Source organism: Amycolatopsis roodepoortensis (assembly GCF_014873915.1).
GTDB lineage: Bacteria > Actinomycetota > Actinomycetes > Mycobacteriales > Pseudonocardiaceae > Amycolatopsis > Amycolatopsis roodepoortensis.
On the sequence record NZ_JADBEJ010000005.1, the window covers coordinates 1,083,462 to 1,309,535 of the forward strand.

At 69.6% G+C, this 226,074-nt stretch carries 223 protein-coding genes (2 of these 223 running past the window's edge); 101 read left to right on the plus strand and 122 right to left on the minus strand.

Going from position 1 to position 226,074, the window contains the following annotated elements:
* Both H4W30_RS24390 and H4W30_RS24395 read right to left on the minus strand, forming a co-directional pair.
* On the minus strand, nt 1-143 hold the 5' portion of the coding sequence (locus H4W30_RS24390) for an STAS domain-containing protein (RefSeq protein WP_225949855.1). 238 nt of this gene lie to the left of the window's left edge; the window shows 143 of its 381 coding nt (coding positions 1-143); it begins with the start codon at nt 141-143; its stop codon lies off the left edge, out of view.
* 43 nt (nt 144-186) lie between these two features.
* Complete coding sequence (locus tag H4W30_RS24395; protein ID WP_192744988.1) at nt 187-375, minus strand: DUF2795 domain-containing protein; 189 nt, start codon at nt 373-375, stop codon at nt 187-189.
* 118 nt (nt 376-493) lie between these two features.
* On the opposite strand from H4W30_RS24395, the gene H4W30_RS24400 reads away from it, so the two are divergent.
* On the plus strand, nt 494-1,432 hold the full coding sequence (locus H4W30_RS24400) for a universal stress protein (protein ID WP_192744989.1): 939 nt from the start codon (nt 494-496) through the stop codon (nt 1,430-1,432).
* Between the two features lie 10 nt (nt 1,433-1,442).
* Here H4W30_RS24400 and H4W30_RS24405 read toward each other — a convergent pair whose 3' ends face one another.
* The gene (locus H4W30_RS24405; protein ID WP_192744990.1) at nt 1,443-1,802 is read right to left on the minus strand and encodes a hypothetical protein; all 360 of its coding nucleotides are present in this window, start codon (nt 1,800-1,802) and stop codon (nt 1,443-1,445) included.
* Nucleotides 1,803-1,872: 70 nt separating this feature from the next.
* Here H4W30_RS24405 and H4W30_RS24410 point away from each other — a divergent pair, with 70 nt between their 5' ends.
* Entirely contained in the window at nt 1,873-2,976 is a 1,104-nt protein-coding gene (locus tag H4W30_RS24410; RefSeq protein ID WP_192744991.1) for a carboxylate-amine ligase, read from the plus strand.
* A 99-nt stretch (nt 2,977-3,075) separates the two neighbouring features.
* Here the strand turns inward: H4W30_RS24410 and H4W30_RS24415 are convergent, their stop codons facing one another.
* From H4W30_RS24415 to H4W30_RS24430, 4 genes are all read right to left on the minus strand, one after another.
* Nucleotides 3,076-3,522 (minus strand): DUF6098 family protein, encoded by a 447-nt coding sequence (locus H4W30_RS24415; RefSeq protein WP_192744992.1) that lies wholly within the window; start codon nt 3,520-3,522, stop codon nt 3,076-3,078.
* A gap of 151 nt (nt 3,523-3,673) precedes the next feature.
* Nucleotides 3,674-4,597 carry an alpha/beta hydrolase gene (locus H4W30_RS24420; protein WP_192744993.1) on the minus strand — a complete coding sequence of 308 codons (924 nt, stop codon included), beginning with the start codon at nt 4,595-4,597 and terminating at the stop codon, nt 3,674-3,676.
* Nucleotides 4,584-6,608 (minus strand): CocE/NonD family hydrolase, encoded by a 2,025-nt coding sequence (locus tag H4W30_RS24425; protein ID WP_192744994.1) that lies wholly within the window; start codon nt 6,606-6,608, stop codon nt 4,584-4,586. The genes H4W30_RS24420 and H4W30_RS24425 overlap by 14 nt, the downstream gene beginning before the upstream one ends.
* A 3-nt stretch (nt 6,609-6,611) precedes the next feature.
* On the minus strand, nt 6,612-7,910 hold the full coding sequence (locus tag H4W30_RS24430) for an ATP-grasp domain-containing protein (protein ID WP_192744995.1): 1,299 nt from the start codon (nt 7,908-7,910) through the stop codon (nt 6,612-6,614).
* Nucleotides 7,911-7,984: 74 nt separating this feature from the next.
* Between H4W30_RS24430 and H4W30_RS24435 the strand changes: the two genes are divergently transcribed.
* Genes H4W30_RS24435 through H4W30_RS24445 form a run of 3 tightly spaced genes read left to right on the plus strand, consistent with a single transcriptional unit; the run spans nt 7,985 to nt 11,625 of the window.
* A complete protein-coding gene (locus H4W30_RS24435; RefSeq protein ID WP_192744996.1) occupies nt 7,985-9,499 on the plus strand; it encodes an FAD-dependent oxidoreductase in 1,515 nt (504 codons plus the stop codon).
* Nucleotides 9,499-10,596 (plus strand): carboxylate-amine ligase, encoded by a 1,098-nt coding sequence (locus tag H4W30_RS24440; RefSeq protein ID WP_192744997.1) that lies wholly within the window; start codon nt 9,499-9,501, stop codon nt 10,594-10,596. The genes H4W30_RS24435 and H4W30_RS24440 overlap by 1 nt, the downstream gene beginning before the upstream one ends.
* Nucleotides 10,597-10,614: 18 nt before the next feature.
* Nucleotides 10,615-11,625 (plus strand): iron-containing redox enzyme family protein, encoded by a 1,011-nt coding sequence (locus H4W30_RS24445; RefSeq protein ID WP_192744998.1) that lies wholly within the window; start codon nt 10,615-10,617, stop codon nt 11,623-11,625.
* On the opposite strand, the gene H4W30_RS24450 is transcribed toward H4W30_RS24445, so the two are convergent.
* Nucleotides 11,593-11,808, minus strand: coding sequence for a CDGSH iron-sulfur domain-containing protein (locus tag H4W30_RS24450; protein WP_034322975.1), 216 nt, complete (start codon nt 11,806-11,808; stop codon nt 11,593-11,595). The two genes, H4W30_RS24445 and H4W30_RS24450, sit on opposite strands and share 33 nt — an antisense overlap.
* The gene (locus H4W30_RS24455; RefSeq protein ID WP_192744999.1) at nt 11,792-12,484 is read right to left on the minus strand and encodes a methyltransferase; all 693 of its coding nucleotides are present in this window, start codon (nt 12,482-12,484) and stop codon (nt 11,792-11,794) included. Before H4W30_RS24455 ends, H4W30_RS24450 begins: the two co-directional genes overlap by 17 nt.
* Nucleotides 12,485-12,843: 359 nt before the next feature.
* Here H4W30_RS24455 and H4W30_RS24460 point away from each other — a divergent pair, with 359 nt between their 5' ends.
* From H4W30_RS24460 to H4W30_RS24470, 3 genes are read left to right on the plus strand one after another with little or no spacing between them, the layout of a single operon-like run.
* Nucleotides 12,844-13,275, plus strand: a complete 432-nt coding sequence (locus tag H4W30_RS24460; protein WP_192745000.1) for a DUF4383 domain-containing protein — start codon at nt 12,844-12,846, stop codon at nt 13,273-13,275.
* Between the two features lie 28 nt (nt 13,276-13,303).
* The gene (locus H4W30_RS24465; protein WP_192745001.1) at nt 13,304-14,269 is read left to right on the plus strand and encodes a glycosyltransferase; all 966 of its coding nucleotides are present in this window, start codon (nt 13,304-13,306) and stop codon (nt 14,267-14,269) included.
* A gap of 29 nt (nt 14,270-14,298) precedes the next feature.
* The gene (locus H4W30_RS24470) at nt 14,299-15,516 is read left to right on the plus strand and encodes a glycosyltransferase (RefSeq protein ID WP_192745002.1); all 1,218 of its coding nucleotides are present in this window, start codon (nt 14,299-14,301) and stop codon (nt 15,514-15,516) included.
* Nucleotides 15,517-15,869: 353 nt separating this feature from the next.
* Here H4W30_RS24470 and H4W30_RS24475 read toward each other — a convergent pair whose 3' ends face one another.
* The 3 genes from H4W30_RS24475 to H4W30_RS24485 are packed head-to-tail and all read right to left on the minus strand — an operon-like array spanning nt 15,870 to nt 18,521.
* Nucleotides 15,870-16,775 carry a glycosyltransferase family 2 protein gene (locus tag H4W30_RS24475; RefSeq protein ID WP_192745003.1) on the minus strand — a complete coding sequence of 302 codons (906 nt, stop codon included), beginning with the start codon at nt 16,773-16,775 and terminating at the stop codon, nt 15,870-15,872.
* Entirely contained in the window at nt 16,765-17,637 is an 873-nt protein-coding gene (locus H4W30_RS24480) for a glycosyltransferase family 2 protein (RefSeq protein WP_192745004.1), read from the minus strand. Before H4W30_RS24480 ends, H4W30_RS24475 begins: the two co-directional genes overlap by 11 nt.
* A complete protein-coding gene (locus H4W30_RS24485) occupies nt 17,634-18,521 on the minus strand; it encodes a polysaccharide pyruvyl transferase family protein (protein WP_225949856.1) in 888 nt (295 codons plus the stop codon). Before H4W30_RS24485 ends, H4W30_RS24480 begins: the two co-directional genes overlap by 4 nt.
* A gap of 70 nt (nt 18,522-18,591) precedes the next feature.
* Here H4W30_RS24485 and H4W30_RS24490 point away from each other — a divergent pair, with 70 nt between their 5' ends.
* The 13 genes from H4W30_RS24490 to H4W30_RS44760 all read left to right on the plus strand — a co-directional run bounded on the left by H4W30_RS24490 (nt 18,592) and on the right by H4W30_RS44760 (nt 31,316).
* Nucleotides 18,592-19,551: a UDP-glucuronic acid decarboxylase family protein gene (locus H4W30_RS24490; RefSeq protein WP_192745005.1), complete on the plus strand. Its 960-nt coding sequence runs from the start codon at nt 18,592-18,594 to the stop codon at nt 19,549-19,551.
* Nucleotides 19,552-19,777: 226 nt separating this feature from the next.
* Nucleotides 19,778-21,400, plus strand: a complete 1,623-nt coding sequence (locus H4W30_RS24495) for a carbamoyltransferase family protein (RefSeq protein WP_192745006.1) — start codon at nt 19,778-19,780, stop codon at nt 21,398-21,400.
* 15 nt (nt 21,401-21,415) lie between these two features.
* Nucleotides 21,416-21,979 carry a D-sedoheptulose-7-phosphate isomerase gene (locus tag H4W30_RS24500; protein ID WP_192745007.1) on the plus strand — a complete coding sequence of 188 codons (564 nt, stop codon included), beginning with the start codon at nt 21,416-21,418 and terminating at the stop codon, nt 21,977-21,979.
* Nucleotides 21,976-23,334 (plus strand): PfkB family carbohydrate kinase, encoded by a 1,359-nt coding sequence (locus tag H4W30_RS24505; RefSeq protein ID WP_192745008.1) that lies wholly within the window; start codon nt 21,976-21,978, stop codon nt 23,332-23,334. The genes H4W30_RS24500 and H4W30_RS24505 overlap by 4 nt, the downstream gene beginning before the upstream one ends.
* Nucleotides 23,334-24,020 carry an SDR family oxidoreductase gene (locus H4W30_RS24510; protein ID WP_192746801.1) on the plus strand — a complete coding sequence of 229 codons (687 nt, stop codon included), beginning with the start codon at nt 23,334-23,336 and terminating at the stop codon, nt 24,018-24,020. Before H4W30_RS24505 ends, H4W30_RS24510 begins: the two co-directional genes overlap by 1 nt.
* Nucleotides 24,011-24,955, plus strand: coding sequence for a glycosyltransferase family 9 protein (locus tag H4W30_RS24515; RefSeq protein WP_192745009.1), 945 nt, complete (start codon nt 24,011-24,013; stop codon nt 24,953-24,955). The genes H4W30_RS24510 and H4W30_RS24515 overlap by 10 nt, the downstream gene beginning before the upstream one ends.
* Entirely contained in the window at nt 24,948-26,258 is a 1,311-nt protein-coding gene (locus H4W30_RS24520; RefSeq protein WP_192745010.1) for a UDP-glucose dehydrogenase family protein, read from the plus strand. Before H4W30_RS24515 ends, H4W30_RS24520 begins: the two co-directional genes overlap by 8 nt.
* The gene (locus H4W30_RS24525) at nt 26,255-26,866 is read left to right on the plus strand and encodes a flavodoxin family protein (protein WP_192745011.1); all 612 of its coding nucleotides are present in this window, start codon (nt 26,255-26,257) and stop codon (nt 26,864-26,866) included. The genes H4W30_RS24520 and H4W30_RS24525 overlap by 4 nt, the downstream gene beginning before the upstream one ends.
* A gap of 41 nt (nt 26,867-26,907) precedes the next feature.
* Complete coding sequence (locus H4W30_RS24530) at nt 26,908-27,288, plus strand: hypothetical protein (RefSeq protein WP_192745012.1); 381 nt, start codon at nt 26,908-26,910, stop codon at nt 27,286-27,288.
* 98 nt (nt 27,289-27,386) lie between these two features.
* Nucleotides 27,387-28,061, plus strand: coding sequence for a DUF6766 family protein (locus tag H4W30_RS24535; RefSeq protein WP_192745013.1), 675 nt, complete (start codon nt 27,387-27,389; stop codon nt 28,059-28,061).
* Between the two features lie 62 nt (nt 28,062-28,123).
* Nucleotides 28,124-28,687 carry a hemerythrin domain-containing protein gene (locus H4W30_RS24540; protein WP_192745014.1) on the plus strand — a complete coding sequence of 188 codons (564 nt, stop codon included), beginning with the start codon at nt 28,124-28,126 and terminating at the stop codon, nt 28,685-28,687.
* A gap of 232 nt (nt 28,688-28,919) precedes the next feature.
* On the plus strand, nt 28,920-30,059 hold the full coding sequence (locus tag H4W30_RS24545; RefSeq protein ID WP_225950200.1) for a recombinase family protein: 1,140 nt from the start codon (nt 28,920-28,922) through the stop codon (nt 30,057-30,059).
* 999 nt (nt 30,060-31,058) lie between these two features.
* Entirely contained in the window at nt 31,059-31,316 is a 258-nt protein-coding gene (locus tag H4W30_RS44760; RefSeq protein ID WP_225950201.1) for a PASTA domain-containing protein, read from the plus strand.
* A gap of 561 nt (nt 31,317-31,877) precedes the next feature.
* Here the strand turns inward: H4W30_RS44760 and H4W30_RS24555 are convergent.
* From H4W30_RS24555 to H4W30_RS24580, 6 genes are read right to left on the minus strand one after another with little or no spacing between them, the layout of a single operon-like run.
* Entirely contained in the window at nt 31,878-32,549 is a 672-nt protein-coding gene (locus tag H4W30_RS24555) for a phosphate signaling complex PhoU family protein (protein WP_192745017.1), read from the minus strand.
* Nucleotides 32,546-33,283, minus strand: coding sequence for a metallophosphoesterase family protein (locus H4W30_RS24560; protein ID WP_192745018.1), 738 nt, complete (start codon nt 33,281-33,283; stop codon nt 32,546-32,548). The genes H4W30_RS24555 and H4W30_RS24560 overlap by 4 nt, the downstream gene beginning before the upstream one ends.
* Nucleotides 33,280-34,089: a nucleotidyltransferase family protein gene (locus H4W30_RS24565; RefSeq protein WP_126730837.1), complete on the minus strand. Its 810-nt coding sequence runs from the start codon at nt 34,087-34,089 to the stop codon at nt 33,280-33,282. The genes H4W30_RS24560 and H4W30_RS24565 overlap by 4 nt, the downstream gene beginning before the upstream one ends.
* A complete protein-coding gene (locus tag H4W30_RS24570; protein ID WP_192745019.1) occupies nt 34,086-35,141 on the minus strand; it encodes an NAD-dependent epimerase/dehydratase family protein in 1,056 nt (351 codons plus the stop codon). The genes H4W30_RS24565 and H4W30_RS24570 overlap by 4 nt, the downstream gene beginning before the upstream one ends.
* Nucleotides 35,142-35,169: 28 nt before the next feature.
* Entirely contained in the window at nt 35,170-36,204 is a 1,035-nt protein-coding gene (locus H4W30_RS24575) for an FUSC family protein (protein WP_192745020.1), read from the minus strand.
* A complete protein-coding gene (locus tag H4W30_RS24580) occupies nt 36,204-37,568 on the minus strand; it encodes an aldehyde dehydrogenase family protein (RefSeq protein WP_192745021.1) in 1,365 nt (454 codons plus the stop codon). The genes H4W30_RS24575 and H4W30_RS24580 overlap by 1 nt, the downstream gene beginning before the upstream one ends.
* Nucleotides 37,569-37,674: 106 nt before the next feature.
* On the opposite strand from H4W30_RS24580, the gene H4W30_RS24585 reads away from it, so the two are divergent.
* The 3 genes from H4W30_RS24585 to H4W30_RS24595 are packed head-to-tail and all read left to right on the plus strand — an operon-like array spanning nt 37,675 to nt 42,330.
* A complete protein-coding gene (locus H4W30_RS24585; RefSeq protein ID WP_192745022.1) occupies nt 37,675-39,780 on the plus strand; it encodes a catalase in 2,106 nt (701 codons plus the stop codon).
* 40 nt (nt 39,781-39,820) lie between these two features.
* Complete coding sequence (locus H4W30_RS24590; RefSeq protein WP_192745023.1) at nt 39,821-41,308, plus strand: HAD-IIIA family hydrolase; 1,488 nt, start codon at nt 39,821-39,823, stop codon at nt 41,306-41,308.
* Nucleotides 41,305-42,330 (plus strand): glycosyltransferase family 9 protein, encoded by a 1,026-nt coding sequence (locus tag H4W30_RS24595; RefSeq protein ID WP_192745024.1) that lies wholly within the window; start codon nt 41,305-41,307, stop codon nt 42,328-42,330. Before H4W30_RS24590 ends, H4W30_RS24595 begins: the two co-directional genes overlap by 4 nt.
* Here the strand turns inward: H4W30_RS24595 and H4W30_RS24600 are convergent.
* The 8 genes from H4W30_RS24600 to H4W30_RS24635 all read right to left on the minus strand — a co-directional run bounded on the left by H4W30_RS24600 (nt 42,293) and on the right by H4W30_RS24635 (nt 52,374).
* A complete protein-coding gene (locus tag H4W30_RS24600; protein ID WP_192745025.1) occupies nt 42,293-43,147 on the minus strand; it encodes an SDR family oxidoreductase in 855 nt (284 codons plus the stop codon). The genes H4W30_RS24595 and H4W30_RS24600 overlap by 38 nt on opposite strands.
* A 348-nt stretch (nt 43,148-43,495) precedes the next feature.
* Nucleotides 43,496-44,506: a TauD/TfdA family dioxygenase gene (locus H4W30_RS24605; RefSeq protein WP_192745026.1), complete on the minus strand. Its 1,011-nt coding sequence runs from the start codon at nt 44,504-44,506 to the stop codon at nt 43,496-43,498.
* The gene (locus H4W30_RS24610; protein WP_192745027.1) at nt 44,503-45,912 is read right to left on the minus strand and encodes a cation:proton antiporter domain-containing protein; all 1,410 of its coding nucleotides are present in this window, start codon (nt 45,910-45,912) and stop codon (nt 44,503-44,505) included. The genes H4W30_RS24605 and H4W30_RS24610 overlap by 4 nt, the downstream gene beginning before the upstream one ends.
* A 12-nt stretch (nt 45,913-45,924) precedes the next feature.
* Complete coding sequence (ddaH, locus tag H4W30_RS24615) at nt 45,925-46,737, minus strand: dimethylargininase (RefSeq protein ID WP_192745028.1); 813 nt, start codon at nt 46,735-46,737, stop codon at nt 45,925-45,927.
* 18 nt (nt 46,738-46,755) lie between these two features.
* Complete coding sequence (locus H4W30_RS24620) at nt 46,756-48,015, minus strand: ATP-grasp domain-containing protein (RefSeq protein WP_192745029.1); 1,260 nt, start codon at nt 48,013-48,015, stop codon at nt 46,756-46,758.
* Entirely contained in the window at nt 48,012-49,163 is a 1,152-nt protein-coding gene (locus H4W30_RS24625) for an NAD(P)/FAD-dependent oxidoreductase (protein ID WP_192745030.1), read from the minus strand. The genes H4W30_RS24620 and H4W30_RS24625 overlap by 4 nt, the downstream gene beginning before the upstream one ends.
* Nucleotides 49,164-49,266: 103 nt before the next feature.
* Entirely contained in the window at nt 49,267-50,835 is a 1,569-nt protein-coding gene (locus tag H4W30_RS24630; protein ID WP_126730814.1) for a carbamoyltransferase C-terminal domain-containing protein, read from the minus strand.
* 87 nt (nt 50,836-50,922) lie between these two features.
* Entirely contained in the window at nt 50,923-52,374 is a 1,452-nt protein-coding gene (locus H4W30_RS24635) for an NB-ARC domain-containing protein (protein ID WP_192745031.1), read from the minus strand.
* A gap of 235 nt (nt 52,375-52,609) precedes the next feature.
* On the opposite strand from H4W30_RS24635, the gene H4W30_RS24640 reads away from it, so the two are divergent.
* The gene (locus H4W30_RS24640) at nt 52,610-53,251 is read left to right on the plus strand and encodes a hypothetical protein (RefSeq protein WP_192745032.1); all 642 of its coding nucleotides are present in this window, start codon (nt 52,610-52,612) and stop codon (nt 53,249-53,251) included.
* Nucleotides 53,238-53,588 carry an MmcQ/YjbR family DNA-binding protein gene (locus tag H4W30_RS24645; protein WP_192745033.1) on the plus strand — a complete coding sequence of 117 codons (351 nt, stop codon included), beginning with the start codon at nt 53,238-53,240 and terminating at the stop codon, nt 53,586-53,588. The genes H4W30_RS24640 and H4W30_RS24645 overlap by 14 nt, the downstream gene beginning before the upstream one ends.
* Nucleotides 53,589-53,777: 189 nt before the next feature.
* On the opposite strand, the gene H4W30_RS24650 is transcribed toward H4W30_RS24645, so the two are convergent.
* The 13 genes from H4W30_RS24650 to H4W30_RS24710 all read right to left on the minus strand — a co-directional run bounded on the left by H4W30_RS24650 (nt 53,778) and on the right by H4W30_RS24710 (nt 67,658).
* Entirely contained in the window at nt 53,778-54,107 is a 330-nt protein-coding gene (locus H4W30_RS24650; RefSeq protein ID WP_192745034.1) for a hypothetical protein, read from the minus strand.
* A complete protein-coding gene (locus H4W30_RS24655) occupies nt 54,104-55,348 on the minus strand; it encodes a glutamate synthase-related protein (RefSeq protein ID WP_192745035.1) in 1,245 nt (414 codons plus the stop codon). Before H4W30_RS24655 ends, H4W30_RS24650 begins: the two co-directional genes overlap by 4 nt.
* A complete protein-coding gene (locus H4W30_RS24660) occupies nt 55,345-56,340 on the minus strand; it encodes an asparagine synthetase A (RefSeq protein ID WP_192745036.1) in 996 nt (331 codons plus the stop codon). The genes H4W30_RS24655 and H4W30_RS24660 overlap by 4 nt, the downstream gene beginning before the upstream one ends.
* On the minus strand, nt 56,337-57,647 hold the full coding sequence (locus H4W30_RS24665) for a methylaspartate mutase (protein ID WP_192745037.1): 1,311 nt from the start codon (nt 57,645-57,647) through the stop codon (nt 56,337-56,339). The genes H4W30_RS24660 and H4W30_RS24665 overlap by 4 nt, the downstream gene beginning before the upstream one ends.
* On the minus strand, nt 57,644-58,108 hold the full coding sequence (locus tag H4W30_RS24670; RefSeq protein WP_192745038.1) for a cobalamin B12-binding domain-containing protein: 465 nt from the start codon (nt 58,106-58,108) through the stop codon (nt 57,644-57,646). Before H4W30_RS24670 ends, H4W30_RS24665 begins: the two co-directional genes overlap by 4 nt.
* The gene (locus tag H4W30_RS24675) at nt 58,105-59,385 is read right to left on the minus strand and encodes an ATP-grasp domain-containing protein (RefSeq protein ID WP_192745039.1); all 1,281 of its coding nucleotides are present in this window, start codon (nt 59,383-59,385) and stop codon (nt 58,105-58,107) included. Before H4W30_RS24675 ends, H4W30_RS24670 begins: the two co-directional genes overlap by 4 nt.
* Nucleotides 59,382-61,133 carry an ABC transporter substrate-binding protein gene (locus H4W30_RS24680; protein WP_192745040.1) on the minus strand — a complete coding sequence of 584 codons (1,752 nt, stop codon included), beginning with the start codon at nt 61,131-61,133 and terminating at the stop codon, nt 59,382-59,384. The genes H4W30_RS24675 and H4W30_RS24680 overlap by 4 nt, the downstream gene beginning before the upstream one ends.
* A gap of 31 nt (nt 61,134-61,164) precedes the next feature.
* Complete coding sequence (locus tag H4W30_RS24685; protein WP_192745041.1) at nt 61,165-62,421, minus strand: MFS transporter; 1,257 nt, start codon at nt 62,419-62,421, stop codon at nt 61,165-61,167.
* Between the two features lie 6 nt (nt 62,422-62,427).
* Entirely contained in the window at nt 62,428-64,047 is a 1,620-nt protein-coding gene (locus H4W30_RS24690) for a class I tRNA ligase family protein (RefSeq protein ID WP_192745042.1), read from the minus strand.
* Nucleotides 64,048-64,049: 2 nt separating this feature from the next.
* Entirely contained in the window at nt 64,050-64,415 is a 366-nt protein-coding gene (locus H4W30_RS24695) for a cupin domain-containing protein (RefSeq protein ID WP_192745043.1), read from the minus strand.
* A 23-nt stretch (nt 64,416-64,438) separates the two neighbouring features.
* Nucleotides 64,439-65,752: a lysine N(6)-hydroxylase/L-ornithine N(5)-oxygenase family protein gene (locus tag H4W30_RS24700; protein WP_192745044.1), complete on the minus strand. Its 1,314-nt coding sequence runs from the start codon at nt 65,750-65,752 to the stop codon at nt 64,439-64,441.
* A 59-nt stretch (nt 65,753-65,811) separates the two neighbouring features.
* On the minus strand, nt 65,812-67,068 hold the full coding sequence (locus H4W30_RS24705; protein WP_192745045.1) for an ATP-grasp domain-containing protein: 1,257 nt from the start codon (nt 67,066-67,068) through the stop codon (nt 65,812-65,814).
* Between the two features lie 104 nt (nt 67,069-67,172).
* On the minus strand, nt 67,173-67,658 hold the full coding sequence (locus H4W30_RS24710; protein ID WP_192745046.1) for a winged helix-turn-helix transcriptional regulator: 486 nt from the start codon (nt 67,656-67,658) through the stop codon (nt 67,173-67,175).
* Between the two features lie 93 nt (nt 67,659-67,751).
* Here H4W30_RS24710 and H4W30_RS24715 point away from each other — a divergent pair, with 93 nt between their 5' ends.
* Entirely contained in the window at nt 67,752-68,300 is a 549-nt protein-coding gene (locus H4W30_RS24715; RefSeq protein WP_192745047.1) for a dihydrofolate reductase family protein, read from the plus strand.
* Here H4W30_RS24715 and H4W30_RS24720 read toward each other — a convergent pair.
* A complete protein-coding gene (locus H4W30_RS24720; protein WP_225949857.1) occupies nt 68,297-68,650 on the minus strand; it encodes a hypothetical protein in 354 nt (117 codons plus the stop codon). The genes H4W30_RS24715 and H4W30_RS24720 overlap by 4 nt on opposite strands.
* A 144-nt stretch (nt 68,651-68,794) precedes the next feature.
* Nucleotides 68,795-69,202, minus strand: a complete 408-nt coding sequence (locus tag H4W30_RS24725) for a VOC family protein (RefSeq protein ID WP_192745048.1) — start codon at nt 69,200-69,202, stop codon at nt 68,795-68,797.
* Between the two features lie 160 nt (nt 69,203-69,362).
* Here H4W30_RS24725 and H4W30_RS24730 point away from each other — a divergent pair, with 160 nt between their 5' ends.
* Nucleotides 69,363-69,953 carry a GNAT family N-acetyltransferase gene (locus tag H4W30_RS24730; RefSeq protein WP_192745049.1) on the plus strand — a complete coding sequence of 197 codons (591 nt, stop codon included), beginning with the start codon at nt 69,363-69,365 and terminating at the stop codon, nt 69,951-69,953.
* A gap of 91 nt (nt 69,954-70,044) precedes the next feature.
* On the opposite strand, the gene H4W30_RS24735 is transcribed toward H4W30_RS24730, so the two are convergent.
* Nucleotides 70,045-71,202 (minus strand): IS30 family transposase, encoded by a 1,158-nt coding sequence (locus H4W30_RS24735; protein ID WP_404799861.1) that lies wholly within the window; start codon nt 71,200-71,202, stop codon nt 70,045-70,047.
* Between the two features lie 363 nt (nt 71,203-71,565).
* Here H4W30_RS24735 and H4W30_RS24740 point away from each other — a divergent pair, with 363 nt between their 5' ends.
* Nucleotides 71,566-72,045: a DUF2975 domain-containing protein gene (locus H4W30_RS24740; RefSeq protein ID WP_192745050.1), complete on the plus strand. Its 480-nt coding sequence runs from the start codon at nt 71,566-71,568 to the stop codon at nt 72,043-72,045.
* Nucleotides 72,045-72,251, plus strand: a complete 207-nt coding sequence (locus tag H4W30_RS24745) for a helix-turn-helix domain-containing protein (protein ID WP_034319648.1) — start codon at nt 72,045-72,047, stop codon at nt 72,249-72,251. The genes H4W30_RS24740 and H4W30_RS24745 overlap by 1 nt, the downstream gene beginning before the upstream one ends.
* Here H4W30_RS24745 and H4W30_RS24750 read toward each other — a convergent pair.
* Nucleotides 72,248-73,567, minus strand: a complete 1,320-nt coding sequence (locus H4W30_RS24750) for a cytochrome P450 (protein ID WP_192745051.1) — start codon at nt 73,565-73,567, stop codon at nt 72,248-72,250. The two genes, H4W30_RS24745 and H4W30_RS24750, sit on opposite strands and share 4 nt — an antisense overlap.
* A gap of 71 nt (nt 73,568-73,638) precedes the next feature.
* Between H4W30_RS24750 and H4W30_RS24755 the strand changes: the two genes are divergently transcribed.
* The gene (locus H4W30_RS24755; RefSeq protein WP_192745052.1) at nt 73,639-74,259 is read left to right on the plus strand and encodes a UdgX family uracil-DNA binding protein; all 621 of its coding nucleotides are present in this window, start codon (nt 73,639-73,641) and stop codon (nt 74,257-74,259) included.
* Between the two features lies 1 nt (nt 74,260).
* On the opposite strand, the gene H4W30_RS24760 is transcribed toward H4W30_RS24755, so the two are convergent.
* Both H4W30_RS24760 and H4W30_RS24765 read right to left on the minus strand, forming a co-directional pair.
* On the minus strand, nt 74,261-74,452 hold the full coding sequence (locus tag H4W30_RS24760; protein ID WP_192745053.1) for a hypothetical protein: 192 nt from the start codon (nt 74,450-74,452) through the stop codon (nt 74,261-74,263).
* Between the two features lie 115 nt (nt 74,453-74,567).
* Nucleotides 74,568-75,530, minus strand: coding sequence for a TIGR03557 family F420-dependent LLM class oxidoreductase (locus H4W30_RS24765; RefSeq protein ID WP_192745054.1), 963 nt, complete (start codon nt 75,528-75,530; stop codon nt 74,568-74,570).
* Between the two features lie 110 nt (nt 75,531-75,640).
* Between H4W30_RS24765 and H4W30_RS24770 the strand changes: the two genes are divergently transcribed.
* The 3 genes from H4W30_RS24770 to H4W30_RS24780 all read left to right on the plus strand — a co-directional run bounded on the left by H4W30_RS24770 (nt 75,641) and on the right by H4W30_RS24780 (nt 77,275).
* Nucleotides 75,641-75,973, plus strand: a complete 333-nt coding sequence (locus tag H4W30_RS24770) for a plasmid stabilization protein (protein WP_126730776.1) — start codon at nt 75,641-75,643, stop codon at nt 75,971-75,973.
* A gap of 199 nt (nt 75,974-76,172) precedes the next feature.
* Complete coding sequence (locus H4W30_RS24775) at nt 76,173-76,490, plus strand: ATP-binding protein (RefSeq protein ID WP_225949858.1); 318 nt, start codon at nt 76,173-76,175, stop codon at nt 76,488-76,490.
* Nucleotides 76,487-77,275: a SigB/SigF/SigG family RNA polymerase sigma factor gene (locus tag H4W30_RS24780; protein ID WP_192745056.1), complete on the plus strand. Its 789-nt coding sequence runs from the start codon at nt 76,487-76,489 to the stop codon at nt 77,273-77,275. Before H4W30_RS24775 ends, H4W30_RS24780 begins: the two co-directional genes overlap by 4 nt.
* 199 nt (nt 77,276-77,474) lie before the next feature.
* Here H4W30_RS24780 and H4W30_RS24785 read toward each other — a convergent pair whose 3' ends face one another.
* From H4W30_RS24785 to H4W30_RS24795, 3 genes are all read right to left on the minus strand, one after another.
* On the minus strand, nt 77,475-77,804 hold the full coding sequence (locus tag H4W30_RS24785) for a DUF3140 domain-containing protein (protein ID WP_192745057.1): 330 nt from the start codon (nt 77,802-77,804) through the stop codon (nt 77,475-77,477).
* A 29-nt stretch (nt 77,805-77,833) separates the two neighbouring features.
* A complete protein-coding gene (locus tag H4W30_RS24790; RefSeq protein WP_126730769.1) occupies nt 77,834-78,295 on the minus strand; it encodes a hypothetical protein in 462 nt (153 codons plus the stop codon).
* 97 nt (nt 78,296-78,392) lie between these two features.
* Nucleotides 78,393-78,854, minus strand: coding sequence for an SRPBCC family protein (locus H4W30_RS24795; RefSeq protein WP_126730767.1), 462 nt, complete (start codon nt 78,852-78,854; stop codon nt 78,393-78,395).
* A gap of 137 nt (nt 78,855-78,991) precedes the next feature.
* On the opposite strand from H4W30_RS24795, the gene H4W30_RS24800 reads away from it, so the two are divergent.
* Genes H4W30_RS24800 through H4W30_RS24825 form a run of 6 tightly spaced genes read left to right on the plus strand, consistent with a single transcriptional unit; the run spans nt 78,992 to nt 83,604 of the window.
* A complete protein-coding gene (locus H4W30_RS24800; protein ID WP_192745058.1) occupies nt 78,992-79,405 on the plus strand; it encodes a phage holin family protein in 414 nt (137 codons plus the stop codon).
* Nucleotides 79,402-79,707 carry a DUF3618 domain-containing protein gene (locus H4W30_RS24805; RefSeq protein ID WP_192745059.1) on the plus strand — a complete coding sequence of 102 codons (306 nt, stop codon included), beginning with the start codon at nt 79,402-79,404 and terminating at the stop codon, nt 79,705-79,707. Before H4W30_RS24800 ends, H4W30_RS24805 begins: the two co-directional genes overlap by 4 nt.
* Complete coding sequence (locus H4W30_RS24810) at nt 79,704-79,970, plus strand: DUF4235 domain-containing protein (protein WP_192745060.1); 267 nt, start codon at nt 79,704-79,706, stop codon at nt 79,968-79,970. Before H4W30_RS24805 ends, H4W30_RS24810 begins: the two co-directional genes overlap by 4 nt.
* A gap of 2 nt (nt 79,971-79,972) precedes the next feature.
* Nucleotides 79,973-81,268, plus strand: a complete 1,296-nt coding sequence (locus tag H4W30_RS24815) for an NAD(P)/FAD-dependent oxidoreductase (protein ID WP_192745061.1) — start codon at nt 79,973-79,975, stop codon at nt 81,266-81,268.
* Between the two features lie 12 nt (nt 81,269-81,280).
* Entirely contained in the window at nt 81,281-81,784 is a 504-nt protein-coding gene (locus H4W30_RS24820) for a hypothetical protein (protein WP_192745062.1), read from the plus strand.
* 29 nt (nt 81,785-81,813) lie between these two features.
* Entirely contained in the window at nt 81,814-83,604 is a 1,791-nt protein-coding gene (locus tag H4W30_RS24825; protein ID WP_192745063.1) for a thiamine pyrophosphate-requiring protein, read from the plus strand.
* 3 nt (nt 83,605-83,607) lie between these two features.
* Here H4W30_RS24825 and H4W30_RS24830 read toward each other — a convergent pair whose 3' ends face one another.
* From H4W30_RS24830 to H4W30_RS24840, 3 genes are all read right to left on the minus strand, one after another.
* Complete coding sequence (locus tag H4W30_RS24830; RefSeq protein ID WP_192745064.1) at nt 83,608-84,369, minus strand: SDR family NAD(P)-dependent oxidoreductase; 762 nt, start codon at nt 84,367-84,369, stop codon at nt 83,608-83,610.
* A gap of 35 nt (nt 84,370-84,404) precedes the next feature.
* A complete protein-coding gene (locus tag H4W30_RS24835; protein ID WP_192745065.1) occupies nt 84,405-85,001 on the minus strand; it encodes a TetR/AcrR family transcriptional regulator in 597 nt (198 codons plus the stop codon).
* A 312-nt stretch (nt 85,002-85,313) separates the two neighbouring features.
* A complete protein-coding gene (locus tag H4W30_RS24840) occupies nt 85,314-85,682 on the minus strand; it encodes a winged helix-turn-helix transcriptional regulator (RefSeq protein WP_192745066.1) in 369 nt (122 codons plus the stop codon).
* A gap of 79 nt (nt 85,683-85,761) precedes the next feature.
* Here H4W30_RS24840 and H4W30_RS24845 point away from each other — a divergent pair, with 79 nt between their 5' ends.
* Nucleotides 85,762-86,286, plus strand: a complete 525-nt coding sequence (locus H4W30_RS24845; RefSeq protein ID WP_192745067.1) for a GNAT family N-acetyltransferase — start codon at nt 85,762-85,764, stop codon at nt 86,284-86,286.
* Here the strand turns inward: H4W30_RS24845 and H4W30_RS24850 are convergent.
* Nucleotides 86,283-87,359, minus strand: a complete 1,077-nt coding sequence (locus H4W30_RS24850) for a TetR/AcrR family transcriptional regulator (protein ID WP_192745068.1) — start codon at nt 87,357-87,359, stop codon at nt 86,283-86,285. The genes H4W30_RS24845 and H4W30_RS24850 overlap by 4 nt on opposite strands.
* Nucleotides 87,360-87,465: 106 nt before the next feature.
* On the opposite strand from H4W30_RS24850, the gene H4W30_RS24855 reads away from it, so the two are divergent.
* A complete protein-coding gene (locus H4W30_RS24855; protein ID WP_192745069.1) occupies nt 87,466-88,656 on the plus strand; it encodes a cytochrome P450 family protein in 1,191 nt (396 codons plus the stop codon).
* A 26-nt stretch (nt 88,657-88,682) separates the two neighbouring features.
* A complete protein-coding gene (locus H4W30_RS24860; protein ID WP_192745070.1) occupies nt 88,683-89,540 on the plus strand; it encodes an LLM class F420-dependent oxidoreductase in 858 nt (285 codons plus the stop codon).
* Here the strand turns inward: H4W30_RS24860 and H4W30_RS24865 are convergent.
* Entirely contained in the window at nt 89,515-90,915 is a 1,401-nt protein-coding gene (locus H4W30_RS24865) for a serine/threonine-protein kinase (RefSeq protein ID WP_192745071.1), read from the minus strand. The two genes, H4W30_RS24860 and H4W30_RS24865, sit on opposite strands and share 26 nt — an antisense overlap.
* A gap of 229 nt (nt 90,916-91,144) precedes the next feature.
* On the opposite strand from H4W30_RS24865, the gene H4W30_RS24870 reads away from it, so the two are divergent.
* Nucleotides 91,145-91,837, plus strand: a complete 693-nt coding sequence (locus H4W30_RS24870; protein ID WP_192745072.1) for an IclR family transcriptional regulator — start codon at nt 91,145-91,147, stop codon at nt 91,835-91,837.
* 338 nt (nt 91,838-92,175) lie between these two features.
* The gene (locus H4W30_RS24875) at nt 92,176-93,738 is read left to right on the plus strand and encodes an amidase (RefSeq protein WP_192746803.1); all 1,563 of its coding nucleotides are present in this window, start codon (nt 92,176-92,178) and stop codon (nt 93,736-93,738) included.
* A 72-nt stretch (nt 93,739-93,810) separates the two neighbouring features.
* Here the strand turns inward: H4W30_RS24875 and H4W30_RS24880 are convergent, their stop codons facing one another.
* Nucleotides 93,811-94,350: a TetR/AcrR family transcriptional regulator gene (locus H4W30_RS24880; protein WP_192745073.1), complete on the minus strand. Its 540-nt coding sequence runs from the start codon at nt 94,348-94,350 to the stop codon at nt 93,811-93,813.
* Nucleotides 94,351-94,440: 90 nt separating this feature from the next.
* Nucleotides 94,441-95,040 carry a TetR/AcrR family transcriptional regulator gene (locus tag H4W30_RS24885; protein WP_192745074.1) on the minus strand — a complete coding sequence of 200 codons (600 nt, stop codon included), beginning with the start codon at nt 95,038-95,040 and terminating at the stop codon, nt 94,441-94,443.
* A gap of 37 nt (nt 95,041-95,077) precedes the next feature.
* Here H4W30_RS24885 and H4W30_RS24890 point away from each other — a divergent pair, with 37 nt between their 5' ends.
* Nucleotides 95,078-95,566: a DUF1772 domain-containing protein gene (locus H4W30_RS24890; protein WP_192745075.1), complete on the plus strand. Its 489-nt coding sequence runs from the start codon at nt 95,078-95,080 to the stop codon at nt 95,564-95,566.
* Here the strand turns inward: H4W30_RS24890 and kstD are convergent.
* The 5 genes from kstD to H4W30_RS24915 form a co-directional block, all read right to left on the minus strand.
* Entirely contained in the window at nt 95,554-97,299 is a 1,746-nt protein-coding gene (gene kstD / locus H4W30_RS24895; RefSeq protein WP_192745076.1) for a 3-oxosteroid 1-dehydrogenase, read from the minus strand. The genes H4W30_RS24890 and kstD overlap by 13 nt on opposite strands.
* 130 nt (nt 97,300-97,429) lie before the next feature.
* Complete coding sequence (locus H4W30_RS24900; protein ID WP_192745077.1) at nt 97,430-98,467, minus strand: LLM class flavin-dependent oxidoreductase; 1,038 nt, start codon at nt 98,465-98,467, stop codon at nt 97,430-97,432.
* On the minus strand, nt 98,467-98,985 hold the full coding sequence (locus tag H4W30_RS24905; protein WP_192745078.1) for an SRPBCC family protein: 519 nt from the start codon (nt 98,983-98,985) through the stop codon (nt 98,467-98,469). The genes H4W30_RS24900 and H4W30_RS24905 overlap by 1 nt, the downstream gene beginning before the upstream one ends.
* A 48-nt stretch (nt 98,986-99,033) precedes the next feature.
* Nucleotides 99,034-99,549, minus strand: coding sequence for a winged helix-turn-helix transcriptional regulator (locus H4W30_RS24910; RefSeq protein WP_034319559.1), 516 nt, complete (start codon nt 99,547-99,549; stop codon nt 99,034-99,036).
* A 61-nt stretch (nt 99,550-99,610) separates the two neighbouring features.
* Nucleotides 99,611-100,534, minus strand: a complete 924-nt coding sequence (locus H4W30_RS24915) for a tetratricopeptide repeat protein (protein WP_192746804.1) — start codon at nt 100,532-100,534, stop codon at nt 99,611-99,613.
* Between the two features lie 494 nt (nt 100,535-101,028).
* On the opposite strand from H4W30_RS24915, the gene H4W30_RS24920 reads away from it, so the two are divergent.
* Entirely contained in the window at nt 101,029-101,442 is a 414-nt protein-coding gene (locus H4W30_RS24920) for an SsgA family sporulation/cell division regulator (RefSeq protein ID WP_034319553.1), read from the plus strand.
* Nucleotides 101,443-101,489: 47 nt separating this feature from the next.
* Here the strand turns inward: H4W30_RS24920 and fgd are convergent, their stop codons facing one another.
* The 5 genes from fgd to H4W30_RS24945 form a co-directional block, all read right to left on the minus strand.
* A complete protein-coding gene (fgd, locus tag H4W30_RS24925; protein WP_192745079.1) occupies nt 101,490-102,494 on the minus strand; it encodes a glucose-6-phosphate dehydrogenase (coenzyme-F420) in 1,005 nt (334 codons plus the stop codon).
* Nucleotides 102,495-102,829: 335 nt separating this feature from the next.
* A complete protein-coding gene (locus H4W30_RS24930) occupies nt 102,830-103,306 on the minus strand; it encodes a DIP1984 family protein (protein ID WP_225949860.1) in 477 nt (158 codons plus the stop codon).
* A gap of 44 nt (nt 103,307-103,350) precedes the next feature.
* Complete coding sequence (locus H4W30_RS24935; RefSeq protein ID WP_192745080.1) at nt 103,351-103,878, minus strand: hypothetical protein; 528 nt, start codon at nt 103,876-103,878, stop codon at nt 103,351-103,353.
* A 17-nt stretch (nt 103,879-103,895) separates the two neighbouring features.
* A complete protein-coding gene (locus H4W30_RS24940) occupies nt 103,896-104,312 on the minus strand; it encodes a CBS domain-containing protein (protein ID WP_192745081.1) in 417 nt (138 codons plus the stop codon).
* Nucleotides 104,313-104,372: 60 nt separating this feature from the next.
* Nucleotides 104,373-105,566, minus strand: coding sequence for a zinc-dependent alcohol dehydrogenase (locus H4W30_RS24945; protein ID WP_192745082.1), 1,194 nt, complete (start codon nt 105,564-105,566; stop codon nt 104,373-104,375).
* 90 nt (nt 105,567-105,656) lie between these two features.
* Between H4W30_RS24945 and H4W30_RS24950 the strand changes: the two genes are divergently transcribed.
* Complete coding sequence (locus H4W30_RS24950) at nt 105,657-106,016, plus strand: VOC family protein (protein ID WP_192745083.1); 360 nt, start codon at nt 105,657-105,659, stop codon at nt 106,014-106,016.
* A 64-nt stretch (nt 106,017-106,080) separates the two neighbouring features.
* Here the strand turns inward: H4W30_RS24950 and H4W30_RS24955 are convergent, their stop codons facing one another.
* Nucleotides 106,081-106,281 (minus strand): hypothetical protein, encoded by a 201-nt coding sequence (locus H4W30_RS24955; protein WP_192745084.1) that lies wholly within the window; start codon nt 106,279-106,281, stop codon nt 106,081-106,083.
* Between the two features lie 135 nt (nt 106,282-106,416).
* On the opposite strand from H4W30_RS24955, the gene H4W30_RS24960 reads away from it, so the two are divergent.
* The gene (locus tag H4W30_RS24960; protein ID WP_378234854.1) at nt 106,417-106,923 is read left to right on the plus strand and encodes a GNAT family N-acetyltransferase; all 507 of its coding nucleotides are present in this window, start codon (nt 106,417-106,419) and stop codon (nt 106,921-106,923) included.
* On the opposite strand, the gene H4W30_RS24965 is transcribed toward H4W30_RS24960, so the two are convergent.
* Nucleotides 106,848-107,783, minus strand: a complete 936-nt coding sequence (locus H4W30_RS24965) for a DMT family transporter (protein WP_192745086.1) — start codon at nt 107,781-107,783, stop codon at nt 106,848-106,850. The two genes, H4W30_RS24960 and H4W30_RS24965, sit on opposite strands and share 76 nt — an antisense overlap.
* Nucleotides 107,784-108,173: 390 nt before the next feature.
* On the opposite strand from H4W30_RS24965, the gene H4W30_RS24970 reads away from it, so the two are divergent.
* On the plus strand, nt 108,174-110,444 hold the full coding sequence (locus H4W30_RS24970; RefSeq protein WP_318780663.1) for a tetratricopeptide repeat protein: 2,271 nt from the start codon (nt 108,174-108,176) through the stop codon (nt 110,442-110,444).
* A 181-nt stretch (nt 110,445-110,625) separates the two neighbouring features.
* Here the strand turns inward: H4W30_RS24970 and H4W30_RS24975 are convergent, their stop codons facing one another.
* On the minus strand, nt 110,626-111,834 hold the full coding sequence (locus H4W30_RS24975; protein ID WP_192745088.1) for a cytochrome P450 family protein: 1,209 nt from the start codon (nt 111,832-111,834) through the stop codon (nt 110,626-110,628).
* Between the two features lie 146 nt (nt 111,835-111,980).
* Here H4W30_RS24975 and H4W30_RS44570 point away from each other — a divergent pair, with 146 nt between their 5' ends.
* Nucleotides 111,981-113,483: a GGDEF domain-containing protein gene (locus tag H4W30_RS44570; RefSeq protein ID WP_192745089.1), complete on the plus strand. Its 1,503-nt coding sequence runs from the start codon at nt 111,981-111,983 to the stop codon at nt 113,481-113,483.
* A gap of 139 nt (nt 113,484-113,622) precedes the next feature.
* On the opposite strand, the gene H4W30_RS24985 is transcribed toward H4W30_RS44570, so the two are convergent.
* Nucleotides 113,623-114,570: a phosphatase PAP2 family protein gene (locus H4W30_RS24985; RefSeq protein ID WP_192745090.1), complete on the minus strand. Its 948-nt coding sequence runs from the start codon at nt 114,568-114,570 to the stop codon at nt 113,623-113,625.
* A gap of 110 nt (nt 114,571-114,680) precedes the next feature.
* Between H4W30_RS24985 and H4W30_RS24990 the strand changes: the two genes are divergently transcribed.
* The 4 genes from H4W30_RS24990 to H4W30_RS25005 all read left to right on the plus strand — a co-directional run bounded on the left by H4W30_RS24990 (nt 114,681) and on the right by H4W30_RS25005 (nt 118,141).
* The gene (locus H4W30_RS24990; protein WP_126730705.1) at nt 114,681-115,370 is read left to right on the plus strand and encodes a response regulator transcription factor; all 690 of its coding nucleotides are present in this window, start codon (nt 114,681-114,683) and stop codon (nt 115,368-115,370) included.
* The gene (locus H4W30_RS24995) at nt 115,367-116,779 is read left to right on the plus strand and encodes a sensor histidine kinase (RefSeq protein ID WP_192745091.1); all 1,413 of its coding nucleotides are present in this window, start codon (nt 115,367-115,369) and stop codon (nt 116,777-116,779) included. Before H4W30_RS24990 ends, H4W30_RS24995 begins: the two co-directional genes overlap by 4 nt.
* Nucleotides 116,776-117,273, plus strand: coding sequence for a hypothetical protein (locus H4W30_RS25000; RefSeq protein WP_192745092.1), 498 nt, complete (start codon nt 116,776-116,778; stop codon nt 117,271-117,273). Before H4W30_RS24995 ends, H4W30_RS25000 begins: the two co-directional genes overlap by 4 nt.
* 196 nt (nt 117,274-117,469) lie before the next feature.
* The gene (locus H4W30_RS25005) at nt 117,470-118,141 is read left to right on the plus strand and encodes a hypothetical protein (protein ID WP_192745093.1); all 672 of its coding nucleotides are present in this window, start codon (nt 117,470-117,472) and stop codon (nt 118,139-118,141) included.
* On the opposite strand, the gene rnhA is transcribed toward H4W30_RS25005, so the two are convergent.
* Complete coding sequence (gene rnhA, locus H4W30_RS25010) at nt 118,138-118,620, minus strand: ribonuclease HI (RefSeq protein WP_034319504.1); 483 nt, start codon at nt 118,618-118,620, stop codon at nt 118,138-118,140. The genes H4W30_RS25005 and rnhA overlap by 4 nt on opposite strands.
* A gap of 21 nt (nt 118,621-118,641) precedes the next feature.
* Nucleotides 118,642-119,832, minus strand: coding sequence for a DNA polymerase IV (dinB, locus tag H4W30_RS25015; protein WP_192745094.1), 1,191 nt, complete (start codon nt 119,830-119,832; stop codon nt 118,642-118,644).
* 125 nt (nt 119,833-119,957) lie between these two features.
* Here dinB and H4W30_RS25020 point away from each other — a divergent pair, with 125 nt between their 5' ends.
* Complete coding sequence (locus tag H4W30_RS25020; protein ID WP_192745095.1) at nt 119,958-120,683, plus strand: hypothetical protein; 726 nt, start codon at nt 119,958-119,960, stop codon at nt 120,681-120,683.
* Here H4W30_RS25020 and H4W30_RS25025 read toward each other — a convergent pair.
* Together H4W30_RS25025 and H4W30_RS25030 are read right to left on the minus strand one after the other, a co-directional pair.
* Complete coding sequence (locus tag H4W30_RS25025) at nt 120,643-120,810, minus strand: hypothetical protein (RefSeq protein ID WP_225949861.1); 168 nt, start codon at nt 120,808-120,810, stop codon at nt 120,643-120,645. The genes H4W30_RS25020 and H4W30_RS25025 overlap by 41 nt on opposite strands.
* A 25-nt stretch (nt 120,811-120,835) precedes the next feature.
* Nucleotides 120,836-121,255, minus strand: coding sequence for a DUF6010 family protein (locus tag H4W30_RS25030; RefSeq protein WP_192745096.1), 420 nt, complete (start codon nt 121,253-121,255; stop codon nt 120,836-120,838).
* A gap of 92 nt (nt 121,256-121,347) precedes the next feature.
* On the opposite strand from H4W30_RS25030, the gene H4W30_RS25035 reads away from it, so the two are divergent.
* Nucleotides 121,348-122,286, plus strand: coding sequence for a GlxA family transcriptional regulator (locus tag H4W30_RS25035; RefSeq protein ID WP_192745097.1), 939 nt, complete (start codon nt 121,348-121,350; stop codon nt 122,284-122,286).
* On the opposite strand, the gene H4W30_RS25040 is transcribed toward H4W30_RS25035, so the two are convergent.
* On the minus strand, nt 122,283-122,573 hold the full coding sequence (locus tag H4W30_RS25040) for a hypothetical protein (protein WP_192745098.1): 291 nt from the start codon (nt 122,571-122,573) through the stop codon (nt 122,283-122,285). The two genes, H4W30_RS25035 and H4W30_RS25040, sit on opposite strands and share 4 nt — an antisense overlap.
* A 118-nt stretch (nt 122,574-122,691) precedes the next feature.
* Here H4W30_RS25040 and H4W30_RS25045 point away from each other — a divergent pair, with 118 nt between their 5' ends.
* The 5 genes from H4W30_RS25045 to H4W30_RS25065 all read left to right on the plus strand — a co-directional run bounded on the left by H4W30_RS25045 (nt 122,692) and on the right by H4W30_RS25065 (nt 135,579).
* Nucleotides 122,692-123,936, plus strand: a complete 1,245-nt coding sequence (locus H4W30_RS25045) for an MFS transporter (protein WP_192745099.1) — start codon at nt 122,692-122,694, stop codon at nt 123,934-123,936.
* A gap of 340 nt (nt 123,937-124,276) precedes the next feature.
* Complete coding sequence (locus H4W30_RS25050; RefSeq protein WP_378234835.1) at nt 124,277-125,575, plus strand: GGDEF domain-containing protein; 1,299 nt, start codon at nt 124,277-124,279, stop codon at nt 125,573-125,575.
* 26 nt (nt 125,576-125,601) lie between these two features.
* Nucleotides 125,602-127,044, plus strand: a complete 1,443-nt coding sequence (locus H4W30_RS25055; RefSeq protein ID WP_192745100.1) for a glycosyltransferase family 39 protein — start codon at nt 125,602-125,604, stop codon at nt 127,042-127,044.
* 65 nt (nt 127,045-127,109) lie between these two features.
* Nucleotides 127,110-128,342: an HNH endonuclease signature motif containing protein gene (locus H4W30_RS25060; RefSeq protein WP_404799922.1), complete on the plus strand. Its 1,233-nt coding sequence runs from the start codon at nt 127,110-127,112 to the stop codon at nt 128,340-128,342.
* A 1,747-nt stretch (nt 128,343-130,089) separates the two neighbouring features.
* Complete coding sequence (locus H4W30_RS25065) at nt 130,090-135,579, plus strand: ATP-binding protein (RefSeq protein ID WP_192745101.1); 5,490 nt, start codon at nt 130,090-130,092, stop codon at nt 135,577-135,579.
* Between the two features lie 60 nt (nt 135,580-135,639).
* On the opposite strand, the gene H4W30_RS25070 is transcribed toward H4W30_RS25065, so the two are convergent.
* From H4W30_RS25070 to H4W30_RS25095, 6 genes are all read right to left on the minus strand, one after another.
* A complete protein-coding gene (locus H4W30_RS25070; protein WP_192745102.1) occupies nt 135,640-136,185 on the minus strand; it encodes a bifunctional nuclease family protein in 546 nt (181 codons plus the stop codon).
* A gap of 23 nt (nt 136,186-136,208) precedes the next feature.
* Nucleotides 136,209-137,966 carry an aa3-type cytochrome oxidase subunit I gene (gene ctaD, locus H4W30_RS25075; protein WP_225950223.1) on the minus strand — a complete coding sequence of 586 codons (1,758 nt, stop codon included), beginning with the start codon at nt 137,964-137,966 and terminating at the stop codon, nt 136,209-136,211.
* 81 nt (nt 137,967-138,047) lie between these two features.
* A complete protein-coding gene (locus tag H4W30_RS25080) occupies nt 138,048-139,190 on the minus strand; it encodes a glycosyltransferase (RefSeq protein WP_192745104.1) in 1,143 nt (380 codons plus the stop codon).
* Between the two features lie 25 nt (nt 139,191-139,215).
* Nucleotides 139,216-142,035, minus strand: a complete 2,820-nt coding sequence (locus H4W30_RS25085) for an acyltransferase domain-containing protein (protein WP_318780664.1) — start codon at nt 142,033-142,035, stop codon at nt 139,216-139,218.
* A gap of 3 nt (nt 142,036-142,038) precedes the next feature.
* A complete protein-coding gene (locus H4W30_RS25090; RefSeq protein ID WP_318780665.1) occupies nt 142,039-143,595 on the minus strand; it encodes an SDR family NAD(P)-dependent oxidoreductase in 1,557 nt (518 codons plus the stop codon).
* Between the two features lie 579 nt (nt 143,596-144,174).
* Nucleotides 144,175-145,080 carry a LysR family transcriptional regulator gene (locus H4W30_RS25095; protein ID WP_192745105.1) on the minus strand — a complete coding sequence of 302 codons (906 nt, stop codon included), beginning with the start codon at nt 145,078-145,080 and terminating at the stop codon, nt 144,175-144,177.
* Between the two features lie 71 nt (nt 145,081-145,151).
* On the opposite strand from H4W30_RS25095, the gene H4W30_RS25100 reads away from it, so the two are divergent.
* Entirely contained in the window at nt 145,152-146,141 is a 990-nt protein-coding gene (locus H4W30_RS25100) for a YeiH family protein (RefSeq protein WP_192745106.1), read from the plus strand.
* Here the strand turns inward: H4W30_RS25100 and H4W30_RS25105 are convergent.
* Together H4W30_RS25105 and H4W30_RS25110 are read right to left on the minus strand one after the other, a co-directional pair.
* Nucleotides 146,119-147,294, minus strand: coding sequence for an MFS transporter (locus H4W30_RS25105; RefSeq protein ID WP_192745107.1), 1,176 nt, complete (start codon nt 147,292-147,294; stop codon nt 146,119-146,121). The genes H4W30_RS25100 and H4W30_RS25105 overlap by 23 nt on opposite strands.
* A gap of 56 nt (nt 147,295-147,350) precedes the next feature.
* Nucleotides 147,351-148,247, minus strand: a complete 897-nt coding sequence (locus tag H4W30_RS25110) for a DMT family transporter (RefSeq protein WP_192745108.1) — start codon at nt 148,245-148,247, stop codon at nt 147,351-147,353.
* On the opposite strand from H4W30_RS25110, the gene H4W30_RS25115 reads away from it, so the two are divergent.
* Together H4W30_RS25115 and H4W30_RS25120 are read left to right on the plus strand one after the other, a co-directional pair.
* Entirely contained in the window at nt 148,246-149,670 is a 1,425-nt protein-coding gene (locus tag H4W30_RS25115; protein ID WP_192745109.1) for an aminotransferase-like domain-containing protein, read from the plus strand. The two genes, H4W30_RS25110 and H4W30_RS25115, sit on opposite strands and share 2 nt — an antisense overlap.
* A 37-nt stretch (nt 149,671-149,707) precedes the next feature.
* A complete protein-coding gene (locus H4W30_RS25120; protein ID WP_192745110.1) occupies nt 149,708-150,406 on the plus strand; it encodes a Crp/Fnr family transcriptional regulator in 699 nt (232 codons plus the stop codon).
* A gap of 105 nt (nt 150,407-150,511) precedes the next feature.
* On the opposite strand, the gene H4W30_RS25125 is transcribed toward H4W30_RS25120, so the two are convergent.
* Nucleotides 150,512-150,970, minus strand: coding sequence for a hypothetical protein (locus H4W30_RS25125; RefSeq protein WP_225949862.1), 459 nt, complete (start codon nt 150,968-150,970; stop codon nt 150,512-150,514).
* Between the two features lie 350 nt (nt 150,971-151,320).
* Here H4W30_RS25125 and H4W30_RS44290 point away from each other — a divergent pair, with 350 nt between their 5' ends.
* Both H4W30_RS44290 and H4W30_RS25130 read left to right on the plus strand, forming a co-directional pair.
* Nucleotides 151,321-151,896, plus strand: coding sequence for a sialidase family protein (locus H4W30_RS44290; RefSeq protein ID WP_318780666.1), 576 nt, complete (start codon nt 151,321-151,323; stop codon nt 151,894-151,896).
* Nucleotides 151,897-151,931: 35 nt separating this feature from the next.
* On the plus strand, nt 151,932-152,840 hold the full coding sequence (locus H4W30_RS25130) for an exo-alpha-sialidase (protein WP_264082869.1): 909 nt from the start codon (nt 151,932-151,934) through the stop codon (nt 152,838-152,840).
* A gap of 56 nt (nt 152,841-152,896) precedes the next feature.
* Here H4W30_RS25130 and H4W30_RS25135 read toward each other — a convergent pair whose 3' ends face one another.
* From H4W30_RS25135 to H4W30_RS25155, 5 genes are all read right to left on the minus strand, one after another.
* Nucleotides 152,897-154,306: a DHA2 family efflux MFS transporter permease subunit gene (locus H4W30_RS25135; protein WP_192745111.1), complete on the minus strand. Its 1,410-nt coding sequence runs from the start codon at nt 154,304-154,306 to the stop codon at nt 152,897-152,899.
* Between the two features lie 81 nt (nt 154,307-154,387).
* Nucleotides 154,388-154,855 carry a hypothetical protein gene (locus tag H4W30_RS25140; protein WP_192745112.1) on the minus strand — a complete coding sequence of 156 codons (468 nt, stop codon included), beginning with the start codon at nt 154,853-154,855 and terminating at the stop codon, nt 154,388-154,390.
* The gene (locus tag H4W30_RS25145) at nt 154,856-155,125 is read right to left on the minus strand and encodes a DUF1905 domain-containing protein (RefSeq protein ID WP_034322891.1); all 270 of its coding nucleotides are present in this window, start codon (nt 155,123-155,125) and stop codon (nt 154,856-154,858) included. It abuts the gene before it with no gap.
* Nucleotides 155,126-155,163: 38 nt separating this feature from the next.
* Nucleotides 155,164-155,670, minus strand: coding sequence for a flavodoxin domain-containing protein (locus H4W30_RS25150; protein ID WP_192745113.1), 507 nt, complete (start codon nt 155,668-155,670; stop codon nt 155,164-155,166).
* An 88-nt stretch (nt 155,671-155,758) separates the two neighbouring features.
* Nucleotides 155,759-156,967, minus strand: a complete 1,209-nt coding sequence (locus H4W30_RS25155) for a nitric oxide synthase oxygenase (protein ID WP_192745114.1) — start codon at nt 156,965-156,967, stop codon at nt 155,759-155,761.
* Nucleotides 156,968-157,343: 376 nt separating this feature from the next.
* On the opposite strand from H4W30_RS25155, the gene H4W30_RS25160 reads away from it, so the two are divergent.
* Nucleotides 157,344-158,360, plus strand: a complete 1,017-nt coding sequence (locus tag H4W30_RS25160; protein WP_192745115.1) for a CobW family GTP-binding protein — start codon at nt 157,344-157,346, stop codon at nt 158,358-158,360.
* A gap of 259 nt (nt 158,361-158,619) precedes the next feature.
* A complete protein-coding gene (locus H4W30_RS25165; protein WP_192745116.1) occupies nt 158,620-158,886 on the plus strand; it encodes a hypothetical protein in 267 nt (88 codons plus the stop codon).
* 60 nt (nt 158,887-158,946) lie between these two features.
* Here the strand turns inward: H4W30_RS25165 and ligD are convergent, their stop codons facing one another.
* From ligD to H4W30_RS25180, 3 genes are read right to left on the minus strand one after another with little or no spacing between them, the layout of a single operon-like run.
* Nucleotides 158,947-159,954, minus strand: coding sequence for a non-homologous end-joining DNA ligase (ligD, locus tag H4W30_RS25170; RefSeq protein WP_192745117.1), 1,008 nt, complete (start codon nt 159,952-159,954; stop codon nt 158,947-158,949).
* Entirely contained in the window at nt 159,951-161,030 is a 1,080-nt protein-coding gene (locus H4W30_RS25175) for an ATP-dependent DNA ligase (RefSeq protein ID WP_192745118.1), read from the minus strand. The genes ligD and H4W30_RS25175 overlap by 4 nt, the downstream gene beginning before the upstream one ends.
* Before the next feature lie 40 nt (nt 161,031-161,070).
* Nucleotides 161,071-162,222, minus strand: coding sequence for a DUF1015 family protein (locus tag H4W30_RS25180; protein ID WP_192745119.1), 1,152 nt, complete (start codon nt 162,220-162,222; stop codon nt 161,071-161,073).
* A gap of 111 nt (nt 162,223-162,333) precedes the next feature.
* Here H4W30_RS25180 and H4W30_RS25185 point away from each other — a divergent pair, with 111 nt between their 5' ends.
* On the plus strand, nt 162,334-163,854 hold the full coding sequence (locus H4W30_RS25185) for an MDR family MFS transporter (protein ID WP_192745120.1): 1,521 nt from the start codon (nt 162,334-162,336) through the stop codon (nt 163,852-163,854).
* Here the strand turns inward: H4W30_RS25185 and H4W30_RS25190 are convergent.
* On the minus strand, nt 163,851-164,741 hold the full coding sequence (locus H4W30_RS25190) for a TIGR03854 family LLM class F420-dependent oxidoreductase (protein WP_318780667.1): 891 nt from the start codon (nt 164,739-164,741) through the stop codon (nt 163,851-163,853). The genes H4W30_RS25185 and H4W30_RS25190 overlap by 4 nt on opposite strands.
* 123 nt (nt 164,742-164,864) lie before the next feature.
* Here H4W30_RS25190 and H4W30_RS25195 point away from each other — a divergent pair, with 123 nt between their 5' ends.
* Nucleotides 164,865-165,611, plus strand: a complete 747-nt coding sequence (locus tag H4W30_RS25195; protein ID WP_192745121.1) for a thioesterase II family protein — start codon at nt 164,865-164,867, stop codon at nt 165,609-165,611.
* Here the strand turns inward: H4W30_RS25195 and H4W30_RS25200 are convergent.
* Complete coding sequence (locus tag H4W30_RS25200; protein WP_192745122.1) at nt 165,601-168,312, minus strand: ATP-binding protein; 2,712 nt, start codon at nt 168,310-168,312, stop codon at nt 165,601-165,603. The genes H4W30_RS25195 and H4W30_RS25200 overlap by 11 nt on opposite strands.
* Before the next feature lie 111 nt (nt 168,313-168,423).
* On the opposite strand from H4W30_RS25200, the gene H4W30_RS43830 reads away from it, so the two are divergent.
* Complete coding sequence (locus H4W30_RS43830) at nt 168,424-169,020, plus strand: hypothetical protein (protein WP_225949863.1); 597 nt, start codon at nt 168,424-168,426, stop codon at nt 169,018-169,020.
* Nucleotides 169,017-169,529, plus strand: coding sequence for a YceI family protein (locus H4W30_RS25210; protein ID WP_192745123.1), 513 nt, complete (start codon nt 169,017-169,019; stop codon nt 169,527-169,529). Before H4W30_RS43830 ends, H4W30_RS25210 begins: the two co-directional genes overlap by 4 nt.
* Here H4W30_RS25210 and H4W30_RS25215 read toward each other — a convergent pair whose 3' ends face one another.
* Together H4W30_RS25215 and H4W30_RS25220 are read right to left on the minus strand one after the other, a co-directional pair.
* Complete coding sequence (locus H4W30_RS25215; RefSeq protein WP_192745124.1) at nt 169,530-169,961, minus strand: DUF6292 family protein; 432 nt, start codon at nt 169,959-169,961, stop codon at nt 169,530-169,532.
* Nucleotides 169,962-170,061: 100 nt separating this feature from the next.
* Nucleotides 170,062-170,505, minus strand: a complete 444-nt coding sequence (locus tag H4W30_RS25220) for a MarR family winged helix-turn-helix transcriptional regulator (RefSeq protein WP_192746810.1) — start codon at nt 170,503-170,505, stop codon at nt 170,062-170,064.
* A 104-nt stretch (nt 170,506-170,609) separates the two neighbouring features.
* On the opposite strand from H4W30_RS25220, the gene H4W30_RS25225 reads away from it, so the two are divergent.
* On the plus strand, nt 170,610-171,008 hold the full coding sequence (locus H4W30_RS25225) for a DUF5313 domain-containing protein (RefSeq protein WP_192745125.1): 399 nt from the start codon (nt 170,610-170,612) through the stop codon (nt 171,006-171,008).
* A 111-nt stretch (nt 171,009-171,119) separates the two neighbouring features.
* On the plus strand, nt 171,120-172,061 hold the full coding sequence (locus H4W30_RS25230) for a pseudouridine synthase (RefSeq protein ID WP_192745126.1): 942 nt from the start codon (nt 171,120-171,122) through the stop codon (nt 172,059-172,061).
* A 53-nt stretch (nt 172,062-172,114) separates the two neighbouring features.
* On the opposite strand, the gene H4W30_RS25235 is transcribed toward H4W30_RS25230, so the two are convergent.
* Entirely contained in the window at nt 172,115-172,720 is a 606-nt protein-coding gene (locus H4W30_RS25235; protein WP_192745127.1) for a LamG domain-containing protein, read from the minus strand.
* Between the two features lie 30 nt (nt 172,721-172,750).
* Here H4W30_RS25235 and H4W30_RS25240 point away from each other — a divergent pair, with 30 nt between their 5' ends.
* Nucleotides 172,751-173,434, plus strand: coding sequence for an ASCH domain-containing protein (locus H4W30_RS25240; RefSeq protein ID WP_225949864.1), 684 nt, complete (start codon nt 172,751-172,753; stop codon nt 173,432-173,434).
* Here H4W30_RS25240 and H4W30_RS25245 read toward each other — a convergent pair.
* Nucleotides 173,406-174,185 carry an alpha/beta fold hydrolase gene (locus tag H4W30_RS25245; protein WP_225949865.1) on the minus strand — a complete coding sequence of 260 codons (780 nt, stop codon included), beginning with the start codon at nt 174,183-174,185 and terminating at the stop codon, nt 173,406-173,408. The genes H4W30_RS25240 and H4W30_RS25245 overlap by 29 nt on opposite strands.
* Nucleotides 174,186-174,251: 66 nt before the next feature.
* Between H4W30_RS25245 and H4W30_RS25250 the strand changes: the two genes are divergently transcribed.
* Nucleotides 174,252-174,878, plus strand: a complete 627-nt coding sequence (locus tag H4W30_RS25250) for an alpha-ketoglutarate-dependent dioxygenase AlkB (RefSeq protein WP_192745129.1) — start codon at nt 174,252-174,254, stop codon at nt 174,876-174,878.
* Nucleotides 174,879-174,881: 3 nt separating this feature from the next.
* Here H4W30_RS25250 and H4W30_RS25255 read toward each other — a convergent pair whose 3' ends face one another.
* Complete coding sequence (locus tag H4W30_RS25255) at nt 174,882-176,156, minus strand: cytochrome P450 (RefSeq protein ID WP_192745130.1); 1,275 nt, start codon at nt 176,154-176,156, stop codon at nt 174,882-174,884.
* A 256-nt stretch (nt 176,157-176,412) separates the two neighbouring features.
* Between H4W30_RS25255 and H4W30_RS25260 the strand changes: the two genes are divergently transcribed.
* Nucleotides 176,413-179,538, plus strand: coding sequence for an ATP-binding protein (locus H4W30_RS25260; protein ID WP_192745131.1), 3,126 nt, complete (start codon nt 176,413-176,415; stop codon nt 179,536-179,538).
* A gap of 65 nt (nt 179,539-179,603) precedes the next feature.
* Here the strand turns inward: H4W30_RS25260 and H4W30_RS25265 are convergent, their stop codons facing one another.
* From H4W30_RS25265 to H4W30_RS25285, 5 genes are all read right to left on the minus strand, one after another.
* Nucleotides 179,604-180,455 (minus strand): ABC transporter permease, encoded by an 852-nt coding sequence (locus tag H4W30_RS25265; protein ID WP_126735834.1) that lies wholly within the window; start codon nt 180,453-180,455, stop codon nt 179,604-179,606.
* Nucleotides 180,456-180,543: 88 nt separating this feature from the next.
* The gene (locus tag H4W30_RS25270) at nt 180,544-181,524 is read right to left on the minus strand and encodes an ATP-binding cassette domain-containing protein (protein ID WP_192745132.1); all 981 of its coding nucleotides are present in this window, start codon (nt 181,522-181,524) and stop codon (nt 180,544-180,546) included.
* A gap of 23 nt (nt 181,525-181,547) precedes the next feature.
* A complete protein-coding gene (locus H4W30_RS25275; protein WP_192745133.1) occupies nt 181,548-182,120 on the minus strand; it encodes an NADPH-dependent FMN reductase in 573 nt (190 codons plus the stop codon).
* Nucleotides 182,121-182,221: 101 nt separating this feature from the next.
* On the minus strand, nt 182,222-183,121 hold the full coding sequence (locus H4W30_RS25280) for an ROK family protein (RefSeq protein ID WP_192745134.1): 900 nt from the start codon (nt 183,119-183,121) through the stop codon (nt 182,222-182,224).
* Complete coding sequence (locus H4W30_RS25285; RefSeq protein WP_192745135.1) at nt 183,118-184,527, minus strand: APC family permease; 1,410 nt, start codon at nt 184,525-184,527, stop codon at nt 183,118-183,120. The genes H4W30_RS25280 and H4W30_RS25285 overlap by 4 nt, the downstream gene beginning before the upstream one ends.
* Nucleotides 184,528-184,743: 216 nt before the next feature.
* Between H4W30_RS25285 and H4W30_RS25290 the strand changes: the two genes are divergently transcribed.
* Nucleotides 184,744-185,220, plus strand: coding sequence for a hypothetical protein (locus H4W30_RS25290; RefSeq protein ID WP_192745136.1), 477 nt, complete (start codon nt 184,744-184,746; stop codon nt 185,218-185,220).
* On the plus strand, nt 185,217-186,140 hold the full coding sequence (locus H4W30_RS25295; RefSeq protein WP_192745137.1) for a hypothetical protein: 924 nt from the start codon (nt 185,217-185,219) through the stop codon (nt 186,138-186,140). The genes H4W30_RS25290 and H4W30_RS25295 overlap by 4 nt, the downstream gene beginning before the upstream one ends.
* A gap of 6 nt (nt 186,141-186,146) precedes the next feature.
* On the opposite strand, the gene H4W30_RS25300 is transcribed toward H4W30_RS25295, so the two are convergent.
* On the minus strand, nt 186,147-186,980 hold the full coding sequence (locus H4W30_RS25300; protein WP_318780668.1) for an alpha/beta hydrolase family protein: 834 nt from the start codon (nt 186,978-186,980) through the stop codon (nt 186,147-186,149).
* Nucleotides 186,981-187,164: 184 nt separating this feature from the next.
* On the opposite strand from H4W30_RS25300, the gene H4W30_RS25305 reads away from it, so the two are divergent.
* Complete coding sequence (locus H4W30_RS25305; protein WP_192745139.1) at nt 187,165-188,244, plus strand: J domain-containing protein; 1,080 nt, start codon at nt 187,165-187,167, stop codon at nt 188,242-188,244.
* Nucleotides 188,245-188,535: 291 nt separating this feature from the next.
* Here the strand turns inward: H4W30_RS25305 and H4W30_RS25310 are convergent, their stop codons facing one another.
* Nucleotides 188,536-191,034, minus strand: coding sequence for a M14 family zinc carboxypeptidase (locus tag H4W30_RS25310; protein WP_318780669.1), 2,499 nt, complete (start codon nt 191,032-191,034; stop codon nt 188,536-188,538).
* Between the two features lie 235 nt (nt 191,035-191,269).
* On the opposite strand from H4W30_RS25310, the gene H4W30_RS25315 reads away from it, so the two are divergent.
* The 4 genes from H4W30_RS25315 (at nt 191,270) to H4W30_RS25330 (ending at nt 194,425) form a co-directional block, all read left to right on the plus strand.
* Nucleotides 191,270-191,959, plus strand: coding sequence for a DUF998 domain-containing protein (locus H4W30_RS25315; RefSeq protein WP_192745140.1), 690 nt, complete (start codon nt 191,270-191,272; stop codon nt 191,957-191,959).
* Between the two features lie 95 nt (nt 191,960-192,054).
* The gene (locus H4W30_RS25320; protein WP_192745141.1) at nt 192,055-192,393 is read left to right on the plus strand and encodes a YciI family protein; all 339 of its coding nucleotides are present in this window, start codon (nt 192,055-192,057) and stop codon (nt 192,391-192,393) included.
* 2 nt (nt 192,394-192,395) lie between these two features.
* The gene (locus H4W30_RS25325) at nt 192,396-193,655 is read left to right on the plus strand and encodes an RNA polymerase sigma factor (RefSeq protein ID WP_192745142.1); all 1,260 of its coding nucleotides are present in this window, start codon (nt 192,396-192,398) and stop codon (nt 193,653-193,655) included.
* Nucleotides 193,652-194,425: a class I SAM-dependent methyltransferase gene (locus H4W30_RS25330; protein ID WP_192745143.1), complete on the plus strand. Its 774-nt coding sequence runs from the start codon at nt 193,652-193,654 to the stop codon at nt 194,423-194,425. Before H4W30_RS25325 ends, H4W30_RS25330 begins: the two co-directional genes overlap by 4 nt.
* On the opposite strand, the gene H4W30_RS25335 is transcribed toward H4W30_RS25330, so the two are convergent.
* Entirely contained in the window at nt 194,319-194,978 is a 660-nt protein-coding gene (locus H4W30_RS25335) for a hypothetical protein (protein ID WP_192745144.1), read from the minus strand. The genes H4W30_RS25330 and H4W30_RS25335 overlap by 107 nt on opposite strands.
* Nucleotides 194,975-195,307, minus strand: coding sequence for a zinc finger-like domain-containing protein (locus tag H4W30_RS25340; protein ID WP_192745145.1), 333 nt, complete (start codon nt 195,305-195,307; stop codon nt 194,975-194,977). Before H4W30_RS25340 ends, H4W30_RS25335 begins: the two co-directional genes overlap by 4 nt.
* Before the next feature lie 363 nt (nt 195,308-195,670).
* Between H4W30_RS25340 and H4W30_RS25345 the strand changes: the two genes are divergently transcribed.
* The 11 genes from H4W30_RS25345 (at nt 195,671) to H4W30_RS25395 (ending at nt 205,862) form a co-directional block, all read left to right on the plus strand.
* The gene (locus H4W30_RS25345) at nt 195,671-196,960 is read left to right on the plus strand and encodes a helix-turn-helix transcriptional regulator (RefSeq protein WP_192745146.1); all 1,290 of its coding nucleotides are present in this window, start codon (nt 195,671-195,673) and stop codon (nt 196,958-196,960) included.
* The gene (locus H4W30_RS25350; RefSeq protein WP_192745147.1) at nt 196,957-197,694 is read left to right on the plus strand and encodes a hypothetical protein; all 738 of its coding nucleotides are present in this window, start codon (nt 196,957-196,959) and stop codon (nt 197,692-197,694) included. Before H4W30_RS25345 ends, H4W30_RS25350 begins: the two co-directional genes overlap by 4 nt.
* Nucleotides 197,685-198,281 carry a dCTP deaminase gene (gene dcd / locus H4W30_RS25355; protein WP_192745148.1) on the plus strand — a complete coding sequence of 199 codons (597 nt, stop codon included), beginning with the start codon at nt 197,685-197,687 and terminating at the stop codon, nt 198,279-198,281. The genes H4W30_RS25350 and dcd overlap by 10 nt, the downstream gene beginning before the upstream one ends.
* Nucleotides 198,265-199,347, plus strand: a complete 1,083-nt coding sequence (locus H4W30_RS25360) for a thiamine-phosphate kinase (RefSeq protein ID WP_192745149.1) — start codon at nt 198,265-198,267, stop codon at nt 199,345-199,347. The genes dcd and H4W30_RS25360 overlap by 17 nt, the downstream gene beginning before the upstream one ends.
* 190 nt (nt 199,348-199,537) lie before the next feature.
* A complete protein-coding gene (gene fabG / locus H4W30_RS25365) occupies nt 199,538-200,299 on the plus strand; it encodes a 3-oxoacyl-ACP reductase FabG (RefSeq protein WP_007029803.1) in 762 nt (253 codons plus the stop codon).
* A gap of 3 nt (nt 200,300-200,302) precedes the next feature.
* Nucleotides 200,303-200,755, plus strand: a complete 453-nt coding sequence (locus tag H4W30_RS25370; protein WP_192745150.1) for a MaoC family dehydratase — start codon at nt 200,303-200,305, stop codon at nt 200,753-200,755.
* A gap of 90 nt (nt 200,756-200,845) precedes the next feature.
* On the plus strand, nt 200,846-201,871 hold the full coding sequence (locus H4W30_RS25375) for a phosphotransferase family protein (RefSeq protein WP_192745151.1): 1,026 nt from the start codon (nt 200,846-200,848) through the stop codon (nt 201,869-201,871).
* 2 nt (nt 201,872-201,873) lie between these two features.
* Nucleotides 201,874-203,097 carry an acyl-CoA dehydrogenase family protein gene (locus H4W30_RS25380; protein ID WP_192745152.1) on the plus strand — a complete coding sequence of 408 codons (1,224 nt, stop codon included), beginning with the start codon at nt 201,874-201,876 and terminating at the stop codon, nt 203,095-203,097.
* Nucleotides 203,094-204,275: an acyl-CoA dehydrogenase family protein gene (locus tag H4W30_RS25385; protein WP_192745153.1), complete on the plus strand. Its 1,182-nt coding sequence runs from the start codon at nt 203,094-203,096 to the stop codon at nt 204,273-204,275. The genes H4W30_RS25380 and H4W30_RS25385 overlap by 4 nt, the downstream gene beginning before the upstream one ends.
* Complete coding sequence (locus tag H4W30_RS25390) at nt 204,272-205,387, plus strand: acyl-CoA dehydrogenase family protein (protein WP_192745154.1); 1,116 nt, start codon at nt 204,272-204,274, stop codon at nt 205,385-205,387. Before H4W30_RS25385 ends, H4W30_RS25390 begins: the two co-directional genes overlap by 4 nt.
* 82 nt (nt 205,388-205,469) lie before the next feature.
* Nucleotides 205,470-205,862, plus strand: a complete 393-nt coding sequence (locus tag H4W30_RS25395; protein WP_192745155.1) for a DUF7715 family protein — start codon at nt 205,470-205,472, stop codon at nt 205,860-205,862.
* 3 nt (nt 205,863-205,865) lie between these two features.
* Here H4W30_RS25395 and H4W30_RS25400 read toward each other — a convergent pair whose 3' ends face one another.
* From H4W30_RS25400 to H4W30_RS25410, 3 genes are all read right to left on the minus strand, one after another.
* Nucleotides 205,866-206,483: a TetR/AcrR family transcriptional regulator gene (locus H4W30_RS25400; RefSeq protein ID WP_192745156.1), complete on the minus strand. Its 618-nt coding sequence runs from the start codon at nt 206,481-206,483 to the stop codon at nt 205,866-205,868.
* A gap of 175 nt (nt 206,484-206,658) precedes the next feature.
* Nucleotides 206,659-207,642, minus strand: a complete 984-nt coding sequence (locus H4W30_RS25405; RefSeq protein ID WP_192745157.1) for a phosphotriesterase family protein — start codon at nt 207,640-207,642, stop codon at nt 206,659-206,661.
* Nucleotides 207,643-207,647: 5 nt separating this feature from the next.
* Nucleotides 207,648-209,303 (minus strand): AMP-binding protein, encoded by a 1,656-nt coding sequence (locus H4W30_RS25410; RefSeq protein WP_192745158.1) that lies wholly within the window; start codon nt 209,301-209,303, stop codon nt 207,648-207,650.
* A 75-nt stretch (nt 209,304-209,378) separates the two neighbouring features.
* On the opposite strand from H4W30_RS25410, the gene H4W30_RS25415 reads away from it, so the two are divergent.
* A complete protein-coding gene (locus H4W30_RS25415) occupies nt 209,379-210,191 on the plus strand; it encodes an enoyl-CoA hydratase-related protein (protein WP_318780670.1) in 813 nt (270 codons plus the stop codon).
* Between the two features lie 39 nt (nt 210,192-210,230).
* Here H4W30_RS25415 and H4W30_RS25420 read toward each other — a convergent pair whose 3' ends face one another.
* From H4W30_RS25420 to H4W30_RS25430, 3 genes are all read right to left on the minus strand, one after another.
* Nucleotides 210,231-210,566, minus strand: coding sequence for a hypothetical protein (locus tag H4W30_RS25420; protein WP_126731890.1), 336 nt, complete (start codon nt 210,564-210,566; stop codon nt 210,231-210,233).
* Nucleotides 210,567-210,990: 424 nt separating this feature from the next.
* On the minus strand, nt 210,991-211,776 hold the full coding sequence (locus H4W30_RS25425) for an SDR family oxidoreductase (protein WP_192745159.1): 786 nt from the start codon (nt 211,774-211,776) through the stop codon (nt 210,991-210,993).
* The gene (locus H4W30_RS25430) at nt 211,773-212,525 is read right to left on the minus strand and encodes an SDR family oxidoreductase (protein ID WP_126731887.1); all 753 of its coding nucleotides are present in this window, start codon (nt 212,523-212,525) and stop codon (nt 211,773-211,775) included. The genes H4W30_RS25425 and H4W30_RS25430 overlap by 4 nt, the downstream gene beginning before the upstream one ends.
* A 122-nt stretch (nt 212,526-212,647) precedes the next feature.
* Between H4W30_RS25430 and H4W30_RS25435 the strand changes: the two genes are divergently transcribed.
* Together H4W30_RS25435 and H4W30_RS25440 are read left to right on the plus strand one after the other, a co-directional pair.
* Complete coding sequence (locus tag H4W30_RS25435; RefSeq protein WP_192745160.1) at nt 212,648-213,262, plus strand: TetR/AcrR family transcriptional regulator; 615 nt, start codon at nt 212,648-212,650, stop codon at nt 213,260-213,262.
* Nucleotides 213,263-213,420: 158 nt separating this feature from the next.
* A complete protein-coding gene (locus tag H4W30_RS25440; protein ID WP_126731884.1) occupies nt 213,421-214,794 on the plus strand; it encodes an MFS transporter in 1,374 nt (457 codons plus the stop codon).
* On the opposite strand, the gene H4W30_RS25445 is transcribed toward H4W30_RS25440, so the two are convergent.
* Nucleotides 214,753-215,712, minus strand: a complete 960-nt coding sequence (locus H4W30_RS25445; RefSeq protein ID WP_192745161.1) for a helix-turn-helix transcriptional regulator — start codon at nt 215,710-215,712, stop codon at nt 214,753-214,755. The two genes, H4W30_RS25440 and H4W30_RS25445, sit on opposite strands and share 42 nt — an antisense overlap.
* Before the next feature lie 76 nt (nt 215,713-215,788).
* Between H4W30_RS25445 and H4W30_RS25450 the strand changes: the two genes are divergently transcribed.
* The gene (locus H4W30_RS25450) at nt 215,789-216,253 is read left to right on the plus strand and encodes a nucleoside deaminase (RefSeq protein WP_192745162.1); all 465 of its coding nucleotides are present in this window, start codon (nt 215,789-215,791) and stop codon (nt 216,251-216,253) included.
* On the opposite strand, the gene H4W30_RS25455 is transcribed toward H4W30_RS25450, so the two are convergent.
* The gene (locus tag H4W30_RS25455; protein WP_225949867.1) at nt 216,250-217,509 is read right to left on the minus strand and encodes a GGDEF domain-containing protein; all 1,260 of its coding nucleotides are present in this window, start codon (nt 217,507-217,509) and stop codon (nt 216,250-216,252) included. The two genes, H4W30_RS25450 and H4W30_RS25455, sit on opposite strands and share 4 nt — an antisense overlap.
* A gap of 224 nt (nt 217,510-217,733) precedes the next feature.
* Between H4W30_RS25455 and H4W30_RS25460 the strand changes: the two genes are divergently transcribed.
* A complete protein-coding gene (locus tag H4W30_RS25460) occupies nt 217,734-218,687 on the plus strand; it encodes a chitinase (protein ID WP_192745163.1) in 954 nt (317 codons plus the stop codon).
* Between the two features lie 287 nt (nt 218,688-218,974).
* On the opposite strand, the gene H4W30_RS25465 is transcribed toward H4W30_RS25460, so the two are convergent.
* From H4W30_RS25465 to H4W30_RS25495, 7 genes are all read right to left on the minus strand, one after another.
* Complete coding sequence (locus H4W30_RS25465) at nt 218,975-220,543, minus strand: ABC transporter substrate-binding protein (protein WP_225949868.1); 1,569 nt, start codon at nt 220,541-220,543, stop codon at nt 218,975-218,977.
* 19 nt (nt 220,544-220,562) lie between these two features.
* Complete coding sequence (locus tag H4W30_RS25470) at nt 220,563-222,566, minus strand: hypothetical protein (RefSeq protein WP_318780671.1); 2,004 nt, start codon at nt 222,564-222,566, stop codon at nt 220,563-220,565.
* A 203-nt stretch (nt 222,567-222,769) separates the two neighbouring features.
* A complete protein-coding gene (locus H4W30_RS25475; protein WP_192746817.1) occupies nt 222,770-223,243 on the minus strand; it encodes a hypothetical protein in 474 nt (157 codons plus the stop codon).
* Between the two features lie 288 nt (nt 223,244-223,531).
* Complete coding sequence (locus H4W30_RS25480; protein WP_192745164.1) at nt 223,532-223,801, minus strand: hypothetical protein; 270 nt, start codon at nt 223,799-223,801, stop codon at nt 223,532-223,534.
* Between the two features lie 87 nt (nt 223,802-223,888).
* On the minus strand, nt 223,889-224,521 hold the full coding sequence (locus H4W30_RS25485; protein WP_192745165.1) for a TetR/AcrR family transcriptional regulator: 633 nt from the start codon (nt 224,519-224,521) through the stop codon (nt 223,889-223,891).
* Nucleotides 224,518-225,357 (minus strand): SDR family oxidoreductase, encoded by an 840-nt coding sequence (locus tag H4W30_RS25490; protein WP_192745166.1) that lies wholly within the window; start codon nt 225,355-225,357, stop codon nt 224,518-224,520. Before H4W30_RS25490 ends, H4W30_RS25485 begins: the two co-directional genes overlap by 4 nt.
* Nucleotides 225,358-225,368: 11 nt before the next feature.
* Nucleotides 225,369-226,074: the 3' portion of an acyl-CoA dehydrogenase family protein gene (locus tag H4W30_RS25495; protein ID WP_192745167.1), read on the minus strand. 461 nt of this gene lie beyond the right edge of the window; the window shows 706 of its 1,167 coding nt (coding positions 462-1,167); its start codon lies off the right edge, out of view — the gene reads right to left on this strand; it ends in the stop codon at nt 225,369-225,371.

Below are 226,074 nucleotides of genomic sequence, written 5' to 3' on the forward strand. Positions count from 1 at the left end.
AGGTCGACCGCGCCGTTCGCCTTGACCACGGCCGTCCCCCTGGTCGGCCTGCTCACGTGCAGCCGGAGACGACCGGGGGCTTCAGGTGTCACCCGGTGGGCGCGCTTCTCGTCAAGCGCGCGGGGCGTTGACAAGGAGGTCATGAGTGGAAGTACCCCGGCACCGCGTCCGATGAAACGGTCGGCCTTACTTCGCGAGCTCCTTGTTCACGCCGCTCGGGCCTTCGTACTCTCGGTCGGGAAGGTTCCGCAACAGGTCGAGCGTCCGGTCATCGGCGCCGTTGCCTTCGGCGGCCCGGACGAGATCGTCCCTGCCCGCCGGGTAGTCGACTCCCGAGAGGCACTTCTGGATTTCGATCGGGTTCGCGTCGCTCACGGTTTCTCCTCGCTTCCGATGGGCTGTCCCCACCGCTTACCCGGCGAACGGCCGCGGAAACGCCGCGCTTGAAGACCGCCTGGAGCGGGTACCACCACGGCGTCGGAGGTGATGTTCCATGTCCGCTGCACAGAGCGGTACCGGGCCGGTGGTGACCGGTTTCGACGGGTCGCCCGAAGCGCGCCGCGCCGTCCGCTGGGCGGTCGCCGAGGCGAAGACGCGTGACCTGGGCCTGGTCCTCGCGTATTGCACCCGTGACCGGCTTCCGCCGCCCGGCTCGGACCCGGTCGCGGCACCGTTGAACGAAGCGGTCCCCCAGGCCGCCGACGAGGCCGCGGAAGTGGAGCCCGCCCGACGGCAACTCGCTTCGATGGCCGAGGCCCTCAAGCGCTCCGACCCGAGCCTCGACGTCCGCACGGTCGTCCGCGGCGGTACGCCGGAGGAGGTCCTGACCTCGGTCGCGGACGAGGTGGACGCGGCGATGATCGTGCTGGGTGAATCCCACACCGGGTTGTTCACCAGGGCGGTCCTCGGCTCCACCGAATCGGGCGTGACCAAGAACGCCGGACGTCCCGTCGTGGTCGTACGCGGCGAAGAGCCTCCGCCGGGCGGGCCGGTGATCCTCGGTACCGACGGCTCGGAGCAGAGCGCGCAGGCGGCCGGGTTCGCGTTCGATTTCGCGGCCCGGCACGGGCTCACCGTGCACGCGGTGCACGTCGCGCGGATGCCGATCTGGGGGCCGGCGAGCGAGCCCCTGCTCGGCGGTCCGGTATTGGATCCGGCGCCCGGTCTCCCCCAGGAGGTCGCCGACGAACTCGTCGCGCGGCAGCTCGAACCATGGCGGGAGCGCTATCCGGACGTCGCCGTGGAGATGGTGCACGGGGTGGGGCCTGCCGCGCAGGCGTTGACCGTGCAGTCCAGTGAAGCAGCCCTTCTGGTGCTGGGCCGGAGCGATCACGGCGATCTGCGCCGCCTGCTGCTGGGTTCGGTCAGTGACGACGCGCTGCACCACGCGCACTGTCCGGTGGCGGTGGTCCGCGCTCAACCGGTCAGCTGAGCACGGAGCGTCACGAAGAGGCGAGCTCTCCGAGTGTTCGCTGGGAGACGCGCAGTTCGGCGGCCATCAGAAGGCCGCCGGTACGAGCCTGCGCGAGCGCGTAGCCGACCTCGGAGACCTTGTCCCATGCCTCGGCAGGCGTCTCCCCCGCGCCCACCTCGCCGGCCAGCAGGCTCGCTTCGAGTTGCTTCTGCAAGCCCGGCAGGACATTGGCGAGGTCGTCGGTGAGCCGCTGCAACGCCCCGATGGTGCGGCAGAGGTCGGCGGGCGAGGCGGGCTCGTCGTCCCGCAGCCTGGTGTACAGGTGGCGGACGACCGACCCGGCCTGTGCGGCCAGCAGGTACGGCGGCTCCTCCGGCTTCGGTGTCATGCCGTGAAATACCCCGTCCACGACCTGCGAAAACAAGTTTGTGCCGGGAGGGCCGGGGGTATCAGCGGTTGTGAACAAGGACGTACTCACCTTCGGGGTCGAGGAAGAGTTCTTCGTGGTGGACCGGGCCGGTCACCTCGCCCCGGCGGGCGACGCCGTCGTGGACGCCGCGGACGACGACGAGGAGCAGGGCGAACTCCAGCAGGAGCTCACCCTCTCCCAGGCCGAATCGGCCACCGGTATCTGCACGACCCATGACGAGGCGGAGCGGCAGCTGACGACGATGCGGGCGGAACTGGCCCAGGCCGCCGCCCGGCGGGGCTGCCGCCTGCTGCCCAGCGGGAGCGCACCGCTCGCGGAAACATCCTTGCCCGCCATCACCCCGAATCCGCGCTATGAGCGGATGTCCGAACATTTCGGGGCGACCGCGCGGACGTCGCACACCTGCGGCTGTCATGTCCACATCGCGGTCCCCGACCGGGAAACCGGGATCCGGGTGATCAACCACGTCCGGCCCTTCCTGCCCGCGCTGCTGACGGTGACCGCCAATTCCGCGATCTGCGACGGGTACGACACCGGGTACGCCAGCTGGCGCTACCAGCAGTGGAACCGCTGGCCGTCGGCCGGTTCACCGCCGCTGTTCACCTCGCTGGACCACTACGAAAGCATCGTCGACGCCTGGCTCCGGGCGGGCGCCATCCTCGATCGCGCGATGGTCTACTGGGACGTCCGGCTTTCCGAGAAGCAGCCGACGGTGGAGTTCCGGCTGGGCGACGTCGCGGCCACCCCCGGCGAAGCGGTGCTGCTCGGGGTGCTGATCCGGGGGCTGGTCGGCACGATCCTCGCGACGGAGGAGGATCCCTCACCGCTGTCCAACGAGGTCCTGCGGGCGCAGATCTGGCGTGCGTCCCGGGAAGGGATTTCCGGCCGCTGCCCGCATTTCCGGACCGGCGACCTCGCCCCGGCGAGCGACGTGCTCGACGACGTCGTCACCTTCGCGGCCGGTGCCCTCGAAGAGACGGGCGACCTCGATCTCGTCCGCGACGGCTGCGACCGGCTCGCCGCCGAAGGCAGCGGGGCGGACCGGCAACGGGCCCGGTTCGAGAAGCGGCGACGCGCGGAAGACGTCGTGGACCTCCTGGCGGTCCGGCCGGCGCCGTGTTCAAAGGCGTAACTCGCGTGATCGAACGCGTAACTCACGTGATTGGAGGCGTAACTCGCGAGTTACGCCTCCAATCACGCATGTGTCGCCTTCGATCACGCGAGTGACGCATCAGGTCCTGCCCAGTTCGGGCGGGCGGCGCAAGGGACCCCAGTCCGCGTCGCGCTGGGCCCTGTCGCGCAGCAGATCGCGGGCTTCGCCGAGGACCGCGGTGGAGATCCTTCCGACGGGTTCGGGGTCGGTCAGCAGCGGCTCGTTGTCCGGCCCCGAGCCGACGACCCGGCCCGCCAGTACCCAGGGCTTGGTGTCGCGACGGCGTTCGTGCCGGAGGTGGCAGTAGTCGTAAAGCCGCCTGGCCAGCCAGAGTTCGAGGGGCTGGTCGCGCCACCACGGTTCCGGGTCGAGCGGGTTCACCGAGAGTCCGGGCAGTTCCGCGCCGGTGAGCTCGTCCAGGCTCGTACCGGGACGGTGCTCGGGAGTCGGCGCCCACCGGACGTACAGTCCTTTTCGCCGCCGGACCAGAGCGGCGAGCTCCTCCAGTGATTCCAGCTGCTGCATCGAGCGCTCCTGTACGACGGATGGACACGGTGACCGGCGCGCCGACGTCCCTGCCCCGCCGGGGTTGCCCACGCCGGTCCACCTCACAGCCGGCGGACGTACAACCTCGCTGCACCGGCCGTTGCCTTCCGGTTACCCGCTCTTCACGCGGCTACACCATTCTCACGAGCGCTCGATCCACGAGATGCGCGATCTCTTCCAGCGCCAGCTTCGCTTCGGGGATCGAGGCCAGCATCCACGCGTGGATCATGCCCTCGTACTCGTGGTAGCTCAGCGGCACTCCCTGCTCAGTGCACAGCGTGTGGAGCCGCCGGGCGTCGGAGAGGAGGACGTCCTTGGTTCCGATGTAGACCGTCAGCGCGCCGAGTCCGGAAAGGTCGCCCGACAACGGGGTGAGCCGCGGATCGGTACGCGGCAGCTCTCCGCTGTAGAGCCTCGCGGCCTCGTTCAGACCGGTGAGCGCGAGGTACGGGTCACGCTCGTCCAGCGCGGGTTGCGCCGGATGGCTCATCGTCAGGTCCAGCCACGGGGACAACAGGACGGTCTCCTTGGGCACCGGCCTCCCTTCGTCCCGCAGCGCCTTGGTGAGCGCCAGCGCGATCCCGGCGCCGGCGGAGTCCCCCATCACGATCTGCTCCTCCGGGTCGGCGCCCGCGGAGAACCCGTCGTAGGCACGGCGGACGAACGCCGTGGTCTCCGGGCACTGATGGTCCGGGGCCAGCGGATAGATCGGCACGGTGACCGAGCAGCCGGTGCGGTCGATCAGCCGCCCGAAGAACCGCCAGTGGTCGTGCTGGATCTGGTGCACGTAGGCGCCGCCGTGGAAATACAGCACCTTCTTGCCGTCCCCGCCGCCGGGCGGCTTGATGGTGTAGCAGGGCCGTCCGTCCACTTCGGACCGGTGGACGTCGAACCGGCGCCTGATCGAGCGGATCGGCCCGCGATCTCCCTTCGCCTGGCTGCTTTCGATGCTCCGGCGGAACCGGTCGAGCTCGGCGTAGGTGCGCTTCCGCTTGGTGAGGCGCAGCCACGCGAGCAGCGCCTTCGCCGGAAGACTCGTCTTAGACCTGATCACGGGGAACCGTCCGATGCCAGTTGCGGGAGAACGTCCGTCGCTCGCCTTCGTAGGCGTCGAGCTGCGCGTCGATGACGAACTCGGTGGGGGTGCAGGAAACGCGGGTTCGGGTCTCGGACCTCGCTTCCCACTCCCCGCGGGCGAAAGTCATCGACCAGGACGTCTCCGCCACCGGGGAGCAGAAGTCGTCGGCCACCCACGAATAGCGCTCGAAGACGTTCCTGGTGACGTCCAGATCGATGTCTTCGAACCGGACCTTGCCCTCGTTCTTGACGATGTCGAGCGCGGACCGGTAGTCGATCAGGTCACGCGAGACGGTCCAGCGCTGCTCACCGGGCTCGATCTGGGTCGCGGGCAGCGGTTCCGTCCCTTCGGGCTCGTCGAACGGCCGCGCCGGGACCTCGTCGGCCTCCGCCATCGGCCGCACCGGCAGCGTGACCGAACTCCGTCCCGTGTGGACGGTCACCATCGCCGGTTCCGGCGGCGGCCACGCCAGCGGCCAGTACGACGACGAGAGCGACAGCCGGATGCGGTGCCCGGCGGGGAACGCCTGCGCGACGGCGTTGAGCTCGACGCGCACCCGGTACCGCTTGCCCGGTTCGAGCGGCTCCGGTTCGTCGTGCCCGTCGCGGTGGGTCAGGTTCAGCAGCCCGTAGGTCACCCGGGTCGCCCTGCCGTCCGGCGCGACGTCGGACAGCCGGACGGCGACCTGCGCCACCGGTTTGTCCGCGGAGACCTCCAGGTCCACCACCGGCGAACCGAGGATCTCACACGACTCGGTGAGTTCGTCGGTATCGAAGACGAGCGAGCCGCCGTCCTCTTCCCGCTGGTCGTAGGGCAGATCCGGCGGAGCGCTGTAGGAAGCCCACTTCCCGGCGAACTGGCCGACCGAGAGCGGCGACTCCACCGACAGGTTCTCCTCCGGGACGTCCTCACCCGGCCGGGCGATCCGGTGCCGGGCGAGCCGGTGCTCGGACGGGCGTACATGTGGCGAAGGCCAGGACGGCTCGCCCACCCAGCGGCCGGGCCGGTCCTCGTACGAGGTCGACGGCGGCACGCTGTCCTGCATCCAGGTCTGGAGCATCGGCCCGTCCATGACGCCGTTCTCGACGTCCTTCAGCCAGTGGTCCCACCAGCGGACCAGCTCCTGCAGATAGCCGATCGCGGGGCCGGGCCGCCCGAGATGCGGGTACTTGTGGGACCACGGGCCGATCAGCCCGCGCCGCGGCACGTCGAGATTGGCCAGCAGCCGCGAGACCGCGTTCGAGTAGCCGTCCGCCCAGCCGCTGGAGGCGAGGACCGGTACCTGGATGTCGCTGTAGTTATCGCAGACCGACGCGTGCCGCCAGTAGTCGTCCCGGCGCTGGTGGCTCAGCCATTCGCCGGCCCAGAGACCGCAGTTCTCCAGCCGTTCGTTCCACAGCTCGCGCCACCGTTCACCCGCCAGCGCGGGGTCGGGCGGCAACGTGGCGTAGGCGAACATCGTGGAGGCTTCGGCGACGTTGTCCGAGAGCAGACAGCCACCCATGTAGTGCATGTCGTCGGCGTAGCGGTCGTCGGTGAACGACGAGATCGCGATCGCGTTCAGGCTCGGCGGTTTGCGCGCCGCCACCTGCAACGCAGCGAACCCGCCCCACGAGATCCCCATCATGCCGGTCCGGCCGGAACACCACGGCTGCGCGGCGATCCACTCCAGGACGTCCTCGGCGTCGAGTTGCTCCCGTTCGAGGTACTCGTCGGCGAGAACACCCTCCGACTCCCCCGAACCCCGGATGTCGACGCGGACACAGGCGTAGCCGTGCCCGGCGAGGTACGGATGGTGCACGGAGTCCCGCACCGAGGTCAGGTCGCGGTGGCGGTACGGGATGTACTCCAGGATCGCGGGGACCGGCTCACCGTCCGAAGCGACCGGCCGCCAGATCCGGGCCGACAGCCGGACACCGTCGGACACCGGGATCCAGACATGGTCCTCCTCGGTGATCTCGTACGGCAGCGAGGCCACCGTCCGCATGGGCTATCCCTCCTCGAAGTCGAACCGCAGCGCCTCGACGCACCGGCGGTATTTGCTCTCCATCTCCCGTTCGGTCTGCGCCGCGACGAAGATGTGCGCGAGCTCGTAGCTGTAGCTGTCCTGTTCGGGCAGGTCGGAGAGCCGGATCCCCTTTTCGGCCACCGGCTCGATCTTCACCCCGGGGATCTCCGCCTCCAGGTCCGCGATCTCGCCGCGGGTGGGCACCCGGGTGACCAGCGCGTCGCGGAAGCGGCGGTAGTACCACTTGCCCGCGATCCGGTAGTCGCCGCGGTTCCGCCGCGTCCGGGGATCCTGGCCAAGGCCCAGCTGGACCATGATCTGGTGGTTCGCCACCCCGTCGACGTATTCGAACAGCTCCGCGTGGGACTGCGAATGCCGCGGGTTGATCTCCAGCAGGCAGGCCTGCCCGGATTCGGGGTGACAGAAGAACTCGATGCTGAACGTGGCGTTGTCGAAGCCGATCTGCTCCATGACGCGGACGGAGATCTCCTTCATCCGCTCGACGGCGTCTTCGGGCAGCTGCGACGGATATTGGTGTCGCTGGAACGACGTGGTATCGGGGTAGTTGATCGAATCGAGTACACCGTAGACGGTGACCTGTCCTTTGTAGACGTAGCCTTCGGTCGCGGCCTGCACACCGTTGAGCTCGCCTTCCGCCAGGCAGGCCGCACCTCCGGCTTCGGCCACCTCGGCGGGAAGATCGACCGTGGCGAGGACGCGCTCGAAGGGCTTGCCGACCCTGTCCACGCCCGCCCGGATCTCCGCGACGGCCTTGTCGAACTCGTCCTCGTCACCGACGTGGAAGGCCAGCTCCGACGAGAACGACTTCACCGGCTTGAGCCACATGGGGTAGTCGACGCCTTCCGGCGGACGCGGGTCGTCCTCGTCCAGGTCGACGATGCCGAACGCCGGCACCTCGTCGATCACCTTCGACTGTTCGAGCCTGCTCCAGTACTTGTGCTCGCATTTCAGCACGGCTTCCAGCGAAACACCGGGAAGACCGTACTTCTCGCACAGCATGGCCACCATCGTCGAAGACGGGAAGTCCCAGTAGCTGACGATCGCGTCGATCGAGCCGTCGAAGGCGTCCAGCTGCGCCTCGGCCTTCTCCACGAGTTCCACGATCGGGATCTCGCCGTGCTGGAGTTCCTCGGGCTCCAGCAAGCCGTGGAAGCGATACCGGTCGGCGCCGGGAATTCGTCTCAGCACCTCGTCGTTGCTGTCGTCGAGGCCGATGACGAAGATGTTCTTTTCCTCTGGGGACGTGGAGGATGTGGTCATAGGCAAGTGCTACCCGCTCCGAAGTTCCGGAAAACCCTGGTTTGCCCCTGTCGCCGCCAGGGAATCCGGCCGTCATGACGGAGTTGCCCGGAACGCGTTCACTGTGGCTCGACACCGCCCCCGCTCCCGACCGCACCGGAACGCCGCTGCCGGCCGAGGTCGACGTCGCCGTGCTCGGCGGCGGTATCGCCGGGCTCACGACGGCGTACCGGCTGGCGAGGGCGGGCCGTTCGGTCCTGGTGCTGGAGTCGGGCCGCCTCGCGGCGGGGGTTTCCGGCCACACGACCGCGAAGATCAGCACCCAGCACGGGCTCAAGTACGCCACGCTGGCCAAGACCAAGGGTTCCGAAGCCGCCGCGACGTACGCGTACACGCAGGCGGCCGCGCTGGACTGGATCGCCGCGGCCACGGCCGAACTCGGCATCGACTGCGGCTTCACCCGCGCCGACAGTTTCGTCTACACCACCCACCCCGGGACGATCGAAAGCCTCGAACGCGAGGCGGAAGCGGCCGCCGAGGCCGGGCTCCCGGCCTCCTACGTCACCGAGGTCGACCTCGACGTGCCCGCCCTCGGCGCGGTGAAATTCGCCTCACAGGCGCACTTCCATCCGCGCCGCTGGCTGCTCGCGCTGGCCGACGAGATCGAGCGCGCGGGCGGGACGATCGTCGAGGGTGTGCGGGCGGAAGGCGTCGACGAACTCGGCGGCGTCAAGGTGCGCACCAGTTCCGGCGAAGTCCGGGCGGGCGAGGTCGTGGTGGCGACCCATTATCCAGTGTTCGACCGCGGCCTGTTCTTCGCCCGGCTCGACCCGGTGCGCGACCTGGTCGTCGCCGGCCCGGTCGAGGGCAACCGCCCACCGGAGGGGATGTACCTCGACGCCGACACCCATCACTCCGTGCGGAGCTACCTCAAGGACGGCGTCCCCTACGCGGTCGTGGGCGGCGAGCACTACCGCGTCGGCGACTCCGTCGACGTCGAAAGCCGCTACGAACGGCTGGCGAGCTGGGCGGGCGAGCACGCGGGCGTGCACCGGGTCACCCACCGGTGGTCCGCCCATGATCTGTCTACTTTGGACTCCGTACCGTATGTCGGGCGTTATCACCCGGCGAGCCGCCATCTCTGGGTCGCCACCGGCTTCGGCCAGTGGGGCATGACCGGCGGTACCGCGGCCGGGCTGCTCCTCGCGGATCTCCTGACCGGACGCGACAACCCGTCCGCGGGTCTGTACGACCCGAACCGCTTCGACCTCCGGTCCGCGATCTCGACCGTCGAGAACAACGCCACGGTGGCGAAGTTCCTGGTCGGTGACCATCTCAGCGCGCTGCGCAAACCCGCCTCCTTGGACGAGATCCAGCCCGGTGAAGCGAAGGTGACCCGTGACGGTGGCGAACTCGTCGCCGCCTATCGCGATCCGGGCGGCGAACTGCACGCCGTCGGTGCCCACTGCACCCATCTGGGCTGCCTTGTCGCGTTCAACAACGCGGAGAAGACCTGGGACTGCCCTTGCCACGGTTCGCGGTTCGACCTGGACGGGTCGGTGATCCAGGGGCCGGCCGTCCGCGCGCTGCCGAAGAAGCGGGAGCGGTGATGACCGGTATCGGTATCGAAGAGGAGTTCCTGCTGGTCGATCCCAGGACCGGGGTGAGCTGTCCCCGGGCCGAGGCGGTGCTCGAACGGCACCGGATCTGCTGTCCGCTGCCGGAGGGCGCCGCGGTCCACCGTGAACTGCGGCCGACCCAGATCGAGGCCGCCACCGGCGTCTGCGAAACCGCCGACGAGCTGTACGAACACCTCACCGCCGGGCGCCGCACGCTCGCCGAAGCGGCGGCGGGCGAGGACTGCGCCATTCTCGCCTCCGGCACTCCCCCGCGTCCCTCGCCCGAGCGCGACTACGGCGCCGACGACCGGTTCGGCAAGGTCGACGCGCTGTACGCGGGCGTGGTCAAGGCCTACGAAGCCTGCGGATGCCACGTGCACGTCGGCGTTCCCGACCGGGAGACCGCGGTCGCCGTCGTCAATCACCTGGGTGAATGGCTGCCCACGTTGCTGGCGCTGTCGGGCAACTCGCCCTTCGAGGGCGGCCGCGACACCGGTTACGAGAGCTGGCGGATGGTCGAGCAGAGCCGTTTCCCCGGCTCGGGCGTCGCACCGTACTTCACCGACGCCGCCGCCTACGAGGAGCAGGTCGGACGGCTGGTCGACTGCGGTGTCCTCGTGGACGAGCACCAGACCTTCTGGCTCGCGAGGCCGTCCGCGCGGTGGCCGACGGTCGAGGTCCGCGCCGCCGACACCGCGTCCACTGTCGACGAAGCCGTTCTTCAGGGCCTGCTGACCCGCGCGCTGGTGCGCACCGCACTCGCCGACTTGGACCGCGGGGTGGAGGCCACCCCGCTGGATCCGCAGATTACCGCCGCGGCGGTGTGGTCGGCCGCGCGTCACGGCCTTTCGGGGCCGGCCATCGACCCGGCGGCGGGAAAGCCGGTCCCCGTGGGAGACCGGGTCGCCACGCTGCTGGCGCACACCAAGGAGGCGCTGGAGGAAACCGGCGACGCGGAACTCGTCCGCACCCTTCTGGGGCAGCTGGAACGGGAGGGCACCGGCGCCGAACGGCAGCGCCGGGCCGCCGCCGACGGCGAGGTCGCCGTGTTGCGGATGCTGACCGAAGAGACGGTTCCGCACGCCTAGATCGGGTACTCCCGGGGCATGACGACGATCGACCGTGAGGTGGCCGCGAGGCTGCCCGAGATCCGCGGCCCGCTTTCGGCCGCCGTGGTGGACACTTTGGCGGGCGGCCGCCGCGACGACTTCGACCTCGAGGCGGCGACCGACGCCGACCCGTTCGGGGAAGACCTGCAACTGGCGCTGCACGTCTGTTACGAGCTGCACTACCAGGGCTTCGACGGTGTCGACTCCGAATGGGAATGGGACTCCCGCCTGCTCGGATTCCGGTCCGTTCTGGAGCACGCGTTCCTCGACGGGATCCGCGCCGCCGTACCCGGCGGCGACGACGTCGCCGGGCTGCTGGACGAGTTGCTCGTCGAACCGGTCGACGGGGGCGGCGTCTCCCACTTCCTGCGTGACGAGGGCGAATGGTGGCACGTCGAGGAGTACTTCGCGCACCGGTCGATCTATCACCTCAAGGAGGCCGATCCCCACGCGTGGGTGATCCCGCGGCTGCGGGGCAGGGCCAAGGCGGCGCTGGTCGCGGTGGAGTTCGACGAGTTCGGCGGCGGGCGGGCCGACCAGGCGCATTCCCGTCTGTTCGCGGATCTGCTGACCGCGGCGGGCCTGTCGCCCGGCTACCTCGCCTACCTCGACCACGTCCCGGCCACCATGCTCGCGACGGTGAACATGATGTCGCTGTTCGGCCTGCACCGGAGCCTGCGCGGCGCGCTCGTCGGGCATTTCGCCGCCGCCGAGATCACCACCGCGCCCGCCGCCAGGCGCATGGATCAGGCGCTGGAGCGCCTCGGCGGGCCCGCCGAATGCCGGTACTTCTACACCGAGCACATCGAGGCCGACGCGGTGCACGAACAGGTCCTGCGGCACGACGTCGTCGGTGACCTGCTGGAGCGGGAACCGGGCCTGGCGGCGGATATCGCGCTGGGCGTCCAGGCCACCGACCTGCTGGAGGGCCGGCTGACCGAGCACCTGATGGGTACCTGGTCAGCCGGCGAAAGCTCACTCCTGAGGCCGCTGCACCCCTTGGCGTGAACGGCGGCGGTGACTGGTATCGCAGAACGGGTAACGCTTGCTGCGGCGACAGGCGCAGAGGGCGACCACGAAGCGATCCGAGGTCACCGTCTCGCCGTCTTCGGTGACGATCTCGACCGGCCCCTCCACCAGGAGGGGCCCGCCGGGTTCGATCCGGACCCTGGTCTCACGGCCGGTCGGCACGGATCACCACCAGTTCCTCGTGCCGCTGCCCGGCGCCGATCAGGCCCGCCGCCTCGAGGAAGGCCGCCCGCGCCCGCATGACGGGCCCGAACGGGATCGACCGGGTGGCGACCACCGAAGGCGTCAATCCCGCGGCTCGCAGCTGCTCCAGCGACTTGCCGGGGCCGGCGACCGCGGAGTGGACCATCAACAGGTAGCCGCCCGGCGCCACCAGGGTCGACGCCCCGGCGCACACCTGGTCGAGCACGATCCGGCCGTCCGGCCCGGCGTCCCACGCCCGGGCGGCCCCGACCGCCGCCACCGGGGACGGAACATACGGCGGGTTCGCGAGGACGACGTCGAACGGTCCGCCGCGCGCCGCTTCCGGCAGGCCGCCACGTAGCGGCCGCACGGGGAGCCGGCGCACCCGCGAATTGACCCACACCGCGGCCAGCGCCCGCCGGGAGATGTCGGCCGCCGTGACCGATCCCGCGCCGTGCGCCGCGGCCGCCAGGGCGAGTGCGCCCGTCCCGGTGCAGAGGTCCAGGACTCTCGCCCCCGCGGGCATCCCTGACTTGCTCAACTCGCCCGCCAGCATCCAGGTGTCGTGTTGCGGGCGGTACACCCCCGGGGGTCGCAGCAGCCGTGGCCGCGCCGGGGCAAGTGGAATCGCTGCTGCGTTGGAGATCGCGGTCATGTCCCCTCCGGGTTTCGCCGATGTTGCTCCCGGCTACCCCGGTCGTGTGGTGCCAAACGTCCACAATGGCCGGCGATCCGAGGGTTGGACAGGCCCAGCAGGGGGTAGCCGCAGGGACAAGCGACCGAAGGAGGCCCAGGTGGAGAAGAAGGCCGACCCCGGCGAGAAACGAGACGAGGAAGAACGCGAAGAGGTCCGCGGGGAGCAGGGCACCTCGTCCGGGGACCCCCACGACGACACCGACCCGCAATCCGGCTGAGCCGGTGCGCGAAACTCCCCCGGCTCGCCCGGCCGGGGGAGTTTCGCGGCGTCTCCACGGGGTATCCGACGGGCTTCTGGCGAAACAGGAGGCTTTTCCGATGAATCTGCGTACGACAGGCTTCCTCCTGCGACCGGTGGTGCTGCTCATCGCACTGGTCCATCTCGTGCTGGGTGTACTCGGCTTCTTCTTCCTTCCCGAGGCGAACCAGGCGGGCGAGAACACGCTGTGGATCTTCAGCGCGACCGGGATGCTCGACGTCATCCGCACCGTGCTCGGGGCGCTCGGCGTGATCGCGTTCTTGAAACCGTCCGCGATCCCGGCCTACTGCTGGCTGGCTTTCGTGGCGTTCGCCGGGCTGACCGCGTTCGGTGTCCTTTCGGCGGGTACCGACATGTCCGGGGACGCCGTCAACCTCAGCTGGGCTGACAACGTCCTCCACGCGCTGACCTCGCTGGCGGCCCTCGTGATCGGTATCGCGGCCACCCGTGTCTCCCGGCGGAAGCAAAGTAAGACAACGGAAAACGTTTAGTCCGTCCACAACGGGCAACCTGGCGGGTATGACGAAAACGGCCCCGCTCCGGATCCTCCTGTGGCACGTCCACGGATCCTGGACCGAATCCTTCGTGCAGGGCGGCCATCGCTATCACTTGCCGCTGCTCGCCGAGGGCGGGCCTTGGGGACGCGGTCTCAGCGGCCGTGACTGGCCCTCCGCCGAGGAGATCCCGGTCGACGAGCTGAAAGACCACGACTTCGACGTCGTCGTACTCCAGCGGCCCGAGGAGATCCACCTGGCGGCGCGGTGGCTGCACCGCCGTCCCGGCAAGGAAGTCCCCGCCGTCTACGTCGAGCACAACACACCCCGGGAGCACGCGGCCACGACCCGGCATCCGCTGGCCGACCGGGACGACATCCCGCTGGTCCACGTGACCCACTTCAACGAACTGATGTGGGACTCCGGTCTCGCGCCCACGGTGGTCGTCCCGCACGGCATCCCCGATCCGGGTGAGCGCTACACCGGGGAACTCCCCCACGGCGCCGCCCTGATCAACGAACCGGCGCGGCGCGGGCGGATCACCGGAACCGATCTGCTCCCCGCCTTCGCGGAGATCGCACCGGTCGACGTATTCGGGATCGGCAGTGAAGAACTCGAAGGCCGTCATCCCGCGGTGCGTCCCGGCGGCGACCTGCGCAGCCGGGAACTCCACGCCGAGGCCGCCCGGCGCCGCGTCTACCTGCACACCGCCCGGTGGACGTCGCTGGGGCTCTCGTTGCTCGAAGCGATGCACCTCGGCATGCCGGTCGTCGCGCTGGCGACCACCGAAGCCGTTCTCGCGGTCCCGCCCGACGCCGGCGCCGTCTCGACGGACATCGACGTACTCGCGCGGGCCTACCGCGAACTGATCCATGAACCCGATTTCGCCGTCTTGGCAGGGAAATCCGCTCGCGAGTTCGCCTTGAGCCATTACGGGCTCGACGCGTTCCTCGACCGCTGGGACGCCCTGCTGACCGAGGTGACCGCTTGACCACGCCGACCGCGGCGGGAAGGAGTCCGATGAGGATCGCGATGGTTTCCGAACACGCCAGCCCGCTCGCCGCGCTCGGCGGCGTGGACGCCGGTGGCCAGAACGTCCATGTCGCCGAGCTTTCCGCCGCGCTGAGCAGGCAGGGCCACGACGTCACCGTCTACACGCGGCGCGAGAACCGGCGCGTCGCCGCGACGGTCGAGACGCCGGACGGCTACCGCGTCGTCCATGTCCCGGCGGGCCCGGCGAGGAAGCTGCCGAAGGACGAACTGCTGCCGCATATGGGGGAATTCGGGCGGGTGCTGCGCTCCCGCTGGGCCAAGGACCGGCCGGACGTCGTCCACGCGCATTTCTGGATGTCCGGCCTGGCTTCGATTCTCGCGGCGAAGGATCTCGGCATCCCGGTGACCCAGACCTTTCACGCGCTGGGCGTGGTGAAACGACGCTATCAAGGCAAAAAGGACACGAGCCCGGCCGAACGGATCCGGCTCGAACGGATGATCGCCAAACAGGCCGACCGGGTGATCGCGACCTGTTCGGACGAGGTCTTCGAACTCGTGCGGATGGGCCTGCCGCGCTCACGCGCCTCGGTCGTCCCGTGCGGAGTCGACCTGACCGAGTTCACCCCGGACGGTGAAACCGCACCCCGCACGGCCCGGCACCGGATCGTCAGCGTCGGAAGGCTGGTGCCGCGCAAGGGTTTCGACCTCGCCATCGCCGCGCTGCCCTCGCTCCCGGACACGGAACTGGTCATCGCCGGCGGCCCGGACTCCGGCCCGCTCGCCGGGGCTCCGGAAGTGCGGCGGCTTCAGGCGATCGCCGACCGGGCCGCCGTCGCCGACCGCGTACGCCTGCCGGGCCTGGTGTCCCGTGAGAACATGCCCGCCCTCCTGCGCTCCGCCGACGCGGTGGTGTGCACGCCTTGGTACGAACCGTTCGGCATCGTGCCCCTCGAGGCGATGGCGTGCGGTGTCCCGGTCGTGGCGACCGCCGTGGGCGGGCTGACCGACACCGTGGTCGACGGCGTCACTGGTCTGCTGGTGCCGCCTCGAAGCCCGAAGGACCTGGCGGCGGCGCTGCGGCGGCTTCTCGGCGACGCTTCGGCGCGCGAGTCGTTCGGGATCGCGGGGACCGACCGGGTTCGGGCGCGGTACTCGTGGGATCGGGTGGCGGCGGATACTTTGCGCGCTTACGGGCGCGTTTCGAGTGGGGAGACTGAGGTGGCTACCGCCGCTTCGCCTTCTTGAGCTTTGCTGCCCGGCGCGCGTGTCGCGAAAGTGGCTTTCGGGACGTCTGATGTCCCGAAAGTGGCTTTCAGGACATGGCTCACTGCAGCCGGTGTTGCGAAAGCCGCTTTCGCAACGTTGAAGGTTGCGAAAGCGGCTTTCGCAACGCTGGCCGCAGGAGGATGTCCCGAAAGTGGCTTTCGGGGCACCGGCCGGAGGGGTGTGTGGAAATAGAGACAGTGAACGCCCTATTTCCACACACCCACCACGCTCGGTCACTCTCGTCCATGATCGGGCGCCGTGGTGCTCGGTCACCAAGCCCAATCCGGCGCGCATGTCGCGAAAGTGGCTTTCGCATCACCCCAAGAACCAGCTCACCCCACATACCGTCGCGCGACCGAGTTCCGCTGCGACTCCTCCAGCAGCACCAGCCCCCGCTCCACCCCGGCGGGCACCACCGCGCGCTCCCGCAGCACCCACGGGATCCCCCGCACCGCTTCCGCCACCGCCGCGAACGTCGCCCGGTCGAAGGGCGCCGAACGCAGCACCGCGACCATCCGGCGCGCGATGCTGCCGAGAGGACGTCTCAACCACAACGTCCACAGCGTGTTCCGGATGCCGAGCTGCCGTCGCCGCCGCGGATCGCGGACGGCCGAGGGGGCGTGATGGATCACCATCTCCTCGTCCCAGCACATCCACCAGCCCTTGGCCGCGAGGTCGAGGGCGAACAGCTCTTCCTCTCCCCCGAGCCACATCCGGTCGGAAAAGCCGCCGACGTCATGGAAGGCACGGACGCGGACGGCCGACAGGCCCGCCATGACGCCCAGCAGCGCCGGGCCGGGCAGCCAATCCGGGCCGGGGACCGGCGAATACCGCAGTTCCGGGGTGATCGGATCCTCGGTCAGCGACGGCTCCACCAGGCACCGCCCGGTCACCACACCCAGTCCGGGGTGGGCGTCGAGCTGCTCGGCGGCGCGCCGCAGTGATCCCGGCTGCCACCGGGTGTCGTCGTCGCAGAACGCCACATACGGCGTCTCCACCTCACGGACGGCGAGATTGCGCGCGACGGCGCCGAGGTTCCGCGGCGAGCGGATCACCCGGATCGACGGGAACCGTTGCTCGACCGCGTCCGCCGTGCCGTCGCCGGAAGCGTTGTCCACCACCACGATCGGCGCCGCGTCGGGCAACGCGGTCATCGAGCCGAGGGTCTCCAGCAGTTGCGCGCGCCGGTTGTGCGTGATCACCACGACCGTGATCCGGTCCGTCACTTCATCCTCCATGGGCGTGTTCCAGAACGCGGATGCGGCGCTCCACTGAAGCGGGCAGCCGTTGCCGGTCGGCGAGCGCGCGGGGCAGCCGCCGCAGCACCCCGGCGAGGGCGCCGAGCACATGTGGTTCCCGGGGAACCCTTGCCAGCACACGGAATCCTTCGGCCAGACAGCGACGCAGGGGCCGCCTCATCACTGTGATCAGCATCCGGTTGCGAAGTTCGGCGCGCTCACGCCACGACGACGAAGGCCGCACCGGCGATGGATGGTGGTGCGCCCGCACGTCCTCCGCGTAGCAGAGCCACCAGCCGCGCGCCGCCAGATCGTAGGACAGCAGCCGCTCCTCGGCACCGAAATGCAGCAGGGGATGGAAACCCGCGGCCTGCAGATAGGCGGTCCGGCGGACGACCGCGGAGCAGGCGAGGAACCCGAGTACGGCCGGCCCGGGAAGCCCGTCGGGCCTGCCGAGCGGGCTGGCGGCCATCAACGAGACGACCGGGTCCTCCTGTTCCGCTTCACCCACCAGGGTTTTCGCGGCGACCAGGCCGACGTCTTCGTGGGTGTCGAGGATGCGCTCGGCCTCGGCGAGCGCGTCGTCAGCCCACCAGGAATCGTCGTCGCTGAAGGCGACGTACGGCGTCCGCGCCACCGCGACCCCGAGATTCCGCGCGGACACACCGATGTTGCGTGGCAACCGGACGACGCGCACGCCCGGGAACGTGGCGGCCATGTCCGCCGTACCGTCGGAAGAGCCGTTGTCCACCACCACGATCGGCGGTGGGGGCCGCAGCGCCGCCAGCCGCCGCAACGTCCGTTCCAGTTCCGGGGCCCGATCGCGCGTGGCGATCACCACCGTCGTCGCGGGCGCGCTCATCGCACCGGCCTGGTCTTGAGCGCCTTCACCATCTCCCGCACGAGCCCGTCGTCACCGGGCAGCGCGCGCAACGCGGCCACCGCCCGGCCCTGCACCGAAGAACACCAGCGCCACCAGGAGTCGAGCACGTCACGGTTGCCCGCCTCCTCGGCCGGGACGAGCGCGGGCCAGCCGAGCGCGTCCGCCTGCGCGGTGACCTTGCCGCCGCCCTCGACCGGGTCGATGGCCAGTGCGGGCACGCCCGCCTGAAGGCTCAGTGCCAGCCCGTGCAGCCGCGTCGTGACCACGACGTCGAGATGCGACAGAATCGAGGTGAACTGGTCCGGTGTCTCACAGCGTTCCCAATCCGACGCCGCCAGCCGCGTGTCGAGCGGCACCCTGGCGCAGTCCACCCCGGCGATCCACTCCTTCACCGAGGCGTGCACCGCCGCGTGCCGGCCGAAGTCGCCGTATTCCCGCTGTTCCGGCGCCAGGATCACGCCGGTCACCAGAACCGTGTCGGTCGGCACGCCGAGGGAGAGATCCGGCGCGCCGACCCCGCCCCGGTCCCGCGCGAAGACCTCGTCGAAGGCCGTGACCGTGTCGTCCTCCGGATCGATCACCGAGACCCCGACGGCGATCCGGCGGCAGTGGGCGAACCTGCGATGCACCTCGCGCACCTGCCTGCCGTGCGCGGGCCCGCAGACGAACACCACGTGGCTGTACCGTGCCGGATCCACCTCTTCGTAGTTCACGTCGCCCGGCCGGTACACCGGGCTCCACGCCAGGTCGTGCGGAAGCCCCATGGTCGACAGCGCCTCACCGACCCTGCGCATGCTGAGTACGTCTCCTGCCGTCGCTTCGCCGTGCCGGAAGCTCGCCCAGCCGATCACCAATGCACGCATATCGGAGGCGTACCCGGCATCGGCGGATTCACACGGTTTTTCCCGCCTTCACCGGGGGTAGCCAGTCGCCATGGACAGAGTGCTGGTGACCGGGGGCGCGGGTTTCGTCGGCTCGCATCTGTGCGAACGCCTGCTGGACGCGGGAACGGAGGTCGTCGCGGCCGACAATTTCGCCACGGCCGTCATGGCCAACGTGGCCCATCTCCTCGACCGTCCGGGGTTCCGGCTCCTCTCCCGTGACGTCACCGTTCCGATGAGCGCGCCGGGCCCGTTCGACGCCGTCTTCCATCTGGCATCGGCCGCGTCGCCCCGTGACTATTTCCGCCTTCCGCTCGAGACGCTGCGCGCGGGCTCGCACGGCACCGAGCGGGCGCTGGACATCGCCGAACGCGACGGCGCGCGATTCGTCCTCGCCTCGACGAGCGAGGTGTACGGCGACCCGCGGGAGCACCCGCAGCGCGAGGAATACTGGGGCCACGTGAACCCGATCGGACCGCGCAGCGTCTACGACGAAGCCAAGCGGTACGCCGAAGCGCTCACTTCGGCCATGCGCCGGGAACGGGGCGTGAACACCGGCATAGCGCGGATCTTCAACACCTACGGCCCGCGGATGCGCCCCGACGACGGCCGCATGATCCCGACGTTCATCGGGCAGGCGCTGGCGGGCGAACCGCTCACCGTGACCGGCACCGGCGATCAGACCCGTTCCCTGTGCTACGTCGACGACACGGTCCGCGGGCTGATCGCGCTGGCCGATTCCGACGTGCCCGGCCCGGTGAATCTGGGCAATCCGCACGAACTCACCGTCCGGCGGATCGCGGAGGAGATCCTCGCGGTCACCGGCAGCGCGTCGCGGATCGAGTATGTCGAAGCGGCGGTCGACGATCCGTCCCGCCGGTGCCCGGACATCTCCCGTGCCCGCCGGGAACTCGGCTGGGAGCCGGAAGTCCCACTGACGGAAGGACTTCCGCGCACCGTCGCCTGGTTCGCGCGGCCGCGGTCCGGCCCGTACCCGGCCGCCGGCGCCTGAACGTTCACCCCGCCGCGTGTCGCGAAAGCCACTTTCGGGACGTCAGATGTCCCGAAAGTGGCTTTCGCGACGCCTCGGCACTCCAGTGAATCCCCCGAGAGACGCTTCGCTCTGTAGCGACGTCCTGGGCTTTTACGCCGCATCGTTTATCGCCGACCGCACCGGGTAGCGCTACGGGAGTAAGCGCGGGTCACGGCCCGCGTCCCCCGACCGGAGAGGTGGCCCGGTGCGCATACTCGGTGTCAACGCCGTTTTCCACGACCCGGCCGCGGCCCTCGTGGTCGACGGCGAAATCGTGGCCGCGGCGGAGGAAGAACGGTTCAGCCGTCGCAAGCACGGCAAGCGGCCGGTGCCGTTCTCCGCTTGGGAACAACCTGCCGAAGCCGCCGCGTGGTGTCTGGCGGAGGCCGGAATCTCCGCGCAGGATCTCGACGCCGTCGGCTATTCGTACGATCCGGCGCTCGTCGAGCCGGGTCTGGCGGGGCACGACGGGAAGAACGAATGCCTCCGCACCGATTTCGCCCGCCGGGCGCCCGCGTTCCTCAAGGCGGCCTTGCCGGGGCTGGATCCCGCGACCGTACGGTTCGTCCGGCATCACGTCGCGCACGCCGCCTCGGCCGCGCTCGCCGCGCCGTTCGACGACTGCGCGGTCCTGGTGGCCGACGGCCGGGGCGAGAGCACGTCCTATCTCGCGGGCGAGTACCGCGACGGCAAGTTCGAGGAGCTGGCCGAGCAACGGCTCCCCCATTCACTCGGGCTGATGTACGAGGACCTCACCGAGCACCTCGGGTTCGCCCGCTCCAGCGACGAGTACAAGGTCATGGCGCTGGCCTCCTACGGGAAGCCCCGCTTCCTCGACCGGATCGCGGAAAGCGTGCACACCAACGGTCTCGGGTTCCGCACCGACGAGATCGACTGGGCCTCCTTCGCGCCCGCCGTCGAACCGGGGCAGGAACCCGGTCAGGTCCACGCCGACCTGACCGCGAGCGTGCAACGCTGCCTGGAGGACGTGCTGCTCGAACTCGCGGCCAAGATCCACGAGCACACCGGGCACACCGACCTCGCGATGGCGGGCGGGATCGCGCTCAACTGCGTGGCCAACACCCGGCTCCACGCCGAGGGACCGTTCGACCGGATCTGGGTCCAGCCCGCCGCCGGTGACGCCGGTACCGCGCTCGGCGCGGCCCTGCAGCTCGCGGCCGACTTCGGGGAACGCGGTCGCCCGATGACCGGCGCGGACCTGGGCCGCGGCTGGACGGACGACCAGCTGGAGAACGCGCTCAAGACCGCGAACGTCCGCTACGAACGGCCGGACGACGTCGCCGAGGCCGTCGCCGAAGCGCTGGCCGAAGACCGGATCGTGGCCTGGTTCCAGGGCCGGTCCGAATTCGGCCCCCGCGCGCTCGGCCACCGTTCGCTGCTCGCGCATCCCGGCCACGAGGCCAATCTGGAACGGCTGAACGACGTGAAGGGCCGCGAGCAGTTCCGCCCGGTCGCCCCCATGGTGCTCGCCGAACGCGCGGGCGAGATCTTCTCCCGCGGCCCGCTTCCCAGTCCGTACATGCTTTTCGTGCACGACGTCGCGCCGAAGTGGCGGGATCGCATCCCCGCCGTCACCCATGTCGACGGCACCGCCCGCGTGCAGACCGTCGACCCGGGCGAGGAACCGCTCGTGGCGCGCATGCTCGGCGCGTTCGAACGGCGTACCGGCGTCCCGGCCGTGGTCAACACCAGCCTCAACACCGCGGGGAGGCCGATGGTCGATTCCCCGCGCGACGCGCTGGAGTGCTTCGGTTCGGCCCCCATCGACCTGCTCGCCCTCGGACCTTTCGTGGTCCGCCGTCCCTGACCTTGGAGGTGTGTCGTGATCGAAGAACACTTCGCAGCGTTGAGCGAGGCCGCCGGGAAGTCAGCTTCCTGGTCGCCGAAGATCCGTGACTGGGGTGACCATCTGGCCACCGTGCTGTCCTCGGGCGGACGGCTGCTCGCGTGCGGCAACGGCGGGAGCGCCGCCGAAGCCCAGCATCTCACCGGCGAGCTGGTCGGCCGGTTCCGCAACGACCGGCAGCCGTTCTCGGCGATCGCCCTGCACGCGGACACCTCCGCCGTGACGGCCATCGTCAACGACTACGGCGAGCACGAGGTCTTCGCCCGCCAGGTGCGCGCGCACGGCCGCTCCGGCGACATCCTCGTCTGCCTTTCGACCAGCGGAGGGAGCCAGAACGTCGTCGCGGCCGCGAAGGCCGCCCACGAACTCGGCATCACCACCTGGGCGATCACCGGCCCCTCCCCCAACCCGCTGGCCGCGCTGTGCGACGACGCGATCCCGGTGGAGGCGCCGTCGACGGCCACCGTGCAGGAGGTCCATCTCGCGCTGGTGCACGCTCTGTGCACCGCGTTCGACGACGCGCTGGGGGTGCCCACGTGAGGCCGCTGGTCGTGCTGGGCGACGCCTTGCTGGACATCGACGTCGACGGCACGTCGGACCGGCTCTGCCCGGACGCGCCGGTCCCCGTGGTCGACCTCGCCCGTGAATGGCGGCGGCCGGGCGGCGCCGGGCTGGCCGCGTTGCTCGCGGCCCGGTCCACCGCCGAGGTCGTCCTCGTCACCCCGCTGGGTGGCGACCAAGCGGGCCGCACCTTGGCGGGGCTTCTGGAGCGCGAGGTCCGGGTGGTGCCGATGCCGTTGTGCGGCACCACCGTCACCAAGACGCGGGTTCGCGCCGCCGGACAGTCCCTGGTCCGCCTCGACAGCGGTGACGGGAGGGCTGAGCACTCGCCGCTCACCGCCGGCGTGCGTGAAGCGCTGCGTTCGGCGGGCGCGATCCTCGTCGCCGACTACGGCCGTGGCGTGACCGGCCATCCGGAGGTCCGGGAGCTGCTCGCCGAACTGGCGGGCACCATCCCGGTCGTCTGGGATCCGCATCCCCGCGGAGCCGAGCCGGTCGCGGGAATCCGGCTCGCCACCCCGAATCTCGCCGAATCCGAGCAGCTCACCGAGTCCCGCGCCGACGCCGAGGACCTGGCGAAGCAGGTGCACTCGCTCTGGAAGGCCGACGCGGTCTGTGTCACCACGGGGTCCCGTGGCGCGGTGCTGACCGAGGGCGGCTCGTGCACCACATTCCGGCCGCCGTCGGGCGTCGTCGCCAAGGACACTTGCGGCGCGGGTGACCGCTTCGCGTCCGCGGTCACCGCCGCGCTGCTCGACGGGGCGTCCACCGCCGACGCGGTGGCCACAGGGGTCGAGACGGCGGCGCGGTTCGTCGCCACGGGTGGCGCCGCCACGCTGTCCACTGTGGACAACGAACCGCGGCCGGAGACCGCGCACCACGGCGCTTCGGCGTTCGACGTGGCCGCACGGGTCCGCGCGCGAGGCGGCAGGCTCGTCGCCACCGGTGGCTGTTTCGACCTGCTGCACCCCGGACACGCCAGTCTGCTCCGGCAGGCTCGCGCCTTGGGCGACGCCCTCGTCGTCTGCCTCAATTCCGACGCCTCCGTGCGCGGCCTGAAGGGTCCGGGACGGCCGATCGTGACCGCCAGGGACCGCGCCAGGCTGCTCACCGAGCTCTCGTCGGTCGACGCCGTCGTGGTGTTCGACGAACCCGATCCCGCCGCGGTACTCGACCGCCTCCGCCCGGACGTCTGGGTCAAGGGCGGCGACTACGCGGACACGGAACTACCCGAAAGCGCCGTCGTGCGCCGGCACGGCGGCGAGATCGTCCTGATCCCGACCATCCGCGGCTATTCCACCACCCGGCTGGTGGCCGCGGCGGAAGGAGCATGATGCGCCCTCTCGGCAACGTCCTGATCACCGGCGGCGCCTCCGGACTCGGTGCCGCGACCGTCGAAGCCGTCCGCGAAGCGGGTGGTACGCCCCTTGTCATCGACCGCGCCGAACCGGCGGCCGACGTCGCCTTCGTCCGGGCCGACCTGGCCGATTCCGCCGCGGCCGCGAGCGCCGTGGACGAGCTCGCCCAACGGGCGGGCGGCATCGACGGCGTCTTCACCGCAGCGGGGACCGACGCGTGCGGCGCCCTCGACGAAGTGTCCACAGAGGACTGGGAACGCGTCGTGCGGGTCAATCTGCTCGGCACGGCGGCGGTCGTCCGCGCGGCGCTGCCCCATCTGCGGCTGAGCCACGGCACGGTGGTGACCTGCGCGTCGACGCTGGGGCTGCGGGTGGCCGGGGACGCGAGCGCCTACTGCGCCTCGAAATTCGGCGTCGTCGGCTTCACCAGGGCACTCGCCATGGAGCTGGCGGGCCGGGTCGGGGTGACCCTGCTCGTCCCCGGCGGGATGCACACGGCGTTCTTCGACGACCGGGCCGAGCAGTACAAGCCGCCGCCGGACGCGAAACTCAACCAGCCCGAGCATGTCGCGGCTTCGGTGGTGTTCGCGCTGTCCCAGCCGCCAGGCTGCGAGGTCCGCGAACTCGTGGTGTGCGCTTCGGAAGAGGGGTCGTGGCCGTGACCAGTGGCATCCTCGTGCTGCGCGCCCTCGGCCTGGGGGATCTGCTCACCGCGATTCCCGCGCTGCGGGCACTGCGCCGCGCCTTCGACGGCGAGCGGCTGGTGCTCGCCGCACCCGAGAAGCTGCGCGACATCGTCGAACTGATCGACGCGGTGGACGAGCTGCTCCCGACGGCCGGTCTGGGCGAACTGTCCTGGCCCGGCGAGCCGCCGCGGCTGGCGGTCAACCTGCACGGCCGCGGCCCGGAGAGCATCCACGACCTGCTCGCCCAGGAGCCGCTCGAACTGATCACGTACCGGCATCCGGACTTCCCGGGCGTCGACGGCCCGGACTGGCCCGCCGAAGCGCACGAAGTCGACCGCTGGTGCCGTCTGCTGGAGGCCGCCCGCATCCCGGCCGACCGCACCGATCTCGCGCTGCCGCCGCCGCCCGGTCCCAGCCCGGCGGCGGGCGCGGTGGTGATCCACCCCGGGGCCGCGTTCGCCGCCCGGCGCTGGCCGCCGGACCGGTACGCGCGGGTGGCGCGGGCGCTCTCCGGAAGTCACCGGGTGGTCGTCACGGGAAACGCGGCGGAAGCACCGCTCGCCCGCGAGATCGCCGAAGCGGCCGGGCTGCCGGCCGAGTCGGTGCTCGCCGGCGACGGGCTCGCCGAACTGGCCGCGACCGTGGCCGAAGCGCGGCTGGTCATCTGCGGCGACACCGGTGTCGGGCACCTCGCCACCGCATACGGGACGCCGTCGGTCCTGCTGTTCGGGCCGACCCCGCCGAGGCTGTGGGGCCCGCCTCCCGAGGCCCGGCAGCACACCGTCCTCTGGGTGGGCGACGTCGGCGATCCGCACGGCGAAGCCCCGGATCCTGGGTTGCTGCTGCTACGTGAGGAGCGCGTCCTCGCCGCGGCCGAAGGCCTGCTGGCCGCGGGGGCATCCCGTGGGTGAGCGGGTCGGGGTGATCGGCGCCGGCTACGTCGGGCTCACGAGCGCCGCGTGCTTCACCCAGCTGGGGCATCAGGTGGTCTGCGTCGACAACGATCAGTCCAAAGTGGAGGCCCTGCGGCGCGGCGAGGTCACCATCGTCGAGCCGGGGCTCACGGAACTCGTCCGGGACGGCCTGGGCTGTGGACGGCTCCGGTTCACCACCACGCCGGACGAGCTGTCCGATGTGGACTTCGTGTTTCTGTGCCTACCCACTCCGGAAGGGAAGGACGGTGCCGCCGACGTCCGGGTGCTGGAAGAGGTCGTTGCCACGCTTCCCGGGCTGCTGCGGCCGGGGTGTGTCGTCGTCACCAAGTCCACCGTCCCGGTCGGCACCGGGGCCCGGCTGACGGAGCTGCTCGGGCGGCCGGATCTGCCCGTGGTGAGCAATCCCGAGTTCCTCCGCGAGGGGCACGCCGTCGAAGACTTCCTGACGCCCGACCGGATCGTCCTCGGTGCGGTGCCGGAGCACCGGGCGTCCGCCGAACGGGTGGCCGCGTTGTACGGCGAGACGAACGCGCCGGTGTGGTTCACCGATCCGGCCAGCGCCGAGCTCACGAAGTACGCCAGCAACGCGTTCCTGGCGCTGAAAGTGTCCTATGTGAACGTCCTCGCCGAACTGTGCGAGCACTACGGCGCCGACATCCGCGACGTCGGGCGGCTCATGGGGCTCGATTCCCGGATCGGCCCCGCCTTCCTCGTGCCGGGCCCCGGCTGGGGCGGCTCGTGCCTGCCCAAGGACACCGCCGCGCTGCTGCGGACCGCCGACCACGCTGGCGTCGACTTCGGCATCCTGCGTGACGCCATGAAGGCCAACGCGCGCCAGCGGGCGGCCGTCGTGCGGAAGATCCGCCTCGCGATCACCGGGGTTTCGGACGGCTCGCTCTCGGGCATCCGTATCGGGTTGCTCGGGCTGGCGTTCAAGGCGGGGACCGGGGATCTGCGCGAGTCCCCCGCGCTCGCGGTCGCGCGGGAGCTCGCCAGGAGCGGCGCGGTGCTGACCGCGTACGACCCCGGTGTCGAGGCCGTCGAACCGGACATCGTCCAGGTCGTCGACGACCCGTACCTGGTCGCGAAGGACGCGGCGGCGCTGGTGGTGCTCACCGAGTGGCCCGAGTTCCGCGAGCTCGACTGGGAACGGCTCGCCGCCGCCACCGAGCGCGCCGTCGTCGTCGACGCCAGGAATCTCCTGGATCCGGCGACCGTCGGCGAGGCGGGCTTCACCCATACGGGGCTCGGTACCGACCCGAACAGGAGGACAGGATGACCCAGCCGTTGAAGGCCCTCGCACTGGTGTGCTCGCTCAAACCGTCGCCGGCGCCATCGAGCAGCGCGCTGATCGCCCAGCAGCTGCTCGACGAACTGGCCGGGCACGGCGCCACCGGCGAACTCGTGCGCGTGGTCGACCACGACGTCAAACCCGGCGTGGAAGGCGACATGGGCGACGGTGACGCCTGGCCGGAGATCCGCCGGAAGATCGCCGCGGCCGACATCCTGCTGATCTCCACGCCGACCTGGGTCGGCCACATGTCCAGTGTGGCCCAGCGCGTGCTGGAACGGCTCGACGCCGAACTGTCCGAAACGGACGAAGAGGGCAGGCCCGCGATGTTCGGCAAGGTCGGTGTCACCGCCGTCGTCGGCAACGAGGACGGCGCCCACAAGATCACCGCAGACCTGTTCCAGGCCCTCAACGACGTCGGATTCACCGTGCCCGCCCAGGGCGGGACCTATTGGAACGGCGAGGCGATGAAGGGCGGCGACTACAACGATCTCGACGAAACGCCCGAAGCGGTCGCCTCGACCAACGCGACCCTCGCGCGCAACGCCGTCCACTTGGCGAACCTGCTGAGGGAGAAGCAGTACCCCGCTTCCTGACGCCAAGTGTGAACGACGCCACACCGGGGTACCCCGTCTCCATGATCGTCAAAACCCTGGCGTTCGGTATTTGCCTGCTGCTCGCCGGCTGTACCGGAGCGAGTGGGCAAGGGCCGGCGAAAGAGGCCGCCGCGCGGTTCCTCGGCGCGCTCGCGTCGGGTGATCACCGCTCGGCGTGCGCGCTGCTGGCGCCCCGGGCCCAGGAGTCCTGGGCACCCGAGAGCTGTGAACGCGGCCTGGCGGGCGCGGACGTCCCGGGCGGAACGCCCGAAACGGTTTCCGTCTGGAGCGAAGAAGCCCAGGTGAAGACCGCCCGCGACACCCTCTTCCTGCACGAATCCTCCACCGGATGGGTGATCACGGGCGCGGGCTGCCGCCACCGGAACGAGCAGGTCTACGACTGCGCGGTGGGTGGACCGTGAAAGCGCGCCCGGTGTTCACCGTCTACCTCGTCTTCGTCGTGGCCGTTCTCGGCTATTGCGTCCTACTGGGCCTGCTCCACCGGTGAAGGAGGCGGAAGATGCGGCGCTTTCTCCGGGACAACGCCCTCTCGCTGGCGTTCGGGCTGCTGTTCCTGCTGAGCCTCGCGGGACAGGCATTCGCGGGCCTCGCCGCCTACAACGACAGGCGGCTCACGCACGCCGCCGAACCGATCGGCCTGCTCGACTATCTGACGTCCGCCGACTTCGCCGTCGATGTCGCCGAAAACTGGCAATCGGAATACCTGCAGTTCTTCCTGTACGTGTTCGCGACCGTGTGGCTGCTTCAGCGCGGCTCCCCGGAATCGAAACCGGCGGGGCGGGCCGGGCTGGAATCGGACGAAGAGCAGCAGATCGGAAGGCATTCGACGGCCGATTCGCCGAAATGGGCACGGGCGGGCGGCTGGCGCACGGGAATCTTCTCGATGTCGCTCGGACTGGTGATGCTTGGGCTGTTCCTGCTGTCCTGGCTGGCCCAGTCCGTGGCCGGGATGAGCGCCTACAACGCCGAGCAGCTCACCGAATTCGGTGATCCGGAGACGTGGTTCGGCTATCTGGCGTCGTCGGACTTCTGGAACCGCACCCTGCAGAACTGGCAGTCGGAATTCCTCGCCATCGGCTCGATGGCGGTGTTCAGCGTCTACCTGCGCCAGCGCGGCTCCCCCGAATCGAAACCCGTCGGCGCGCCGCACCACGTCACCGACGAATCCGGGTGATTGAACCGCGGGGAACGGGTATCCGTGCGGCGTCGGACTGACGAGCACGGACAGGAGTGTCCATGACCACCACCACGAAACACGACCTCGTCTCGGTGATCACCGAGGACCACCGCGCCTTCGAACGGATCTTCCAGGAACTCGAATCCGGCAAGGGCGGTGATCAGCACCGCAAGGACCTCGCGGACCACGTGATCGCCGAACTCGTGCGGCATTCGATCGCCGAAGAGCAGCACATGTATCCCGCCGCACGGAAGCACCTTCCGGACGGCGACGAGGTCGCCGACCACGAGATCGAGGAGCACGCCGAAGCCGAACGCGTGATGAACGACCTCATCGGCCTGGACCCGTCGGACAAGCGGTTCGACGAACTGGTCGGCAAGCTGATCGAGGACGTCCGGCACCATATCGAAGAGGAAGAGAGCGACCTGCTGCCGAAGCTGCAGGCCGCCTGCTCGCCGGAAGATCTGCGGGAACTGGGTGAGAAGGTGTTGCGGGCCAAGGAGATCGCGCCGACGCGGCCGCATCCCGCCGCTCCCGACCGGCCGCCGGCGAACCGGATCCTCGCGCCGGGGACGGCGTTCATCGACAAGATCCGGGACGCGCTGGCGGGCCGCGCCACCTGAGCTTGCCGGAATGCCGTGAAGGCCTCCTTGGCGGCTTTTCAACTTAGGTTCCCGAACTCATGAACGGAACCCAAGCCAAAAACGGTGCTGGACCTGCGGGAACGTGGGTCCAGCACTCCACCACTGATCATGTCCCTGCCCTGGTGTTGCGTGCTGTGTCGGCTAGACTCGGCGTGCACGAAATGGGGTCCAATGACGACCGCCGCCCAGCGAGCTTGCTGGGGGTTTGTTCATGACGAAAGCTTTGACTCGCCGTCTGTCGGGTCGTCGTCTGTCAGAGGTAATCGACTCTGGGGAGTATCCGCAGCTGCGCGCGGTCATTTACGCGAGGGCGTCGAACGCGGTCAAGGGTCGGAAGGTCTCGGTGGCCTCGCAGATCGCGACGGGCCGCAAGTTCTGCTCCCAACACGGCATCGCCGTGGTCGCGGTCCTGGTGGACAACAACCTGTCGGGGTCGCGGTACGCGACCGAGGAACGCCAGGACTACAACGAGGCGTTGCGGCTGTTGTCGACCGGGCAGGCAAACACGCTGTGGACGTGGGAGAACTCCCGGGCTCAGCGGAACCTGTCGGTGTTCGCCAAGCTGCGCGACATTCTGGAAAAGGTCGGGGGCTACTGGGCTTACGACGACCGGATCTATGACATGAACGATCCGGACGACCGGATCGACACCGCCGAGGACGCCGTCGACGCGGAGCGGGAGTCGGAGAAGATCCGCAAGCGGACCCGCCGGGGTGTCGAGGCTCGCGCAATGGAAGGGCTGTGGGCTGGCCCGCTGGGCTACGGGTACCGGATCGTCTATGACCAGCGGACAGGCGAGGCGCACCGTGAGGTGGATCCGGAGACGGCGCCGTTCGCGGAGGCGATCGTGGACCGGTTGATCGAGGAACCGAACGCGTCGGTGCTGGCGCGGGAGCTGATCGAGGCGGGTGTTCCGTGCGCTCGCGGTCACGTGTGGCGGGCAGACCACGTGAAGAAGCTGCAACACCTTGAGCGCGTCGGAGAACCCGGAGATCCCGAGCTTGAGCGTCTGCAGGATCGCCACGGCCGCGAGCCCGGCAGCAGGAACCGCCAGCAACGACCCCGACGCGGTGGCCGCGACCGACCCGAGACCGCCCAACGCGGTCCCGGCCTGCCCGGCACCGGCCGCCATCGCCCCGTACTTCAAGGTGGCCAGACCGACCGCGCCCGAGTGCAGCGCTATCGCACCGGTCGCCGACCGCATCCGCGAGTCCACGTCGGACAGGCCGCGGATACTCGCGCCGACCGACTTGTCCAGGACGACCTTGAGCGTGATGTTCTGCCCGTCGAGACGGCGTTTCAGCGCAGCGAAGCGGGTTTCGGCCGGTTCAGAGTCCAGCTCGGCCACTAGCCGGATCGCGATCTGATCGCCTTCACGGGCGGCGACGTGCAGCTGTTCGCGCAGCAGCGCGGTTTTCACCTCGGCCGACAGGCTGACCTTCGGGGCCTGCCCTTCGGCCTCACGGACTTGGTCGCGGAGGTGACGTCCGAGACCCTGCAACGAGGGCGTGATCTTGAGGTAGGCGTGAGCGACCGAGGCCACGGGCGTTCACCACCTGGACGAAAATCAGTCGTTGCGTATCCACAACGCGATCTCGCGCAACGACTTCAGCTCCGCGCCACCTGGCGCGTTCTCCGTGCGGGAGTTGATGGCGTTCGACAGTGGTTCCCATGTATCCAGCGGCCCGGCCAGTTGGGTATCCGTGACATCCTGGCCCAGGGCCACAGCGACGGTTGCCCACAGTGCTGTCAGCCGGCGTTCGGTCGTAGCCAGAGCAGCTCGGCACGGGTCATCGCGCCGTGTGGATCGCGGACCCGCCAGACGGCCGCGTCGTCGGGTAGGTGCGTGACCAGCGCACAGACCCGCCGATAAGAGAGGAAGCCGCGGTAGAGGTCGAGCAGGTCTACTCCGTAGCGCAGCAGGTCGGTTTCGAGTGCTTCGGCGGTCGCCTCGTCGGCGAGGAGCAGGGCGACCGTTATGGGTTTCCCCGGCCCGGCTCCTTCATCACCACGGCCGAGAAGTCCTCCTCGTCCGCCGCAGTCGTGGCTAGGCCGCGCCAGGTGGAGTACTGATCCGCGCCGAGGATGAGCTTCAAGGCGGTGAGATGCTTACCCTCTTCCTCGGCCTCCAAGGCTTCGAGTGGGAAATTCTCAGCGCGAGGCAGGACGAACTGCCTTTTGGCCAGTTGACTATCAGTCTTTCTTCGGAATTCGGCATGGCCTGACCGACGGCTTCAGCGCGTTGTTTGCTTGTCAAGTTGCGTCCTTTGCTCTCAAATATTGCGGTATCGTCATTGACATGGGCAGTACCGGACGGCGGACCGCACAAGCTGGCCGTGATGCCGAGCTGATGAGCCGCGTTCCGAACCTGATCGGGTTGGGACCAGCCGAGGCTCGGCGCTGTCTGGCCAGTGACGAACTCGGATTGACTGGTCCCGGTTCTCAAGCCGACGAGCAGGCAGGCTGGACCGGTGGACCAATCGTCGGCCAGCACCCCGCGCCTGGGTCGTGGCTACCGGTAGGTGGGTTCATCACCGTGTGGTTCGAGACCGGCCCCGGCTCGGCAGGTGATCCTGAGCCGCTCTCCCCGCGGAGTCCCAAAAAATAGCAGCGTAGTTCACGACTTCGTGAACTACACAAAGCGCGCACGAAGACCTGAACGTCTCCGTGCGCGCTTTCTTCCGAAATATAACTATATTGTCAGGGGTTTATTGCTGGGACGACCACCGGCTGGGTTCCCACGGCGCAGATAAGGTCTCGTGATCCGATAGTGCTACAGAATCCCGGGAAGTATGTCCACTCGTAGCCTGGCGGCAGCTTGATTGTAATACCCATGTCCATAACGTATGTCCCGTTGCAGAGGCCGACCCCGACGCAGAACCAATCGCCAAAGGTTGAAGAATATCCGCAATCCGTCCCGGTGCCGTCGTAAGTGCCGCAGATTCCGTCGGTGCCCCTCTTGACGACGTTGGAATTGAAAATAAGGTTAGATGAAACGTAGACATAGGACATGCCAACGCAGCTCGCATACCCGGTCCAGTTCGCGTCGGAGGCATGAGTGGTTGCGAAAGCCACCGACGCTGCTCCAGCAGGACCCGTAGCGCGTGAAGGCCTCCTTCCCTCGGCTGAGCCGAGGGAAGGAGGCCTTCACGCGCTGACTGAAGCGACCTCAAAGCGAAGCGTGCACATCCCGCACCGAAGACTCGGGCAGCTCCCCCGTGAGCGCGAAGTCCACCCGCCGCGCCACGGAGACCACCTGGTCCGCGAACCGCTCGTAGAACCGTGCCAGCAGCGCCACCGAGATCGCCGGCGCGACACCGTGGGGCCAGCCCGGCTCGGTGACCAGCGTCATCAGCTCCTCGTACAGCGCGTCGACACGTTGATCGGACCGGGCGAGCGAGTGGAAGACCTCCGCGGTCGGCCCGTCGATCGCCGCGCCGAGGTCGTCCGCCATCGAGCAGACGAGCCCGGCCATCTCGCCGAACCGGCCGGCGACGGCGTCCGGGACGGCGAATTCCGGCGCCCGCGCGGCCTGGTCGGCGATGTGCTGGGCGAGGTCGCCCATCCGCTCCAGCCGGTCGGCGCAGTACACCGCCGCGAGCACGGTCCGCAGGTCGCGCGCGACCGGCGCCTGCAGGGCGAGCAATTTCTGCGCGGTGTCCTCGCACGTGGTCCGCGCCGCGTTCAGCTTCGCCTCGACCTCCGCGAGTTCGGCGGCGGCTTCGACGTCCCCGTCCAGGAAGACCCGGTTCGCGAGCCGCAGCTCTTCACAAGCCATCCCGCACATGCTCGACAGCAACTCGCCGAGAACGCTCAGCTGGCCATGGAATCGATCCCTCATGTCAGCACCTTCGCGGGTTCGAGAACGTACGTCGCGTACGCCGCCCGGATCACCGGCTGGGCGACGTTGCGCACGGGGACCCCGCCCGGGCTGACGCCTTGCTCGCTGCCGTAGTGCGCGTGCCCGTGCACGGCGAGCGCCACCTGCGCGTCGTCGATCGGCTCGCACAGCAGGTATGAGCCCAGGAACGGGTGGATCTCCGGCGGTTCGCCGTGCAGGGTGCCGGGGATCGGCGAGTAGTGCGTCAACGCGACGGTCACGTCGGGCGCCTCGTGTTCGAGCCCCTCCAGCGCGGTGCGCAGCCGCTTGGCGGCCGCCATGGTGTGTTCGACGAAATCCTTCATCTCGCGTTCGCCGAACCGGCTCGCGCATTTGCCCGCGAATCCGCCGCCGAAGCCTTTCACGCCGGCGACGCCGAGCCTCCCGCCGTCCAGGTCCACGGTGGTGGCCGAGCCTTCCAGAACGGTGATCCCGGCTTCCTCCAGCAGGCCGCTGACCGCTTCCGCCTGGTCCGAGTGGTAGTCGTGGTTGCCGAGCACCGCGACCACGGGGACGTCGAGCCCGGCGAACTCGTCGGCGACCACCCTGGCCTCTTCGACGCTGCCGTGCCGGGTGAGGTCGCCCGCGAGCAGCAGCACCTCGGCGTGTTCGGCGATGTTGTCCAGTGCCGGCCGCAGCAGGCCTCGGTTGTCCTCCCCGAGGTGGACGTCCCCGACCGCGGCGACCCGGATCACCGGATCTCCTCGGCGTGCGACGGCTCGCGGACGTCGGCCGTCCGGATGTCGTCGTGCACCAGTTCGGCCGCGATGTGTTCGCAGACGACCGCCTCGATGTCGGCCTTGCGGTTGGCGCACGGCACCTCACCGCTGAGCCGGACCTGGTCGCCGCGCACGGTGACGTGCACGCCGAGTTCGGCGGTCCTCGGATCCTCCGCCAGCGCCTTGGTCAGCCTGGCGACCAGGTACTGGGGCGCTTCCTGAGGCATCGGAAGCTCCTTTCCGTCGATGATGGACAGTGCCGCGAGCAGGGTCAGGAACGACCAGGCGTACGGCGATTCGGCGGTCTCCTCGGCCACGCGGTGCCAGTCGACCTGCTCGCGGAGGTCACGGGCGATCCGCAGCAGCGGGCCGAAATCGCAACGGTGCGGGCTGAGCACGAGCGTCTTGTCGACGAGCAGGTCGGTCCCGTTCAGCACGGGGGCGGCGGTCGCCCCGACCCGCATCAGCGAAGCGCGGTCGAGCATCTCGTCGGTGACCGGCCGGTGGTTGGGCCGGAAGATGAGGTCGACGAGGCAGTCGCCGTCGTAGACCTTGGTGAGCCAGTCCTCCGGCGGATGCACCCGTCTCAGCCCTGCGGCTTCCAGCGCTTCCGCCGCTTCCTCGATGTCCTCGTGTTTGAGGAAGAGGTCGACGTCGTGGTCGGACGGCGGGCCGCCCCGCGCGTACACGGCGAGGCCGCCCGCGACGGCGAACCGCACCGATGTTCCGTCCAAAGTGGACACGACCTTGGTCAGCGTGTGCAGCAGTTCCTTCTCGTTCACGGTCGCTCCCCCACCCCGGTGGCCAGCTCGTGCCACCTGCCGACGTCCGGTTTCAGCGGTTCGGTCGGAAGTCCGTCGCCTTCCCGCAATCCCTTGAGGAACGCTTCGATCGCGTCCTCCGACGAGTATCGCGGCGTCCAGCCCAGCTCTTCCCTGGCGCGCGTGCAGTCCATCACCGGGAGATGCAGCACGGCGTCGAACAGCCCCGGAGTGGCCGGGATCAGGTGCAGCGACCAAGCCGCGGCGAGGGCGCGCCGGACCAAGGAGGCCGGGACCTTCACCGGTTTGGCACCGAAGATCCGGGCCAGCGCGCGGGTGTCCAGCACCGGCTCGGCGGCGATGTTGAAGGCGCCCTTGACGTCCTGGAGCGCGCAACGACGGTAGGCGTCGGCCACGTCTTCGGTGTGCGCGGTCTGGATCCTCAGTTGCGGGATGTCCGGCAGGATCGGCACGAGCGAGGGCCGGACGAGCTTGCCGGGCACGAACGGGCCACCGAAAAGGCGGCGCTGTTCGGGTGCCGCGGCCTTCTGGAAGAGGAATCCCGGCCGTACCCGCACCACCCGCAGCCGTGGATGGCTCCGGTCGAACGCTTCGAGAACCCTTTCCACATAAGCTTTTTCCCGGGTGTACGCCGCCTTGGGCGAGCCGTGGGTCGGCCAGTCCTCGGTCACCGGGTGGTCGTCGTCCCGCGGCGAGTACGCCCCGATCGACGAGGCGTAGACCAGTGACGGCACGCGCATCGCCTGCGCGGCCTCGAACACCCGGATCGAACCCAGCACGTTGGCCCGCCAGGTGACCTCGGGCCGGTGCGTGGGCTGGAACAGCCAGGCCAGGTGGATCACCACGTCGGCACCGTCGAACACGGCCCGGAGGTCGTCGCGCGCGACGTCGGCGGTGACGAACTCGGTCTTCGGGCTCTCCCAGCGGCTGGGGCGCCTCGCCAGCCCGACGATCGAACCGACCTCGGGGTCCGAACCCAGCGCGCGCACCACCGCCGTCCCGACGTTGCCGGTGGCGCCGGTGACCACGATCCGCTTGCCGCTGCTGTTCATGGGTACGGTTACCCGCCGCCGCCCCGGCTTAATCAGCGCGGAGCCGCTGGACGAGACGGCGGGCGGGCAGCGCCATCGCCCCCAATCCGATCGACGTGGTGACCTCGTCGGTGGGCGCCACGAGCAGGTGGTCGATCTCGTCGAGCAACCTGCGGCACCGGTCGAGTTTGTCCGGGTCACCCGAACGGGCCACCTCGGCGAGTGCTTCGAGCAGGTCGCCGACCACCCCGCGCGCGTGCTCGCCGGGATGCCGGAACGGCTGATCGCTCCGGGCGGCCTCGCTCACGGCGTCGATCAGCTGGGCGAGCGGCTGCCACAGGGAAATGAGGTTCGCCAGCGGTTCCTCCGGGGTCTCACGCCGTCCGCGCAGGTTCAGATACCGGCCCTCGCGGGTCCAGCCGATCGCGTCCTCCGCCTCCGCGGCCAGGCTGCGGACGTCCTGCAGGCGGCCGTCGAGGCCATCGGCCGACTCGCCACCGCGGACCAGTTCCGCGGTCTCGTCGAGGACGTCGGCGATCGCCTCGGCCAGCCGGGAAGTCGCCTCCCGCAGACGCTGGCCGTGCAGCGGGGGCAGGATCACCGCGTTGAGGACCGCGCCGATCGCCGCGCCCAGCGCCGTTTCCAGCAGCCGGTCGGCGAGCAGGACGGGTTCGGTCGCGTTGCCGTAGGAGATCAGCAGCATGCCGGTGATCCCGACCCACACTCCCGAATCGCCGAAACCCCGCCACGAGCCGATGAGCAGTCCGACGAAGATGACCAGCCCGAGCGCCACCGTCACCGACGGGATGAGCTGACCGGCCCCCGCCGCGAGCAGCACCCCCACGCTGACCGCGCCGACCTGCTGCGCCCAGCCGCGCAGGGAGCGGTAGACGGTGGCCTGCACCAGGAACACCGCCGCGTAAGGAGCGAGGAAGGGTTGCGGCAGCCGCAGCACCGCCGTCGCGACGATCCACGCGATCACCGCCGCGGCCGCGGCCTTCGTGGTCTGGATGAGACTCCGGCGCTCCTCCCCCGGAACCCGGAACGCCCGGGCGGTCCAGGCGAACGGTGCCGTCCAGCGCATCACGGCCCCGGGGGTGCCAGGTGGACGACCTTCGTCTGCGTCATCTCGTCGAGCAGTTCGGGCCCGTAGCCGTAGCCGCTGCCGCTGGCACCCCGCGGATGGGCGGCTCCGCCGGGCGCGCCGCCGAAGACGTTGTTGATCTTCACGGTCCCGACCGGGAGTTCGCGCCAGGCCCGCTGCGCGTGCGCCATCGAGGAGGTCAGCACCGTGGCGGCGAGCCCGTACTCGCCATCGGCCGCCTGCCCGAGTGCCTGCTCGAAGTCCGCGACCACGGTCACCGGCGCCACCGGGCCGAACGTTTCCTCGCGGAGGATCCGCATCCCGGAGGTACAGCCGGTGAGGACGGTCGCCGGGTAGAAGGCACCGGGACCGTCCGGCACGACGCCGCCGACCAGCGGGTCGGCACCCTGCGCGATCGCTTCCGCGACCTGGGCGTGGACCCCTTCGCGGTGACGCCGGTCGACGAGCGGGGCCAGCTCACGGTGGCCCGCCTCGGCGACCAGCGCGGTGAGAAAGGCCTCCGCGACGTCCTGGTGCACCAGGATCCGTTCGACCGAGACACAGATCTGTCCCGAGTTGGCGAAGGCCCCGGTCGCCGCCTGACCGGCCGCCCAGACGGGATCCACGCCGGCGTCGACGACGAGCGGATCGTTGCCGCCGTTCTCCAGCAGCGCCTTGGCGCCGGTCTTCGCCGCGCTCGCCGCGATCGAACGACCCGCGACGGTGCTGCCGACGTGCGCGACGACGTCGACGTCCGCGTGGGCCGCTAGTTCGGCACCGACGCTCCCGTCACCCTGCACGGTCTGCAGCACTCCCTCGGGAAGCGCCTCCGACAGCACGTTCCCCAGCCAGGCGCCGGTGTGCGGGCAGCGTTCACTCGGCTTGTGCACCACCGTGTTCCCCGTGACCACCGCGGCTCCCAGCAGCCCGCAGGCCACCGCGACGGGGTCGTTCCACGGCGTCAGCGCGACGACCACGCCCCGGGGTTCCGGCACCATCAGGTCGGTGGCCGACGGATCGCCCAGCAAGGACCGTCCACGGTGCACCGGCCCCAGTTCGGCGTACTGCTCCAAGGTCCCGGCTCCGGCGAGGACACCTTCTTCGGCCTCGTCGCGGGGCTTGCCGGTCTCGCTCTCGATGAGGACGGCGAGTTCGCCCGCCCGCTCCCGGAGCGACCTGGCCGCGTCCTTCAGCGCTACCCCGCGTTCGGCCGCCGGCGTGGCGGCCCAGCCCGGAGCCCGCCTCTTCGCCGTGGCGATGGCCGTTTCGACACCATCGGGGGTCGCCGCCTTCACGCTGCCGACGAGCCTGTCGTCGGCGGGGTCGCGGATCTCCAGCACGGCAGGCCGGTCCACCGTCGTCATTCGCACCTCCTCGAAGTTTCCTGCGCGCCGGTTACCCGGTGTCGTTTCGCCGAAACAGTGCCGGGGTAGCCGCGAGGGAAACCACCACCGCGAAGGGGCGACACCAGTGGCACAGCATCGAGAAGACGCGAAGGACGAACAGCTGGGCGGAAGCCGGGTGGATCCGGAGCAGTCCGTGCTGACGACGCAGCAGGGTGTCCGCGTCGATCACACGAACGATTCCCTGACCGCGGGATCCCGTGGGCCGACGCTGCTGGAGGACTTCCACGCCCGCGAGAAGATCACGCATTTCGACCACGAGCGTATCCCCGAACGGGTCGTGCACGCGCGCGGCGCGGGCGCCTACGGCTTCTTCGAGGCCTACGACGACGCGCTCGCCGACTACACGGTCGCGGAATTCCTCACCAGCGGCGAGAAGATCCCCGTGTTCGTGCGGTTCTCCACCGTCGCGGGATCACGCGGCTCGGCCGACACCGTCCGCGACGTCCGCGGTTTCGCGACGAAGTTCTACACCCGCCAGGGCAATTACGACCTCGTCGGCAACAACATGCCGGTGTTCTTCATCCAGGACGGCATCAAGTTCCCCGATTTCGTGCACGCGGTCAAACCCGAGCCGCACAACGAGATCCCGCAGGCGCAGTCGGCGCACGACACCTTCTGGGACTTCGTGTCGCTGCAACCGGAGAGCCTGCACATGGTGCTCTGGCTGATGTCCGATCGCGCACTGCCGCGCAGCTACCGGATGATGCAGGGCTTCGGCGTCCACACGTTCCGGCTCGTCAACGCCGAGGGCAAGGGCACCTTCGTGAAGTTCCACTGGAAGCCCGTGCTCGGCACGCATTCCCTGATCTGGGACGAATGCCAGAAGATCGCGGGCAAGGATCCCGACTTCAACCGGCGCGACCTGTGGGACGCCATCGAGTCCGGGCAGTACCCGGAATGGGAGCTCGGCGTCCAGCTGGTGGACGAGGACTCCGAGCACGACTTCGACTTCGACCTGCTGGACGCCACGAAGATCATCCCCGAGGAGCAGGTACCGGTGCGGCCGGTCGGGCGGATGGTGCTCGACCGCAACCCCGACGACTTCTTCGCCGAGACCGAGCAGATCGCCTTCCACACCGCGAACATCGTCCCGGGCATCGACTTCACCAACGATCCGCTGTTGCAGGCACGGAACTTCTCGTACCTCGACACGCAGCTGATCCGGCTCGGCGGCCCCAACTTCTCGCAGCTCCCGGTGAACCGGCCGATCGCGCCGGTGCACACTAACCAGCGCGACGGGCACGGCCAGCAGAACATCCACAAAGGACGGACGAGCTACTTCCCGAACTCGCTCGGCGGCGGCTGCCCGGCGATCGCCGATTCCGGCGTCTTCCGGCACTACACCGAAGCCGTGGCGGGCCACAAGATCCGGGAGCGCAGCGAGAGCTTCAAGGACTTCTACAGCCAGGCGACACTGTTCTGGAACAGCATGTCCTCGGTCGAACGCGAGCATATCGTCGCCGCGTTCCGGTTCGAACTCGGCAAAGTCGAGGACCGGGAGATCCGGGCGCGGACCGTCACCGAGCTCAACAACGTCGACCACGACCTGGCGGCACGGGTCGCCGAGGGGATCGGCGTGAGTGTGCCCGCCGCTCCGGCCACACCCCATCACGACCGCACGTCCCCCGCGCTTTCCCAGCTCAACCAGCCGTCCGTCGCCCCGACCAGCCGGAAGGTCGCGGTGCTCGCGGCCGACGGGGTGGACACGATCGGCGTCCGACGCCTGGTCGAAGCGCTCACCGAGCAGGGCGCGATCGCCGAGGTCCTCGCACCGACCGAGGCCGAACTCCGGCCCGGCGGTGAAGGAGACCCGCTGCGACCGGACCGGCAGCTCAACACCATGGCCTCGGTGCTCTACGACGCCGTCGCCGTCCCCTGCGGTCCGGGCGCGATCAACATCCTCGAACGCGACGGGTACGCGGTGCATTTCGTCGCCGAGGCATACAAGCACGGCAAGCCGGTGGCCGCCTTCGGCTCGGGGTTGGACCTGCTGCGCCGGGCGGGGGTGACGTCGAAGCTGGCCGACGACACCGAGACCGTGATCGACCAGGGCGTCGTGACGACCACGGCGGCCGAGGCGACCCTGCCCGACGGCTTCTTCGCCTCGTTCCTCGCGCAACTGGGCGAACATCGCTCGTGGCTGAGGAAGACCGACGCAATCCCCGCGTGACCCGGAGTTTGCGGCCGTGGCACCCGGGTACCGGAAGAGGGTGAGCGACCTCGACTACACGATCGTGATCCCGACGACCGGCCGGGAGAATCTCCACACGCTCCTGGCCGGGATCGAAGCCGCCGGGGAGCCCCGGCCCGCGCGGATCGTCGTCGCCGACGACCGGCCCGGCGGCGAGGATCTGCGGCTTCCCCCGTCCAGTACGGAAATCGAAGTGGTCCGCTCCGGCGGACGCGGTCCCGCCGCCGCCCGCAACGCCGGCTGGCGGCGGGCGGAGACCGAGTGGATCGCCTTTCTCGACGACGACGTGGTGATCGGCTCGGACTGGCCGCGGAAACTCGCCGAAGACCTCGTCCCCCTCGGGCCGGAGACGGCGGCGTCGCAGGCGCGGCTCGTCGTACCGCTGCCGCCGGACCGCCGTCCGACCGACGACGAACGCGGAACGGCCGGGCTGGAGACGGCCAGGTGGATCACCGCCGACATGGCCTACCGCCGGTCCGTGCTCGCCGAGGTCGGCGGCTTCGACGAACGTTTCCCCCGCGCCTACCGGGAGGACTCGGATCTGGCCTTGCAGGTGGCGAAGGCGGGCTACCTCATCGCGCGGGGTGAACGCGTCACCGTCCATCCCCCCAAACGGTCGGGTCCGCTGGCCAGCCTCCGCGCGCAGCGGGGCAACGCCGACGACGCGCTCATGCGGCACAAGCACGGTGTCCTGTGGCGGCAGCAGACCGGAGCCGGACACGGTCGCCTCGAACGGCACGCGCTGGCCACCGTCAGCGCGGCCGGCGCCGCGGCACTGTTCGCATTGGGCCGTCGTAAGGCCGCCACCGCCGCGGCGGGGCTGTGGGCGGGACTGACCGCCGAGTTCGCCGCGCGCCGGATCGCACCGGGCCCGCTCACCCCGGGCGAGGTGTCGCGGATGCTCCTGACCAGCGTCCTCATCCCGCCCGCGGCCTGCTATCACCGGCTGCGCGGGGAGCTGCGGCACCGCCTGGCCCGGCGGCCGCAGGCCCTGCTGTTCGACCGGGACGACACCCTCATCGTCGACGTGCCCTACCTCGACGATCCCGACGGCGTCCGTCCCGTGCCCGGTGCCAAGGAACTCCTGCACGGCCTGCGGGCGGCGGGGATCAGGATCGGCGTGGTCAGCAACCAGTCCGGGGTGGCGAAAGGGCTGATCACGCCGGACCGGCTGGCCGCCGTGAACGGCCGGGTCGAACAGGTCCTCGGCCCGTTCGGCACCTGGCAGGTCTGCGTGCACGACGACGGTGACGGCTGCGCCTGCCGCAAACCCGCGCCGGGCCTGGTGCGTCAGGCCGCGGAGGCACTCGGGGTGGACGTCCGCCGCTGTGTGGTCATCGGCGACACCGGTGCCGACGTCGACGCCGCCCTGGCGGCCGGCGCCCGCGGCATCCTCATCCCGACCGCGCGGACCCGGCCCGAGGAGATCGACCGCGCCCGTCGCCGGGCGACCGTCGCGCGAGACCTCGCCGAAGCGGTCCACTTGGCCGTCGCGGGTACTCGATGAACGTCCTGGTCGCGAGGATGGACAACCTCGGCGACGTCCTGCTCGCCGGACCCTGCGTCCGCGCGGTCGCGGCCGGGGCGGACCGGGTGGTCCTGCTGACCGGGCCGCGGGGCCGCGCCGCGGGCGAACTACTGCCCGGCGCCGACGAGGTCATCACCTGGTGCGCGCCGTGGATCGACCCCGAGCCGCCGCCGGTCACCCAGGAGGACACCGACGCGCTCGTCCGGCGTTTGCGCGAGTTCTCCTTCGACGCGGCCTTGATCTTGACGTCGTTCCACCAGTCCCCGCTCCCGCTGGCGCTGCTGCTGCGCCTGGCTGGCGTGCCGTGGATCGGCGCGATCAGCGAGGACTACCCCGGGTCGCTGCTGGATCTGCGGCACCGGGTCGAGGGTGATCCGCCGGAGCCGGTCCGGATGCTTTCCCTGGCCGAGGACGCGGGCTTCTCGTTGCCGGCCGGTGACGACGGCGGCCTCGCCGTCCGCTGGCCTCTGCCGCCGGTGGAGGAACTGGTCGGCGACGAGGACTACGTGGTCGTCCACCCGGCCGCGTCGGTCCCGGCAAGGCAGCCGTCCGCCGAACGCTCGGCCGCCATCGTGCGGGCGCTGCAAGCCGCCGGGCGCCGCGTCGTCGTGACCGGCTCGCCGTCGGAAAGCGCGCTGACCGGCCGCGTGGCCGGAAACGCGCTCGATCTCGGCGGCCGCACGGGGCTGGCGGAACTGGCGGCCGTGCTCGCCGGCGCGGACGTCGTGGTGGCACCGAACACCGGGCCCGCCCATCTCGCGGCCGCCGTCGGGACCCCGGTGGTCTCTCTGTTCGCGCCCGTCGTGCCGGCGTCCCGGTGGGCGCCCTACGGTGTGCCGTCCGAAGTGCTCGGCGACCAGCACGCGGCCTGCAAGGACAGCCGGGCCCGGGTCTGCCCCGTGCCCGGCCATCCGTGCCTGGACCGCCTCGCGCCCGAAGCCGTCGTCGACGCCGTGGCGCGCCTCAGCCGGGTGTGGTCTCGCCGCCCAGCGCGGCGATGACCTCGCCGCTGTAGTACGACGAAAGCCGGTTGGACGCCAGGAAGACGTACGACGGCGCGAGGTCGTCGGGATGCGCCGCCCGCTCGAACGGGACCTGGAGGCCGAACTTCTCCACCTTCTCGGGCGGGAAGGTCGACGGGATCAGCGGTGTCCACACCGGACCGGGCGCGACGCAGTTGATCCGGACGCCGCGATCGGCCAGTGCCTGCGCCATCGCGTAGGTCCAGGCGTGCACGGCGCCCTTGGTCGCGGAGTAGTCGATCAAAGATTTGTTGCCCCGCAGGCCGTTCACCGAGCCGGTGTTGATGATGACCGAGCCCTCACCCAGATGGGGCAACGCGGCGTTGGTCACCCGGAAGAAGCTGTGGATGTTCACGTCGAACGTGTGGGTCCACTGCTCGTCGGTGAGCTCTTCGGGGCTGTCGACCGGCCACTGCGTGGCGACGTTGTTGACCAGGATGTCCAGGCCGCCCAGGTCCTTCACGGTCCGGTTCACGATCTCGCGGCACTGCGCCGCCTCCGCGAGATCACCCGGCAGGAGGAGGCACTCGCGCCCTTCAGCGCGTACGCGTTCCTCGGTGTACTTCGCGTCTTCGTGCTCGTTGAGGTAGGCGATCGCCACGTCGGCGCCTTCCTTCGCGAAGGCGATGGCGACCGCGCGGCCGATCCCGGAGTCACCGCCGGTGATCAACGCGCGTTTGCCCGCCAGCAGCTCGCGGCCTTCGTAATCCTCCATGGAGTCGCGAGGCGGCGGGTCCATTTTCGATGTCACGCCCGGCGGTTCCTGCTGCTGCGGCGGCCGTAACTTGTCTGCCATCGGTTTCCCTCCCGTCGGGTGCTTTCGCAGAGGGTTACCCGAATGGCCGCTTTCTCGAACATGCCCGGTCCCGGTCCCGGCCGAGCGTTGCGAGAGCCACTTTCGCAACGTTCAAGGTTGCGAAAGTGGCTTTCGCATCACGGCCGATGCGCGGTTTCGCGTGATTGGACGGACGACACGCGTGATCAGATGGACGACACGTGTGTCCAGACGGACGACTCGCGACGACTCCGGGCCGAGGGCGTGTCGTCCGCTCAATCACGCGTGTCGTCCGTCCAATCACGCGTGTCGTCCGTCCAGACACACGTGACGTCCATCCGGGCACGCCGCGACCGCGGGCAGGAAGGCTCAGTGCACCCGCCGGTCCTCAGCCGTCCCCCGGTACCGGATCGTCCACAGGCTGCGCCGGATGTACGTGCGCTGCAGCCACCGGTCCCGCCCGTTGTGCCGCGCGAAGAACTGCGACCGCGCGTGCAGGCCCTTCCGGTTGTTGATCAGCAGCGCCGTCCCCGGCTCCAGCTTGACCTGATGGGCGACCTCGCGGCAGACCCGCTGCAGCTCCTCCAGCGCCTGTTCCGCCTCGACGGTCTCCCCCACCACACCGTTGGCCGAGATCGCCACCTCCGGCGATTCCGCCGGCCCGGAGATGACCGCCACGAGGTCGGAGAGCACGTCGGCCCCCATGGCCACGTCACGCACGTAGCTGCCGGGCGCGTTGAGCCGGAAGAGCGGGCGACGGAGGACGTCGAGCACCTCGGGATCCAGCGCGGCCGAGATGTCCCTGCCGTCGGCGTAGTAGGTGACGGCCTCCTTGTTCCCGTCCTGGCGGACGCAGTTCAGCACCAGAAAGTCCGGATTGGACACGTCATACCGGCCGAGGGCGTCGTGCACGATGTCGTTGTGGAAGTTCAGGAAGACGTGCGAGCTCTGGTTCGTCTGGCTCCGCGCCCCCGCCGACACCGGGACGACGTCGTGCACGAGCCGCCCGCTCTTCTCCGTGGTAAACCCGACGGGCTCGCCGAGCAGCTGGCTCAGTCCCAAAAGGACGGTCTCGGCGACGAACGTCTTCTTGTCCTTGCTGGGTTCGCCGTCGATCGGCGTCTCCGGCAGTTCCGGGTCCACCGGCAGGTTGCGCACAAGCGCGACGCCGGGGGTGTCGACGTGCCTGCCGAAGTCCAGGATCGTCTGCAGCTGCTCGATCGGCAGCTTCGAGAACGCGACGCGGAGCATCGCCAGCGAGCGGTCGATGTCGTCGACGGGATTCGGGAAGGACCGCAGGTCGCTCCCGATGGTGTCCCGGACTTCGTCGTCGAGGACGACCTCGGCGAAGGTGCTGATTAGGGTTTCCTTGCTGGTCATGGTGTCCTATCCACTTTCCGCCGCCGCTGGACCGGCGGTCTCGTCTTGAACTTGGCGATGAGACTGAGTGCGGGGGCGGTCGCGATCGTCGACACGAGCGTCATGATCACGAGCATCGCGAACACCGCCGGGCTGATCACCTTCAGTTGGAGGCCGACGTTGAGCACCACCAGTTCCGTCAGCCCCCGGCAGTTCATGAGCGCCCCGAGCGACAGCGATTCGCGCCAGCCGACCCCGGTCAGCCGGGCTGCCGTGGTGCTGCCCACCCATTTCCCGAACACCGCCACCGCCGTGATCACCACGGTCCACAGCCACAGCGAGCCGGAGCCGAGCAGGCCGAACTCGGTGTGCAGCCCGGTGTAGGCGAAGAACAGCGGCAGCAGCAGCGTCAGAGTGACACTGCCGAGCTTCCCGGCCGCGCGGGCGACGACCGGATCGTTCCTCGGCGCGATCACCCCGAAGAGGAAGGCGCCGAAGATCGCGTGGATGCCGATCTCGTTGGTGGCCAGCGCCGACAGCATGATCCCGCCGAGCAGGATCGCGAGCACCGCGGACTCCGGCACGCGGGCGAGCGCCTTCGCGAGCAGCGGCCGGACGACGTAGAGCATCACCACGACGAACACCAGGGTCAGCCCGACGGTCAGGAACACCTCCGACGGTGACCCGCCCTGACTGACGGCGACCACGACGGCCAGGAGGCACCACGCGGCGACGTCGTCGACGGCGGCACACGTGAGCGCCAGCGCCCCCAGTGGCGTCTTCGACAGGCCGCGGTCGGTCAGGATCCGCGCCAGCACCGGGAACGCCGTCACGCTCATGGAGACCGCGATGAACAGCCCGAAAGCGAGGAAGCCGACGTCACCGCCGAAGGTCGGGTACATGCCGAGCGCGAGCACGATGCCGCAGACCATCGGCAGCGCGATGCTGACCTGGCTGACCGTCACCGCGGTGAACCCGCGCCTCCGCACCGCGCCGAGATCGATCTCCGAACCGACCAGGTACATGAAGAAGATCAGGCCCAGCTGCGAAAGGATGTTGATCGCCGAGACCACCCCGCCGGGGAACAGCCAGCCGAACGCGCCGGGCCAGACGAGCCCGAACAGCGAGGGCCCCAGCAGGATGCCGGCGACGATCTCGCCGATCACCGCGGGCTGGCCGAGCCGCCGGGCCAGGACGCCCGCCAGGTAGCACGCGCCGAGGATCACCGGCAGCGCGACCAGCAGGCGCGCGTAGGTGTCGGGCCCGCCGCCCGCGGCCTTGGCACCCGTGCTCGCGACGGGCGCGTAGGCCGACCCCAGGCCGAGCACCACGACGACGACCACCGCCGGAACCGCGATCAACGCCGTCCCGACGACGATCCGGCGCAGCGTGGTGCGCCCGCCCCGGTCCCGCACAGCCGAATCCATCGAGTTCTCTCCCTAACCGGCACGCAGTTCCAGCGTGCAGCACTTGACGCTGCCGCCCGCCTTCAGCAATTCGGACAGGTCGGCACCGATCGGTTCGAAGCCGTGTTCCCGCAGCCGCGCGGTCAGCTCGGTGGCCGCCTGCGGGAGCACGACGTGCTTGCCGTCGGAAACGGCGTTGAGCCCGAACACGGCGGCGTCGCTCTCGGAGGCCAGGATCGCGTCGGGATACAGCTCCTTCAGCAGCAGAAGGCTTTCCTCGGAGAACGCGCCCGGGTAGTACATGACGGTGTCCTCGTCGAGGACGGCGAGCGCGGTGTCGAGGTGGTAGTACCGCGGGTCGATCAGCGTCAGCCTGGTCACCGGACGGCCGAAGAACTCGCGCGATTCGTTGTGCGCCTCCGGGTTCGTGCGGAACCCGGTCCCGGCGAGGATCGTCTTCCCGGCGACGAGGTAGTCGCCCTCCCCCTCGTTGACCCACTGCGCCTGCCGCACGTAGCGATATCCGTTGTCCCGGAACCATTTCAGGTACGCGACGGATTCGCCGGCGCGTTGCACGTGATGGAAGCGCGCGACGAGCACCTGCCCGTCGACCACGGTGGCGCCGTTGGCCGCGAACACCATGTCGGGCAGTCCGGGCAGCGGATCGAGCAGCTCGACACGATGGCCCAGATCGACGTACAGATCGCGCAGCCATTCCCACTGGGCGATGGCCAGCTCGGTGTCCGTCGGTTTCTTCGGGTCCATCCAGGGATTGATCGAGTACTCGACGTCGAAGTACGTCGGTCTGACCATCAGGTAGTGCCGTTGGGTGGCAGTCCGTGACACGCTTCCTCCACGCGGAATTCAGTGCTGTTTCTGGGTTTCGGAGAGTTTGACCTCGATCTTCCCGGCCAGGTCGTTCGCGTTGCGCATGGCTTCGTCGAAGGACGCTCCCAGCGCGCCGATGCCGCCGAAGATGTTGTTGCCGAGCGGCGGACGCTTGATCAAATCACCCGGTTTGGCGAAGATCTTGAGGTAGTACAAGGAGTCCGATTCGTTCACCGCGGGCGGGACGTCGATCGAGGCGATCACGCCGCCGGGGCAGATCAGGCACATCGCGGCGGTGTGCAGCCCGGTCGGGCTGAAGTGCCGGACGTCCGGCCGCACGCCGCGGGAGACGTCCATGAGTCCCTTGATCGGGTCGTATCCGGCCGAAAGCCGCGCCATATGGTCGAGTCCCCCGCCGCCGGGCCGGACGGCGATCTCCAGCAGGAACGGTTTGCCCTGGTGGAACCGGACTTCGGCGTGCAGCGCGCCCCGCGTGAGCCCCTGCGCCCGCACTCCGGCGGCGACCACCGCGTGGACTTCGGCCACCTGCCCGGCGGTGAGCGACGTGGGCGCGTGGTGCACGTCGTCGTCGAAGGTCTCCCCCTCCGACGTCACCCTGTCCACAATGGACCCTAGGTAGACCTCGTCGTCCCAGGCCACCGCTTCGATGAGATGCTCGTGACCGTCCAGAAAGGACTCGACGAGCAGGCCGTGCGGGCCGAGATCCAGCCCTTCGGCCTCCATGTTGTACCAGGACATCCCGTCGATGCCTTCGCGCGCCTGTGCGTACCGCTCCCTCATCTTCTCTTCGTCGTCCACCCGGAAGACGAAGTTGCTGGCCGCGCCGAGGGTCGGCTTGAGGATCACCGGATAGCCGAAGTCCTCGGCCGCTTGAAGGGCCGAATCGAGGTCTTCGACGAACCGGAAGTCCGGATGCGCGGCACCGCCCTTTTCGTGCGCCTGCCGCATGATCAGCTTGTTCCGGCTGGTCCGCGCCGCGTCCACGCCGATTCCGGGCAGGCCGAGCGCTTCGGCCACCGCGGCGACCAGGACCACGCCGGACTCGGAAAAGGTGAGCACACCGTCGAAGGATTCCTCCGCGTGCCAGGCCTTCGCGTGCCGGATCAGGTCGTCGATGTGGTTGCTGCCGGCGATCCGGTAGCGCTCGGACGGCCAGAGATCCTCGGTCCCGATCCCGTTGAGCACGTACAGCACCCCGCCGAAGTCCTCGATCTGCTGATACCGGGGCAGGTAGTAGTAGGAGTTCTGGCTGGCTTCCAGCGCGAGCAGTTTCACGACACACCTCGCAGGGCAGGACGGATCGGGTGGACACCGCCCGCTCGCACGAGCGGCCGGTCGAGCGGTTCGAGCCCGGTCGGGACCGGGCCGGCGCCGGTCAGGCGCGCGGCGAGGGACCGGGCGATCAGCGGGGCGAACTTGAACGACGAGCCGCCGCACGCCGCGTAGGTCAGCACCCGGTCGCCGAGGACGGCGAGCATCGGGCCGAGGGTGGAGCGCCGGGCCAGGTAGTGACAGTCCCGGGTGTCGACCAGCCAGTCCCGGCGGAACCCCGGGATCAGCGTGGCGAACGTGTCGATCAGGTGCTCACGCCACCACGAGGGCACCGTGGCGCCGCCGATCTCGTCGACGACGCGGCACGCGCTCGCGGCGCTGAGCTTCAACGGCGTCCCGGCGACGGGCGGCACCAGCCACGCGCCCCCGTCCGAGCCGAGCGACGTGATCGCCGGGGTCGCGGCCCACGCGGCGGCGTCGGTGGGCGGGACGTCGCAGTAGAGCATCGTCTGCCGGTGCAGCACGAGTTCCCGGGACAGCGCGGGGGCCAGCAGCTCGCGCGACCAGGGGCCCGCCGCCACCAGGACGGCGTCACCGCGGAGGGTCTCGCCGTCTGCCAACCGGACCTCGGCCCGGTCGGCGTCGATCCCGGTCACCTTGCGATGCGGATGGAGTTCCGCGTTCGCGTGCCACCGCAACCGGGTGGCGCACGCGGTCAGGACACGATCGGCGAGCAGGACCCCGGCCTGCGACTCGAAGACCGCGTCCGTCCCCGAGACGAACCCGGCGTGCGGGAATTCCACGGCGAGTTCGTCCGCGCCGAGGACTTCGGCCTTCGATCCGGCCGCCGTCAAGAGATCCCGCGCTGCCTCGGGCGCCGGAAGCGCGGTGAGCGCTCCGACCTGTTCGTAGAACGACGTGGACAGCCGGTTTTCGAGTTCGATCCACGCGTGATGCGCGCCGACGGCGGCCGCTGTGGTGGCCGGGTCGCCGGTATGCAACGCGCGCAGCACGCGGTGCCGGTCGAACGAGGTCGCGCCGGAGAACGGGATGTCCGCCTGGTCGGCGATCACCACTTCGTGCCCGGCGGACACGCATTCCAGCGCGGTCAGCAGCGCGATGACGCCACCGCCCGCGAACACGACTCGCATGGTCTTCCCCCTCCGGGCGAGACTTCGTTCGGGCAGCACGAGGTACCCGGATGCCACTGCTGGGTGGTGGCATCCGGGCCTTACCCCCGTCGGGCAAGGTTTCTCAGGAAGCGCGCGGGGTCACGAACGTGTCGTTGATGACGTAGCCGTCGAGGCCGTAAGTCTCCCCGTACTCGATGAGATCGCTGGTGCGGTTGAGGAAACCGCGCCCGTTGTTGTTCAGCGACGTGTTGCACAGCACGCTGAACCCGGTCTGCTCGCGGAACGCCTCGAGCAGGTCGGTGATGCCGGCGTTGCGCTCCCGCGTCACCGTCTGGGTGCGCGCGGTACCGTCGACATGCGTGATGGCCTTCAGCTCGTCGGAGGTGACGTGGTTGAAGTACAGCATGTACGGGTCTTCCACCGAGCCGACGAACCACTTGGGGGCGTCGGATTCCAGCGCGATCGGCGCGATCGGGCGGTAGTCCTCGCGGCGCTTGATCTTGTTGAGCCGCACGGTGGTGTCCACGGTGAACGGCGCGGCCAGGATCGACCGGTTTCCCAGCGCCCGCGGGCCCATCTCGTACCGGCCGCGCGCCCAGCCGATGATGTTGCCGTCCTTGAGGTACTTCGCGACCTCGCTCGCCACGAGCGGCCGCGTCTCGTACTTGGCGGGATCCGGGACGACGTCCTCGACGAAGTTCTCCCCCGCGTAGACGTCCCATTCGATGGTCGCCTGCCCGGTGTAGAACCATTGCGCGTCGATGGCCGTGCCCAGCGCGGAACCACTGTCGTTGGGGCACGGCGGCACGAACACCGACGAGAACAGGCCGCTCTCCCGCCACAAGCGGTTCCAGTCGCAGTTCAGGCCGCAGCCACCGGAGATCAGCAGCGGCAGGCCTTCGGTCAGGTTCTTCTCGGCGTAGTCGTAGAACCGGTTGAAGATGGCCTGCGAGTGCTTCGCCGCCGCGTTGCGGTATTCCTGCGACCACACACCGGCGTTGTACAGATGGGACCAGGACATCTCCTCTTTGGACAGACCGAGGATGATGCCGTCGCGGTCGAGGATGAAGTCGATGGTCTTCTGCTCGTCCGGCGTGAGCGGGCCCGGCTCGGCGAACCCGGTCAGCGCCATCTGCTTGCCGGCGTCGTTGAACCGGAATTTCCCCTTGCCCAGCGGGAAACCCGGGTCGGCCAGCGCGAAGAGATACGCGTACTTCGCGCCCGGGTCGGTCAGGACGTGCTGCAGGTGCGTGGCCTCGCCGCGCTCGTCGATCCGGTAGAAGTCACCGATGTTCCCTTCCCACACCAGGGAGTAGTACGCCTGGCCGGGTGCCGCGGGGGCCATCCCGAGGGAGGTGTAGATATGCGAGCGCTCGTGGGTCGAGGAGAAGTACCGCACGTCCTTGCCGAAGAACTTGCCCGCCTCGTCGGAGATCGCGCCTTCGCCGACACCGAAGTATCCGGTGCGGGACGGCGGTTCCACCGAGAACTCCCCCTTGACCCAGCCGCCGAGCGCGACCACGTCGGGCTGCTTGTCGAGCATGCCCGCCGCGCGCGCCATCAGCTCGCCGGTGATCCGGTCGTAGCGCGGGTAGTTGTCCTTTTCCGACTCCAGCGCGAACAGCAGCTTGCCGTCCTCGATCGCCACGATCCCGCCATCGTGACCCTCTTTCATCGACAGAATCAGCATTGTGTCACCGAATTTCGCTCGCCTTCATTCGTCGACTCATTCAAGCCGCGCGGCCCGTTGACCGGAAGCGCCGCGCGGGGAGAACAATCAACCTTCGGACGAGCCGCCCGGCAGGGTGCGCACCGCCTCGTGACGCAGCGATTCGAACGCGTTCTTGCGTGTCCTGCGGCCCGCCATCGGGACGGCGGCCGCCAGCGGCCCCGGTTCCCGTCGCCGTTCGGCGGCGAACGCGCTGACCAACCGGGAGACCGCGTACCGCCCGGCGACGTTGGCACGCTGGAGAAGTCCGGCGTCCACCACGGATTCGAGGAGTTCGTCGGCGGTCTCGATCATGATGCCCATCGCGGCGGCGACGCCGATCGACGTCGTCCAGCCCGCGCCGCTCTGCCCGAAGTGCTGGACGGCTTCCCGTTCGGTGGGCGACAGATGCTCGTACGCGGCGGAGAACCGGTCTCGCACGTTGACGTCGCCGACACAGAGACTGTCCATGAGCCGTTCGCGATCGGCGAGCTGGCCCGCGGTGTAGGCGATCGCCCATTCCGGGCGCGCGGCGATCTTGCGGCCGACGATGTTGACCGCCAGCGGAAGATCCCCGCACAGTTCGGCGATCGTGTCGGTGGCGTCGTGTTCCGCCCGCACCCGGCCCGGCCCGGCGATCCGGCCGATCAAGGCCAGTGATTCCTTGCGGGAGAACGTATCGAGCTCGATGCGGTTCGTGTCCTCCAAACCGAGCAGCCGGGCGCGGCTGGTGACCACGACCTGGCTGTGCGGGGCCTGGCCGAGCAGCGGCCGCACCTGCCCCTCGTCCCGGACGCCCGTCAGGAGCACGAACAACCTGCGTTCCGCCAGCAGGGACCGGTACAGCCCGATCCGCTGCATCGGATCGTCGGGCACGAGATGCGCCGGCACACCGAGCGCGCGCAGGAAGCCGCGCACGATCCCATTGGCCGACCGGCCGCCGGAGCCGCTGTCCCCCAGGTCGGCGTAGAGCTGCCCGTCCGGGAAGTCCGCCGCCACCTCTTCCGCCAGCCGCAGGGCGAAAGCCGTCTTTCCCACCCCGATCGCGCCGCTGACGAGCAACGGCACCTTGACCGGCCCGCTCGCGCCGATCATCTCGGCGGCGTCGGCCAGATCCCTTTCCCTGCCGACGAAAGTCCTCGACGCCATCGGCAGTTGCGCCGGACGGGCGAGGCGGATGACGCCGGATGCCGTCGTGTGCGCGCCGTCCGGTGGAGTGTCGGCCGCGCGGTCTTCCCGTGTCTCGGCGCCGGTCCCCGGCTGTCCGGCGACACTGCGCCAGCGCCGTTCCCACACCGCACGGTCCCCACCGCACGCGGAGACGAACGCCAACGTCACGGCGAGCGTCGGCAAGCGATGGCCGCTCGCCGCGCTGGACAGCACGGAAGGTGCGAACAGTGCGGTCCTGGCGAGTTCCCGGTAACTCGGGTTTCCCGCCCGGTTCCTCAAAACGCGCAGATCGTGAGCGAATGCGGCGATCGGACCAGTGGAGCCGTCCAACGGTCGCTCGGGTCTGCCCATGCCCTCTCCCTCCCCTGGATGGGGTAACGCAATCGCGCTGCGTGACCGCCATCCTTGTGACCTTCCTGACCACAACCCTAAAGGACCAATGAAGGATGCAGCAGATACAAATAGGTGACTCAATGTACAAAGTCCAATAGTTGGACGCGGAAATTCACCCCCTTGGTGGCACCGGATAGGGTTCGCTCATGTCTGCCCCCTGCCCCCGCTCGCCGAACTCCGCCGGGCCGCCGAAGTGTTCAACGGCTTCGTGAATGTGGACGCTTCTTGGCTTCGGCTGCTCGAAGAAACGCACTCCGCGATCGACCTGTCACAGCCCGCGCATCGCACAATTCTTCTTCGCTGGCTGAACTCGTGGGGATGCCGTATCCGGTACCCGCGGGACGGCGAACCCGCTCCCTTCGACGACGGCGTCCGGGCCTGGTGGGAGACCTGGGGGACCACGCTCCCGTCGGCCGACCTGGCCGGCTTGACCGACACGGAGATCGACACCGCCGCGAAGGCCTATGCGGACCTCTCGAGTGTCGTCGTCTCGACGGGACGGACCAGGCGTACGCTGGGCCCGACCGCCGCGGCCAAGGCGCTGTATGCGTTGCGGCCCAACACGATCATGCCGTGGGACGCCGCCATCGCGGCCGCCCTCCACGGCGCCCGTGACGGCGCCGCGTTCGGCGCGCACCTGCGCCTCGGCCGCGCGTGGGCCGCCGCGGTGATCGCCGAGGCGGGGGACGACGGAGCGGAAATCCCCGCACTGGTGGGCAGGCCCGTGTCGCTGGCGAAGATCCTCGACGAATACCTTTACGTCGCCTTCACCATGGGCGCCACGGGTGACTGGGGAACAGACAGCGGAGAATGGTGGAAAAATGGTAACCGGTGATGACGTCAGACGGATCGTTTCGGACCTGCCTCGTGCCTATGAGGCACTGGTCCGTGACCGGGCGAAGTTCCGCGTGGGGCGAATCGTCTTTCTTTCGCTCTCACCGGACGAAACCGTGATGGGATTCGGCTATCCCAAAGAGGAGCGGGAAGCGCTCGTGGCGGGCGAGCCGGAGAAGTTCATGATGCCGATTCCGTCGGATATGCGCTATCAGTGGGTCCGCGTCCGGCTGTCCGCGATCGATTACGAAGAGTTACGAGAGCTGATCGTCGACTCGTGGCGAATGTGCGTTCCGAAGAAGGTCTGGGCGGAATACCTGGAAAAGAACCCGAGCTGAACTACTCCTTTCGGCGTGCGCCGTTCAGCCCCCTCGCTTGCCCTTTTCGGTCGCGTGAATTCGCCTTTCGGGCGACCGACGCGGGTAAGAATCCCGTGCCGCCCGGGTCGATGTCCGCACCCCAACGCGCGTGAAGGCCCCCTTCCCTCGGCTGAGCCGAGGGAAGGGGGCCTTCACGCGCGAAACGACCTACTCCGCCACCTCTTCGATGGCCGAGGTTCCGCGGGAGCCGGGATTCCCGTATCGCTCCCACACCTCGTTCAGCCGGATCCGCCCGTCCGGCAGGAACTCCGGCGTGTTCGTGCTGTGGCCCGCGATCACCTGCCCGCTGGCCAGCACCATCGTGTAGGCCATGTCGATCGTGCCGTCCTCGCCGCACTTGCCGGTCAGCGAGCCGAGCCGCACCCCGCCGCCGCTCAGCTCGGCCCACACCAGGTCGTCCTTCTGCCGGTACAGGGTCACCGGCGCGTTCGGATCCGTGCTGACCTTGCGGAACCGTTTCCCGTCGTAGTTGATCATCCGTCCTGCTCCGTTCGATCAGGGAACCAGAGGTCGTCCGAGGTCAGCTCCGCGAGGTCGTACTTCCCGAGCGCGCTGGCGAGCAGCCTCAGTTCGAGTTCGAGACAGCGCACCAGCCGCACGAGCCCTTCGTCCGCGTCCTCGTCGACAGCGAGCAGCGCCGCGCGGCCGAGGCCGACCGCGGAAGCGCCCATCGCCAGGCACTTCAGCGCACGGGCCCCCTCCCAGATCCGCCCCGACACCAGCAGCGACGCGTCATGCTTGCCGACCCGGCGCAGGCATTCCACCAGCGGCAACCCCACCTGGTCGAGGAACACCGACGGCGCCCAGCCGGTGCCGCCCTCGGCACCGTCCACGGTGACGGCGTCCGCTCCCGCCGCCCACGCGACCCGCGCCGCCTCGCCGACGTCGCGGCCGGGGTGCAGTTTCACCCAGGCGCGGGCCCGCGGGTAGTTGTTGCGCATCAGGTGGATCTGCTGGCGCAGGATCTCGCCGGTGAAGGTGCCGGGGCTGCTGGACCGCAGCACCATGGCCTGATCCCTGCCGAAGGCTTCGTCCACTGTGTACTGTTCGGCGATCTCGCCGGCGGCCGTGCGCGAGAGCACGGTCATCCCGCCGAGCCCCGGCTTCGCGCCCTGCCCCACCTTGAGCTCGAACGCCAGCCGCCCGGTCTCCAGCAGTTTCGTCGCAGACGGGTCGCTGTAGACGAGGTTCCACACCTCCGCGTCGGCGTCTTCGGTGCTCTGCTGCACGACGACACCGCCCAGCCCGTCCGGCACGGCGCCGGCGTACGCACGGATCCGGCCGAGCAGGCCGTCTTCCGCGCTTTCGCCCATCCGGCCGTACCCGTGCATCGGCACGACGTTCTCGCCGATCACCATCGGCATGCCGAGCCTGCCCGCCTGCTCGCTCGCGGCGATCCCGAGCCCGCTGCCCGCCACCTGCGTAGACCCGAACGCGCACAGGAACACCGGCGACGGCGCGGTGAACCCGCCGAGCACGGTCGACAGCCCGACGTCGCCGTACACCGGTTCACGCGCGAGGTCGAACATCTTTTCCAGACGCCGCGGGACGAACACCGGCGGCACGATCCGCGCGCGGTCGAGTTCGTCCGGTGGGGTGCCGGCGTCCGCACCGAACAGCGACCGGCCGTACCCCGCGACGTCGGGGAAGATCGCCGCGCTGCCTTCCCGTGCCCTGGCCCGGATCGCGTCCTCCGGGAGCTGCCGCGCGGTGATCACGGCGTCGCGATCCCGGGCAGTTTCGGGTACGCGTTCGCCTGCCAGATCGCGTCCAGCCCGGCGATGTACCGCGTCACCCGCTCCAGTCCCATCCCGAAACCCGCGCTCGGCGGCAGGCCCTCGCGCGCGAGGTCGAGGTACCAGGCGTACTTCGCCGGGTTCTCCCCCGTCTCCCGCATCCGCTCGATCAGCCGCCGGTACTCGTGCGTGCGCTCACCGCCACTGCACAGTTCCCCGAACCCGTCCGACGCGATGAGGTCGAAGTTCCGCAGCACCCCCGGTTCGGTGCTGGACTCGCCGTCGGTGAACCCGCGCGAGCCCTTGGGGTAGTCGACGATGAAGAAGGGCCGGTTCGTCTGCTCCGAGATGATCCGCTCGCCCTGCCAGTCGATCTCCGCGTCGGCGCTCTGCCCGTGCCGAAGACCTTGTAGCCGTGACACCGCCTCGCGATGCGTCATCCGCTCGAAGTCTTCCTCCAGCAGTGCCGTGAACGCCGCCTGGTCCCGGCCGAGCGTGGCGAGGTCCACTTTGGACTCTCGCAGGGTGTGGGCGACCACGTGCCGTAACAGCCCCTGCGCGATGTCGAGGACCTCCTCGCGGCTCGCCCGCGCCACCTCGACGTCGATCTGCGTGAACTCGACCAGATGCCGCCCGGTGGTCGAGGTCTCCAGCGGCTCCAGCCGCACGTTCGGCGCGACGTAGAAGATCTTGTCGAACGCGAGCAGCGACGCCTGTTTGTACAGGATGACGCTGGTCATCATCTTGTACTTGTGCCCGTAGTAGTCGACATCGACCTGCTTCGCCCCGCGGCACCCCGGGTCGGTGACCGGCCCGATCAGCGGCGGTTGCAGTTCCACGAACCCGTTCATGCCGAGGTATTCGCGGGTGCCGGCGGTGATGCTGTTCTGGATGCGCAACGCCGCCTGCGTCACCGGTGACGTCAGATGCTCGCGGGTGCCCGGCGGCAGCGCCGCGTCCGATGGTCCGGTCATGTCCTACTCCCCTGTGTCAGTCGGTTCACGGTCTCGATTCCCGGCAGCCCGTACTTCTCGTCGAACGACCGCTCGACGTAGCGGAGCGCGTCCAGCAGATCGCCCGAGGTCATCCGCCGTTCCGCGGGCAGGTCGACGAGGTCGCCCAGCGGCATCGCGCCGATCCGCTGCCACTCCAGCCGTCCACCGGCGTCCAGCCGTCCGCGCGCGCGGCCCGCGTTGTCCGGGTGCAGGCAGAACGGGACGTCCAGCTGCCCCCGCGCGAACGCGGTGACCAGCGCCCTGCCGAGATCGGTGTCGAGCGAAAGAACGTTGTCCACCAACGCCTTCGCCTGCGCGTGGATCCCGGTGTCGCCGAGCCTGCCGATCCGGGACACCCCCCGCGCGGCCGCGGCGGCGTGTTCCAGCGCGGTCACGTTCTCCGCCACGGTCGGCAGCCGGTGCGCTTCGGCGGTGGTCTTGACGATCAGCCTGCTCGCCCCGGTGCGGGCGGCCAGCCGCGCGGACTCCGCGATCAGCTCCAGCGCGCCGCCCGGTGTCCTCGGGTGGACGCCCATGTAGCCGTAGATCACCACATGCGTCCGCGCGTGCGGCACGTATTCCCTGATCAGCGCGTGCAGCGCGGCCACGGCCTCCTCGTCCTGCCCGGCATGGGTCTGCTGCGCGTAGCTGAAGGACAGGCAGCGGATCCCGTGTCGCCAGAAGAACATCCCTTCCAGCACGCTCAGCGCGACCAGCAGCGCCGGCGGGCACAGCTGGCCCATCATGCAGCCGCCGAAGGTCTCCAGATGCGGTTCCAGCTCGGGTCCGCGGGCCTCGGCCAGCGTTTCGCACGAACGCCGCCAGTTGTCGACGGCCGCCGACAGCGGCATCCGGCTGTACGGCAGGCAGTACGACACCGGGCCGCCCTCGGTCGCGTGCAGCCCGAAGTCCAGCAGCGCCCGGACGATCCGGCGGGGATCCGCCGAACCGTGCCGGACCTGCACCGGGAAATCCCCGGTCAGCACGCCGTCGAGCAACGCCGCCGTCGTCGCGGGATCGTGGTCGACGAGCGGGTACCCGTTGAGATCGGCACCGGCAGCCAGCGCCGCGCGAGCCGCCTCGTGGTCGCCGACCCTGGTGTAGCTGTCGATCGTGATCGTGCCGACCGTCGCGGCCCGCGCCGCCCTGGTCGCCAGCAGTCCGCGGGTCATCCGGCCCGGATCGGCGAACCCCATCCGGGGCTGCACGACCAGCTCTCCCCTGGCGTGATGGCGCGCGACCACCTCGCCGAACGAATGTCCCCGCCGTGGGGTGAGCACGCTCATCCGGCGCCCAGCGGGACACCGGGGGCGCGCACGGACAGGGTGCGGAGGAAAGTCCGGAACGGCGTCAGCCCGCCGGCGTCCTCGAACACCGCGTCGAAGCCGGCCTCCAGCAGCCGCGCGGCGTTGCTGCCGCCCGTGACGTCGAGCTTCCCGCCGATGACGACCGGCATCGTGACCAGCTCCGCCCGAGCGCGGAAGGACTCCATCAGCCGGACGCCGTCCTGGCGGCCGTGCCCGTTGAGACTGCTGATCACCAGCAGGTCCGGCCGCCGGGTGACGCATTCGCGCACGATGGTCGCGTCCGGGACGCAGGCGCCGAGGTTGGTGACCCGGCAGCCCAGTTCCTCCAGCAACAGCTCCAGGTACACCAGGTTCCAGGTGTGCGCGTCGGACGAGAGCCCGGTGACGAGCACGTCGAGACCGGCGTCCGGGAGCGTGGGCTGGACGGCTTCGATGGTCATGGTGCGGCGTTCTCCCTCTCTCCTCGGTCCGGCCGCACGTCGATCTCGATCAGCGCGACCGCCTCCTCGGCCAGGCGCGACGCCTCCGCCGGGCTGTCCGCGGTCACCATCAGGTCGCCGACGCGGTCCCACGAACTACGCAGCCCGTCGAACCGGTCACCCGCCGAAACACTGACGTCGCACATGAACACGCCCTCGGCCTGCGAGGCCTTTTCCACGCCGCGCACGTCCTCGATCAGGCCGGGCCCGATCGAGAGGAACCGGACCGCGGCGCCGCCTTCGGCCTTGCGCGGCAACAGGTCCACGACCGGTTCGTCCTTCATCACCGAGAAGTAGGCGCGGTTCAGCTCCACCGGATAGGCACGCTGGATCAGTTCGATGATGCCGTCGCCCGCGAACCGGCCGGCGCATTCGACCAGGTACGGGACGCCGTCCGAGACGATCCATTCGCAGTGGACGATCCCGGTGCGGAACCCGGCCGCCGCGGTGAGCCGCCGGGTCTCCTCGGTCAGCGTCGCGGTCAGCTCGTCCGGGATGTCGGCCGGGACGATATGCGCGAGCTCGATCGGCCGCGGCCCGGGGAACAGCCGCTTGCCGGTGACGTTGGCGAACAACGGCTCGCCGTCCCGCAGCAGCATCTCGACGCTGAACTCGTCGCCCTCGACGAAGCTCTCGGCCAGCATCTTCAGTTCCATCGCGCGGTCCGGGACGAAGATCCCCTCGTCCTGCACGACGCAGTTCGTCCACGCCTGCTCGGCCTCGGCCGGGTCGGTGAGCACCTGCGTCCCCACCGACGCCTGCCGGTTCGCGGGTTTCAGCACGGTCTTTCCCGGATGCCGCGCCATGAACTCGCGGACCTGCGCCGGGCTTTCGACCCGCGCCGACGCCGGATTCGCGATCCCCGCCGCGCGGCTGACCAGGCGCAGCACCGCCTTGTCCCGCAGGATCTGCGCCGCGCCGAACCCGGCGCCCGGCAGGCCGTAGCGTTCCGCGAGCCGGGCCGCGAACGGGGTCGCGTACTCGGTCAGCGGCACGACGGCGGCCGGATCGAGATCGTGGTGGACGTGGTAGAACTCGTCCGCCTTGCCGGGCAGGTGGAACTCCCATTCGATGAGCTCGCGCACCAGCGCCGAACCGGCCACCGTCTTCCGCGCGTCGCGTTTGCGGATGACGTCGGGTTCTTCGACGAAGATGACCGAGCCGTCCGGCTGGAAGTCCTTGATGGACGAACCCAGCGCCGCGGCCACGAACCCGACCAGCACCACCGGGCGCGTCATGACTGCTCCTCGACGTAATACCAGTTCTCCGGATTGATGAGCCCGTACGGGTTGATCGGCGAGAAGCCGCGCAGGTTCCCCGCGACCTCGAACAACCGCCGCGGAAACGTCGGCATGAAGATCACCGGCGCCTGCTCGGCGATGTACTCCTGGTACTCGTACAGCGCTTCGAGCGAGTCGGTGGTGACGGTCTTCGCGATCAGCTCGTCCGCCTTGGCGTCGCGCCAGTTGCTGAAGTTGCAGGCGGCGCCGCTCTGGAAGAGGTTCTCCCCGGTCGGATAGTTGTAGACCCAGCCGCCGCCCCAGCAGGACAGCTGCCACATCCGCTTCTCGCCGGGACCGTCCTCCGCCACCAGGACCGACCCCATCACCTCTTCGAGGCGGATCTCGATGCCGGCCTTGGCCGCGTCGTCCCGGAACTGCGCCATGAGCCGCGCCAGCGACGGCCGTCCTTCCCAGTAGCGCAGGGAGAAGCTCAGCTCCGTGCCCGCCGGGATGCCTTCGCCCGCTTCACCGGGACCGGTGCCGGGACGCACGCACACCGCGGGCGAAGCGCTGACGTCCCAGCCGTTGTCTGAGAGCAGCTGCCGGGCCTTCTCCAGGTCGAACGGCCAGAACCCACCGCGCTCGGCGATCTTCGGCGACACCAGGTCGCTCTTGGGCAGCACCGGGATCGACCCGGTCTGGCTCCAGCCGTACCCCTGGTAGACCTCGCGCGCCCCGTACTCCTGGTCGAAGCAGCTCTGAAGGGCCTGCCGGATGTACGGCTGCCGGATCATGTTCCCGGCGACGGTCGGGTTGCTGAAGTTGACCGCCATGAAGTTGATGTTGAACAGGATCTGCGGTTCCAGCTGGAAACCGTCGCCCAGCGGGTTCGGCCCGCCCTTGGTCGGGTCGCCGTCGGGCTGGACGCCCATCCCCGGCGGCAGGAAGCCGACCTGGACGTCACCGGACTGCAGCAGTTCGTACTGCTGCTCGTCCGACGTCGTCGAGACCTGACGCAGCTCGTCGAGATGCGCCGGGTTGGGCCCGCTGTAGTGCTCGTTGGGGACGAAAGTGACGACACCTTCCTCGGTGTAACTCTTGAGCCGCCACGGGCCGTTGACGACACTCCACACAGGACTGTCGGCCCAGCGTGTGCGGTGCGAGTTGTCCTCTTCGACGACGTCGCCGTTCTCCGCCATCAAGAACTCGTAGACGGCTTCGGCCTGCTCGATGTCGTGCGTCGCGTCGGCCGGGCCGTCCGCGGTGCGGTCCCACGCCTTCGGCATCGGCGTGATCATGGTGAGCTGGTTCAGCAGCACCCAGTTCTTCGAGTACGCCTTGTCGAAGGTGAAGCTCACCGTGTCGTCGGCGACTTTCCCGAACGACACCAGGTTGTCCGGGAAGTAGCCCTCGGAGTAGGCGCCGAACCTCGGCCCCTTCACCTTCAGCATGTTCATCCAGAAGATGACGTTGTCCGCGCAGAGCGTCTCGCCGTTGGACCACTTCCACGGTTTGATCCGGACCGTGCAGGTGCGGCCGGTCTCGTCCCACACCGGCTCCTCGCCGACGCTGAGGTCCCAGTCGATCTCCGGCGCGCCGTCCCGGCCCAGCCAGTACAGCGGCCGGTACATCAGCATCTGGAACTCGTAGAGGCTCCGCACGCCGAAGCGCTCGCCCGGGGTGAAGGGGAAGATCACCGCGGGCGGGAACCCGGGAAGGCAGGCCCAGGTGGCGACGCCACCCTTGATCGGCTTGTCCGTCATGACTTTCGCTTCCTCCGCATGTCGGCCGCGCTCAGGCGGCGGTCGCCTCGAGAACCTCCGCCGGCCGCTTCTCCTGCGCCGACAGCGGTTTCGCCAAGCTGAAGTAGGTGCCGATCACGATCGCGCCCTGCAGGATCGCCAGCCCCCAGAAGGCGTAGGGCACCGTCGTCGCGTCCGCCAGCGAGGACAACGCGACCGTCGCGCCGACGCCGAGCCCGAGACCGAGGGCCTGGGTGCCACCGAAGATCCGGCCGACGCGTTCCTCCGGACTGGCCCGCATCAGCAGCGTGCGGGCCGCGATCCGGCCCTGCGCGAAGCAGAACCCGGCGAACGGGATCGCCGCCATCAAGGCGATGTAGTGCAGGGGCTGGATCGCGAGGCAGATCAGGTTCCCGAGCGTGCCGAGCACGGCCAGATGGATGCCCTTGAACCGCTTGCTGACCTTGCCGTACGCGGCGGCCCCGACGATGAACCCGACACCGGCCAGCGCGTCGACCACGCCGATCATCCACGCGCCCTGGTTGAAGGTCTGCAGGATCAGCGTCGTCAGGATGACGTTGGCGACCATCAGGCCGATGTTGCCGTTGGCGTACAGCAGCGCGAGCCGCTTGATCGGCTGCCGCACGGGGACCTCGACCGGCGCCGACGGGTCGGTGGCCGTGATCTCCTCGACCACCGGGGCCTTGGCGGGTTTGCGGCCGATCGCGTAGACCAGCACGGCCGAGAGGACGAAGCTCAGCGAGTTGAACACGAACAGCGGCGTGGCGCCGAACCAGATCACCAGGAAGCCCGCGAGCGAAGACGCCAGCAGCATCCCGGAGTTGCTCGCCATCTCGAAGTGGGAGTTGAACTTCCCGAGCCGCTCGTCGCGGATCCGTTCCTTGATCAGGCCGTTGCTGGCGGGCATGAACAGCGCCGCGGTGCACGCGAGCATGAAGTTCGCTATGTAGGAACCGAGGTTCGCCGGCCCGCCGATCCACAGCCACACCGGCAGCGCGAACGCGGTCATCGCGCTCACGAGGTCGGCCGCCACGCACAGCATCCGGCGATCGACCTTGTCGACCAGCTTCCCGAACATGACCGCGAGCGCGACCTGCGGGATGGACACCGCGATGAACAGCCAGCCGACCGCCAGGGTGGTCTGCTCGGCGTGGAAGACCAGGATCGCGGCGGCGGTGATCTGGAACGCGTTGCCCGCCGTGGTGATGAAGCCCGCCGGGACCAGCAGGCGCTCGGCGAGCCGGGAACTCCGGGCCGCGTCGGCGGAAAGGGTGCTGTCGAGTGACATGGGGTCTCAGACCTCGCTCGTCGGGGGGAATTCCAGTGATGGCACGGGGAAAGCCGTGGTGTGCGTGACGTCGAAGGCCGCCGCGGTGATCCGGAGTTCGAAGCCACCGGCATCGGCGGCCCGCTCGGCGAGGTCGATCAGGATCGGCGACGCACAGCCGATCAACGCCCGCAGTTCGAGGAAGAGGTCACCGAGCCGCGCGCGAAGCATCTCCTGGTCGAGGTTGCCCTTCAGCGTGCGTTCCGTCGCCGCGCGCAGGCGTTCGACGTGCTGCACGATCAGATCGGCGGCACGGCTGAGGCTGAAGTCTTCGAGCTCGTAGTTCAAGGCGAACCGGGAGACCATCGCCGCGGCGCGTTCCGTGGCTTCGGTCGACACCGGGAGCGAGCCGTTCTCGCCACCGACCTCGGCGGTGAGTTTCGCCAGTGTTTCGGCGAGTTCGTTCCAGGGCGCGACCAGCCGCTCCCCCGCGACCTTCTCCAGCGCGGCACGGGAGAAGTTGGTCCGCGCGAACTCCGGAGCGGTGAGGTTGAGGTGGAACCGCGCGATGTCGCGGGGCACCTCAGCCGCCAGGTCGCGGGCCCAGACCACGTGTCCCTTGCTGGTGGAGAACTTCTCGTTCTCCAGCTCGTAGAACTCGTTGACCAGCAAGGTGTCCGGGAGGACGTAGCGGCCTTCGAGGGCCATCAGCTCCGCGACGTGGACGACTCCCCAGGTGAACAGGGGGTCGAAACCCATGAACACCACGACCCGCGCGTCGTTCTCCGCGAGCCAGGCGTCGTCGTCGGCGACCTTCGGCTTCCCGTTGCGCCGCAACGCGTACTCGGTGCAGTACATCGAGGCGGGCATGCCCTCGACCCAGGCGTTGAGGCGCTGCCCCGGCGTCTGGAGGAACGGCGCCGGCAGGCCCCACTTCACCGGATACGTGATCGCGAAATCGGGCAACGGCCCGGCGAGCAGTTCCCGCATCAGCCCGAGCACATGCGGCCGCCAGGCGGGACCGCGTTCCTCGTAGTAGGCGAGGAGTTGCTCGCGGTACTCCGAAACCGGGAAGACCATGATCTCGGTTTCGCGGTAGGTCACCTCGTCGGCCGGATCGAGCACCGAGTACGGCTCGATGAGCGCGTCGAAGTCGATCGGATGCCCGCAGCCCTCGCAGAATCCGCCGCGGCTGTCGGCGAGGCACGTCGGGCAGCCGCCGCCGACGAAACCCTCGACCAGGAACTCGCCCTTGCTCTCGCTGTAGGGCAGCCGCACCTTGCGCAGGCGGAGCTTTCCCTTGTCGTAGAGGCGTTTGACGTAGTCGTAGACAAGCGCCTTGTAGCCGTCGTCGGTCGGCGAGAAGCCGTCGACCTCCACACCCATCGCCTTGAACGTGCGCTGGATGTTCTCCGTCGACTGCTCCACCAGTTCGGGCGGCGTCAGCCCGACCCTGGCGGCGCTGGTGACGAGGTAGGTCTGGCTGTCGTCGGTGCAGGAGGCGAACACGGCCTCGCGGCCCGCCGCGCGCAGGTACCGCCGGTGCACGTCGGCACCGAGGTACGGGCCGGCGATATGCCCGATGTGCAGATCCCCGTTGGACGTCGGCGGGCCGCCGATGATCACCACCGGTCGCTGGTCGGTCATGCTCACGCCTCCGCCTCGTGCCGGGCGGCGAACTTCACCGTCATGCCCGAGTCCCACCAGATCGCGTACATCTCGAAGTCCTCCGCACCGTCGTTGAGGATGCGGTGCTCGGTGCCGGGCTTGTGGAACTCGATGTCGCCGGGACGGAAGGCGCGGCGCTCTCCCCCGGACTCGACGACCGCCTCGCCGCTGACGGCGATGAAGATCTCGTACTCGTGGTGGGAATGCGCACCCGTCGCGCCGTGCGCCGGCACCGTGACCCAGGCGCCTTCGAACGGCGCGTTCAGCGCCGCCCACGGCAGCAGCCGCTGGCCGTAGGCGCCGTTCTCGAAGACCATCTTTTCCCGCTCGAGCGGACGGATCTCCATGACTTCCTCTTCCTTCTCGTAGGTCAGCGGGTGACGGCGATCGGGGCGGTTCCCGAAGTCGGCTGCGGTGGCACCGAAGGGTTCTCGCCGCGGTGGGCGAGGAGGTCCTGCAGGATGTCGTTGGCCCGCGGGGCGAGGACGCTCAGCAGCGAGTCCGCGATGCCGTGCGTGGCCTCGTTGACGCCCTGGAGGTAGACGGCCGCGGTGGCGGGCTGGTCGATCTCCAGCCGGTAGTCGCGGGTCACCTTGATCTCCGACAGGCCGATCGACTTCGCGATCTCCTGGACCATCCTCGGCATCTCCGGCGAGAAACCGGTGCCGAGCAACACGAGGTCGGTGCGCAGTTCCTGCGTCTCGCCGGTGCGCCGGTCGGTCAGCTCCAGCACGATCTCCTCGCCCTCGTCGCGGGCGTCGGTGATGTCGTTCATCGTGATCATCTTGAGCCGGGAACGGCCGGACAGACGGTCCAGGTAGATCGAGCGGTAGAGCGCGTCCATCGTGCCCGGCGCCAGCCCGGAGTAGTTCGTGTGGTGCATCTCCTTGAGCATCTGCTCGCGCGCTTCCGGCCGGGAGCCGAAGAAGGTGTCCACATGGGACGGGAAGAACAGCTCGTTGTTGAACTTGCTGCTCTCGTAGTAGTTCAGCCCGATCGAACGCATCACCATCGTCGGCTTGCATTCGGGCAGATCGTGCTGCACCGAGCTGAACAGTTCCGCCGCGCTCTGTCCGGCGCCGATCACCGCGACGCGGTACGGAAGGTCCTTGCGCAGCTTCGCGATCCTCGGCAGGTACTGCGTGCTGTGGATGACGCGCTCCTGGTTCACCGTCCGGAGCTGATCCGGGATCCGCGCGTCGCGCCCGGCGCCGACCACCAGGTACCGGCTGCGGATGACCTCGCCGTCGGCGACGTGCGTGTCCCAGCCGGTCAGCGTGCCGTCCGTCCACACGGGAGTGACCTCGCGGCATTCCCGCCCACGCTGCAGATCCACCAGTGACAGCGAGTCGGCGGTCCACTTGAGATAGTCGGCGAGCTCCACCCGGTACGGGACGAAGCTGCCCATGTTCACGAACTCGTTGAGCCGGTTCGTGGCGTGCAGATAGTTCAGGAACGAGAAGCGGCTGCGCGGGTTGCGCAGGGTCACCAGGTCCTTGAGGAACGAGACCTGAGACAGCGCCTCCGGCAGGAGCATGCCCCGCTGCCAGGAGACCTCTTCGTCCCGTTCGAGCAGGACCGATTCGCGGGCCAGGCCGGGCGCGAGCTCTTCCAGTGCCACTGCGAGCGCCAGGTTGGACGGTCCTGCTCCGACTGCGAGCAGCTCGACATCACGGTTCGCCATTTGTTTGCTCCGCCATCGTTGAGAGTGCTGGGAAGGTGTGGTGCGGTGCCGGTGCGCGGTCAGGCGCCGGCGGCCACCGAGGGCAACAGGGGGTGCGCGGTCAGCCGGACCTGGGCCATGGCCTTGTCCAGCACCGCTTCGCAGTCATCGGGATCGGCGCCCGCGCAGATCACGTACGCGTGCCGCGAGATGAACTCCGCCGGCGGCAGCCGCAGGCGCCCGCCCGGCTCGACGAGCACGTCCGCGGCGAGGATCCCGTTGTTCCGCAAGGTATCCGGAACGGACACGGACTCGACGACACAGTCCTGTTTCGGGTAGCCGAACCGCACGCCGACCCACCGGGGTTCGGCCTCGTGCGGGATGTGCGGACGCATGCCGAGCGCGACGTCGACCGCGGCCGCGCCCGGGTCGACCCCGGTCGCGAATTTGGCGAGCAACGGGATCAGGTCGCCGCCGAGCCTGCCGTTGATCTCCACGATCACCGGACCGCGTCCGGTGAGCTTGAGCTCGGTGTGCGTGATGCCGTACCGGAAGTCGATCGCGCTGTGCGCCCGGGCCAGCGTCGAACGCAGGACCGGGTCGGCGAGCAGTTCGTCCGCGGAGCTGACCAGGTGGCCGAGTTCCTCGAAGTACGGATGCATGCCGACCGTCTTGTGCGCCACGAACATCGGTGTGTACTCGCCGTCCACGACGGCACCGTCCACGCTGATCTCGGGGCCGCTCAGGTATTCCTCGACCAGCGCCCCGCCCTTGTAGGCGGGAGAGCCGCCGAAACTGGCGTCCTCCGCGGTCCGGAACGCCTTCCGCACCGCCTCGGCGTCTTCCGCGAGGCTGACGCCGATACTGGCCCCGCCCCCGCGCGGCTTGACCACGACCGGATACCCGATCCGCTCGGCCACACGGACGGCCTGCTCGTCGTCGTGCACGAACCCGAAATCGGGCTGCGCGACGCCGGCCGCGGTCAGCGTCCGGCGGCTGAACCACTTGTCACGACAGCCTTCGATCGCGGAGATCCCGGCACCCGGCACCCCGAGTTCGTCCGCGACGTGTGCCGCCGCCACGATCAGCGCCTCGTCCCAGGACACCACACCGAGCACCGGCGTGGTCGCGTTCAGCGCCCGGGCCGCGGCCAGCACGGCGTCCTGGTCCTGTGTGTCCAGCACCGTCGCGCCGGTGATGTGGCGCTCCTGCCAGGTCGGTTCGGTCCCGTTGAACAACCACAAGGGATGCCGGCGCCCGGCCGACGCCAACAGGTACTCCCGGTACGGCCGCATCCCGCAGCCGATCACCAGGACAACACCCTCCGCTGAGCTCATTCCCTCTCCCCACCAGCCCGTCGCTCCGTCGCGGGCTACTACATCCCGGGGGCGGGTTGACCGGAACCCTTGATTCGGGAAGAACAATCAACGAGGGCGTGGCGTCAGAGGGCCGCTTCGTAGGCGGCGGCGAGGCGCTGCAGCACTCCGGGGCCGTCCTTCTCCGGTGCCGGCGCGCCGAGGTGGACGACCCGGAGTTCGGCCATGAACTCCGACCACAGTTCCGGCCCGCCCGCGGCGAGCAGTTCGGCCCGCACCCGCAGGCGCTCGGTCGTCGGACGATGCTCGAGACCCCAGGCCCCGAGGTGCGCGAACACCGGCACCAGCTGGATCGACGCCTCGGTCAGGCTGTACGCGGCCCGTTTGCCGGGCCCGGCGTCCTCGCGGGTCAGCAGACCGGCCTTGACCAGCCGCTTCAGCCGGTCGGCGAGGATGTTGGACGCGATCCCCTCTTCGGATCCGGCGAGCAGTTCCCGGAAATAGCGCCGGGTGCCGAACATGATGTCCCTCAGCACGAGCAGGCTCCAGCTGTCGCCGAACGCCTCGACCGCGGCGTTGATCGGGCAGCCGGAACGGGCGGGTTCCGCCATCCCTTCACCTCCACCAGAAGTGGTTGCAATCTACCATCGCCCACTTTATCGTGGGCTGACCGATTGCATATCGCAAGCACGAGGGAGGCCGGGATGCTCGAACCACAGACCGCGGACGGGAAAGTGCTGTGGCATTTCACGATGTCCCTCGACGGCTTCGTCGCGGGCCCTGGCCACGGCATGGACTGGATGACCGGGATCACCTCCCGGCCGGACCTGATCGACGAATACGCCACGACCACCGGCGCCGTCCTCGGCGGCCGCGACGGCTGGGACGCTTACCCCGACCCGAGCGGAATCTACGGCGGCGCCTGGAAAGGGCCGCTGTTCGTCCTGACCCACCACCCCGAAGACGCCACACCCACGGGCGGGGTGACGTTCCTGAACTGCGGCGCGGACGAAGCCGTCCGGATCGGGCTGGAAGCGGCGAACGGGAAGAACCTCGAGGTGTTCTCGCCGGACATCGGCCGCCAGCTGCTCGCGCTGGGGTTGATCGACGAGATCGACCTGCATATCGCGCCGGTCCTGCTCGGCGACGGCGTCCGGCTGTACGACAACCCTGGGGGCGCGCCGATCCACCTGCGCGGAGTCGGCAGGGAAGACCCTCGGGGCGTGCTCGACGTCCGCTTCCGGCCTCTCTAGTTCCGGTTCCCGTACGACTGCTCGCACGGATACCCGTCGCGATCGGCGTCCCAGCTCAACGGGCGCCCGGCGTTCACCCAGGCCTCGAACGCGTACGTGTACGTGAATCCCTCGGCCAAGAGGCGCTGGCACGACGTGCGGGAGGGCGCCCGCGTGACCGTCACCGGCGGCTCGACCACGACCACCGAGGTGGCGGGCGGCGCGACGACGGCGGTGGTCGTCGACGGCGGCGGCGGCGGCACGATCTCCCGCACCACCGTGACCGGTGTCCCGGCCGTCGTCGTCCCGCAAGCGCCCAGTACCGCGACGGCACTCGCCGTCATCAGCAGTGCCGTGACCATCCTGTTCATCTGCCCGCCTTCCGGTGAAACCGCCGAATCCTCACGGGAGGAGAACGGCGGTTTCACGGGCGACATAACGAGTTTCGCGCGATCGGAGCCGCAAGTCCCCGGAAGTCGGGAGCTTCGGCACGGGCCGGGCAGGGCCGGAAGACCCTAGGACAGAACGACGTTCACCATCCACGAGATGCCGAACCGGTCGATGCAGGCGCCGAATTCGTCGCCCCACATCTGCTTTTCGAAGGGAATCGAAACGGTGCCGTCGGCGGAGAGTTTCTCCCAGTAGCCGCGCAATTCCTCGCCGTCTTCGCCACTGAGGCTGATCGACACGTTGGTGCCCGGATTGTGCTCCATTCCCGGCGGCGTGTCCGAGGCCATGATCGTGTAGCCGCTCGGGGATTCGAGTTGGCTGTGCATGATCTGGTCCTCCGCCGGCGTGCCGGCCATACCGGACTCGCCGAACGTATTCAGCGTCAATTCTCCGCCGAACACCGACTTGTAGAACTCCATGGCCTGCCGGGCGTCGCCGGCGAAGCTGAGGTAGGGATTGAGACGGGAAGCCACTGGAACGCTCCTTCTGGTCGGGTCACGAGCATCCTGGCAGACGCCTCCCAGTGCGACAACGGCTCGACTACGGCCGGGTGAATTCCTTCACGGGACGAAAATTCAACGCCGTCCACCGAATGCGGTGAGCGATTTCCCGAATACCCCTTAGGGTCCCCGTATGCCCCCGTTCCGGATCCACCCCGCGACGGCCGACCGGTTCGGCGACGTCGCGACCATCCTCAATCCGAACGGGAACGACCGCGCCTGCTGGTGCCTCGCCTACCGCGCGAAACCCGCGGATTACAGCCGGCTGCGCGGCGACGAACGCGCCGAACACGTCCGCGGCCTCTGCGCGGCGGACCCCGCGCCCGGTGTCCTCGCCTACGACGGCACCACGCCGGTCGGCTGGTGCGGCGTCGGCCCGCGCGCCCAGCTGCATCGCCTGACGCGCTCCCGCACGATGCCGCCGATCGACGACATTCCGGTGTGGACGGTCATCTGTTTCGTCGTCCGGGCCGGCCATCGCCGTCAGGGGGTGGCGCACGCGCTGCTGGACGGCGCGGTCTCCTACGCCCGCTCGCACGGCGCGCCCGTCATCGAGGGCTATCCGGTCGATCCCGGGGAGGGACGGATGAACTCCTCCGCGGCGCACGTCGGGACCATCGGGCTGTTCGCCGCCGCGGGCTTCGCACTCGTGGAAGAGACCAAGGCGCGCTCGGACCGGAAGCCGCGCTGGCTGATGCGGCTCGATCTGCGCTCTGGCTCTTGAGCCCCCTCGGCCATGTCGCGAAAGCCACTTTCGGGACGTCTGGTGTCCCGAAAGTGGGGCGGATTCATGCGGTGGTCGCAACGTGCTCTGTTTAGGACAGTAGCGTGGTGAGTTTTTCGAGTGGGGTGTGCCAGTCCAGTGTTTTGCGGGGGCGGCTGTTGAGTCGTGCGGCGACTGCGGTGAGGTGTTCTGCGGTGTGCTGGTGCAGGTTGGTCCCTTTGGGGAAGTACTGGCGAAGCAGGCCGTTGGTGTTCTCGTTCGTCCCGCGTTGCCATGGGGAGTGCGGGTCGCAGAAGTAGATGGCCAGGTCGGTGGCGAGGGTGATGTCGGCGTGACGGGCCATCTCGTTGCCCCGGTCCCAGGTCAGTGACCGCCGCAACTGGTGCGGGAGGGTCTGGATCGCGTCGATCATCGCGTCCCGGACCTGGATCGCGTCGTGGCCGTGGGGCAGGTGCAGCAGTATGACGAACCGAGTGGAGCGTTCCACGAGGGTGCCGATCGCGGACTTGTTACCGGCACCGGTGATCAGGTCGCCTTCCCAATGCCCCGGGACTGCCCGGTCCTCGGCTTCGGCCGGCCGTTCGCTGATCTCGACGAGATCAGGGATCCGCGACCGTCGTGCCTGTGCTTGCTTGCGCGGGCGGCGCAGTGCCCGTCCTGTCCGCAAACACGCGGTGAGCTCGCGGCGCAGCGCTCCCCGGCTCTGCACATACAAGGACTGGTAGATCGTCTCGTGTGACACTCGCATCTCCGGCCGGTCGGGGAACTCCATCGCCAGCCTGGCTGTGATCTGCCCCGGAGACCACTCCTGCAGCAACCGCGCCTGCACATGATCCCGCAACTCGCGATTACCGGCCTCGGCCAGCTTCGCGGTCTTCGGCCGCCGGGCCCGATCCCGCGCCGCCGACTCCGCCCGATGCGCTCGATACCCGCCCCGGCCACCATTGTTCGTCACCTCCCGGCTGATCGTCGACGGGGCCCTGCCCAGCTGCCGAGCGATCTCCCGATACGACAGACCCCCGGACAGACCACGAGAAATCTCCTCCCGCTCAGCCACACTCAGATAGCGCTCACCCAACGAGCCAGGTGCGTTCCCGATCACCCCGCCAGCCTGCGCGAACCACCGCCGCCCGGTCTCGTGCGACACATCCACCAAACGGGCGGCAGGCTTAGGCAGACACCCCGCCCGCACCGCATCCCAGAACCGCACCCGCACCACACGCGGCAACACCAACCCACCAGCCACCACAACTCCCAGCTCACGAAGGATGTTGCAACGACCCCATGAATCCGCCTGGCTTTCGCGACATCCTCTGGCGCACCGGGACGCGCCGGCACGCACTTGACCTCCGCGCGGGGTGAGCCGAGGTTGCGAAAGCCACTTTCGCAACGTTGAAGGTTGCGAAAGTGGCTTTCGCGACCTCCCGTGGCGCACCCGGACACACGCGACCTCCGCGCGGGCTCGGCGGCAGGGTTGCGAAAGTGGCTTCGACACCCCCGAAGGACCCCATCCCCACGCCAGACGCAGCGAAGGACGCCTTCAGCCCATCTCCACATCGAAACCCGATAACTACCGATTGACTTTCGATAGATAACGCGCGAAACTCGATGTATGATCACAGGGCAACGGGCGGTCGCGCCTCTCCGAGTGTTCCTCGTGCTGCTGTTCGGGGTCCTCGTCCTCTTCCAGACCATGTCCCTGCCGGGGCAGTTCGCGCATATGGCCCGGCAGGACCCCGAGATGGCGTATCTGCGCTGGCCCGCGACGGCGGTCTCCATCTTCTGGGTGCTGTGCGTCCAGGTCGTGGTCGTCGCCACCTGGCAACTGCTGACGCTGGTCAAGAAGGACCGGATCTTCACCGAGGCGTCCCTGAGATGGGTCGACGCCATCGTGTGGGCGATCCTCGCCGGCTGGGTGGTGCTGGCGGGCGTGTTCCTCTACGTCGGCTTCAACGCCGAAGACCCGGGCCTGCCGCTGCTGTTGTTCCTGGGGTTGATCGGCGTCGCCGTGCTGGGCCTGCTCATGGTCGTGATGCGCACGTTGCTGCGGCAGGCCACCACCCTGCGCTCGGACATGGAACAGGTGATCTGATGCCGATCGTCGTCCGCATCGACGTCGAGCTGGCGAAGCGCAAGATGAGTGTCGGCGAATTCGCCGAACTCGTCGGGCTCACCCCGGCGAACGTGGCGGTGCTGAAGAACGGCCGCGCCAAGGCCGTCCGGTTCAGCACCCTCGAAGCGATGTGCCGGGTGCTCGAATGCCAGCCCGGTGACCTGCTCGAATGGGTCGAAGACTAGTCCGAGACCACCGAGAACTTCAGGTGGAAGTTGTCGAGCGTCGCGGGCAGCGGCCGCTCCGGGCCGAGGACGGCACCGGAGGCCAGCTCGAAGCGCCGGCCCCTGATCAACCGCGCCAGCATCGTGCTCGCGCAGAACAGCACGAGATCACGACCGGGGCAGATGGCCGGTCCGGCGCTGAACGGGACCAGCGCCGGGTTGGCCGCCGCGCTGCCGTCCAGCCAGATCCCGGGTTCGAACCGGTCGGCGTACGGCAGGGATTCGGGGTCGCGGTGGAAGAACGGCGTGAAGATCAGCACCGTGGTCCCCGCGGGTCCCCAGGCGGTCTCGGCCGTGCTCTCGCGCAGCAGCGCGGGCGTGGTCGGCCACAGCCGCACCGATTCGAGGGCACACGCGCGCAGATACGCGAATTGGCCGGGCGCGGTCGGGTCGGCGGCCGCGACCTCCTCGTCGGCACGTTCCCGCGCGTCCGGGTGGGTGGCCAGCAGCGCGAGCGCGCGGAAAGTGACGATCCCGGCGGCGTCGAACGCGAAGAGCCAGTGGGCGACCTGGTCGGCGACGACGTCGATCGACCGCTCCCCCGACGGGCCTGCCGACGCGATGGCTTCGGCGAGGCTCCCCGGCTCCGCCCGTTCCAGGTGGCCGATGAGCCGGGTGCGGAACTGATCGTGGAGCCGGTCGCGCCGGGGGTGCGCGTACGCCCAGTTCGCGTCCTTCCGCAGCCGGGCGAGCGCGTCGGTGAGGCCGTCGTCGCCCGCCGCGGACTCACCGAGGGTGACCCTCCGGACCATCCGCCACCAGGCCACGTTGAAGGTGTCCCAGTCCAGCGTGCCGCCGTCCCAGAGCGACGACGCCTCCTCGGCGATCGCCGCGGCGAAGGGTGCGGCGAGGTCGTGCAGCGGCTTCCCCGGTTCGAGGACGTCTTCGTTGAACCGGCGGCGCGGCGCGCGCTCCACCGCGTCGGAGATCAGCACGCCGTGCGGCTGGAAATGTCCCAGCGCCGCCCGCTTCTCCTTGGTCGACGGGCTGAACGGCACCGGCGCTGCGGCGAGCACCTCGCCGACGTCTTCCCCGGACAGCGCCAGGTCGATCGTGCGGCCGGGCACCCGCAGGCGCAGCGGGCCGGGACCGTACTGGGAGCGGAGCCGTCCCAGCAGTCGCACGGCGGTGCGGTCGAACTGGAGTTTCTGTGCCGCGGCCATGCCCAGCGGCCGCCGTTTGATCACCCCGCCGGCGAGGGTGGGCAGGACGACCCGCAGCGCGACACGCACGGTGTCCTGGACGGAAGCGGTGGCCGGTTCGGTCGAAATCGCCATACCGGAGGGCTACCCGACGCGGCGCGCGCGTAACCCGTTTGTCCCACGACCGGGCGGGGAATCCGGCCGCCATGGCGACCAAGGCACCCGGGGCGGACCCGCCGGAAACCGTGGATCTGGACAGGCTTCGTTCGGCGGCGTCCGGCTGCCGCGGCTGCGACCTCTACCGCGACGCCACCCAGACCGTCTTCGGCGAAGGCTCCCGCAAGGCGGAGATCATGGTGGTCGGCGAACAACCCGGCGATCAGGAGGACCGGCAGGGTGCCCCGTTCGTGGGGCCCGCCGGTCGGCTGCTCGACCGGGCCCTCGACGAAGCGGGCTTCGATCGCCGGAAGATCTATGTCACCAACGCGGTCAAACACTTCAAATTCAAACGGGACGAACGCGGAAAACGGCGCATCCACAAGACGCCGTCCAAGACGGAGATCGTCGCCTGCCGTCCGTGGCTGCACGCCGAACTCGCCGCGGTCCACCCGGAGCTGCTGATCTTCCTCGGCGCGACGGCGGCGAAGGCGCTCCTGGGCGACGACTTCCGCATCACCCGGAGCCGCGGCGAGCGGATCGACCTCGCCGAATTCGACACCACCGCCGTCGCCACCGTGCACCCGTCGGCGGTGCTGCGCGCGCCGGACCGCGACGAGGCCTATCGGGCCTTCGTCGCGGATCTCGTGACGGCGCGCGGCGACCGCTGAATCACGCCACTTCGGAGCTGCGGCCGCGGTCGTGCAGGCCCAGCATGTCCAACAGGGTCGCGCAGTCTTCGGGGCTCCTCGCCCGCGAAGCGACGGCGATGGCCGCCTTGCGCCGGATCGCCTCCTGCTCCGGTGTGTCCTGGCCTTCCGGCAGCAGGTCCGGTACTGGGTGAAGGCCGAGTTCGTTGCTCATCTGGTCCCCCTTGGGTGAAGGATGTGCCGCTTTGGTACCCACGTTCGCGGGTTTGAACACAGGTGCCCCCGACCGGGTGGGCGGAGACACAGCGTCCTTACTCCGTCCGTGTGAATCAGCTCCGCAGCGCCGGAAGGAGCGTGTCCTGGGCGAAGCGGAGGAAGCCTTCCTGCTGGTCGCCGCCGATCTGGATCAACGCCAGATCCGTGAATCCGGCCGCCTCGAATTCGCCCACCTTTTTCACGATCCGGTCGACGTCCGGCCCGCACGGGATCGCCTCGGCGACGTCCTCCGGTTTGACGAACTGGGTGGCCCCGGCGAAGCCCGCGGGACCCGGCAGTTCGGCGTTGACCTTCCAGCCGCCGGCGAACCAGCGGAACTGCTCGTGCGCGCGCCGGATCGCGGCGTCGCGATCCTCACCCCACGACACCGGCAACTGCGCGATCTTCCTGCTGGGCGGGCCGAGTTTGGTGGCGTCCCATTCCCGGCTCAGCGCCTCGTCCGGTTCCACCGCGATCATCGCGTCGGCGATCGGCGCGAACCGGGTCACCGACTGCGACCCGGACACCGCGACCGCGATCGGCACCCGCTGCTCCGGCAGGTCCCAGAGTTTCGCGGAGTCCACCCGGAAGTGGTCGCCCTTGTAGTTGAAGTAGCCGCCGTCGAACAGGCCGCCGATGATCTGGACCGCTTCGGCGAGCATCTCGTGCCGGACGTTCGCCGGCGGCCAGCCGCGGCCGACGACGTGCTCGTTGAGGTTCTCCCCCGCGCCGAGCCCCAGGGTGAACCGGCCGTCCGACAACGCCTGGACGGTCGCCGCCTTCTGCGCCACCACCGCCGGGTGGTACCGCATGATCGGGCACGTCACGAAGGTCATCAGTTCCACCCGTTCGGTGCTCTGGGTCACCGCTCCCAGCACGCTCCACGCGTACGGCGAATGCCCCTGCTCGTCCAGCCAGGGCGAAAAGTGGTCGCTCATGACCTCGAAGTCGAAACCCGCCTTCTCCGCCCCCGCGGCGTACTCCACCAGGTCTTTCGGCCCGGCCTGTTCGGTCATGAGGGTGTAGCCGATGCGCATGTGATCCTCCTTCGCGTCGACCCCCGCGTACCCGCCCGGTCCCGGGCTCAACCGGACGTTTATCCGGCGAATCGAACGGGGTACCTGACCGGGGAAAGGAAGGAGCCGCGATGCCGCAGCAGGCTTGGAGCGACAAACGAGAACGTCAGTACGAACACATCAAGGACTCGGCGAAGGAGCGGGGCGCGAGCACCGACCGCGCCGAGGAGATCGCGGCCCGCACGGTCAACAAGAACCGCGCGCAGGCCGGCGAGTCGCGCGAAGCGAGCCGCACGTCCCTCGAGGACATGTCCCCTCAGCGGCGGGGTGGCAAGCGGTCGGGGAATCGGCTGGGCCCGAACGGCCCGACCAAGGACCAGCTCTACAACGAAGCGAAACAACGCAACGTCGAGGGCAGGTCGAAGATGTCCAAAAAGGAGCTTCAGCGAGCCCTGGGCCGTTGATCACGCGTCACGCGGCGGAGCACCGTCGCGGTCACCCCACGGCCACGGACGGATGGGTTTCGTAATGGATGCACACGGACGGGGCGGCCTCACCCCCCAGACCCGGTCTCAGTCGGACGGTCTGTCCGACCGGGTCGAACTCCGCCTTCCCGCCGAAGCGGAGCAGATACCTCTCGTCCGCACGCTCACCCATGGTGTGGTGGCCCGTGCGGACTTCGGCTTGGACGCCATTTCAGACGCGAAGATGGCCGTCGACGAAGCCTGTTCCCAACTAGTCCAGCCCGCTGAACTGGGAGCCGTTCTTTGTTGTGTCTTTCACGAGATACCGGAAGGGATCGCCGTCTCGATCTCGACGCGGACGAACCGGCCTTTCCTGCCGAGCGAGACGACGTTCGGCTGGCACGTCCTGACGACGCTGACCCACTCGGTGCGGGCACGGTGCGAGCCGATTCCCGGCGAAACAGGGGGCACGACGACGATCGATCTCGTGTTGGCCCCGGGAACGAGCGACGGGTGAGTGGGGAGCGCAAGACTCTCACCCGGCAGGCGGACGACTACGCCCAGTGCGAACCGCTCTTCGAGGAGATGTCCTCCCTGCCGGAGGATTCGCGGGCCCGCCGGGAGCTGCGTGCCCGCCTAGTCACCGAACTCCTGCCGCTGGCCGAGCACATCGCCACCAGGTTCTCCGGACGGGGTGAGCCTCGCGAAGACCTGGTCCAGGTGGCGCGGATCGGCCTGATCAACGCGGTCGACCGATTCGATCCCGGCCGCGGGCACGACTTCCTCTCGTTCGCCGTGCCCACGATCATGGGCGAGGTCCGGCGGCATTTCCGGGACACCGGCTGGTCGGTCCGGGTACCGAGGCGGCTCAAGGAACTCCACGTCTCGCTCAGCCAGGGCACGGCCGCGCTGTCCCAGCGGCTCGGCCGCGCGCCGACGCCGACCGAGCTCGCCGAACACCTCGGGCTCGAAGTCAACGAGGTGCGGGAAGGACTGCTCGCCGGCCAGGCGTACCAGACGTTGTCGGTCGACAAACCGGTCCACGACAACGCCACCGAAGCCCTCTCGCTCGCCGACACGATCGGCGAGGAAGACCACGAGATGGCGTTGGTGGAGAACCACGAGGCGCTGCAACCGCTCCTGCGGGAGCTCCCGAAGCGGGAACGCGCGATCCTCGTGATGCGCTTCTTCGGGGGTTACACCCAGACGCAGATCGCGGAACGGATCGGCATCTCGCAGATGCACGTTTCGCGTCTCCTGTCGCAGACGCTGGACCAGCTGCGCGGAAAACTCTCGGAATAGCGGCAGGCCCCGAGGCGTAACTCGCGTGATCGAACGCGTAACTCGCGTGATTGAAGGCGTAACTCTCACATACCGCCTCAATCACGCGAGTTACGCCTGTAATCACGCGAGTTACGCGTTCGGACACAGGCCCAGAGGTACGTGAAGGGCCCCCTTCACCGCGTCCAGCGCGGTGAAGGGGGCCCTTCACGTACTTCGGTCACACGGGTTTCAGCGGATCGTGCCCCATCGACATCAGCTTGTGCCGCCAGTGCGCCTCGCCCGCGACCGGTTCGAGGTCGTCACGCCGCTCGTCCCCGACCCGCCGGACGACCGAGCGCATCACCCGTTCGTCCTCGGCGGTGAGGTCGGTCCTGCGCTTGCCGAGGATGCCCAGCACATGCCGTCCGGTCGGCGTACCCGCCTGGTCCGGCAGGGCTTCGTCCTCGTCGTCGGCCGACCGCGTGCGCAGCCAATCGGCCAGTTCCCGCGAGGTCATGTTGACCACGCGATGGAACTCGTCCCATAGTTCGTCATCGATCTCGTGCACGGCGAAACCTCCTGCCAGCACTCGATTTCTTACGGTGTCGTGTACGGCGCCCGCTGTTCGATGGACGGGCTCGCGGCCGGGTAACGACCGTCTTGCCCGGGCACCGGTGTCACCGTCGTGCCCTGTTGCTCGGGCTCGACACGCCTCGGGCGGTTGATGACCGCTTCGGCCTCCTGCTCACCACGGATCCGCGAGAGCACGCTGAGCGTGATCGCGTGGGCGACGGCCAGCACCAGAAGCAGGACACCCAGCCTGCCCACCACACCAGGAAGGTCGCTGCCCCCGATGTCGACGGTCGACAGCAGCGCCAGGACGCCCAGCGTCGCGAGATGGAACAGCACCGTGACGAGCCACGTCATGGAAGCGCCCGCGGCCGGATCGCCGTGGGAGCCCCGCAGGTAGCGCTTACCGCTCTGGTAGATGATCAGACCGTCGAGCATGACCAGTGCCACCCCGATGACGAGGAAGGCCACGTATGCGTTGGTAGTCATGCCGGAACGCTCCCTTCGTAATGGACCTCACCCCAAGGGATACCCGGGACCTCCCCCGGGAAAACGCCGTCTTCCAGGGGAGGTTCCGGGTCACCGGTCAGCTGCCGGGGCGGTCCACGTCACCGCGCCAGGCGCCGGACTCGTGGCCGCGGCTCTCGATGAACTCCTTGAAGCGCTTCATGTCGCCCTTGATCCGGCGGTCGAGCACGCCGAGCTTGTCGGCGACGTTCTCGGCGAAGCCTTCCGGATCGATCTCCATCTGCGCCGTGACACGGGTCTTGTTGTCGCTCAAGCGATGGAACGTGATGACGCCCGCGTGGTCGGGACCGGAGTCCGACGTCCACGCGACGCGCTCGTCGGGATGTTGTTCGGTGATCGTCGCGTCGAATTCCCGGCTCACCCCACCGAATTTGGTCACCCAGTGGGTGTGGGTCGCGTCGATCTGGCGGATCTCCTCGACACCTTCCATGAACTGCGGGAAGCTCTCGAACTGAGTCCACTGGTTGTACGCGGTCTTCACCGGGACTTCGACGTCCACCATTTCGGTGATCGTGCTCATGCATCCTCCTCTTCGGTTGGGTGCTTTTCGAGCCGGCACTCTCCGGCTACCCGGCGGTCAGCGGGGCGAAACACGCTGTGATTGACCGGCCGGGTCGCCGGGTACCCGGCGGGCAGAACGCTCCGAGGAGGTGCCCCATGATCGAAGAGACCCACCGGAAGCCGGCGGAAGAGAAGTCGGTCGGCGAACTGGTTTCCGATCTCAGCGACGAGGTCAAACACCTCGTCCGCGACGAGATGCGGCTGGCCGTGTTCGAGTTGCAGCGTAAAGGGAAGAAGATGGGCTTCGGTGCCGGATTGTTCGGCGCCGCCGGTGTTTTCGCGCTTTTCGGGCTGGCCACCCTGATCGCCGCGGTGGTGCTGGCGCTCGCGCTGGTGATGCCCGCCTGGCTGGCGGCCGTGGTGACGGGCGCGGCCCTGCTGCTGATCGCCGGCCTTTCGGCCGTCGTCGGCAAGAAGGAGGTCTCCAGCGCGACCCCGCCGGTGCCGGAAGAGGCCATCGAAGGTGTCCGTGAGGACGTCGACACCGTCAAGCAAGGAGTGCGGTCATGACCGATTTCCCCAAGAACGCCGAAGAGGCCCGCGCCGATCGCGACGTGACGCGGGAGGAACTCACCGAGACCCTCGACGCGCTGGGCAAGAAGATGGACGTCAAGGCGAGGGTCAACGACAACCTCGACGCCAAGGTCGACGAGGCGAGCGCCAAGATCTCCGAGAAGGTCTCCGAGCCCGCGGCGCAGAAGTTCCGTCAGGGCACCGAAGTCGTCCGCGCGAACCCCGTGCCGATCTTCGCCGGGCTCCTGGCGTTGTTCGTCACCATCCGGCTGATCATGCGAAAGAGGTCTTCATCGTGAACAAGGTTCTCTACAAGCCGCTCAGCATGGTCGTGAGCGCCGCGGGCGGCGTGCTCGCCGGCATCGCGTTCAAGCAGATCTGGAAACGCGTGAGCGGCGAAGAAGAGGCGCCGGACGCCACCGACCGGGACTTCACCTGGACCCAGGTGATCGTCGCGGCCGCCGCGCAGGGCGCGATCTTCGGCGCGGTGAAGGCCGCCACCGAACGGGCGGGCGCGGTCGGCTACCGCAAGGCGACCGGCGACTGGCCCACGGAGGACTGACCATGCGCGTGGTGATCGTCGGAGGCGGGTTCGCCGGCTACAACGCGGCCAAGACCCTCCTCAAGTCGGTCGGCGACGACACGGAAGTCGTCGTGCTGAACCCGACCGACTACTTCCTCTATCTCCCCCTGCTCCCCGAAGTCGCCGCCGGGATCCTCGAACCGCGGCGGATCTCGGTGTCCATCCCAGGCACGTTGCGCGGTGTGCGACTGGTGCTCGGCACCGCCAAGTCCGTCGATTTCGAGGACCGCAGTGTGAGCTACACCGACCCCGAGGGCCGCGAACACTCCCTCGGCTACGACCGTCTCGTCCTCGCCGCGGGCAGCGTCAACAAGCTGCTGCCGATCCCCGGTGTGCCCGAGTACGCCCACGGCTTCCGCGGCCTGCCCGAAGCCCTCTACCTGCGGGACCACGTCACCCGGCAGATAGAACTCGCCGCGTCGGCCCAGGATCCGGCCGAACGCGACGCGCGCTGCACGTTCGTCGTGGTCGGCGCCGGCTACACCGGCACGGAGGTCGCCGCGCAAGGGCCCGCGTTCACCGCCGCGCTCGCCGCCCGGCATCCCGAGCTGAAGGACCAGAAGATCCGGTGGCTGCTGCTCGACGTCGCCGAGCGGGTCCTGCCGGAACTCGACCGGCGGCTCGGCGCCACGGCGGACCAGGTGCTGCGCGAACGCGGCGTCGAGGTACTGATGAAGACGTCGATCGACGACGCCGGCGAAAAGGGCGTCAAGCTGACCACCGGTGAATCCGTGCCCACGCACACCCTGGTGTGGTGCGTCGGCGTCCGGCCGGATCCGCTGATCGAGGACCTGGGGCTGAAGACGGTCAAGGGACGGCTCGTCGTGACAGCGCAGCTGAACGTCCCGGGACGGCGCGACGTCTACGCGTGCGGAGACGCGGCGGCCGTCCCCGATCTGACCCGGCCCGGCGAATACACGCCGATGACGGCCCAGCACGCCGAACGGCAGGGCAAACTCGCCGGGCGGAACGTGGCCGCGTCCCTCGGGCACGGCTCGCACGGCACCTACCGGCACCACGACCTCGGCTTCGTCGTCGACCTCGGCGCCCGCCGGGCCGCGGCGAATCCCTTGCACATCCCGCTTTCCGGGTTCGCGGCCAAGGCGGTGACCCGCGGCTACCACCTGCTGGCCATGCCGGGCAACCGCCTGCGCACCGCCACCGACTGGGCGCTCGAAGCGGTGACGAAGCGGCAGACAGTCCAATTAGGACTCGTACGATCGGGTTCGGTGCCGCTGGACACGGACTCCCCCGAACTCCCCCGCACGAACTGCTAGAGGAGAGACGCCATGACCACCGAATCCGATCCCGTCCGCGCCGAAGGGCCCTCGGTCGTCACCGACGGCGGCTCCGAGGGGGCGAAGCTGCTGGTGCTCGACCCTGCGGGCGAGGGCAAACACGGCGAACTCCCGGCGACGTGGCGCCCGCTCGCGGCCCAGCGTCAGATCATCTGGTGCCGGCTGCCGGTGGACGGCGCGCTCAGCCAGGCCGAAGACGTGCTCGGTGACGCGGAACCCGGCGGCCCGCCGATCGACGTCGTGGCCGCCGGCGACGCGGCCGTGGACGCGCTGCGGCTGGCCGAACGCCACCCCGGCTCGGCGTCCCATGTCCTGCTGGTCGACCCGGTGCCGGACGAGTCGTCCGACCTCGCCGAACGGGTGCGTTCGGCCGGGACCGCGGTGGACGTGCTCCCCCACAGCACCGGTGAGCCGTACAACCGGGTGCCGCCGCCGCTGCCGCTCGGGCATCCGGACGTCGTCGCCGGGATCACCAAGATCCTCGAGGACGTTTAGCCGCCGGAGGGCGGCGGTATCCGGCGACCATGAGCGAAACCGTTGCGGACCATGTTCTGACCAGGCTGCGCGAATGGGACGTGGAGCAGGTCTTCGCCTATCCCGGGGACGGGATCAACGGGCTGGTGAGCGCGTTCGGTGCGGCGGGCAACAAACCCCGTTTCGTCCAGACGCGGCACGAGGAGATGGCGGCGTTCGCGGCCGTCGGCTACGCGAAGCTGAGCGGACGCCCCGGTGTCTGCATGGCGACGTCCGGCCCGGGGGCGATCCACCTGCTCAACGGCCTCTACGACGCCAAACTCGACCACGTGCCGGTGGTGGCGATCGTCGGGCAGACGGCGCGCAGCGCGATGGGCGGCAGTTACCAGCAGGAGGTGGACCTGCAGGCGTTGTTCAAGGACGTCGCGAGCGAATACCTCGTCGAGGTGAACGTCCCGGAACAGCTGCCGAACGCGCTCGACCGCGCCCTCCGCACGGCCATCGCGCAGCGCGCGCCCACGGCGGTGATCATCCCGGCGGATCTGCAGGAGGAGACCTACCAGCCGCCGCAGCACGAGTTCAAGCACGTGCCGTCGTCCCCGCCCGACCATCCGCGGGCCAGTGTCATCCCGCCCTCGGAAGAGGTCGCCCGCGCCGCGGAGGTGCTGAACGCGGGTGAGAAGGTGGCGATCCTGCTCGGGCAGGGCGCGCGTAACGCCGTCACCGAGTTGCGCGAGGTCGCCGAACTGACCGGCGCCGGAGTGGCGAAGGCGTTACTGGGCAAGGATGTCCTGCCCGACGACCTGCCGTACGTCACCGGCTCCATCGGCCTGCTCGGCACCCGGCCGACGTACGAGATGATGCGGGACTGCGACACGTTCCTGATCGTCGGTTCGAACATGCCGTACGCGCAGTTCCTGCCGGAATTCGGCCAGGCCCGCGCGGTCCAGATCGACATCGATCCCCGGTTCCTCGGCCTGCGCTATCCGACCGAGGTGAATCTCCTCGGCGACGCGAAGGGCACGCTGCAGCAGCTGATTCCGTTGCTGGAGCGCAAAACCGACCGCGGCTGGCGCGAAAAGATCGAGAAGAACGTCGGCGAATGGCAGGAGACCCTGACCCGCCAGGCGATGCTGGAGGCGAACCCGGTCAACCCGATGCGGATCGTGCACGAACTGTCCGAGCGGATCCCCGAAGACGCCATCGTCACCGCCGACTCCGGTTCGGCCACCAACTGGTATGCCAGGAATCTCCGGATGCGCGGCCGTATGCGGGGCACGCTCTCCGGCACCCTCGCGACGATGGGCTCCGGCGTCCCGTACGCGATCGGCGCGAAATTCGCTAATCCCGACCGGCCGGTGATCGCACTGGTCGGCGACGGCGCGATGCAGATGAACGGGATGGCGGAACTGCTGACCATCGCCCGCTACCGCGAACTGTGGTCCGATCAGCGCTGCGTCGTCTGCGTGTTCCACAACGGTGACCTGAACCAGGTCACCTGGGAACTGCGGGCGATGGGCGGCTCGCCGAAGTTCGAGCCGTCGCAGAGCCTGCCGGAAGTGTCCTATTCGGACTTCGCGCTGGAGGTCGGCCTCGGCGGGATCGCCGTCGAGGATCCCGCCCGGCTCGGCGAGGCGTGGGACGTCGCGCTCTCGGCCGACGTACCGACCGTGCTCGACGTCCGCTGCGACCCCGAGGTGCCGCCGATTCCGCCGCACGCCACGTTCGAGCAGGTGAAGGCCATGACCGAAGCCGTCCTGAAGGGTGAGCCCGACGCCTGGCACCTGGTGACGCAGGGGATCAAGACGAAGATGCAGGAACTGCTGCCCTCGCGCCGCTGAGGCTCAGGCGCTGGCGCCGCCGTCGAGGACGATGTCGTGCCCCACGACGTACGCGGACTCGTCCGAAGCCAGCCAGAGCACGGCCGCGGCGATCTCCTCGACCGCGCCGATCCGGCCGAGCGGGATGACCGACCCGAGCCGCTCGGCGCGGTCGGCCTCGGATTCACCCGGCCGGAACGACATGCCGGTGTCGGTGGCGCCGGGGCTGACCGCGTTGATCCGGATGCCCTCGGCGATGTGGTCGCGTGCCGCGGTGCGGGTCAGCACGTCCACGGCGGCCTTCGAAGCGGCGTAGGCGGCCATCCCCGGCAGACGGTGGTGCGAGCCGATGTTCGAGGACATGTTGACGATGACTCCCCCGCCGTCGGCCCGCATCTGGGCGATCTCGTGTTTCATCGACAGCCAGGTGCCCGTGAGGTTCGTCCGCACGACGGCGTCGAAGTCGTCTTCGTCCAGATCCGCCGTCGGCGCGGGACTGCCGAGCACACCGGCGTTGTTGAACGCGATGTCGAGTTTGCCGTGCCGCCGCACGGTCTCGGCCACGAGACGCTCGACTTCCGCGCCGGTACTCACGTCGGCGGTCACCGCGTCGGCGGCTCCGCCGTCGGCCTCGATCTCCTTCACCGTCTGGCGTAGCTTCTCGCCGTCCCGGCCGGACACGACGACCTGAGCGCCTTCGCGCGCGAAGGCCGCCGCCGTGGCGCGGCCGATCCCGGACCCTCCTCCGGTGACCAGGACGACCTTGCCGCTGAATCGCTTCCCCACAGTAGCTACCACTTTCTGGTCCGATCGTTCCATTATCAGTGTTTGCGAGCGGCTTCGAGCACCGCGATGGCCTGCTTCGCCGTCGCCTTGGCGCGCGCCGCGGGATCCGGCCCCTTGCTCAGCACCCGCATTCCCTGCAGGACGGTGAGCAGGAAGCCGGCCAGCTCTTCCGGGTCCGCGGCGGCGTCCAGTTCGCCCTGCGCCTTCGCGCGGCTCAACGCCATCCGCACAACCAGCTCGAGCGCGTCCCAGCTGCGCTCGACCACCCGCGCGACCTCGGGATCCCTCGGCATCATCTCCATGGCGGCGTTGACCACGAAACAGCCTTTACGCCCCGATTCCCCCAGTATTTCGGCGAGATACCGATCGATGAGCCGCCGCACGCCCGCGAGCGCCGGCCCCGGGCCGGCGAAGTCCTCGACGAACCGCTCGTTGCCCCGGGCGATGTAGCGGTTCAGGGCCGTCAGGTACAGCTCGTGCTTGGTGCCGAACGTGGCGTACAGGCTCGCCTTGCCGATGCCGAGCTCGGCGACCAGGTCACTGACCGAGGTGGCCTCGTACCCCTGCCGCCAGAACAGTTCCAGCGCGGCTTCACAGGCCGCGTCGACGTCGAATTCCTTCACCCGGGACACGAGAGGAGCTTAGCTGCATCTGGACCGATCGGTCAAGAAAGTGGCGGTCTCGGTTCCAGCCGAGGGCGTCTTGGGTGCCCCGCCCCGTCGATGAAGGCTCGAGGGTGGCGGAGGTGGCGTCGCGAAAGCCACTTTCGGGACACCAGACGTCTCGAAAGTGGCTTTCGCGACATGTTCGCCAGGGCCGACGCCGGGCCCGACCAAGGCCGACGTTGCGAAAGCCACGTTCGCAACGTTGAAGGTTGCGAAAGTGGCTTTCGCAACCCTCGGGCCGGGCGCGGTGAAGGCTCAGGGCGCCGGCAGGAAAGCCGCTCAGCTACCCGAGTCGTAGGCCGACCGCGCCTCTTCCACCTTCGGCAGGTTCTCCGTCGACCAGTCCGCCAGGGTCGCGAAAAGCGGCGCCAGGCTCCGGCCGAGGTCACTGATCTCGTACTCGACCCGGGGCGGCACCTCGGCGTGGTAGGTCCGGGTGAGCAGGCCGTCGCGTTCCAGCTGCCGCAACCGTTGCGTCAGCACCTTCGGCGTGATCGAACCGATGCGCCGCTCGAGTTCGACGAACCGCTGCCTGCCGAATTCGTTGAGCGCCCACAGGATCGGCGTGGTCCAGCGGCTGAAGACGAGGTCGACCACCGGGGCGATCGGGCAGGCCTGTTCGGGGGTCGTCGAGGCGTCGGCACGCATGACGCCAAGGTACGCCGGGTTGCCGAGTTGTCATGATCCGGACACCCCACGGCCGCGCCGGGGCGCGTAACGTTCTGTTATGGACTTGACCACCGAAAGGCTCGTCGTCCGTGAGTGGTCCGAGGACGACGCCGAAGCCGCGCTGGCGATCTACGGCACCACCGACGTGACCCGATGGCTGACCCCGGCGATGGACCGCGTGACCGACGCCGCGGCCATGCGTTCGGTTCTGCAGGCCTGGCAACAGGCGCAGCCGAATCTCGTGCCGCCGCGCGGGAGATGGGCGGTGCAGCGCAAGGAGGACGGCGTGGTCGTCGGCGGGCTGGGCATCCACCTGCTGCCACCGTACGAAGAGGACCTGGAGATCAGCTGGCAGCTGCATCCGGACGCCTGGGGCGAGGGGTACGCCTCCGAGGCCGCCCGCGCGCTGATCGGCTGGGCGTTCACCCAGGACACGGACGAACTCTTCGCCGTCGCGCGGCCGAACAACACCCGCGCCATCGCGACCGCGAAACGGCTCGGGATGGTCTGGGTCGGGGAAACCGACAAGTACTACGGGCTTCGCCTGCAGGTGTACCGGATCCGGCACACGGACACGGTCTAGGCGCTGTCCACACGGGACACTTCGCCCGAGACGGCGTGTCCCGCGCCGCGCCCGTCCGCCGTGGCGACGACGCGGCCCCGGTCGACCCGGATCGCGACCTCGGTCTCGTCGCTGACCGCGAGCACCCCCGCGGCCGCCGCCAGTGTCCCGGTCACGTCGCACACCACGCGCAGGCGCGGCCAAGCCGGCTCCGGGAAGGCCTGCCGCAGACCGCCGCACACCTCCGCGACGGTCAGCCGGGTCAGCGGCACCAGCTCGGCGGGCTCGCTGGTCACGACGACGACGGTGACATCGCCGTCGTGCGCCCGGACGGCCTCTTCCGCGGCGCCCAGCCGATGCGTGCCCAGGACGACGACCACGCCGTCGGCCGGCACGAAGGATTCGGCGCGCACGAGGTCGACGGCCCCCGGCGGTGACCACGGCCGGTCGGCCGCCTGCGCCGCGGGCACGATCACCGGCGGCGCCCACCAGTCGTTGAAGGCCAGCCCCGCCAGCCGTTCGCAGGCGCTCACGACGTCGAAGGGTTCGACGAGGCCCGGCGCGGCGGCCGCCAGCTGGCCGGCGCCGTGCAGCGTGGTCAGCACGGTTTCCGCGAGCCGGACCCGGCGCGGGATCGGCGACCCTGGCGGCCGCTCCGGCGGATCGAGCCGTTCCAGCGCGAGCCCCAGCAGCAGGCCGTTGAGCTTCACCAGCTGAGCGAACGGCCGCCGGATCCGCTCGTCCGCGAGTACCTCCGGCATCAGGTCGCGCGCGAGGCCCGCCTGATCGTCGTTCAGCGGAAACGCGGCCACTCTCACCCTGGCCAGAGCGCCCAGCGCGTCCTCGAGCGTCTCGCCGGGCGCCGCGTGCGGCGCGCCCGCGGACCGCTCGGCCAATTCGGCCAGGACGGCGAAATACAGCGCGCGTTTTCCCGGGAAGTTCGAGTAGACCGCGCCGCGGGTGAGTTCCGCCCGCTCGGCGATGACGTCGATCTTGGCATCCCGGAAGCCCTGCTCCGCGAACTCGTCACGCGCGGCGGCCAGCACCTTCGCGCGATTGCGCTCCTGCGTCTCCGCCCTGCTCAGCCGGACCATCGGCCTCCCGTCTGCCGGCACGTTGCCCTCGGACCCGGATCAAGATACCTTGACCATTCAGATGATGAGAACATCTGATTTGAACATCCGAACTGGGAGAGCCGCTTTGTCCGAAGTTCCCGAGATCCTCTTGACCGACCCCGAAGTCCTGCGCGACCCGTTCACCGCCTACGGACCGGCCCGCGAGCGCTCCCCGATCGCCAAGCTCAGCGCACCCGGGTTCGCCATGTGGGCGGTGCTGCGCCACGAAGAGGCGCGGAAGATGCTGAGCGACCAGCGATTCGCCCTGAGCGCGAACAGCTACCAGCGCATGGACATCCCCGACCACTGCCGCCCGTACATGCGGACGATGCAGGAGGTCGAGGGACCGGAACACCTCCGGCTCCGGCGGCTCGTCGCCCCGGCGTTCACTCCGCGCAAAGCCGCCGAGCTCCGCCCGGGGATCGAGCGGCTCGTGGACGACCTCCTCGACGAGCTCGCCGGGGAAGACCGGATCGACCTGGTCACCGCCTTCGCGCGGCCACTCCCGGTCGACGTGATCTGCGCACTGGTCGGCATCCCCGCGGCCGACCGCCCGCGGTGGCGCGAATACGGCGCACTGGTTTCGGCAGGCGACGGCGCGGGACTCGCGAAAGCGGTCCCCGGGATCGTCGAGGGCGCGCTCGCCGCCATCGCGGACCGGAAACGGGACGCGGGCGAGGACGTCGTCTCGCAACTGCTCCGGATCCAGGCCGAAGACGGCGACCGGCTCAGCGAAACCGAACTGGTCGCCCTGGTCTGGCAACTCGTACTGGGCGGCCAGGTGCCCGGCAACCTCATCGCCAACGCCGTAGAAATCCTGCTCTCCCACCCCGAGCAGCTGGCCGAGCTCCGCGAAGACCCGTCGCTCATGCCCGGCGCGGTCGAGGAGGTGATGCGCTGGCAGAGCCCGCAGCTGCTGACGATCCCCCGGTTCGCCACCACGGACGTCCGGATCGGCGACGTCCTCATCCCCGAAGGAGAACCTGTTACCGTCGCGATCGCGGCGGTGAACCGGGACCCGCGGGCCTTCGGAGACCCGGACGTCTTCGACATCCGGCGCGCGGCGGGACCGGCGTGGCACCTCGCCTTCGCCCACGGGCCGCACTTCTGTCTCGGCGCTTCCTTGGCCAGGGTTCAGGTCGAGGTCGCGCTCACCGCACTGCTGCGCAGATTCCCCGATCTCGCCCTCGCCGACGGCCTGCTGCGGATCCCGGACCCCGGCACCTGGCGGCTGAACTCGTTGCCGGTCACACTGCATGCCACGGTTGCGAACTGAAACACGTTCTAATAACGTGAGCGGCTGTGAGACACGGGATAGTGCTGTTCACCAGTGACCGGGGGATCAGGCCGGCGGCGGCCGCGCGGGCGGCCGAAGCGGCGGGCTTCGACACCTTCCACGTGCCCGAACACACGCATATCCCGGTCAAACGGGAGGCTCCGCATCCGCGCACCGGTGACTCGTCGCTGCCCGACGACCGCTACCTGCGGACGCTGGACCCGTGGGTCGCGCTGGCGACCGCGGCCTCGGTGACCTCCCGGATCCGGCTCGCGACGGCGGTGGCCCTCCCGGTCGAGAGCGATCCGATCACGCTGGCGAAGACGATCGCCAGCCTCGATCACCTCTCGGCCGGGCGGGTCACCCTCGGCGTCGGCTTCGGCTGGAACGTCGACGAACTGGCCGATCACGGCGTTCCCGGCGGCAAGCGGCGAACGGTCCTGCGCGAGTACCTGGAGGCGATGCGCGCGCTCTGGACGCAGGACGAAGCCTCGTACGCGGGCGAGTTCGTCTCGTTCGGCGCCAGCTGGGCGTGGCCGAAGCCGGCCCAAGCGCATATCCCGGTGATCGTCGGCGCGGGCGCGACGGAGAAGACGTTCCGCTGGATCGCGAAATCGGCCGACGGCTGGCTCACCACGCCGGGCGACACCGACATCGAGGACAAAGCCCGGCGGCTACGCGAGATCTGGCGCGAAGAGGGCCGCTCCGGCGAACCGGAGATCTCCGCGCTCGGGGTCCGCCCCGATCCGGAGAACCTGGCCAAGCTCGAGGCCGCCGGGGTCACCGAGACGATCTTCGGCCTCCCGGACCGCTCCCCCGAGGAGGTCGAAGCCTGGCTTCGGCGCCTCGCCGGGAAACTCAGCCTGCCCGCTGGGAGTCGATGAGGTACCGGCCACCCTGCTGGACCAGGACGAAGGTCTCCCTGCCGGTCGTGGACCCGCCGGAGGCCCGCACGTAGGTGAGCGTCGCCGTCACCGTGTTGCCGGATTCGGTCACGTTCGACACGGTCACCGCGGTGAACTGCTTCCAGTAGTTCGAATACCGCTCGAAGCTCTGGTTCCTGTTCTGCTTGAAGTTGTCGGTCAGCGTCGCGAACCCGGCCTCGAGGTTCCCCGGGATGAGCGCGTAGTACGCCGCGAGCGCCTGCCCCGGCGTCTGTGCCGGAGGTGGCGCGGACGAAGACGACGAAGACGGCGGTGTCGAGGGCGGCGCTGAAGTCGGCGAAGGCGGCGGCGCAACCGGCTCCGACGAGGTCGGGACGGCGGACTGCGACTGGGAGACCGGCGGCGGCGCCTGGCCGGACGGGGTCTCCTCGTCGCGGTTGAGCACCACCACCACGGCCGCGGCGGCGGCCGCCGCGAGCACGAGGAACACCGCGATCACGCCGACCAGCATCCCCTTGCGCGCCTTCGGCGGCGGCTCCTCGGCGACGAGCGTCGTCGGCTCCCCCGCCGCGAGCGCCCGCAGCTCACGCTCGGTCTCGGCCATCGTCGGCCTGCTGTCCGGCCGGACGTCGAGGAGCCGGTTCAGCAGCGGCGTCAGGATCCCCGACCTGACCGGCGGGGTGATCTCGCCGCTCGACGCGCGGTACAGCAACGCGATCGGGTTCTCGGCCGTGCCGTACGGCGTGCCGCCTTCGAGAGCGGTGTACAGCGTCGCGCCGAGCGAGAACACGTCGGAGGCGGACGTGGCGTCCTCGCCGCGGGCCACCTCCGGCGCCAGGAACGCCGGCGTCCCGGAGATCTCGCCGGTCGCGGTGAGCTGGACGTCGCCCATCGCCCGCGAGATCCCGAAGTCGGTGATCTTGACGGTGTCGTCCTCGCCGAGCAGGACGTTGCCGGGCTTGATGTCGCGGTGGACGATGCCCGCCCGGTGCGCGGCCGCCAGCGCCGAGCACAGCTGGATGCCGAGACGGATGACGTCGTCGACCTCCATCGGCCCTTCACGCAGTTTGTCCGCGAGACTGGTCGAGGGCAGGTACTCCATGATGATCCACGGGCGGTCCTGCTCGTCGATCACGCCGAAGACGGTGATGGCGTGCGGATGCACCAGCCGAGCGGCGATCCGCGCCTCGCGCAGCGCGCGGTTCTTGGCCTCGTCGGCCTTCTGCTCACCGGCTCCGTGCGGCAGAAGGAGTTCCTTGATCGCGACCGTGCGCTCCAGGTTCTCGTCGCGCGCCCGCCACACGGTGCCCATGGAGCCACCACCGACGGGCTCGATGAGCTCGAACCGGTCGGCGAGGCGGCGGATCTCCTCCATTGTCGACGTCCCCCTGGAGCTTTGTCGTTCGCGCGAACCTTGCCAGCATGCCAGGAACGCGCCGGGAGGCAGGACCCGGCAGGGTGGTTTCCGGGGCGGTGTCGGTCACGTCTCCCACGGGACCGTTCAGCGGAACCCCGCCCCATCGGCTGCCCGGAAGTTCGTATCCCGCCCCGCCGCGGGCGCACTTTACTTCTCCGGTGTGACCTTGTTCCGGGAAAGGGCGGCGATGCGGGAAACCATCGGCGGACGCGGCGTGCTCGAAGGCGCGTTCGCGTTGCTCGAAGCACTCGACGAACACGGCGGGCAGGCCGGGCTGACCCAGCTCGTGCGGGCCACCGGCCTGCCGAAGACCACCGTGCACCGGCTCCTCGACCAGCTGGCCGACCTGGGCGCGGTCGAACGAGCGGGCCGCGGTTACCGGATCGGGTCGCGGGTGTTCCGCCTCGGGCGGTTCTGGCAGCCCGAACTCCGTGACCTGGCCAAGGAACGGCTGCCGGCGCTGTCGGCGCGGATGCGCGCGAGCCTGGTGCTCGTGGTCCCGAGGGAGGGTCGCGCGCTGGTCGCCGCGGGCGCCGTCCTGCCCGCCGACGACGTCCCCGCCTGGCCGGGCCGCGCGCTTCCGCCGGGGACCGCCGCCGGGCGCCTGCTCGCCGCCCATCACCCGGCGCTCGCCGAACCGGACACGGACGCGCTGGAGATCCGCGAGGCCGGATACGCGACCGAATCGGAGACGATCACGGCCGGACTCTGCTGTGCGGCCGTGGGCATCAGGACCCCGGACGGCCGGGTCGGCGCGGCGCTCGCCGCCGTCCTGCCCGCCCGCCGCGACCCGGTTTCGGCGGTGGCCGGGCTGGCCGGCACCGCGCGCTCCTTCGGCACCGCGCTCGCCGAATGCGCACGGCGGAACCGGGCCGGATGATCGGCGAACCGCGAACAAAACCCGATCAACGCGAAACCGGAGACCGAGCCGAAATCAGGCGGAATATTTCCGACGGAATCACGATCATCGTCTCACCGTGCGTCCGCGACCGGCGCCGTACAGTGCCGAAACCGGGGCCTGCAGGCCTGTTTGCGTGACCGATCGCCTACCGGACCGGCGTCCCCGCGTCGATCAAATCACCGCCTCTCCGTTTTCCGCGGCGGTTCCGAACCTCAGCCGCGCACGTACTGTTCAGGAATTCTTTCGGACAAGGAGGGAATTCCTTGAGAAGACATTCCTGGAAAAAGCGGGGCGTGGCCGTCGCCGCGTTTCTCGTCATGGTGTCGGCCGCGTCGGCCACCACGGCCGTCCCGGCGTCGGCCACGGGGGCCTCCGGCCGCCCCGTGGTGGCCGGGATCGACCTGGAGCGGGCGACGATCCCCGATCTGCAGCGGGCGATGCGCTCCGGGCGGCTGTCCTCGGTCCAGCTGACCGCCTTCTACCTGCAGCGGATCCGCAAGCTCAACCCGACGCTCCACGCGGTGCTCACCACGAACCCGGATGCGCTGCGGCTCGCCGCGGAGAGTGACCTGCGGCGTCACCGGCACCGGTCGAAGGGCCCCATGGACGGGATTCCGGTGCTGCTCAAGGACAACATCGACACCGCGGACCGGCAGCCGACCACGGCGGGCTCGACGGCGCTGCTGGAATCGCGCCCCTACCGCGACGCCGGAGTGGTCGAAAACCTGCGCGAGGCCGGCGCGGTCATCCTCGGCAAGGCCAACCTTTCGGAATGGTCGAGTTACCGCTCCACCAGCTCGTCGAACGGCTGGAGCCCGCTCGCCGGGCAGACCGCCAACCCCTACGTCCTCGACCGCAACCCGTGCGGCTCCTCGTCCGGCTCGGGAGTGGCCGTCGCGGCGCATCTGGCGACCGTCGCCGTCGGGACCGAAACGGACGGTTCGATCAGCTGCCCGTCCGGCGCCAACGGCATCGTCGGGGTCAAGCCGAGCCTCGGGCTCGTCAGCCGCAGCGGGATCGTGCCGGTGTCGAAACAGCAGGACACGGCCGGCCCGATGGCGCGCAACGTGGTCGACGCCGCGATCCTGCTCGCGGCCCTGAACGGGGCGGACCGGCGTGACCCGATCACCGTCGACGCCGCCCGCCAGTCGCTCGACGACTACACGAGATTCCTGCGCCCCAACGCTTTGCACGGAAAGCGGATCGGCGTCTGGCGCGAGGTCTACACCCCGGACGAGACGACGAAGGCGGCGTTCGACCAGGCGCTGACCAGGCTCCGGAAGCTCGGCGCGACCACGGTCGAGATCACCATCCCCTATCTGGACGTCATCGCGGCCAACGAGTTCCCGGCGATCCGGACCGAGTTCAAGCACGACATCAACGCCTACCTCGCCTCCACCGGCGGCAAGCACCCCGCCGACCTGGCCGGGCTGATCCAGTACAACCTGGACAACGCGGCGATCGAAATGCCGTACTGGACGCACAACCTGTGGGACCGGTCCCAGGCGACCACCGGCGATCTCAACGATCCGGCGTACCGCGCGATGCGGGAAGCCGCGACGAGCGCCGCCCGGCGGGGCCTCGACGAGACGCTGCGCGGTGAGAAGCTGGACGCGATCGTGGCGCCGACGAACAACGCCGCGTGGAAGACGCAGCTCGGTGTCGGTGACGGCGCGCTGCTGATCGACTCGTCCGGACCGGCGGCCGTGTCGGGCTACGCCAACATGACCGTGCCGATGGCGTACGCCGGACCGTTGCCGCTGGGTTTGTCGATCATGGGCGGGCGGTTCAGCGAACCGTCGCTGCTGGCGATCGCTTACGCCTTCGAACAGGACACGAAGGTCCGGCGGCTGCCGACCTTCATCCCGTCCATCGGCTGAACCGGGGTCGTGGGTTAAGGGGTGTGTGGAAATAGAGACGTTCAACGTCCCTATTTCCACACACCCCCTCGCCTAATGGACCAAGAGCCCGAGGCTGCGCTCCACTTCGGCGACCGCGGCCTCCCGCTCGACGTGACCGTCGATCACGAGCGTCGCCAGCCCGTGGAGCAGGCACCAGAGCGTGACGGCGAAACCGCCCGGATCGTTCCGCTCCCCCACCCGGTCGGCCAGCAGCGCACAGGTCGCCCGGTGGGCCTCGGCCAGTTCCGGATACGCGGCCCGGTCACCGATGCCGGCGCCCGCCATCAAGCGGTACAGCGCGGGATGTTCCAGGGCGAAGCCGAGGTAGGACCGGCCGAGCGCGGTCACCGTCCCGGCGCCGCAGTCCCGCAGCCGGCCTTGCACTTCGGCGTGTCCCTCCAGCGCGACCGCCACCAGCAGCGCGTCCTTGTCGCGGAAATGCCGGTACGGCGCCGCGGTGGACGCACCCACCTTCGCGACCGCTGCGCGCAGACTCACCCCCTCCGGACCTCGTTCGACGAGGAGCTCCCGTGCGGCGAGGACGAGCGCACGACGAAGATCCCCGTGGTGATAGGCACGTTTGATGATCATGGCGGACCCCCCAGCCCTTGATGCCACGCGAACGCCCCACCTTAACGGGTGCGGAACCGGCCGTGAGCGCTTCGGGGCGTTCCGTGTCCGTCAGTCCCGCCGAGCGGCACCACAGAGCCGCAGCACACTTTCGGCGAGCGCGTCGACGCCGCCTTCGAGCGTCAGCTGCTTCGCGTCCACCGCCTGTCCGGCGGCGTGGCCGAGCGCCACGATCGCGCTGACGAGCCAGGGATTCGCGAGCCGCTGGTCGAACTCGCCCGACTCCTTGCCCCGGGTGAGCAACCGGTCCAGATGATCGGACACCGCCGAATGACGTTCCCGGTCGGCTTCGGGGTCGTTCTCTTCGGCGGCGCCGGCGGGCAGCCGCGGGTAGCGCCGGAACATCTGCCAGCCGACGTCGAGCAGGCGCAGCATGGCGTCGGCCGCGGGCCCCTCGTCGAGCCGCGCGGCGGCCATCTCGTTCGCGGCCTCCTCGGACACCGCGTCGATCACCGCGCTCAGGAGCGCCTCGCGGGTCTTGAAGTGCGCGTAGACGGTCTGCCTGCTCACCCCGGCCGCTCTCGCGATGTCCTCGACGCTCGCGTGGGCTTGCGTGCCGAGGACTTCCTTGGCCGCGGCGAGGATCGAAGCGACACTGCGGTCGGCGTCGGTCCGCCGACGCCTCTGCCGCCCCTCGGCTACCTCAGACATGTTGTCAACCTTAGCCCAGCCCGCTATGTTTGACAGCATGTCAAAGATAGGGTTCGTAACCGGTATCGCCCTCCTGTCGACAGGACTGCTCGCGGGGGCGTTCGGCTACGGCATGGTCAACGTCGCCGCCACGTTCGACGTCGTCCCGCTCGACGTGCGGCTGACCTTCCACTCCGCGCTGATGCAACGGAACGGCGTCGTCATGCAGACCGCGATGGGCCTCGCGGCGATCAGTTCCCTCGCGCTCGCCTTCCTCAGCCGAGGGCGGGCACGACAGCTGGCCGGCGCCGCCGCGGTCCTGGCGGTGACGTCGTTCCTGGTCACCCGCTTCGGGAACGTGCCCATCAACGGCCGGATCAAGGTCTGGGCGGTCACCTCCGCGCCGGCCGACCACGCGGCGATCCTCGATCAGTGGGAGACCTACAACGTCGTCCGGACCGTCGCCGCGCTCGCCGCTTTCGTGCTCGTCATCGCCGTTTCACGGCTCAAGCTCGCCGACCGTGCCCTCGTGGCTCAGCCGGGCTGATCCGCGAGATCGTTCGCCGCGACGTACCCGAAGGTCATCGCCGGACCGATCGTCGACCCCGCCCCCGCGTAACTGTTGCCCATCACCGCCGCGCTGGCGTTCCCGGCGGCGTACAGGCCCGGGATCACCGAGCCGTCCGCCCGCAGGACCCGCGCCCGCGCGTCGGTGCGCATCCCGCCCTTGGTACCGAGGTCGCCCGGGACGATCTTGAAGGCGTAGAAGGGCGGCTCCCAGAGCGGCGCGAGGCACGAGTTCGGCTGGACGTACGGATCGGTGTAGTAGTGGTCGTAAGCGCTGGCGCCCCGGCGGAAGTCACTGTCCACACCGGACAGTGCCTGGCCGTTGAACCGGGTGACCGTGGCGCGCAACGACTGCGGCGGGACACCGATCGCGCTGCCGAGCGACTCCACGGTCCACGCCTTCTTGACCGCTCCCGACGAATACCACTCGCCGGGAAACGGCAACAGCGGCGCGACGTCGCGGAAGAGGTACCGGTTGCGGTAGTGCTGATCGACGACCAGCCACGCGGGAATCGTCGGCGACGTCGGGTTCCGGTCGTACATCGTGTGCACGACGTCGCTGTAGGGCGCCGCTTCGTTGACGAACCGCTTGCCCGCCGCGTCCACCATCAGCCCGCCGGGCAGGGTCCGCTCGGCGAGGCAGAAGTACGGCTCGCCGGGGAGCGGGATCGCCGGACCCCACCAGGCGTCGTCCATCAGGTCCAGTGCCGCTCCGGCCCGCTTTCCCGCCAGGATCCCGTCCCCGGTGTTCGACCGGGCCCCGACAGTCCATTGTGTACCGATGGGCTGGCGCTGGTATTCCGCCCGCATGGCGGCGTTGTGCTCGAACCCACCGGAGCCGACGATGACGCCGCGCCGCGCTTTCACCACGCCCGCCGCGACTGCCACCCCGGTGACCTTCCCGTTCTCGACGACGAGGTCGGTCAGCGGCGTGTTCAGCCAGACCGGGACCCCGGCGCGCTGCAACCCGGCGCGCAGCCCCGCGGCCAGCGACTGGCCCATGGTGAGCGGTTTCTGCCCGGCGAGGGCGGCGGCCGTTCCGCGCGCCAGGCAGGCGGCCGCCACCGCGGCACCTTTCGGGTTGACCGCGGCCAGCGCGAGCCATTTGTAGTCGGCACTGAAGACGACCATGCCCGCGGGCGTGGCGAGGTAGGGCGGGTTCAGATTGGCCAGTTCGGCACCGAGGACGTTCCCGTCGAGCTGGTCGGGTTCGATCGAGCGGCCACCGGGCATCCCGCCGGGCAATTCCGGGTAGTAGTCGCTGTAGCCCTCCATCCAGCGGAACCGCAGCGGGCTGTTGGCCATCACGAACGACAGCATCGCCGGGCCGTTGGCGAGGAAGGCCTGTTGTCGCGAGGCGGGGATCGACGGGCCGACCACGGCGGCCAAGTACCGTGCGGCCTGTTCCGGGGTGTCGCGGACGCCGGCCTCGGCCAGCACCGAGTTGCACGGAATCCAGATCCCCGCCCCGGACCGGGCGGCCGAACCACCGAACTTCGCCGCCTTCTCCAGCACCACGCAGCTGAGGCCGCGTTTCGCCGCGGTCAACGCGGCGGTCATCCCCGCCGCGCCCGCCCCGACCACGACGACGTCGTACTCACCGAGAACTCCGGACGCAGCCGAAGCCGTCCCGGCGAACGGCAGTCCCGAAGCGAGCGCGAGCCCGGTGCCGAGCAGGACCTGGCGCCGGGACAGACCGGGATCGGGACCCATGAATCCTCCTCGCGTGGGGATCGAGCGAGGTCATGTTCTCCAGCCGACGACGAAAGTGAAACAAGTTCTACCCGCTTGGAGCAGGCGGGACCCGCCGCGCTCGGCCGGTCACCTCAACCGGCGCGGACATTCAGCCCAGCGCGCGGACCAGGTCCAGCGCGCGGCCGAGGGTGGCGAGCCGGTCGGCGACCGTCTCCCCCGCCGGGTACAGCCGGACCGTGTCGACCCCGGCGTCCCGCCACACGCGCAGGCGTTCGGCGACCATCGGTTCGGTGCCGATCAGCGTCGTGCCGAGCACCATCTCGTCGGTCACCAGTGCGGCGGCGCCCTCCCGGTCGCCCGCCTGCCAGCGTTCCCGCACCGCCGCGGCCGACTCGGCCCAGCCCTGCCTGCTGTAGGCGTTGTTGTAGAAGTTCGTCTTCGCCGAACCCATCCCGCCGAGACTGAACGCGAGTTCGGCCTTGCGGGCCGCGACCATCCCGCGCAGCTCGTCCTCGTCCGCGGCGAAGGCGACCTCGGCACCCTGGCAGACTTCGAGGTCCGCCCGCGATCGGCCCGCTTTCGCCAGGCCGGCGTCGAGATGCGAGAAGTAGGCCTGCGCTCCCTCCGGGACGAAACTGGTGCCCAGCCAGCCGTCCGCGATCTCGCCGGTCAGTTCCAGCAGCTTCGGCGAGAGCGTGGCCAGATGAATCGGGATCTCCGGATTCGGCGCGCTCGACAGCCGCATCGGCCTGCTCTCACCCGGCAGCGGGATCTCGAATTCCTTGCCGGAGAACGAGATCTTCTCCCCCGCGAACGCCTGGCGGATGATCGCGACCGTTTCCCGCATCCGCGTCAGCGGCCGGGCGAACGGGACTCCGTGGAGTCCCTCGATCACCTGCGGCCCGGACGCGCCGAGCCCGAGGGCGAACCGGCCGCCGGAGAGCTCCGAGAGGGTCAGCGCGGCCTGCGCGATCGCCACCGGGGTCCGGGTGCCGAGCTGGATGATGCCCGAGCCGAGCCGGATCCGCTCGGTCCGCGCCGCGAGATAGCCGAGCACGGACGGTGCGTCCGAACCCCACGCCTCGGCGACCCAGCATTCGTCGAGACCGAGCTTTTCGGCCTCCAGCACGAAATCCAGCGTCTCCCGCCAGCCGCGAGACGCCTCGACCGTGGTCGCCGTCCGCATCAGGCGCCGCCCGCCTCGGCGCGCTCCTTGATCGCGGCGAGGGTCCCGGTCATCGCGTTCTCGAACTCGCGCAGCCGGACGAAGACGATCTTCTCCTCCTTGTCCGGCATCCGGTCGATGGCCAGCGAGAGACCCGACCGCCCCGGCCCGATCCGCATCCACTGCCGGAGCTTCGTCCCGCCGTTCTCGGGCTCCAGCGTGAACCGCCACACCGCGGTCGGCGTCTCAGGATCCTGCACCGCCCACGCGAAGACACGCGGCGCCTCGCATTCGACGACATACGACGTCGTCTCCCATTCGCCGAACGCGTCGTGCTTGCTGTGGCCGACGAACCGCCTGCCGACCGCGGGCGCGTCCTCCGCGCCATCGCACCACTCGACCGCTTGGACTTCCTCGCTCATTTCCGGCATCAGGCGCACATCGGACACGATCGACCAGACCCGCTCGGGCGCTGCGTCCACCCACGCCTGCACCTCGACCGTCGGCCCGTCGGCGTACTTGGCGCCCGTCCACTCCATCGTGGTCACCCTTCCATGCCTGTGACCTCGATAGTTGCGTAGATGGACTTACGTTGTCAAACCCTCCTGCGCGGCGAATCTCCGTACGACGTCGGGCCGGCTCGCGAGCTTCGGCGGATAGCCCGCGCCGAGCCGCGCCCTGGTGTTCTCCGCGGTAAGCGGCCGGGCGCAGTGCGCGCAGACGACCTCCGCGTGGGTGTCGTGCCCGCAGGTCTCGTGGTGGAGGGTGATCGGCGGCCCGTCGTCGCCGGAGAGCCAGCGGTCGCCCCAGCGCGACATGGCGGCGAGCACCCCGTAGAAGTCCGAGCCCTTCTCGGTCAGCACGTAGTCGTAACGGACGGGGTCGGCCTGGTAGGCGCGCTTTTCCAGCAACCCCTCCGCGACCAGGCGGCGCAGCCGGTCGGCGAGGGTGTTCCGCGCGATGCCGAGCTGCTGCTGGAACTCGTCGAACCTGCGGATCCCGTAGAACGCCTCCCGCAGGACCAGCGGCGTCCACCAGTCGCCGAGCAGGTCCATGGTGCGCGCGATCGAACACGGCCACTGCGCGAACGAAGTCCGTTTCATGCCCGCGAGCCTACGCCCGGTGAAATTGATCCGGTCATTCCTCCACCCATTCCCACCGCGCTCAGGCACTGGCGCGGAATGTTGCGATCCGGTCAAGGATATCTCGCGCGTTAATGTCGCCCACCCGCTTCCGCACGCTTTCCGAGAGTGGCCGTAAACGATCTCGTGTCCGCGCGGAACGGATTCCGTCCGCGAGGTCCATCGCGGCGAGACCGACCTCCGCCGCCCGGTCGAGATCACCCTCCAGCGCGTGGTCGACCGCGAGCCAGATCATCGTCAGCGACCGGCTGCGCAGCATGTCCGGCCCGTAGCCGTCGATGGCTTCGGTGAGCGCCGGAATGGCCTTCCGGCTGTGGCGGACGTCGACGAGCCTGGCGAGTTCGGTGCGGACCGTGCCGATCATCGCCGCCAGGTCGGTGGCCGTGAAGAAGGCGGACCAAGACGGGACGGTGTCGCCGGCGGAATCCGCGAATTGTTCCGGGGCAAGGGAAATCTTGTCGAGCGCCTGGCGGACGTCACCGAGCAGCGCGTAGGCCCATGCCTCGTTCGCCGACAGGATCGCCTGCGACAGCGGCCGTCCGGCGCGGCGTGCCGCGACCTGTCCCTGGCCGAACTGTTCGAGCGCCTCCGAAGGCGACCGGTGATGCAGGTACATCCGGCCGAGCCGGTAGCGGATGTTGGCGAGGAGGTCGTCGTCGCCCGCCTCCGTCGCGAGGTCGAGCGCGCGGCGGAAGTGCCGCTCCGCCCGTACGGGGCGGCCAGAGTCGAATTCCGTCCAGCCCTTCAGGTTGTGCAGATCCGCGACCACCCCGGCCAGCCGCCGGGCCAGCGGGTCGGGCATCATCCCGCGCCGCAGCGCGGCACCGTAGGGCTCCAGCACGCGCAGCAGCTCCCGACAGGATCCGCCGCCTTCCCGGTAGTCGCGCGCCCGGAGCGCGGCTATGACGCCTTCCAGCCGGTCGATGTCGGCCTGCCCGACGCGCATCGGGAGCCGGTCGATCACGGCGACGCCCCTGGACGCGGGGTACGGCCGGCGCAGCCCCGGAGCCAACAGCCCGCGTCACGCCGAGTGAGGCCGTCCCGGGGAATGACGACGGTGATTCGTACACCCATTACCGCTCCTCCCTATCCGCAACGACCAAGCTCGCCGAGGTCCAGGACGGAGCCACGCCGGTCTCCTGGAAACATTTGAACGACGCGTGCTGATGTTAAACCGCCAACAATACGGATTCACTCCGCCAAATGGCTGCCCATATTTCCTTCATCGGAATATGCACGTGCGAAGTCACTTTCTTTTGCACGGCTGATCGCCTTTTTCGCTTGCTCACCGCACGTGCGCGTCGAAGACGGTGCGTGAGCACGTGAGACCCAGCTCTCAGCCGAACGTGTGAACCTTGTCAACTCGGGTCACGAAAAGGCTTCACATTGCGTTATCCATAGCTGAAGATCAACAGCAACCGAACGTAAGGGGCTGAAGCATTGGACAGGGAAAGCGACCTCATCCGGGGGACGATCGTCTTCGGCTTGCGCACTTTCGGTGCGGACCCGCTCCCCGTGCGGGCCGATCTCGAATACGACCCCGAAGACCCCTACGCCGTCGTGGTGGCCTACCACTCGGGCGGCGGGACGGTGCGCTGGATGTTCGGCCGTGATCTCCTCGCGGACGGTCTCCTCACCCCATCGGGTGAGGGCGACGTGATCATCAGCCCGGCCGACGACACCTCGATCGTGATCTTCGCGCTCAGCGCGCCCGACGGCTGCGCGGTCCTCGAGGCCCCGGCGCAGGAGCTGGCCGAGTTCCTCGACCGCACCTACGACGTCGTGCCCGCCGGCTCCGAGCCGGAATGGTTCGACTTCGACCAGGAGATCGGCAAGCTCGTCACCGAGTCCTGACCGACCCATGGCGGCACCGTCCGCGCGATGCCGCCATCCGCGCCGGGTCAGCCGAGTTCGCGGAGCCCCGGGACGACCTGTTCGGAGAACGAGCGCAGGAACCGTTCCTGGTCGTGGCCGGGACCGTGGAAGACGAGGTGGTTGAAGCCCGCCTCGACGTACGGCTTGATCTGCTCGACGGCGTCCGCCGGGTCGGAAGTGACGATCCAGCGGCGGGCGACCTGTTCGATCGGCAGCGCGTCCGCGGCCTTCTCCATCTCCGCCGGGTCCTCGATACCGGCCTTCTGCTCCGGCGTCAGCGACAGCGGCGCCCAGAACCGGGTGTTCTCCAGCGCCTGCGCCGGATCCGGGTCGTAGGACAGCTTGATCTCGATCATCTTGTCGATGTCGCCGGTGCTCCGGCCCACCTGCTCCGCGCCTTCCGCGACCGCGGGCAGCAGCTTCTCGGTGTAGAGCTCCATCCCCTTGCCGCTGGTGCAGATGAAGCCGTCACCCTGCTTGCCGACGTACTTCGCCATCACCGGGCCACCGGCCGCGATGTAGATCGGCACGCCGCCCTCGGGGCGGTCGTACACGGTGGCGTCGGTGGTCTGGAAGTACTCGCCCTCGAACGTGACGCGCTCCTCGGACCACAGCTTGCGCATCAGCTCGATCGCCTCGCGCAGCCGCGCGAACCGCTCCTTGAACGCCGGCCACTCGATGCGGGCGACCGCGACCTCGTTGAGGGCCTCACCGCTGCCGACACCGAGCAGCACCCGGCCCGGGTACAGGCTGCCGAGGGTGCCGAACGCCTGTGCCACCACGGCCGGGTTGTACCGGAAGGTCGCCGTCAGCACGCTGGTGCCGAGCACGACCCGCTCGGTGCGCTCACCGACCGCCGCCATCCACGCGAAGGAGAACGGCGCGTGCCCGCCCTGGTGCCGCCAGGGCTGGAAATGGTCGCTGACCATCACGCTGTCCAGCCCGACCTGCTCGGCGAGCACGGAGTACTCGACGAGGTCGCGCGGGCCGAACTGCTCGGCCGACGCCTTGTAACCGATCTTCAGTGCCATCCGGGGTCACCACCTGGGCTCTTGGGTTGTTCCGCTCTTCACCTTGGCACAGAGTCGATCAGCTCCGCCCATGCCTCGACGGGGTGAACAGTGTCGGGAACACCACTGCCCCACCGGGAATGCGCGTGGAAAGACCCCGTACCCGCCCTCGCCTTCCGGGACCGGCACGTGGTGATGAACTGTGCCGCTTGCGCCGTCACCTGTGCGTGGTGCTGGGCGGAGTCGTGATCGGGGAGTCGAACCCCACGCTGCCCGCCACGTACCAGGAGGTGGGCCGGAGTACCGCCGGCCCTCGGCTTGTGCCCGCTTCCCGGAGGGCTACCTGCTTCCCACGTTCAGTCCAGGAGATCGGTCTCCCAGTTGGTGCGCTGGATCTCGACGTCGACCGTCCGGATCTCCCCCGCGACCCGGTCCGCGCGCGACCGCAGCTCCGCGACCGGGAGCGCGGAGAGGTACCGCAGCTCCGACCGGAGCTGACGGCCGTAGCCACCCTGGTTGCGGCCCGCCGCGGCGTCGGCGGCCGCGGTGAGGACGCCGTGCCGGAGCCGGAGGACGTCGCGGCGCGCGATCGCGTCGGTGATCGTGCCCTCCCCGAGCGGGGTCGCGGCGTTGGTCCGGTTGATCCGCCGGATCAGCGATTCCAGTTCGTCCAGCGCGGTTTCGGCTTCGACGAGCAGGGCGGACGCGTCTTCCGACGGTTCCTCGCCCTCCTGGTGCCGCGCGTTGTCGACGATCCGGGAGCGCAGTGCCTCCACCTTTTTGGTCGCGTCGGCGCGCAGCGCGAGCGCTTCGGCCAGTTTGATCCGGGACATGCCGGGAAGTATCGACCAAGATCGACGGCCGCCGCACCCGGTTTTCAGCCCGCCAGGGAATGCCTGCGGTAGGAGGAATCCGGCTCGGTGAACTCGATCCCGTTCTCGTCCAAGGCGTTGAAGACGGTGAACCGGCCGCGCGGGAAGACGAAGCCGACCGCGACCATGCCGTTCGCCATGTCTCGCGTCGCACAGTCGAGCAGCTCGACGTCTCGGAGCACCTGACCCTCCAAAGCGGACAGTTCCGGGAAGACATCCCGCCGCCAGCGCAACGGGCTCGGCTCGGCCGGATCACCCCAATCCCATGAGGACTTCCCGTACGGGTCGATCGTGTTCCAGGTCAGCGAAAGCTCGTCGAACTTCCAGTGCGTGATCTCCAGCCGTTCGTCGCCGAAGTCGGCCACGACGGGCGCGTCCGGGAGCCATTCGTCGTATTCGACGAACCAGGTGAGGTGGACGTGCCGAAGTCTCTTGCCGATCAGCGCGCGCAAACGATTCCCGTGCGCCCTCCGGATCGTCTCGAGTCCGGAGAGCCACACGGGTTCGTAACCCTCGATGTCGAAGAACGCCACCGAAGGAGTATGGCGGGTCAGTCGTAGGACAGTGCTTCCACCAGCTCGCCGCTGTCCGGGTTGGGCAGCGCCCTGGCCACGTCGGCCTGCGCCACGATGCCGACCAACTTGTGCCCGTCGATCACCGGCAGCCGCCGGACCTTGTGGTTCGCCATGGTGCGCATGATCTCCTCGGCGTCGTCGTCCGCGCCGATCGTCACCGCCTCGCCCTGGGCCAGTTCGGAGGCGTGCAGCGCCCTCGGGTCCTTGCCCTCGGCGAGCACCTTCACCACGATGTCGCGGTCGGTCAGCATGCCCTGGAGCTTGCCGTCCTCACCGCAGATCGGCAGCGCGCCCACGGACTCGGCGGCCATCTTCTTCGCCGCGTCGAGCACGGTTTCGGAAGCGGACACGCAGGTCGCGTCCGCGGTCATGATCTCTCGTGCGGTGGTCATCCCATCGCTCCTTTCGTCAGGATCCGCATACCGGATACCCGGCATCCGCGTGCCGACACCTCAAGCCACCGACGGCTCCAGCAGGATCTTGACCGCGCCGTCCTGCTTCTTCTGGAAGATCTCGTACGCGTGCGGTGCTTCCGCCAGCGGGAGCTTGTGCGTCGCGAAGCCCTCGACGCCGAGCGGGTCGGCGGAGTCGGTGATCAGCGGCATGATGTCGTCGATCCAGCGCCGGACGTTGGCCTGCCCCATCCGCAGGGTGATCTGCTTGTCGAACAGTTCCATCATCGGCAGCGGGTCGACCATGCCGCCGTAGACGCCGCTCAGCGAGATCGTCCCGCCGCGCCGCACGCAGTCGATGGCCGCGTACAGCACGCTGAGCCGGTCGACCGCGGCCTTCTCGGTGATCTTCGCGCCGATCGGATCGGGCAGGAGGGCGACGAGATTCTGCGCCAGCCGCCCGACCGGGGCGCCGTGCGCCTCCATCCCGACGGCGTCGATCACCGAATCCGCGCCCCGGCCGCCGGTGGCCTCGCGGATGACGTCGCCGAGGTACTTGTGCTCCCGCGTGTCGTAGGTGACGACGCCTGCCGCGGCTGCCTTCGCGAGCCTTTCCGGCACAAGGTCGATGCCGATCACCTTGCCGGCGCCCCGGTGTTTCGCGATCCGGCAGCAGAACTGGCCGATCGGGCCCAGCCCGAACACCACTACCGTCCCTCCCTCGGGAATGGCAGCGTAGTCGACGGCCTGCCAGGCCGTGGGCACGACGTCGGAGAGGTACACGAACCGCTCGTCCGGCGGGCCGTCCGGCACCTTGATCGGGCCGTAGTGGGCCTGCGGGACGCGCAGGTATTCGGCCTGGCCGCCCGGGACCTGGCCGTAGAGCTTGGTGTAGCCGAGCAGCGCCGCGCCCTTGCCGCGGTCGGTGACCTGGGTGGTCTCGCACTGCGACTGAAGGCCGCGGTCGCACATGAAGCAGTGGCCGCAGGAGATGTTGAAGGGGACCACGACGCGGTCGCCGGGTTTCAGGTTCGTCACCCCGGAGCCGACCTCTTCGACGACGCCCATGGGCTCGTGCCCGAGGATGTCGCCCTCGTCGATGAAGGCGCCGAGGACCTCGTAAAGGTGCAGGTCGGAACCGCAGATCCCGGTCGAGGTGATCCGCACGATCGCGTCGGTCGGTTCGACCAGTTTCGGATCCGGGACGGTGTCCACCCGGACATCGCGTTTCCCGTGCCAGGTGACGGCCTTCATGGTGCTCCCTTCGGCGAGTGGCTCTGCTCCCCCGCCGGATGCCCGTCCGCGCATCCGGCAAACCTCGCCGTTCCGTGCCACCGTGGAACCATGCGAACCCGGATGCTCGCCGTCACCGTCGACTGCCGTGAGGCCGAAGCGCTGGCCGCGTTCTGGAAGGAAGCGCTCGGCTATGCCGAGACCGAACGGTGGACCGACGGTCACGGGGTGACCTATGTCGAGCTGAAGAGCCCCGACGTGCCGAGCCTGCTCTTCCAGCCGGTCCCCGAGGAGAAGTCGGTCAAGAACCGGCTGCACCTCGACATCGCGCCCACCGAACTCGAGCAGCGCGAGGAGGTCTCCCGGCTCGTGTCACTCGGCGCGAAGATCCTGGAAGACGCCGAGTCGGACCCCTGGGTGGTCATGGCCGACCCGGAAGAGAACGAATTCTGCGTGCTGCCGCGGCGCTGACCCACCTGGGCTCGTGAGTGGTAAGGACGGTTCTAACCGTCCTTACCACTCACGAGGTCGTCTCTCAGGCGGCCTCGTCGTCGGTCCGGACCGGCCGTTCGGAATGCAGCCCCAGCATCTCCAGCAGCATCCGGCAATCGGTCGCGTCGCGGGCGTTCGCGACCACCGCTTCGGTCGCCTTGCGGAGCACCGCCGCCCGCACCGTGGTCGCCCCACCGTCGACCAGTTCCTCCACCGGACGCGTTTCGTCGAACGGGTTCCCCATGACCCACCTCCGTCGTCCCTTTCGTTGATACCGGATTCCGGCGGCGGACGCCCCCGCGTTCGTGCGGTTTCCAGCGGCGCCCCAGGCGGTTTCTCCCTAGACTGGCGCCATTCGGACGAGCGGACGGAGCGGGAACTGACCACCGAGTTGCACGGGGAGTTCGTGACCCTGACCCCGGTCACCGAGGCCCATGTCCCGGACCTGCGGCGGATCCGCGGCGCGGCCGAGGTCGCGGCGCGCTGGGGTTCGGTCGAAGACTCCCCCACCTGGCCGTTCGACGACCCCACGACGACCTGCTTCACGGTCCTGGAAGGCGGCGTCGTCCGCGGCTTCGTCCAGTACGGCGAAGAGGAGGACCCGATGTACCGGCACGCGTCGGTCGACCTCTTCCTCGACCCGGCCGCCCACGGCCGCGGGCTGGGCACGGACACCGTCCGCACGATGGCGCGGCATCTCCTGCACGATCGCGGGCACCATCGGCTGGTGATCGATCCCGCCGTGGACAACGACGCCGCCATCCGCTGCTACAAGGCCGTCGGCTTCCGCGAGGTCGGGGTGATGCGCGGCTACGAACGCGACACCGACGGCGAAGGCTGGCACGACGGACTGCTGATGGACTTGCTCGCCGAAGACCTCACGTAGCGGGTCAGGGCGACACCGAGCAGCACCACGGCCATCCCGGCGAGCACCCGCGGGCCGAGTTCCTCACCGAGCACGATCGCGCCCAGCGCGACCGAGACGACCGGCAGCAGGTAGCCGACGGTCGCCGCGGAGGTCGCGCCCTCGTCGGCGATGAGCCGGTAGTTGAGGTAGAAGGTGACGCCGGTGCCGAAGATCCCGAGGACGACGACGGCGACCACCGCGGTCACGTTCAGCGGCCCGGACGGTGCGGCGTCGAACGGCAGCGCCAGCGCGCTCAGCCCGGTGGCGGTCAGCAGCTGGGCCGCGGAGATCGCGATCGGGCCGCCCTCGCCGACGAGTTTCCGTCCCATGTAAGCGAAAGCGATCGCGTAACTGATGCCGGCGCCGAGCAGGGCCAGTGTCCCCCAGCCCAGCAGGCCGCTCTTCTGCCAGGGCGCGAAGATCAGCAGGATGCCGGCGAATCCGAGGACCAGGCCGCCGACGCGGATCGCGGTGATCCGGCGTTCGGTGCCGATCCCGATGCCGATCAGCAGCGACCACAGCGGGGTCGTCGCGTTCATCACCCCGGCGACACCGGAGTCGACGGTCAGTTCGCCGATGCTGAACAACGCGAACGGCAAGGCGTTGCAGAAGAACGCGGCGACGAGGAGCCTGCCCCAGATCCGGCGGCCGCGTGGGAGGCGTTGCCCGGCCCAGCGGCTCAGCACGAGAAGGACGGCCGCGCCGAGCGCGCAGCGGATGACGGTCACCTGAACGGGCGGCAACCCGGTCAGGGCGAGCTTGATCCACAGGAATCCCGATCCCCACAACAGGGCGAGAACGCCCATCCGGATCAGGGTTCCCGGCGCGCCGATGCTCACTTCGTTCCTTTCGCCGGGCCGCTCGATACCTCTTCAAGCTGCCTCGGGCGACTCGTCAGGACAAGTGAAAAGATCTACACCGACGTTAAGCGGTCCTACATGTTCCGAAAGGGTCCCGGCCGTGGCGGCCGGCAAAGGCGGCCACGGCCGGTTTCCGAGGAGATCAGTACTCGCCCGGTCGTTCGCGAGGCGGGACAGGGCCTGCTCACATTTCGCGGTCGCGCATGATCCACCTCCCTTTCGGCCGGCGCACCGGTGGGGAACGGGCGCGTTCTCGCACAGTTTGGGGGCTGTCTTCGCACCCGCGCATACCCGGTGGCCAGGTTGTGACCCAGGTAATGGGAAGGTTGTGGCACCATCTGCCGCGCAGCGGGGAGAAAGGTGCTTCTGGTGACCGAGAATTCCGGCTCGGCCAGATCCGGGAAGACCGGTGGAGCGCGCCCGGTTTCGACGGCGGCGCTCACCTTCGGGCGCGCGTTGCGGCAACGGCGGCAGGCACGCGGACTGGCCTTGCGGGACCTTCAAAAACTCGCCTATGTCGACAAAAGCCTCATCAGCCGGGTCGAACGCGGGCTCACCCCGCCGAGCGCGGAATTCGCCGAAGCGTGTGACCGCGCGCTGGGCGCGGCCGGGGCTTTGATCGTGCTCGCCGAAGCCGCCCGCGCGGAACCTTATGTGCATCTTCCCCCGCCTCCCGATCATTTCGTCGGCCGCGCGGAACACTTGGCGCTGCTGGACGAAAAAGTGTTCACCGAAACGGCCAAAGTGGTCTTCGTGGCCGGGCCGCCCGGGGTCGGGAAGACCGCGCTCGTGCTGAATTGGGCGAACCGGCGGCAAACGGAGTTCGACTGCGTCCTCTGGTCGGATCTTCGCGGCTATGCGGCGGGTTCCCCCGCGCAACCCGCCGACATCCTCGACGACCTTCTGCGCTGCGTCGGTGTCCGCCCCGACCGCGTCCCCGCCGAGGAGCACATGCGGCTGGCGCTCCTGCGGGGACTGCTGCGCGGCCAGCGCACGCTCGTCGTGCTGGACAACGCCCTCGACTCGCACCAGGTGCGGCCGGTGCTGCCCGGCACCCCGGACACGACCGTGCTGATCACCAGCAGGCGGCGGCTGTCCGGGCTGGTCGTCGGCACCGGGGCGGTCCAGGTTTCCTTGGAGCCACTGGAAGATCTCGAAGCGGCGCGGCTCATGGCCGATCTCATCGGCGACGAACGCGCGGCGGGCGACCCCGAAGGCGTCGGCAGGCTCGTCCGGCTGTGCGCGGCGCTCCCGCTCGCGGTGAGCATCGCCGCGGAACGGGTCGCCACGCATCCCCATCAGAGCGTCGGCGACCTCGCCCGTGAACTCGTCGCCGAGGGGCGAAGGCTGGAACTGCTCGCGGTCGACGACGACGCCGTCGGGGTCCGGGCCGCGTTCAGCTGGTCGTACCGCGCGCTGGAACCCGACACCGCCCGGATGTTCCGGCTGCTCGGTCTCCATCCCGGGCCGCGATACAGCGCGGACGCGGCGGCCGCGCTCGCCGGTCTGCCGGAACACGACGCGCTACGGCTGCTGGACAAGCTCGTGCACGCGCATCTCGTCCAGCAGATCGGCGCGCGGTACTACCGCTTCCACGACCTGCTTCGCGTCTACGCCGCCGAAGAGGCCGCCGCCGCGCGATGGCGGGACGAGCGGCAGGCTGCGGTCTCCCGGCTGACCCACTGGTACCTCCACGCCGCCAACGCGGCGAGCTGGACGCTGACCCCGGCGCGCGACCACCACGTCGACCTGGGGCCCGCGCCCGAAGGCGTCGAGCCACTCCGGTTCGCCACGTTCGACGAGGCCTACATCTGGTGCGCGTCGGAGATGCCGAGCATCACCGGCGTCGCCCGGCTGGCGCTGGACCACGGGCTGTACGAGATCGGCTGGCGGCTGCCGGTGGAACTGTTCGACTACCACCTGCTCGGCAGGCCGTGGCAGACCTGGATCTCCAGCCACGAGGTGGCGATCGAGTCCGCGAAGGCGGGCGGCGACCTCGCCGGGCTGGCGTGGTCGGCGATCAACCTCGCCGAGGCGCACCGGCGGCGCGGCGACCTCGACCGCGCCCGCGAACTGTTCGGCCAGGCCGTCGAGCTCTCGGAAGAGATCGGCGAGAACCCGAGCCTCGGCTGGGCGCTGGTCGGGCTCGGCAACATCGCGCACGAGCGGGAGGACTACGCCGAAGCCGTTCGGCTCGCCGGGAAGAGCGTGGAGGTGAACGCCCGGATCGGCTACCGGCTCGGCGAAGCGACCGCGCGGGTCCACCTCGGCCGCGCGTACCGCGACCTCGGCGAGCGGGACCTGGCCCTCGAACACGGCCGGCGCGCCTTCGACGCCTACGCGAAGGACGCCGACCAGCACGGCATGGGCTTCGCCCTGGTGCCGCTGGCCAGGACCTGCCGCCGGTTCGGCGATCTCGAGCAGGCGCTCGGGTACTGCGAGCAGGCGCTGACCGCCTACCGGAACTGCGGCGACGTCTGGGGGCAGGCCGACGCGCTCGACGAACGCGGCTGCGCGCTGGCCGCGCGGGGACGGACCGACGAGGCCATGGCCGTCTGGCGCGACGCGCTCCAGCTCGTCATGGATCTCGACGACCGGAAGGCGAGCGTGCTGCGGGGCCGTCTCGAAGGCGCGGTGTGACCTCAGGGCGCATGCCCGCCTCGGACGACACGCGTGATCGGACGGACGACACGCGTGATTGGACGGACGGCTCACCGATAGCCGGATCCTGCCGCGTTGTCGTCTCTCTGGACACGCGTGTCGTCCGCCTGATCACGCGTGTCGTCCGCCTGATCACGCGAGCCGGCGGGCCGGGCACGGTCTAGAGCTTCACCGGCAGGTTGTGCAGGCCGCGGGTGATCGCGCTCGGCCACCACACGAGCCGGTCCTCGGGCACGGTCAGCGTCATCGACGGCGCGCGGCCGAACAACGTCTCCAGTGCCGCGGACGCCTGCATCCGCGCGAGCGCCGCGCCGATGCAGATATGCGGCCCGACGCCGAAGGCCACGTGCCGTACCGGCCTCTCGCCCGGCCGGAAGGCGAGCGGGTCGGGGTGCACCTCCGGATCGCGATTGGCCGCCAGCAACGACAACAGGATCGGATCGCCCGCCTCCATCCGCTGCCCGGCGAGTTCCATCGGTTCGGTGACGAAGCGCCAGCTGGTGTTCTGCAGCGGGGTGTCGCGGCGCAGGACCTCCTCGATGACGAGCGTCAGGTGTGCGCCGTCGGCGCGGGCGCGGGCCGCCTCCTCCGGATGCGTGATGAGGGTCAGCGCGGTGGACGCGATGAGGCTGATCGTCGTCTCGTGTCCGGCGATCAGGGAAAGGAACGCCGTCGCGGCGACCTCGTCGCCGGTCAGCTTCCCGGCGGCCTCCTGGGCGAGTAGATCACTGATCAGGTCCGCCCCCGGTTCGGCGCGTTTGCGGGCGACGACGTCGGCGAGCAGCGCGTCCAGCTCGTCGGTCGCCCGCAGCATCGACGCCATGTCCGTGACGTCGCCGGCGGCGACCACCAGCGCGGGCGGGCGGACCTCGTCCAGCAGGCTGTCCGGGATGCCGATCAGCTCGCAGATCGACCGGATTCCCAGCGGGTACGCGAAATCCTCGACGAGGTCGCCCTCGCCCCGTTCCAGGATCGGGTCGAGCAGTTCGTTCGCGAGCCGGTGCGTGCGGTCGCGCATATGTTGCAGCCGCCGCGGCCCGAAGGCACCGGCGCAGGCCTTGCGCAACCGTGCGTGGTCTTCGCCTTCGAAGTTGTTCATATGCCCGATGAGCGTGGGCCGGTGGTCGGCGGGCAGCCCGAGATTGGCCTTGCGCCAGTGGCCCGCCGCGACGGACGGGCATTTGGACAAACGCGGGTCGGCCATCGCGGAAACCACGTCCGCGTGCCTGGTCAACAGCCAGGTCCAGGTGTCGCCGGGAAGCGGGAGCCGGAACGCGGGGGCGTTCGCCCGGAGCCATTCGTAGGCGGGCGAGGGATCCCTGTCGAACTCCGGGCCGAACAGCGCGGGTACCTCGGCGGCGTCAGGCATACGAGCCACGATGCCAGCTTGTGGCGGAAGGTCGTCCGGCGAACGCAGGTATCGGCCTGTCTCACGAGATCGTCAACGCGGTCCCCCTGTCACCCCCTCGTGGTGACCAGCAAGATCGAAGCGGGTGCGGTGCGTAACGGTGGGAGGTGACCCTCGTCAGCGAGTTCGGCAAGCACGACCCTGACGTGGTCTCGGAGCGGCCGCGCGGTTCGCTCCGGGGTTTCGCCGACACCGTCGGCCTCGCCGCCGCCCGCGTGTGGCGGCTGCGCGGCCGCGCCTGGAACACCCTGCGCCATCCGGCGGGGTGGGAACTGTGGCGGCTGCCGCCCGCGGCGGTCTTCTGGATGCTCGGCACCGAGATCGCCGTCGCCGCCTGGGCGCTGTACAGCGGTTTCCGGGCTTCCGTCACGACCACCGATCTCGTCCGCTTCGGCGTGATCGCGTGCTGCGCGATCTGGTACGTCGTCCAGACGCAGCATCCGGAGGAGCAGCGCCGGGCAGACGACCGGCGCGGCGAACACATCGACCAGACCGCCGTCTGGCTGGGCGGCGCGGCCGTCCTGCTGCCGCCCGCGTTGTCGCTCGCGCTGTTGCTGATGGTGCGCGTGCAGCGCTACTCCATCGCGCACAAGGCGATGACGACGTTCCTCTTCACCACCGCCGCGCACGCCGCCTCCATCCTCGGCGTGCACACGCTCACCGAATTGACGGAACTGCACACCTGGCTCGAATCGGGCACGCTCCCCCAGCGACCGGGCGACATCGCGCTCGCCGCCGTCGCGCTGGTGGGCGCCGCGCTCTGGTACTTCGCGTCGCAGACGCTCCTGATCAGCATCGCGCGCGGCCTGGCGTGGGGCGGCTGGCGGCGGCAGAAGCTGATCGGCAGCTGGGCCGACAACGCGGACTTCGTCTACGCGCTGCAACTCGCGGCGTGCACCACGATCCTCGGCGCGGTCAACATCGCGCTGGTGCCGCTGGTGATGATCGGGGTCGCGCTGCGGTCGACCCGGCTCTCGCAGGCGCTGGCGGACACGATCGCGCGCAGCCAGCGTGACCGGAAGACCGGCCTGCTGACCGAGGACTCCTTCCACGCGCCCGCGGCCCTGCGGCTGCTCGAAGACCAGACCGGGCGGCGGCCGACGGCGTTCCTGATGCTGGACCTCGACCACTTCAAGCAGTGGAACGACAAGTACGGGCATTCCGGCGGCGACATCGTGCTCGGGTGCGTCAGTGCCGTGCTGCGGCAGAACACCCGCTCCACCGACATCGTCGGGCGCTGGGGCGGTGAGGAGTTCTCGGTGCTGCTCCCGGACACCACCCGCGAGGAGGCGACGCGGATCGCCGAGCGGATCCGGGCGGCCGTCGCGAAGACCGCCATCACCGGCCTGACCGAACTCGCCAGCGGGCACGCCACCAACGAACCCCGCGCGGTGGGGCCGATCCACGGCTGCACCGTGTCGATCGGCGTTGGGCTCTCACCCGAACACTCGACGGATTACGGCGAGCTGTTCCGCGTAGCGGACGCGGCCATGTACCAAGCGAAACGGAGCGGACGGAACCGCGTGGTCGTGGCACCCTCCGCGGTCCCGCCCTCGCCCCGGACGCCGACGTCACCGCTGAGCCGGGCTGGAGATTCGCGCCGGAATTGACGCATTTAGTCCTCTAAGTGCGTTCGCCGGGCCAGCAGACCACCCGTGGCCGCGATCGACCTTGCGAAGCACCGATGTCACGTACGGGACCCGACCGGTCCCATACGTGACATTCGGGAGCGCCTCCGAAGACCCCGCGTCAGCGCCGGGTCACGAGGCGGGTCTCGAGCAGATCGCCGACCACCCTGGTCTCCACGCCGGTCTGCCGTTCGAACGCGGATCCGCGCAACGGCCACAACGCGACCAGCACGATCCCCACCGCCGCGCACGCCGCCAGCACCAGCGCGCCGACGAACTGGGCGGCGCCGGCGGTCGCCGTGCTCAGCACCGCGAAGCCGATCAGGACGATCACGGTGGGCAGCACCGCGGCCAGCGCGACCAGGGAAGCGGGGGTGCGGCGCAGATCCCGGCGCCGGGTGGTCAGCCAGGCGGCGAGCAGGCAGGCGAACGACGCCGCCAGCAGGCAGGCGCCCGCCGTGTCGCTGAGCCGATGCCAGCCCAGCGCGACGGTCGACGACGCGACCCAGGCGACGGCGATCCCGCCGATCCCGATGATCGCCGGACGGAACCGTTGGGGCAGAACGAAAGCGAGTGCCATCAGAATGGCCATGGCGGCGCTGACGTGCCCGCTGGGAAAACTGTTGTGCCCCGGCCCTCGGCCGCCGTCGGGCAGCTCGGGGCGGACGAGGACGTAGAGCTTGAGCAACTGCGCGGCGACGAGCGGGAGCACGAGAACGCTCAGCGCGGGGACCAGGAGGCCCGGTTTGCGCCGGAGCAGCGCCAGGACGACGAGCCCGATCCCGGCGGCGCCGATCACGAGCACCATATCCTGGTCGCGCAGCGGCCCCGCCCAGTCCATTGTGGACCACTGGCCGGACTGCGCGCTGCGGACGACGCCGTTCTCCGCGTGCTGCCCCGCCGACGTGTGCACGAACAGCACGTAGGTCACGAGGAACGCGACGGCCAGTCCCAGTCCGGTGACGAGCTGGAACACGGCCCTGGACAGGGTCCGCCTGGTCTCGGCGTGCCGTCCCGGCAGCGGACGGCGGGCGGGGGTCGGTTTCGCTTCGTGGAGGAGTAGGGCCATGCGTCTCACTGTCCCCACGGCGTTTAGCCAGGAGGTCCGGACAATGTCATGGTTCTGCTACAAGATCGAGCCGAGTCGCACACGCGCGGCGGCATCCGAATAATGGCGGCGTGGCCAGTGTCCTGTTGATCGAAGACGACGCGTCCGTGCGGGAGGGACTGGAACTCGCGCTGCGCCGTCAGGCGCACACCGTCCACACCGCCGAGAGCGGTGAGCTCGGGCTGGAGAAACTGCGGGTGTTCCAGCCCGACATCGTCGTGCTCGATCTGATGCTCCCCGGCATCGACGGCTTCGAGACCTGCCGCCGTATCCGCTCGGCGGGCGAGGTGCCGATCATCATGCTCACCGCCCGCAGCGACGACTTCGACATCGTGGCCGGGCTGGAGGCGGGCGCCGACGACTACGTGACCAAGCCGATCGAACCCCGCGTGCTCGACGCCCGGATCCGTGCGGTGCTGCGGCGCGCGGTGAGTGAGAAACCCGCGAGCGACGACGCCGCCGGTGAGCGGCACGGCGGCCTGGTCATCGACCGGGCGGGGCTGGTGGTCACGAAGAACGGCGAGCCGGTCTCGCTCACCCCGACCGAGCTGAAACTGCTGCTGGAGCTGTCGCGCACGCCCGGCCAGGTCTACAGCCGCCAGCAGATCCTCTCCGCCGTCTGGGATCACGACTACCTCGGTGACTCCCGGCTGGTCGACGCCTGTGTCCAGCGGCTGCGCGCGAAGATCGAAGACGTTCCCGCGAAACCCGAACACGTCCAGACCGTCCGCGGCTTCGGGTACCGGTTCGGCCGTTCATGAGGCTGCTCTCCGGGCTGCGGCCCCGGCTCATCCTGGCCTTCGCGGCGATGGCGATCATCGGGGCGGCGGCCGCGGCGGGGGCCAGTTACGTCTCGGCGAGGAACGCGATCCTCAAGGCCGTCCAGGACGCGGCGATGGACCAGCTGAAGGACCGGGTCGGCGCTTACGACCGCCCGCTGTCGACGCCTCCGACCCAGGACCAGCTCAACGACTTCGCGGGCAGCCTGCGTTTGAACGCCGTCGCGGTCAGCGGGAACCTGCGGTCGGTCAGCGGCCCGGACCTGACCAGGTTCTCGACCGAACTGCGGCGGACGGTCGCGGGCGACATCCGGATCCAGTTCCAGCGGCTGGACCGCGACACCGGTCCCGAACTCCAGGTCGGCCTGCCGGTGCTGACGCGGCAGCCCGACGGGTCGACGAGGGCCAGCGGGGTCGAGGTGTATTCGCTCACCTCGCTCGTCCAGCAGCAACAGGCCATCGACGAACTCGCGAAATCCGCCTGGCAGATGGCCGCGCTCGTCCTTCCGCTGGCCGCGGCGCTCGCCCTGCTCGCGGCGAGGCAGGTGCTGAGACCGGTCCGGGCGCTCAACACCGCCGCCGCCCAGCTCGGCGAAGGCAGGCTCGACGTCCGGCTGCCCGCCAAGGGGTCCGACGAGCTGGCCGAGCTGGTCACGACCTTCAACAACACCGCGGCCGAACTGGAGCGCACGGTCGGTGAGCTGAGGGCGATGGAGGCCGACGCCCGCCGGTTCGTCGCCGACGTCTCGCACGAACTCCGCACGCCGCTCGCGGCCATGAACGCCGTCACGGACGTCCTCGACGAGGACGCGGAGGCACTGCCGCCGGACACCGCCGTCGCGGCACGGCTGGTCTCCGGCGAGACCCGGAGGCTGACCCGGCTGGTCCAGGACCTGGTCGAGATCTCCCGGTTCGACGCGGGCCGCGCCGAACTCGTGCTCGACGAATGGGATCTCGCCACCGCGATCCGGGACAGCCTCGATGCCCGCGGCTGGCGCGAGGGTGAGGACCTGGTCACCGACCTGCCGGAAGGCGTCCTCGCCCGCGTCGACCGGCGGCGGCTCGACCTGATCGTGGCGAATCTCGTCGGCAACGCGTTCCGGCACGGCGCGGCACCGGTCGAAGTCCGCCTGCGCGCCGGCGGCGACGGCGTCACCCTGGAGGTCGAGGATCACGGACCCGGTATCGATCCCGAGGTCCTGCCGCACGTGTTCGACCGGTTCACCAAGGCCGACACCGCCCGTGCCCGCTCCGAAGGCAGCGGGCTGGGCCTGGCGATCGCGCTGGAGAACGCGCGACTGCACGGCGGCGACATCACCGCCGCCGACACCGGGCACGGCGCCCGGTTCGTCCTGCGCCTGCCCCCTCGGACCGAAGGAGGGACGCGATGAGAAGGACCCGGGCTCTGCCCGCCCTCGCGGCCGCGGCGCTGCTGGCTGCCTGCGGTGTCCAGCCGACCGGCGTCGTCCCGGCCGGGCCCGGCCCGTCGATCCGCGCGACGACCGGGACCTACGTTCGCGCCGGCCTGACGCTGTACTTCGTCTCCGACGGCCGCGTCATCCCGGTGACCCGGCCCAGCGAGGGTTTCATCTCCCCCGAAGGCGCCATCACGCTGCTGTTGAAGGGGCCGACGGAGCGGGAAGCCGCGCAGGGGCTCACCACCTTCGTTCCGCCGGAGATCGGCCGGGTCGAGGTGTATCCGGGCAACCCGACGTCCATCGTGCTGCCGTTCCCCGTCCGCAAACTGTCCAACCAGGCCATCAACCAGCTGGTCTGCACGACGATCGCGGCCTCGTCGGACACCGGGCGGGCTCCGGTCACCCCGGGCGTGAACGTGTCCTCACCGGACGACAAGATGTACTTCCAATCCTGCAAAGCGGATTGAATTCGTCACTCACAGTGCTCACATAAAAGCACTTCTTGTGTCTGTACGGGCGTGAGCCTCTTTTGGTTCAACGATCAAGGTAACTGTGGGCGAACACACTCGGGCGTGACATTGCCGTGTCCTTTTCGTAATGTTGCCCGGAGCTCGCGGCCCCCGACGCGAGTTCCCGTCCCCGAAGTGGTGAGTGATCAGAGAAATGGCCGGCAGACATCGCAAGCACAAGGCTCCGCAGTGGAAGCTCCCCGCGGGTATCGCGGCAGCCGTCGCCACGGCGCTCCCGGCGTCGATGTGGCTGACGTCCGCAGGTACCCCTGACGTCGAAGCGGCCAGCGCCGCGCTCGCGCTGAAGTCTCCCCCGGTCTCCAGCACGACGCCCCCGCCGTCGACCAGCAGCACCCCGCCCTCCAGCACGACGACAACCCCGCCGCCGTCGACCTCCTCGGCTCCCCCGAAGCCGACGACGTCGACCAAGGCCCCCGCGCCGGTCAAGAAGACCGTGCCCGCCGCGACGGCGTGCTCCACCGACCTCGCCGGCACCAAACCGCACGTCGCCCAGGTCGGCAACCACGTCAAGGCGAAGTTCGGCGTCAAGACGGTCGGCGGTGTCGCCGGCCGGGCGAATGCCAGCGACCACCCCTCCGGCCTCGCGCTGGACTTCATGGTGGACACCGCCACCGGCAACGCCATCGCCGAGTACCTCATGGCGAATCAGAAGGACTTCGGCGTCACCTACGTCATCTGGCGCCAGCGCTACAACGACGGCAGCGGCTGGGACACCATGGAGGACCGAGGCGGCGCGACCGCCAACCACATGGACCACGTCCACGTGTCCTTCGCCAAGAGCGCGAAGGTGAACGTCAGCTGCTAACGATTCCGGGCGGGCCGCTCGCCGGGCTGGATCACCGGTCGTCCGACGACCTCTTCCACGCCTTTGACGGCGAGCCGGTCCGCCCGCTCGTTCTCCGGATGCCCGGCGTGGCCCTTGACCCAGTGCCATTCGACGTCGTGCCGTGAGGCGGCCTCGTCGAGGCGGCGCCACAGATCGGCGTTCTTGACCGGTGTCTTGGCCGAGGTCGTCCAGCCGTTGTTCTTCCAGTTCCGCACCCAGCTGGTGATGCCGTTCCGGACGTAGGTGCTGTCGGTGTAGATGTCGACCGACACCCGGCGTTTCAGGCTTTCCAGCGCCTCGATGGGCGCGGTCAGTTCCATCCGGTTGTTCGTGGTGGGCCCGGGATCCCCGCCGTAGATCTCCTTCTCGACGGTGCCGTACCGCAGCACCGCGCCCCAGCCGCCGGGACCGGGATTCCCGCTGCACGCGCCATCGGTGTAGATCTCGACTTCCGCCACCGGGACACCCTAGCGACGGGTTCAGTCCGGCAGCAGCGGTACCCAAGGCTGCTCGGCCTGCCCCAGATGCACCGCGCGCGTGATGGATTTCGACCCGAACCGGTCCCGGACCGTGTCGAGCGTCGAATCGAGCGCGTCCCTCGGCTTCGCCCCGAACGGCAAGGCCAACTGGATCGCGTCGTCCTTCGACAGGTTCGTGAGCGCGAGCCCGATCAGCGTGAGGCCGCGTTCGTCGATCAGCGGTCTCGCCGCGGCGAGCAGGTCACGCGCCGCCGCGACGATCGCGCCGGTCTGCTCGGTCGCCTCCATGAGGGTGTGTGAACGCGTCGCCTTGGTGAAGTCGGCGAACCGCATCCGCAGCACGACGGTGCGGCACACCCGGTGCGCCGCCCGCAGGCGACGGGCGAGGCGATCGGCCAGGGTCAGCAGCATCGCGTCGAGCTCGGCGGGAGACCGCGGCCTGCTGCCGAGCGCGTGCTGCGCCCCGATCGACCGGCGACGACGGCCCGTCTGCACGCGGCGAGGGTCGTCGTTGTGGGACAGGGCGTGGAGATGGGCGCCGACGCCGCGGCCGAGCATCCGGACGAGTTCCTTCTCCCCGAACCCCTCCATCTGCCCGACCGTCGTGACGCCGCGCTCGCGCAGCTTCTGGGCCGTCACCTTGCCGACACCCCACAGCCGCTCGACCGGAAGCGGGTGCAGGAACTCCAGCTCCTTGTCGTGCGGCACGACGAGCAGGCCGTCGGGTTTCGCGACGCCGCTGGCCACCTTCGCGAGGAACTTCGTCCTCGCCACGCCCACGGTGATCGGCAGGCCGACCTGCTCCAGTACGTCCTTGCGCAGCTTCGCCGCGATCCGGCTCGGCGTGCCCGCAATCTTCCGCAACCCGCCGACGTCGAGGAAGGCCTCGTCGATCGAGATGCCTTCCACGAGCGGTGTCGTGTTGCCGAACACCTCGAAGACCGCCTTGCTCGCCGCCGAATACGCGTGCATCCGAGGCGGGACCACGATCGCGTCCGGGCACAGCCGCCGAGCCTGGCCGCCGCCCATCGCCGTGCGGACGCCGAACGCCTTGGCCTCGTAACTGGCCGCCAGCACCACACCGCCACCGACGATGACCGGCCGCCCGCGCAGCTTCGGGTCGTCACGCTGCTCGACCGACGCGTAGAACGAGTCCAGGTCGGCGTGCAGGATGGGACCCTCGGTCGTCATAGAACATATGTTCGCATCAAACGGCCCAACGGCCAAGCGCCCGGCTAACATGGCCCTCGTCGACGTAGTGAAACGGGGGCCACATGCGGCGACTCTCACCAGGGGCGACAGCGGCGGCCGCCGGAGTGGCCGCCCTGACCTCGATCGCGGCCGGCGTGGTGGGAAACCTGGCGACCGACACCGTCGGCGAGATCAGCGCCGGATGGAAACCGGTCATCTGGACGGCGCTCGGCCTCTTGGCGGCCGCGCTGACCTTCTCGGCCATCCAAAACGCCTTGAGAGCCGCACGCGGTCCGGCGCCCGCCACCGATGCACCGGACGCCGGACCGGCCGAGCGCGATCGCCGGGCGAGGCCGTGGCAGGCCAAGGCGGTGGCCACGGTCTGGGCGCTGATCGCCATCGCCGGTATTGCCGGTGCCGCGCTCGCGTTCACCACGCCGGGCTTCCTGGACATCGGCACGCTCTACCTCTCCTCCTTCCAGCTCGAACGCAATTTGAAAGGCGGCTGGGAGGTCACTGGTCCCGCAGGCGTCGCGTTAGGCATCGCGGTCTTCGCGTGGTGTATTCCCCCGTTTCTCGCGGGTGCGCACGCCTACCGCGCCGTTCCTGCTTCCGTCGGCGAAACCACTCGCACACTCGCCGCGTGCGTCGCTTTCGTGTTCGCCGGCTGGTCCGTCTTCGCCGGAACAGTCGCCTGTGTGGCGGCCCTCCGGCAGCTGGTGTCGCCGGGTGTTGCCATTTACGTGGCGCTGATCGGTCTCCTGGCCCTGATCTTCACCGCGTGGGGCTGGGCCAAGGAAGCGGAAACGCTCAGTCGAACGGCGGCCCGGAGTAGGAAACCCGGTGCTTGAAGACCTCCCCGTCCCGGATCTCGGCGGAGTACGTCGGCCTCGGCGAGATCGCGCGCCAGGCGTTCAGCACCTCCTCCGACTCCCAGCACTCGAAGATGTTCACCCGGCCCGCCACGATCACGGTCATCTCGACATCCCTTCGTCCGATCGGTTCACCCCACCGACGAACGCGGACGCCGGGAACCGACACGGGCGCGCACGAAATCCGTCACCGATCGCCCGCCGGCGAAACACCAGATCGCGATCACCGGGTCGCAGATCGCGCAGCCGAACGACGAATCGTGCAGGAACGGGATGATCGGGGCGCCCTTGAGGTGGTGGACGACGTCCCAGCCGGTGTGCAGCAGCCAGGCGATACCGATGAACGTCCAGGATTCGAGGCCGCGGTAAGCCACGTAAGTCACGACCGCGGCGAACGCGAACTCCCAGATCCCCAGGCCGCCTCCGCTCAGATAGGCGGCACCCGCCCCAGCGACCATGACCGCGTTGAAGCGGCGGCGATGCGGTTCGTGGATCAGCGACATCAGTACGACGTAGACGAGGCCGACGAGAATCGGCGCGATGATCATCATGGTTCGACGCTAGAACCGGCCGCGGCCCGCTCCCAGTGGCGTGAACGACGCCTTCCAACGGGATCTCGCCATCGGGCGGGTACGTTGCGGTCATGCACACCGTCGCGGTCCTCGCGCTGGACAAGGTGATCCCGTTCGACCTCTCGACGCCGATCGAGGTCTTCACCCGCACCCGGCTCGCCGACGGAAGCGCCGGCTACCGGCTGCTCGTCTGCGCCGAACACCCGGAAGTCGACGCCGGGCACTTCACCCTGCGCGCGCCGCGGGGACTGGAGGCGCTGCGCGAGGCCGACACGATCATCGTCCCCGGCACCGCGGTCCCGGCCGCTCCGTTGCCGGAAGCCGTCCGCGACGCGCTCACGTCGGCCGCTGCGAGGGGCACACGGATCGCCTCGATCTGTTCCGGCACCTTCGTTCTCGCCGCCGCGGGCCTGCTCGACGGCCTTCGCGCCACCACGCACTGGGTCGCCGCCGAGGCGTTGGCCGCGGCGTATCCGGAGATCGAGGTCGACCCGGACGTGCTCTATGTCGACAACGGGCAGATCCTGACGTCCGCGGGCGCCGCCGCCGGCCTGGATCTGTGCCTGCATCTGATCCGGCGGGACCACGGCTCCGCGATCGCGGCCGACGCCGCCCGCCTTTCGGTCATGGCGCTGGAACGCGAAGGCGGTCAGGCGCAGTTCATCGCGCTGCGCCATCCGCCCGCTCCCCGCGGCGCGGCGCTGGAACCGACTCTCCTTTGGATGCAGGAGAATCTCGCGCGCGAACTCACCTTGGCCGACATCGCCGCGCGTGCCGGGATGAGCACGCGCACGCTGATCCGGCATTTCCGCGAGCAGACCGGGACGACGCCGCTGCAATGGCTGCACCGCGCGAGGGTCCGGCAGGCACAGCATCTGCTGGAGACCACTCAGCACGCCGTCGAACGGATCGGCGCCGAGGTCGGTTTCGGTTCGCCTACCGCGTTCCGCGACCGGTTCAAACGCACGACCGGCGTCAGCCCCGGCACCTATCGGCGCGCTTTCCGTTAAGCGGCGACGGCCAGTGCGGTGTCCGAGGCCCGCGCCCGGGCCTGGTCCGCGAACCGCTTCCGGGCGGCGACGACTCTGAGCCAGCGTTCCGAGCGCTCGGCGTCGAGATCGAAGGTGGCACGGGCGAGCACTTCGGCGGCGCGTGCGGCGGAGTCGATCTCCGCGGCGGCGCCAAGGTAGTCGCCCGCGTCGATCAGCTTGTAGGCGTGACGCATCTCGGTCTGCGCGGTCGAGTAGATGGCGTAGGCGGCGAGGTTGTTCGCCAGCGGGCCCAGTGAATGCGACATCGGATTCTCCGTTCCTTCTCTTACCGACACGTCGAACGGGACCTCGCCGGTTCGACACGGTGGACGGATTTTTTCCGAGGGTTGCGCCGAGTGGCCGCTTCACGACAGCCTGAAGCGCATGCCAGCCCGAGCGGCGTCGTTCCGCAGTGTCTTCGCGGTCGCCGGATTCCGCCGGATCTGGCTCGCTCATCTGCTCTCGGTCGCCGGCGACCAGCTGGCCAGGGTCGCGCTCACGGTGCTGGTGTTCGACCGGACTTCGTCGGCTGGGTGGGCCTCGGCGGCGTACGCGCTGACGTTCGTGCCCGACCTCCTCGGCGGCGCGCTGGGCGGCATCGCGGACCGCTTCTCGCGGCGCACCGTGATGGTGGTGACCGACGTCGGCCGCGCCGTCCTGATCGCGCTGATGGCGGTCCCCGGGCTCCCGCTGCCCGTCGCGGCCGCGCTGTTGTTCCTCGTGCAGCTCATGGCCGGGCCGTTCCACGCGGCCCGGCAGGCGATGCTGCCGGATCTGCTCGACCCGGACCGGCTGGTCGTCGGCCAGGCCGTCATCTCGTCCACGTACCAGGCCGGGCTCGTGGTGGGCTTCGGCGCGGGCGCCGCCGTCGTCACCGGCCTCGGTGTGCCGGGCGCGCTGCTGATCGACGCGGGAACGTTCGCGCTGTCGGCGCTCATGCTCCACTTCGGCCTCGAACGATTCCCGCCATCGGCACCCGCTCACCACGAACGTCCGTCCCTGATCGCGGGATGCCGGCTGGTGGCGCGCGACCGCAAGCTGCGCTGGCTGCTGCTCATCGCCTGCTGCTGCGGTTTCTACGTCGTACCCGAAGGCCTCGCCGTCCCGGTCACCGCCGAACTGGGCGGCGCGGGCGCGTTGCCGTGGTTGCTGGCCGCGAATCCGGTCGGTTCGGTGCTCGGCGGGCTTCTGCTGAGCCGCGTCCCGCGCGAACGGCAGATCCGGGTGCTGGGCGCGCTCGCGGTGGCGAGCAGCCTGGTGCTGATCCCGACCGGCTGGGCTCCGGGCCTGGTCACGATCGTCGTGCTGTGGACGATCTCGGGAGTGTTCTCCGCGCACGACATGATCACGCAGACCCAGTACAGCCTCGCCGCGCCGCCCGCCCATCGCGGGCAGGTGATCGGGGTCGCGATCGCCGCGCTGCGGGCGGCTCAGGCGGTGGGGATCGCGGCCGCCGGGCTGCTGGCCCAGGTCGTCGCGCCGACCACCGTGGTCACCGTCGCGGCGGGCGCGGGGGTGCTCGTCGCCGGTGTCGCCGGGGTGGGGTGGTCACGGGCGGTGTCGTCCCGCCGAGGCCCCGGGGTGGGGCCGCTCGGCGGGACGACACCCGTTGGCGAGCACGGTTCCTGACACATCACGTCCAGTTGTTGTCACGACGGGTCGTCCAGTTGTTGTCACGCACTACGTTCACCTCCCTTCGCGATTCCGCGCGCTCGTGGGCGAGATCACTCACGTCCAGTTGTTGTCACGCCGAGTGGTCCAGTTGTTGTCCCGCATGTCGTTCACCTCCCTCGAAATAGCGATCTACCCGGCAAAACACTCACCAGTTGTTGTCCTGCATCGGTGCACCTCCCTCGTTTCGGTTGGGCTGTCCGGGGGAATTCGCGGCCGCCCGTCTTATCGTCGGAGACAACGCGGTCGTCGCCGTCCCGGTTCGATTACGGTGTAGATCACCGACGGAAGAGGGTGTGTGGACGGACGACTCGGCGGCGCGCGGCGGCGGCTCAAGGCCTGGCACCTGTGGAGCCTGCCGCGACCTGTGCGTTCCTACGTCCTGGTCGTGAATCTCATCGCAGTCCTCTCGACCGCCGCCACGGCCCGGCTGGTCCCGGTGACCGGTACCGACCTGGTGCGATTCGGCGTCTTGACGCTGTGCGCGGCCATCGCGATCGAGGGCACCCGGCAGATCGAACGCCAACGGGAGTACGACAGGGCCCCGTCGGTCGCCTACGTCGACACCAAGGCGGTGTGGAGCGTCGCCGCCGTCATCGCGCTGCCGCCGGTGCTCGCCGCCGCGATGGTCGTGGTGACCTACACCATCGCATGGCTGCGGATCTGGCCACACCAGCGGCCGGTTCTCCCCCATCGGTGGATCTTCTCCGCCGCGACGGTGCTCTGCGGCACGCAGGCCGCCGTCCTCGTGCTCAGCCTCGGCATGCGCCACTACCCCGGCCCGCCCGACTCCGGGCTGCTCGCCGGGCTGGGCGACCTCGCCGTCATCATCGTCGCCGCGGCCCTGCGGTGGGCGATCAACACCGCGCTGGTGATGATCGCGATCGCGCTCTCGTCGCCGCCGAAGTCGATCAGCGAACTGTTCTCCGGCTTCGGCGACCAGATCCTCGAGGCGGGCGCGCTCGGCCTCGGTCTCGTGACGGCCGTCGTCCTCGTGCAGGCCAACCCGCTGGTGCTGGTCGGGGTCGTCATCGCGCTGGTCGCGCTGCACCGCGGGCTGCTGCTGACGCAGTACCGGCGCGACGCGCACACCGACGCCACCACCGGTCTCGTCACGAAACGGCGATGGCGTCAGCTGGCCGAAGAGCAACTCGGCCGGACGCGCGCCGGACGCAAGCTCGGCGTGCTGTTCCTCGACCTCGACAATTTCAAGACGATCAACGACACCTACGGCCATCCCAACGGCGACCTCGTCCTGCGCGCGGTCGGCGACGCGCTGCGCGCCGAGATCCGGGAGCAGGACGTCTGCGGACGGTGGGGCGGCGAGGAGTTCGCCATCGTCATCCCGGACATCCATGGTGAGGAAACGCTGCTCCAGGTGGCCGAACGGATCCGGCATCAGGTGGCGGTGGTGTCGGTCGCGCTGCCCGATCGCGACACCGTGCTGACCGATCTGACGGTGTCGATCGGCGGGGCGCTGTATCCGGCGGCCAACATCACCAGCGTCGACGATCTGCTCGTCGCCACCGACATGGCGCTCTACCGCGCGAAACAAGGCGGCCGCAACAGGGTCGAACTGGCGCCGCCCGCGCAGTAGGCTTCGCCTCTGTCCGGGGAGGCGCGATGGAGCGATTCGCTCGGGGTCCGGTCGGTCTGGTGGTCGCGATCCAGGTTCTGGTGCTGACCCTGTTGTCCGGCCGGTACGGCTTCCATCGGGACGAGCTGTACTTCCTCGCCGCGGGGAAACGGCTCGACTGGGGTTATGTCGATCAGCCTTCGCTGACCCCCTTGCTCGCGCGGATCTCCACCGACGTCTTCGGTGCCACTCCCGCGGGTCTGCGCGTGGTCGCGACGTTGTGCGCCGCCGCGACGGTGATCCTGCTGGCGCTGGTCGCGCGCGAGTTCGGTGGTGGGCGCGGCGCGCAGGTCCTCACCGCCGCGATGACCGCGCTGGCCGCGTTCGTCGTGGTCGACGGGCACATGCTCTCGACCGCGACCGTCGACATGCTGGTCTGGAGCGCACTGGGCCTGGTGACCCTGCGCCTGTTCCGCACCGGCGACGGACGATGGTGGCTCGCGGTCGGCGCCGTCGTCGGCGTCGGGCTGGAGGGCAAGTGGCTGGTCCTGCTGATGGTCGCCTCGATCGGCCTGGCGGTACTCGCCGTCGGCCCGCGGACGGTGTTCCGCACCGGCTGGCTTCCCGTCGGGATCCTGCTCGCGCTTCTACTGGCGGCACCGGGCCTGATCTGGCAGGCGGCGCACGATTTCCCTTTGCTGACCGTGGCTTCCGGTATCAGCGAGGACGACGGCGCGGAGAACCGGATCCTGTTCGTGCCGATGCAGCTGCTCTATCTCTCGCCCGTGGCGGTGCCGGTCTGGATCGCCGGCGGACTCAGGCTGTGGCGCGATCCTGGCCTGCGCTGGGCCCGCTCCCTGGCACTGGCCTATCCGGCGCTGTGCGTGATTTTGCTGGCGCTGGGCGGAAAACCGTACTACTCGGCGCCGTTCCTGTTGCTGCTCGCGGCCGCCGGCGCCGACCCCTGCCTGCGCTGGCTCGACCGGACTTGGCGCCGCGCCCTGGCCGTCTTCCTGGCTCTCGTGGGCGCGGCCGTGTCGCTCGTCGTCGGGCTGCCACTGCTGCCGGAGTCCGCGCTGGCGCCGGTACTGGCGGTGAACAAGGAGCAAGGCGAGCAGGTGGGGTGGCCGGAGCTGGCTTCTTCGGTCGCCCGGGTTTGGGAACGGATCCCGGCCGAGCAGCGCTCGACCGCGGTGATCTTCACGCGCAATTACGGGCAGGCGGGGGCTTTGGAGCATTACGGGCTTCCCTCGGTGTACTCAGGGCATATGTCCTATGCGGACTGGGGCCCTCCTTCGGCTGACGCTGTAGGCCCGGTGGTCGTCGTGGGACCGTATCTTCCGGCGTGGTTCACCGGATGTCACGAGGCGGCCGTGCACGACAACGGGCTCGGCGTGGAGAACGAGGAGCAAGGAGTGCGGATTTCCTTGTGTGCGGGGACTTCGCGGCCTTGGTCTGCGCTGTGGGGCGAATTGCGGCACTACTACTGATCGGATACCTGTTGCCACGTAAGGGAATTGGCCGTTTTGTCGGTGGTCGGTTGTAGCTTCGGTGTGTGGATACACGCAACGCCGTTGTGGCGGTACTCAAGGAAATCACGTCGGCTGATGTTTTGAAGGAGGTCAATGGTTTGCTGGATACGTTGGAGGACGACGATGCTGTCGCTGCCGCGGTTGCTGCGTCGGAGGGGATCGCGCGGTTGGAGGCGGTGCGGTTCCGGGCGTTGGCGCAACTGAGCCGTCACCGTGGCGGTGCTGGCAGTGTGGTGCAGGAGGTCGCGCTGGGGTTGTCTGTTGTGGACGGTCATGCCGTTGGGTTGGTGTCGACGGCGGAGGCGTTGACCACGCGGCTGCCGTGCACGTTGGGGTTGCTGGATCGGGGCAAGGTGGGTGGCTATGGGGCGATGAAGGTCGCCGCCGCGACCGCGTGGTTGTCCGATGACGATGCGCGTGCGGTGGACGCGGTTTCGGAGGATCGGTTGCCGGGGCGGAACTCGGAGCAGGTTCGGAAGGCGGCGAATCATGCGGCGATGATGGCCGACCGCGAGGGTGCCGCCCGGCGTGCGGAGCGGCATCGTGCCGGGCGGCGGTTGTCGATCCGCCACGGTGAGGCCGGGGTGGCGTCGATCGAGGTGGAGGACGGGCCGGTGGAGAAGGTCGCCGCCGCCTACACCCGGATCGATCGTGAAGCACGCGCTCTCAAGACCGGCGGCGAACCCCGCACCCTGGATCAGCTCCGCGCGGACGTGGCCCTTGATCTGTTGCTGGGTGGGCAGGGCGGGAGTGAACGGTCTGAGGTGTTCTTGTACATGGACTTGAACACCTATCTGGGGCTGAACGATGACCCTGCCGAACTCGCCGGCCACGGCCATGTTCCGGCCGCCCTGGCTCGGCATATCGCGTCTGGGGCGGACACGGTGTTGCGGCGGATCGTCACCGATCCGCTCTCCGGGCAGGTGCTGGATTTGGGGCGTGATCGGTATCGGCCTACTGCGGGGTTGGGGGAGTTCGTGCGGGTGCGGGATCGGGAATGCCGAAGACCCGGTTGCCATCTGGTCGCCCAGGCCTGCGATCTCGACCATGCGGTGCCGTGGCAGCACGGCGGCCACACCGCTGATACCGAGCTGATCGATCTGTGCCGTCGGGACCACCGGTTGAAGGATGAACCTGGCTGGGTCTACCGGCTTACCTCTGATGGCACTCTCACCATCACCACACCGACCGGGCAGAGCTACGACAGTGCGCCACCGCCACTGCACGAACCTCGTGCCGAGGAACCACCGTTCTGAACCGTCGCCGAAAACCGACCACGGTTGCCCGAGGGGCTGGATTCGTTACCGGAATCTGGCGACAGAACCAACACGGCGCACCCTGCGATGGCCTCTCACAGCTTGTGACTGCGCCCGTCGTACAGCTAGCGTCCGCCGCCCCTAGCCGCGCCCGGGCCTGGGGCCATTGCCGAAAGACGGCCACGGAACCAGAGATCGCGCACACCACGTAATGGCGCCCCATCGCTACGCCCGCTATACAACTATCGTCCGCGCCACTGAGACCGTCGCCGAAAACCGACCACGTCGCCCAGGTTTGCGATCGTTGCCGAAATTCGGCCACAGAACCAAGCACGGCACACCCTGTAATGGCCTCTCGCAGCTTGCGGCTGTGCCCGTCAGACAGCCAGCGTCCGCCCCTAGCCGCGTGCCCAATCCTGGGACCATTGCCAGAATCCGACCACGGAACCAGAGACGACGCACCACGTAATGGCGCCCATGACTACACCCGCTATACAACTATCGTCCGCGCCACTGAGACCGTCGCCGGAAAACGACCACGTCGCCCAGGTTCGCGATCGCTGCCGGAATCCGACGACAGAACCAACACGGCGCACCCTGTGATCACCTCTCACAGCTTGCGGCAGCGCCCGTCGTACAGCTAGCGTCCGCCGCCCCTAGCCGCGTGTCCAGGGCTGGGGCCATTGCCGGAATTCGGCCACGGAACCAAGCACGGCGCACCCCGTGATGGCGCCCCATGACTTACGCCCGCTATACAGCTATCGTCCGCGCCACTGAGACCGTCGCCGAAAACCGACCACGTCGCCCAGGTTCGCGATCGTTACCGGAATCCGACGACGGAGCCAAGCACGGCGCACCCCGTGATCACCTATCGCGGCTTGCGGATGTGCCCGTCAGACAGCCCGCGTCCGCCGCCCCCCAGCCGCGTACCCAGACCTGGGACCATTGCCAGAATCCGGCCACAGAACCAGAGGAGGCACACCACGTGATGGCGCCTCATGCCTACGCCCGCTATCGTCCGCACCCCTGAGACCGTCGCCGAAAACCGACCACGTCCCCCAGACCTGGGACCATTGCCGGAATCCGGCGACAGAGCCAGAGTCGATACACCATGCGGTGGCGTCTCGCGACCTGCGGCCGCGCCCGCGATACACCTAACTTCCGTCGCCGAAAAACGGCCACGGTCTGAAACCTTGCCAGAATCCGGCCAAAGACCGAAACACCACTCGATGACGTCTCACCCCACACAACCAGCCTCAGCCCGTCGCCGAAAGCCGACCACGCCCCCGAGCACCGCACCCCAGAGCAACCACCGTTGCCGAAAACCGGCCACAGCTCGATCGAGACCGCAACACAACCTGTCAGCACACTCGCCAACGCCGCCACACCCCGACCAAGCGCCCCAAGAACCAACCCCGGCACCCCCGCTCACCGAAACCGACCCACAAAGCCCCAGCCACGACCCACCGGAACATCCGCCGATGAAACCGGCGTGAACACCGGATGACACCTCGCCGACCCGGCTACCAAGCCCGACCCCCAGTTGTCCACTTCATCACGTCATCAGCCCCCTCTACTAGGTGTTCCAGGACACTTTTTGGCGGGTTCCTACAACACCCGGCCCTCGGCATGCGCCACCGGCGACATTCTCGTACCGGCCGGTAAGAGGCAGGCTGTTGGCAGGAACAGAAGACTGTCCCGCGCGTGATCCGGCGGGGCGGTGTCGCGCACTTGGGAGGCTCAGTCGGTGTTCAGTCGTGTCGCCATCGTCAACCGCGGAGAAGCCGCGATGCGGCTCATCCACGCCGTCCGCGAGCTTTCGGCGGAGACCGGACGGCGGATCGAGACCGTCGCGCTCTTCACGGACGCGGACCGGTCGGCGACGTTCGTGCGGGAAGCCGACATCAGCTACAACCTCGGCCCCGCGTCGGCGCGTCCGTATCTGGATTTCGCCGTGCTGGAGCGGGCGTTGACCGAGACCGGGGCCGACGCGGCCTGGGTCGGCTGGGGGTTCGTGGCCGAGGATCCGGCCTTCGCCGAGCTGTGTGAGCGGCTGGGCGTCACCTTCATCGGACCGAGCGCGGACGCCATGCGCAAGCTCGGTGACAAGATCGGCGCGAAGCTGATCGCCGAGGAGGTCGGCGTCCCGGTCGCCCCGTGGAGCCGCGGCGCCGTCGCGGACCTCGACGCCGCCATCAAGGCCGCCGACGAGATCGGCTACCCGCTGATGCTCAAGGCGACCGCGGGCGGCGGTGGCCGCGGTATCCGCGTCATCACCTCCGCCGACGAGCTCGAGGACGCTTACGAGCGCACCAGTCTGGAGGCCGAGCGCGCCTTCGGCAGCGGCGTCGTCTTTCTGGAGCGCCTGGTCACCGGCGCCCGGCACGTCGAGGTCCAGGTCATCGCCGACGGCCAGGGCACCGCGTGGGCGCTCGGCGTCCGCGACTGTTCGGTGCAGCGCCGCAACCAGAAGATCATCGAGGAGTCCGCCTCCCCGGTGCTGGCACCCGAGCAGGCCGACGAGCTGAAGCGGTCCGCCGAGCGGCTCGCGCTCGCGGTCGGCTACCGCGGCGCCGGCACGGTCGAGTTCCTCTACCACCCCGGCGACAAGCTGTTCGCGTTCCTCGAGGTCAACACCCGCCTGCAGGTCGAGCACCCGATCACCGAGCTGACCACCGGCATGGACCTGGTCAAGGCCCAGCTGCACGTCGCTTCCGGCGGCAAGCTCGACGGCGTCCAGCCCCCCGAGTTCGGTCACGCCGTCGAGGCGCGGCTCAACGCCGAGGACCCGGACCGCGACTTCGCACCGTCGCCCGGCCGTATCGCGCGCCTGGACCTGCCCGCCGGCCCCGGTATCCGGGTCGACACGGGAGTCAGCGAAGGCGACACGATCCCGGCCGACTTCGACTCGATGATCGCGAAGATCATCGCCTACGGCCGCGACCGTGACGAGGCGCTCGGCCGTCTGCGCCGCGCGATGGCCCAGACCACGGTCATCATCGAGGGCGGCGCGACCAACAAGAGCTTCGTCCTCGACCTGCTCGACCAGCCCGAGGTGATCGACGGCAGCGCCGACACCGGCTGGATCGACCGCGTCCGCGGCGAAGGCAAGCTGGTCACCCACCGCCACTCGGCGATCGCGCTCGCGGCCGCCGCGATCGAGGCGTACGAGGACGAGGAAGCCGTTGAACGCCAACGGCTGCTCTCCACCGCGCACGGTGGCCGCCCGCAGGTCCAGCACGAGAGCGGCCGTCCGCTCGACCTCAAACTGCGCGGCGCCGCGTACCGCGTGAGCGTCGCCAGGATCGGCCACCGCCGGTTCCGCGTCGGTGTCTCGGCGGGCGGCGGCGAGATCCACCCCGCCGACGTCGAGGTCGACCGGTTCGACGAGCACACCGGCCAGATCACCGTCAACGGCACCCGGTTCCGCCTGGTCACCGGCACGCACGGGCCGATCCACCTGGTCGAGGTCGACGGCGTCACCCACCGGATCAGCCGGGACGAGGGCGGCGTCGTCCGCTCCCCCGCGCCCGCGCTCGTCGTCGCGACCCCGCTGGAGGTCGGCGCGGAGGTCGAGGCGGGCGCGCCCGTGCTGGTGCTGGAAAGCATGAAGATGGAGACGGTGCTCCGCGCACCGTTCCGCGCGAAGCTGCGCGAGTGCGTCGTCTCGGTCGGCAGCCAGGTCGAGACCGGCGCTCCCCTGCTGCGGCTCGAGCCGCTGGCGGAGGAAGGCGCCGAGGTCGCCGAAGACACCGGCAGTGTCGAGATCGAATTGCCCGCGGAACCGGACGACACCTCGGCCGCGCAGCGGATCACGCGGGGCCAGCAGGATCTGCGCAGTCTCCTGCTCGGCTTCGACGTGGACCCGCACGACGAGCGCCGCACGCTCAGCACGTACCTCGCCGCCCGCGCCGAACTGGAGGGCAACGGCGACCGCCCGCTGGAGGGCGAGGTCGAACTGCTGACCGTGTTCGCGGACCTCTCCGAGCTGATGCGCAACAAGCCCGCGCGCGAAGACACCAAGACGGACACCCGGGTGCACAGCTCCCGCGAGTTCTTCCACACCTATCTGCAGAGCCTCGACGTCGAACGCGCCGGGCTGTCGGAGTCGTTCCAGAACAAGCTCAAGAAGGTGCTGTCGCACTACGGCATCGACGACCTGGAGCGCACGCCGGAGCTGGAAGAGGCGGTCTTCCGCATCTTCCTCGCCCAGCAGCGGACCTCGTCCGACGTCGCGGTCGTCACCGCGCTGCTGCGGCAGTGGCTCACCGAGCCGCAGCCGTTCGAGTCGATGCGCGAGCCCGCGGGTAAGGCGCTGGAGGCGCTCATCGCCGCCACGCAGCTCCGGTTCCCGGTGGTCGGCGACCTGGCGCGCAGCGTCGTGTTCCGCTGGTTCGCCCAGCCGCTGCTCCGCCGGACCCGCGCCGAGGCGTACAGCGAGGTCCGCAAACACCTGCGGCACCTCGACCTGCACCCGGATTCTCCGGACCGCGCCGAGCGGATCGCGAGCATGCTGGCCAGCGCGCAGCCGCTGGTCCGCCTGCTCGGGCAGCGGATCGGCCGCCCCGGCACCGATCACGGCCCGCTTTTGGAAGTCCTGAGCCGTCGCTACTACGGCAACCGCGCGCTCACCGATGTCCAGCAGGTGACCGTCGGCGGCTGCACCTTCGTCACCGGTGACTACGCCGACGCGAACGAGCGGTTCCACATGGTCACCACCGCCGTCGACCGCGCCGGTCTGCCCGGCGCGGTCAAGGCGGTCGCCGACCTCGCCGCGCAGCTGCCCGCCGACACCGACGTCGAGGCGGACCTCTACCTGACCTGGGACGACGAGTCCGCCGACGACGACACGATGGCGGCCGGGCTGCGCGAGGTCCTCACGGCCGAGTCGCTGCCGAGCCGCGTCCGGCGGATCACCACCACCGTCGCCGGGCACGGCGGCGCGGTGATGCACCACCACTTCACCTTCCGCCCGTCCTCGACCGGGTTCAGCGAAGAGCGGCTGATCCGCGGCCTCCACCCGCTGATCGCCCAGCGGATGCAGCTGCAGCGGCTGGCGAACTTCGACCTCACCCGGCTGCCGTCGGGTGACGAGGACGTCTACCTGTTCAAGTGCGTTTCGCCGATGAACCCGTCGGACCAGCGGCTGGTCGCGCTCGCCCAGGTCCGCGACCTGACCCCGTTGCGGGACAACGACGGCAAGCTGCTGGCCCTGCCCGCGGTCGAAGGGACGCTGGCGGGCTGCCTCGACGCGATCCGCGAGGTGCAGGCGAAGCTTCCGCCGAGGAAACGCTTCGACACCAACCGGATCATGCTGTACGTGTGGCCGACCAGCGAGCTCACCGGCGAGGAGCTGGACACCGTCGCCCAGCGTGTGCAGCCGTCGACGGCGGGCGCGGGTCTCGAAGAGGTCCAGTTCCTCGGCAGGCAGCGCGACCGCGCGACCGGTGAGGTCAAAGAGGTCGCCGTGCGGATCGGTTACGACGTGAGCGGCGGCGTGCAGATGTCGCTGTCCGAGCCCACCACCGAGCCCATCCTGCCGCTCGACGACTACCGCCAGAACGTCCTGCGCGCCCGTCGCCGCGACACGGTGTACCCGTACGAGCTGACCGAGATGCTCGGCTCGTTCACCGAGTACGACATGGACGACACGAACACCCTCGTCCCGGTCGACCGGAAGAAGGGCCGCAACAAGGCGGCGATCGTCGCCGGCGTGGTCACCACGCCGACCGAACGGTACCCCGAAGGCGTCAAGCGCGTGGTGCTGCTCGGCGACCCGACGAAGGCCCTCGGCGCGCTGTCGGAGCCGGAGTGCTCGCGGGTGATCGCGGCACTGGACCTCGCCGAGCGACTGCGGGTCCCGCTGGAGTGGTACGCGCTCTCGGCGGGTGCCCGGATCTCGATGGAGTCCGGTACCGAGAACATGGACTGGGTCGCGGCCGCCCTCAAGCGGATCGTGCACTTCACCCAGAACGGCGGCGAGATCAACATCGTCGTGGCCGGGATCAACGTCGGCGCCCAGCCGTACTGGAACGCCGAAGCGACGATGCTCATGCACACCAAGGGAATCCTGGTGATGACGCCGGATTCCGCGATGGTGCTGACCGGCAAGCAGTCGCTCGACTTCTCCGGTGGCGTGTCAGCGGAGGACAACTTCGGCATCGGCGGCTACGACCGCGTGATGGGCCCGAACGGCCAGGCGCAGTACTGGGCGCCGAACCTCGCCGCGGCGCGTGACGTGCTGATGTCGCACTACGACCACACCTACGTGGCGCCGGGCGAGCCCGGCCCCCGCAAGGCGGTCACGAACGACCCGATCGACCGGGACATCTCGTCGTTCCCGCACGCGGCCGTCGACAGCGACTTCACCACGGTGGGCCAGATCTTCTCGCGGGAGGCCAACCCGGACCGCAAGAAGCCGTTCGACATCCGCACCGTGATGCGCGCGCTGTCGGACCAGGACCACCCGGTGCTGGAGCGCTGGCCGGGCATGGCGGACGCGGAGACCGCGGCCGTGCAGGACGTGCACCTCGGCGGGCGGCCGGTCTGCCTGCTCGGGATCGAGTCGCGTTCGGTGCCGCGCCGCGGCTTCCCGCCCACCGACGGCCCGGACACCTACACCGCGGGCACGCTGTTCCCGCGGTCGTCGAAGAAGGCGGCGCGGGCGATCAACGCGGCCAGCGGCAACCGGCCGCTGGTGGTGCTGGCGAACCTGTCCGGCTTCGACGGCTCGCCGGAGTCGATGCGGAAGCTCCAGCTGGAGTACGGCGCGGAGATCGGCCGGGCGATCGTCAACTTCGAGGGCCCGATCGTGTTCACCGTGATCTCGCGGTACCACGGCGGCGCGTTCGTGGTCTTCTCTAAGGCGTTGAACCCGAACATGACGGTGCTGGCGCTGGAAGGCTCGTTCGCCTCGGTGCTCGGCGGCGCGCCCGCCGCGGCGGTCGTGTTCGCGGGTGAGGTCAACGCGCGGACGGCGGCGGATCCGCGGGTGCGGTCGCTCAACGAGAAGCTCAGCGGGGCGACCGGTGCCGAGCGCGCCGCGCTGGCGGCGGAACTGGCGGAACTCCAGTCGTCGGTGCGGTCCGAGAAGCTGGGCGCGGTCGCGGCCGAGTTCGACGGCGTGCACAGCATCGAGCGCGCGGTGAAGGTCGGTTCGGTGGACGCGATCATCAGCGCCGCCGAGATGCGGCCGCGCATCATCGAGGCGATCGAGCAGGGCTTGGCCAAGCAGTAACGCTCACCCGCGATGAAGGGGCCTTTCCTAGCGAAATTCGCTGGGAAAGGCCCCTTCATCTCACGGGCGGGAGGGCGGATCGGGCGGCAGCTCTCCGAAGTCCTCCGGCGCGATCTTGTCCAGAGCCTCCCGGAACTCCTCGACCGCCCGTTCCTGCGCGACCGGATCCGACGGCACCGCGGGCAGTTCCGCGTCCGGCCCGGAACCGACGATCTCGACCCGCACGGAGGCGACCTCCAGTACCGCGTCGGCCACCTCGATCCCGACCCCGGCGCGCAAGCCGATGGCGACCGCGTCGCTCGGCCGCGCCGAGACGCGGATACCGGAATCGAGCACCAGGTCGGCGAAGAAGATGCCGTCCCGCAGTGCGGTGACCTGCACGCCGGTGACCCGGTGCCCGAACGACTCGACCACCTGGCCGATCAGTTCGATCGTGCCCGGCCGCGGCAGCCGGATCTGCTCCTGCGCGAGCGCCACCGCGCTCGCTTCGGGGCCGCCGATCGTGATCGCCAGCCAGCGGCGTTCGCCCTCCCGCTCCCGCAGCAACATCACCGGTGCCGCTTCCGGGGCCAGGACTGCCATCCCTTCGACATCCATGGGGATCATGCGCGGTACCTCATTCCCTCGCCTCAGGCGGTGTCGTCGTCCTTCAGTGCCTTGTCCGCCACCACTTCCGACGGGGTGGCCTGGTCTCGGCGCTGGAACGGGGTCGTATGCCCCTCGGCGCGCAGCCTCGGGATCATGTGGGGGTAGTGGAGTTCGAACGCCGGGCGTTCGGATCGGATCCTCGGGAGATCGAGGAAGTTGTGCCGGGGTGGCGGACACGTCGTCGCCCATTCCAGGGAATTCCCGTGTCCCCATGGATCGTCCACCTCGACGACCTCCCCGAACCGGTAGCTGCGGACGACGTTCCACAGGAATGGCAGCACCGAAGCGCCGAGCAGGAAGGAACCGATCGTGGAGATCGTGTGCAGCAAGGTGAAACCGTCGGTGCTCAGGTAGTCGGCGTAGCGGCGCGGCATTCCTTCGTTGCCGAGCCAGTGCTGTACGAGGAACGTCGTGTGGAAGCCGATGAACGTGGTCCAGAAATGGAGCTTCGCGAGCCGCTCGTCGAGCATCCGCCCGGTCATCTTGGGGAACCAGAAGTAGATCCCGGCGAAGGTGGCGAACACGATGGTGCCGAACAGCACGTAGTGGAAATGCGCCACCACGAAGTAGCTGTCGTGGATGTGGAAGTCCAGCGGCGGCGCGGCCAGGATGATCCCGGTCAGCCCGCCGAGCAGGAACGTCACCATGAACCCGATCGACCACAGCATCGGCGACTCGAAGGTGAGCTGCCCCTTCCACATGGTGCCGATCCAGTTGAAGAACTTGATCCCGGTCGGCACCGCGATGAGGAAGGTCATGATGGAGAAGAACGGCAACAGCACCGCGCCGGTGGCGAACATGTGGTGCGCCCACACGGCGAAGGACAGGGCGGTGATCGCGATCGTCGCGAACACCATGAGCTTGTAGCCGAAGAGCGGTTTCCGGCTGAACACCGGGACGATCTCGGTGATGATGCCGAAATACGGCAACGCGACGATGTACACCTCGGGATGGCCGAAGAACCAGAACAGGTGCTGGAACAGGATCGCCCCGCCGTTGGCCGGATCGAACACGTGCGCGCCGAGGCGCCGGTCGGCCATCAGCCCGAACAGGGCCGCGGTGAGGATCGGGAAGACCGCCAGGATCAGGATCGTGGTGAACAGGATGTTCCAGGTGAACAGCGGCAACCGCCACATGGTCATCCCGGGCGCGCGCAGGCAGAGGATCGTGGTGACCATGTTGACCGCGCCGAGGATCGTCCCGAGCCCGGAGACGATCAGGCCCATGATCACCAGGTCGGCGCCGACGCCCGGGGTGTGCGCGGCGTTGGACAGCGGCGTGTACATCGTCCACCCGAAGTCGGGCGCCCCGCTCGGCGTGAGGAACGCGCTGAGCGTCATCAGCCCGCCGAAGAGATACAGCCAGTAGGAGAACGCGTTCAGCCGCGGGAAGGCCACGTCCGGTGACCCGATCTGCAGCGGCAGGATGTAGTTGGCGAAGGCGAAGAGATTCGGTGTCGCGTACAGCAGCAGCATGATGAGGCCGTGCATGGTGAACAGCTGGTTGTACTGCTCCTGCGAGAGGAACTGCATCCCCGGCCTGCCCAGTTCGCCGCGCATCAGCAGCGCCATGAACCCGCCGATGAGGAAGAACGCGAACGAGGTGCTCAGGTAGAGCACGCCGATCGTCTTGTGGTCGGTGGTGCGGACGATGTTGAGGAACACGCTGCCCTTGGGCGCCCGGCGCCGCCCGCCGAAACGGACGGCCTCCGGGCGGGGCGAGGTCTTCACCGCGGTCATGGCGACTCCCAGCACGAGGACGCACCTTCTGAAGGCTGGTACCCCTCCAGGAGAGTCCCTACACGCGGGCTTTTCAAGAGGCTAGCCGAGTAGCTTCTCCAGGTGGTCCGCCGCCGCGGCGGCCCCGCCCGCCGACCGGAACGAGGCACCCACCTTTTCCGCGGCCGACCGGTACCCCGGATCGTCCAGCACCCTGGTCACCGCGGCCGCGATCCGGTCCGGTGCCACGCGGCCGGACCGCAGCCGGACGCCGGCGCCCGCGTCGACGACCTGCCCGGCGACGATCGGCTGGTCGTCCCGGATCGGCGCGATCACGAGCGGCACCCCGTGCCACAGGCTTTCGCAGACGGTGTCGTACCCGCCGTGGCAGACCACGGCGTCCACGTGTGCCAGAAGCGCCATCCGGGGCACGTGGGGCACCACGAGCACCTTGTCCCCCACCGGCCCCACGGCGCCGCCGGGGTCGGCGATGACGGTCTGGATCCCGCCGATCCGGGAGAGCCCGCGTGCCGCCGAGCGGAGGAAGTCTCCGGCGGCGTCGGCGTCGGTGGTCCCGAGGGTGACGAACACGGTCGGCACCGCCGGGTCGAGCCGGTCCCACGGGAAGTCGCAGGTGGGCGCTCGGCCGCCGATGGCCGGGCCGACCAGCCGGACCTGGTGCGGCAGCGTGGCCGGGCCGAGCAGTTCGCGGGTGGTGAAGGCGAGCACGCCGTGCGGGGACATCCTCGGGTCGGCGGGCCCGCCGTCGATCCGCGTGCGCAGCGCGTCGAGCAGTTCGTCGAGCCGGGCCGCTGCCTTCGGCATCCCGGCCAGGGGATCGACGAGTTCCGCGGACGTCGTCGCGGAGGTGACCCACGGCAGGCCGAGCCCGTCGGCGACGAGGCCGCCCGCGACGGCCTGCCGGTCGGCGACCACGACCTGCGGGCGGAACCGGCCGATCGCGGCGCGGACGCCGGGCGCCATCGCCTCGGCCAGCGGGATCAGGAACTCCTCCCACCGGAGCCGGTACGCCGCCGGTGCCTCGATGCTCGCGTCGCGTTCGGGCGGGCGGCGCGGGACGGCGCACGGGAACACGTCGGCGCCGTCGCCGGCGAGCCGCCGGATGATCTCCGGCCGTCCCGCCCAGGCGACCTGGTGACCGCGCGCGGTGAGGGCGGCCGTGACCCCGACAGCGGGGTTCACGTGCCCGGTCAGCGGCGGCACGACGAAGAGGTATCTGCCCACTCAGGCCGCCGTTTCGCACGGGTGTTCAGTGGTCATCGTTCTCCGTCCAAGCCACGACGTAATCCTTCGCCGGGGTGGTGATCGTGGTGTGCCACACCGGATACCGGGTACCGCTCACCGCCACGGTGAGCCGCCCGTCGTCCACGCCGACGACGGTGAAACCGCGCGGGCCGGCGCGGAGCCGTTTCGCGACGGCCTCCTTCGCGGCCCGGAATCTGGTGGACCACAAGGCTTCCGGTTCACCGAGCAGTGCTCGTTCCACCTCGCCGAGGGCGGCGCTCGTGCGGTCTTCGACAGCTTCGACGTCGATGCCGCACGGCCCTCGGCGGGCGATGGCGACGCCGAGCGCGTCCCGGTGGGCGATCGAGACGGTGAGCTCCGGCAGCGTCCTTCCGTAGGCGCCCGAAACTTCCGGTGCTCCCGAGGAGTCGTTGCCGACGCGGAGCTCGGCGGGGAAGATGTCGCCCGCACCGTCCGTCCACAAGAGACGGCGGACGGCGTCCTTCGCCGCGATGCGGCCGAGCAGCCAGCCCCGTCTCCGGGGCGGCGGCTGGTCGGCGTAGGCCTGTCTTTCCTCACCGGCCAGCACGTTCCGCATGATCAGCTCGCGCGTCGCCGGATCCGGCCACTGCTCGCGGACCAGCGCCCAGCCGCCGGGCCGTTCTTCCGACAGCGTGGCGCGTTCGGGCCGTCGGTCCATCGCCCGGATCACCGGATTGCTGTCGAAGCGGCGATCGCGCCAGCCCTCGATCTCGGCCCAGACCCGGCCGCCGCCACGGATCAGCTGGACGTCGGCTTCGAGTTCCGCGTCGGTCACCGACACGACGTGGACGACGCAGTCGACCCGGTCGCCGGGTAACGGATGCTCGCCGTAGAACCGGATCCGCCGCATCCCCACCGGGAACACCGTGGTGCGGGCGGGCAGCCGCGACATGATCCAGTACCCGAGCAGCTGCCCGGCGTTGTCCAGCAGCGCCCCCGGCGCCTCCGGGGTCCGCAGCACGCCGCGCACGTGCCGGTCCCCCACCGCGACCAGTTCCTCGACGCCCTGGAACTTCGGCCCGTGGAACATCCAGCGATCGGTGTACAGCTGCTCGGCGCGCAGGTCCGGGGTCCGTTCCCGTTCGGCCGGGAAGGTCCAGGCCCCGGGTGGATCGGCCGGGAACCCGGCGTCCAGGTCGATGACGGCCCTGGAGTAATCGCCCAGGCAAACGCCGACCCGGGAGGCGCCTTGCGGCACCACGGTCACCGGGACGTCCAGCGCGGGGATCGCGGCGATCCACTGGTTCAGCCGGACGTCCTCCAGCGCCACCGCGCGCCTGCCCGGCGCGGCCTGTTCGGCGAAGTCCGTCAGGTGCCCGATCACCGTGGTGGCGGGCACGACCGGCCACGAGTCGGCGGGATCCGCGCCGGGCGGCTGCTTGAAGAAGCAGTGGTCGAGCAGATAAGGCATCGTCTCGACGGAGACGCGGAGTTCGGTGCGCAACGGCCGCGCCCGGGGCGCCGACCTGGCGGCGAACGGTTCGGCCGCCAGGCCGGCGGTGTCGGCCGGCAACCCGGAGAATCCGGCTGCCAGCGGGTCCCGTTGTCCGATCCGGTCCAAAGTGGACGAATTGACCCCCGGCGGCCGGAAGCCGCGCCGGGCACCCTCGTCGAGCGACACCAGCCCGCCGCCGAGGTCCAGCCGGATCGTCCTGCCGCGGTTCACTCCGCCTTGGCCCGGCAGGAGTTCGAACGCCGGATCGGCACCGTCGGCCCACAACGCCGTCACCACCCGCAGCAGTTGCGGGAGCCCGGGCCGGTGCGCGGAATGCGCGGCGACGACGAGATGTTCGCGGTCGTGCAGGGTGTTCCCGATCAGCGACCCGAGCTGTCCCGCGCCCGTCTGCACGAACGCGCGGAAGCCCGCCGCGTACATGTTCTCGACGAGGACACGGAACCGTACCGGCTCCAGCAGATGCCGCACGAACAGTTCCCGCACGTCGCTGTCCGAGGTCGGGTAGTGCCGCCCTGTCGTGGCCGACCAGACGGGAAGTTTCGCCGGGTGCGACGTACAGCGCTCGGCCGCCTCACGGATCGGGCCGAGATACGGCTCGATCATCGGGCTGTGGAAACCGGACCGGAACGGCAGCACCTGCGAGATCACGCCGTCGGCGCGGAATCCGCGCACGAATTCCTCGACGGCCTCCGCCGGCCCGCAGATCATCGACTGGTTCGGCGCGTTGTCGTGCGAAAGGACCACTTCAGACTGTCCTTCGAGGACTTCGAGAACCGCCGACGACGAAGCGCCGATCACCGCGAAGACCAGCCCCGGCACCTTGAGCGCGCCGGGATCGCAGCCCGCCAGGAACGAGTCGGCCTCCGCGCCGGAGTGGATCCCGGCGACGGCCATGGCGGTCCACTCCCCCAGGCAGTGCCCGGCGAGCGCGTCCGGGGCCACGCGCAGGACGCGTAACGCCTTGTCGAGAAGCCTGCCCAGCTGGAACACGCCCTTGCCGTACCTGCCGGCGTCGACGCCGAAATGCCGGGCGACGTCCTCGGCGTGCGGCTCGGACTCGTTCTCCAGCCCGGGGAAGACGAACGCGAGCTTGCCGCCGCCCGCGCCGAGCAGCGGTTCCGGGACGAACCAGAGATCGTTGCGGCCGCGCCAGGGTCTGCCCTTCGCGACCACCTTCCTGGCCAGGTTCAGCCGTTTGGGTGTCGGGTCGACGAGGCCGAGCCGGACCCGGCCGCGGCCGGTGTCACTCTCGGCCAGGACGTCGTCGTGATCGAGCAGGCAGCCCATCTCGGCGACGGTCGGCGCCGAGAGCCGCAGGACACGTTCGGGCTCGGAGACCTCGGCCACCCGTCACCACCCCGAGGCGGTGTAGGTGACGGCCGTGAGGCGCTCGTCGCCCCACGCCAGTTCGCGGAGCAGGCTCGACGCGCCTTCCTCGGGGTCGATCCCGCGCCGGCCGGTGGCCGCCCACGGTCCCCAGTGGACGGTGAGCCCGCGTCGTCCGTACACAGTGGACCAACGGTGGCCCAGCGCCTCCAGCGCGTCGTTCGCGGCCGCGTAGTCGGACTGGCCCCGGTTCCCCAGTGCCGCGGCGACACTGCCGAACAGGACGGCGAACTTCGGCGCCTCCGGCAGCCCACCCACCGCCGCGAGCAAGGTGCTCGCCCCTTCGACCTTGGTGGCGAAGACGCGGTCGAACGACGCCGGGTCCTTCTCCGCGATCAGCTCGTCCTCGATGACGCCGGCCGCGTAGACGATGCCGTCGAGCCGTCCGTGTTCGGCGTGGATCTCCTTGACCGCGCGATGCACGGCTTCCGCGTCGAGGACGTCCACCGAGTGGTAGCGCACCGGGCTGCCGAGGTCGCCGATCCGCCGCAGCGTCCCGCGGACCTCGCGTTCGGCCTCGATGAGCCGGAGGGTGCGCTCGATCTCGGCCGGTTTCGTCAACCCGCTCCCGATCAGGGCCGCCCGCAGTTCTTCCGTCGTCGTGGCGATGGCGATCACCGGTTCTTCACCGTCGATGGGCACGGCGGTGCGGCCGAACAGTTCGAGGCGGCAGCGCGACGCCGAGGCGAGCGTGGTGGCCAGCCGGGCGGCGATGCCTTCGGCGCCACCGACGAGGAGGACGACCGAATCGGCGTCCAGGCCCAGCGCCTCGGCTTCCGCCGCCCTGTCACCCGCCGGGCCAGCGCCTGTGCCCCCGAGGCCTACCTCCGTCAGCCGCAGGCCACGCCGTGCGCCGTCGCGGCGGACGACGACCGGCTCCCAGTCCCCGGCGGACAGCTCCGCGAGCAGGGTCTCCACCTGTTCGTCCACAGTGGATTCGGGTCGCTGCTCCACCACCCGGGCGACCGTGTCCGGGTACTCCTTCGCCACCGTCCGGAAGAAGCCGCGGGCACCGTCGGCGGGCCCGTTCGCGATGAGCCAGCGCGGCCCACCCGCCAGAACCGCCTGATACAGCGGGAAGTCGTCGGGGAACGACGGGGACAGGTGGAAAACGCCGTCTGCGCCGTGCCGCGGCACGCACTGGACCAGCTCGGTTTCGGCGCCGTACCCGGCGAGCCGGGCGGTGAGCATCTCGGCGACCTGACCTTCACCGACGACGGCGAAACGGAGCCCGGCCAGTTCCTCGTCGACGGGGACGGCGTCGGCCAGGTCGAATTCCCGCATCAGGTAGCGTTTCGGCGGCGCCACGACGGCGTCGGGCTCCTCGGCCCGTTTGATCGAGTCGGCTTCCAGGTCCAGATCCGGCTCGGGAGGGGCGACGGACGCGGGTGGCCGCACGCCGGGATCGGCACCGAGGTAGCCGAGCAGGACGTCCCGTTGCGCGGCGATCATCTCGCGGCTGGTGCGGAGGAACTCCGAGATGAGCGCCTCACCGCCGTCGGTGCCGGGCCGGGAAGTCACGATCGCCTCCGTGGGGATTCGCTGGGTTGGGTGTGGTGTGGTGTGGACGAGGTGGCCGTCGCCGGTCCAGCCCGCCTTCGAGCGCGACCGTCCGATGTGGATGGTCGATGGGCACGGCACCGGCGAGCCGGGTGGCGACCAGTCCGCCGTACCGGTCGGCGTCGAGGCATCGGCGCCGAGAAACGACTTACCCACGGGAAGCCTCCGGCACACGGAAGAGTGACTTGGTCACCGGGCGTACTTAAACGCAGGCGGGGCCTTACGTCAATACTCGACAGTAGGGTTTCCGGTCACAGGAACCGGATGGCGGAACGCCGACCTGCGAAACGCGAAGAACGTCGCGGAAATTTAGCGTTCCGGATACACCGGAGACGTCCGTGCGACCCGGTTTCCCCACAGTGGCAACGAAGAACGGCCGATACGCCATCCGGAGCTGTTACCCGGAGTCCACCATTCCGCTTTCATCGGACCACCGGGAATGGTGGCCCGTACCTATTTCCGGAAATCGACGGCGATTCGTCCTATCGTCGGTAGCACGCCGATGACGGATTCGGTATCACGCGAAGAACGTGAAAGGACTCAGCGGGATTTCGCATTCCGGACCGCGATGCCCAGCAGTTCCGCGGCCGGGCCGGCGAGCCGCCGCCCGGCGGGCCACACCGCGCGCAGTTCCCGGCCGAAATCGACGCCGTCCACCGGGACCGGGACGAGCCTGCCTTCCGCGACGTCCCGGACGATGGCGAGTTCACTGATCACCGCCGGACCGGCGCCCGCGATCACGGCGTTGCCGACCGCGGAGGCGGACCCCAGTTCCAGCAACGGTTTCGCCGGGCCGACACCGGCCTTGCGCAACGCGGCGTCCACGGTCTCCCTGGTCCCGGAACCCGGTTCGCGGACCACGAGCGGCGTGATCGCCAGTTCGGCCGCGGTCACGGGCCGGCGCTTGCGCGTCCACGGATGCCCCGCGGGCACGACGAGGACCAGATGGTCGGTGGCCACCCGCCGGGACGAAAGGCCGGGCAGCGAACCGGGCGACTCGACGAACCCGAGGTCGACCTTGCCCTCCCGCACCAGTTCGGCGGCCTGGTCGGAGTTGGTGACCTCCAGCCCGAGGTAGAGCCCGGGGTCGCCGCGTTTGAGCTCGCCGATCCAGCCCGGCACCAGATACTCGGCCAAGGTCATGCTCGCGGCGACCCTCAGCTGTGCCTCGTGCTGGGTGCGCAGGGCTTCGGCGCCGTCGAGCAGGCCGTCGAGCTCGGACAGCACGCGGTGCGCCCAGCCGGCGATGACCCGGCCGTCGGGGGTGAGCGCGGAGCCGCGCCGCGTACGGTCGACCAGCACCAGCCCCAGCCTTCGCTCGACTGTGGACAGTCGTTTGCTCGCCGACGGCTGCGCGATCCCGAGGCTGGCCGCGGCCTGCCCGATACTGCCGAGCTCGTCCACGAGCACCAGCAGGCGCAGGGAGTCCAGATCGGGTGTGGTCATAGCCCAAGTGTATGACCTACCCCTGGTATTCCCGGCTACCGCGGTCGCCCCGGCCGGGCGAGGCTCGAACCATGAGCACCACGCACGCGAGACCGACGAAGCCCTACCTGACCGCCTTCGCGATCACCGGCGCCGGAGTGGCCGCCGCGTACCTGGTCGGCACCGCTTTCCCGGTCATCAGCGCGCTCACCATCGCCGTCGTGCTCGGCATCGTCGCCGGTTCGCTGCCTTCGCTGTCCGAGGGGACCCGGAAGGCCATCGCCGGGATCACCAAGAAGCTGCTTCGCGCCGGTGTCGTGCTGCTCGGTCTTCAACTGTCGCTCCCGGCCGTCCTGGCGCTGGGCCCCGGGACCCTGATCGCCGTCGTGCTCACCGTCGGGATCACGTTCCTCGGCACGATCGGTCTCGGCAGGCTCCTCGGCGTCCCCCGCGGCCTCGGGGTCCTGGTCGCGACCGGGTTCTCGATCTGCGGCGCGTCAGCCATCGCCGCCATGGAAGGCGTCGTGAAACGCGAGGACTCGGACGTCGCGACCGCGGTCGCCCTGGTCACCTTCTACGGCGGGCTCGCCATCGCCGCGGTCCCGCTGATCGGCGGCTGGCTCCGGCTCGACGCGGCGCGGATCGGCGAATGGGCGGGCCTCAGCGTGCACGAGGTCGCGCAGGTCGTCGCCGCGGCCACCCCCGCCGGGAGCGCCGCCATCGCGGTCGCGATCGTGATCAAGCTCAGCCGGGTGGTCCTGCTGGCCCCGATGGTCGCCGCGGTCGGCGTGCACGAGCGGCACCGGCCCGCCGACGGCAAGAGGCCGCCGCTGGTCCCGCTGTTCGTCCTCGGCTTCCTGGCCATGGCCGCCCTGCGCAGCACCGGCATCGTGCCGGGTTTCGCGCTCGACGTCGCCAAGGTCGCCTGCACCCTGCTGCTGGCCGGGGCGCTGTTCGGACTGGGCTGCGCGGTCCGGATCGGCAAACTCGTCCGCACCGGAGGCCGCGCCCTGTTGCTCGGTCTGCTCTCCACGCTGTTGGTCGGCACCACCGCGCTGGTCACACTGACCGTGCTCGGCTGAGGACGGCGGCCGCGAGCAGCGCGACCACGCCTCCGGTGACCATCACGGCCGGGACGGAGACGGTGTCGACGACCAGCCCGCCGAGCAACGCGCCCGCCGAAAGGGTCGCCTGGAACGACGAGGTGAACAGCACCGACGCCGCTTCGGGGGCCTGCGGAGCCGCCTTCGCGAACCACGTTCCCGAACAGACGGGGACGGCGCCGTAGGCGAAACCCCAGACCACCAGCAGCGCGAGCGCGCCCGCTTTCGTGTCGCCGAGGAACGGCAACGCGCACGTCACGGCGCCGATCAGACCCGCCGCGGCGAGGAACGTCAGGCGGAGGTCGCGGGCGATCGCCGCGCCCGCGACGAAGTTGCCGGCGATCCCGGCGGTGCCGTAGACGAACAGGAAGACGGTGATCAGCTCCGGGCTCACCTGCGTCACCTGGCGCAGGAGCGGCGTGACGTAGGTGTAGGTCCCGAAATGGGCGAGCACGACCAGCACCGTGACGAGCAGGCCGAGCCGGGTCGCCCGCTCGCGGGTCATCCCGCGCAGGACACCGAGCCGGGTCGCGTCCGCCGACGGCAGTGGAGGCAGCGCCAGCGCCAGCGCGCCGAGAACGCCGACCGTGAAGACCGCCATCACGGCGAAAGCCGCCCGCCAGCCGAAGAGTTCGCCGAGGAACGTTCCCGCCGGCACCCCGAGAACCGAGCCGAGCGGGACGGCGGAGAAGATCACCGCGGTCGCCCTGCCCGCGTGCCGGGGGCCGACGAGCCGCTCGGCGAGGCCGGAACCGATCGCCCAGAAGGCGCCGATCACCAACCCGACCAGGACTCGCGAGGCCAGCATCGCCCAGTACGCCGGCGCGGTCGCTGCGAGGATGTCGGCCAAGGCCAGCACCACCATCAGCGCGCACAGCAGGATCCGGCGGTCGAGCCGTCCGGCAGCGACGGTGACGGCCGGGGCCGCGAGCGCGGCGAGGAAGCCCGGCAGGGTCATGGTCAGGCCCGCCGTCCCCGGCGTGATCCGGAAGTCCTCACCGATCGGGGTCAGGAGGCCGATCGGCAGGATCTCCGTGGTGACGAGGGAAAAGATCCCGAGCGTCACCGCGAGGACGGCGAGCCATCCCTTCAGCGGGGTCCGCGCGGAGGTGTCGAGGGTCGAAGCGGTCATGTGCTTCAGCCCATCACCACGCGGGCACCGCGGTCTGGCGGATTCGCGACGTTGATCTAGCTACGGGACCGTTGGGTCACGACGATGCAGGCGACGACGATCAGCGCGGTCACCGGCGCGGCGGCCGGGAGGTGCTCGCCCAGCAGCAGGACCGCCCAGACCAGGGTGAGCAGCGGCTGGGCGAGCTGCAACTGGCTCGCCCGCGCGACCCCTATCTCGGCCATGCCCCGGTACCACGCGAAAAACCCGCCGAACTGCGAAATGAGCGCGACGTACAGCAGGCCGACGATCCCCTCGCCGGTGATGTGCAGCGGTTCGGTCGCGAGTCCGAAGACGGCGAACGCGCCCGTGATCGGCAGCGCCATCACCAGCGCCCACGCGATCACGTGCCAGCCGGCCATCTCCCTGGCGAGCCTGCCGCCCTCGGCGTACCCGAACGCGCACAGCACCAGCGCGCCGAACAGGAACAGGTCCGCTGTGGACAGTCCGCCGCCGCTCTGCGCGACGGTGAACACGACGACGGCGCTCGCACCGACCGCCGCGGCCAGCCAGAACCGGCGGGACGGCCGGTTCCCGGTCAGCTTCGAGGAGATGACGGCGGTGGCCAGCGGCAGCAGCCCGATCACCACCGCGGAATGCGCGGTCGACGACGTCGTCAGCGCGAGCGTGGTGAGGATCGGGAACGCGAGGACACAGCCGAGGGAGACCACGGCCAGGCCACGCCACTGGTCGCGCCTCGGCAGCGGGACCCGGAAGACGCGAAGACAGGTGCCGGCGACCAGCGCGGCCAGGACGCTGCGCAGCCCGGTGGCGGTCCACGGGTCGAAACCCTTGAGCGCCCACACGGTGGCGGGGAACGTGAACGAGAAGGCGAGGACACCCAGCGCCGCCAGCGCGGTCCCGGAGCGGACCGCTACTGCCCGGTCCGCGATAGCGCTATCATCCAGTCTCATGTCCGATGGTAGCAGCGTCACCAGCCTGGTCATACAGCTGCGGTCCACTTTGGAGCGCTATCCGGTAGACGGAAAGCTCCCGTCCAGCCGGGAGCTGGTCCGGGAGCTGAAGGTGAGCCCGGTGACGGTGTCGCGCGCCATCGCCGCGCTGGCCGCCGAAGGACTGGTGATCACCCGGCCCGGTGCCGGTGTCTTCCGCGCCCCGCCGCCCCGCGAGGTGGCGGTGACCGGCGACGTGTCGTGGCAGGAGGTGGCGCTGAGCTCGCAGTCCGGCACCCGCGCGATCGACGCGAGCGGCGTGCTCACCGCGCTGAGCGACCCTCCGTCGGGCGTCATCGACCTCAACGGCGGCTACACGCATCCGAGCCTCCAGCCGGAACGCGAACTCGCCGCGGCGTCGGCCCGTGCCGGACGCCGTCCCGGCGCGTGGACCCGGCCGCCGATCTGCGGCCTGCCCGAACTGCGGGCCTGGTTCGCCCGCGACATCGGCAGTCCGGTGAACGTCGAGAACGTGCTGGTCACCTCCGGCGGGCAGAGCGCGCTGACCACGGCGTTGCGCGCGCTCGGCGCTCCCGGCGCGCCGGTTCTGGTGGAATCCCCGACGTATCCGGGGATGCTCGCCATCGCACGGGCGTCGGGGCTACGGCCGGTCCCGGTGCCGATCGACCGCGACGGCGTCCGGCCCGAACTGCTCGCGGACGCCTTCCGCGACACCGGCGCCCGCCTGTTCGTCTGCCAGCCCGCGTTCCAGAACCCGACCGGCGCGGTGCTGTGCGCCGAACGCCGCGCCGAGGTCCTGCGGATCGCCCGTGACGCGGGCGCTTTCGTCATCGAGGACGATTTCGCCCGGCTGATGGCGCATCCCGGCAGCCCGGCTCCCCCGCCGCCGCTCGTGGCCGACGACCCCGACGGCGTCGTGGTGCACATCCGCTCGCTCACGAAACCGGCGTCACCGAGCCTGCGGATCAGCGCGCTGGCCGCCCGCGGTCCGGCTCTGGAGCGCCTGCGCGGGCTTCATGCCGTCGAGAGCTTCTTCGTCCCGCGCCCACTGCAGGAGACCGCGCTCGAACTGGTGAGTTCTCCCGCGTGGGGCCGCCACCTGCGAACCCTCGCGGCCTCGTTGCGGGAACGCCGCGACGTCGCCGTCTCGGCGCTGCGGGAGTTCCTGCCTTCCTGGACGGCCGTGCCGGTCCCGACCGGGGGTTACCACCTGTGGCAGCCGCTCCCCGGTTTCGTCGACGAAGTAGCGCTGACCAGCGCCGCTTTCCGCGCCGGAGTAGCGGTCACCCCCGGCAGGATGTACTTCGCGGCCGAGGCTCCGGGACCTTATCTGCGCCTGAGCTACGTCAGCGCCGCGACCGGCGCGCAGCTACGCGAGGGCGTCCAGCGCCTTTCCCAGGCGTACCAGGAGATCCCCGGCTGACGTCTCGTACGATCGCGCACGGAGGCGACGAAAAGGCATGACACAGCCGGCGGCGGCGCCGCACGATCCACCCGGCAGGCTCTGGGAACTGCTCGACGACGGCCAGCGCAAGGCGCTGCGTGCCGCGGCCGAACTGCGCCGGTACCCGGCGGGCACGGTGATCATCCGCGAGGGTGACCGGTCGGACTGGGTGCTGATCCTGATGACCGGACGAGTCAAGATCACCTCGGTGTCCACCGGCGGCTACGACGCCGTGCTGGCCGTCCGGGATCCGGGCGACATCATCGGCGAGATGGCGTCGATGGACGGCAGCCTGCGCTCGGCCACGGCGATCGCCGTCGAGCCGGTCACCGGCCTGTGGCTGTCCTCGCGCGCGTTCAACGCCGTGCTCCGCGAGCATCCCGGCATCTCCGTGGTCCTGCTCCGGATCATCACCTCACGGCTGCGCTACGCGAACTCGCGCCGCACCGAATTCGGGGACAGCACCGCCGCCGAACGCATCGCCGCGATCCTGGTCGACCTGGCCGAGCGGTACGGCGTGCCCGTCGCCGACGGCACCCTGATCGCCCTGCGGATCAGCCAGCGCGACCTGGCCGGGCTCGCGTCCGCGTCGCGGGAAGCCGTCGCGCGGACCCTGCGGACCCTGCGTGCCGACGGGCTGCTCAGCACCGGCCGCCAGCGGCTCGTCGTGCGGAGCGTGAACGACCTCAGGCAGCTGGCACCCGACGACCGCTGAGCCGCCATGGCAGGCCGAAATGCCGTGCCACGCGCGCTCCGGTGGCCAGGAACAGTTTCCGCACGCGCGGCTCGTTCTCCGGATCGAAGTCCGGTGTGGACTCGATCAGCGTCGCGAGTCCGCGGACGAGCTCGGCCGCGGCCTAGCGAGTCCGCGGACGAGCTCGGCCGCGGCCTTCCCCGGCACCAGCAGCACCCGCACCGGCGCGAGGCTGCGCACCGCGGGCGGTGGCGCGATGAGGTCGACCCGGGTACGGACCAGGCCGGTCAGCCTCAGCAGCCGGAGAACGGCACCCGTCACCACCCAGGCCACCAGTTCCGCCACGAGCACGGGCGACAGGACCAGCGCCACCCCGGCGGCCTGCCCGACGGCGATCCCCAGCATCAGCCACTCCCCGACGTCCAGGCGCTCTTCCCGCGTGGACCGGCCGCGGTGCCGGGTGAACGACACCTCGCGGTAGCGCTCGCTTTCGGTGACGATCGCGAGCGGGCGGATCCGGCGCAGCCAGGGCGCGAACCGGCGCACGATCAGCCACTCCCCGCCTTCGGCATCGGTCACTCGCATCGCGTTCCCCCTCGTCGGTGTGCAGTGCTCCGACGAAGCGCCGGCCGATGCCGTTCCCATCGGCCGGCAACCGCCGGTGGGTCCCGCCCCTGGCCGGACCCACCGGCGCCACGACGCGAACCGGTGATCGGCCGCCCCTCACCCTCTCCGGATCGATCACCGTCATCGGCCCTCCCTCCGATCTCGCGCCGTGTCCGGCGGGAACGAGCCTGGCAGGGATCACCGCGTCGTTCTGTGTCACCTGACACAAAGCGCGAAACCGGGTTGTACGCGGCTTGTACGACGGCTGTACGAGCCGGAAGGACTCTGATGCCCCGTCACCTGAACCGAATCCAGGACGGAGTCATCCCGTGAAGATCTCCCGCGTCGCACAGGGCCTGTTCGCGGCCCTCGTCGCCACCGCGGCGGTCGGCGCAGCCCCGGCCACCTCCCTCGCCGCGCCGGCCACCGGCGACCAGTTCTCGGCCGCCGCGGTCGGGAACACGTTGGTGTACAAAGAGAAAACAGAAGGTTATGACTGTTTCAGAATCCCCGCCATCGTCAAGGCGAACAACGGCGAACTGCTCGCGTTCGCCGAAGGCCGCAACGGCGGAGCCAGCTTCTGCAACGACCGCGGCGACATCGACCTCGTCGTGAAACGCTCCGCCGACAACGGCAAGACCTGGAGCGCCCCGAAGGTCGTCATCGAAGGTTTCGGTGACACCAAAGGAAACCCGACGCCGATCGTGATCCCGTCCACCGGGCGGATCGTGCTGCTCTCGGTGATGGAATGCGTGAAGAACCCCGACTGCAACCGGATTCCGCGGGTCTCGATCAGCGACGACCACGGCAAGACCTGGACCGCGCCGAAGGTGCTGACCACGCAACTCGGGTTCAGCTCCGCGCCCGGCTGGCTCGCGACAGGGCCTCGCACGGCATCGTGCTGACCCGCGGCGCGCACGCGGGCCGCATCGTCGCCGGGATGAGTTACACCATGGACGGCAAGAACAGCGGCGCGCTCATCTACAGCGACGACCAGGGTGTCACCTGGAAGCGCGGCGCCACCGACACCCCGGCCGCGTCGGCCGAGCTGAACCCGCAGGAGATCAGCGTCACCGAGCTGCTCGACGGCCGGGTCTACGCCGCCGCGCGCAACCAGGCCAACAACGACAACAAGTGTCTCAGCGGTGGCGCCAAGAACCGTGCCTACGCCATCAGCTCCGACGGCGGGGCGAGCTTCTCCACCAAGTTCACCTTCGAGGAGGACCTGATCACCCCGGTGGTGCAGGCTTCGACCGCGCGGATGACCGCGACCGACAAGGCGGGCAAGTACAACCGGATCCTGTTCGCCGCGCCGTCGGTCTGCGACCGCCGCAAGGAACTCGTCGTGCGGTCGTCGTTCGACGAGGGCGCGAACTGGCAGGGCAACTCCGCCGGAACGCTGGTGTGGAGCGGTGACGCCGCGTACTCCGACATGGTCCAGCTGTCCTCGGGTTCGGTCGGCGTGCTGTACGAGGCGGGGCCCGCGGGGAACGCCAACGAGACCATCCGCTTCTCGACCGTCACCGAGACGACCCTCGGTGCCCCGGTGTGCGGCGGCGGATACGGCGTGATCGACTCGGCCCCGCTCGGCACGGCGGGCACGGTTTACCTGTCCTACAACGCTTCCAACGGGCAGAACTGCGTCAGCACGATGAAGAGCGCGTCCGCGGGCACCGCGACCGCGACGTCGGCCTACCTCGAGGTTTCGGGGTCGTCCCGGATCACCGATTCCGGGTCGTTCTCGTGGTTCGCCGGCCCGGTGAAGGCGGCCGCGGCGGGCAAATGCGTGAAGTGGGGCGGTTCCGCGGGCGGGACGTCGTACAACAGCCCGTCAGAGCACTGCGGCTGACCCCTGGGTCTCGTGAGTGGTAAGGACGGTTCTTACCGTCTTTACCACTCACGAGGTCACCTGCGGCGCGTCACCCACCAGAGCCGCGCGCCCAGCACCGCGGCGACCGCGGCCGAGGCGGTGAGCCACCAGAACGTCGCCCGGAACGCCGAGTCCGCGCCGGCGGGCAACAGGTTCGCCAGTACGACGGCGAACAGGGCCGTCCCGGCCGCACCGCCGACGCGGCTGACGATGTTGATCTGCGCGGCCGCGTCGGGCAGCTGCTCCTTGGTGACGGCCGCGTACCCGGCCGTCGTCGCGGGCATCAGGAGGAACGCGACGGCGATTCCCCTGGCCAGCAACAGGATCTGCACGACGACGCCGTCCGGCGGGAACCCGCCGATGGCGAAGGGAACGGTGGTGGCGAGCGTCGCGACACTCCCCCAGGCGGCGACCAGGCCCGCGCCGTAGCGGTCGGTGAGCTTGCCGGAAAGCGGCAACGCGATCGCCGTACCGACTCCGAGCCCCATCAGCAGCAGCCCCGTCTCGACGACCCCGCTCCCGCCCAGCACCTGGAAGTACAGCGGCAGCAGGAAAAGCGCGCCGAACAACGCGGGCGCGGCGAAGAAGGACAACACGACCGCCGAGGTGTAGACGCGGCTCCGGAGCAGCGTCAGATCCATGACGGGGTTCTCCCGGCCCCACGACCGCCGGACGAACAGCGCGAGCAGCACGACGCCCGCGACGAGCGGCACCAGCACCCCGGCACCGAACTCTTCACCGCCTTCACCCCAGGTGGTGAGCCCGTACAACAAGGCCGGGATTCCCGCGCTCACCAGGACGAAACCGAACCAGTCCGGCCGGGTCACCGCGCCCTTCTCGCCACGGGGCACCAAGCGCAGCCCGAGTACCAGCGCGATCACGCCGACCGGGATGTTGATCAGGAACAGCCACTCCCACGAGAGACCGCGCAGCAGGACGCCGCCGAGAACCGGGCCGAACGTCGGGCCGACGCTCATCACGATGCCCAGTGTCCCCATGACGCGGCCGAGCCGGGCCGGCCCGACCGCCTGGCCGAGCACCGTCTGCCCGGCGGGCAGGAGCAGCCCGGCGGCGAGGCCCTGCAGCACCCGCAACCCGATCAACCAGCCCACGTTCCCGGCGAGCGCGCACAGCACCGATGCCACGGTGAACGCCGCCAGCGAGGCCAGCCAGACCCGGCCGGCGCCGAACCGGCGGCTGAGCCAGCCGCACAACGGCAGCGCGACCGCCAGCGCAACCAGGTACGCGGTGAAAACCCATTGCACGGAAGCGATTCCGGCGCCGAGTTCACGGGTGAGCGTCTCGGCGCCGACCGCGAGGACCGTGGTGTCCAGCATGGTCATGAACGCGCCGAGCACGATCACCCAGGCCATCCGCCAGGCCTCGGCCGGCACCTTGTCCGGCAGCGGGACCGCGTTCGCCCGCCGTTCCAGCGAAACAGCCATCGGAGTGTTCTCCTCACGTGCCCCAGGGATCTTGACCTGGCTCACGCTAAGACCTCGACTTAACTCAAGGTCAAGCGAAGATCACTTCGGCGGACGCTGCCGAGGGGAAAGCTTGGTGAGCGCCAATTCCTCCAGCCTGCTCGAGATCTCCGCGATCCCGGCGTCGAACCGGTCCAGGTCCACGCCGTCGGCGGCGAGGTCTTCGCGGACGTGCTTCTCCACCTTCGCCCAGTCGTTGCGGTACCGGGTGGCGAGTTCCTTCCAAGGCACACCGGCCAGCCCGGCGACGAGGCCGCTGTCGTAGGCGAGCACGCCGCGCTCCATCAGGTACGCGATACCCGGGTACCCGAGATAGCCCTGCCAGTAGGACCCGTTGTCGTTGGCCGTGATCGACCCGGCCGCCGGATCATGGCGGACGTCGTAGATCTTGGCCTTGTCCGACGACGCGACCCGCGCGGTGTCGCCGTCGACCTCGACCCGCCCGTCGGCGATCGCGCCGAGTGCCTCGTAGATCTTGATGACCGGGGACGGCTTCCAGCCCGCGGCCACTCAGCCCTCCAGCCGTTCGAGCAGGACGACCTCCACCGTGTCCCCCTCCTCCTTGCCGATCGCCTTGCGCACGTCGGCCTTCACCGGGAGCTTGTGGGTGCCGTCGCCCAGCGCCATGAACGAACTCCGGAACGGGTGCCCGTCGACGGTGCCGCGGACCTTCACCAGCCCCTTGGTGCCGAAGAACTCGGCGGAGCCGGGCATGACCACATACGTCCAGCCGCCCTTCTCCGGGCTCTTGACCAGCGTCGCAGTGAACCGTTTGTCCATGGGGGCACCTTACGGCAGGGCACCGACAAAACGGCCTTTCAGAGTGCGACGCGGATCCGCACGCGACGGCCGACGTCGCGGGCCCAGGCCCGGATCGACGGCCAGTCCCGGAAGTCGCCCGCCCACGGGCCCGCGGCCATGATCTTCCAGAACAGGCCGCTCGCAGTGGCCGGGGTGAGCCTGCCGCCGAAGGTGGCCGTGCGCTCGGCGTCGATCCTCGCGGCCAGCAGGGCGACCCCCGCCGGGAGACTCACCCGTTTGCCCGCGGCGAGCGGCCCGCACGGCCCGCTGTGGAACAACCAGACCGGCCGGCTCCGGAGCGCTTCCTCGTGCTCGGTGAGCAGGCGCACCGCCTCCGGGCGCCAGCGCCGGTGGTACAGCGCGCTTCCGACGATCACCGCGCTGTACGGCTCGACGTCTTCGACCTCGGCCGCGTCCAGCAGATCGGCCGTCAGCCCGCTTTCCCGCAGCTCGGCGGCGATCACCTCGGCGATCTCCCTTGTCCCACCGGTTTTGCCGGCATGGGCGACGAGCACAGCGGTCATGCCGCCATTGTCCGCGTGGCCGCCGGCCGCGCCACCGGCCGGCCCATCGACACGCCGCATTCGGCTCACCTCTTCACCCGTCGGAGCGCTACCCGGGAGGCAGGAACGCCGGTCTCGCCGCCGGATCGGGTTCGTCGTAGTAACGGTGGAACACGGCGGTCTGCCCGCCGGACAGCGGCGGGACTATCCAGCTCCATTCGGCCTGGCAACGGCGTCCCGCGCGCTCCTCCTTGGCGATATGCGTGAGGAACCGCCGCGATTCGGTGTGGTGGTCGGCGACGGTCACGCCCGCCGCGTCGAAGGAGTGCTGGACGGCCAGCGTCAGTTCGACGAGGGCGCGGTCGCGCCACAGGGTGCGTTCCGACTTCGTCGACAGGCCCATCAGGTCCGCGATCACCGGCAGCAGGTCGTAGCGGTCGGTATCGGCCAGGTTGCGCGCGCCGATCTCGGTGCCGAGATACCAGCCGTTGAACGGTGCCGCCGGATAGGTGATCCCGCCGACGACCAGCCGCATGTCGCTGATCGCCGGTACCGCGTGCCAGCGCAGCCCGAGCCCGGCGAACCAGCGGTGGTCGGGATGCGACAACGGGACCTCCAGCACGGCGTCCGGCGGCAGCCGGAAGAGGCGCCGCTCTCCCGGTTCCGATTCGATGAGCAGCGGGAGGACGTCGAAGGATCCCTTGCGCTCGGGCGGGCGCCAGCCGTGCGCCTGGACGGTCTCGGTGAAGCAGGCATAGCGGGGATCGCCCAGCACCGAGCCGTCGCTCAGCCGGTACCCGGCATACCGGACGAGCTGGTCGTTGTGGATCTTCGGGCCGGGCCCGGCCGGGCCGTCCGGCGCGAACACGGTGATGGTCGGGCGGATCCGGCCGCCCCGGGTCGCCTCCCGCAAATGGGTGACGCACTCCTCGGCGATGGCGGCGGCTCCGACGACGTCGCGGCGGTCCCGCACCCTCAGCCCTTGCCAGTACAGCCTGCCGATGCACCGGGCGGAGTTCCGCCAGGCCACCCGCGCGCCGAACTCGATCTCGGCCGTCGTGTGCCGGTACGTGCCGGTGTCACCGATCTCGGCGCGGACCCGGTCGAGCCGCTCGCGCAGTCGCGCCGGCCCAGCGTCCGTTTCGGCGTGGAAGAGCCGGAGGAAGTCCTCCGCCTCGGCGACGTCCACGCTCCGTTCCCGCGGCGCCACCTCAGGAGGCAGGCGAGGGATATCCGTCACCCGCATGGAGGCCGTCGCCACCTCGGCTTCCCACTCTCCGAATTCGACGCCGGCACCGGCGGCGGGAACGATCACCATTCCTCCTGCACTCGGAAATGCCCGGAGAGATCATGCCTGATCGGCGAGACGGCCGGGTCCGGACCAGACGAAAGACGATACCCCACGAAAAGACCGCCACGATCCTCCAAATGGCAGAAGCTTCGCCCGTCGTGACATTTACCCAGCTAGAACACTTGCGGACGACAATATTTGGAATTGCGTAAGACTTCGCGGGATATTCACCGAAATGGCCCGCGCGAAATGATCAAATCCGGCCAAGATCACTTTATGATCGTCGTTAATCACTCTTTCGAGCGTATTCGACGGCGAGCCCTTCTGTTCTTTCCCCGTGCCGGTGTATTGGCCCGCTCCGGCCGTCGCTAGAGTGCGGAGAGCGCCGACGGAAAGGAAAATCGTGGTCGACAGGCGGATTCCGGTCATCCTGGTCGCGGGCTTCCTCGGCTCCGGCAAGACCACCCTGCTCAACCACCTGCTGGCCAACCGGCAGGGCGCGCGGATCGGGGTGGTGGTCAACGACTTCGGCAGCATCGCGGTCGACGCGATGGCCGTCTCCGGCCAGGTCGACACCATGATGTCGTTCGGCAACGGCTGCCTGTGCTGCGCCGTCGACGCGAGCGGGCTCGACGCCATGCTCGCGAAGCTCTCCGAGGCCGAGGCCGGCATCGACGTCATCGTGATCGAAGCCAGCGGACTCGCCGAACCGCGTGACCTCATCCGCCTGATGATCGCCAGCGAGAACCCCGCCATCGCCTACGGCGGCCTGGTCGAACTCGTCGACGCCGCCGAGTTCGAGACGACCAGGAAGCGGCACCCGGAGCTGGACGAGCACCTCGGGTTCGCCGACCTGGTCGTGCTCAACAAGATCGACCGGGCCGACGAGGACTCCCTTGCCAAACTGCGCGGCACGATCGACGAGATCGCGCCCGGCACGCCGGTGATCGCGACCTCCCACGGCCGGATCGACCCCACCCTCTTCTTCGACGCCCGGCCGCGTGAACGGGTGGGCCAGCTGTCGTTCGACGACCTCCGCGAGGAGGAGCACGACCACGAGCACCACTTCCACACCGCGTACGACAGCGTCTCCTTCACCACGGAACGGCCGCTGGACCCGCGACGGCTGATGGACTTCCTCGAACAGCGCCCCGGCGGGCTCTACCGGATCAAGGGTTTCCTCGACTTCGGCCCGAACGGCCCGCGGTCCCGGTTCGGCCTGCACACCGTCGGCTCCTTCATCCAGCTGGAGCGCTCGGCGTGGCCCGCCGGCCAGCCGCGCCGGAGCGAACTGGTGCTGATCGGTTCGGGGATCGACACCGAGGCCGTCACCGCGCGTCTCGAGGAATGCGTCGCGGACGATCCCGACGTCGTCGACGACCGGGCCATGCTGCGCGTGCTGCGGTTCATCCAGGACTGACACTCCGACGTCCGCGCCCGATCTCGCGTGTCCAGAGGCGTAACTCGCGTGATCGAAGGCGTAACTCGCGTGTTTGGCGGCGTAACTCAGCCCCGGGGCAAGTTACGCCTCCAAGCACGCGAGTTACGCCTCCAAACACGCGAGTTACGCTCCCGGACACGCCGAAAGGCGGAAATACCGGGAATCGCGGCGTGTCTCGCCGACACTGGCGTGCGGAAGGAATCTCGAGCTGGACCACCTGTATCGGGAGGACAGTTCCATGACGAACACCGCCGGACGCTGGTACCTGGTCGGCGCGCTGCCGGAGGACTCCCCCGCCGCGCATCTGATGACCCGCTCCGAAGACCTCCGCTACCGGCGTTCCGCCTGCGGGGACAAGGAAGCCCGGCTGTGGACGCCGGTGGATCTCACCACCACCGACGTCGCCCCGTGCCCCCGCTGCGCCGCGACCCTCCCCGGCCACCGGTCCACCCGCAAGGCCGAACCCGCCGCGAACACGCAACTCGCCTTCGACCTGCCGCTCTGACTCCCCGCATTTAGTCCTCTGAATGCGGTACTTGCACGCGCAAGGACCGCATTCCGAGGATTAAACGCTGTCTTTCTTCGCCCGGCTCGGCGCGACCCGGGGCGGCTCGTTCGGCATCTTCGGGTAGACGGGCGGCCATGGCGCGTCCATCAGTCCGTTCGCCATGTCCTTTCTGGACATTTCGAGCAACGGCTCGATCGACTGGGGTTCCGTTCCCGCCCAAGGGTCTCCGCGTTCGGCGAGCAGAGCGGGCACAGTGGACAGGGTGAGCTTGTCCGGCTCGACGGTCTCCAGTTCGTCCCAGGAGATCGGCGTCGAAACCTGCCCGCCGACCCGCGGCCGCACGCACCACGCGCCGAACACCGTCTTGTGCGGCGCGTTCTGGTTGAAGTCGACGAACACCCGGGAGCCGCGTTCCTCTTTCCACCACTGCGCCGTCATCTCCTCCGGGTGACGGCGTTCGAGCTCGCGGGCGAGCGCGACGGCGGCCGCGCGGACCTCATAGCCGTCCCACCTCGGTTCCAGCGGCACGTAGAGGTGCAGACCGCGCGAGCCCGAGGTCTTCAGCTGCGCGGTGATGCCCAGCTCGTCGAGCAACGCCTTCGCCAGGACGGCGCCGTGCCGCAACTCGGGGAACCCGATCCCGGGCGACGGGTCGAGGTCGATGCGGAGCTGGTCGCTGATTTCCAGCGCGTCGGCCCTGTTCGGCCAGACGTGGAACCCGAGGCAGCCCTGGTTCACCGCCCAGATGATGTGCGCGAGGTCCTTCGCCACGAGCGCGTCCGAAGTGGTCCCGTTCGGGGTGGACACCACCGTCGTGGTCAGCCAGGCGGGCGCGTTCTTCGGGACCCGTTTCTGGAACCAGGACTTCCCGCCCGCGCCGTCGGGATAGCGTTCCAGCAGCAGGGGCCTGCCGCCGAGCTGTGCCAGCAGCGGCACCGAGACGGCGCGGTAGTACTCGACGAGGTCCAATTTGGTCTCGCCGTTCTCCGGGAAGTAGACCTTGCCCGGATTGGACACCGTGAACTCGACGCCGTCGAGGTCCAGCGTGACCGGCTCTGCCTTCATGTCTCCCCCAGCTCGGTGAACAAGGTGGCCAGCTCGGCGGGCGGAACCTCTTCGAGCTGCGCGTACGTGCACGAGGCCGGTTCGCGGTCGGGGCGGAAGCGGACGAGCCTCCCGCCGTGCCGGAACCTCGTGCCCTCGACGTGTTCATAGCGGACTTCGGCGACCCATTCGATGCGGAGCGGCTCCCAGCTCAGGTCCTTCTTCGGCGCCCACCGGCTCCCCGCGCCCGGCATGCGGCCGCCCGCCTCCTCGTGGGTCTCGGCCCACTCGCGCCACGGATGGTTCTCCAGCGCGTTCTCCCGCAGCGGCGCGAGCTCGTCCACCAGCTCACGACGCCTGGCGGCGGTGAAGCTGCTGGCCACGCCCACACTGTGCAGGACGCCTTCGTCGTTGTAGAGCCCGAGCAGCAGCGACCCGACGCCGACGCCGTCCTTATGCCACCGGAACCCGGCGACGACGCAGTCCGCCGTCCGCTGGTGCTTGACCTTCCACATCACCCGCTTGTCCTGTTCGTACGGCGCGTCGGCCGGTTTGGCCATCACGCCGTCGAAACCCGCGCCCTCGAACCGGGTGAACCAGTCCTGGGCGACGTCGGGATCCTCGGACAGCGGAGTGAGGTGGACCCGGGCGAGCTTCGTGTCGACGACGCCTTCGAGCAGCTTCCGCCGCTCCGCGAACGGTTCGGGCGTCAGATCCCGGTCGTCCAGCGCGAGCAGGTCGAACACCACGAAACTGGCGGGCGTCTCGGCCGCCAGCTTGTTCACCCGGGACGCCGCCGGATGCAGTCGCAGCTGGAGCGTCTCGAAGTCGAGCCCGCCCTCGGTGACCAGCACGATCTCGCCGTCGACGACACAACGCTCGGGCAGCGCGTCCTTCAGCAGCTCGACCAGCTCGGGGAAGTACCTCGTGAGCGGCCTGTCGTTCCGCGAGCCCAGCACGACCTCGTCGCCGTCGCGGAAGACCACGCAACGGAAGCCGTCCCACTTCGGCTCGTACAGCAGCCCCGGCGTGCGCGGCAGTTCGTGCACGGCCTTGGCCAGCATCGGCTTGACGGGTGGCATCACGGGCAGTTCCACGAGGCCGATCCTAGGCCGCGTCACCGACAAAAGCGCGGGATCACAGTTCGGCCAGGAGGAGCCCGCTCCGCGGTTTCGGCGTGAAATACGTGGCCTTCCTCGGCATCCGCGATCCGGCCGCGTGCACGGCGAGTACCTCCGCGTACGGAACCGGAGCAAGCAGGAATACGGCGTCCGCGTCTTCGGGCACCGGCGCGCCCGGCAGCAGGGGGTGCACGTTCGGCCCTTCCGGATCGACGCCGAGCGCCCCGCGAAGCAGCTCCTGCTCCACCACGGCGTGGTCACCGCCCGCCTTGCCGAGCGTCACCCGGACCGCCGACCCGCCCGCCAGCACGGTCACCTCGCCCGGTTCGGCGGGCGGCCCCGGCGGACCGGGATGGACGTCGAATCCCGCCTCCGTCCATCGCCGGACCAGGGTGGCCTGGTCGAGACCGGTGCCGGCGAGCACCCGGTGGATGGGCCCGATCCGCAGCCCCGGCCCGCCGGTGACCAGCGCGAGCAACGCGCCGCGCCCCGAAGCCGCGGCGGCCGCGACCCGGTGGTTGCCGTCCGCGACCAGGAGATCCAGGCCGTCCAGGGCCGACAGCAGTTCGTCCTGGGCCTGCCCGGGACCGGCGAGCCACAGTTCGTGCTTGCGCCCCGGGCCGTCCACTGTGGACAGGCTCGGCACCTGTCCCCGGCAGATCCGTTCGATCAGCGCGGTCAGCTCCCGGCCACCGGTCGCGGGGACGAGCATCGCGGCGCTCGTCGCGACACCGAGCCCGGCCAGCATCGCCGCCCGCTCGGCGACGACGTCCGGATAGACGTCCTCGGTGTGCCGAACCCGGGTCACCCCGTCGTCGCGGACCGCGGCCGGATCGACCAGGCACAGCACACCCAGCGCGACTCCGTCCGGCCCGTCGATGCGATAGGGCGCGACGACGTCGGCGACCGGCCGGTAGTGCCGCTCCCGGATTCGCTCGAATGTGGCCCTGGCCTGCGGTAACGCCGCTTCGATCGAGAGGCGGCCCGCCAGCGCGGCCGGCGTCCTCGCCGGATGCTGGACCGCCAGCAGGCTGTCGCCGTGCGCCCCGGCGAGCGCGGCCTCGACCCGGCCCGGGTCGGCGAACTCGTCGACGTCCGGCCCCGGGACGCTGTCGCGGACGGCCCAGCCACGGCCGATCGGGCGGATCCAGGTGCTCATCCGATCCATTTTGCGGGATAGCTCACGGAAAAAATCGGTCCCATGACCGGGTGTCTCCATGGAATGCTTACCCATGCGAAGTAGTTGACGTGGTTCATGAGCCCGAGGAGACCGCCACAGATGACGACCCCGGCCCCGGTCACCGCGAAGGAAGGGGTCGGCTTCCGGTCCGAACGCGGCCCCGTCCTGATCGCCGTGATGCTGTGTTCCGGCCTGATCGCGCTGGACTCGACCATCATCGCCACGGCGGTGCCCTCGGTGGTCGCCGATCTGGGCGGGTTCTCGCAGTTCCCGTGGCTGTTCTCGATCTATCTGCTGACCCAGGCGGTCACCGTCCCGTTGTACGGCAAGTTCGCCGACGTCCTCGGCAGGCGGCCGGTGATGTTCTTCGGGATCGCGGCGTTCCTGCTGGGCTCGGTGCTCTGCGGCGCGGCCTGGAGCATGCCGGTGCTGATCGCCGCCCGCGCGGTGCAGGGCATCGGCGCCGGCGCCATCCAGCCGATCGCGCTGACCATGGTCGGCGACATGTACACCGTCGAGGAACGCGCCAGGGTGCAGGGCTACCTGGCCAGCGTCTGGGCGATCTCGTCGGTGGTCGGGCCGACGCTGGGCGGCGTGTTCGCCGAGTACCTCGACTGGCGCTGGATCTTCTTCATCAACCTGCCGCTCGGCGCGCTGGCGGCGTGGATGCTGTTCCGGAACTTCCGCGAACGCGTCGAACGCCGCTCGCACCGCATCGACTACCTCGGCGCCACACTGCTCACCCTCGGCTGTTCGCTGCTGATCCTCGGCCTGCTGGAGGGCGGGGTCGCCTGGAGCTGGGCGTCCGCGCCGAGCCTGGCGATCTTCGGCGGCGCGGTGGTGCTGCTGGTGGCGTTCGTGTTCGTGGAGCGCAAGGCCGACGAGCCCGTGCTGCCGCTGTGGATCTTCACCAAACGGACCCTGATCGGCGGGAACCTGATCGCCGTCGTCGTCGGCATGCTGCTGATGGGCCTCACCTCGTATCTGCCGACCTTCTCCCAAGGTGTGCTCGGCACCGGCGCGCTCGTCGCGGGATTCGCGCTGGCGGCGCTGACCGTCGGCTGGCCGATCTCGGCGTCGCTGGCGGGCCGGGTCTACATGCGGATCGGGTTCCGGGACACCGCGCTGATCGGCAGCGGGATCGTCATCGCGGGGGCGGCGCTCACGGTGTTCCTGACGGCGGGATCGTCGATCTGGCTGGCGGCCTCGGCCGCGTTCGTCCTCGGGCTGGGGCTGGGCCTGGCGTCGAGCCCGACGCTGATCGCCGTGCAGTCCACGATCGGGTGGGAACGCCGCGGCGTCGTCACCGCGACGAATATGTTCAGCCGGTCGCTGGGCAGCGCCGTGGGCGTGGCGATCTTCGGCGCGATCGCGAACGCCACGCTGGCGGGCCGTTTCGCCAACCCGCCCGAAGGGGTCACCGGCCTGCCGTCCGGGGTCGACGCGACCAGTGTCGTCCTGGAGGGCCACGGCCCGGACACCCCGACGACGACGTTCGTGCGCGGCGCCCTCGCGGACGCCACGCACCACGTCTTCCTGGCGATGCTGGTGGTCGCAGTGCTCAGCGTCGGCGCGCTGCTGCTGATGCCGCGGCGGACCGAGGAGCTGAAGTTCGACTAGTTCTGCAGCGGGACGGCGTACTCGACGAAGTTCTCGACGAACCGCTCGATCGGCTCCGGCCCGGCCGGGTACAGCACGAACTTGCTCAGCCCGGCGTCGACGTGCTCGGCGATCAGGTCGCGGGCGGCGCGCCAGCCGCCCGCGATCAGCCGGGACGGGTCCGCGTCGGACCGGGCCGCGATCGAAGCCGCGAGCGCGTCCGGGATCCCGTCCTCCGCGACGATGAGGCTGATGCCGAAATGGTCGGCCTCGATTTCCCGGCCCGCTTCGGCAGCGGCCTCCTGGATCGCCTCCCGGCCGGCACGCGCCTCCTCCGGCGTGAGGAAACTGGCCAGCCAGCCGTCCGCGAGCCTCCCGACCCGCCGCAGCGCGCCCGGCGCCTTCCCGCCGAGCCAGAGGTCGAGCCGCTTGACCGGTCGCATGCCGAGACCCGTGCCCTCGACGCGGAAGAACTCGCCCTCGAAGGTCACCTCTTCCTGTTCCAGCAACGCCCTGATCAGCCGCAACGACTCGTCGAACACCGCGGCCCGGCGGCCCGGCGGCACCGGGAACAACGGCAGTTCCGCGTCCCGCGCGGGTTTCAGGCCGAAGACCGGCAGGACCCGCTTCGGCGCCAGCGCGGCGAGGGAGGCGAGTTGTTTGGCGACCAGGACCGGATCACGACCGGGCAGCACCATCACCCCGGTGCCGACCTTCAGTTTCGTGGTGCGGGCGAGCGCGTGCGTCAACCCGACGACCGGGTCGATCCTCGGCGAGTACACCGCCTCGGGCAGCCAGAGCGAATCGACGCCCGCCCGCTCCAGCAGATCGACCGCGGCGCCGAACTCCCCGGGGGCCGTCCCGGTCCCCAGCCCGGCACCGATCCTGATCTTCAGGTCCTCCGCCACACTTGCTCCCTTCCCGTGTTCCCACCGTGAACAACCCCGCACGAGCATGGACTCATTCCGCGAACCCCCCGTACATTCCAGTGTCGTGCGGGGGCGTTCCCGCACGGATTGGGGGATTTTTCGATGGCAGGACAGGCTCCGAGCAGCTGGACGCGCTGCTTCCACCGGGCACCGTCGGCCGGGATGCGGCTCCTCGCCTTCCCGCACGCGGGCGGATCGGCGAGCGCGTACCGCGCGTTTTCGGCGGCCCTCTCGCCCACGATCGAGGTGCACACCGCCCAGTACCCGGGACGGCAGGACCGGATGGGCGAACCGGTCGTCGACGACGTCCACGTCCTGGCCGAGCATCTGGTGGACGTCGCCGCCGCGCTCCCGCAACCGTTCGCCCTCTTCGGGCACAGCATGGGCGCGATCGTCGGCTTCGAGGTCGCCCGGCGGCTCGAAGCACGCGGAATCGTCCCGGCGGCGCTGTTCGTCTCGGCCCGCCGTGGTCCCGACATCCAGAAGGAGAAGTCGCACCACCTCGCCGACGACGACACCTTCCTCGACCAGGTCAGCCGTCTCGGCGGCACGGACCCCACGATCTTCGCCGACCCGGACATCCGCGCGCTCGCGTTGCCCGCGCTGCGCGGCGACTACAAGGCCGTCGAGACCTATCGGTACCGGCCCGGCCCCGACGTGAGCTGCCCCATCGTGGCGCTCGCCGGGAACGCGGACCCGGTCCTGCACCTGCCGGACGTCGAAAACTGGCGCGAGCACACCACCGGCTCGTTCGAGATGGAGGTGTTCGAAGGCGGTCACTTCTTCCTCGAAGCCAACCTCGACGCCGTCGTCGCGCGCATCATCGGCAAGCTGACCGTCAGTCCCTGAGGCCTTCCCTGCTCGCCCACGCGACGACCTCGGTCCGGTTCGCCAGGCCCAGTTTCGCCAGGATGCTCCGGACGTGGCTTTCCACCGTACGTTCGGAAAGCACCAGCTTCTCGGCGATCCGGCGGTTGCTCAGCGCGTCGGCGAGCAGGGTGACGATCTCGCGTTCCCGTCCGGTGAGCGGGTCGGCGGCACGGCGTCCGGCGCGGATCCGGTCGAGCAGCGCCGCGGCGCGCGCGAGCGGACCCGGTATGGCCAGGCGCCGGAACTCGTCGAGCGCGTCGCGCGCGATCCCTTGCGCGCGAACGAGATCGCCCCGGGCGACCAGCGTTTCGGCGAGCAGCAACCTGGCCTGGGCGACACCTGGCCGGGCACCGATGCCTTCGTTGACGGCGATCGTCCGTTCGTACAGCCGCACGGCCTCGTCGTGGCGGCCAAGGACGGCGTTGAGGCGGGCGGGCTGTTCCAGGGTCGAGCCGGTGCAGAAGACGCCGGCGCCGCCGGACCCGATCGGCCGCACTTCTTCGAGGCGCCGCAACAGGTATTCCGCCATGTCGGTGTCGTGGAAGGCTTCGACCAGCGGCACGAGATTGGGCAGCGCACCGGTGGTGTGCAAGGCGAACTCCGGGCTCCGCACCAGCGGGACCAGCTGCTCGTACCGGACCCGGGCCTCGTCGAGGTCGCCCATGAGCAGGCTCAGCAGCGGCCGCGAGACCAGGGTGACCGGCAGATGCGGGGCCCGCTCCAGCAGGGTCGCGTAATCCCGTGGGAGATCGCCGGGATCACCCGTGAGCAGCACGAGCTGGGTGCGGAAGGCGTAGGACATCCCTTTCGCGGAGAAGTCGTCGGCGAGTTCGGTGTCCGCCAGCTCCTCCGCCGCGAGATCGAGTTCGCGCGCCTCGGCCAGATCTCCGCGCAACGCCAGCACCGAACTGCGCAGCCGCAGGTCGTGCCAGCGGATCAACGGCAGCCTCGTCAGCCGGGCCAAGGCCGTCACCGCGACGAGTTCGTCGTCGACGAGCGCCATCCGCCCGTCCTCCAAGGCCGCGTCGATCCGCCATTTGTGTCCCCACAAGGAAACCAGCGGCTGCCCGGTGCGTGCCCCCAGTTCGGCCGCCAGCGCGCCGAGCCGGAGCCTTTCGGACAACGGCAGCTTTTCCGGCGCGATCTTCATCCGAGCGCGGACGGCGTCGACCAGCGCTTCGGGATCACCTGATTCCTCAGCGAGCGCGAAAGCCTCGTCGGCGAGCTTCCCCGCTTCGGCGAACCGGCCGTAGTCGGCTTCCACCGACGCGCTGTGCGCCAGCAGACGAGCCCGCGTCGTCCGGTCGACGTCGTCCGCGGCGAGCGCGCGGGCGGCCAGATCGCGGATTCCGGGCAGGAGATCCGGCGCCGCGACATCGCGGACCACCAGCGCCGCGCGGGCGAGCAGCCCGGCGTCGGCGGCTTGCCGGGCGTGGTCGAGACTTCGCGCGAACCGTCCGGTCCGGTATTCGGCGACGGCCAGGTCGAGCAGCAGCCCGGCACGGTCCACTTCGGACAGTCCGGCCTTCGCGCGGGCGTCCAGCGCGATCGCGAGGAAACGCGCCGCTTCGTCGAAGGCCAGTGCCCGGTTCGCCTCCGCGGCCGCGATCGCCGCCCACTCGGCAGTTTTATCGGGCGCGGACGCCGAGCGCAGCCAGTGCCCGGCGACCGTCCCGGCAAGCGCGGGATCGCGCCGGGCGTGTTCTTCGAGCGCGGCGGCGGCACGGCCGTGCAACGCCTCCCGTTCGGTTTGCCCCAAATCCGCGTAGACCCCGTCGCGGACGACGGCGTGCACGAACCGCCCCTCGCGCAGCACCCCGGCCTTCGTGGCTTGTTCGAGCCCGTCCGCCACCTCCGCGAGCGGCAGACCGGACACCTCCGCGAGAAGGGCCGCTTCGACGTCCTCACCGAGCACCGCCGCGATGGCGACCAGCCGCCGCACCTCCGGCCCGAGCGCCGCCACCGTGGCACGCACGAGATGGCCGAGTTCGGCTCCGCCCGCCGAACGCGCGATCGCGCCGAGATAGAGCGGATTCCCGCCGGAACGGCGATAAGCCTCGCGTATTTCCTCCTCCGCCAGCCCGCTGAGGAGCCTCCGGGCCTCGGGCTCGGCCAACGGCGGCAGCGAGATGCTCCGCGCGCCCGGACGGCGCAGGAGATCCGGCAGGGCGGCGTCCAGCGCGGGCGTGTGCCCGGTGTCCCGATGCGTCGCGATCACGGCCAGCTTCGAGCGCCGCAGCTCCCCTGCCAGATGCCGCAGCAGACGCAAGGACGCCTCATCGGCCCAGTGCAGGTCCTCCAGGACGACGACCAGGCCCGCCGGTTCGGCGGCGGCCACCAGCGCGTCCGACGCGGCGGCGACCAGCCGGAACCGCGCGGCCTGGACGTCGGCCACGCCTTCGGCCTCGGCGAACGCGGCCGTCACAGCCGAATCGACCGACGGCAGCGCCTCGACGACGCGACGCCACGGCCACAGCGGCGGCGCTCCCGGATCGTCGGCGCACCGGCCCCACACGACCTCGGCCGCGGTGGACACCGCCTCCTCGACCAGCCTGGTCTTGCCGATCCCGGGCGGCCCCGAGACGAGCACGAGCCCGCCGGAACCCGCGGCGGCGTCGGCGAGCCTGCCGCGCAGACTCGCCATTTCGGCCGCCCGGCCCACGAACGGTTCCCGGTTCACGAAAGGAGTATCGCCCCGCGGGCCCGATTCCGTACCGCACTGCGTACTGGCACTGATGTCCGGCGGCGACCGAAAGCGCAGGCTCGGCGTGTCCGACGGAAAGGAAAGCCCATGTACGCCACCGTCCACCAGTTCCGGCGTTCGCACGCCGACGAGTCCGCGGGCTGGGGTCACGCCCTCGCCGCCGAACTCCACCCCGGCACCGGATCGCCGGGGACCTGCACCCTCGCCCAGGTCGGCGGCCTGACCGGCCTCGTCGTCGCGTTGTGGCGCGACCGCGGGTCCGCGCTAGCCGCGGCCGACCGTCGCACTCCCGGCACCTTCGACGCCCGGGCCTTCGAGGTCTCCGACGTCGAAGGCGGCACGGCCGAACCCAGGATCGCGCAGGCGACCTGGTTCGACCGGCCGCTCACCCAGGCCCAGGCCGACGCCGCGCAATTCGGCGGGCGCGAACGGATCTGGCCCGCGGTCCGGGGACTCGACGGGGTCGGCGGCTTCTACGTCCTGACCGCCGAAGACCGGTCCATGCTGGTCCTCGGCTTCACGGAGTCGATCGAAGCGATGGAAGCCGTCCAGAAGACGATCATGAGCACGGAACTGCTGCCGGGCGAGGATCCCGCGCTGCTGCCGGGCCCGGACCGGATCGACGTCCACCGCGTGCTCCACACGTCCCTGCCCTCGCTCGGCCTGGTGGGTGAGCCGCGATGACCGCCGGGACGTCCGCGCGCGTCGGCACCTGGACCGTCCTCACCGAACGGACCTCGGCCACGTTCACCGTCCGGAACTTCGGCTTCCGCGTGGTCCACGGCTCGATCCCGGTCAGCCTGGGTTCGGTGCGGGTCTCCGCGGACGGCGTCACCGCCGTCGAGGCCGCGCTGGACCTCGACGGCATCGACACCGGCAACACCAAACGCGACGCCGACCTGCGCAAACCCGGTCTGCTGGCGATCGACGCGCAGCCGGTCCTGACCTTCACCGCCGACCGGGTCGAGGGTGGCCCGGACGAATGGTCGGTCCATGGCGCTCTCGGAGCGCGCGGCGAGTCATGCCCGCTGACAGTGACCGGGACCGGGCCGGTGGACAACGGCGACGGCTCCTGGCGGGTGGTCGCCGGCGCCGTATTCGACCGGAGGGCGATCGGTCTCCGCGCGCCGAGATTCCTGATCGGCAGGGAGATCACGATCGCGCTCGACGTCGTCCTCACGCCGCCCGGGTGATCAGGCCCATGCGGAAAGCTCCTTGGCGAGCGCGGACGGCCCGCCGGCGGTGCGCAACGTCGGCGCGCCGGGCCAGCAGTCCTGGTGGTCGCCGCTGCGGAGGGTTTCGGCGAACCTCGCGACCAGCCGCGGCTGCGACGCCACCGTCCGGCCGCCGAGGTAGGCGACGACGACGTGGTGATCGTCGCCCGAATGCGTCGCCACGGCGGCCGACCAGCCGTGCTCCTCGTGCCACATCAGGTCGACGTCGCGCTCGGGGAAACCGGGAAGACGCCAGTTGAGCCTCATCCTGGCGGTGACCGGACCGGTGAGGTCGACCGTGGACGCCTCCATCCGTATCCCCAGTGCCGCGGCCACGTCCTCCAGGTAGGCGTTCAGCCTGGTCTTGAGTTCCAGGCCTGCTTCCGTGGGCGCGGGGGTCGAGGTGGTCACGGTCCCTCATCTTCCTGTCACTTTGAGTTGGCGTGACGGGAATTACCCACCCCGGGGCGGCTTCACACCCTCATTTCGTCACACCACGGTTTCGGTTCGCTCAAGCCGTGGCTTCGATGACGCGGGTCAGTGCCTTGTGGAGCGCCTCCAGCTCGGAGACCTCCATGCCGAGCTTCTCCACGACGCGGTACGGGATCTTTTCCGCCTCCGTGCGCAGCGCGCGACCGGATTCCGTCAACTCGACCGTCAGCAGCCGCTCGTCCTCGGAACTGCGCCTGCGCGTGACGTAACCGATCGTCTCCAGGCGCTTGAGCAGTGGTGACAGCGTCGCGGGCTCGGCGCGCAGGGCGACGCTCAGGTCCTTGACCGCCTGTGGGCCGCGTTCCCACAGCGCCAGCATGACGAGGTACTGCGGATGGGTGAGCCCGTGGGGTTCCAGCAGCGGCCGGTAGATGGCGATGACGCTGCGCGACGCGACCGACAGCGCGAAACACACCTGACGCTCCAGCGCGAGCGGGTCCTCGCCCAGATCGATCGACTTCATCTCCGGCCCCTTCGAGTTCATGCCACCGATCCTAGCCGTGACGCTAATGTTTAGCGCACTAATCGTTAGTGTACTGTGGCGGTATCGACGGAAGGAGTCGCCCGATGCCCCGCAAGCGCCCGGACGTGTTCCGCTGGCTGTGGTACTCACTCGGCGGCAGGCTGCCCGAGCGCTACCACGCCTGGATCCTCCACGACGCGACCACGGGAAGCTGGCGCTGGCGGCACGTCGCCCGCAGCACGGTGATGATCGCCCCACTTTGCGCCGTGTGGCTGCTCCTGCCCGGCCCGCTCACCCTGCGGCTGGCGATCGTGCTGATGGCCGCGCTCGTCGCGTACTTCTACTCGATGGCGTACATGGAGGAGAGCATCGAGCACCGGCTCGCCAAGAACGGCTTCCCGCCGGGTATCGGGCGCCGGACGCGCGCGGAGGCCGTCGCGGTCGCGGAAGCCGAGGTGACCGAACGGTATCTCGCGCGGTACCGGGACCAGGCCGGCTCCTGATCCGCTGGGGCACCCTTCTCCTCCGCCATACGTTGCCGCCGCCCGTCGACGCCCCGCCGGAAGGCGCCCGCGACCAGGACGGACGAGCCCGCGCGGCTAGAGTGCCCGGTGATGAGACGCAAGCTCCGCCCGCCGCTCCCGCCCCGTCACGGGCTCGATCCCGCGAGGCTCAAGATGCCCGCCGAGGGGCCGTGGACGACGTTGCGCGAGCACCTCGTCGAGCGGCTCCCCCGCGTCGCGCCCGAGCGGATCGAGGAGATGCTCCGGGAGGAGCGCATCGTCGGGCTCGACGGGCCGCTGGGCGTCGATTCCCCGTTCGTGCCCGACTCGTTCATCTGGTTCCATCGCGACCTGCCCGACGAGGTCGAGGTGCCGTTCGAGGTCACCGTGGTGCACCGCGACGAGCATTTCCTGATCGCCGACAAACCGCATTTCCTCGCGACGATCCCGCGCGGACGGCACATCCTGCAGACCGCGCTGGTCCGCCTCCGCAGCGAGCTCGACCTTCCCCGGCTCAGTCCCGCCCACCGGCTCGACCGGGTCACCGCGGGGCTCATCCTGTTCGTGATCACCCCCGAGGTCCGCGGGAAGTACCAGACGATGTTCCGGGATCGCTTGGTGCACAAGGAATACGAGGCGATCGCCCGGTACGACCCGGACGTCGTGCTGCCACGCGAGATCAGCAGCCGCATCGTCAAGGAACGCGGCGTCATCGCCGCGCAGGAGGTCGACGGGCCACCCAACGCCGAAACGCGTGTCGAGCTCATCGAGCACCGCGACGGCCTCGGCCGCTACCGGCTGATCCCCGCGACCGGCCGCACCCACCAGCTCAGGTTGCACATGAGCGGTCTCGGGTTGCCGATCCTCGGCGACGACTTCTACCCGGAGCTGACCGAAACCCCGCTCGACGACTTCACCGAACCCTTGCAACTGCTGGCGAAGGTCCTCGAGTTCACCGATCCGGTCACCGGGGAACGACGCCGGTTCGAGAGCAGGCAGACGCTCCAAGCGTGGACGGACCTCGACGCGTGGCGCAGTGGGCCCCAGCCGTGAAGACCTCCCGAAGGTAGGGAAGGAGGCCTTCACGGACTTCGCTCTAGGAGGGCTCACTTCCGCCAGAACTTGATCCCGCTCCACGTCACCTTGACCGGCCCGGCGCCGCTGGCCGTCCGGTAGGCGCCGAACTTGTCGTAGTAGCTCCCGCCGCTGCTGCTCACGGTCTGCTTCAGCGAACCGTTGATGTACACCTTGTGCGTGCTCCCGACCTGATGCACGGTGTTGACCCGCACGGACGTCCCGACGGTCGCCCCGCTCCCCAGCGTGTCCCCGCCGTGGACGGCGTAGAGCCGCCCGCCGCGTTCGACCGCGAGCATGAAGTACGGCCCGGCGGTCGGCGCGTCGCGGAAGGTCTGCTTCAGGCTGATCCGGCTGCCCGCCATGCTGGTGATCCGGAACGATCCCTCGAACTGCCGGGTCCCACCGGTGTAGGTCACGTAGCGCCGTTCCGCCCGCTGATCGCCGCTTCCGGTGGAGCAGGTCAGCTCGAAGTTCAGCCCGTCGACGTTGCCGCAGCCACGTTCCTGGACGTTGAACGACGGGTTCTCCGCCGTCCACGGCCCGGTGCCGACCTGGGCGTTCGCCGGCATCGCCGACGCGATCAGGCCGAGCACGGCCGCCGCGACCACCCCGGCGGTCCGAAGTCGTCTCCGCATCCTGCCTCCTGCACACTCAGGGCGGCGGTGATGGTCCAGACCAGGACCAGGCTGCGACTGTACGAGTACGAACCGTCATCGGACAAGACGTTGACGCCCCGGCGTCCCGCTGATTGGGTAACGACGGTGATCCTCTCCTTGACGGTCCTCGAAGGACTGGCGGCCGGGACGATCGACCTGGCCTTCCGGCGCTGGTCGAAACAGAACGTCCACCCGGGTGACGTGATGCGCCTGGAGGCCGGGGTGATCGAGGTCGTCTCGGTCGACATCGTCGACCCAGCCGCCATCACCGACGCCGACGCCCGCCGGTCCGGCGCGGAGTCGGCGAACGCGGTGCGAGGCACGCTGCGCGGCCCCGCGGACGCCCCGGTGTACCGCGTCCGCCTGCGCCATCTCGGTCCCGATCCCCGGCGCGCGCTCGGCGCGGACACCGATCTGTCCGAAAAGGACGTCGAGGAGATCCGGCGCCGGCTGTCCAAGATGGACAGACGACGGCCGTGGACACACGAGACCCTGCGCCTCATCCGAGATAATCCCGGACGCCGCGCACAGGAGCTCGCCGACCTCCTCAACCGCGAGAAGGAACCGTTGAAGGCCGATATCCGCAAGCTCAAGAACCTCGGCCTGACACTCAGCCTCGAAGTCGGCTACCGGATCTCCCCACGGGGCGCGGCTTACCTGCGCCTCACCGAGGGTCCCGGTAAAACTCGCTGAGTTCCGGCACGAGCCGCTCCGGCGGGACACTGTGGAACTCGCCGTCCAGCCCGGCCTGGAGCGCCCCCGGGACCATCTTCGCGGTGACGAGCGCGGCGGCCTTCAGCCAGTCCGTGCTGCCGTTGCTGTTCACCACGAGGACGGGTGTCGCGATCGACGCCAGCTCGCCGGGCACCTTGGAGTCCCGCATCACGAAGGCGTCGTAAACGAGCGTCGGCGCGAACGACCGCAGTTCGGCCCACACCGGCGTCTCCTTGGCCTCCGCCACGGCCTCTTCCGGGGCGCCGACCGCCGACATCATGAACAGGGCGACGGCGTCGTCCCACCGATCCGCCGCGACCAGCTCGCGCATCCGCTCGGCGTACCCCTCGGGAACGTCCTCCGTTTCGCCGCGATAGGGCGGTTCGAAGACCGACAGCCGGGTCATCGGCACTCCCGCCGCGGCGGCCAGGAGGGCGAGCGCGCCCCCGGAGGAGATGCCGTGCACGATCGCCGGCTCGCCGAGCGCGGCGACGACCGCGGCCAGATCCTCGATCTCGCGCTCGACCGCGTACGGCGCGGTGTCCCCGCTGTCGCCACGGCCCCGCCGGTCGTAGGTCACCACGGAGAACTCGGCCGTCAGCTCCGCGACCAGCGGTTCGTCACCGTGCCGGTCGTTGCCCGCACCCGCGACGACGACCACGACCGGCCCCGCGCCACGGCGTTCGAACACGATCGGCGTCCCATCGGCGGACTTCGCTGTGTCGATCATGCGAACCATCGTGCCACTCGAACACCCGTTCGACAAATCAGCGGAACGGGGGTAGATTCGGTTGCCATGACCCCCGCGCTTCAAGCCTCGCTCTTCGACGAGTGCGCCGCGCTCGGGCTGGGCTCACTCGACGGGCTCCGGCGCACCGAGCTGACCCGTGGCGCCTGGATCGACGTGCTGCCGGGCTGGCTCTCCGGCGCCGACGAGCTGTTCACCCGGCTCGCCGAAGACGTGCCATGGCACGCCGAAAGACGGCAGATGTACGACCGCGTCGTCGCCGTCCCCCGGCTGCTCAGTTACTACCGCGAAGGCATGCCGCTCCCCCACCCGATCCTCACCGAGGCGAGGGAGACGCTCTCCGCGCACTACGCGGACGAGCTCGGCGAGCCGTTCGTGACGTCCGGCTTGTGCTTCTACCGGGACGGGCGCGACAGCGTCGCCTGGCACGGCGACGACACCGGCCGGTCCCGCACCGAGGACACCATGGTGGCGATCATCTCGGTCGGCGCAGCCCGCCAGCTGGCCCTGCGGCCGCGTGGCGGGGGCGAGACCGTCCGGCACGCCCTCGGCCACGGCGACCTGATCGTCATGGGCGGCAGCTGCCAGCGGACCTGGGAACACGCCGTCCCCAAGACCGCCAGACCGGTCGGGCCGAGGATCAGCATCCAGTTCCGCCCGAGAGGAGTCGCCTGAGGATCAGTCCAGCAGCACCGGCAACGCGTCGACGCCGTAGACGATCGAGACCTTCCGGAAGCCGACCGCGTCCGGTTCGATCGCCAGCCGCATCTCGGGAAACCTGCGTACCAGCGCGGGATACGCGGTGCGCAGTTCCATCCTGGCCAGTTCGGCACCGATGCACCGGTGGATTCCCCAGCCGAAGGCGAGGTGCGAGGTCGGCTCGCGGGTCGCGTCGAACTTCTCCATGTCCTCGCCGAGGTCGCCGTCCCGGTTCGCGACGCTGAGCGAGACGAGCACGATGTCGCCCTTCGCGATCCGGACGCCCGCGACCTCCATGTCCTCCTTGGCGAACCGGGGGAACGCCATCTGCACGACGGTCAGGTAGCGCAGCAGTTCCTCGACGAACTTGTGGACCGCCTCGTCGTCGCCGCGGACGGTCTCGAACAGCGAGCGGTCCTTGAGCAGCACGAGCGCGCCGAGCGCGATCATGCTCGCCGTGGTCTCCAGCCCGCCGGTGAGCACGCCGTCTGCGAGGCCGGCGAGTTCACGGTCGTCGATCTCGTCGCCATGCTCCTTGATGAGCATGCCGAGCAGGCCGTCGCCCGGGTTCTCGCGCTGCTTCTTGACGATCTCGTCCAGATAGGACAGTGATTCGGTCATCGCTCCGAGCGACGCGCCCGCGCCGCCGAAGAGGTCGAACCGGGCGGTGCTCAGCCGCTGGAAATCGTCACGGTCCTCGTACGGGACGCCCAGCAGTTCGCAGATCGTCAGCGACGGGATCGGCAGCGCGAAGGCCTCCCAAAGGTCGACGGGACCGTCGGCCTTCGCCATCGCGTCGAGCTGGTCGGCGACGATCTCGTCGATCCGCGGCGCCAGCCGCGACAGCCGCCGCATGGTGAACTCCGGCGTGAGCAGTCGCCGCAGCCGGGTGTGCACCGGCGGATCGGCGAACCCGAGCCCGCCGGGGTTCTGGTCCTCGGTGACGCCCGCGTTCCCGACCAGGTTCGTGAAGTCGTTGCTGAACTCGCTCACCTTGCCGAGCACGGCCTTGGCCTCGTCGTAGCCGGTGACGAGCCAGCCGTTCATCCCGAACGGCAGGTCGAGTTTGCTGATCGGCTCCGTCGCGCGGATCCGGCCCAGCTCGGCCACCGGGTCGAGGCCGTCGCGCTTGAGCGGCAACAGCGCGTTGTCCGGGATGATCGACATCTTGGACAGGTCGAAACCGTTCTTCTGCTGACGCGCGAGGTAGCGCCGGCCGATCCAAGCCAGCACGCGCGAGCGAATGCTCCCCATACTGCGCACCCTACTCCAGCCGCCGACCACCTGACCTGGCACAACAGGCCGCCTTCGCCCGACAGGGCAGGAATTTCGACGGCTGTTCACCCGCCGTCCCACTCGATTAGTCACGTCCAGAAAGTCGGTTTTCCCACGCCAGGGGTTCCCGGTGGCCGGGAGACGTCGGTCACCGTCGGTCACGGCGGACCAGGGGTAACGCCTGACATCGGGCGCGCGTCGTGAGATTGTCGGACCTTACTGGGAGGATTCGGACATGTCAGCCGCGCTCATCGGACGCGACCATCCCGCGGGGGTTCTCCGCGCGGAGATCGCCCGTGCCGCCGAAAGCCACGGCGGGCTGGTGCTGGTCACCGGCGAGGCCGGGATCGGCAAGACCACGCTCGTCACCGGCGCCGCCGACGAGGCGAAACGCCTCGGCGCCCTGGTGCTCAACGGATCCTGCTGGGATTCGGCGAGCGCACCGGGCTATTGGCCGTGGACGCAGGTGGTGCGCGGGTTGCGGCGCGCCGTCGGGCAGGGCCGCTGGGCCGCGATGGCCGACAGCGAATTGGACGTCCTGCTCGGTGAGGCGCGCGGCGACGGCGCGGCCGACGGGTTCCGGCTGTACGACGCGGTGACGAGCGTGCTGGTCGCCGCCTCCCAGGACCGGCCGATCGTGGTGGTGCTCGACGATCTGCACTGGGCCGACGCCGCGTCGCTGCGGTTGCTCGAATTCGCCGCGCAGCACACCTGGTTCGAGCGGCTGCTGCTGATCGGCACGTATCGCGACGTCGAGGTCGAGGCGACCGATCACCCGCTTCGCTCGCTCATGATGCCGCTGCTCACGAAGGCCACCTCGGTCACTCTCACTGGCCTCGAACCGGACGAGGTCGGCGCGCTCATGGCCAGGACGGCCGGCGCGGCACCCGACGACGCGCTGGTCGCCGAGGTCCACCGCCGCACCGGCGGCAACCCGTTCTTCGTCGAGCAGACGGCGCGGCTCTGGCACAGCGGGGGTTCCGCCGAGACCATCGCCCCCGGCGTGGCCGACGCCCTGCAGCGCCGGCTTTCGTTGCTCCCCCAGCCGGTCCTCGATCTGCTGACCACCGCGTCGGTACTCGGCAGGGAGTTCCACCGCCGCCTGCTCGCGGGCGTGGCGGCGGCACCCGTTCCCCAGGTCGACCGGCTGCTCGACCAGGCCGTCGCGGCACGACTCGTGGTGGTGCAAGGACAAGGACGCTTCGCCTTCGCCCACGACCTCGTCCGCGAAACGCTGTACGCGAGCATCTCCGAGTCGGACCGCCGGAAGCAGCACGCCGCCGTCGTCGCGGCCGTCCGCGAGACGCCGACGTCCCGGGACAGCCTCTTCCCCGCGGACCTGGCCCGCCACGCGCTGCTCGCCGGACGGGAACTCGATCCGGACGAGGCCATCGACCTGTTGCTGGCCGCCGCGATCGACGCCACCGGCCGGATGGCGATCGAGGAGACGACCACGCACTACCGGCGGGCGCTGGAGATCGCCGAGGACCGGCGGCGGCAGGCGGTCATCGCCCTCGAACTGGGCGCGCATCTGACCCGCCATCACGAATCGGACGAGGGCAGACAGGTCCTCGACGAGGTCTCCACGCTCATCCATGAGCTCGACGACGACGATCTCCTCGCCCGCCTGGCGCTGACCCTCGTCCGCGCCGATCACACGAGCGCCCGGGTCGACGAGACGGTCAAGGTGCTCACCGAAGCGCACGCGCGGCTTTGCGGCCGCGAGCCCGGGCAGGAGCTCACCGTCGCGGAGATGACGCAGGAGCTCTCCGCCCGCGTCATGATGACCGCCCGTGCCGACCAGGACGATTCCGCGCTGCTGTTCGGTTTGTGGGCCCGGCACGACGCGATCTGGGGGCCGGGCAGCGCCGCGGAGCGGGAACGGCTCACCGACGAACTGGTCGCCGTCGGCCGCCGCACGGCGAATCCGGAATTGGAGCACTACGCGGCGTCCTTCAAGTGGGTGGCGCAGCTCGAACAGGGCGAACCCCGGTATTTCGAGCAGTACCAGGAGTTTCTCGCGCTGGCGGCCACCGGCAGGGCGCCGAGTTCGCAGCTGGCGTCCCGGATCGATCAGAGCATCATCGCCACCCTCCAGGGCCGGTTCGCCGAAGCCGAGGCGTATATCCATCAGGTGGTCGCGTGCCACGGCGGCGACGAGCATCCCCATTTCGCCGACCTGCACCAGCTGCAGCGGTGGATCCGGTGGTGCCTGGAGGGGCGGTTCGACGATCTCGCCGGGCTGCATCGCGAGATCTCGCGCAGCGGATACGTCTACGGCCGGATGCTGGAGGCGATCACCGCGGCCCAGCGTGAGGACGTCGGGGAAGCCGTCCGGCTCACCGATCTCGCGGCCGATGTGAAGCCGTACCCTCGCGATCTGGAAGCGCTGTGGTTGCGCTGTCAGGCGCAGACGGCGGCGGTCTCCCGCGATCCCGAACGCTGCGAAGCGGCCCGCGCGCCGCTCGCGCCCTACAGCGGGGAGTGGCTGGTCTCCCTGTACGGCTGCGAGATCTCCGGCCCGGTCGACCTCTGGCTCGGCAGGCTCGACCTGGCGCAGGAACGCTGGAACGACGCGGTGGACCGGCTGCGCGGTGCCGCGCTCTCCGCGGATCGGCTCCGGGCGACGGTCTGGGCGACCGAGGCCAAGTCCTGGCTGGTGAAGGCGCTGCTCGGCCGGAACCTCGAAGGCGATGCGGCGGCCGCGGCCGCCCTCCTGGCCGAAGTGACCGAAGAAGCCACCGCGCTGGGCATGCGGCCGGTCGTGGCCAGGATGACGAAGGCGCGCGAGGAGACACGAGCCCAGGCGGCGCCGAGGGCGGAGTTCCGTCGCGACGATGCCGTGTGGACCCTGCACTTCGACGGTGCCACCGCCCACCTTCCGGACTCGAAAGGTTTGCGGGACCTGCATTTCCTGCTCGGCAGGCCGGGTTCGGAGGTGCCGGCCGTGCGGCTGCTCGATCCCGAAGGTGGCGAGGTGGTCGTCGCCGCGAAGAGCCTCGGCGGAGACGCCGTCCTCGACGACGAGGCGAAGGCCCGGTACCGCGCGCGGCTCGACGAACTGGACGAACTGATCGACACCGCGACCGGGACGGGCCAGGACGCGCGCGCCGCCGCGCTGGACCGTGAACGGGACGCGCTGCTCGCCGAGCTGCGGTCCGCGGCCGGGCTCGGCGGCCGCACCCGGCGGCTCGGTGACGAGGCGGAACGCGCCCGCAAGACGGTGACCGCCCGGATCCGGGACACCCTGCGCAAACTGGACGAGCAGCATCCGGCGCTGGCCGCGCACCTGCGCGCGGCGGTCACCACCGGTTCCTCGTGCCGATACGCGCCCGAAGACAAGGTCCCGTGGCGGCTGTGAGCGACCAGAGCCTCGTGAGTGGCTAGGACGGTTAGAACCGTCCTAGCCACTCACGAGGTTAGGGCTCACTTGCGGTTGTAGAGGCGCATCGTCAAGGTGCCGAAGATCGCGAGGATGACCGCGCCGGCGATCAGCACCCAGCTGATCTCGCCGCCGTCCCAGTTGCCGTCCATCATCGAGCGGACCGCCGCGACCACGTGGGTCACCGGGTTGACGTCGACGAAGGCCTGCAGCCAGCCCGGCATCGTCTCCGGATTGACGTAGATGTTGCTGAGGAAGGTCAGCGGGAACAGCACCATCATGCTGACCCCCATCACCGACTTCTCGCTGCGCAGCAGCAGGCCGAACATCGTCCAGATCCACGAGAACGCGAACGAGAACGCCAGCAGCAGGAGGATCGCTGCGGCCACGCCACCGAATCCGCCGGCGGGGCGGAAGCCCATGATCAGCCCGACGCCGAGGATCACCAGCGACGCGATGAGGTACCGCAGCATGTCGCCGAGCAGGTAGCCGACCATCGCCGACGGCCGCCAGATCGGCAGCGTGCGGAACCGGTCGAACACACCCTTCTCGATGTCGGTGTTCACCGAGATCCCGGTGTACATGGTGATCATCAGGATGCTGCTCGCCATGATGCCCGGCAGCAGGAACTGCAGGTACTGCGTCGGCGAACCGGACAGCGCGCCGCCGAACAGGTAGGTGAACATCAGCGTCATCATGATCGGGAACGCCGTGACGTCGAACAGCTGCTCGGGCACGTGCTTGATCTTCAGCATCGCGCGCCACCCGAAGGTGACCGAGGTCGACAGCGCGCTGGGGCGCTGAGGGCGGTTCTTCGCGATCAGGACGGCGGCGAGATCCTCCGCCTTCGGTGCCGCGAGAACGGGTTCGTTGTCTTTGACTGCCGTGGTGCTCAAGCTGATCTCTCCTCAGTACCGCGCTGGCGAGTTGGGTTGGTGCGCCTTTCGGCCGCCGGACGTACCGGTGGCGGACTTGATTCCGCGGTCAAGCCGCACTCTCCTCAGGCGTGGCGGTGCGGTCGGTCAGGGCCAGGAAGACCTCGTCGAGGCTCGGCTGGCCGAGGGAGAAGGTGTCGACGACGATGCCGGCGCGCGCGAGTTCGGACAGTGCGCGCGCGGCGTGCTCGGCGGCACCCTGTTCGGTGCTCTCGCCCGTGAGCCGCGCGGTGAGCGCGACGGGGTCCGGCTCCAGCAGCACCTGGGCGTCCAGGGCGCGGACGAGCAGCGCTTCGGCCTCGGCACGCTGGTCGGCCTCGCGCAGCCGGACGTGGACCGCGCCGGCCCCGACCGACGCCTTCAGCTGCCCCTTGGTGCCTTCGGCGATCACCTTGCCGTGGTCGATGACCGCGATCCGGGACGCCAGCTGGTCGGCCTCGTCGAGGTACTGCGTGGTCAGCAGGACCGTGGTGCCGTGCTTGACGATGGCGCGCACGATGTCCCAGACCTGGTTGCGGCTGCGGGGATCGAGCCCGGTCGTCGGCTCGTCGAGGAAGAGCACGTCCGGGGTGTTGAGGATGCTCGCGGCGATGTCGATCCGCCGCCGCATCCCGCCGGAATAGTTCTTCACCTGCCTGCCGGCGGCTTCGGTCAGGCCGAACGCCGCCAGCAGTTCCTCCGCCCGGGCGCGGGCCGCGGGTTTGCGGTGCCCGGTCAGCCTGCCGATCAGCACCAGGTTCTCGGTGCCGGTCAGGTCTTCGTCGACCGAGGCGTACTGCCCGGTCAGGCTCACCATGGACCGGACCGCGTCGGCGTCGCGGACGACGTCCTTGCCGAAGACGCGTGCTTCCCCGCCGTTGGGGCGGAGCAGGGTCGCGAGCATCTTCACCGCGGTGGTCTTGCCGGCGCCGTTCGGCCCCAGGACGCCGTACACGGTGCCGGCGGGGACCTGCAGGTCGATCCCGTCGACCGCCCGGTTGTCCCCGAACACCTTGACCAGCCCCGAGGCTTCGATGGCCAGTTCACTCATTTTCCGTTTCCTTTCAGAAGTATTCAGCAGACGTAGGGGCGAGCGGCGCGCGCTTCGCGCAGGGCGAGACCCCACCAGGCGAGCTCGTCGAGCAGGGTGGTCACGGCCTGTCCCTGCCCGTCGCTGTCGAACGGGGTGCCGTCGCGGGCGAAGGTGCCGTCGAGGAGGTTGAAGGCCACGGTGTCGCGCATGGTCACCGTGTGCAACTCGGTGAAGATCGTGCGCAGCTGCTCCACGGCGTAGAGCCCCTGCGAGCGGTAGCCGTAGGAGACGAAACCGACCGGCTTCGCGCGCCATTCGTCGTAGGCGCAGTCGATCGCCTGTTTGAGCGACGCCGGGAAACTGCGGTTGTACTCGGGCGTGACGACGATAAACGCCTCGGCCTCGTCGACCAGCCTCGCGAACCGCTTCATGTCGGACGTCGGATGCTCCGGCAGTCCCGCGGGCAGGTCGAAGTCGACCAGGTCGAGCACGTCGGTGACGAGGTCGTCCCGGTGTTCCGCCCGGCCGGTGAACCACTTGCCGACGGCCTCTCCCACCCGCCCCTCGCGGGTGCTCCCGATGATCACCGCGACCCGCAGTGGACTGGCGTCCATGACCGACCTCCTCTCGCTTCACCCCTTGGGCGCGAGAAAGCCGCCGGACATTCGCTAGATCGGATCTAGCGGGCGCCCGGCGGCTTCGGTCGGTGATCTCGCTAGGCGTCCAGCGCGATCGCGATCGCGCCCAGCAGCGACGCGTCCTGGTCGAATTTCGCCGACACCAGTTCCGGCGGGAACGGCACGGCCTGGGCGAGCCGCTCGCGCAGCGCGGGCAGCAGGATGTCGGCCGAGCGCACCAGTCCCCCGCCGACGGCGATGCGCTGCGGGTCGAGCGCGATGGCGAGGTTCGCGACGTGCATCGAGAGTTCGTCGAGTGCCGCGCCGACCAGTTCCTTGGCCTGCGCGTTCTCCCTGGCGAGGCCGAACAGTTCGCCCGCGGTCACCGGGCGGCCGAGCAGCGCACTCGCCCGGCCGCCCAGCCCACGCCCACCGACGGCTTCCTCCAGCGGCGCCGCTCCGCCGGCGAACCCGTCGGTGTCCTGCGGCGAGAGGAGGTTGTACCCGATCTCTCCCGCAGCGCCGTTGGCGCCGGCCAGCAGCCGGCCGCCGACCAGGACCGCCGCGGCGATCCCGGTCCCCAGCGAGAGGAACACCGCCGGATCGGTGTCCGCCAGCGCCCCCCATCGCCATTCCGCGAGCGCCGCCGCCTTGGCGTCGGTGCCCACCTCGATCGGCACCCCCTCGAACTCGGCGGCGACGAGGTCGCGCAGCCGCAGTTCCTCCCAGCCCGGCACGTTGGGCGCGAGCAGGATGCGGTCCTCCAGCACGATGCCGGGGCTGACCACGCCGATCGCGACGAGCCGGTCCGCGGCGCCTTCGTCGGCGAGCAGTTTCCGCGCCGCGGCGAGCGCGCGGCTCACCACCTGCCCGGCACCCGCTTGCGCGTCGGTGTCCAGCCGCCGGGTCACCAGCAGGCTCCCGGCCCGGTCGGCCAGCCCGATCGCGACCTTGGTGCCGCCGAAGTCGATCCCCAGGATCAGTTCTTCCCCCGTCACTTCCCGTTCCCCTCTGCCGCCCCCGCGAACGCTTCCTGAATCCCCTTTGGCCCGAACGGCCACACGCGCTCCGCCTTGGCGTAGGCGAAGAACGCCGCCACGCCGAGCGCGATCCAGCCCACCGAAAGCCCGATCGAGAGCCAGGTGGCGGAAAAGTAGATGTAGACCCACCCGAGCAGCGCGATCACCGTCGGGATCGGATAGAGCCATTGGCGGTACGGCCGGTGCAGTTCCGGGCGTCGCCGCCGCAGCACGACGATCGCCGCGACCTGCGCGAGCGACTGGACGATCACGAGCACCGTCACCGCCGCGTTGATCACCGCGGTCAGCGTGAAGAGCGAGCCGATCGCGGCGATGACACCCATCGTCAGCACCCCCGCGGTCGGCAGGTTCAGCTTCGGGTGCAGCTTCGCGAACACCGGCAGGAAAACCTTGTCGCGCGCCGCTTCGAACGGGACCCGCGAACCACCGAGCAGACCGGCGAACACCGAACCGATCGCGGCGATCACGATGAACACGGTGATGGCCTTGGCCGCGCCGGTACCCCACGCCTGTTCCAGCACGGTGGAGGCGACCGAAGTGGCGTTCTTCAGTTCCTCCAGCGGGATCGAGCCGAGCACCCCGAGCTGCAGCAGGAAGTACAGGCTCATGATGCCGAGGATCGAGAGGATGATCGACCGCGGCAGCGTCCGGCCCGGGTCGCGCACCTCGCCGCCGAGGTAGGCGCTGGTGTTGTAGCCGAGATAGTCGTAGATGGCGATGATCAGCCCGGCGCCGAGCCCCACCCAGAACGCGCCGCCGTCGAACGAGAACGCGCCCGGTGTGAAGGCGAACGCTTGCGCGCCATCGAAATGGGTGAAGGCCGCGACGATCACCGAGAGGGCGGCGAACAGCATGATCCCGAACAGGACGGTGGTCAGCTTCCCGATCTCGCCGATCTTGCGGAACAAAGCCAGCACGATCAGCGTGATGACGCCGAGGCCGATGACCTTGCGGAGCACCGTCGTGCCACCGTCGTCGGCGACCCCGGGGACCAGGTATCCGAGGTACTGGACGAGCCCGATGATGCCGGTGGACATGATCAGCGGGATGAACAGCACCGCGCTCCAGGCGAACAGGAACGGCATGAGCCTGCCGGTACGGGCGCCGAACGCCTCGCGCAGATAGACGTAGGTGCCGCCGGCGCCAGGGAGGGCGGCGCCGAGTTCGGCCCAGATCAGGCCGTCGGCCAGCGCGATGACCGCGCCGATGAGCCAGCCGAACATGGCCTGCGGGCCGCCTAGGGTCACCACCATCGCGGGGATGGTGACGAACGGGCCGATCCCGCACATCTGGGTCATGTTGATGGCGGTCGCCTGGAGCGGCCCGATCTTCCGCTCGAGCCCCGGCCGCGGGGATGAACTCAAAACGCGCCTCCTGTTAGTTAGTAAAGTTTCTTAACATAATTTCGGGCGTGTCGGAAGGCCGGTCCGCGAAGTTGTCGTGCTCCGGTCCACCGGGAATTGCCCGAAAGGGCGGATTCCCCGGGAATACGCCCGAACGGACCAAGCCGGGACGTATCAGGGAGCCCTCGTTCCGCGTCCTTATCGAGAAGGACGTCTTCCCCAGGGACGGTGAGGTCCATGAAACGGCTGTTCGGCACGGCACTGGTGATCGCCGCACTCGGGTTCGCGGCGGCCTGCGGAGGAGCGTCCACACCCCGCGACACGGCACCGGGGGATCTGACGACCGACAGCGGAGTCCCCACGGAGACGGCTCCGACGGCGTCTTCCGAAGTGGTCCCGACGAAGGACTCTCCTCCGCCCGGCGTCGTCCCCGGGAGCCCGATCAAGTACAACAGCGACCTGCTCGGCACCGACCCCGAGACCGCCAAACGCGCGATCGAGCAGAACCTCGAACGCCTCTGCGAAAGTTCCCGGCGGTGCGGGGTCACGGTCGTGATCGCGGACAAGGAGGCGGGGAACTGCATCCGGAGCATCGGCCCGAATCCGGTCCGTCCCGGCAAGAAGATCACGATCCAGGCCAGGACGTGCGAGACCGAAAGCTCGGCTCCGTCGAAGTCGGAAAGCGAGCAGCCGAGCGAAACCACCGGCGGATGACCATCCGGCGGCCACTACGGCGGGGGCTCCGCGCTCCCGCACCTCCGGAGCCCGAACCCGCGGCGGGACCGGCGCACGCGCTCAAGCTGGTCGGCGCGGTCCTGGCCAACACGACCCTGCTCACCGCGCTGCTCTACTACTTCGGGCTCGTCTACACGCAGACGTATTTCGCCTACTTCCGCGTGCACTACACCCTGCTCGGCCAGACGCCGGACGAGATCTTCGGGCGCGGCGTCGACGGGGTGCTCCTGCCCCTGACCGGCGTCGCGGGCGCCGCGCTGCTCTTCCTCGTCCTGACCAGGTTCCTGAAGATCCGCCTTGGCGAGGCTTCCTGGTCACGGCTGCTGCGGATCTGCTCCCCCGTCGCCGGCGTCCTCGGCCTCGCGCTGCTGGCCGGGTCGACCGCGATCGCGTTCGACCCGGAACCCCTTCGCGACCGTCCCGGTCTTCCAGGGGTTGGCTTCGCGCTCGGGGTCCTGATGGCGCTCTTCTCCTGGCGTCACTGGACCTCGCGCCGGACCGGAAGCACCCGGTCGAACGTCGCGGAACTGGTGACCGGGTACGCCCTGGTGAGCATCGGCCTCTTCTGGGCGGTCGGGGACTACTCGGGAGCCGTCGGCACGAGCCGCGCCTTCGAGGCGTCCGGGTTGATCCCGAGCAGACCGGCCGCGACGCTGTACAGCGCGGAAAGCCTCAACCTCACCGCGCACGGTGTCACGCAGGTGAAATGCGCCGACCCCGGATCGGCCTACAAGTACCGGTACACCGGGCTGAAACTGCTGCTCCAGTCCAGTGGCCAGTACGTCTTCCTGCCCTCGAACTGGCGGGCGTCGACCGGTGTCGCGTTCGTGATCCCCAAGACCGACAAGCTGCGCCTGGAATTCGGGCCGTCCCGGTCGGTGCCGCCACCGGCCTGCTGACGCACGTCAGCGCAGGTGGCGCTCCAGCCACTCGGTGACCGCTTCGTCGGCCAGCTTCGCGATCGGCAGCTGCGGCGCGGGATCGATGCCCGGGTCTTCGGCGAGCGGATGGGCGAGGCCGGGAAGCCTGCGCAACCGGACGTCGTCAGCCACGGAGTACTGGGCACGCAACGCGTCGACGAGTTCGTCGGCGTCCGCGCGGAACGTCGGGAAATCCTCTTCGCCGCTGACGACCAGCAGCGGAACCTGCGTGTCCCTGGCCGAGATTTCACCCGATCGTGCGACGAAGTCGAGCTGATCCGCCGCTTGATTCGCTTCGTCCGTCCACGAATAGGGCTGTTCCAGCATGGTTTCCACCACGCCGACCAGCGACCGCACCCGGACGGCGGGGTTGACCAGCGCGGCGGCCCGCACCGGGATCTCCCTCGTGGCAAGGATCGTGAGCGCCACGGCACCACCGAGGGAACCGCCGACGACGGCCATCCGCGAGGTGTCGAAGCCGAAGCGTTCCCGCAGCTCAGCCAGTGCCGCGGGGAATTCCAGCGCCGCCTGCCGGACGAACGGGTCGGCGTAGGCGAGCACCGCGTCCCGGACGGCCCGCTCCACCACCGCGTCCATGCTGCCGTCGACCATTCTCGCGCCGCACAACGGCATTCCGAGGTAGACCCGCCACGCGGGCACCCCGGCCAGCGGCAGCGCGGCCGCGAACGCCGCGTCGGTGCGGGGCGCGTCGATCATGTGCCAGGCGACGACCACCGGCGCGGGGCCGCTGACCTCGGCCGATGGCGGCAAAACGGTGAACGGCACCCCCGCCGCCGTACCCGTGACCGGTTCTCCCACCACTGTTCCCCCTCGCGTGCTGTCGATCTCCACGATATCCAGGACGCGGCGGAGGCGGACCTCGTTCCGCCACAAGCGAAACAGTATGCCCGCGGGGTCACCCCGACGCGCCGCGGAGGTGGTTGCGGGCGACCGGCGGCGGCCGAATAGTGTTGCGGCCCGGCCCTTTGGAGGTGAACCGCCCGTGCCCGATGTCGACTACTACGAGGTGCTCGGCGTGGGCAAGGCCGCCTCGGTCAACGAGATCAAGACCGCGTACCGGCGGCTGGCGAAGTCGCATCACCCGGACACCGGCGGATCCGCGCTCACCTTCCAACTGGTCCGCGAGGCCTACGACACGCTCAGCGACCCGATGCGGCGCGCCGGCTACGACGCGGGCGGCCGCTCGGTGCGCGTCCCGATCCGGCCGCGGCCGCGGCGTCGCTTCGGCGAAGAACCGGGCTACGAGCCCGACCCGGTCGTGATCGATCCGGACGACCTGGAATGGTGGGAATTCGCCGCGCAGGACGAGCGCGTGCGGCACGGGCGGCGGCGCGGCCCCGGCCACACCCCGGTGGTGGCGGCGGTCGGCGGGATGGTGCTGGTGCTGCTGCCGGTGCTGACCGGGGTCGGATTCTCGGCCCCCACGCTGATCGTCTGGCTGATCCTGACCGCCGGGACGGCCCTGCTCGTGCAACGGCTCGCGCGCGGCTATCTGGCGGCATCCCGCGCCAAGAACCGGTTCGCCGCCGAATTCGGCGGGAAACGCGTGTTCGGCACGCCCGGCGTCGAGACCGACGAACTCGCCGAACGGCTCACCGCCGACCTGCTCGAGCGCTACCTGACCCGGCTGCCCGGCGCCCGGATCTTCCACGGCCTCTCCTGGCCGGACTCGGTGTTCGCCGACGTCGACCACGCGGTGCTGTGCGGAAAGCGGCTCGTGCTCATCGAATCGAAGCTGTGGCTGCCCGGGCACTACGAAACCGATGACGACGACCGGTTGCTGCGCAACGGCCGCGCCTTCCGCGGCGGCGGGAGCAGGCTGGCCGAAAGCCTCGCCGAATACCGGCGGATCCTGCCGGGGGTCGCGCTGCGCGGGGCGATGATCGTGTACCCGAGCCGGACCGGGGAGATCACCACGGATCTCGAGGATCCCTCCCCCGCGCCGCCGATGACGCCGGAACAGTTCCTGCACGAGATCGGCGGATGGCTGGCGGCGGAGCCGTCCACTGTGGACTCGGCGACGATGCGCGTGGTGCGGGACCGGGTCGTCGGCACCGTCTGAGCGAAGCGGGCGGGGGCTCAGGCCCGCGGGTGTTGCGAAAGCCACTTTCGCAACGTTGAAGGTTGTGAAAGTGGCTTTCGCAACCCCCGGGGGCCGTCCACTGTGGACGCGGCGACGATGCGGGTGGTGCCGGACCAGCCGCCGGCACCGTCTAGCGAACGGCAAGCCAGCATTTCGTCCTCCGAGTGCGGTAGTTCGCACTGCCAACTACCGCATGCGGGGCGAAGCGCGTGAAGGCCCCCTTCCCTCGACTGAGCCGAGGGAAGGGGGCCTTCACGCGCTAAACGAGAACTACCGGCCCGAGCGCTCCTTCTTGGCCCGCGCGGAACGGGTGCAGACCTCACCGACGTCGACCGTCTGGCCGCGGTCGATGTAGACGTCCGCCAGCCCGACGAGCTTGCCCTTCGGCGACGTACAGGTCAGCTGGTACGCCTCCTTGGGGCCGTAGGTCGGCGGGATCGGCGACTGGAACGACACACCGCCGGCCCAGTCGTCCACAGTGGACGGATTCGCCTGCGAGTAGTTGACCAGCACGGCCGTGTAGTCCCCGGCGGGCGGGTCGTACAGGATCGCGTGCTCTTCCGTGGTCGAACCGTTCGCCGACGACGACACCATGTTGCCCGCGGAGTCGAAGACGTACAGGTCCCAGTCCGTGTCCTGGCTGGCCCACTTGACGTCGACGCTGAACTTCCCGTTGTCGACCTTGGGGAGCCCGTCGACGTGGAACGTGAAGCTCTCCGAAGTCGGGTCCGTCGGGTAGTTCTGGTTGATCGCCGGCACCCCGGGCGGGTTGACGGCCTGGATGGCGGGCTGCGCCGGACCCTGCGGCTCGCGGCCGTAGCGGCCCGCGACGTAGGGCCGCGTCGACGGGTTGATCGACCACGCGAACCGGCCGCCGGTGGAGGACAGCGACGAGTTCAGGTCGTCGGTGACGTAGATCGGCGGCTTCGTCGAGCCGTCGGGCTGCACCACCGGCGAGGTCGGCGTCTGGAAGGTCTTGTGCAGCTTCAGCTGGTAGCCCTTCGGCGCCGTACCGATCAGCGTCGAATGCGCCGCCGGGTCGGCGGTGTTGGCCAGCATGTCGATGAACGCGGCACGGTTTCCGCCCTTGCCCGCACCGGCCGCGGGGGCGACACCGGTGTACTCGGCGACGACACCTTCGGCGAACGGCGGGTGGAACTCGTTCGGGCCGACCTCGAACGTGAAGCCCCAGCCACCGGTGGCCCAGTACGACCAGTCCTCGGTCGAGCCGGTCGTGTCGTACAGCGCCCACGACGGCTGGCTGGTGTATCCGTTGCGCGAGGCCATCTTGTCGCCGAGCGCCTTGTACGCCGGCTCGTCGAGCGGCGGGCGGACGGCGGCGACACCCGGGACACGCAGCACCAGGTTGGAGTAGGTGTGCAGCGTGATCAGGTTGGTCACCTGACGGTTGGACACGATCGAGCGGATGTTCTGCGTCTCGGGCTCGGAGAACGGGCCGGAACCGCGGAACGTGTCACTGCGCCACAGGGTCGACGCGCCGGCGCCGCCCCAGAAACCCGCGTAGTTGCGGTTCGGGTCGGTTCCGCGTTCGCGGCCGGCGGGGTTGGCCTTGCAGACGCCGGTCGCGAACTCCTTGGGCGAGTCGTTGACGTTGCAGTTCTTGCGCTTCATCTCGTAGTCGAACCGCGAGAAGTCGCCCTTGGGCTCGGCCTCACGGGAGATTTCGAAGCCGTCGGGGTTGACGATCGGCACGATGATGTTGCGCGTCCGGCCGACCAGGCCGCGGATCTCGGCGTTGCCACCGGTGTAGCCCTTGACCAGCTCGTGAGCCCACTCCATGGCGTGCTCGCCCGCCGGCCACTCCCGGGCGTGGTGCACACCCATGGTGAAGTTGACGGGTTTGCCGTCCGCGATGTTCTTGACGTCGCTCGCGATCTCGAGGCCGAGGACGTCACGGCCTTCCCAGGTCGGCTGCGGCAGCGTGAACGCCGTGACGAGCTTGGGGTTCTTGCGGGCCAGTTCCTTGACCTCGAACTGGTAGTCGTAAAGGTGCCGGTAGCTCGTCCGCCCGGACGGCAGCGTGGAGCCCGGCGTCTTCGCGGCGTACTCGCGGTCGGTCTTGGCGTTCTGGATCGACTTCGCCGAAAGGTCGGCCTCGACCACCTTCGACTTGAAGCCGTTGTCCGCCAGGGTCTTGCGGTCGGCGTCGTTGGCGAGGACGACCTCGACACCGGTGGCGTCGGCCTTCTCGGTGACGTCGAGGCCGAGCCGGAGCAGCTTGTCCTTGTCCTGCTTGCCCGGGGTCTCGACGCGGACCAGTTCGGCGCGCTGCGGCGCGTGCGCGGCACTGGTCGGCGTGCCCTGCGGCGTGAGGGCGAGGAAGTCGACCCCCAGCAGCGCGTCGCGAGTCTTCCCGTCGTACCGGCAGGTCTGCACGACCAGCTGCTGGTCCTTCTTCACGAAGCCTTCGGCGAGTTCGTGGCTGCGCAACGCGGCGGACGCGGCGACCACGGCGCCGGTGACCTTGTCGAAGACCGCGAGGTCCCAGTCGCCCTCACCGCCGCCACGAGGCGCGATCCGCGCCTGCAGCAGACCGTCCACTGTGGACGTGAACTCACGCCGGTCGGTACCTGCTGTGCCCGGCTTCTGGAGCGCGGCGAAACAGGAACGCGGTACGGCCTGGTTGGCCTTGACCACGTTGTCCGCGGCCACCGCCGTCGTGGCCGACGGAAGTGCCACGAAGGTGCCGGCGAGCACCAGGGTCGCCGCCGTCCATCCCGCTCTTCGCCGGTTTGGTGAATACCCCACAGACTGACCTCCTTGGACAGTCCGGTGACCGGGTGAGGTCACCGGTAGCGAGACCCTAGACCCGGGACGCCGCCGGAGGGACCCGCCACAAGTCGGCTACACCCCTTTCGGCCCAACGATCTCACCGACCGTGCCGGAACGATCACTCGCACGCGCGCCGTAGAATGGGGCTTCCCTGTCGATTTCGACAGGAAAGCCTAAGAAAACCTTCAGGTTGGGTGGTTACCGTTCAACCATGACGACGCCCCAGGTCACCGCCAGGTCACCGCTGGCCCTGCTGGCCGCCGTGGCCTCGGTCGCCGGCGGAGCACTGCTGATCCTGCTCCTGCAGGTCCTCCCCGCCACCAGCGACATCAGCCCGGTCCGCCGCACCATCAGCGAATACGCGCTCAGCGAGCACAAGTGGATCTTCGACGTCGCGGTCCTGCTGGTCGCGCTGGGCTCGGCGATCGGCTTCGGCGCGCTGATCCGCCGCAAGCACCTTCCCGTCCTGTCGGCGGCCTCGGTCTTCTGCGCGCTCTGGACGGTGAGCCTGGTGGTGATCGTGGCGTTCCCCAAGAACAACTGGGCGATCGGGCCGAGCACCGGCGGGACCGTGCACCGGATCGCGAGCGTCGTGGCCTTCGTCTGCCTGCCCTTGGCCGTGTGGTTCGCCGCGAAGGCCGTCTTCCCGTCCTCCCGCGCGCGGCGCGCGGTGACGCGGGTGCTCGCGGTGGCGGCCCTGGCCTGGTTCGGCGTGATCCTCGGGGCGATCGTGGTCTCGATGAACGGCGGCGAGCCCTGGTGGCGGGCGATCCCGCTCGGACTGGTCGAACGCGCCATGGCGCTGACCGGGCTGCTCGCGCTCGCGTCGCTGCTCATCCCCGCGCGCGTGGTCACCGCTCCGGTGACCGAGCAGGCCGAAGCGCTGGAGACCGCGTCCTGAAAGTTCCTTCGGGCGCCCTGTCCATTTGACGGTCTCCCGCTCGTAGTGGTGTCGTGCGGCAAGCAGGCCGCGCGGAAACCAGAGGGAGTACCACCGTGAAGTACATGCTGCTGATCCAGGCCGCGGCCGGCGACGTCGAGCCCCAGTGCACCTTCGAGGACTGGATGGCTTACGACAAGCAGGTCAAGGACGCCGGGATCTGGTCCGCCGGGGAGTCGCTGGCCGATCTCGTCACCGCGACGACGGTGACGGTCGATCGCGACGGGAAGCGGACGGTGACCGACGGGCCCTACGCCGAGGCGCGCGAGGTGCTGGGCGGTTTCTACGTCATCGACGTGCCGGACCTGGACGTCGCCCTCGACTGGGCGGCCCGCTGCCCCGGCGCCCGCGACGGTTCGGTGGTGGTCCGCCCGGTCGCCGACTTCTCCGCCTGACCATGGACGAGCGGAGCGACGGCGTGGCGTCGGTCGAGGCGGTGTTCCGCGAGGAACAGGGCAGGCTCCTCGCCGCGCTCGTGCGCCGCTTCGGCGACTTGGACCTGGCCGAAGAGGTCACGTCCGAGGCGATCGAAGCGGCGCTGGAGCGCTGGCCGGTGGACGGTGTCCCGCCGCGGCCGGGCGCGTGGCTGATGACCACCGCCCGGCGCAAGGCCGTCGATCGGCTGCGCCGCGACCAGGCCTACGCCGCCAAACTCGCGGTCCTGCAGGTGGAAGCCGACCGAGCCGGTCCCGTGCCGGACGCCGGTGACGGCCTGCCGGACGAGCGGCTGCGGCTGTTCTTCACCTGTGCCCATCCCGCCCTGCCCGTCGAGGACCGGGGCGCGCTGACCCTGCGGTTTCTCGCCGGGCTGACCACGCCGGAGGTGGCACGGGCCTATCTCGTCCCGGTGCCGACGATGGCGAAGCGGATCGTGCGGGCGAAGAAGAAGATCAGCGAGGCCCGGATCCCGTTCCGGGTCCCGGACGCGGACGAACTACCGGAGCGGCTGCCGGGTGTGCTGCAGGCGGTGTACTCGATCTTCACCGAGGGATACGCGGCCAGTTCGGGAGCGAGTCTGCAGCGGGCCGACCTCGCCGAGGAGGCCATCCGGCTCGGCCGCGTCCTGCGCGGGCTGATGCCCGCCGATCAGGAGGTGGCGGGACTGCTCGCGCTGATGCTGCTCGTCCACGCGCGGCGGGACGCCCGGACCGGGCCGGACGGCGAACCGGTCCTCCTGGCGGACCAGGACCGGAGCCGGTGGAACCGGGAACTGATCGAAGAGGGCGGTCACCTGGTGGTCGCCTCGCTGACGGGCGGCCCGCCTGGCCCGTACGGGGTGCAGGCCGCGATCGCGGCCCTGCACGACGAAGCGGCCGATGTCGAAACCACCGACTGGCCGCAGATCGTGGCGCTCTACGACGTCCTGATGACCTTGGCGCCCTCCCCCGTCGTCGCGCTCAACCGCGCCGTGGCCGTCGCCCTGCGCGACGGCCCGGCCGCGGGGCTCGCGCTGCTCGACGAACTGACCGGCGAACCGATGCTCCGCGGCTATCCTCCCTTCGCGATCGCCCGGGCAGATCTGCTGCAACGGCTGGGCCGCGACGACGCGGCGGCCACGGCCTACCGCGAAGCGATCGCGCTCGCCCCGACCGAACCCGAACGCGCCCACCTGCGGCGAAGGCTCGCCGCGCTCGAATCCCTCGCGGAGACACGATGACCGCCGAACAACTCGCCCGCGCCTGGGATGAAGCCGCCGCCGGCTACGACGCCTACTACGTCCCCCGGTTCGCGCCGTGGGTCTCCGCCGCGGTGCGGGCTCTCCCCTCGGTTCTGCCCGAGGGCCCCGTTCTCGTCCCCTGCTGCGGAACCTTCCCGGAACTCGACGAACTCGGCGGGCATCTGCCCGGCCGCGAGATCGTCGGCATCGATCTGTCCGCCGGCATGGTCGCGAGGGCGAGGCGACGGTCCGCGGGCGATCCCCTCGTACGCGTCGTCGAAGGTGACGCCTCGGAACTCGATCCGGCCTCGGCCGCCGCGGTCGTCTCGGTCTTCGGCCTCCAGCAACTACCCGAACCCGACGCCGCGCTCCGATCGTGGGCGGGCGCGCTTCGCCAGGGCGGCGTGCTTTCGGTCGTCTACTGGCCGCACAGCACCGAACCGGGCGGGCCGTTCACGGTGCTTTCCGACGTGCTGCGGGAACGCGTCCCCGCGGGCGATCGATCCTGGGAAGAACGGCTCGTGCCCGCGCTGGAAGACGTCGTACTCGAACGCGACGAACCCTTGTCGTTCCCGATGATCCACCCCGACGCCGACACGTTCTTCACCGCGCACACCCGGTCGGGACCGATGCGGCCGCTGGCGGACGCGCGCGGTGAAGAGTTCATCGCCGCGCTGCGCGCGGAATTCCTGCGAAGGTCCCCGGAAGGGGAATGGCGGCACCGTCCGGCTGCCCGGCATATCGTCGGGCGGGCGGCAGACCGGGCGTGACGTCGTCCTCGGCAGTGTCTTCAACGTCCTTGCGCAGTCGTGCGGTGCAGACCGAAAGGTGCACCACGTTGGCGCGTTTGTGGTGGCGGTACACGTGGACGTCGGAGGCGAAGCACGCCGCCGCGAGCAGAGCCCGCCGCTGCTCGATGCGCTCGTAGCCGACTCCGGCCGGGCAGAACAGGGTGACCTCGACCTCGTCACCGCGCGGTTTGGTCCACAGGATCACCGGCAGCTTGCCGTCGAGCGTGCACACCCTGGCCCGGGCGAACCCGGTCCGCAGCCGGTGCTGCACGACGATCGAGCGGAGCCGGTCGCGGAGGAATCGCCGCGCCGAGCGCCAGTAGAACAGCCAGTTCGCGACACCGAACAGCACGACCGCACCCCAGATCGGGCCGACCGCCTGGAAAAGGGAGTACAACGCGTACGGGAGCACGATCAGCGCACCGATCTCGTACCGCCAGTGATACAGGGCGGTGATCGGGTTGGGCCTCCTGACCACCGTGATCTCCCTGGCCAGCTCGGCGATCGCCTGGGGTTCCTGCCAACGGCTCATGACCTTCCTCCTGTCCGTCCGGCGGTTTGCTCGGCGGCCACGGCCGCCGCGGGAATGGAGCGGACGACACCGGCACCGGCGCAGTCCGGGCAAACGGCGTCCTCGTAGGGCCACCACCCCGTGCCCCCGCAGGGCGCGCACGCGTGGACGGTGTCCCAGCGGGGGTCGCGGTAGACGCGGCGCCTGCTGTTCGGCACCCGCGACACCTGCCAGCCGCGAGCGGCGGCGCGCGTGTCCTCGCGGGTCGCGAAGAGCCATTCGTGGAAGCGTTCGAGAAGCCGATCGAACCAGGACCGGGGCGCTGCCGTGTGGTTCTCGTGGTGGGACATGAGGTTCACCCCCGATGCAGCCAAGCGCGAACTCGGGTCGGCCCACACGGCGCCTACTCCGGCATTCGTGTGGCCCACAGGCGACGCGAACCGGGTCAGATGCGCAGCGTCACATTCAGTTGGCTGTCAGCATCCATTCTCCGGTCGTGCCCAGGTCGGACCAGTCCTCGTGACCGGGTGGGTCACGCACACCAGGACCAGGTAGAACAGGGTCCATCGCGGCTCCCGACACGTTGTGACCCGACGTTGACCCACGCGCCAGCACGGTCCGATTCGCTTGCTGTACTCTCGCCGTTGTGTGCACGTTCAGTCACCGCCCTACATTGCCTACCAAAGGTAGGTAAGCCCGTGTCTAGTGCCTACATGAAGCCTACATCGGCCGGGCAGCGGCCGGTAAGCCCCGATGCGGAAACCGTTACCGCGTCGGGTGTCGGACGTGAGCTGCGGCGGCTGCGCAAGGCCGCGGGCGAAACGCAGGCGGAGACCGCCCGGATCATCGGCGTGACCAGGGCGAACCTGACCCAGTGGGAGACCGGGAAATACCTGCCGTCGGCGCACAACGCGCGTCAGCTCGACGATCACTTCCGCGCCGCGAACGCGCTGTTCACGCTGGTGGAGACCGCCCGTTCCCCGCACGAGCACACGCCGCCCGCCGTCGGTGACGCCGCCATCGTCGACACCTCACGGTCGCTGCTGCAGGTCTTCCACACCGTCGGCGCGAAACTCGCCGAGCGCCTGATCCGGGACGAGCACGGGAAACCGCTGGGCTGGCGGCACAACCTGCAGAAGAGCACCGGGCCGAAGGCGCTCAGCACCGCGTACGGGATCAACACCATGCTGGTGGTAGGCGATCCCTACATCGACCTACATACGCTCGCAGAAGATCTGTACCGGCTGCAGTCGGCACAGGGCTGGCGTGGCCGCGCGGGCGGCAAACGGCCGGAGACGACGGCGTCCGTGGTGGACGCGCTCTTCCGCACCAGCACCATGTCCGCCGACGAAGGGCTGGACCAGCTCGAAGGGTCGCTCGACCCGTACAGCAGGACCCGCCCCTACCTGTTGTCCGCCGTGCTGCACACGGCGGTCCGGCTCCGGCCGGACGCCCCGCTGACCGACCGGCTGATCGACGCCCTCCTGGCGGCCCGGCTCGACTTCGACGGCTCACAGCTGTGGCCGGAGAAGAACGAGGCCGGGCTCGTCGCCCCGGAGGCCTCGGTGGTGCACACCGCACGGTCGGTCGTCGCGCTGCGGGAAGTCCTGCGCAGCCGTGAAGATCGCAACGACGTCCGCGAGGCGGCCGACGAAGCCACACAATGGCTCATCGACCGGTCGCATTCGGACGATGGCGTGGCCGAGGATCTCGAACGGCCTCGCCCCGACGGGGAAGGAACGACCCGGATCATCATCCGGCACTTCACCGCAGCCTGGGTCGTCCAAGCGCTCGCCACCGCCCCCTTCCTGCCACTCCCCCGGCTCAACCGGGCGCTCGGAACCCTTTGGGAGCGCTACGACGCCGATCAGGGACTGTGGGCCTGGGGAAGCGGCGACCTACCCATCTGGCAGACCTTGGACGCAGTCACCGCGCTCCGCGCGGCCGCATTCGCCGCCGCCGGGCCCCCGCTCAGCCCACCAGGAATTCCAGGAACTTCATGATCGACACCCCGCCCTCGACCCTCACGGGCGCCCACGCGTTCCTCCGTGAGGTCACCGGGAGCCGCCCCGGCCACGGCGACGCGGACCTTGCCTGGCTGCGCACGGTCGCGCACCGGGTACAGGACTCCCCCGGCACTTTCCTTTCGTGGCTCGAAGAAATCCTCGCCGACGAGGAAGCCGTCCGCGCCGCGGCGAAGCGTTCCTACTGGCATCCCAACGGTTTCGCCAAAATGGTGCTCCACGCCTCGGCCGATTTCCGCATCCGGCTCCATGTCTGGCCGGACTCCGCGGAACCGTCGCGCGGCGAGTCCAATCCGCACAGCCATCGCTGGGAATTCGCCTCGGCCATCGTCGCGGGCGAAGGCCTGCACATGGTCGAGTTCCACGAAACGACCGAAGGCGGGAAGCCGTACGACCGGTACCGCTACGGCGCCGATCCGGCGAATCCGGCCGCGTTGCTCGCGGACGGCGCCGCCCGGCTCGCGGTGGAGAAGACCCCGCACGTCCGGCTCGGCGACGTCTACTCGTGCGACACCACCGTCGTGCACACCGTCCGGCCCATCGCCGCGGGCTTGACCGCGACGGTGGTGGTCCAGGGGCCGCACCGCACCGGCACCACGGTCGTGTACTGCGAGCCCGGCGAGTCCGACGACCAGCCCAACGGCGAACTGACCGAGACCGATTTCCGTGTCCTGGTCGGCGCCGTGGCGAAAGCGGTGGCGTCATGCCGATGACGTGGCCGGCTCTGCGCCGCGGGATCCTGACCGACCGGGCCATCAAACGCGCGCACCGCGCCGGGGAACTCACGATCACCCCGTTCGAGCCCGGTCTCGTCCGCCCGGCCGCGATCAGCCTGCGGCTCGGTCACGAGGCATTCTCGCTGGAATCGACCGGGACCGTCGACATCGCCGACCGGAGCACATATCCGGAACTCCGGCCGAAGGAACTCGACGCCGAAGGCAGGCTGCGCGTCGAACCCGGCGAAGTCGTTCTCGCGCCGACACTGGAGAAGATCGGGCTTTCGGAGAAACTCGCCGGGCTCGTCGACGGCACGAGCGACTACGCGCGGCTCGGCATCAGCGTCGTCCTGTGCGGTCAGGTCAGCCCCGGCTTCGGCAGTGAGACCGGCGCCGTGCTGACCCTGGAGATCGTGAACCACCTGCGGCATCCCGTGCTCCTGCACCCCGGGACGCGGATCTGCAATCTGATGCTGTTCGCCTCCACGGGCAGCGACCAGCCCTACGGCACGATGCCGAACAACTACTCCAGCGACCACAACGTCGCCCCGTCCCGATTGGCGGATCATGTCGGGCGTAACTGAACTCTCGCCGGTGGGCGACGACATCCGGCTCGGCGAACTGGGCGAGCACGCGATCCTGGAGCACATCCTGCGGCCGCGCTACGGCGGTGTCCGCGGGTTCGGGGACGACTGCGCGGTCCTCGACGCCACGGAAGGGCTTCGTGGCGAACTGGTCGCCACCACCGACAGCTGCCCCACGCCGCTGGTCACCATCCTGGGCGAAACGGATCCCTACCACGCCGGGTGGCTGCTGGCGACGATCAACCTGTCCGATCTGGCCGCGGCCGGCGCCACCCCGCTCGGCCTGGTCGTCAACTACACCCTGCCGAAGACGACCACGGCGGGCGAGTTCCGGCGGCTTCTCGACGGCGTGGACGACTGCACGAAGGTGCACGGCACCAAGGTCGTCGGCGGCGATCTCCGGGACGGCCCGGTCCGGCAGCTCACCGCGACCGCGATCGGCCGGTGTGTCCCCGGCGGACGGCTCGGTCGCGCGGGTGCCGAAGCCGGCGATCGACTGCTGCTGGTCGGTTCGCCGGGCTATCTCTGGGCGTACGCGTTGCTCGTCGAAAAGCAGGCACGGCTTCCCGGACCTGTCGTCGCGGACGTCCGCGAGCGCGCCTGCCGTCCGATGGCCCAGGTGGCGGCTGGCCGGATGCTCGCCACGGCCGGGCTGGCGCGCGCGGCGATGGACGTCTCCGACGGTCTCTTCCCGACCGTGCGGACCCTGTGCGGCGCCAACGGTCTCGGCGCGCGGATCACCACGGACATCCGGCTGGACGACGCGCCCGCCGACGTCTGCGCGCAGTCGGGGCTCGGCCCGTTCGAGCTCGCGCAGGCCTGGGGCGACTGGACACTCGTGGTCGCCGTGCGGCCGCAGGATGTGGAACTCGCCAAGAAGACCCTCGCCGGTGAAGGTGTCGCGGCACAGGAAATCGGCTCGCTCGTGGCCCGCGAGGAAGGTATTTCGCTGGACGACGGCGAACTCTGGGAAGGGATCGCGCAGGAGCGGTTCTCGCCCAGTTCCTGGCACGGCGGCGAGGTGCCGAAGCTGATCACCGAGGTTCTCGGCAGGCGGGCGGGCTGAGGGACCTGCGGCACGGATGGCCGACGCGCGTGTCGGCCATCCGGTCAGCGAGTGACCAGGCGGGTGATTGCGGTCACATTCGCCCGCTTTCGCGCGGGCGCGCTCCCCGAAAGCGGCATTGCCCCTACAAAGCAACCGCTTAGTACGGCAGACTCGGGCTCACTTCCACTCGACGACGAGGAGAACACCCGTGACCGAACACCCCTCCCGTGTAGCGATCGTCACCGGCGCCGGCCGCGGCATCGGGGCGGCCGTGGCCAAGCGGCTCGCTTCCGACGGGTTCGCCGTCGGCCTGCTGGACCTCGACGAGGCGGGCGTCAAGCAGGGGGCCGAAGCGATCGTCGCCGAGGGCGGCAAGGCCGTCGGTGTCGCGCTGGACGTCAACGACGCCGCACAGGTCGAAGCCGCGGTGACCCGGGTGGCCGAGGAGCTCGGCGCGCCGACCGTGCTGATCAACAACGCCGGTATCACCCGCGACAACCTGCTGTTCAAGATGACCGAACAGGACTGGGACTCGGTGCTGGGCGTGCACCTGAAGGGCTCGTTCCTGATGACCCGCGAGGTGCAGAAGTACCAGACGCAGGAGAAGTGGGGCCGCATCGTCAACCTGTCCAGCACCTCGGCGCTGGGCAACCGCGGCCAGGTCAACTACTCCGCGGCCAAGGCGGGCATGCAGGGCTTCACCAAGACGCTCGCGATCGAGCTGGGCAAGTTCAACGTCACCGCGAACGCCATCGCCCCCGGGTTCATCGCCACCGACATGACCGCGGCGACCGCCGAGCGGATCGGCATGTCGTTCGAGGACTTCAAGGCGGCGGCCGCGTCGCAGATCCCGGTGCAGCGTGTCGGCACCCCCGAGGACATCGCCAACCTCGCGTCGTTCCTGGTGAGCGACGGCGCCGGGTTCATCTCCGGCCAGGTCATCTACGTCGCCGGCGGACCGAAGGACTGAGCCATGCGCGAATTCGCCTCCCTGCAGGAGTTCGAGAACGCCGTCGGCGAGCACTTCGGCTACAGCGACTGGCTGACGCTCACCCAGGACCGGGTGAACCTGTTCGCCGACGCCACCGACGACCACCAGTGGATCCACGTCGACGTCGAGAAGGCCGCCGAAGGCCCGTTCGGCGGCCCGATCGCACACGGTTTCCTGACGCTGTCGCTCATTTCGGGCTTCGTCGGGAAGCTCTACCGCGTCCACGGGCTCACGATGGGCATCAACTACGGGCTGAACAAGGTCCGGTTCCCCCAGCCGGTCAAGGTCGGCGCGAAGATCCGGGCGGGCGCCGAGCTGGTCGAGGTCACCGACGTCGCCGGCGGCAAGCAGGCCGTCGTCAAATGGACGATCGAGATCGACGGCGAACCCAAACCGGCGTGCGTCGCGGAGATGGTCGTCCGGCTGATCGCCTGAGAAGGTGACGTCCGGCACCTCGCCGGACCAGCACTACCCGACATACCGACTGGTCGGTACTGTAACCGGAAAGCGAGCGCTGGAGGCACCATGAACCAGTCCGACCTGCCGGGCCTCGACCTGGCCAGGCTCAAGGCCCATCTGGACGAGCACCGGCCCGGTCTCGTCCAGGGTGAACTGAGCGGCCAGGTCGTGGAGGGGGGCCGGTCCAACCTCACCTACATCGTGGGCGACGGCCGGTCCCGCTGGGTGGTCCGCCGCCCGCCGCTGGGCCATGTCCTGCCGACCGCGCACGACATGGGCCGCGAGTACCGGGTGATCACCGGGCTGCACGGCACGGCGGTCCCGGTGCCGGAAACCGTGCTGCTGTGCGAGGACACCGACGTCATCGGCTCGCGGTTCTACGTGATGGAGTTCGTGGAGGGCACGCCCTTCCGCTCCGACACCGAGCTCGCCGCGCTCGGCCCCGCCCGGACCAAGGCGATCGCGGAGGAACTGGTCGACACCCTGGTCGCCCTGCACGCCGTCGATCCGGAATCGGTGGGGCTGGGCGATTTCGGCCGCCCGGAGGGGTTCCTCGAACGCCAGTTACGACGCTGGAAGAAGCAGCTCGACGGCAACCGCAGCCGCGACCTCCCCGGCGTCGACGAGCTCCACGACCGGCTCGCCTCGTCGGTACCCGAATCGGGCAAGCCGTCGATCGTCCACGGCGATTACCGCCTGGACAACGTGCTGGTGAACGCGGACGACCGGATCACCGCGGTGCTGGACTGGGAGATGTCCACCCTCGGCGACCCGCTGACCGACCTCGCGCTGCTGGTGGCCTACGCCGAACGCGACAAGGTCTCGCTGCAGTTCGTGTCCAACGCCAGCTCGGCGCCGGGCTATCCGCGCAACGACGAGGTCATCGCGCGGTACGCCGAGCGTTCCGGCCGCGACGTCTCCCGGCTCAACTGGTACGTGAGCTTCGCGTTCTTCAAACTCGCGGTGATCCTGGAAGGCATCCACCTCCGCTACAGCAAGGGACAGACCGTCGGCGCCGGATTCGACGGCATCGGCTCCGGCGTCGTCCCGTTGATCGCGCACGGCAATGAGACTCTCAAGGAAGAGGGATAGCGATGGACTTCGCCTTCGACGCGAAAACCGAGGAACTGCGGGGGAAACTCCTCGAGTTCATGGACTCGCACATCTACCCGGCCGAGGCCGTCTTCGAGCGGCAGCTGGCCGAGCGCGACAGCGAATGGGCGCAGCCGCCGATCGTCGAAGAGCTCAAGGCCGAGGCGCGCAAGCGCGGACTGTGGAACTTCTTCCTCCCCGGTGACCACGGCGCGGGACTGACCAACCTGCAGTACGCGCCGCTCGCCGAGATCACCGGCCGCAGCCTCCGGCTCGCGCCGACCGCGCTGAACTGCGCGGCGCCGGACACCGGGAACATGGAAGTCCTCACCATGTTCGGCACCGAGCAGCAGAAGAAGCAGTGGCTGCAGCCGTTGCTGGACGGCGAGATCCGGTCCGCCTTCGCGATGACCGAGCCCGACGTCGCCTCCTCCGACGCGCGCAACATCGCCACCAGCATCCGCCGCGACGGCGACGAGTACGTCGTCAACGGCCGGAAGTGGTACATCTCCGGTGCGATGAACCCGAACTGCAAGATCTTCATCGTGATGGGCAAGACCGATCCGGACGGCCCGCCGCACAAGCAGCAGAGCATGATCCTGGTCCCCCGCGACACCCCCGGCATGACCGTGAAACGCGGTATGCACGTGTTCGGCTACACCGACGGCGATCACGGCGGCCACGCCGAAGTGGTCTTCGAGGACGTCCGAGTGCCCGCGGAGAACCTCATCGCCGGCGAGGGTGACGGGTTCGCCATCGCGCAGGCCCGCCTCGGACCGGGGCGGATCCACCACTGCATGCGTGCCATCGGCATGGCCGAACGCGCGCTGGAACTGATGTGCCGCCGGGCGCTTTCGCGCGAGACCTTCGGCAAGCCGATCGCCGAACAGGGCGTGGTGCAGGACTGGATCGCCGAGGCAAGGGTCAAGATCGAGCAGCAGCGCCTGCTGGTGCTCAAGACCGCGTGGCTGATGGACACGGTCGGCAACCAGGGCGCGCACACCGAGATCCAGGCGATCAAGATCTCCACGCCGATCACCGTCGAGTGGATCCTTGACAAGGCCGTGCAGCTGTTCGGCGCGGGCGGCGTCAGCCAGGACTTCCCGGTCGCCGAGATGTGGGCGCAGGTGCGGACGCTGCGGCTCGCCGACGGGCCGGACGAGGTGCACAAGCGCTCGCTGGCGCACCGTGAGCTGAAGAAGTACCGCGGAGAGGTGACGAAGTGACCACTGTGGACGATCTGAAGCGGCGCGTGGCCGAGCTGCTGGCCGCGTATCCGCCGGAAAGCACGCCACGTCAGGACTTCCTCGACGCGCGGTTCGACGCCGGGCTGGCCTGGATCCACTTCCCCGAAGGCCTCGGCGGCCTGAACGCGCCGCGATCCCTCCAGTCCGTCGTGGACAAGGAGCTCGCCGCGGCGGGCGCGCCGGACAACGACAAACGGCGGATCGGGATCGGCCTGGGCATGGCCGCACCGACCATCCTCGCCTTCGGTACACCCGAACAGCACCAGCGCTTCCTTCGTCCACTGTGGACCGAGCGCGAGGTGTGGTGCCAGTTGTTCAGTGAGCCGGGCGCCGGATCCGACCTGGCCGCGCTGGGCACCCGGGCGGTCCGCGACGGCGACGACTGGGTGGTCACCGGCCAGAAGGTCTGGACGTCGGGCGCGCACAAGTCGCAGTGGGCGATCCTGGTCACCCGCACCGACCCCGACGTGCCGAAACACCGTGGCATGACGTACTTCCTGTGCGACATGACCGCGCCCGGCGTCGAGGTCCGGCCGCTGCGCCAGATCACCGGCGAGGCCGAGTTCAACGAGGTCTTCCTCAGCGAGGTCCGCATCCCCGACGCGCACCGCCTCGGCGCGGTCGGCGAGGGCTGGAAGGTCGCGCAGACCACGCTGATGAACGAACGCGTCGCGATCGGCGGCACCGAGTTCCCGCGCGACGGCGGCATGGTCGGCGTCGTCGCGAAAACCTGGCGGGAGCGCCCGGAGCTGCGCACCTCCGAGCTGCACGACAGGCTGCTGAAGCTGTGGGTGGAGGGCGAAAGCCTTCGACTGGTGAGTTCGCGGCTGCGCCAGCAGCTCGCCGCGGGTGCGCCGGGACCGGAGGGGTCCGCGGTCAAGGTCGCGTTCTCCGAACTCAACCAGGCCGCGTCCGGACTCGAGATCGAACTGCTCGGCGACGAGGGCCTGCGGTACGACGACTGGACGATGCGGCGTCCCGACGGCGTGAACTTCCTCGGTCGCGAGGCCGGTTACCGCTATCTGCGCGCGAAGGGCAACTCCATCGAGGGCGGCACCTCGGAGGTCCTGCGCAACATCATCGCCGAGCGCGTGCTGGGGCTGCCGTCCGAGCCGCGGATCGACAAGGACGTCGCCTGGAAGGACCTGCCCCGATGACCGACCTGCTGTATTCCGAGGTCGAAGAGGACCTTCGCGCCAGCGTCCGCGATCTGTTCTCCGATCGGGCGGAGCCGGCGGCCCTGATCGCCAGGACCGAGACGGCGGAACCGTACGACCTGAAGCTGTGGCGCACGCTCGCCGCCGACCTCGGCGCGGCGGGCCTCGCCGTCCCGGAGGCGCTGGGCGGGCACGGCGCTTCGGCGCGGGAAGTCGCCGTCGTGATGGAGGAACTCGGGCGCAGCGTCGCCCCCGTCCCCTATCTCGGCAGCGCCGTCCTGGCGACGTCGGCCCTGCTGGCGGCCGACACGTCGCAGGCGGAAGTGGCCGAGCCACTCGGGAAGCTGGCCGCGGGCACGCTCATCGGCGCGCTGGCGATCCCGCTGTCGACCGCGCCCGGCGCCGAGTTCCCCTCGACGGTCACGGCGGCCGCCGACGGCACGCTCAGCGGCCAGGTCCGCAGCGTCGTCGACGCGTCGGTGGCCGAGCTGATCGTCGTCCCGGCGGTGGGACCCGACGGCCCCGGCCTGTACACGATCGACGCGTCGGCGGCGGGGGTGACGGTCGCCGAGGCGATTTCCCTCGACCTCACCCGGCGCATCGCCGACGTCACCTTGGCGAACGTGGCCGCGAAACGCGTCGCCGACGGCTCGGTGGCCGCGTCGGCGCTGGACACGGCACTCGTGACCGCGGCGGGGCTGCTGGCCTCGGAACAGCTCGGGATCGCCGAATGGGCGTTGACCGAGACCGTGCGTTATCTCAAGGAGCGCTACCAGTTCGGCCGTCAGGTCGGTTCGTTCCAGTCGTTGAAGCACCGGCTGGCGAACCTGTACACGGACCTGGTCAACGCCAGGGCGACCGCGCGCTACGCCGCCGACTGCCTGGCTTCCGGCGACGACATCGCGATCGCCGTCGCGGTCGCGCAGGCCCGCAACTCCCCCATCGCCGTCCACGCCGCCGAAGAGGCGATCCAGTTGCACGGCGGGATCGGCATGACCTGGGAGCACCCCGCGCACCTGTACCTGAAGCGCGCGAAGAGCGACGAGATCGCGTTCGGCACTCCTGGGCGGCATCGCGCCGCCCTCGCGCCGCTGATCGATCTGCCCGCCTGACCCGCCCGGCGGGGTCCGTCCCGGAAACTGTCGGACCCCGCCGGTACAACTGTTCGAACATCCGATCGAACAGGGAGTCAGCATGAAACTGCTCGTGGCCACCGCGAAGACCCAGGGCGCGCGGGAGAACGACTTCGATCACTGCGTGGAAGGCGAGCTGCTCTGGGTCGCGCCGCCCTGCGGCGACGGCGAGAGTTCGCCCGATTCCCGCTGCGGCTGCGGCCGGGCGTTCGGTGGGCTGAGCTCGCACCGCGGAACGACGACGGCGCTCGTCGCGGACCTGCCCGGCTTCACCTTTTCCGACTACGCCGACGCGTTACGGTCGAGTCTGGCCGCTCAGGGCTGGCCGCCAGAAGCCGCCGAAGACGTGGCGACGGATCTGCTCGCCCTCGCGTCCGAGTGGGAGGTGGGGACGGTGCTCGAACGCCGCGACGACTGGTTCGCCGAGCGGCTCGTGTCCGCGCCGCCGGGCTAAGCGCTACTCGGGTCGCAGCGCGGCCAGCAGCAGATCGGCGAAATGGTCGCCGATCTGGCGGGCCGAGAGCGCGCCGCCACGCCGGTACCACGAACCGAGGTGGTGCACCGACCCGAAGAAGAAGTCGACGATCACGTCGGCCGGTTTGTCCGCGCGGAACTCGCCCGACTCCTGGCCTTCCTCGATCAGCGTGCGGAACCGCTCGTGGTACTTGCGGCGTTCCGCGCGGACGGCCTTCTGCTTCTCCACGCTCAGCTGGTGCATGGACTGCATGAAGATCGTGTTGTCGTCGAGGTTGTCGATCGTGCTGACGACGACGTCGGAGGCGGCGGAGCGCAACCGTTCCCGCAGCGGCGCCTCGCTCGAAACCACTTTTTCCAGTTGCTCGGTCTGCGCGCGCAGCACCCGGGCGTAGATCTCGTAAAGGAGGTCGTCCTTGGAGCCGAAGTAGTGGTACATCGCGCCCTTGGTGACCCCGGCCGCCTCGACGATCTCCTGCACGGAGGTGCGGTCGAAACCCTTCTTCGCGAAGAGCTTCGTGGCGTGCGACAGCAGACGGCGCGGGACGGCGGCCTGGTCTTCGCCGCCGGCCTCGGCCTTCCTGGTGGTCGCTCGTGTCATGGCCGGCTCCTTCTCGTGCGGACACTCAGCATACCGGCCGGTTTGTCGACGCCCCGGAGTCCCTTCCCCGGCTGGGCGCCGATCCGACGGGAACGCGTTGCGAAAGCCACTTTCGCAACCTTCGACATTGCGAAACTTTCGGAACCTCTCGCCGGACGAGAAAGGCGCCGAGACGTCAATACGCGCCGGTGTGCTCGAAGAACCGCCGCGGATTGTCGACCAGCATCGTCGTTATGTCGCGTTCGGAAACCCCACGTTCCCGCAACGCGGGCAGCACGTCACGGGTGATGTGGAGGAAATGCCAGTTGGGCGCCACGGCGGCCATCTTGTCCTGCTCGAACCAGTCGATGAAACAGGAGGCGTCATGGGAGAGGACCATGCTTCCGGCGTAACCGCGCTCGCACATCGCCACGACCGTGGCGACCCGTTCTTCGAACGAGAGCAACGGGTCGAGCCCGAAGCGGTCCATCCCCAGCAACGATCCCTTGTCGGCGATGCCGGTGAGGTAATCGAGGTCGGTGCTGTCGCCGCTGTGCCCGATGAGGACACGGCTCAGGTCGACGCCTTCGGTCGCGAAAACGGCCTGTTGTTCGAGACCGCGCCGGGTGGGCGCGTGGGTATGGGTCATGATCGGCGCGCCGGTCTCCCGGTGCGCCTTCGCGACCGCGCGCAGGACGCGTTCGACGCCGGGGGTGACCCCGGGTTCGTCGGTCGCGCACTTCAGCAGGGCCGCCTTCACCCCGGTATCGGCGATCCCGTCGACGATGTCGCCGGTGAAGAGGCCGACCAGCGGGTCCGCGCCGTCGTCGAAGATGAGGCCGGGCCCGCGATGGTGGAGGTAGTGCGGGACGTCGTTGTAGGTGTAGAGCCCGGTCGCGACGATGATCCGGAGCTCGGTTTCGGCCGCGACCCGCCGCACGCGCGGGATGTAGCGGCCGAGCCCGATCACGGTGGGGTCGACGATGGTGTCGATCCCGGCGGCCTTGAGTTCGTCGAGCCGCCGGATCGCGTCGGCGACGTGTTCGTCTTCGCGGAATCCGTCGTGTTCGGGATGGTTCGCCATGAACTCGGGACTGAGCACGAACAGGTGTTCGTGCATCAGCACCTTGCCCAATTCGGCGGTGTCGACGGGGCCGCGGACGGTTTCGACCTGTGCCATGCCGCTCATCCCCTCGCCCGGAGTTCGCGGCGGAGGATCTTGCCGCTCACCGTTTTGGGCAGTTCGTCGAGCACTTCGACCACGCGCGGGTACTTGTACGCGGCGAGGCGTTCCTTGCAGTACGCGACGAGGTCCTGGGGATCGGGCGCGGTGCCCGGCGCCGGGCTGATGTAGGCCTTCACGGTCTCGCCGCGATATTCGTCCGGGATACCGACCACGGCCGCTTCGCGCACCGCCGGATGGGTGTACAGCACGTCCTCGACCTCACGCGGCCACACCTTGAATCCGGAGGCGTTGATCATGTCCTTCTTGCGGTCGACGACGTAGACCCAGCCGCTCGGCTCCATGAAGCCGACGTCGCCGGTCAGGAGCCTGCCGCCGGGCAGTGCGGCTTCGGTCGCCTCGGACCGGTTCCAGTAACCGGGGATCACCATCGGGCCTTCGACGGCGATCTCGCCCGCCTTGCCGAACGGCAGTTCCTCGCCGTCTTCGCCGAGGATGCGCACGATCGTGCCGGGCACGGGCAGGCCGATCGAGATCGTGCCGGACTCCTCGTCGACAGGCGCTTCGAGGCTGCTCGGGACGACAATGCAGCCCGCGGTCGTCTCGGTGAGCCCGTAGCCGTTGTGGATGTAGTGCCCGAAGCGGGCACGGAACGCGTCGACCACGGCGGGCGGCAGGGCGGCTCCGCCGGAGTACAGCAACTCGAAGGAGTCGAAGTGCTCGCGGCTGACGTCCGGGTGCGCCATCAACGCCATGTACGCCGTGGACGGGCCGACCGTGTACACGGGCTTGTGTTCCAGGAAGGCGTCGAGCACCACGCCGGGCTCGAACCGGTACGCGAGCGCGAGTGTGCCGCCGATGTCGATCGCGGAGGCGATCTCACAGACCATGCCGGTGATGTGGAACAGCGGAGCCAGGCCGAACAACGTGGCGCCATCGCCGAGACCGCTGAACGTGCTGAGCACGGACGCGTTCGCCCCGATGTTGCCGTGGGTGTTCATCGCGCCCTTCGGCGTCCCGCTGGTGCCCGACGTATAGCTGATCAGCGCGACGTCGTCGGGGCCGAGGCCGGCGTCCGGCGGCGGCTCCCCCACCGCGGCCCGCGCCGCCTCCAGCAGGTCGGCGGCACCGGGAGTCGGTTCCCGCACGGTTTCGCCGAACACGCGCGGATCGTCGCGACCTTGCAGATCGAGTTCGCTGGTGGTCAGCGCGATGGTCACGTCGCTGCCGGGCACGAGCGGGGCGATCCGGCGGTTCCACCCGCTCTGCGAGCACACGACCGCGCGTACCCCGGCGTCCCCGAAGACGTGCCGCAGTTCGCGCTCGCGGTACATCGGGTTGACGGGGACGACGATGCCACCCGCCTTCCACGCGCCGAGCAACGCCAGCACGAACTGCGGGATGTTCTGCAGGACGAGCGCGAGCCGGTCACCCCGGGCGAAACCGGACGAGAGCAAATGGCGCGCGATGCCGTCGGAGAGCTCGTCGACCTCGCGGTAGGTCAACCTGCCGTCGAAGTAGGCGATCGCGGTGACGTCCGGGGAACGCCGGACCGCCCGCAGGAAGGACTCCAGGACCGTGGTCGGCTCCGGTGTTCCCGCTTCCCTCATCCTGGGCTCGTAGGCGGCCAGCCACGGTTTCGCTTCGTACCGGCTCATGCAGGTTCCTCCCTGACAAGTCTCGACGGAGCCCTAAGCATCCGCTTAGTATGGCGATGACGCAAGGAGGTCGACGTGACCGAACAGCTCTCACCGTCCGAAATGGACACTGTGCGATACAGCGCGGACGGCGCCGTCGCCACGATCACCTTCGACAAACCCGAGCGCGGCAACGCGATGGACCAGGCGATGCAGATCCGCTACGGCGAGCTGCTGCGCGAGGCGTCGGCCGATCCCGGTGTCCGCGCCGTCGTCGTCACCGGCCGCGGACGCTCCTTCTGCCCCGGGGCGGACCTGGGACTGCTGGAAGACATCTCCGTCGACGGCGCGGCCGCGCCGGAACGGGAAGGTTTCCGCGACGTCCTCGCCGCCGCGTATGCCGACGTGCCGGTGGTCGCGGCGATCAACGGCGGCTGCGCCGGGCTCGGTTTCGTGATCGCCTGCGCCGCCGATGTCCGGTTCGCCGCGGCGGGCGCGAAGTTCACCACCGCCTTCGCACGGCGGGGCCTCATCGCCGAGTACGGCGTGGCGAAACTGCTGCCCGAACTCGTCGGCCGCGGCCGGGCACTCGATCTGCTGCTCTCCGGCCGGACCTTCACCGCCGAACAGGCGTACGAGTACGGCCTGGTGCAGGAAATCGTGCCCCCGGAAGAGCTTTTACCGCGTGCGACGGCCTACGCCGCCGAACTCGCGATCTACAGCGCGCCACGCTCCATGGCGCTCATCAAACGGCAGGTCCTTCGAGAAACCGGGCTTCTACTGGAGGATTCCGCCCGCGAAGCCACCGCCCTGATGCTCGACTCCTTTTCGCATCCGGAACTTCCCGAGGGCCTGGCCAGCTGGAACGAACGCCGCCCACCGGACTTCCCGCCATACCAAGGGGATTAGGCCGCCCCGGACTCGCGCCCGGGGCGGCCCGCACCACAATCAGACGGTTTCGCGCGTGGTAACCGCGTCCTTCTCCGCGGCCAGCGCGGTGCACGTGCGCACCCACAGCTCCCAGCCGCGCAGCGCCTGGTTGCAGTTCCAGCCGGTCCAGCGGCCGGCCTGCGCGCCCTCGTTGCCGGCGCGGTTGCAGGCGGTTTTGCTGCTCCAGCCCTCGCTCACCTTGCGGTACGGCGTGCAGGACGCCGCCGCGACGTCACCCGACGCCCCGGCCGCGCACGGTTCCGCGGTGCTCGCCATCGCCGATCCCGCGGTCAGCACCGAGCCGGCGAGGGTGGCGGCGAGAACGGCACCACGGAGCACGAAGCGTTTGTTCATCGACTTTCCTTACCGCGAGCAAGACCCCTGCCCACAGTGGCCGATCCGCCGACGAAGATCAACCGCCACGCGCCGAGTCACGCCTTCGATCACGCGAGTTACGCCCCTGATCACGCGAATCACGCCGCTGATCACGCGAGTCACGCCCCCGATCACGCGAGTCACGCCCCCGATCACGCGAATCACGCCGCTGATCACGCGAGTTACGCCCCTGATCACGCGAGTTACGCCCCTGATCACGCGAGTCACGCCGCTGATCACGCCGGTCCTGCCCCACCGGTCACGCGAAGCCCCGCGTGCCACCATCCGAACCTGCGCGAACCCCCCGCCACCGTGTCGCGAAAGCCACTTTCGGGACATCAGACGTCACGAAAGTGGCTTTCGCGACACGCCACGACCATGCACCAAGGCGAGCCGGCCCCGGTCAGTCCCCGACGACCTGCTCCACCTTGCGCTGCAGCTTGTTCATCCCGCCGAGCCACCGGTCGGTCTGCGTGGCCCGCGCGGCGTAGTAGTCCGCGACCTCGGGGTGCGGCAGCACCAGGAACCGCTCCTCGGCGATGGCCTCGAACAGCGCGTCCGCGACCTGCTCCGGCTGGATCGCCGACGCGCCCATCAGCAGCTCGCCCGCCGGACCGGTGTTCTCCAGCATCGCCGTCCGCACTCCCTGCGGGCAGATGGCCTGCACGGTGAGCCCGCGGTGCCGATAGGTCGCCGAAAGCCATTCGGCGAAGGCGAGCGCGCCGTGTTTGGTCACCGAGTAGGACACCGAACCGAGGCTGGTCAGCAAACCGGCCGCCGACACCGTCGAGATGAAATGCCCGCGGCCGCGCTCCAGCCACGGCGGCAGGAGCAGCCGCGCCGCGCGCACGTGCGCCATGACATTGACGTCCCAGATCCGCGCCCAGTCCTCCTCCGGCGCGTCCACGCCGCCCATCGGCGCGATCCCCGCGTTGGCGCAGAAGACGTCGATCTCGCCGAGGGTTTCGCGCGCCGCCTCGATCAGGTACGCGACACCCGCTTCGCTCGCGGCGTCCCCGGCGACGGCGGTCCCGCCGATCTCCTCGGCGACCTCGGCCGCGGCGTCCCCGTTCAGGTCGCCGACGACGACCCGGGCCCCCTCCGCGGCGAACCGGCGGGCGAGGACGGCCCCGATCCCGCCGCCCCCACCGGTGACGACGACCCCGGAACCGGTGAACGACGCGGTCACAGGCCACCCGCCAGCGTGACGCCACCGTCGAGGACCACCGTCTGCCCGGTGATCCAGCCCGCCTCTTCCGAAAGCAGGAACGCCACGGCGCCCGCGATGTCCGCCGGAACGCCGAGGCGCTTCATCGGGTACGACTCGGAGACCTCTTCTTCGCGGCCTTCGTACAGCGCGGTCGCGAACTTGGTCTTGACCACGGCCGGCGCGACGGCGTTCACGCGGATCTTCGGCCCCAGTTCGAAGCCGAGCTCCTTCGTGAGCCGGATCAGCGCGGCCTTGCTGACGCCGTACATGCCGATCCCGGGCGACGCGCCGAGCCCGGCGATGGACGCGACGTTCACCACCGCGCCGCCGTGCTCCCCCATCCACGCGTCCCGCGCCCGGCGCGTCCACGAAAGCGGCGCGAGCACGTTGACGGCGAAGATCTTCGCCGCGGCCCCGGGGTCGATGTCCAGGGTCGGCCCGAACACCGGGTTGATCCCGGTGTTGTTGACCAGCATGTCGAGGCGGCCGAAGGTCTCGATGGTCTTGGCGACGGCCTCGTCCTGGTGCGCCTCGTCGTCGGCCTTGCCGGGGACGGCGATGGCGACGGCCTCGCCGCCCAGTTCGGCCACGGCCTCGGCCAGCGGCTCCGGCTTGCGCGCGGTGATGCACACCTTCGCGCCGCGCTCGACCAGGTCCTTGGCGATCCCGAGGCCGATACCCCGGCTGGCGCCGGTGACGATCGCGACGCGATCCTTGAACGAGTTCACTCTTCGATCTCCTCTGTGTTCACTGGCGACGCAATCACTAAGCGAGCGCTCACTTACAATGGAAAGGTCCGGAGACGGTGTCAAGCCCGCCATCCGGAACGAGCGTCTGGGAGGATCTGCGGATGACCATGTCGCTGTCGGCCGAACTGTGGCCCGACGTCCAGCCGGAGACGGCACGGCGGCTGATGCTGGCCGGGGTCGAATCCTTCGCGCGGCGTGGCTATCACGCGACCACCACCCGGGACATCGCCTCGGCGGCCGGCATGAGCCCCGCGGCGCTGTACGTGCACTTCCCGTCCAAGGCCGCGCTGCTGTTCGCGATCTCGAAGTACGGCCACGAGCAGACGCTCTCGCTGGTCGAGAGCGTCGTGGCGCGGGAGAGCGATCCGGTCGAGCGGATCCGGCTGCTGGTCGAGGATTTCGTGGCGTGGCACGCGCGGAGGCACACCGTGGCCCGCGTGGTGCAGTACGAACTGCACGCCCTGCCCGACGAGGAGTTCGAGATCGTCGCGAAACTGCGACGCCGTATCGAGCAGGTCGTGCGCGAGGTCATCACCGAAGGCGTCGGAACGGGTGTGTTCACCGTCGGCGACCCGCACACCGCCGCCCGCGCCGTGCTCTCGCTCGGTGTCGACGTCTCGCGCTGGTACAGCGAACGGACGCGCCAGACCCCCAAGAAGCTCGGCCAGGAGTACAGCGAGCTGGTGCTGCGCATGCTCGGCACGAAACTCTCCTGACCAGTACTGATCGGCCTGCGTCGGCGATACCGCCACCAGAGTGACATACCAACCGGTCGGTATCTAGAATTACCCGTTGAGACGTTGACCACATACTAAGCGGTTGTTAACTTGCCCGGACTGCATCGCCGCAGCAGCGCCGAGCGAAGGGCATCCAGATGGCCGACACCGCACCGAACGCCCCGGAAACCGCCGCCGAACCGACGATCACCGTGTCCCAGCGCAGGAGGGCCGCCACCGCGGCGGCACTCGCCTCCTCGGTCGAGTGGTACGACTACTTCGTCTTCGGGATCGCCGCCGCCCTGGTCTTCGGGAAGACCTTCTTCCCCACCAGCAACGCGGCGGCCGGGGTCCTCGCCTCGTTCGCGACCTTCGCGGTCGGCTTCCTCGCCCGGCCGCTAGGCGGGATCATCGCGGGCAGCCTCGGTGACAAACGCGGCCGGAAACCCGTGCTGGTGCTGGCGATCGCGCTGATGGGCGCGGCGACCACGCTGATCGGCCTGTTGCCGACCTACGACTCGATCGGTATCGCCGCGCCGATCCTCCTGGTACTGCTCCGGCTCGTGCAGGGAGTCGCCGTCGGCGCCCAGTGGGGTGGCGCGATGCTGCTCGCCACCGAGTACGCGCCGCCCGGCAAACGGGGTCTCTACGGCAGCCTCGTCCAGCTCGGCGTCCCGATCGGGGTGGTGCTGGCGAACACGGTGTTCCTGATCGCCGCCCAGCTCGCGCCGCCGTCGGACTTCCTCGTGTGGGCGTGGCGGATCCCGTTCCTGGTGGGCGTCCTCGTGCTCGGGCTCGCCTGGTACATGCACGTCAAGATCGACGAGACGCCCGAATACCGCCGCGCCGAAGCGAAACTCGCCGCCGAGGAACGCGGCCGCGCCAAGTCGCCGCTGCGTGACGTCCTGCGCCACCACAAGGGCACGGTGTTGCTGGCCGGCGGCTCGTTCATGGTCAACACCGCCACCTTCTACATCCTGCTGAACGGCGTCCTCGACTACGCCACCCGGCATCTCGGGATGTCGCGGACCACGGTGCTCGTCGCGACCCTGCTGATCAGCACGCTGCAGCTCGCGATCATCCCGCTGTCGGCGAAACTGTCCGACCGGATCGGCAGGCTCAAGATCTACACCTTCGGCGCGGCGGGCGTCGCGCTCTGGGCGATCCCGATGTTCCTGCTCATCGACACGGCCTCGCTGCCGCTGTTCGTGGTCGCCTCGTTCGTCGGGTCGCTGTTCCTCGGCATCATGTACGGCCCGCAGGCGGCGTTGTTCGCCGAGCTCTTCACCGCCGAGATGCGCTACACCGGCGCCTCGCTCGGCTACCAGATCAGCGCGGTGGTCGGCGGCGGGCTCGCGCCGTTCATCATGGTGCTGCTGCTGGAATCCACCGGGACGTCGATGTCGGTGTCGCTCTACATCATCGTGCTCGCCCTGATCTCGCTCGGCTCGATCGGCCTGCTGGCCAAACGCGCACGGTCCACTTCGGACTCAGACGACCGCGCGCGCGAAGCGGTCGGCGACCAGCCGTAGCCGCTCCTTGACCTCGTCCGGCGCCTCCTCCACGACGAAGTCGACGTCCCAATGGGCGAGGTAGTACGGCATCACGGACAGGTCGTTGGAACCGACCCGGACCCGGCAGGTGTGCTCGTCGATGGCCTCGATCGTGCCGGCGGTCGGGGACACGTATTCGGCGAGCGCGTCCGCCGAGGCGTTGACCCGCAGCACCATCTGGTGCGGATACGGCGAAGACGTGATCCCACGGGAGACGTACGCCGCGAGGTCCTCGGCGGGTGGTTCCCTCGGCGTGAACCGGAAACTCGTGTCCGGGACGCCGTCGATGCGGTCGACGCGGAAGGTCCGCCAGTCGTCACGGTCGAGGTCGAACGCGACCAGGTACCACCGGCGCCCGGTGTGTACCAGGCGCAACGGCTCGATGTAGCGCTCGCTGACGTCACCGTTGTGGTTGCGGTAGCCGAACCGGAGCCGCTGGTGGTCACGGCACGCGGACGCGATGACTGTCAGCGCCGCCGCGTCGATGACCGGGACGACGCCGCCGAGCGGGATCATCGCGGTGTTCAGCGCGGTGATCCGGTGCCGCAGCCGCGCGGGCAGCACCTGCTCCAGTTTGGTGAGCGCGCGCACCGAGGTCTCCTCGATCCCCGAGACCGTCCCGTTCGCGGCCGTGCGGAGCCCGACGGCGACCGCGACGGCCTCGTCGTCGTCCAGCAGCAGCGGCGGCAACGCGGCCCCCGCGCCGAGCCGGTAGCCGCCCGCGACGCCGGGGGTGGCGTGCACCGGGTAGCCCAGTTCGCGCAGCCGCTCGACGTCGCGCCGGACCGTGCGGACGTCCACCTGCAGCCGGTCGGCGAGGTCGGCGCCCGGCCAGTCGCGCCGCGCCTGCAGCAGGGAGAGGAGCCTCAGCAGCCGTGCCGACGTGCCCGTGGTCATCGGTTCACTCGCTTCATGGGAGGAGTGTCGCAGATATTCAGGACAGGTCCGGTCCGCATTGCGCTCGCGCCGTAAGGTGAACCGCGTGATCGATCCCGCGCAGCTGCTGGCCGTCGCCCGTGAAGAGGCCGAACTCGGCAAGGCCGAGGGCGGGGTCCCGATCGGCGCCGCCCTCTTCGACACCACCGGCGCCCTGCTCGGCCGCGGCCACAACCGCCGGGTCCAGGACGGCGACCCGTCGATGCACGCCGAGACCTCCGCCTTCCGGAACGCGGGCAGGCGGCCGCACTACCGGGACACGATCATGGTCACCACGCTGTCCCCCTGCTGGTACTGCAGCGGGCTGGTGCGCCAGTTCGGCATCGGCAGGGTCGTCATCGGCGAGGCCACCACGTTCGAAGGCGGGCACGGCTGGCTCGAGGAGCACGGCGTCGAGATCACCCTGCTCGACGACCCGGCGTGCACCGCGCTGATGACCGAATTCATCCGGGATCACCCGGACCTGTGGTTCGAGGACATCGGCGTCCCGGCCGAAGGCTAGGTTTCGGTCTCGAAGGCGACGGTCCGGTTGCGCCCGGCCCCCTTCGCCGCGCGCAACGCCTGATCCGCCGCGGCGACGAGCCGGTCGAGCGTCTCACCGCAGTCCGGATGCGACGACACTCCGATCGAGACGGTCGTCCCCGCGAACGTCCCACCCAGTGAGACGAACGTCGACGAGATCCGCAGCCGGATGCGTTCGGCGATCGCGTGCGCGTCGAACCGGCTCGTGCCGGGCAGCAGGACCACGAACTCCTCGCCGCCGAACCGGCCGACCAGGTCCGCGGCACGGACCTCGGCGCGCAAGGTGTCCGCCACGGCCCGCAGGACGTCGTCCCCGACGTGCCTGCCGTGCCGGTCGTTGAGCCGGGCGAAATGGTCGAGGTCGAGCATCAGCAGCGAAAGCTCGGCGCCACGGCCGCGCAGCAGCTCGAACTGGGTGCGGGCACCGTCCAACCAGGACGAAGCGGTGAGCAGTCCCGTGCCGGAATCCGTGCCCGCGTGCCCGCGCAGGGCACGCATCGTCCCGGCCCGGTGAAGTACCACGAGCGCGCCCGCGAGTACCACGGTGACGAACGGCCAGTCCGCCGCCGACCACGCGAGCAACAGTCCGAACGCGACCATGGCCGCGTCGAAGGCGAATCCCGACGGTTCCGCCCCGAATTCGGCCGCCGGGGCGGCCAAGGCCGCGTCGACGGACAGGAAGACCAGCCCGGTCGCGAAAACCAGGGCGAAACTTTCGAAATCCCTTGGTGCGCCGAGGAACGGTGGCGCACCCAGCAGTACCGGGATGATCGAGGCGCCGAGCGCCGAAAGCATCGTCGCGGACGCCGCGAACACCTGCCGGTGCGGGATACCGCGCCGGATCCGGAACCAGCGATATGCCGCCGAGACGACGACGAGCACCGCGGCCAGTGCGGGCGGCAAGAGGAGCGCACCGGCGAAAATCCACGCCGCGTCCAGTCCGGCGCCGAGCCGGGTGTCGGCGCGGGACCGCTCGACGGGGCGCGAAAGCTCCGAACAGACGATCATTCCGGTCACCAGCGCGGAAAACGGAAGAAACGACGACGGCGCGGGGGGCCGCAGGACGAAAAGGTAGGTCGTGGCGGCGATGGCGGCGAAGTCGACGAGGAGCAGATACCCGATCAGGCCTCGCCTGGGTAGTTCCCACAGGCTCCAGGACCCCAGTATCCGCCGCGGCGCGGCGAGCCGGTCTCTCCGGTCGCGGCTTCCGGTCGCCATCAGGGAGTCCCCCACCATTTCGGCAAACTAGCCGGTAATCGTGGTGGTGTCGATCCGCTTTCCGGGTCATCACCCCCCTACTAAGGTCGGTCGTTTCCGGTGGGTGTTCCGGTGAATTCTTGACAGTCCTCATTGGTCTAGTCCACCGTGGGATAGCGCACACTCCAGGTTGATACGCCGCGTCAAGACGGAGGTGCTCCACACCTGCGCGCCTCGCCGCGCGCGTACCAGTTGGAGGACCGATGAAATCCTTACGACGACGCTGGCCGACACTGGCCACCACCGTCGGCGCCGCTCTCGCCACGGCCGCCGGCCTCGCGCCCGTCGCCTCGGCGGCCCCGGACCCGGTGCTCGCCTCGCCCTATCTGTACCAGTGGTCGGGACAGACGGATCCGATCGCCGCGATGAACGCCACCGGCGTCAAGGCCTTCACCCTCGCGTTCATCCTCTCCGACGGCGGCTGCAACCCGAAATGGGACGGCAGCCGTTCCCTCACCGGTTCCGACGCCACAATGATCAACAACATCCGTGCCAAGGGTGGCGACGTCATCCCGTCGTTCGGGGGCTGGTCGGGCACGAAGCTGGGCCCGAAATGCTCCACTCCCGCGGCACTCGCCGGCGCGTACCAGAAGGTCATCGACGCCTACAAACTCAAGGCGATCGACCTCGACGTCGAGAACACCGACGAGTTCGAGAACCACACCGTCCAGGACCGGATCCTGAACGCCGTCAAGCTCACGAAACAGAAGAATCCCGGCCTCCGCGTGGTCATCACCATCCCGACCGACGTCGGTGGCCCCAACTCGCACGGCAAGCGGCTGATCAACCGGGCGAAGGAGCTCGGCGCAGGGGTCGACGCGTGGTCGGTCATGCCCTTCAATTTCTCCAGCGGCGGTGACATGGCGGGCAAGACCCGCAGTGCCGTGGACGGGCTGAAGAACGTCGTGAAGTCCACCTTCGGCCTGAGCGACGACGCGGCGTACCGGCGCAGCGGGCTTTCGTCGATGAACGGGAAGACCGATGTGGCCGGCGAAACCGTCAGCGTCGCCGACTTCCGCGCGATCCGCGACTACGCGGCGAGCAAACATCTCGCCAGGCTGTCGTTCTGGGCGGTGAACCGCGATTGCAACAACTGCGCGGGAATCGCCCAAGGCAAGTACGACTACACCAAGATCGTGGCGGGTTACACCGGCTGACTTCCGTTCCCCACCGGTGTCAGTCCGTGAAGGCCTCCTTCCTCACTCTCAAGGTAGGGAAGGAGGCCTTCACCGCTTCGCACCTCGGGCCCGGTTGCTCAGGTCGCGAAAGCCACTTTCGAGACATCAGACGTCGCGAAAGTGGCTTTCGCGACATGCCTCGACGACGCCCGGGCCCCCGTCACGACCGGCCGATCGCACACCCGCGCCGGCGTTGCGAAAGCCACTTTCGCAACGCCGAAGGTTGCGAAAGCCACTTTCGCAACCTCCCGGCCCCGGGCCACCACTCACTGCCCGCAGTCCGGCCTCGTGTTCAGCGGCCGCCCGCGCGACCACACCAGATCGACCGGATGCACCGAACCGTCCGGATCGATCGACAGGATCGGCAACGCCTTGTCGAGCTGGTTCCCCGTCGCCTGATCGAACGCGATGAAGCCGGTCGCGCCCGGCACCGGGGAGTTGCAGTCGATGCTGCGCAACACGTTCGACACCGAGACCGGATCCGCCGACACGTTCTGCACGGCCGCTTCGACCGCCGCGGCGACCGCGTCGTGTTCGATCATCGCGGCGCCGTCCCACAGTTCCGCCTTGGGAAACCCGTGGGTACCGGTGAACTCCGCGACGAAGTTGTCGTAGTTCTTCTTGTACGTGGGATACGCCGGATCGGCGGTGAACATGTCCCACTGGTCGGGATACGCCAGTGCCGTGTAGCGGAGCCGGACACTGATGTCCTTGTTCAGCTCCAAGGGTTTCCCGGCGAGCGTGCTCGCGTCGTCCCCGGTCATCACGGTCACCGTGTCGAGCCCCTCGCAGGCACCGTCGCCCGCCAGCGCCGCCACGAGGGCGCCGAGGTCGAGCCCGCGGCCGGCGAAGTAGATCAGATCGGGTTTCGCGCCGCAGATGTCGTTGTGCCATCTGCTGAACAGCCCGCGCAAGTAGGCCTCGCGCGAAGTGTCGGCGAGCGGTTTGACGTCGTAGGTCTTCGTGAAGACGACCGGGACCTTCGATGAGTGCTGGAACGCCTCGGCCAGGGTGGTCGCGTAGGTGTCCTCCTTGCTGACCCCCTGGATCATCATCACGCGCCGGAAACCGTGCGCGGCGATGTATCCGGCCGCGGCGCGGGCTTCGTCGGTGTTGGTCGGACCCACGCGGAAGAAGTTGTCGATCCGCGCGCCCTTCGGGTCGGTGTTCATGTTGTCCGCGGTGACGGTCGCGCCGATCGTGGCGATCCCGTGCCGGGACAGTTCGGCCACCAGCGCCCGGCTGCTTTCCGTGCTGATGCCGATGTCGGTGACCGCCACGATGCGCTGGGCGGCGGCCGCGGCGATGATCTCCTCGGCGACGACGCGCCAGTGATCGGCGTTGCTCCCGTAATTGGCCAGCAGGAGCTTGATCCCCGGCGGCCCGTTCTTCGGCCACGCGGCGGCGATCGCGCCCTGGACCTCCCGCCGCACGAACGGGAACGGCTGGCTGTCGACCTTCGGGTCGGGCGCGAGGTTCTCCAGCACCACGATCGTCTTGAAGTTGTCCCCCGCCTGCTCGTTGCGGCTCTTGATGAGCTTCTCCAGCGGATCGAGCGGGTCGTCTTCCCGCATCGGGCCGGAGTCGAGGTTCAGCCCGACGCAGACGTGCGACGAGCCGATCGACTCCTCGTCCGCGTCCACCGCCCGCAGTCCGGCACCGCAGACCTCCCACGGTCTGGTCAGCGCCGGCACGGCGGCCAGCAATACGACCACGGCCACGATCAGCAGCACCCGATGACGGCGTGCCCAGCCTCGGGGCCGTACCGGCGGTCCCGAGACCGCGCCGTCACGGGCCGCGGACATGCGTGTTCTCAGCGAATCGAGCCAGGACATCACAGGGTTCCGTTCCGGGTCAGGGGAATTCGCCGCGACGGGCGGCTTCCTTGGCCGACACGAGCGCGCCGACGTCGGGCTGATGCGAGGTGGTGGCCAGCGCGGCGAAGGCGTTCGCGATCACCTGGTGCTGGTCCTGCCCGCGGACGGCGAAGGGGTTGGCGGTCAGCCAGCCCGCCGCGATGAGCCGGGCGACGTTGTTCCGGATCTCGGACCGGTCGTTCGGGCGGCGCGCGTTGTCCAGGTTGACGAGTTCTTCGTACAGCTCCGCGTGATCCCGTCCGGATGGCAGATCGTCCGGCGCGTTCAGGACCAGCTCGAGTTTGGCGATCCACTCCGCGTGCGGGATCCGGTTGAACTCGCGTTCGAAGAAGGTGACCACCTCGCCGATGTCGCCCAGCGCGAGGTTGCAGTAGGCCAGGCGCACCGGATCCTGCGCGGTGTCGGGATCGTCGCGCAGGGCCTTGAACTGGTCGGTGTAGGTCGGGCCGTCGCCGTCACCCCGCCTGGCCAGCGCGGACACCAGGTTCGCGGCGATCCATGGATGCAGTGCCGCCTGGTCGGTCGTCGAACCGGGCGAGTTCTTCGCCGTCACCCACAACGAGGTGCGCAGTTCGGTCAGGATCCGCCCGACGTGCGGCTGGTCGATCCGGCTCTGCGCGGCGTCCGGGATCAGCCAGGGCGCGGTCGCGAACGGCGCCGCGGTCACGAAGTCGTCGACGTGGACGTCGTCGAGGTGCTCGGTCAAGGCGAGCTCGGTCAGCCTGCGGTAGCAGGGATCCTGTTCGCCACGGGGATCGGTGGTGAGCAGGTCACGGCCGCCTTCGCGCGCGTCGGTGGCCCGCAACCTCCCCGCGAGCTGCTCGACCGCCGACGGCAGTCCACCGGTCGCCCGGTGCGCGAGCGTGACCTTCGGCGTCCGCGCGCCGGAATGGAGGATCCGCGCGATCCGCCCGATCGACTGCGGTGAGATCCGGACCGGGTAGTAGGGCGAGTCGAGCGCGCCGTTGCCCGGGTTCGCCCAGTCATCGTACGAAGCCTCCTCGCAGTCCACGATCGGCCGGACGGCGGGCGGAGCGCCGGACGCGGGCTTCCACGGCGCCAGCCAGGCGGTCCCCCAATCGTCGTGCCACCGCCCGCTGGTGGCGATGACCAGCAGCGCGTCGTGGGCCTCGCGATCGTTCGGATGCTGGACGGCGTACCGTTCCCGCGCGGCGATCAGGTCGGCGAGGAACTCGGTCCCGCCGGCGTGGTCGACGTCGTCGAGCACCACCACCCAGTTGTGCCAATGCCTGCGCTGCGGCGAGATGTCACAGGTGCACGGGCTCTTCTCCTCCGGTTTGGCCAGCCGCGGATGGTTCTCCCGGACGTCGCCGAGGAACGCCGCCATCAGCCATTCGGTGACCGCCTTGGCGTCACGGGCGCTGCCGTGCGCCAGGCGGTTGAGTTCGAGCAGCGCGTCGAACGGGGATCTCCCCTCCGCGTGGGGGAAGTCCGCCAGCGACCGCAGCGCCTTTCCGAGCCTCGGCCGGATGTTCCGGACCAGATGCGGGAACGTCTGGCGGAACAGATCCGCGTACGGTGGCTCGACGAGACCGGTCGCCTTCGCCGTCTCGGTCAGCGCGTCGAGCGTGCCGTCCATTGCCGACGTCCAGATGACCCGGTCGAGACTGCCGAGCAGCGACTTCAGTTGCGCGAGGTCTTCGTCGCGATTTCGACCGGAAAGCTCAGCCTGGACTGCGATCAACGCGATCGTGAAACGAACGAACTGCGGTTTCGGCCGATTTCGCCATTTCCCCGACAACGAATAGGCCAGTTTCGTGAGCACGTCGATCGTGCCGGCCCGGCCGCCTTGCCCGAAATCGAATCCGGCGTGCACGACACCCCAGCCGAGATCACGGCGGATCGCTTCCAGTGCCGTGGTCTTCCCCGAACCGACGGGCCCGAGCAGCAGCGTCACCGGCTGCGGGCGGGACGGATTCCCCGTCTCGCGGTTGAGCAGCATTCTCCGGGCGAGCTGCACCGCGGGAGAATGTCCGTCCAAATTCATTTTTCCTGTTCAGCCCCTAGCCTGCCCCGGATGGAATGGAAAGTGCGGACCATCGTAGGTACGCGGCCGAGGGCGGGACACCGGAAAAAAGGACACCAGACACGAACGGACGAGATCAGGGGTGAATCGTGATTCTTGTTCGACGATGTGCGACGTCGTCGATCACCCGATCGGCGCTATCGGCCCCATTGCGGCCACCGGCCACCACCGGGATATCCGCCGTGATTCCAGTCGTAGTACCACTCGTGGTGACCGGCGCGCGGATCCGGCCGTTCCTCCGGCGGCGGCGCGGACGGCGTGGGTGTCGGGGACGGCGTCTCCGAGCCGTGCATCGACGCGGTCATCGGCGGCGGAGGGGCGACGCTGCCGCCCGAAGGTCCCGACGGGACGGGCGAAGACTCCGCGGCGTCCGGGACCTCGACGGCCTGCGGTGCGATGGTCAGCGACGGCGGCGGGAGCGGGATCCCCGGGACGACCTCGGCCTGCTCGCCGGGAGTGAGCAGCACGGCCAGCAGTCCGCCGACGAAGACACCGCCCGCCGAAAGCACCGAGATCCGCCGGATCCGCCTGCTACCGGGGGCGGCGTCCGGGGCCCGGTGCTTCGGCCCGCGCGGCCCCCGGCGGCGGGGTGCCGCGCCGGCTTTCCGCATCAACTCGCTGAGCGTCTGTTGGTGAACCCGCGGCCGCGATCGACGTCGCCAGTCTTTCAGGCCGCGAAGGGCGGCAAAGGCGCCCTTCCACCGCGATAGCGGGGCCTTCGGCCGGGGCGGGTTCAGGGCGCTCCCGCCGCCGTCATGGCGAGCCGTGCGTGCCATCGGCACCTCCCTACCCGGTCCGCCGCTCGACGGCGACGGCCTCATCCCGGGGAGGATCCTAGGAAGGCGGGAGGTGGTTGTAAACGGTCGTCGTCCACTGCGGACAGACGATGCGGTGAAGGGTCAGGCGGCCGCGGTGACCGCGATGGCGGCTTCGCCCGCCTCGGTCAGCTCGGCGGGCACCCGGCCGGTGACCGCGGCGGGACCGGTGGACGCGCCGGGGCGGATGTAACCGCCGCGGGCCAGCGCGTGCGCGGTCATCTGATCGCAGCAGGCGAACCCGTCGATGAAGAGATCCGGCTCGCAGCTGCACGACATCTGGGCACGGCGCGCCGCGACCGCTCGCAGCATCGCCATCGCGCGATGGGACAGTTCGACCTCTGAACCGGACACCGGACTGGACCTCTCTCGATCAGCCACCTGAATCAGCAGCACTCACACCGTGTTATCGATCGCTGCTCCATCAGTGTTAACAAGATCTCAGACGTTGTCGGTGGCTTCTTGGTTCCGGGAGATCTTCGCCGACGCCAGCGGCGGCTCCAGGACCCGTGCCCACTGGGCGACGATCTGCTTGCGCCGCTTCGTGTCGTCGGTCAGCAGGTTCGCCAGCCCCAGCCCGCGGGCAAGATCGAGAGTGGCCTGGACCAGCTCACGAACACCCTGGTGGGACTCGTCGACGCCGAGCAGCTCGACGGTCACCCGGTGCGCTTCCCGCCCGACCCGCGCCTCCAGCGGCACCAGGGTCGCGCGCAGCGACTCGTCGGTCGACGCCGCGACCCAGAGGTGGAGCGCGGCGCGGAACAGAGGCCCGCTGTAGAGGTTGAGCACCATGTCGACGGCCCGCTCGATCCGGGACCGCCCCGACGGCAGTTCCGCCGCGCGGGCGCGCAGTTCCACGATCTGGATCTCGCCGACGTGCTCGACCGCCGCCGCGACCAGATCCTCCCTGGTCGGGAAGTGGTGCTGGGCCGCGCCGCGCGAGACACCGGCGCGTTCGGCGATGATCGCGACGGTGGTCCCGTTCCAGCCCAGCTCCCCGATCGTCTCGACGGCGGCCTCGACCAGCCGCCGCCGGGTCGTGCGGCTGCGCTCCTGCTGTGGTTCGCGAATCACGGGGTGCGGCTCTCGACCCAGAAATCGAGCTGCAGGTCTTCCTCCCGCTCGCCGATGCGGTACTTCGAGAAGTCCGTGACCCCTTCGGCTGCGAGCACCTCGTCGTCGAGGTAGAAGTGCCCGGACGCCTCGCGGCTCGGTTTGGTGAGGATCGCGTGCGCCGCGTCCGCCATGATCTCCGGCGTCCGCGACCTGGCCGCCAGTTCCGCGCCGACGACGTTGCGGATCGCCGCGGTGTCGATCGTCGTCCGCGGCCACAGCGAGTTCGCCGCGATCCCGTACTGCCGCAGTTCCGCGGCGAGCCCGACGGTCACCAGGCTCATCGAGTACTTCGCGATGCTGTACGCGAGATGCCCGGCCTGGAACCATTTCTCGTCGAGGCTGATCGGCGGCGACAGCGTCAGGATGTGCGGGTTCTCCGCGACCTTCAGGTACGGGATGGCGAGTTTCGACAGCAGGAACGACCCGCGCGCGTTGACGTCCTGCATCAGGTCGTAACGCTTCATGCTGACCGACTCGGTCGGGGTCAAATCGATCGCGCTCGCGTTGTTGAGCACGATGTCGATCCCGCCGAACTGCTCCGCGGTCCGCGCGATCGCGGCCTCGACCGACGTGTCGTCCCGGACGTCGCCGACGATCGGCAACGCCTGCCCGCCGGCGTCCTCGATCGCCTTGGCCGCGGTGTAGAGCGTGCCCGGCAGCTTCGGATGCGGCTCGGCGGTCTTCGCGAGCAGGGCGATGTTCGCTCCGTCGCGCGCGGCGCGGACCGCGATGGCCTCGCCGATCCCGCGGCTGCCGCCGGAGATGATGATCGTCTTGCCGTGGAGAGTGCTCATGCGTCCGCCTCTCAGTAGGAGCGGGGCAGGCCGAGGCTGTGCTGGCCGACGAAGTTGAGCACCATCTCGCGGCTCACCGGCGCGATCCGGCCCAGCCGGACGGCCGTGACCAGCGTGCCCAGCCCGTATTCGCTGGCCAGCCCGTTGCCGCCGTGGGTCTGCACTGCCTGGTCGACCGCGCGGATCGCGACCTCGGCGGCGGCGTACTTCGCCATGTTCGCCGACTCGCCCGCGCCGAAGTCGTCGCCGGAGTCGTAGAGCGACGCGGCCTTCTGCGTCATCAGTTTGGCCAGTTCCAGCTCGATCTTGATCTCGGCCAGCGGATGCGCGAGCCCCTGGTGGGTGCCGATCGGCGCGCCCCACACCTTGCGCTCGTTGGCGTAGCCGACGGCCTTGCCCAACGCGTAGCGCGCGATGCCGAGCGAGAACGACGCGCCCATGATGCGTTCGGGGTTGAGCCCGGCGAACAGCTGCGCGATCGCCGCGTCCTCCTCGCCGACCAGCGCGTCGGCCGGCAGGTGGACGTCATCGAGGAACAGGCCGAACTGCTTCTCCGGCGAGACGATGTCCATGTCGATCTGCTTGTACTCGAAGCCGGGCGTGTCGGTCGGGACGGTGAACAGCGCGGGCTTGAGCTTGCCGGTCTTGGCGTCCTCGGTGCGGCCGACGACCAGGACGGCGTCCGCCTCGTCGACGCCGGAGATGTAGACCTTCCGT

Bases quoted from the DNA above. Each gene is read 5' to 3' on its own strand.
- H4W30_RS24400 (WP_192744989.1), top strand. From the start codon at position 494: ATGTCCGCTGCACAGAGCGGTACCGGGCCGGTGGTGACCGGTTTCGAC.
- H4W30_RS24405 (WP_192744990.1), bottom strand. From the start codon at position 1,802: ATGACACCGAAGCCGGAGGAGCCGCCGTACCTGCTGGCCGCACAGGCC.
- H4W30_RS24415 (WP_192744992.1), bottom strand. From the start codon at position 3,522: ATGCAGCAGCTGGAATCACTGGAGGAGCTCGCCGCTCTGGTCCGGCGG.
- H4W30_RS24425 (WP_192744994.1), bottom strand. From the start codon at position 6,608: ATGCGGACGGTGGCCTCGCTGCCGTACGAGATCACCGAGGAGGACCAT.
- H4W30_RS24430 (WP_192744995.1), bottom strand. From the start codon at position 7,910: ATGACCACATCCTCCACGTCCCCAGAGGAAAAGAACATCTTCGTCATC.
- H4W30_RS24435 (WP_192744996.1), top strand. From the start codon at position 7,985: ATGACGGAGTTGCCCGGAACGCGTTCACTGTGGCTCGACACCGCCCCC.
- H4W30_RS24440 (WP_192744997.1), top strand. From the start codon at position 9,499: ATGACCGGTATCGGTATCGAAGAGGAGTTCCTGCTGGTCGATCCCAGG.
- H4W30_RS24445 (WP_192744998.1), top strand. From the start codon at position 10,615: ATGACGACGATCGACCGTGAGGTGGCCGCGAGGCTGCCCGAGATCCGC.
- H4W30_RS24455 (WP_192744999.1), bottom strand. From the start codon at position 12,484: ATGACCGCGATCTCCAACGCAGCAGCGATTCCACTTGCCCCGGCGCGG.
- H4W30_RS24460 (WP_192745000.1), top strand. From the start codon at position 12,844: ATGAATCTGCGTACGACAGGCTTCCTCCTGCGACCGGTGGTGCTGCTC.
- H4W30_RS24465 (WP_192745001.1), top strand. From the start codon at position 13,304: ATGACGAAAACGGCCCCGCTCCGGATCCTCCTGTGGCACGTCCACGGA.
- H4W30_RS24470 (WP_192745002.1), top strand. From the start codon at position 14,299: ATGAGGATCGCGATGGTTTCCGAACACGCCAGCCCGCTCGCCGCGCTC.
- H4W30_RS24475 (WP_192745003.1), bottom strand. From the start codon at position 16,775: ATGGAGGATGAAGTGACGGACCGGATCACGGTCGTGGTGATCACGCAC.
- H4W30_RS24480 (WP_192745004.1), bottom strand. From the start codon at position 17,637: ATGAGCGCGCCCGCGACGACGGTGGTGATCGCCACGCGCGATCGGGCC.
- H4W30_RS24485 (WP_225949856.1), bottom strand. From the start codon at position 18,521: ATGCGTGCATTGGTGATCGGCTGGGCGAGCTTCCGGCACGGCGAAGCG.
- H4W30_RS24490 (WP_192745005.1), top strand. From the start codon at position 18,592: ATGGACAGAGTGCTGGTGACCGGGGGCGCGGGTTTCGTCGGCTCGCAT.
- H4W30_RS24510 (WP_192746801.1), top strand. From the start codon at position 23,334: ATGCGCCCTCTCGGCAACGTCCTGATCACCGGCGGCGCCTCCGGACTC.
- H4W30_RS24525 (WP_192745011.1), top strand. From the start codon at position 26,255: ATGACCCAGCCGTTGAAGGCCCTCGCACTGGTGTGCTCGCTCAAACCG.
- H4W30_RS24530 (WP_192745012.1), top strand. From the start codon at position 26,908: ATGATCGTCAAAACCCTGGCGTTCGGTATTTGCCTGCTGCTCGCCGGC.
- H4W30_RS24535 (WP_192745013.1), top strand. From the start codon at position 27,387: ATGCGGCGCTTTCTCCGGGACAACGCCCTCTCGCTGGCGTTCGGGCTG.
- H4W30_RS24540 (WP_192745014.1), top strand. From the start codon at position 28,124: ATGACCACCACCACGAAACACGACCTCGTCTCGGTGATCACCGAGGAC.
- H4W30_RS24545 (WP_225950200.1), top strand. From the start codon at position 28,920: ATGACGAAAGCTTTGACTCGCCGTCTGTCGGGTCGTCGTCTGTCAGAG.
- H4W30_RS44760 (WP_225950201.1), top strand. From the start codon at position 31,059: ATGAGCCGCGTTCCGAACCTGATCGGGTTGGGACCAGCCGAGGCTCGG.
- H4W30_RS24555 (WP_192745017.1), bottom strand. From the start codon at position 32,549: ATGAGGGATCGATTCCATGGCCAGCTGAGCGTTCTCGGCGAGTTGCTG.
- H4W30_RS24570 (WP_192745019.1), bottom strand. From the start codon at position 35,141: ATGAACAGCAGCGGCAAGCGGATCGTGGTCACCGGCGCCACCGGCAAC.
- H4W30_RS24575 (WP_192745020.1), bottom strand. From the start codon at position 36,204: ATGCGCTGGACGGCACCGTTCGCCTGGACCGCCCGGGCGTTCCGGGTT.
- H4W30_RS24580 (WP_192745021.1), bottom strand. From the start codon at position 37,568: ATGACGACGGTGGACCGGCCTGCCGTGCTGGAGATCCGCGACCCCGCC.
- H4W30_RS24595 (WP_192745024.1), top strand. From the start codon at position 41,305: ATGAACGTCCTGGTCGCGAGGATGGACAACCTCGGCGACGTCCTGCTC.
- H4W30_RS24600 (WP_192745025.1), bottom strand. From the start codon at position 43,147: ATGGCAGACAAGTTACGGCCGCCGCAGCAGCAGGAACCGCCGGGCGTG.
- H4W30_RS24605 (WP_192745026.1), bottom strand. From the start codon at position 44,506: ATGACCAGCAAGGAAACCCTAATCAGCACCTTCGCCGAGGTCGTCCTC.
- H4W30_RS24610 (WP_192745027.1), bottom strand. From the start codon at position 45,912: ATGGATTCGGCTGTGCGGGACCGGGGCGGGCGCACCACGCTGCGCCGG.
- H4W30_RS24625 (WP_192745030.1), bottom strand. From the start codon at position 49,163: ATGCGAGTCGTGTTCGCGGGCGGTGGCGTCATCGCGCTGCTGACCGCG.
- H4W30_RS24630 (WP_126730814.1), bottom strand. From the start codon at position 50,835: ATGCTGATTCTGTCGATGAAAGAGGGTCACGATGGCGGGATCGTGGCG.
- H4W30_RS24635 (WP_192745031.1), bottom strand. From the start codon at position 52,374: ATGGGCAGACCCGAGCGACCGTTGGACGGCTCCACTGGTCCGATCGCC.
- H4W30_RS24645 (WP_192745033.1), top strand. From the start codon at position 53,238: ATGGTAACCGGTGATGACGTCAGACGGATCGTTTCGGACCTGCCTCGT.
- H4W30_RS24650 (WP_192745034.1), bottom strand. From the start codon at position 54,107: ATGATCAACTACGACGGGAAACGGTTCCGCAAGGTCAGCACGGATCCG.
- H4W30_RS24660 (WP_192745036.1), bottom strand. From the start codon at position 56,340: ATGACCGGACCATCGGACGCGGCGCTGCCGCCGGGCACCCGCGAGCAT.
- H4W30_RS24665 (WP_192745037.1), bottom strand. From the start codon at position 57,647: ATGAGCGTGCTCACCCCACGGCGGGGACATTCGTTCGGCGAGGTGGTC.
- H4W30_RS24670 (WP_192745038.1), bottom strand. From the start codon at position 58,108: ATGACCATCGAAGCCGTCCAGCCCACGCTCCCGGACGCCGGTCTCGAC.
- H4W30_RS24675 (WP_192745039.1), bottom strand. From the start codon at position 59,385: ATGACGCGCCCGGTGGTGCTGGTCGGGTTCGTGGCCGCGGCGCTGGGT.
- H4W30_RS24680 (WP_192745040.1), bottom strand. From the start codon at position 61,133: ATGACGGACAAGCCGATCAAGGGTGGCGTCGCCACCTGGGCCTGCCTT.
- H4W30_RS24685 (WP_192745041.1), bottom strand. From the start codon at position 62,421: ATGTCACTCGACAGCACCCTTTCCGCCGACGCGGCCCGGAGTTCCCGG.
- H4W30_RS24690 (WP_192745042.1), bottom strand. From the start codon at position 64,047: ATGACCGACCAGCGACCGGTGGTGATCATCGGCGGCCCGCCGACGTCC.
- H4W30_RS24695 (WP_192745043.1), bottom strand. From the start codon at position 64,415: ATGGAGATCCGTCCGCTCGAGCGGGAAAAGATGGTCTTCGAGAACGGC.
- H4W30_RS24700 (WP_192745044.1), bottom strand. From the start codon at position 65,752: ATGGCGAACCGTGATGTCGAGCTGCTCGCAGTCGGAGCAGGACCGTCC.
- H4W30_RS24705 (WP_192745045.1), bottom strand. From the start codon at position 67,068: ATGAGCTCAGCGGAGGGTGTTGTCCTGGTGATCGGCTGCGGGATGCGG.
- H4W30_RS24710 (WP_192745046.1), bottom strand. From the start codon at position 67,658: ATGGCGGAACCCGCCCGTTCCGGCTGCCCGATCAACGCCGCGGTCGAG.
- H4W30_RS24715 (WP_192745047.1), top strand. From the start codon at position 67,752: ATGCTCGAACCACAGACCGCGGACGGGAAAGTGCTGTGGCATTTCACG.
- H4W30_RS24720 (WP_225949857.1), bottom strand. From the start codon at position 68,650: ATGAACAGGATGGTCACGGCACTGCTGATGACGGCGAGTGCCGTCGCG.
- H4W30_RS24730 (WP_192745049.1), top strand. From the start codon at position 69,363: ATGCCCCCGTTCCGGATCCACCCCGCGACGGCCGACCGGTTCGGCGAC.
- H4W30_RS24740 (WP_192745050.1), top strand. From the start codon at position 71,566: ATGATCACAGGGCAACGGGCGGTCGCGCCTCTCCGAGTGTTCCTCGTG.
- H4W30_RS24745 (WP_034319648.1), top strand. From the start codon at position 72,045: ATGCCGATCGTCGTCCGCATCGACGTCGAGCTGGCGAAGCGCAAGATG.
- H4W30_RS24750 (WP_192745051.1), bottom strand. From the start codon at position 73,567: ATGGCGATTTCGACCGAACCGGCCACCGCTTCCGTCCAGGACACCGTG.
- H4W30_RS24755 (WP_192745052.1), top strand. From the start codon at position 73,639: ATGGCGACCAAGGCACCCGGGGCGGACCCGCCGGAAACCGTGGATCTG.
- H4W30_RS24760 (WP_192745053.1), bottom strand. From the start codon at position 74,452: ATGAGCAACGAACTCGGCCTTCACCCAGTACCGGACCTGCTGCCGGAA.
- H4W30_RS24765 (WP_192745054.1), bottom strand. From the start codon at position 75,530: ATGCGCATCGGCTACACCCTCATGACCGAACAGGCCGGGCCGAAAGAC.
- H4W30_RS24770 (WP_126730776.1), top strand. From the start codon at position 75,641: ATGCCGCAGCAGGCTTGGAGCGACAAACGAGAACGTCAGTACGAACAC.
- H4W30_RS24790 (WP_126730769.1), bottom strand. From the start codon at position 78,295: ATGACTACCAACGCATACGTGGCCTTCCTCGTCATCGGGGTGGCACTG.
- H4W30_RS24795 (WP_126730767.1), bottom strand. From the start codon at position 78,854: ATGAGCACGATCACCGAAATGGTGGACGTCGAAGTCCCGGTGAAGACC.
- H4W30_RS24800 (WP_192745058.1), top strand. From the start codon at position 78,992: ATGATCGAAGAGACCCACCGGAAGCCGGCGGAAGAGAAGTCGGTCGGC.
- H4W30_RS24805 (WP_192745059.1), top strand. From the start codon at position 79,402: ATGACCGATTTCCCCAAGAACGCCGAAGAGGCCCGCGCCGATCGCGAC.
- H4W30_RS24815 (WP_192745061.1), top strand. From the start codon at position 79,973: ATGCGCGTGGTGATCGTCGGAGGCGGGTTCGCCGGCTACAACGCGGCC.
- H4W30_RS24820 (WP_192745062.1), top strand. From the start codon at position 81,281: ATGACCACCGAATCCGATCCCGTCCGCGCCGAAGGGCCCTCGGTCGTC.
- H4W30_RS24825 (WP_192745063.1), top strand. From the start codon at position 81,814: ATGAGCGAAACCGTTGCGGACCATGTTCTGACCAGGCTGCGCGAATGG.
- H4W30_RS24840 (WP_192745066.1), bottom strand. From the start codon at position 85,682: ATGCGTGCCGACGCCTCGACGACCCCCGAACAGGCCTGCCCGATCGCC.
- H4W30_RS24845 (WP_192745067.1), top strand. From the start codon at position 85,762: ATGGACTTGACCACCGAAAGGCTCGTCGTCCGTGAGTGGTCCGAGGAC.
- H4W30_RS24850 (WP_192745068.1), bottom strand. From the start codon at position 87,359: ATGGTCCGGCTGAGCAGGGCGGAGACGCAGGAGCGCAATCGCGCGAAG.
- H4W30_RS24865 (WP_192745071.1), bottom strand. From the start codon at position 90,915: ATGGAGGAGATCCGCCGCCTCGCCGACCGGTTCGAGCTCATCGAGCCC.
- H4W30_RS24870 (WP_192745072.1), top strand. From the start codon at position 91,145: ATGCGGGAAACCATCGGCGGACGCGGCGTGCTCGAAGGCGCGTTCGCG.
- H4W30_RS24875 (WP_192746803.1), top strand. From the start codon at position 92,176: ATGGTGTCGGCCGCGTCGGCCACCACGGCCGTCCCGGCGTCGGCCACG.
- H4W30_RS24880 (WP_192745073.1), bottom strand. From the start codon at position 94,350: ATGATCATCAAACGTGCCTATCACCACGGGGATCTTCGTCGTGCGCTC.
- H4W30_RS24885 (WP_192745074.1), bottom strand. From the start codon at position 95,040: ATGTCTGAGGTAGCCGAGGGGCGGCAGAGGCGTCGGCGGACCGACGCC.
- H4W30_RS24890 (WP_192745075.1), top strand. From the start codon at position 95,078: ATGTCAAAGATAGGGTTCGTAACCGGTATCGCCCTCCTGTCGACAGGA.
- kstD (WP_192745076.1), bottom strand. From the start codon at position 97,299: ATGGGTCCCGATCCCGGTCTGTCCCGGCGCCAGGTCCTGCTCGGCACC.
- H4W30_RS24900 (WP_192745077.1), bottom strand. From the start codon at position 98,467: ATGCGGACGGCGACCACGGTCGAGGCGTCTCGCGGCTGGCGGGAGACG.
- H4W30_RS24905 (WP_192745078.1), bottom strand. From the start codon at position 98,985: ATGGAGTGGACGGGCGCCAAGTACGCCGACGGGCCGACGGTCGAGGTG.
- H4W30_RS24910 (WP_034319559.1), bottom strand. From the start codon at position 99,549: ATGAAACGGACTTCGTTCGCGCAGTGGCCGTGTTCGATCGCGCGCACC.
- H4W30_RS24915 (WP_192746804.1), bottom strand. From the start codon at position 100,534: ATGCGCGTCGGGCAGGCCGACATCGACCGGCTGGAAGGCGTCATAGCC.
- fgd (WP_192745079.1), bottom strand. From the start codon at position 102,494: ATGGCACTGAAGATCGGTTACAAGGCGTCGGCCGAGCAGTTCGGCCCG.
- H4W30_RS24930 (WP_225949860.1), bottom strand. From the start codon at position 103,306: ATGTCCCGGATCAAACTGGCCGAAGCGCTCGCGCTGCGCGCCGACGCG.
- H4W30_RS24940 (WP_192745081.1), bottom strand. From the start codon at position 104,312: ATGACCACCGCACGAGAGATCATGACCGCGGACGCGACCTGCGTGTCC.
- H4W30_RS24945 (WP_192745082.1), bottom strand. From the start codon at position 105,566: ATGAAGGCCGTCACCTGGCACGGGAAACGCGATGTCCGGGTGGACACC.
- H4W30_RS24950 (WP_192745083.1), top strand. From the start codon at position 105,657: ATGCGAACCCGGATGCTCGCCGTCACCGTCGACTGCCGTGAGGCCGAA.
- H4W30_RS24955 (WP_192745084.1), bottom strand. From the start codon at position 106,281: ATGGGGAACCCGTTCGACGAAACGCGTCCGGTGGAGGAACTGGTCGAC.
- H4W30_RS24975 (WP_192745088.1), bottom strand. From the start codon at position 111,834: ATGCCTGACGCCGCCGAGGTACCCGCGCTGTTCGGCCCGGAGTTCGAC.
- H4W30_RS24985 (WP_192745090.1), bottom strand. From the start codon at position 114,570: ATGGCCCTACTCCTCCACGAAGCGAAACCGACCCCCGCCCGCCGTCCG.
- H4W30_RS24995 (WP_192745091.1), top strand. From the start codon at position 115,367: ATGAGGCTGCTCTCCGGGCTGCGGCCCCGGCTCATCCTGGCCTTCGCG.
- H4W30_RS25000 (WP_192745092.1), top strand. From the start codon at position 116,776: ATGAGAAGGACCCGGGCTCTGCCCGCCCTCGCGGCCGCGGCGCTGCTG.
- H4W30_RS25005 (WP_192745093.1), top strand. From the start codon at position 117,470: ATGGCCGGCAGACATCGCAAGCACAAGGCTCCGCAGTGGAAGCTCCCC.
- dinB (WP_192745094.1), bottom strand. From the start codon at position 119,832: ATGACGACCGAGGGTCCCATCCTGCACGCCGACCTGGACTCGTTCTAC.
- H4W30_RS25025 (WP_225949861.1), bottom strand. From the start codon at position 120,810: ATGACCGTGATCGTGGCGGGCCGGGTGAACATCTTCGAGTGCTGGGAG.
- H4W30_RS25030 (WP_192745096.1), bottom strand. From the start codon at position 121,255: ATGATGATCATCGCGCCGATTCTCGTCGGCCTCGTCTACGTCGTACTG.
- H4W30_RS25035 (WP_192745097.1), top strand. From the start codon at position 121,348: ATGCACACCGTCGCGGTCCTCGCGCTGGACAAGGTGATCCCGTTCGAC.
- H4W30_RS25040 (WP_192745098.1), bottom strand. From the start codon at position 122,573: ATGTCGCATTCACTGGGCCCGCTGGCGAACAACCTCGCCGCCTACGCC.
- H4W30_RS25045 (WP_192745099.1), top strand. From the start codon at position 122,692: ATGCCAGCCCGAGCGGCGTCGTTCCGCAGTGTCTTCGCGGTCGCCGGA.
- H4W30_RS25055 (WP_192745100.1), top strand. From the start codon at position 125,602: ATGGAGCGATTCGCTCGGGGTCCGGTCGGTCTGGTGGTCGCGATCCAG.
- H4W30_RS25070 (WP_192745102.1), bottom strand. From the start codon at position 136,185: ATGATCCCCATGGATGTCGAAGGGATGGCAGTCCTGGCCCCGGAAGCG.
- ctaD (WP_225950223.1), bottom strand. From the start codon at position 137,966: ATGACCGCGGTGAAGACCTCGCCCCGCCCGGAGGCCGTCCGTTTCGGC.
- H4W30_RS25095 (WP_192745105.1), bottom strand. From the start codon at position 145,080: ATGACCACACCCGATCTGGACTCCCTGCGCCTGCTGGTGCTCGTGGAC.
- H4W30_RS25100 (WP_192745106.1), top strand. From the start codon at position 145,152: ATGAGCACCACGCACGCGAGACCGACGAAGCCCTACCTGACCGCCTTC.
- H4W30_RS25105 (WP_192745107.1), bottom strand. From the start codon at position 147,294: ATGACCGCTTCGACCCTCGACACCTCCGCGCGGACCCCGCTGAAGGGA.
- H4W30_RS25115 (WP_192745109.1), top strand. From the start codon at position 148,246: ATGTCCGATGGTAGCAGCGTCACCAGCCTGGTCATACAGCTGCGGTCC.
- H4W30_RS25110 (WP_192745108.1), bottom strand. From the start codon at position 148,247: ATGAGACTGGATGATAGCGCTATCGCGGACCGGGCAGTAGCGGTCCGC.
- H4W30_RS25120 (WP_192745110.1), top strand. From the start codon at position 149,708: ATGACACAGCCGGCGGCGGCGCCGCACGATCCACCCGGCAGGCTCTGG.
- H4W30_RS25125 (WP_225949862.1), bottom strand. From the start codon at position 150,970: ATGCGAGTGACCGATGCCGAAGGCGGGGAGTGGCTGATCGTGCGCCGG.
- H4W30_RS25130 (WP_264082869.1), top strand. From the start codon at position 151,932: ATGAGTTACACCATGGACGGCAAGAACAGCGGCGCGCTCATCTACAGC.
- H4W30_RS25135 (WP_192745111.1), bottom strand. From the start codon at position 154,306: ATGGCTGTTTCGCTGGAACGGCGGGCGAACGCGGTCCCGCTGCCGGAC.
- H4W30_RS25145 (WP_034322891.1), bottom strand. From the start codon at position 155,125: ATGGACAAACGGTTCACTGCGACGCTGGTCAAGAGCCCGGAGAAGGGC.
- H4W30_RS25150 (WP_192745113.1), bottom strand. From the start codon at position 155,670: ATGACCGCTGTGCTCGTCGCCCATGCCGGCAAAACCGGTGGGACAAGG.
- H4W30_RS25155 (WP_192745114.1), bottom strand. From the start codon at position 156,967: ATGGTGATCGTTCCCGCCGCCGGTGCCGGCGTCGAATTCGGAGAGTGG.
- H4W30_RS25165 (WP_192745116.1), top strand. From the start codon at position 158,620: ATGACGAACACCGCCGGACGCTGGTACCTGGTCGGCGCGCTGCCGGAG.
- ligD (WP_192745117.1), bottom strand. From the start codon at position 159,954: ATGAAGGCAGAGCCGGTCACGCTGGACCTCGACGGCGTCGAGTTCACG.
- H4W30_RS25180 (WP_192745119.1), bottom strand. From the start codon at position 162,222: ATGGATCGGATGAGCACCTGGATCCGCCCGATCGGCCGTGGCTGGGCC.
- H4W30_RS25185 (WP_192745120.1), top strand. From the start codon at position 162,334: ATGACGACCCCGGCCCCGGTCACCGCGAAGGAAGGGGTCGGCTTCCGG.
- H4W30_RS25195 (WP_192745121.1), top strand. From the start codon at position 164,865: ATGGCAGGACAGGCTCCGAGCAGCTGGACGCGCTGCTTCCACCGGGCA.
- H4W30_RS43830 (WP_225949863.1), top strand. From the start codon at position 168,424: ATGTACGCCACCGTCCACCAGTTCCGGCGTTCGCACGCCGACGAGTCC.
- H4W30_RS25210 (WP_192745123.1), top strand. From the start codon at position 169,017: ATGACCGCCGGGACGTCCGCGCGCGTCGGCACCTGGACCGTCCTCACC.
- H4W30_RS25220 (WP_192746810.1), bottom strand. From the start codon at position 170,505: ATGAAGTCGATCGATCTGGGCGAGGACCCGCTCGCGCTGGAGCGTCAG.
- H4W30_RS25225 (WP_192745125.1), top strand. From the start codon at position 170,610: ATGCCCCGCAAGCGCCCGGACGTGTTCCGCTGGCTGTGGTACTCACTC.
- H4W30_RS25230 (WP_192745126.1), top strand. From the start codon at position 171,120: ATGAGACGCAAGCTCCGCCCGCCGCTCCCGCCCCGTCACGGGCTCGAT.
- H4W30_RS25235 (WP_192745127.1), bottom strand. From the start codon at position 172,720: ATGCGGAGACGACTTCGGACCGCCGGGGTGGTCGCGGCGGCCGTGCTC.
- H4W30_RS25240 (WP_225949864.1), top strand. From the start codon at position 172,751: ATGGTCCAGACCAGGACCAGGCTGCGACTGTACGAGTACGAACCGTCA.
- H4W30_RS25245 (WP_225949865.1), bottom strand. From the start codon at position 174,185: ATGATCGACACAGCGAAGTCCGCCGATGGGACGCCGATCGTGTTCGAA.
- H4W30_RS25250 (WP_192745129.1), top strand. From the start codon at position 174,252: ATGACCCCCGCGCTTCAAGCCTCGCTCTTCGACGAGTGCGCCGCGCTC.
- H4W30_RS25255 (WP_192745130.1), bottom strand. From the start codon at position 176,156: ATGGGGAGCATTCGCTCGCGCGTGCTGGCTTGGATCGGCCGGCGCTAC.
- H4W30_RS25260 (WP_192745131.1), top strand. From the start codon at position 176,413: ATGTCAGCCGCGCTCATCGGACGCGACCATCCCGCGGGGGTTCTCCGC.
- H4W30_RS25270 (WP_192745132.1), bottom strand. From the start codon at position 181,524: ATGAGTGAACTGGCCATCGAAGCCTCGGGGCTGGTCAAGGTGTTCGGG.
- H4W30_RS25275 (WP_192745133.1), bottom strand. From the start codon at position 182,120: ATGGACGCCAGTCCACTGCGGGTCGCGGTGATCATCGGGAGCACCCGC.
- H4W30_RS25290 (WP_192745136.1), top strand. From the start codon at position 184,744: ATGAAACGGCTGTTCGGCACGGCACTGGTGATCGCCGCACTCGGGTTC.
- H4W30_RS25295 (WP_192745137.1), top strand. From the start codon at position 185,217: ATGACCATCCGGCGGCCACTACGGCGGGGGCTCCGCGCTCCCGCACCT.
- H4W30_RS25315 (WP_192745140.1), top strand. From the start codon at position 191,270: ATGACGACGCCCCAGGTCACCGCCAGGTCACCGCTGGCCCTGCTGGCC.
- H4W30_RS25325 (WP_192745142.1), top strand. From the start codon at position 192,396: ATGGACGAGCGGAGCGACGGCGTGGCGTCGGTCGAGGCGGTGTTCCGC.
- H4W30_RS25330 (WP_192745143.1), top strand. From the start codon at position 193,652: ATGACCGCCGAACAACTCGCCCGCGCCTGGGATGAAGCCGCCGCCGGC.
- H4W30_RS25335 (WP_192745144.1), bottom strand. From the start codon at position 194,978: ATGAGCCGTTGGCAGGAACCCCAGGCGATCGCCGAGCTGGCCAGGGAG.
- H4W30_RS25340 (WP_192745145.1), bottom strand. From the start codon at position 195,307: ATGTCCCACCACGAGAACCACACGGCAGCGCCCCGGTCCTGGTTCGAT.
- H4W30_RS25345 (WP_192745146.1), top strand. From the start codon at position 195,671: ATGAAGCCTACATCGGCCGGGCAGCGGCCGGTAAGCCCCGATGCGGAA.
- H4W30_RS25350 (WP_192745147.1), top strand. From the start codon at position 196,957: ATGATCGACACCCCGCCCTCGACCCTCACGGGCGCCCACGCGTTCCTC.
- dcd (WP_192745148.1), top strand. From the start codon at position 197,685: ATGCCGATGACGTGGCCGGCTCTGCGCCGCGGGATCCTGACCGACCGG.
- H4W30_RS25360 (WP_192745149.1), top strand. From the start codon at position 198,265: ATGTCGGGCGTAACTGAACTCTCGCCGGTGGGCGACGACATCCGGCTC.
- H4W30_RS25370 (WP_192745150.1), top strand. From the start codon at position 200,303: ATGCGCGAATTCGCCTCCCTGCAGGAGTTCGAGAACGCCGTCGGCGAG.
- H4W30_RS25375 (WP_192745151.1), top strand. From the start codon at position 200,846: ATGAACCAGTCCGACCTGCCGGGCCTCGACCTGGCCAGGCTCAAGGCC.
- H4W30_RS25380 (WP_192745152.1), top strand. From the start codon at position 201,874: ATGGACTTCGCCTTCGACGCGAAAACCGAGGAACTGCGGGGGAAACTC.
- H4W30_RS25390 (WP_192745154.1), top strand. From the start codon at position 204,272: ATGACCGACCTGCTGTATTCCGAGGTCGAAGAGGACCTTCGCGCCAGC.
- H4W30_RS25395 (WP_192745155.1), top strand. From the start codon at position 205,470: ATGAAACTGCTCGTGGCCACCGCGAAGACCCAGGGCGCGCGGGAGAAC.
- H4W30_RS25400 (WP_192745156.1), bottom strand. From the start codon at position 206,483: ATGACACGAGCGACCACCAGGAAGGCCGAGGCCGGCGGCGAAGACCAG.
- H4W30_RS25405 (WP_192745157.1), bottom strand. From the start codon at position 207,642: ATGGCACAGGTCGAAACCGTCCGCGGCCCCGTCGACACCGCCGAATTG.
- H4W30_RS25410 (WP_192745158.1), bottom strand. From the start codon at position 209,303: ATGAGCCGGTACGAAGCGAAACCGTGGCTGGCCGCCTACGAGCCCAGG.
- H4W30_RS25420 (WP_126731890.1), bottom strand. From the start codon at position 210,566: ATGAACAAACGCTTCGTGCTCCGTGGTGCCGTTCTCGCCGCCACCCTC.
- H4W30_RS25435 (WP_192745160.1), top strand. From the start codon at position 212,648: ATGACCATGTCGCTGTCGGCCGAACTGTGGCCCGACGTCCAGCCGGAG.
- H4W30_RS25440 (WP_126731884.1), top strand. From the start codon at position 213,421: ATGGCCGACACCGCACCGAACGCCCCGGAAACCGCCGCCGAACCGACG.
- H4W30_RS25445 (WP_192745161.1), bottom strand. From the start codon at position 215,712: ATGACCACGGGCACGTCGGCACGGCTGCTGAGGCTCCTCTCCCTGCTG.
- H4W30_RS25455 (WP_225949867.1), bottom strand. From the start codon at position 217,509: ATGGTGGGGGACTCCCTGATGGCGACCGGAAGCCGCGACCGGAGAGAC.
- H4W30_RS25460 (WP_192745163.1), top strand. From the start codon at position 217,734: ATGAAATCCTTACGACGACGCTGGCCGACACTGGCCACCACCGTCGGC.
- H4W30_RS25465 (WP_225949868.1), bottom strand. From the start codon at position 220,543: ATGTCCTGGCTCGATTCGCTGAGAACACGCATGTCCGCGGCCCGTGAC.
- H4W30_RS25475 (WP_192746817.1), bottom strand. From the start codon at position 223,243: ATGCGGAAAGCCGGCGCGGCACCCCGCCGCCGGGGGCCGCGCGGGCCG.
- H4W30_RS25490 (WP_192745166.1), bottom strand. From the start codon at position 225,357: ATGAGCACTCTCCACGGCAAGACGATCATCATCTCCGGCGGCAGCCGC.